General features: G+C 73.3%; 155 protein-coding genes, 2 pseudogenes and 1 riboswitch (1 of these 158 cut by a window edge). Of the genes and pseudogenes, 90 read left to right on the top strand and 67 right to left on the bottom strand.

Annotated features, from left to right (window positions below; genetic code table 11):
- The first annotated feature begins 138 nt into the window (after positions 1–138).
- The 13 genes from ACZ45Z_RS15915 (at position 139) to nusB (ending at position 13,283) form a co-directional block, all read left to right on the top strand.
- Entirely contained in the window at positions 139–486 is a 348-nt protein-coding gene (locus ACZ45Z_RS15915; RefSeq protein ID WP_468362234.1) for a DUF6167 family protein, read from the top strand.
- Positions 486–3,155: an alanine--tRNA ligase gene (alaS, locus tag ACZ45Z_RS15910; RefSeq protein ID WP_468362232.1), complete on the top strand. Its 2,670-nt coding sequence runs from the start codon at positions 486–488 to the stop codon at positions 3,153–3,155. The genes ACZ45Z_RS15915 and alaS overlap by 1 nt, the downstream gene beginning before the upstream one ends.
- 14 nt (positions 3,156–3,169) lie before the next feature.
- On the top strand, positions 3,170–3,634 hold the full coding sequence (gene ruvX, locus ACZ45Z_RS15905) for a Holliday junction resolvase RuvX (protein ID WP_468362387.1): 465 nt from the start codon (positions 3,170–3,172) through the stop codon (positions 3,632–3,634).
- Positions 3,635–3,762: 128 nt separating this feature from the next.
- Positions 3,763–5,610, top strand: a complete 1,848-nt coding sequence (mltG, locus tag ACZ45Z_RS15900; RefSeq protein ID WP_468362230.1) for an endolytic transglycosylase MltG — start codon at positions 3,763–3,765, stop codon at positions 5,608–5,610.
- A complete protein-coding gene (locus ACZ45Z_RS15895; protein WP_468362228.1) occupies positions 5,607–6,434 on the top strand; it encodes a shikimate dehydrogenase in 828 nt (275 codons plus the stop codon). The genes mltG and ACZ45Z_RS15895 overlap by 4 nt, the downstream gene beginning before the upstream one ends.
- Before the next feature lie 150 nt (positions 6,435–6,584).
- Positions 6,585–7,769 (top strand): chorismate synthase, encoded by a 1,185-nt coding sequence (aroC, locus tag ACZ45Z_RS15890; protein ID WP_468362226.1) that lies wholly within the window; start codon positions 6,585–6,587, stop codon positions 7,767–7,769.
- Positions 7,766–8,323: a shikimate kinase gene (locus ACZ45Z_RS15885; protein ID WP_468362224.1), complete on the top strand. Its 558-nt coding sequence runs from the start codon at positions 7,766–7,768 to the stop codon at positions 8,321–8,323. Before aroC ends, ACZ45Z_RS15885 begins: the two co-directional genes overlap by 4 nt.
- Positions 8,320–9,411, top strand: a complete 1,092-nt coding sequence (aroB, locus tag ACZ45Z_RS15880) for a 3-dehydroquinate synthase (RefSeq protein WP_468362222.1) — start codon at positions 8,320–8,322, stop codon at positions 9,409–9,411. Before ACZ45Z_RS15885 ends, aroB begins: the two co-directional genes overlap by 4 nt.
- Positions 9,408–9,848, top strand: a complete 441-nt coding sequence (gene aroQ, locus ACZ45Z_RS15875; RefSeq protein ID WP_468362220.1) for a type II 3-dehydroquinate dehydratase — start codon at positions 9,408–9,410, stop codon at positions 9,846–9,848. Before aroB ends, aroQ begins: the two co-directional genes overlap by 4 nt.
- A gap of 262 nt (positions 9,849–10,110) precedes the next feature.
- Complete coding sequence (locus ACZ45Z_RS15870; RefSeq protein ID WP_468362218.1) at positions 10,111–11,004, top strand: Pro-rich N-terminal domain-containing protein; 894 nt, start codon at positions 10,111–10,113, stop codon at positions 11,002–11,004.
- A 102-nt stretch (positions 11,005–11,106) separates the two neighbouring features.
- On the top strand, positions 11,107–12,213 hold the full coding sequence (locus tag ACZ45Z_RS15865) for an aminopeptidase P family protein (RefSeq protein ID WP_468362216.1): 1,107 nt from the start codon (positions 11,107–11,109) through the stop codon (positions 12,211–12,213).
- Positions 12,214–12,279: 66 nt separating this feature from the next.
- Entirely contained in the window at positions 12,280–12,846 is a 567-nt protein-coding gene (efp, locus tag ACZ45Z_RS15860) for an elongation factor P (RefSeq protein WP_468362214.1), read from the top strand.
- A 2-nt stretch (positions 12,847–12,848) separates the two neighbouring features.
- Positions 12,849–13,283: a transcription antitermination factor NusB gene (nusB, locus tag ACZ45Z_RS15855; RefSeq protein WP_468362212.1), complete on the top strand. Its 435-nt coding sequence runs from the start codon at positions 12,849–12,851 to the stop codon at positions 13,281–13,283.
- A 206-nt stretch (positions 13,284–13,489) separates the two neighbouring features.
- Here the strand turns inward: nusB and bldD are convergent, their stop codons facing one another.
- Entirely contained in the window at positions 13,490–13,990 is a 501-nt protein-coding gene (bldD, locus tag ACZ45Z_RS15850; RefSeq protein ID WP_136743645.1) for a transcriptional regulator BldD, read from the bottom strand.
- Positions 13,991–14,212: 222 nt separating this feature from the next.
- Here bldD and pyrR point away from each other — a divergent pair, with 222 nt between their 5' ends.
- From pyrR to ACZ45Z_RS15780, 14 genes are all read left to right on the top strand, one after another.
- Positions 14,213–14,851: a bifunctional pyr operon transcriptional regulator/uracil phosphoribosyltransferase PyrR gene (gene pyrR / locus ACZ45Z_RS15845; RefSeq protein ID WP_468362209.1), complete on the top strand. Its 639-nt coding sequence runs from the start codon at positions 14,213–14,215 to the stop codon at positions 14,849–14,851.
- Positions 14,852–14,944: 93 nt separating this feature from the next.
- The gene (locus ACZ45Z_RS15840) at positions 14,945–15,934 is read left to right on the top strand and encodes an aspartate carbamoyltransferase catalytic subunit (RefSeq protein WP_468362207.1); all 990 of its coding nucleotides are present in this window, start codon (positions 14,945–14,947) and stop codon (positions 15,932–15,934) included.
- 2 nt (positions 15,935–15,936) lie between these two features.
- On the top strand, positions 15,937–17,223 hold the full coding sequence (locus ACZ45Z_RS15835; RefSeq protein WP_468362205.1) for a dihydroorotase: 1,287 nt from the start codon (positions 15,937–15,939) through the stop codon (positions 17,221–17,223).
- Entirely contained in the window at positions 17,220–17,843 is a 624-nt protein-coding gene (locus tag ACZ45Z_RS15830) for a PH-like domain-containing protein (protein ID WP_468362203.1), read from the top strand. The genes ACZ45Z_RS15835 and ACZ45Z_RS15830 overlap by 4 nt, the downstream gene beginning before the upstream one ends.
- Complete coding sequence (gene carA / locus ACZ45Z_RS15825) at positions 17,840–18,982, top strand: glutamine-hydrolyzing carbamoyl-phosphate synthase small subunit (protein WP_468362201.1); 1,143 nt, start codon at positions 17,840–17,842, stop codon at positions 18,980–18,982. The genes ACZ45Z_RS15830 and carA overlap by 4 nt, the downstream gene beginning before the upstream one ends.
- Positions 18,975–22,286 carry a carbamoyl-phosphate synthase large subunit gene (carB, locus tag ACZ45Z_RS15820; protein WP_468362199.1) on the top strand — a complete coding sequence of 1,104 codons (3,312 nt, stop codon included), beginning with the start codon at positions 18,975–18,977 and terminating at the stop codon, positions 22,284–22,286. The genes carA and carB overlap by 8 nt, the downstream gene beginning before the upstream one ends.
- 90 nt (positions 22,287–22,376) lie before the next feature.
- On the top strand, positions 22,377–23,486 hold the full coding sequence (locus ACZ45Z_RS15815; protein WP_468362385.1) for a quinone-dependent dihydroorotate dehydrogenase: 1,110 nt from the start codon (positions 22,377–22,379) through the stop codon (positions 23,484–23,486).
- Entirely contained in the window at positions 23,483–24,322 is an 840-nt protein-coding gene (gene pyrF / locus ACZ45Z_RS15810; protein WP_468362197.1) for an orotidine-5'-phosphate decarboxylase, read from the top strand. Before ACZ45Z_RS15815 ends, pyrF begins: the two co-directional genes overlap by 4 nt.
- A gap of 215 nt (positions 24,323–24,537) precedes the next feature.
- Positions 24,538–24,861, top strand: coding sequence for an integration host factor (locus ACZ45Z_RS15805; protein ID WP_043438486.1), 324 nt, complete (start codon positions 24,538–24,540; stop codon positions 24,859–24,861).
- 38 nt (positions 24,862–24,899) lie between these two features.
- A complete protein-coding gene (gene gmk, locus ACZ45Z_RS15800) occupies positions 24,900–25,517 on the top strand; it encodes a guanylate kinase (RefSeq protein ID WP_468362195.1) in 618 nt (205 codons plus the stop codon).
- Positions 25,518–25,588: 71 nt separating this feature from the next.
- Positions 25,589–25,861 (top strand): DNA-directed RNA polymerase subunit omega, encoded by a 273-nt coding sequence (rpoZ, locus tag ACZ45Z_RS15795; protein WP_005319902.1) that lies wholly within the window; start codon positions 25,589–25,591, stop codon positions 25,859–25,861.
- 109 nt (positions 25,862–25,970) lie between these two features.
- The gene (gene coaBC / locus ACZ45Z_RS15790) at positions 25,971–27,200 is read left to right on the top strand and encodes a bifunctional phosphopantothenoylcysteine decarboxylase/phosphopantothenate--cysteine ligase CoaBC (RefSeq protein WP_468362383.1); all 1,230 of its coding nucleotides are present in this window, start codon (positions 25,971–25,973) and stop codon (positions 27,198–27,200) included.
- 231 nt (positions 27,201–27,431) lie between these two features.
- Entirely contained in the window at positions 27,432–28,640 is a 1,209-nt protein-coding gene (metK, locus tag ACZ45Z_RS15785; protein ID WP_468362192.1) for a methionine adenosyltransferase, read from the top strand.
- A 134-nt stretch (positions 28,641–28,774) separates the two neighbouring features.
- A complete protein-coding gene (locus tag ACZ45Z_RS15780; RefSeq protein WP_468362190.1) occupies positions 28,775–30,916 on the top strand; it encodes a primosomal protein N' in 2,142 nt (713 codons plus the stop codon).
- Between the two features lie 175 nt (positions 30,917–31,091).
- On the opposite strand, the gene ACZ45Z_RS15775 is transcribed toward ACZ45Z_RS15780, so the two are convergent.
- Entirely contained in the window at positions 31,092–31,637 is a 546-nt protein-coding gene (locus ACZ45Z_RS15775; RefSeq protein ID WP_468362188.1) for a hypothetical protein, read from the bottom strand.
- 248 nt (positions 31,638–31,885) lie between these two features.
- Here ACZ45Z_RS15775 and fmt point away from each other — a divergent pair, with 248 nt between their 5' ends.
- From fmt to ACZ45Z_RS15710, 13 genes are all read left to right on the top strand, one after another.
- Entirely contained in the window at positions 31,886–32,827 is a 942-nt protein-coding gene (gene fmt, locus ACZ45Z_RS15770; protein WP_468362186.1) for a methionyl-tRNA formyltransferase, read from the top strand.
- Between the two features lie 60 nt (positions 32,828–32,887).
- Positions 32,888–34,321 carry an RsmB/NOP family class I SAM-dependent RNA methyltransferase gene (locus ACZ45Z_RS15765; protein ID WP_468362184.1) on the top strand — a complete coding sequence of 478 codons (1,434 nt, stop codon included), beginning with the start codon at positions 32,888–32,890 and terminating at the stop codon, positions 34,319–34,321.
- A gap of 484 nt (positions 34,322–34,805) precedes the next feature.
- Positions 34,806–35,009 (top strand): hypothetical protein, encoded by a 204-nt coding sequence (locus tag ACZ45Z_RS15760; protein WP_468362182.1) that lies wholly within the window; start codon positions 34,806–34,808, stop codon positions 35,007–35,009.
- 85 nt (positions 35,010–35,094) lie between these two features.
- Entirely contained in the window at positions 35,095–35,535 is a 441-nt protein-coding gene (locus ACZ45Z_RS15755) for a GNAT family N-acetyltransferase (RefSeq protein WP_468362180.1), read from the top strand.
- A 58-nt stretch (positions 35,536–35,593) separates the two neighbouring features.
- A complete protein-coding gene (gene rpe / locus ACZ45Z_RS15750; RefSeq protein ID WP_468362178.1) occupies positions 35,594–36,277 on the top strand; it encodes a ribulose-phosphate 3-epimerase in 684 nt (227 codons plus the stop codon).
- 173 nt (positions 36,278–36,450) lie between these two features.
- Positions 36,451–37,467 (top strand): sugar-binding transcriptional regulator, encoded by a 1,017-nt coding sequence (locus ACZ45Z_RS15745; protein WP_468362381.1) that lies wholly within the window; start codon positions 36,451–36,453, stop codon positions 37,465–37,467.
- Between the two features lie 214 nt (positions 37,468–37,681).
- On the top strand, positions 37,682–38,125 hold the full coding sequence (locus ACZ45Z_RS15740) for a barstar family protein (RefSeq protein ID WP_468362176.1): 444 nt from the start codon (positions 37,682–37,684) through the stop codon (positions 38,123–38,125).
- A 136-nt stretch (positions 38,126–38,261) separates the two neighbouring features.
- A complete protein-coding gene (locus tag ACZ45Z_RS15735) occupies positions 38,262–39,725 on the top strand; it encodes a GuaB1 family IMP dehydrogenase-related protein (RefSeq protein ID WP_468362175.1) in 1,464 nt (487 codons plus the stop codon).
- Positions 39,726–40,132: 407 nt separating this feature from the next.
- The gene (locus ACZ45Z_RS15730; RefSeq protein ID WP_468362173.1) at positions 40,133–41,605 is read left to right on the top strand and encodes an amino acid permease; all 1,473 of its coding nucleotides are present in this window, start codon (positions 40,133–40,135) and stop codon (positions 41,603–41,605) included.
- A 10-nt stretch (positions 41,606–41,615) separates the two neighbouring features.
- Positions 41,616–42,071 (top strand): Lrp/AsnC family transcriptional regulator, encoded by a 456-nt coding sequence (locus tag ACZ45Z_RS15725; protein WP_468362171.1) that lies wholly within the window; start codon positions 41,616–41,618, stop codon positions 42,069–42,071.
- 85 nt (positions 42,072–42,156) lie between these two features.
- Positions 42,157–43,095: a LysR family transcriptional regulator gene (locus ACZ45Z_RS15720; RefSeq protein WP_468362169.1), complete on the top strand. Its 939-nt coding sequence runs from the start codon at positions 42,157–42,159 to the stop codon at positions 43,093–43,095.
- A gap of 213 nt (positions 43,096–43,308) precedes the next feature.
- The gene (locus tag ACZ45Z_RS15715; protein WP_468362167.1) at positions 43,309–44,118 is read left to right on the top strand and encodes a carbon-nitrogen hydrolase family protein; all 810 of its coding nucleotides are present in this window, start codon (positions 43,309–43,311) and stop codon (positions 44,116–44,118) included.
- An 82-nt stretch (positions 44,119–44,200) separates the two neighbouring features.
- On the top strand, positions 44,201–45,895 hold the full coding sequence (locus tag ACZ45Z_RS15710; protein ID WP_468362165.1) for a flavin monoamine oxidase family protein: 1,695 nt from the start codon (positions 44,201–44,203) through the stop codon (positions 45,893–45,895).
- A 112-nt stretch (positions 45,896–46,007) separates the two neighbouring features.
- Here the strand turns inward: ACZ45Z_RS15710 and ACZ45Z_RS15705 are convergent, their stop codons facing one another.
- Positions 46,008–46,760, bottom strand: coding sequence for a DUF5995 family protein (locus tag ACZ45Z_RS15705; RefSeq protein WP_468362163.1), 753 nt, complete (start codon positions 46,758–46,760; stop codon positions 46,008–46,010).
- Positions 46,761–46,901: 141 nt separating this feature from the next.
- Positions 46,902–48,314, bottom strand: a complete 1,413-nt coding sequence (locus ACZ45Z_RS15700) for a uracil-xanthine permease family protein (RefSeq protein ID WP_468362162.1) — start codon at positions 48,312–48,314, stop codon at positions 46,902–46,904.
- Positions 48,315–48,492: 178 nt separating this feature from the next.
- On the opposite strand from ACZ45Z_RS15700, the gene ACZ45Z_RS15695 reads away from it, so the two are divergent.
- A complete protein-coding gene (locus tag ACZ45Z_RS15695; RefSeq protein WP_468362160.1) occupies positions 48,493–48,990 on the top strand; it encodes an acyl-CoA thioesterase in 498 nt (165 codons plus the stop codon).
- A gap of 33 nt (positions 48,991–49,023) precedes the next feature.
- On the opposite strand, the gene ACZ45Z_RS15690 is transcribed toward ACZ45Z_RS15695, so the two are convergent.
- A complete protein-coding gene (locus ACZ45Z_RS15690) occupies positions 49,024–50,262 on the bottom strand; it encodes an MFS transporter (protein WP_468362158.1) in 1,239 nt (412 codons plus the stop codon).
- Positions 50,263–50,327: 65 nt separating this feature from the next.
- Between ACZ45Z_RS15690 and ACZ45Z_RS15685 the strand changes: the two genes are divergently transcribed.
- Complete coding sequence (locus ACZ45Z_RS15685) at positions 50,328–51,647, top strand: ROK family transcriptional regulator (protein WP_468362156.1); 1,320 nt, start codon at positions 50,328–50,330, stop codon at positions 51,645–51,647.
- Here the strand turns inward: ACZ45Z_RS15685 and ACZ45Z_RS15680 are convergent.
- Together ACZ45Z_RS15680 and ACZ45Z_RS15675 are read right to left on the bottom strand one after the other, a co-directional pair.
- Positions 51,605–52,081, bottom strand: a complete 477-nt coding sequence (locus tag ACZ45Z_RS15680) for a hypothetical protein (RefSeq protein ID WP_468362154.1) — start codon at positions 52,079–52,081, stop codon at positions 51,605–51,607. The genes ACZ45Z_RS15685 and ACZ45Z_RS15680 overlap by 43 nt on opposite strands.
- On the bottom strand, positions 52,078–52,863 hold the full coding sequence (locus ACZ45Z_RS15675; protein ID WP_468362152.1) for an SDR family oxidoreductase: 786 nt from the start codon (positions 52,861–52,863) through the stop codon (positions 52,078–52,080). The genes ACZ45Z_RS15680 and ACZ45Z_RS15675 overlap by 4 nt, the downstream gene beginning before the upstream one ends.
- A 215-nt stretch (positions 52,864–53,078) precedes the next feature.
- Positions 53,079–53,209: riboswitch (FMN riboswitch) on the top strand.
- Between the two features lie 188 nt (positions 53,210–53,397).
- On the opposite strand from ACZ45Z_RS15675, the gene ribD reads away from it, so the two are divergent.
- The 10 genes from ribD (at position 53,398) to ACZ45Z_RS15625 (ending at position 61,994) form a co-directional block, all read left to right on the top strand.
- Positions 53,398–54,489 (top strand): bifunctional diaminohydroxyphosphoribosylaminopyrimidine deaminase/5-amino-6-(5-phosphoribosylamino)uracil reductase RibD, encoded by a 1,092-nt coding sequence (gene ribD / locus ACZ45Z_RS15670; RefSeq protein WP_468362379.1) that lies wholly within the window; start codon positions 53,398–53,400, stop codon positions 54,487–54,489.
- Position 54,490: 1 nt separating this feature from the next.
- Positions 54,491–55,108, top strand: a complete 618-nt coding sequence (locus ACZ45Z_RS15665; RefSeq protein ID WP_468362150.1) for a riboflavin synthase — start codon at positions 54,491–54,493, stop codon at positions 55,106–55,108.
- Positions 55,105–55,758, top strand: coding sequence for a nicotinamide mononucleotide transporter family protein (locus ACZ45Z_RS15660; RefSeq protein WP_468362148.1), 654 nt, complete (start codon positions 55,105–55,107; stop codon positions 55,756–55,758). Before ACZ45Z_RS15665 ends, ACZ45Z_RS15660 begins: the two co-directional genes overlap by 4 nt.
- Entirely contained in the window at positions 55,755–57,044 is a 1,290-nt protein-coding gene (locus tag ACZ45Z_RS15655; RefSeq protein WP_468362146.1) for a bifunctional 3,4-dihydroxy-2-butanone-4-phosphate synthase/GTP cyclohydrolase II, read from the top strand. The genes ACZ45Z_RS15660 and ACZ45Z_RS15655 overlap by 4 nt, the downstream gene beginning before the upstream one ends.
- 58 nt (positions 57,045–57,102) lie before the next feature.
- The gene (ribH, locus tag ACZ45Z_RS15650) at positions 57,103–57,588 is read left to right on the top strand and encodes a 6,7-dimethyl-8-ribityllumazine synthase (RefSeq protein ID WP_468362144.1); all 486 of its coding nucleotides are present in this window, start codon (positions 57,103–57,105) and stop codon (positions 57,586–57,588) included.
- Between the two features lie 35 nt (positions 57,589–57,623).
- Positions 57,624–57,896 (top strand): phosphoribosyl-ATP diphosphatase, encoded by a 273-nt coding sequence (locus tag ACZ45Z_RS15645; protein ID WP_468362142.1) that lies wholly within the window; start codon positions 57,624–57,626, stop codon positions 57,894–57,896.
- Positions 57,897–57,948: 52 nt separating this feature from the next.
- A complete protein-coding gene (gene hisG, locus ACZ45Z_RS15640) occupies positions 57,949–58,797 on the top strand; it encodes an ATP phosphoribosyltransferase (RefSeq protein WP_468362140.1) in 849 nt (282 codons plus the stop codon).
- A 57-nt stretch (positions 58,798–58,854) separates the two neighbouring features.
- Complete coding sequence (locus tag ACZ45Z_RS15635) at positions 58,855–59,313, top strand: PH domain-containing protein (RefSeq protein ID WP_468362138.1); 459 nt, start codon at positions 58,855–58,857, stop codon at positions 59,311–59,313.
- Between the two features lie 174 nt (positions 59,314–59,487).
- Positions 59,488–60,867 (top strand): hemolysin family protein, encoded by a 1,380-nt coding sequence (locus ACZ45Z_RS15630; protein WP_468362136.1) that lies wholly within the window; start codon positions 59,488–59,490, stop codon positions 60,865–60,867.
- A complete protein-coding gene (locus ACZ45Z_RS15625; RefSeq protein WP_468362134.1) occupies positions 60,864–61,994 on the top strand; it encodes a hemolysin family protein in 1,131 nt (376 codons plus the stop codon). The genes ACZ45Z_RS15630 and ACZ45Z_RS15625 overlap by 4 nt, the downstream gene beginning before the upstream one ends.
- A gap of 31 nt (positions 61,995–62,025) precedes the next feature.
- Here the strand turns inward: ACZ45Z_RS15625 and ACZ45Z_RS15620 are convergent, their stop codons facing one another.
- Complete coding sequence (locus ACZ45Z_RS15620; RefSeq protein WP_468362132.1) at positions 62,026–63,927, bottom strand: AAA family ATPase; 1,902 nt, start codon at positions 63,925–63,927, stop codon at positions 62,026–62,028.
- Positions 63,928–64,404: 477 nt separating this feature from the next.
- On the bottom strand, positions 64,405–64,989 hold the full coding sequence (locus tag ACZ45Z_RS15615) for a uridine kinase family protein (RefSeq protein WP_468362130.1): 585 nt from the start codon (positions 64,987–64,989) through the stop codon (positions 64,405–64,407).
- A gap of 178 nt (positions 64,990–65,167) precedes the next feature.
- Here ACZ45Z_RS15615 and ACZ45Z_RS15610 point away from each other — a divergent pair, with 178 nt between their 5' ends.
- The 4 genes from ACZ45Z_RS15610 to ACZ45Z_RS15595 all read left to right on the top strand — a co-directional run bounded on the left by ACZ45Z_RS15610 (position 65,168) and on the right by ACZ45Z_RS15595 (position 71,722).
- A complete protein-coding gene (locus ACZ45Z_RS15610; protein WP_468362128.1) occupies positions 65,168–66,553 on the top strand; it encodes a peptidase C39 family protein in 1,386 nt (461 codons plus the stop codon).
- A gap of 61 nt (positions 66,554–66,614) precedes the next feature.
- Positions 66,615–67,259 carry a TetR/AcrR family transcriptional regulator gene (locus ACZ45Z_RS15605; protein WP_468362126.1) on the top strand — a complete coding sequence of 215 codons (645 nt, stop codon included), beginning with the start codon at positions 66,615–66,617 and terminating at the stop codon, positions 67,257–67,259.
- Complete coding sequence (locus tag ACZ45Z_RS15600; protein WP_468362124.1) at positions 67,256–68,803, top strand: MFS transporter; 1,548 nt, start codon at positions 67,256–67,258, stop codon at positions 68,801–68,803. Before ACZ45Z_RS15605 ends, ACZ45Z_RS15600 begins: the two co-directional genes overlap by 4 nt.
- Before the next feature lie 1,350 nt (positions 68,804–70,153).
- Positions 70,154–71,722, top strand: a complete 1,569-nt coding sequence (locus ACZ45Z_RS15595) for a type I glutamate--ammonia ligase (RefSeq protein ID WP_468362122.1) — start codon at positions 70,154–70,156, stop codon at positions 71,720–71,722.
- Between the two features lie 94 nt (positions 71,723–71,816).
- Here the strand turns inward: ACZ45Z_RS15595 and ACZ45Z_RS15590 are convergent, their stop codons facing one another.
- The 5 genes from ACZ45Z_RS15590 to ACZ45Z_RS15570 all read right to left on the bottom strand — a co-directional run bounded on the left by ACZ45Z_RS15590 (position 71,817) and on the right by ACZ45Z_RS15570 (position 75,601).
- On the bottom strand, positions 71,817–72,515 hold the full coding sequence (locus tag ACZ45Z_RS15590) for an HAD family hydrolase (protein WP_468362120.1): 699 nt from the start codon (positions 72,513–72,515) through the stop codon (positions 71,817–71,819).
- A 57-nt stretch (positions 72,516–72,572) separates the two neighbouring features.
- A complete protein-coding gene (locus ACZ45Z_RS15585; protein ID WP_468362118.1) occupies positions 72,573–73,307 on the bottom strand; it encodes a phosphatase PAP2 family protein in 735 nt (244 codons plus the stop codon).
- A gap of 33 nt (positions 73,308–73,340) precedes the next feature.
- On the bottom strand, positions 73,341–74,276 hold the full coding sequence (locus tag ACZ45Z_RS15580; RefSeq protein WP_468362116.1) for a M56 family metallopeptidase: 936 nt from the start codon (positions 74,274–74,276) through the stop codon (positions 73,341–73,343).
- A 233-nt stretch (positions 74,277–74,509) separates the two neighbouring features.
- Positions 74,510–75,073: a DUF5134 domain-containing protein gene (locus ACZ45Z_RS15575; protein WP_468362114.1), complete on the bottom strand. Its 564-nt coding sequence runs from the start codon at positions 75,071–75,073 to the stop codon at positions 74,510–74,512.
- Positions 75,074–75,214: 141 nt separating this feature from the next.
- Positions 75,215–75,601, bottom strand: a complete 387-nt coding sequence (locus ACZ45Z_RS15570) for a VOC family protein (protein WP_468362112.1) — start codon at positions 75,599–75,601, stop codon at positions 75,215–75,217.
- 167 nt (positions 75,602–75,768) lie between these two features.
- Between ACZ45Z_RS15570 and ACZ45Z_RS15565 the strand changes: the two genes are divergently transcribed.
- Positions 75,769–76,311 carry a GNAT family N-acetyltransferase gene (locus ACZ45Z_RS15565; RefSeq protein WP_468362110.1) on the top strand — a complete coding sequence of 181 codons (543 nt, stop codon included), beginning with the start codon at positions 75,769–75,771 and terminating at the stop codon, positions 76,309–76,311.
- Positions 76,312–76,348: 37 nt separating this feature from the next.
- Here the strand turns inward: ACZ45Z_RS15565 and ACZ45Z_RS15560 are convergent, their stop codons facing one another.
- From ACZ45Z_RS15560 to ACZ45Z_RS15545, 4 genes are all read right to left on the bottom strand, one after another.
- Positions 76,349–77,155 carry an amino acid ABC transporter ATP-binding protein gene (locus tag ACZ45Z_RS15560; protein ID WP_468362108.1) on the bottom strand — a complete coding sequence of 269 codons (807 nt, stop codon included), beginning with the start codon at positions 77,153–77,155 and terminating at the stop codon, positions 76,349–76,351.
- Positions 77,152–78,018, bottom strand: coding sequence for an amino acid ABC transporter permease (locus tag ACZ45Z_RS15555; RefSeq protein ID WP_468362106.1), 867 nt, complete (start codon positions 78,016–78,018; stop codon positions 77,152–77,154). The genes ACZ45Z_RS15560 and ACZ45Z_RS15555 overlap by 4 nt, the downstream gene beginning before the upstream one ends.
- Before the next feature lie 35 nt (positions 78,019–78,053).
- On the bottom strand, positions 78,054–78,953 hold the full coding sequence (locus ACZ45Z_RS15550) for an ABC transporter substrate-binding protein (protein ID WP_468362377.1): 900 nt from the start codon (positions 78,951–78,953) through the stop codon (positions 78,054–78,056).
- A 172-nt stretch (positions 78,954–79,125) separates the two neighbouring features.
- Complete coding sequence (locus ACZ45Z_RS15545; RefSeq protein WP_468362104.1) at positions 79,126–79,809, bottom strand: glycerophosphodiester phosphodiesterase; 684 nt, start codon at positions 79,807–79,809, stop codon at positions 79,126–79,128.
- A gap of 597 nt (positions 79,810–80,406) precedes the next feature.
- On the opposite strand from ACZ45Z_RS15545, the gene ACZ45Z_RS15540 reads away from it, so the two are divergent.
- From ACZ45Z_RS15540 to ACZ45Z_RS15530, 3 genes are all read left to right on the top strand, one after another.
- A complete protein-coding gene (locus ACZ45Z_RS15540; protein ID WP_468362102.1) occupies positions 80,407–81,804 on the top strand; it encodes a DUF6421 family protein in 1,398 nt (465 codons plus the stop codon).
- Between the two features lie 62 nt (positions 81,805–81,866).
- Positions 81,867–82,628, top strand: coding sequence for an SDR family NAD(P)-dependent oxidoreductase (locus ACZ45Z_RS15535; RefSeq protein WP_468362100.1), 762 nt, complete (start codon positions 81,867–81,869; stop codon positions 82,626–82,628).
- Positions 82,625–83,695 (top strand): threonine aldolase family protein, encoded by a 1,071-nt coding sequence (locus ACZ45Z_RS15530; RefSeq protein ID WP_468362098.1) that lies wholly within the window; start codon positions 82,625–82,627, stop codon positions 83,693–83,695. The genes ACZ45Z_RS15535 and ACZ45Z_RS15530 overlap by 4 nt, the downstream gene beginning before the upstream one ends.
- A 69-nt stretch (positions 83,696–83,764) precedes the next feature.
- Here the strand turns inward: ACZ45Z_RS15530 and ACZ45Z_RS15525 are convergent, their stop codons facing one another.
- The 8 genes from ACZ45Z_RS15525 to ACZ45Z_RS15490 are packed head-to-tail and all read right to left on the bottom strand — an operon-like array spanning position 83,765 to position 87,563.
- Entirely contained in the window at positions 83,765–84,166 is a 402-nt protein-coding gene (locus tag ACZ45Z_RS15525) for a gas vesicle protein K (RefSeq protein ID WP_468362096.1), read from the bottom strand.
- Positions 84,156–84,404 carry a gas vesicle protein gene (locus ACZ45Z_RS15520; protein ID WP_468362094.1) on the bottom strand — a complete coding sequence of 83 codons (249 nt, stop codon included), beginning with the start codon at positions 84,402–84,404 and terminating at the stop codon, positions 84,156–84,158. Before ACZ45Z_RS15520 ends, ACZ45Z_RS15525 begins: the two co-directional genes overlap by 11 nt.
- Entirely contained in the window at positions 84,401–85,237 is an 837-nt protein-coding gene (locus tag ACZ45Z_RS15515; protein WP_468362092.1) for a GvpL/GvpF family gas vesicle protein, read from the bottom strand. Before ACZ45Z_RS15515 ends, ACZ45Z_RS15520 begins: the two co-directional genes overlap by 4 nt.
- Complete coding sequence (locus ACZ45Z_RS15510; RefSeq protein WP_468362090.1) at positions 85,234–85,701, bottom strand: gas vesicle protein; 468 nt, start codon at positions 85,699–85,701, stop codon at positions 85,234–85,236. Before ACZ45Z_RS15510 ends, ACZ45Z_RS15515 begins: the two co-directional genes overlap by 4 nt.
- Positions 85,698–85,976, bottom strand: a complete 279-nt coding sequence (locus ACZ45Z_RS15505; protein ID WP_468362088.1) for a gas vesicle protein GvpG — start codon at positions 85,974–85,976, stop codon at positions 85,698–85,700. Before ACZ45Z_RS15505 ends, ACZ45Z_RS15510 begins: the two co-directional genes overlap by 4 nt.
- Before the next feature lie 12 nt (positions 85,977–85,988).
- Positions 85,989–86,699 carry a GvpL/GvpF family gas vesicle protein gene (locus ACZ45Z_RS15500; RefSeq protein WP_468362086.1) on the bottom strand — a complete coding sequence of 237 codons (711 nt, stop codon included), beginning with the start codon at positions 86,697–86,699 and terminating at the stop codon, positions 85,989–85,991.
- Positions 86,700–86,701: 2 nt separating this feature from the next.
- The gene (locus ACZ45Z_RS15495; RefSeq protein WP_468362084.1) at positions 86,702–87,139 is read right to left on the bottom strand and encodes a gas vesicle structural protein GvpA; all 438 of its coding nucleotides are present in this window, start codon (positions 87,137–87,139) and stop codon (positions 86,702–86,704) included.
- A 31-nt stretch (positions 87,140–87,170) separates the two neighbouring features.
- Entirely contained in the window at positions 87,171–87,563 is a 393-nt protein-coding gene (locus ACZ45Z_RS15490) for a gas vesicle protein GvpO (protein ID WP_468362082.1), read from the bottom strand.
- A gap of 176 nt (positions 87,564–87,739) precedes the next feature.
- On the opposite strand from ACZ45Z_RS15490, the gene ACZ45Z_RS15485 reads away from it, so the two are divergent.
- A complete protein-coding gene (locus tag ACZ45Z_RS15485; protein ID WP_468362080.1) occupies positions 87,740–88,318 on the top strand; it encodes a transglutaminase-like domain-containing protein in 579 nt (192 codons plus the stop codon).
- 15 nt (positions 88,319–88,333) lie between these two features.
- A complete protein-coding gene (locus ACZ45Z_RS15480; protein ID WP_468362078.1) occupies positions 88,334–89,023 on the top strand; it encodes a B3/B4 domain-containing protein in 690 nt (229 codons plus the stop codon).
- Positions 89,024–89,118: 95 nt separating this feature from the next.
- Here the strand turns inward: ACZ45Z_RS15480 and ACZ45Z_RS15475 are convergent, their stop codons facing one another.
- A complete protein-coding gene (locus ACZ45Z_RS15475) occupies positions 89,119–89,835 on the bottom strand; it encodes a lysophospholipid acyltransferase family protein (RefSeq protein WP_468362076.1) in 717 nt (238 codons plus the stop codon).
- 301 nt (positions 89,836–90,136) lie between these two features.
- Between ACZ45Z_RS15475 and ACZ45Z_RS15470 the strand changes: the two genes are divergently transcribed.
- The 5 genes from ACZ45Z_RS15470 (at position 90,137) to ACZ45Z_RS15450 (ending at position 93,283) form a co-directional block, all read left to right on the top strand.
- Positions 90,137–90,478 carry a TlpA family protein disulfide reductase gene (locus ACZ45Z_RS15470; RefSeq protein WP_468362074.1) on the top strand — a complete coding sequence of 114 codons (342 nt, stop codon included), beginning with the start codon at positions 90,137–90,139 and terminating at the stop codon, positions 90,476–90,478.
- 58 nt (positions 90,479–90,536) lie between these two features.
- On the top strand, positions 90,537–90,617 hold the full coding sequence (locus ACZ45Z_RS15465) for a putative leader peptide (protein WP_468362375.1): 81 nt from the start codon (positions 90,537–90,539) through the stop codon (positions 90,615–90,617).
- Positions 90,618–90,703: 86 nt separating this feature from the next.
- On the top strand, positions 90,704–91,225 hold the full coding sequence (locus ACZ45Z_RS15460) for a flavin reductase family protein (RefSeq protein ID WP_468362072.1): 522 nt from the start codon (positions 90,704–90,706) through the stop codon (positions 91,223–91,225).
- Positions 91,226–91,436: 211 nt separating this feature from the next.
- Entirely contained in the window at positions 91,437–92,222 is a 786-nt protein-coding gene (locus tag ACZ45Z_RS15455; protein ID WP_468362070.1) for an electron transfer flavoprotein subunit beta/FixA family protein, read from the top strand.
- Between the two features lie 98 nt (positions 92,223–92,320).
- The gene (locus ACZ45Z_RS15450) at positions 92,321–93,283 is read left to right on the top strand and encodes an electron transfer flavoprotein subunit alpha/FixB family protein (RefSeq protein ID WP_468362068.1); all 963 of its coding nucleotides are present in this window, start codon (positions 92,321–92,323) and stop codon (positions 93,281–93,283) included.
- 106 nt (positions 93,284–93,389) lie between these two features.
- Here the strand turns inward: ACZ45Z_RS15450 and ACZ45Z_RS15445 are convergent, their stop codons facing one another.
- Positions 93,390–93,908: a DinB family protein gene (locus ACZ45Z_RS15445; RefSeq protein WP_468362066.1), complete on the bottom strand. Its 519-nt coding sequence runs from the start codon at positions 93,906–93,908 to the stop codon at positions 93,390–93,392.
- A gap of 196 nt (positions 93,909–94,104) precedes the next feature.
- Between ACZ45Z_RS15445 and ACZ45Z_RS15440 the strand changes: the two genes are divergently transcribed.
- On the top strand, positions 94,105–95,388 hold the full coding sequence (locus tag ACZ45Z_RS15440) for a DUF6986 family protein (protein ID WP_468362064.1): 1,284 nt from the start codon (positions 94,105–94,107) through the stop codon (positions 95,386–95,388).
- Positions 95,389–95,593: 205 nt separating this feature from the next.
- Here the strand turns inward: ACZ45Z_RS15440 and ACZ45Z_RS15435 are convergent, their stop codons facing one another.
- Entirely contained in the window at positions 95,594–96,637 is a 1,044-nt protein-coding gene (locus tag ACZ45Z_RS15435) for a LacI family DNA-binding transcriptional regulator (RefSeq protein ID WP_468362062.1), read from the bottom strand.
- A 142-nt stretch (positions 96,638–96,779) separates the two neighbouring features.
- Here ACZ45Z_RS15435 and ACZ45Z_RS15430 point away from each other — a divergent pair, with 142 nt between their 5' ends.
- Both ACZ45Z_RS15430 and ACZ45Z_RS15425 read left to right on the top strand, forming a co-directional pair.
- A complete protein-coding gene (locus ACZ45Z_RS15430; protein WP_468362060.1) occupies positions 96,780–97,736 on the top strand; it encodes an ROK family protein in 957 nt (318 codons plus the stop codon).
- An 88-nt stretch (positions 97,737–97,824) separates the two neighbouring features.
- Positions 97,825–99,978 (top strand): serine/threonine-protein kinase, encoded by a 2,154-nt coding sequence (locus tag ACZ45Z_RS15425; RefSeq protein ID WP_468362058.1) that lies wholly within the window; start codon positions 97,825–97,827, stop codon positions 99,976–99,978.
- A gap of 19 nt (positions 99,979–99,997) precedes the next feature.
- Here ACZ45Z_RS15425 and ACZ45Z_RS15420 read toward each other — a convergent pair.
- Positions 99,998–101,239 (bottom strand): annotated as a pseudogene (locus tag ACZ45Z_RS15420) (glycoside hydrolase family 27 protein); the annotation flags it as partial.
- A gap of 401 nt (positions 101,240–101,640) precedes the next feature.
- Here ACZ45Z_RS15420 and ACZ45Z_RS15415 point away from each other — a divergent pair.
- Positions 101,641–102,675 carry an NUDIX hydrolase gene (locus ACZ45Z_RS15415; protein ID WP_468362056.1) on the top strand — a complete coding sequence of 345 codons (1,035 nt, stop codon included), beginning with the start codon at positions 101,641–101,643 and terminating at the stop codon, positions 102,673–102,675.
- Positions 102,676–102,748: 73 nt separating this feature from the next.
- Here ACZ45Z_RS15415 and ACZ45Z_RS15410 read toward each other — a convergent pair whose 3' ends face one another.
- Positions 102,749–104,110 (bottom strand): M20/M25/M40 family metallo-hydrolase, encoded by a 1,362-nt coding sequence (locus ACZ45Z_RS15410; protein ID WP_468362054.1) that lies wholly within the window; start codon positions 104,108–104,110, stop codon positions 102,749–102,751.
- Positions 104,111–104,289: 179 nt separating this feature from the next.
- Between ACZ45Z_RS15410 and ACZ45Z_RS15405 the strand changes: the two genes are divergently transcribed.
- Complete coding sequence (locus ACZ45Z_RS15405; protein ID WP_468362052.1) at positions 104,290–105,495, top strand: geranylgeranyl reductase family protein; 1,206 nt, start codon at positions 104,290–104,292, stop codon at positions 105,493–105,495.
- 33 nt (positions 105,496–105,528) lie between these two features.
- Here the strand turns inward: ACZ45Z_RS15405 and ACZ45Z_RS15400 are convergent, their stop codons facing one another.
- Complete coding sequence (locus ACZ45Z_RS15400; RefSeq protein WP_468362051.1) at positions 105,529–106,017, bottom strand: nitroreductase family deazaflavin-dependent oxidoreductase; 489 nt, start codon at positions 106,015–106,017, stop codon at positions 105,529–105,531.
- 178 nt (positions 106,018–106,195) lie between these two features.
- Here ACZ45Z_RS15400 and ACZ45Z_RS15395 point away from each other — a divergent pair, with 178 nt between their 5' ends.
- The 3 genes from ACZ45Z_RS15395 to ACZ45Z_RS15385 all read left to right on the top strand — a co-directional run bounded on the left by ACZ45Z_RS15395 (position 106,196) and on the right by ACZ45Z_RS15385 (position 109,179).
- A complete protein-coding gene (locus tag ACZ45Z_RS15395; RefSeq protein WP_468362049.1) occupies positions 106,196–106,906 on the top strand; it encodes a TetR/AcrR family transcriptional regulator in 711 nt (236 codons plus the stop codon).
- Positions 106,907–107,224: 318 nt separating this feature from the next.
- Complete coding sequence (locus tag ACZ45Z_RS15390; RefSeq protein WP_468362047.1) at positions 107,225–108,517, top strand: sensor histidine kinase; 1,293 nt, start codon at positions 107,225–107,227, stop codon at positions 108,515–108,517.
- On the top strand, positions 108,514–109,179 hold the full coding sequence (locus ACZ45Z_RS15385) for a response regulator transcription factor (RefSeq protein ID WP_468362045.1): 666 nt from the start codon (positions 108,514–108,516) through the stop codon (positions 109,177–109,179). The genes ACZ45Z_RS15390 and ACZ45Z_RS15385 overlap by 4 nt, the downstream gene beginning before the upstream one ends.
- 77 nt (positions 109,180–109,256) lie before the next feature.
- On the opposite strand, the gene ACZ45Z_RS15380 is transcribed toward ACZ45Z_RS15385, so the two are convergent.
- Positions 109,257–110,003: a maleylpyruvate isomerase family mycothiol-dependent enzyme gene (locus ACZ45Z_RS15380; RefSeq protein WP_468362043.1), complete on the bottom strand. Its 747-nt coding sequence runs from the start codon at positions 110,001–110,003 to the stop codon at positions 109,257–109,259.
- A gap of 234 nt (positions 110,004–110,237) precedes the next feature.
- On the opposite strand from ACZ45Z_RS15380, the gene ACZ45Z_RS15375 reads away from it, so the two are divergent.
- The gene (locus ACZ45Z_RS15375; protein WP_468362041.1) at positions 110,238–111,458 is read left to right on the top strand and encodes an ROK family protein; all 1,221 of its coding nucleotides are present in this window, start codon (positions 110,238–110,240) and stop codon (positions 111,456–111,458) included.
- A 54-nt stretch (positions 111,459–111,512) separates the two neighbouring features.
- On the top strand, positions 111,513–111,896 hold the full coding sequence (locus ACZ45Z_RS15370) for a PPOX class F420-dependent oxidoreductase (protein ID WP_468362039.1): 384 nt from the start codon (positions 111,513–111,515) through the stop codon (positions 111,894–111,896).
- Here ACZ45Z_RS15370 and ACZ45Z_RS15365 read toward each other — a convergent pair.
- The 4 genes from ACZ45Z_RS15365 to ACZ45Z_RS15350 all read right to left on the bottom strand — a co-directional run bounded on the left by ACZ45Z_RS15365 (position 111,886) and on the right by ACZ45Z_RS15350 (position 114,749).
- The gene (locus tag ACZ45Z_RS15365; protein WP_468362373.1) at positions 111,886–112,866 is read right to left on the bottom strand and encodes a phosphotriesterase family protein; all 981 of its coding nucleotides are present in this window, start codon (positions 112,864–112,866) and stop codon (positions 111,886–111,888) included. The genes ACZ45Z_RS15370 and ACZ45Z_RS15365 overlap by 11 nt on opposite strands.
- A 110-nt stretch (positions 112,867–112,976) precedes the next feature.
- On the bottom strand, positions 112,977–113,561 hold the full coding sequence (locus ACZ45Z_RS15360) for a DUF4865 family protein (RefSeq protein ID WP_468362371.1): 585 nt from the start codon (positions 113,559–113,561) through the stop codon (positions 112,977–112,979).
- Between the two features lie 65 nt (positions 113,562–113,626).
- The gene (locus ACZ45Z_RS15355) at positions 113,627–114,040 is read right to left on the bottom strand and encodes a (R)-mandelonitrile lyase (protein WP_468362037.1); all 414 of its coding nucleotides are present in this window, start codon (positions 114,038–114,040) and stop codon (positions 113,627–113,629) included.
- A gap of 61 nt (positions 114,041–114,101) precedes the next feature.
- The gene (locus tag ACZ45Z_RS15350) at positions 114,102–114,749 is read right to left on the bottom strand and encodes a TetR/AcrR family transcriptional regulator (RefSeq protein ID WP_468362035.1); all 648 of its coding nucleotides are present in this window, start codon (positions 114,747–114,749) and stop codon (positions 114,102–114,104) included.
- A 175-nt stretch (positions 114,750–114,924) separates the two neighbouring features.
- Between ACZ45Z_RS15350 and ACZ45Z_RS15345 the strand changes: the two genes are divergently transcribed.
- Entirely contained in the window at positions 114,925–115,230 is a 306-nt protein-coding gene (locus ACZ45Z_RS15345) for an SHOCT domain-containing protein (RefSeq protein WP_468362033.1), read from the top strand.
- Positions 115,231–115,272: 42 nt separating this feature from the next.
- On the opposite strand, the gene ACZ45Z_RS15340 is transcribed toward ACZ45Z_RS15345, so the two are convergent.
- Together ACZ45Z_RS15340 and ACZ45Z_RS15335 are read right to left on the bottom strand one after the other, a co-directional pair.
- A complete protein-coding gene (locus ACZ45Z_RS15340; RefSeq protein ID WP_468362031.1) occupies positions 115,273–115,773 on the bottom strand; it encodes an ATP-binding protein in 501 nt (166 codons plus the stop codon).
- A gap of 162 nt (positions 115,774–115,935) precedes the next feature.
- Positions 115,936–116,223, bottom strand: coding sequence for a hypothetical protein (locus tag ACZ45Z_RS15335; protein ID WP_468362029.1), 288 nt, complete (start codon positions 116,221–116,223; stop codon positions 115,936–115,938).
- 303 nt (positions 116,224–116,526) lie between these two features.
- Here ACZ45Z_RS15335 and ACZ45Z_RS15330 point away from each other — a divergent pair, with 303 nt between their 5' ends.
- Positions 116,527–117,624, top strand: coding sequence for a PLP-dependent cysteine synthase family protein (locus ACZ45Z_RS15330; protein WP_468362369.1), 1,098 nt, complete (start codon positions 116,527–116,529; stop codon positions 117,622–117,624).
- Between the two features lie 68 nt (positions 117,625–117,692).
- On the opposite strand, the gene ACZ45Z_RS15325 is transcribed toward ACZ45Z_RS15330, so the two are convergent.
- Both ACZ45Z_RS15325 and ACZ45Z_RS15320 read right to left on the bottom strand, forming a co-directional pair.
- The gene (locus tag ACZ45Z_RS15325) at positions 117,693–118,166 is read right to left on the bottom strand and encodes an SRPBCC family protein (protein ID WP_468362027.1); all 474 of its coding nucleotides are present in this window, start codon (positions 118,164–118,166) and stop codon (positions 117,693–117,695) included.
- Positions 118,167–118,230: 64 nt separating this feature from the next.
- The gene (locus ACZ45Z_RS15320; protein ID WP_468362025.1) at positions 118,231–119,076 is read right to left on the bottom strand and encodes a DeoR/GlpR family DNA-binding transcription regulator; all 846 of its coding nucleotides are present in this window, start codon (positions 119,074–119,076) and stop codon (positions 118,231–118,233) included.
- A gap of 249 nt (positions 119,077–119,325) precedes the next feature.
- On the opposite strand from ACZ45Z_RS15320, the gene ACZ45Z_RS15315 reads away from it, so the two are divergent.
- Entirely contained in the window at positions 119,326–121,728 is a 2,403-nt protein-coding gene (locus ACZ45Z_RS15315) for a hypothetical protein (protein WP_468362023.1), read from the top strand.
- Here ACZ45Z_RS15315 and ACZ45Z_RS15310 read toward each other — a convergent pair.
- The 6 genes from ACZ45Z_RS15310 to ACZ45Z_RS15285 all read right to left on the bottom strand — a co-directional run bounded on the left by ACZ45Z_RS15310 (position 121,698) and on the right by ACZ45Z_RS15285 (position 128,073).
- Positions 121,698–124,130: a right-handed parallel beta-helix repeat-containing protein gene (locus ACZ45Z_RS15310; RefSeq protein WP_468362021.1), complete on the bottom strand. Its 2,433-nt coding sequence runs from the start codon at positions 124,128–124,130 to the stop codon at positions 121,698–121,700. The genes ACZ45Z_RS15315 and ACZ45Z_RS15310 overlap by 31 nt on opposite strands.
- A gap of 156 nt (positions 124,131–124,286) precedes the next feature.
- Positions 124,287–124,889: an Rv1733c family protein gene (locus tag ACZ45Z_RS15305; protein WP_468362019.1), complete on the bottom strand. Its 603-nt coding sequence runs from the start codon at positions 124,887–124,889 to the stop codon at positions 124,287–124,289.
- A gap of 345 nt (positions 124,890–125,234) precedes the next feature.
- The gene (locus ACZ45Z_RS15300; RefSeq protein WP_468362017.1) at positions 125,235–125,678 is read right to left on the bottom strand and encodes an ATP-binding protein; all 444 of its coding nucleotides are present in this window, start codon (positions 125,676–125,678) and stop codon (positions 125,235–125,237) included.
- Positions 125,672–126,562 carry an MEDS domain-containing protein gene (locus tag ACZ45Z_RS15295; RefSeq protein ID WP_468362367.1) on the bottom strand — a complete coding sequence of 297 codons (891 nt, stop codon included), beginning with the start codon at positions 126,560–126,562 and terminating at the stop codon, positions 125,672–125,674. Before ACZ45Z_RS15295 ends, ACZ45Z_RS15300 begins: the two co-directional genes overlap by 7 nt.
- A gap of 179 nt (positions 126,563–126,741) precedes the next feature.
- Positions 126,742–127,566, bottom strand: a complete 825-nt coding sequence (locus tag ACZ45Z_RS15290) for an MOSC domain-containing protein (protein ID WP_468362015.1) — start codon at positions 127,564–127,566, stop codon at positions 126,742–126,744.
- A gap of 57 nt (positions 127,567–127,623) precedes the next feature.
- On the bottom strand, positions 127,624–128,073 hold the full coding sequence (locus ACZ45Z_RS15285) for a DUF6643 family protein (RefSeq protein ID WP_468362013.1): 450 nt from the start codon (positions 128,071–128,073) through the stop codon (positions 127,624–127,626).
- A 281-nt stretch (positions 128,074–128,354) separates the two neighbouring features.
- On the opposite strand from ACZ45Z_RS15285, the gene ACZ45Z_RS15280 reads away from it, so the two are divergent.
- Positions 128,355–129,698 (top strand): TerD family protein, encoded by a 1,344-nt coding sequence (locus tag ACZ45Z_RS15280; protein WP_468362011.1) that lies wholly within the window; start codon positions 128,355–128,357, stop codon positions 129,696–129,698.
- A gap of 22 nt (positions 129,699–129,720) precedes the next feature.
- Here ACZ45Z_RS15280 and ACZ45Z_RS15275 read toward each other — a convergent pair whose 3' ends face one another.
- Complete coding sequence (locus tag ACZ45Z_RS15275; RefSeq protein WP_468362365.1) at positions 129,721–130,869, bottom strand: glycosyltransferase; 1,149 nt, start codon at positions 130,867–130,869, stop codon at positions 129,721–129,723.
- 125 nt (positions 130,870–130,994) lie between these two features.
- Between ACZ45Z_RS15275 and ACZ45Z_RS15270 the strand changes: the two genes are divergently transcribed.
- The 3 genes from ACZ45Z_RS15270 (at position 130,995) to ACZ45Z_RS15260 (ending at position 133,242) form a co-directional block, all read left to right on the top strand.
- Entirely contained in the window at positions 130,995–131,852 is an 858-nt protein-coding gene (locus tag ACZ45Z_RS15270; protein ID WP_468362009.1) for a glutamate racemase, read from the top strand.
- Between the two features lie 138 nt (positions 131,853–131,990).
- On the top strand, positions 131,991–132,608 hold the full coding sequence (locus ACZ45Z_RS15265) for a hypothetical protein (RefSeq protein ID WP_468362007.1): 618 nt from the start codon (positions 131,991–131,993) through the stop codon (positions 132,606–132,608).
- Positions 132,609–132,732: 124 nt separating this feature from the next.
- Positions 132,733–133,242 (top strand): NUDIX hydrolase, encoded by a 510-nt coding sequence (locus tag ACZ45Z_RS15260; protein ID WP_468362005.1) that lies wholly within the window; start codon positions 132,733–132,735, stop codon positions 133,240–133,242.
- 37 nt (positions 133,243–133,279) lie between these two features.
- Here the strand turns inward: ACZ45Z_RS15260 and ACZ45Z_RS15255 are convergent, their stop codons facing one another.
- Complete coding sequence (locus tag ACZ45Z_RS15255) at positions 133,280–133,870, bottom strand: hypothetical protein (RefSeq protein WP_468362003.1); 591 nt, start codon at positions 133,868–133,870, stop codon at positions 133,280–133,282.
- 281 nt (positions 133,871–134,151) lie between these two features.
- Here ACZ45Z_RS15255 and ACZ45Z_RS15250 point away from each other — a divergent pair, with 281 nt between their 5' ends.
- Positions 134,152–134,346 carry a CsbD family protein gene (locus ACZ45Z_RS15250; protein WP_468362001.1) on the top strand — a complete coding sequence of 65 codons (195 nt, stop codon included), beginning with the start codon at positions 134,152–134,154 and terminating at the stop codon, positions 134,344–134,346.
- Positions 134,347–134,503: 157 nt separating this feature from the next.
- Here ACZ45Z_RS15250 and ACZ45Z_RS15245 read toward each other — a convergent pair whose 3' ends face one another.
- The 6 genes from ACZ45Z_RS15245 to ACZ45Z_RS15220 all read right to left on the bottom strand — a co-directional run bounded on the left by ACZ45Z_RS15245 (position 134,504) and on the right by ACZ45Z_RS15220 (position 140,240).
- Positions 134,504–135,061, bottom strand: coding sequence for a GNAT family N-acetyltransferase (locus tag ACZ45Z_RS15245; protein ID WP_468361999.1), 558 nt, complete (start codon positions 135,059–135,061; stop codon positions 134,504–134,506).
- Positions 135,062–135,182: 121 nt separating this feature from the next.
- A complete protein-coding gene (locus ACZ45Z_RS15240; RefSeq protein WP_468361997.1) occupies positions 135,183–136,481 on the bottom strand; it encodes an SPFH domain-containing protein in 1,299 nt (432 codons plus the stop codon).
- Positions 136,478–137,974 (bottom strand): SPFH domain-containing protein, encoded by a 1,497-nt coding sequence (locus ACZ45Z_RS15235; RefSeq protein ID WP_468362363.1) that lies wholly within the window; start codon positions 137,972–137,974, stop codon positions 136,478–136,480. The genes ACZ45Z_RS15240 and ACZ45Z_RS15235 overlap by 4 nt, the downstream gene beginning before the upstream one ends.
- 440 nt (positions 137,975–138,414) lie before the next feature.
- Positions 138,415–139,047, bottom strand: a complete 633-nt coding sequence (locus ACZ45Z_RS15230; protein ID WP_468361995.1) for a hypothetical protein — start codon at positions 139,045–139,047, stop codon at positions 138,415–138,417.
- On the bottom strand, positions 139,044–139,217 hold the full coding sequence (locus tag ACZ45Z_RS15225) for a hypothetical protein (protein WP_468361992.1): 174 nt from the start codon (positions 139,215–139,217) through the stop codon (positions 139,044–139,046). The genes ACZ45Z_RS15230 and ACZ45Z_RS15225 overlap by 4 nt, the downstream gene beginning before the upstream one ends.
- A 54-nt stretch (positions 139,218–139,271) precedes the next feature.
- Positions 139,272–140,240: a carbohydrate kinase family protein gene (locus tag ACZ45Z_RS15220; RefSeq protein WP_468361989.1), complete on the bottom strand. Its 969-nt coding sequence runs from the start codon at positions 140,238–140,240 to the stop codon at positions 139,272–139,274.
- A gap of 271 nt (positions 140,241–140,511) precedes the next feature.
- On the opposite strand from ACZ45Z_RS15220, the gene ACZ45Z_RS15215 reads away from it, so the two are divergent.
- On the top strand, positions 140,512–142,191 hold the full coding sequence (locus ACZ45Z_RS15215; protein WP_468361986.1) for a purine-cytosine permease family protein: 1,680 nt from the start codon (positions 140,512–140,514) through the stop codon (positions 142,189–142,191).
- 126 nt (positions 142,192–142,317) lie between these two features.
- Positions 142,318–142,914, top strand: a complete 597-nt coding sequence (locus ACZ45Z_RS15210) for an HD domain-containing protein (RefSeq protein WP_468361983.1) — start codon at positions 142,318–142,320, stop codon at positions 142,912–142,914.
- Between the two features lie 65 nt (positions 142,915–142,979).
- On the opposite strand, the gene ACZ45Z_RS15205 is transcribed toward ACZ45Z_RS15210, so the two are convergent.
- From ACZ45Z_RS15205 to ACZ45Z_RS15165, 9 genes are all read right to left on the bottom strand, one after another.
- Positions 142,980–143,762, bottom strand: a complete 783-nt coding sequence (locus ACZ45Z_RS15205; protein WP_468361980.1) for a hypothetical protein — start codon at positions 143,760–143,762, stop codon at positions 142,980–142,982.
- Positions 143,763–143,865: 103 nt separating this feature from the next.
- Positions 143,866–145,110 (bottom strand): beta-ketoacyl-[acyl-carrier-protein] synthase family protein, encoded by a 1,245-nt coding sequence (locus ACZ45Z_RS15200; RefSeq protein WP_468361977.1) that lies wholly within the window; start codon positions 145,108–145,110, stop codon positions 143,866–143,868.
- Positions 145,107–145,376 (bottom strand): acyl carrier protein, encoded by a 270-nt coding sequence (locus ACZ45Z_RS15195; protein WP_468361974.1) that lies wholly within the window; start codon positions 145,374–145,376, stop codon positions 145,107–145,109. The genes ACZ45Z_RS15200 and ACZ45Z_RS15195 overlap by 4 nt, the downstream gene beginning before the upstream one ends.
- Entirely contained in the window at positions 145,349–146,554 is a 1,206-nt protein-coding gene (locus ACZ45Z_RS15190; RefSeq protein WP_468361971.1) for a beta-ketoacyl-ACP synthase III, read from the bottom strand. Before ACZ45Z_RS15190 ends, ACZ45Z_RS15195 begins: the two co-directional genes overlap by 28 nt.
- Positions 146,555–146,583: 29 nt before the next feature.
- On the bottom strand, positions 146,584–147,465 hold the full coding sequence (locus ACZ45Z_RS15185) for an SDR family NAD(P)-dependent oxidoreductase (protein WP_468361968.1): 882 nt from the start codon (positions 147,463–147,465) through the stop codon (positions 146,584–146,586).
- Positions 147,465–148,565 (bottom strand): 3-oxoacyl-ACP synthase III family protein, encoded by a 1,101-nt coding sequence (locus ACZ45Z_RS15180; protein ID WP_468361966.1) that lies wholly within the window; start codon positions 148,563–148,565, stop codon positions 147,465–147,467. Before ACZ45Z_RS15180 ends, ACZ45Z_RS15185 begins: the two co-directional genes overlap by 1 nt.
- Complete coding sequence (locus tag ACZ45Z_RS15175; protein ID WP_468361963.1) at positions 148,562–150,508, bottom strand: acyl-CoA dehydrogenase; 1,947 nt, start codon at positions 150,506–150,508, stop codon at positions 148,562–148,564. Before ACZ45Z_RS15175 ends, ACZ45Z_RS15180 begins: the two co-directional genes overlap by 4 nt.
- Positions 150,505–151,593, bottom strand: a complete 1,089-nt coding sequence (locus tag ACZ45Z_RS15170; protein ID WP_468361960.1) for an acyltransferase domain-containing protein — start codon at positions 151,591–151,593, stop codon at positions 150,505–150,507. The genes ACZ45Z_RS15175 and ACZ45Z_RS15170 overlap by 4 nt, the downstream gene beginning before the upstream one ends.
- Before the next feature lie 143 nt (positions 151,594–151,736).
- Positions 151,737–153,101, bottom strand: a complete 1,365-nt coding sequence (locus tag ACZ45Z_RS15165) for a hypothetical protein (protein ID WP_468361957.1) — start codon at positions 153,099–153,101, stop codon at positions 151,737–151,739.
- 401 nt (positions 153,102–153,502) lie between these two features.
- Here ACZ45Z_RS15165 and ACZ45Z_RS15160 point away from each other — a divergent pair, with 401 nt between their 5' ends.
- Positions 153,503–154,840: a hypothetical protein gene (locus ACZ45Z_RS15160; protein WP_468361954.1), complete on the top strand. Its 1,338-nt coding sequence runs from the start codon at positions 153,503–153,505 to the stop codon at positions 154,838–154,840.
- 279 nt (positions 154,841–155,119) lie between these two features.
- On the opposite strand, the gene ACZ45Z_RS15155 is transcribed toward ACZ45Z_RS15160, so the two are convergent.
- Complete coding sequence (locus ACZ45Z_RS15155) at positions 155,120–156,934, bottom strand: M4 family metallopeptidase (protein WP_468361951.1); 1,815 nt, start codon at positions 156,932–156,934, stop codon at positions 155,120–155,122.
- A gap of 556 nt (positions 156,935–157,490) precedes the next feature.
- On the opposite strand from ACZ45Z_RS15155, the gene ACZ45Z_RS15150 reads away from it, so the two are divergent.
- Positions 157,491–158,543 carry a hypothetical protein gene (locus ACZ45Z_RS15150; RefSeq protein ID WP_468361948.1) on the top strand — a complete coding sequence of 351 codons (1,053 nt, stop codon included), beginning with the start codon at positions 157,491–157,493 and terminating at the stop codon, positions 158,541–158,543.
- 128 nt (positions 158,544–158,671) lie between these two features.
- Here the strand turns inward: ACZ45Z_RS15150 and ACZ45Z_RS15145 are convergent, their stop codons facing one another.
- Positions 158,672–160,222 carry a DEAD/DEAH box helicase gene (locus tag ACZ45Z_RS15145; RefSeq protein WP_468361945.1) on the bottom strand — a complete coding sequence of 517 codons (1,551 nt, stop codon included), beginning with the start codon at positions 160,220–160,222 and terminating at the stop codon, positions 158,672–158,674.
- Between the two features lie 362 nt (positions 160,223–160,584).
- On the bottom strand, positions 160,585–160,788 hold the full coding sequence (locus ACZ45Z_RS15140) for a cold-shock protein (RefSeq protein WP_037915390.1): 204 nt from the start codon (positions 160,786–160,788) through the stop codon (positions 160,585–160,587).
- 319 nt (positions 160,789–161,107) lie between these two features.
- On the opposite strand from ACZ45Z_RS15140, the pseudogene ACZ45Z_RS15135 reads away from it, so the two are divergent.
- A pseudogene (locus ACZ45Z_RS15135) lies at positions 161,108–161,723 on the top strand (ATP-dependent DNA ligase) (it continues 943 nt past the right edge of the window).

The following is a 161,723-nucleotide window of genomic DNA, read 5'->3' as shown; positions in this document are numbered from 1 at the left end:
GGAGAGCTGCTTCTTCCTCGAGATGGGTTTTTTCGGGTGGGGAGCAAGAGAAAAGAAGGGCGTCTTTTTCGCCCCCCCCTTCCCCCCCCCCCGCCGCGGCGCCCCCCGCAACCGTCGCTCCAAGGACTGATCACAGCGATGTTCCGCCGCGCATTCTGGTTCACCACCGGCGCCGCCGCCGGCGTCTGGGCCACCAACAAGGTCCACCGCAAGCTGCGCAAGCTGCAGCCCGACAGCCTCGCGGCGCAGGCCGCCGAAAAGGCGGTCGAGACCGGACACCGGCTGCGCCAATTCGCATTGGACGTACGCACCGGAATGGCGGACCGTGAAGAGCAACTGCACGACGCCCTCGGTCTCGGTGAGCGGGGCGACGTGACGGAGCTGCCCGGACCGCGCACGCGCGCGGTGCTCGAACCGCATTACCGAACCACGAGAACAACCGGACCGACCGGGCTGACCGGACCGACTGGAAATGAGGACCACTGATGGAGTCGGCTGAAATCCGCCGCCGCTGGCTGCGCTTCTTCGAGGAGCGCGGGCACACCGTCGTGCCGTCGGCGTCGCTCATCGCGGACGACCCGACGCTGCTGCTCGTCAACGCGGGCATGGTCCCCTTCAAGCCGTACTTCCTCGGCGAGGTCAAGCCGCCCGCACCGCGTGCCACCAGCGTCCAGAAGTGCGTGCGCACCCCGGACATCGAAGAGGTCGGCAAGACCACCCGGCACGGCACGTTCTTCCAGATGTGCGGCAACTTCTCCTTCGGCGACTACTTCAAGGAAGGCGCCATCACCTACGCCTGGGAGCTGCTGACCAGCTCGCAGGCCGACGGCGGCTACGGCCTCGACCCGGAGAAGCTCTGGATCACCGTCTACCTCGACGACGACGAGGCCGAGCGGATCTGGCGCGAGGTCGTCGGCGTCCCCGCCGAGCGGATCCAGCGCCTGGGCAAGTCGGAGAACTACTGGTCGATGGGCGTCCCGGGTCCCTGCGGCCCGTGCTCCGAGATCAACTACGACCGCGGCCCGGCCTTCGGCGTCGAGGGCGGCCCGGCCGTCAACGACGAGCGGTACGTGGAGATCTGGAACCTGGTCTTCATGCAGTACGAGCGCGGCGCGGGCACCGGCAAGGAGGACTTCGAGATCCTCGGCGACCTGCCCAGCAAGAACATCGACACCGGACTCGGCCTCGAACGCCTGGCGATGATCCTCCAGGACGTCCCCAACATGTACGAGACGGACACCCTGCGTGTCGTCATCGACAAGGCCACCGAGCTCTCCGGTGTGCGCTACGGCGCCGCGGAGGCCACCGACGTCTCGCTGCGCGTGGTCGCCGACCACATCCGCACCTCCACGATGCTCATCGGCGACGGCGTCACCCCCGGCAACGAAGGCCGCGGCTACGTCCTGCGCCGCATCATGCGCCGCGCCATCCGCAACATGCGGCTGCTCGGCGCCGACGGCCTGGTCGTCGGCGAGCTGCTGGACGTCGTCCTGGACACCATGGGCCGGCAGTACCCGGAGCTGCTCCAGGACCGCCGGCGCATCGAGACCGTCGCCCTCGCCGAGGAGGCCGCCTTCGTCAAGACGCTGAAGGCCGGCACGAACATCCTCGACACCGCCGTGACGGAGACCAAGGCCGCCGGCGGCGCGGTGCTGCCCGGCGACAAGGCGTTCCTGCTCCACGACACCTGGGGCTTCCCGATCGACCTCACCCTCGAAATGGCCGCCGAACAGGGCGTTTCGGTGGACGAGGACGGCTTCCGGCGCCTGATGAAGGAGCAGCGCGAGCGCGCCAAGGCCGACGCCCGGTCCAAGAAGCAGGGCCACGCCGACCTGTCCGCCTACCGCGAGGTCGCCGACAAGTCCGGCACCACGGAATTCACCGGATACACCGCCACCGAGGGCGAGTCCACCGTCGTGGGCCTCCTGGTGGGCGGCGTGCCGGCCCCCGCCGCCCACGAGGGCGACGAGGTCGAGGTCGTCCTGGACCGCACCCCCTTCTACGCCGAGGGCGGCGGCCAGCAGGCCGACACCGGCCGGCTGAAGCTGGACTCCGGCGCCGTCGTCGAGATCCGCGACGTCCAGCAGCCGGTGCCGGGCGTCACGGTCCACAAGGGCGTCGTCCAGGTCGGCGAGGTGGTGCTCGGCGCCTCCGCTTTCGCCGCCATCGACGTCACCCGCCGGCGCGCCATCGCCCGCGCCCACAGCGCCACCCACCTCACCCACCAGGCGCTGCGTGACGCGCTGGGGCCCACGGCCGCCCAGGCCGGCTCGGAGAACGCCCCCGGCCGCTTCCGCTTCGACTTCGGTTCGCCGGCCGCCGTGCCCGGCGGGGTCCTCACGGACGTCGAGCAGAAGATCAACGAGGTGCTCGCCCGGGAGCTGGATGTGCAGGCCGAGGTCATGAGCATGGAGGACGCCAAGAAGCAGGGCGCCATCGCCGAGTTCGGCGAGAAGTACGGCGACCGGGTACGCGTCGTCACCATCGGCGACTTCTCCAAGGAGCTGTGCGGCGGCACGCACGTGCGCAACACCGCCCAGCTCGGTCTGGTGAAGCTGCTCGGCGAGTCCTCCATCGGCTCCGGCGTACGCCGCGTCGAGGCGCTGGTCGGTGTGGACGCCTACAAGTTCCTGGCCCGTGAGCACACCGTCGTCTCGCAGTTGACCGACCTGGTCAAGGGCCGCCCGGAAGAGCTGCCCGAGAAGATCTCCGGTGTCCTGTCCAAGCTGAAGGACGCCGAGAAGGAGATCGAGAAGTTCCGGGCCGAGAAGGTGCTCCAGGCCGCCGCCGGCCTGGCCGCCGACGCCAAGGACGTGCGCGGCGTGGCGCTGGCCGCCGGCCAGGTGCCGGACGGCACCTCCGCCGACGACCTGCGCAAGCTGGTCCTCGACGTGCGCGGCCGGATCCCCGGTGACCGGCCCGCCGTGGTGGCCCTGTTCACGATCGCCGGCGGTCGCCCGGTGACGGTCATCGCCACAAACGAGGCCGCCCGCGAGCGCGGCATCAAGGCCGGCGAGCTGGTCCGCGCGGCCGCCAAGACGCTGGGCGGAGGCGGCGGCGGCAAGCCGGACGTCGCCCAGGGCGGCGGCCAGGACGCCACCGCGGTGCCCGAGGCCATCCAGGCCGTCGAGCGGCTCGTCGCCGAGGCGGCCTGAACCGCGTGAGCACCCTGCGACGCGGCAGACGGCTCGCGGTGGATGTCGGGGACGCCCGCATCGGGGTCGCCTCGTGCGACCCCGACGGGATCCTCGCCACCCCCGTCGAGACCGTGCCCGGACGTGACGTACCGTCAGCACACCGGCGCCTGGCGGCACTTGTCGACGAGTACGAGCCGCTCGAAGTGGTGGTCGGCCTGCCCCGCTCCCTCAACGGGGGAGAGGGGCCGGCCGCGGCCAAGGTCCGGACGTTCGCCCGCGAACTGGCCCGGAACATCGCACCCGTAGGGGTCCGGCTGGTGGACGAGCGGATGTCGACGGTCACCGCGACGCAGGGCCTGCGGGCCTCCGGGGTCCGGAGCAAGAAGGGCCGCTCGGTGGTCGACCAGGCGGCCGCGGTGGTCATCCTGCAGAGCGCCCTGGAGACCGAGCGGTCCTCGGGGCAACCGCCGGGCGAGAGCGTCGAAGTGGTCATCTGATCGCGGTACGGTAACGTTCCGCGCGATACGGCGGCCGTTCGAACAGTCGCTCGTGCAAGTAGAGGCGGATCGTTACAGCAGGCGCGCTGCCGTGAAGGAGCGCACCGCCTCTCGGCTCTAGGGGATCGATGACCGAGTATGGCCGGGGCTACGGCTCCGAACCGTGGCATCCGGAGGACCCGCTCTACGGAGACCAGGGTTCCTACGAAGGCCAGGCGCAGCAGCCCCAATGGGGCGGGCAGCAGTCCGAGCCGTATCCCCAGCAGCAAGCCGAGGCGTATTCCCAGCAGCAGTACGGCGACGGCTGGGACGGCGCGGGGGGCGGGCAGCCGGCGTACGACCCGCACGACCCCTACGGGCAGCAGCGGCAGTACCAGCAGCAGTACCAAGAGCAGCAGCAGTTCCAGGAAGCGCAGCAGTACCAAGAGCAGCAGCAGTTCCAGGAAGCGCAGCAGTACCAGGCGCAGCAGCGGCTCCAGGACCAGCAGCAGTACCACGAGCAGCGGCAGTACCAGGACCAGCAGTACCAAGAGCGCCCACAGCACCAAGAGCGCCAGCAGTACCAAGAGCACGAGCAGTACCAAGAGCAGCAGCAGTTTCCGGACCAGCGGCAATATCAGGGGCACTCTCAGCGCCAGGGGCACTCTCAGCCCCCGTCGCAGCATCGGCATCAGGAGCAGTACCCGCAGCAGGGTGATCCGGCCGAGCCGCGGTTCGACGCCGCTGGGGACGACTGGCGGGCCGAACCGCAGCCGCACGAGCGTGCGGCGGACCCCGAGCACGCGTTCTTCGCCGACTCCTACGACGCCGAGGACGACGCGGACGACCGCGCCACCGGTCCGCGCGGCGAGCGCCCCTCCTCCGGCCGCGACGGCCGCGGCAAGAAGAAGAAGCGGCGCAGTGGCACCGCCTGCCTGGTCGTCACGCTGGTCTTCGCCGGAGCCGTGGGCGTCGTCGGCTACTTCGGCTACGACTTCTTCATGAGCCATTTCGGCTCCGCGCCCGACTACGAGGGCGCCGGCTCCGGCGCGGTCCAGGTGGACATCCCGCCCGACTCCCCGCTCTCGGAGATGGGCCGGATCCTCGCGCGCGAAGGCGTGATCAAGAGCGCCGGCGCGTTCACCGAGGCGGCCGAGGAGAACAAGAAGGCGCAGACCCTGCAGCCCGGCACGTATTCGCTGCGCAAGAAAATGTCCGCCGCCGAGGCCATCGACCTGATGCTCGATCCCAAGAGCCGCAACGGTCTGACCATCCGCGAGGGCCTGCGCTCCAGCGCCGTCTACACCCTCATCGACCAAAAGCTGAAACTCACGAAGGGCACCACCAAAAAGGTCGCCGTGAGCCAGGCCAAGAACCTCGGACTGCCGTCCTGGGCCAACGACTCACGGAACATAAAGGACCCGCTGGAGGGCTTCCTCTTCCCCTCGACGTACAGCGTCGGGGACCGGGCGAAACCGGCGGATGTGCTCAAGGAGATGGTGGCACGGGCCACTCAGGCGTACGAGAAGTACGACCTGGAGGCCAACGCCCGCAAGCTCCACCTCGACTCGCCGATGAAACTGCTCACCGTCGCGAGCCTCACGCAGGCGGAGGGCAAGTACAAGCATGACTTCGAAAAGGTCGCGCGAGTCGTCTACAACCGCCTCAAGCCGAACAACACCGAGACGTACGGTTTGCTCGACTTCGATTCGACGGTGAATTACGCCCGGACGGAAAGTACGCTCGACACCGGATCCGTCGACGATCTCCGGCAGTTCAACGATCCCTACAACACGTACAAGTTCAAGGGTCTGCCGCCGGGACCGATCGGGAACCCCGGTGACCTGGCGATCAAGTCGGCCATCAATCCGGCCCAGGGAAACTGGTACTACTTCGTCTCGATCAACCCGGAGAAGACCCTCTTCGCCGAGACGAACGAAGAGCACGAGCGAAACCGTCGTATCTACGAAAAGGAACGCGAGAAAGCCAAGCAATGAGCCCCACACACCGGGCGGCGGTCCTCGGCTCGCCCATCGCGCACTCTCTTTCCCCGGTGCTGCACCGCGCCGCCTACGAGGCGCTGGGCCTGACCGACTGGACCTACGACCGTTTCGAGGTCGACGAGGCGGCGCTGCCCGCCTTCCTGGAGAAGCTGGACGCCGCCTGGGCGGGGCTGTCGCTGACCATGCCGCTCAAGCGGGCCGTGATGCCGTTGCTGGACGAGGTCAGCGACACCGCGGCCTCGGTCGAGGCGGTGAACACCGTCGTCTTCACCCCCGACGGGCGCCGCGTCGGTGACAACACCGACATCCCCGGCATGCTCGCCGCGCTCGGCGAGCGCGGGGTGGGGCAGGTCGAGCGGGCCGCGATCCTCGGCGCCGGCGCCACCGCCTCCTCGGCGCTCGCCGCGCTGTCGCGGATCTGCGCCGGCGAGGTCACCGCGTACGTCCGCAGCGCGGCCCGCGCCGACGAGATGCGCGGCTGGGGCGAGCGGCTGGGCGTCGCCGTCCGGACCGCCCCCTGGGAGGACGCCGCCGAAGCGCTGCGGGCGCCGCTGGTCATCGCCACGACCCCGGCCGGGACCACCGACGCGCTCGCCGCGGCCGTCCCCGACCGGCCCGGCACGCTCTTCGACGTCCTCTACGAGCCCTGGCCGACGACCCTGGCCACCGCCTGGGCCACCCGCGGCGGCGCGGTCGTCGGCGGCCTGGACCTGCTGGTGCACCAGGCGGTGCTCCAGGTGGAGCAGATGACCGGCCGGGCACCCGCCCCGCTGGCCGTGATGCGGGAGGCCGGCGAGGCGGCACTCGCCGCACGCTGATCGCCCGGCCCCGCTCCCGGCGGCCCCGCCCGCCCCTGTCCGTCCCGCCCCGCCGTGGTCCGCACCCTGGACTGGGCGCCGCCTGACGGGCGCGACGTGGGAGGATCAGAGGGAGACCGTACGCGGATGAGCAGTACATGAGGAGCACCGTTGAGCAGGTTGCGCTGGCTGACGGCGGGGGAGTCGCACGGCCCCGCACTCGTGGCGACGCTGGAGGGCCTTCCGGCCGGCGTTCCGATCACCACCGAGTTGGTGGCGGACGCGCTGGCCAGGCGCAGGCTCGGCTATGGCCGCGGTGCCCGGATGAAGTTCGAGCAGGACGAGATCACGTTCCTGGGCGGCGTACGGCACGGCCTGTCACTGGGCTCGCCGGTGGCCATCATGGTCGGCAACACCGAGTGGCCCAAGTGGGAACAGGTCATGGCGGCGGACCCGGTGGACGAGGCGGAGCTGGCCGCACTGGCCCGTAACGCCCCGCTGACCCGGCCCCGGCCCGGCCACGCCGACCTCGCCGGCATGCAGAAGTACGGCTTCGACGAGGCCCGCCCGATCCTGGAGCGCGCCTCCGCCCGGGAGACCGCCGCCCGGGTCGCGCTGGGCGCCGTCGCCCGCTCCTTCCTGAAGGAGACGGCCGGCATCGAGATCGTCTCCCACGTCGTGGAGCTGGCGGCGGCGAAGGCCCCCTACGGCGTCTACCCCAAGCCCTCCGACGTCGACAAGCTCGACGCGGACCCGGTGCGCTGCCTGGACGCGGACGCGAGCAAGGCGATGGTCGCGGAGATCGACCAGGCCCACAAGGACGGCGACACCCTCGGCGGCGTCGTCGAGGTGCTCGCCTACGGCGTCCCGGTCGGCCTCGGCTCGCACGTCCACTGGGACCGCCGCCTGGACGCCCGGCTGGCCGCCGCCCTCATGGGCATCCAGGCCATCAAGGGAGTCGAGGTCGGCGACGGCTTCGACCTGGCGCGGGTGCCGGGCTCGAAGGCGCACGACGAGATCGTCTCCACCGACGAGGGGCTCAAGCGCACCTCGGGCCGCTCCGGCGGCACCGAGGGCGGCCTGACCACCGGCGAACTCCTGCGGGTGCGCGCCGCGATGAAGCCGATCGCGACGGTGCCGCGCGCCCTGGCGACGGTCGACGTCAGCACCGGCGAGGCGACCAAGGCCCACCACCAGCGCTCCGATGTCTGCGCGGTGCCGGCCGCCGGCATCGTCGCCGAGGCCATGGTCGCGCTGGTCCTGGCGGACGCGGTGGTGGAGAAGTTCGGCGGCGACAGCGTGCCGGAGACCCGGCGCAACGTCCGCGCCTTCCTCGACAACCTGGCGATCAAGTGACCCCGCCGGTCGCCGTACTCGTCGGCCCGCCCGGAGCGGGCAAGTCCACCGTGGGCGCGCTGCTGGCCGAGCGGCTCGGCGTCGGCTACCGCGACACGGACGCCGACATCGTCGCCACGGCCGGCCGGCCGATCGCGGAGATCTTCATCGACGAGGGCGAGCCGCACTTCCGCGCGCTGGAGCGGGAGGCGGTCCGCACCGCCCTGGAGGACCACCAGGGCGTGCTCGCCCTCGGCGGCGGCGCGATCCTGGACGCCGGCACCCGCAAGCTGCTGGACGGCCTGCCGGTGATCTTCCTGGACGTCGAACTCGCCGACGCCGTCAAGCGGGTGGGCCTGGACGCCCCGCGCCCGCTGCTGACCGTCAATCCGCGCAAGCGGTGGCGCGAGCTGATGGAGCACCGCCGTCCGCTGTACGTCGAGGTCGCCCGCGCCGTGATCGCCACGGGGGACCGCACCCCCGACCAGGTCGTCGAGGCGGTCCTGGACGCTTTGGAGCAAGGGCGGGCACCGGGAGACACCCGGCAGGCCGCCGACAGGGAGGAACAGGCATGACGGAGCAGGCCACCCGTATCCAGGTCGGCGGTACGGCGGGCACCGACCCCTACGAGGTGCTCGTCGGGCGGCAACTGCTCGGGGAACTCCCGGGCCTGATCGGCGCGAGCGCGCAGCGGGTCGCCGTGCTGCACCCCGAGGCGCTGGCCGCCACGGGCGAGGCGCTGCGCGAGGACCTCGCGGCCCAGGGCTTCGAGGCGATCGCCATCCAGTTGCCGAACGCGGAGGAGGCCAAGACGGCCGAGGTCGCCGCGTACTGCTGGAAGGCGCTCGGCCAGACCGGCTTCACCCGCAGCGACGTGATCGTCGGCGTCGGCGGCGGCGCCACCACCGACCTGGCGGGTTTCGTGGCCGCGACCTGGCTGCGCGGCGTGCGCTGGATCGCCGTCCCCACGACGGTCCTGGGCATGGTCGACGCCGCGGTCGGCGGCAAGACCGGCATCAACACCGCCGAGGGCAAGAACCTCGTCGGCGCCTTCCACCCGCCGGCCGGTGTCCTGTGCGACCTCGCCGCGCTCGATTCGCTGCCGGTGCACGACTACGTCTCCGGCCTGGCCGAGGTCATCAAGGCCGGTTTCATCGCCGACCCGGTGATCCTCGACCTCATCGAGGCCGACCCCGAGGGCGCCAAGAGGCCCGACGGCGCGCACACCGCCGAGCTGATCGTGCGGGCGATCCGGGTCAAGGCCGAGGTGGTCTCCGCCGACCTCAAGGAGTCGGGGCTGCGCGAGATCCTCAACTACGGCCACACCCTGGCGCACGCCATCGAGAAGAACGAGCGCTACAACTGGCGGCACGGCGCGGCCGTCTCCGTCGGCATGGTCTTCGCCGCCGAACTGGGCCGGATCGCCGGCCGCCTGGACGACGCCACCGCCGACCGGCACCGCGCCGTCCTGGAATCCGTCGGGCTGCCGCTGACCTACCGCGGCGACCAGTGGCCCAAGCTGCTGGAGACCATGAAGGTCGACAAGAAGTCGCGCGGCGACCGGCTGCGGTTCATCGTCCTGGACGGCCTCGCCAAGCCGACGGTCCTGGAGGCCCCGGACCCGGCCCTGCTGCTCGCCGCGCACGCGGAGATCGCCGCATGACCCGTCGCGTCCTGGTGCTCAACGGCCCCAACCTGGGCCGCCTGGGCTCGCGCGAGCCCGATGTGTACGGCGCCACCTCCTACGCGGGCCTGGTGGAGCAATGCACCACGCTCGGCGCGGAGTTGGGCCTGGCGCCCGAGGTCCGCGAGACCAACGACGAGGGGGAGATGATCCGCTGGCTGCACGAAGCCGCGGACGCGTCGATTCCGGTCGTCATCAACCCCGGAGCCTTCACGCACTATTCGTACGCGATGCGGGACGCCGCGGCCCAGCGCACCGCCCCGCTCATCGAGGTGCACATCTCCAACCCGTACGCCCGCGAGGAGTTCCGCCATAATTCGGTGATCGCGGCCGTCGCCAGCGGTACCGTCGCCGGTTTCGGCATCGGCTCCTACCGCCTCGCGCTGCGCGCGCTGGCCGGGGAACTGGACGACTGACGCGGCACCAGGGCACTTCCCGCCACCCCCGGCCGTTGCCGTACTGAGCGCCGGGGGTGGCAGAGTACCGTTCGCACCACCACCGCCCAGAACGCCGGCTGCGGGCACAACGGCCCCTCCGGGCCGGTCGGTTGCCGCACGGCACCGGGCAGTCCGCCCCGGCGTCTGGGAACACTCCCGGCTGCCGCCGGGGGCAGCCCCACCCGGCGTCAGCCGGGGGAGCACCGCACCACGTCGACCGCACGAGACGGAGAGCCACCGGATGCAGTACGCAGTGGGGGCTCCGCTGCCACCGCCCCGCCGGCCGGAGCCGGGCCCCGAGGGCCCGGGCGCCACCATGAACTGGACCCCTGACCACAGCCGGCCCCTGCCGCCCGGCCCGCCGCCGTCCCCACCGGCGCCGGCCCCGCACGTCGCCCCGCCGCCCCCGGCGCCGCCCGCCCCCGGCACCCCCGGCCAGGGCTGGAACGGACCCGCGCCGCGCCAGGCCCCGCCCACGGGGCACAGCGCCGACCTCACCGGCCAGATCCGGCTGCCCGCCGGCGACCCGGTGCCGCTGCCCAGCCCGCCGTCCGGCGCCACCGCGCCCGATGCCGCCCACGCGGCCGTCGCGGTGCTGCTCATCGGCCCGGCCGGCGCGGGCAAGACCAGCGTCGCCCGGCACTGGGCCGACACCCGGCGGGTGCCGACCGCGCACATCAGCCTGGACGACGTCCGCGAATGGGTCCGCTCCGGCTTCGCCGACCCCCAGGCGGGCTGGAACGACCACTCCGAGGCGCAGTACCGTCTCGCCCGCCGCACCTGCGGCTTCGCGGCCCGCAACTTCCTCGCCAACGGCATCTCCTGCATCCTCGACGACGCCGTCTTCCCCGACCGGCCGGTCGTCGGCCTCGGCGGCTGGAAGCGTCACGTGGGTCCCGGGCTGCTGCCGATCGTGCTGCTGCCGGGCCTGGAGATCGTCCTGGAGCGCAACGCCCGGCGCAGCGGCAACCGCCGGCTCTCCGACGAAGAGGTGGCCCGTATCCACGGCCGGATGGCCGGCTGGTACGGCTCCGGGCTGCCGATCATCGACAACTCCTCGCACGACGTCGCCACGACGGTGCGGGTGCTGGACGATGTCGTCGCCCGCAGCATCGCCAGCCCGCCGAGCTGGTAGCCGGACCCCTCATCCGGGCCTTGCCCGGCCTTGTCCGGGCCCGTGTCCCCCGGGCGGCCCTCCCGACCGGCCGCCCGCGGGGACCGGCCGTACGCTCGGGATATGTCCGAGATGTACGCGGTCCGACGCACGCGGCTGCGCGACCGCTGCGCCGCGACCGGAAGCGCCGCGGCCCTGATCTCGCGCCCCGCCAACGTCCGCTACCTCACCGGCTGCGCGCCGCCCGGCGCCGCGCTGCTGCTGAGCCCGGCCGACGCCGTCCTGGTCTGCGGCCAGCCCCTGAGCGGTGACCCCTCCGAGGGCCGCCCCACCGACGGCGTACGGGTGAGCGTGCTGCCCACCCGCGGTGGCGACCCCGTCGTGGCCGGCGCCGATCTGGCCGCGAAGGCCGGCGCGGACAGCCTGGCCGTCGAGGAACACCACCTGACCGTCACCCGGCACCGGGCGCTTTCCCAGGTCGCCCCCCGCCTGCGGCTGACCGACCTGGCCTGCGCGGTCGAGGCGCAGCGCCTGGTCAAGGACGACGACGAGATCGCCTGCCTGCGGATCGCCGCCGAGATCACCGACCAGGCGCTCGGCGAGCTGCTGGAATCCATCCTGGTCGGCCGGACCGAGCGGCATCTGGCGCTGGAGCTGGAGCGCCGCCTGGTCGACCACGGGGCGGACGGCCCGGCGTTCCCCACGTCCGTCGCCACCGGCCAGAATTCGGGACGCCCCGGCCATGTTCCTACGGACCGGCGGGTGGAGGAGGGGGACTTCCTGACCGTCGCGCTGGGCGCCAACTACCGCGGCTACCGCTGCGAGATCGGCCGGACCTTCGTCATCGGCACCTCGCCCGCGGACTGGCAGATCGAGCTCTACGATCTCGTTTTCGCAGCCCAGAGGGCCGGCCGGGAGGCGCTGGCACCGGGTGTGGAGTGCCGCGAGGTGGACCGTGTGACGCGTCATGTCCTTGACGCGGCGGGGTACGGTGAGGGACTGGGCCCGTGGACCGGGCACGGGGTGGGACTCGAAATCGACGAGGACCCTCAGTTGTCGCCTGCCGCCATGGGTAAACTGGACGCTTGCGTACCGGTCACCGTCGATCCAGGGGTTCATCTCCCGGGCCGCGGGGGTGTCCGGATCGACGACACACTCGTCGTCCGCCCCGAGGCGGACGGCGGGCCCGAGCTACTCACGATCACGACCAAGGAGCTGCTCGCGCTGTGACCCGGAGGGTCCACGGCGTGCGGCTTCGAGGTACCCACCATCCGCAGTCCAGGAGATTCCGCAACCGTGGCTTCCACGAACGACCTCAAGAACGGCCTGGTGCTCAAGCTCGAAGGCGGCCAGCTCTGGTCCGTCGTCGAGTTCCAGCACGTCAAGCCCGGTAAGGGCCCGGCCTTCGTCCGCACCAAGCTGAAGAACGTGCTCTCCGGCAAGGTGGTGGACAAGACCTTCAACGCCGGTGTGAAGGTCGAGACGGCCACTGTCGACAAGCGCGGGATGCAGTTCTCGTACATGGACGGCGACTACTTCGTCTTCATGGACATGGACACCTACGACCAGCTCATGGTCGACCGCAAGGCCGTCGGCGACGCCGCGAACTTCCTGCTTGAGGGCTTCGAGGCGGTTGTGGCGCAGCACGAGGGCGAGGTGCTCTACGTCGAGCTGCCGGCCGCCGTCGAGCTCACCATCCAGCACACCGAGCCCGGCGTGCAGGGCGACCGCTCCACCGGCGGTTCCAAGCCCGCCACCCTGGAGACCGGCTACGAGATCCAGGTGCCGCTCTTCATCACGACCGGTGAGAAGATCAAGGTCGACACCCGCTCCGGCGAGTACCTCGGTCGGGTGAACAGCTAACCGTGGCTGCCCGCAACAAGGCCCGTAAGCGCGCCTTCCAGATCCTCTTCGAGGCCGACCAGCGCGGGGCCGACGTGCAGTCCGTGCTCGCGGACTGGATGCGGCACGCCCGGACCGACCCCCGGCAGCCGCCGTTGAACGAGTACACCCTGCAGTTGGTCGAGGGGTACGCGGACCACACCGATCGCATCGACGACCTGATCTCCACCTACTCCGTCGACTGGGACCTGGACCGGATGCCGGTCGTCGACCGCAACATCCTGCGGCTCGGCGCCTACGAGCTGATCTGGGTGGACGAGATCCCGGACGCGGTGGCGATCGACGAAGCCGTACAGCTCGCCAAGGAGTTCTCCACGGACGACTCCCCGGCCTTCGTCAACGGCCTTCTGGGCCGGTTCAAGGAGCTGAAGCCGGGACTGCGCCGCGAAACGCGGTAGGCGGACGGCTGAGAGCGTGGAAGGGCCCGGAGCGAGCAGGATGCTCCGGGCCCTTCCCATGCCCGCAGGCGGCCGGCTGGGGGTGCGCAACCACCCCAGGAGCCCCACGCGTGTCAGCCGGGCCGGGTGCGCGGGGCCGGTATGACGAAACCGCCGCCCCGGTGGCCCGGGGCGGCGGTACGTTTCTGCAGAGGGCGGGAGCGCCGTCAGATGTCGTCGTGCGCCACGGCGCGGCGCGCGTCGGCGTCCAGCACGCCCCAACTGATGAGCTGCTCGGTCAGCACCGAGGGCGACTGGTCGTAGATGACCGCGAGGGTGCGCAGGTCGTCCTGGCGGATCGACAGGACCTTGCCGTTGTAGTCACCGCGCTGACTCTGGATCGTGGCGGCATACCGCTGCAGCGGACCCGCCTTCTCCTGCGGGACGTGGGCGAGGCGCTCCAGGTCCAGCACCAGCTTCGGCGGCGGCTCGGCCGCGCCGCCCGGTGTGGTGCCCGGCAGCAGTTCCTGCACCGGCACACCGTAGAAGTCCGCCAGCTCGGCGAGGCGCTGCACGGTCACGGCACGGTCGCCGCGCTCGTACGAGCCCACCACTACGGCCTTCCAGCGGCCCTGCGACTTCTCCTCGACACCGTGGAGAGAGAGGCCCTGCTGGGTACGGATGGCGCGGAGCTTGGCCCCGAGCTGTTTGGCGTATTCGCTGGACATAAAGCTCCCCAGACAGCTATATCGATATGCGGCTCCGCCGCGCGGCTGGTAACTCACTGTGAGGTTACGCAGCGTAATTTGGCTTCGTCAAGCCGAACGGGGCAGAGCGTGGCCCGTCAGGGGCGCGCGCGGCTCCTGGCGCGCCCCCTGGTAGCCTGGGGACCGTAATTTCGACGTCCTTTAAGGTCCGTCCCGTGAGGCGGAGAAGGAGGTCCGTTTCGTATGGACGCAAGCAGTTCCGACGCACCGGCCGAGGCCCCCGCGCGCCCGGTCCTCGAAGGCCCCGACATCGCGCGGATGCTGACCCGCATCGCCCACGAGATCGTCGAACGCGCCAAGGGCGCCGACGACGTGGTGCTGCTGGGAATTCCCACCCGCGGCGTGTTCCTCGCCCGCCGGCTGGCCGACAAGCTCCAGGACATCACCGGCCGCACGGTCCCCGTCGGCTCGCTCGACATCACGATGTACCGCGACGACCTGCGCCTGGGCCCGGCCCGCACGCTCGGTCGCACCGAGATCCCCGCCGACGGCATCGAAGGCCGCCTCGTCCTCCTGGTGGACGACGTCCTCTTCTCCGGGCGCACGATCCGCGCCGCCCTGGACGCGCTGGGCGACATCGGACGGCCGCGCGCCGTGCAACTGGCGGTCCTGGTGGACCGCGGCCACCGCGAACTGCCCATCCGCGCCGACTACGTCGGCAAGAACCTCCCCACCTCGCTGCGGGAGACGGTCAAGGTCCAGCTCACCGAGGAGGACGGCCGGGACGCCGTGCTGCTCGGCGTGCGCTCCGCCGCGCCGCGCACCGGCCCCACCGCCGACGCCGGCCAGGCCGAGCCCACCGCCCCGGCCGGCGAGCGCTAGCGCACCGCCGAGCGGACCCGGCGACCCCGGGCCCGCCCGCACGCCTGCTCGACGGACATTCCCGCACACCTCCTCACTCACGGAGAAACCCGGATGAAGCGTCACCTCATCTCGGCCGCCGACCTCACCCGCGACGACGCCGTCCTGATCCTCGACACCGCCGAGGAGATGGCCCGGGTCGCGGACCGGCCGATCAAGAAACTCCCCACCCTGCGCGGACGCACCGTCGTCAACCTCTTCTTCGAGGACTCCACCCGCACCCGCATCTCCTTCGAGGCCGCCGCCAAACGGCTGTCGGCCGATGTCATCAACTTCTCCGCCAAGGGCTCGTCGGTCTCCAAGGGCGAGTCGCTCAAGGACACCGCGCTGACGCTGGAGGCGATGGGCGCCGACGCCGTCGTCATCCGCCACCACGACTCCGGCGCCCCGCACCGCCTGGCCACCTCCGGCTGGATCGGCGGTTCGGTGGTCAACGCCGGTGACGGCACCCACGAGCACCCCACCCAGGCCCTGCTGGACGCCTTCACGATGCGCCGCCGGCTCGTCGGCGCCGACGCCGGCCTGGGCAAGGACCTCGCCGGCCGCCGCATCACGATCGTCGGCGACATCCTGCACAGCCGCGTCGCCCGCTCGAACGTCCACCTGCTGACCACGCTCGGCGCCCACGTCACCCTCGTCGCCCCGCCGACCCTGGTGCCGATCGGCGTGGAGAAGTGGCCCTGCGAGGTCTCCTACGACCTGGACTCCGTGGTCGCCGCCTCCGACGCGGTCATGATGCTGCGGGTCCAGCGCGAGCGGATGAACGCGGCCTTCTTCCCCACCGAGCGCGAGTACGCGCGCCGCTACGGCCTGGACGGCGACCGCATGGCCCGGATGCCCGAGCACGCGATCGTGATGCACCCCGGCCCGATGAACCGCGGCATGGAGATCACCGCGCAGGTCGCCGACTCGCCGCGCTGCACCGCCGTCGAACAGGTCACCAACGGTGTCAGCATCCGTATGGCGGTCCTCTATCTGCTTCTGGGCGGCAACGAACCCGCCCTCACCGCCGCCACCAGCCCCCGCACCGAGGAGACGAAGTAACCATGAGCAAGATCCTTATTCGCGGGGCGAAGGTCCTCGGTGGCGAGCCGCAGGACGTCCTGATCGACGGCGAGACCATCGCCGAGGTGGGCACGGGACTGAGCGCCGAGGGCGCCCAGGTCATCGAAGCGGACGGCCGGATCCTGCTGCCCGGACTGGTCGACCTGCACACCCACCTGCGCGAGCCGGGCCGCGAGGACTCCGAGACCGTCCTGACCGGCACCAAGGCCGCGGCCGTCGGCGGCTTCACCGCCGTCCACGCCATGGCCAACACCTTCCCCGTCGCCGACACCGCCGGCGTCGTCGAGCAGGTCTGGCGGCTGGGCCGCGAGTCCGGCTACTGCGACGTGCAGCCGGTCGGCGCGGTCACCGTCGGCCTGGAGGGCAAGAAGCTCGCCGAGCTCGGCGCGATGCACGAATCCGCGGCCGGCGTCCGGGTCTTCTCCGACGACGGCAAGTGCGTGGACGACGCCGTGATCATGCGACGCGCCCTGGAGTACGTGAAGGCGTTCGACGGCGTCGTCGCCCAGCACGCCCAGGAGCCCCGGCTGACCGAGGGCGCCCAGATGAACGAGGGCATCGTCTCCGCCGAGCTGGGACTGGGCGGCTGGCCCGCCGTCGCCGAGGAGTCGATCATCGCCCGCGACGTGCTGCTCGCCGCGCACGTCGGCTCCCGGGTGCACATCTGCCACCTCTCCACCGCCGGCTCCGTCGAGCTGGTCCGCTGGGCCAAGTCCAAGGGCTGGAACGTCACCGCCGAGGTCACCCCCCACCACCTCCTGCTCACCGACGAGCTCGTACGGTCCTACAACCCCGTCTACAAGGTGAACCCGCCGCTGCGCACCGAGGCCGACGTCATGGCGCTGCGCGAGGCGCTCGCCGACGGCACCATCGACTGCGTCGCCACCGACCACGCCCCGCACCCGCACGAGGACAAGGACTGCGAGTGGGGTGTCGCGGCCATGGGCATGGTCGGCCTGGAGACCGCGCTGTCCGTCGTGCAGCACACGATGGTCGACAGCGGGCTGCTGGACTGGGCCGGCGTCGCCGACCGGATGTCCTTCCGCCCCGCCCGCATCGGCCGCCTCGAAGGCCACGGCCGGGCCATCTCGGCTGGTGAGCCCGCCAACCTCACGCTCGTCGATTCCGCTTACCGTGGAGTGGTGGACCCCGCGGGCTTCGCCTCCCGCAGCCGCAACACCCCCTACGAGGGTCGTGAGCTGCCGGGACGCGTCACCCACACCTTCCTGCGGGGCCGGGCAACGGTCGTCGACGGGAAGCTGGCGTGACTCCTTCTTTGATCCTTCTGGCCGCGGCGCCCAAGTCCGCCGAGGTCACCGACTGGGCGGCCCGTATCGGCTGGGTCGTCGGCCTGCTGCTGTTCGTCGTGTTCGTCTACTGGCTGATGCGCCAGGGCTGGAAGTGGCGCGGCACCCTCCAGGGCGACCTGCCCGAGCTGCCCGCCCCGCCCGCCGGGTCGGGCGAGCCGCGGCTGAAGCTCAGCGGCCGCTACCACGGCTCCACGACCGCCGGGCAGTGGCTCGACCGGATCGTCGCGCGCGGTCTGGGCACCCGCAGCCGCGTGGAGCTGACGCTGACCGACCAGGGCCTGGAGGTCCTGCGGCCGGGCGCCGCGGACTTCCACGTGCCGGCCGCCGCGCTGCGCGGCGCGCGCCTGGACAAGGGCATCGCGGGCAAGGTCCTGCCCGAGGGCGGCCTGCTGGTCGTCACCTGGGAGCACGGCGGCAAGGAGATCGACTCCGGCTTCCGCTCCGACCGGGCGGCCGAGCACCCGGCCTGGGTCACGGCCGTCAACGAACTGAGCATCACCGCACACACCACGAGCACCACCGAACACACCGAGCACACCGAGCACACCGAGCACACCGAAACGGAAGGCGCACGATGACGACCTCCACCAGGGGAACCGCGAAGGTTCCCGCCGTACTCGTCCTGGAGGACGGCCGTAGCTTCCGCGGCTGTGCCTACGGGGCCGTGGGGGAGACCTTCGGCGAGGCGGTGTTCTCCACCGGCATGACCGGCTACCAGGAGACGCTGACCGACCCCTCGTACCACCGCCAGGTCGTCGTCATGACCGCCCCGCACATCGGCAACACCGGCGTGAACGACGAGGACGACGAGTCCCTGAAGATCTGGGTCGCGGGCTACGTGGTGCGCGACCCCGCCCGCATCCCCTCCAACTGGCGCTCGGCGCGCTCCCTCGACGACGAGCTCGTCACGCAGGGCGTCGTCGGCATCAGCGGTATCGACACCCGCGCGCTGACCCGCCACCTGCGCGAGCGCGGTGCCATGCGGGTGGGCATCTTCTCCGGTGACGCCCTGGTCGACGAAGCGGCGATGCTGGCCAAGGTGCGCCAGGCCCCCGAGATGCGTGGCGCGGACCTGTCCGCCGAGGTCGCCACCCAGGAGCCCTACGTCGTCCCGGCGATCGGCACCAAGAAGTTCACCGTCGCCGCGATCGACCTGGGCATCAAGGGCATGACCCCGCGCCGCATGGCCGAGCGCGGCATCGAGGTGCACGTCCTGCCCGCCACCGCGACCGTCGAGGACGTCTACGCCGTCGGCCCCGACGGCGTGTTCTTCTCCAACGGCCCCGGCGACCCCGCCACCGCCGACCACCCCGTCTCCGTCATGCGGGGAGTGCTGGAGCGCAAGACTCCGCTGTTCGGCATCTGCTTCGGCAACCAGATCCTGGGCCGCGCCCTGGGCTTCGGCACCTTCAAGCTCAAGTACGGCCACCGGGGCATCAACCAGCCCGTGCAGGACCGTACGACCGGCAAGGTCGAGGTCACGGCGCACAACCACGGCTTCGCCGTCGACGCGCCGCTCGACAAGGTCTCCGACACCCCCTTCGGCCGCGCCGAGGTCTCCCACGTCTGCCTCAACGACAACGTGGTGGAGGGTCTGCACCTCCTCGACCAGCCGGCCTTCAGCGTCCAGTACCACCCCGAGGCGGCCGCCGGCCCGCACGACGCCGCGTACCTCTTCGACCGCTTCGTATCCCTGATGGAGGCCGAGCGTGCCTAAGCGCACCGATATCCAGTCCGTCCTGGTCATCGGCTCCGGCCCGATCGTCATCGGCCAGGCCGCGGAATTCGACTACTCCGGCACCCAGGCGTGCCGGGTCCTCAAGGCCGAGGGGTTGCGGGTCATCCTGGTCAACTCCAACCCGGCCACGATCATGACCGACCCCGAGATCGCCGACGCCACCTACGTCGAGCCGATCACCCCGGAGTTCGTCGAGAAGATCATCGCCAAGGAGCGCCCCGACGCGCTGCTGCCCACGCTGGGCGGCCAGACCGCGCTGAACACCGCGATCTCCATGCACGAGCAGGGTGTGCTGGAGAAGTACGGCGTCGAGCTGATCGGCGCCAACGTCGAGGCGATCAACAAGGGCGAGGACCGCGACCTGTTCAAGGGCGTCGTCGAGGCCGTCAAAGACAAGATCGGCCACGGCGAGTCCGCCCGCTCGGTCATCTGCCACTCCATGGACGACGTGCTGGCCGGCGTCGAGGAGCTCGGCGGCTACCCCGTCGTCGTCCGCCCCTCCTTCACCATGGGCGGCGCCGGCTCCGGCTTCGCCCACGACGAGGAGGAACTGCGCCGCATCGCCGGCCAGGGCCTGACCCTCTCGCCGACCACCGAGGTGCTCCTGGAGGAGTCCATCCTCGGCTGGAAGGAGTACGAGCTGGAGCTGATGCGCGACAAGAACGACAACGTCGTGGTCGTCTGCTCCATCGAGAACTTCGACCCGATGGGCGTGCACACCGGCGACTCCATCACCGTCGCCCCGGCGATGACGCTGACCGACCGCGAGTACCAGCGGCTCCGCGACATCGGCATCGCGATCATCCGCGAGGTCGGCGTCGACACCGGCGGCTGCAACATCCAGTTCGCGGTCAACCCCGTGGACGGCCGGATCATCGTCATCGAGATGAACCCGCGCGTCTCGCGCTCCTCGGCGCTGGCGTCGAAGGCCACCGGCTTCCCGATCGCCAAGATCGCGGCCCGTCTCGCCGTCGGCTACACCCTCGACGAGATCCCCAACGACATCACCGAGAAGACGCCGGCGTCCTTCGAGCCGACCCTCGACTACGTCGTCGTCAAGGTCCCGCGCTTCGCCTTCGAGAAGTTCCCGGCCGCCGACGCCACCCTCACCACGACCATGAAGTCGGTCGGCGAGGCCATGGCCATCGGCCGCAACTTCCCCGAGGCGCTCAACAAGGCGCTGCGCTCGCTGGAGAAGAAGGGCAGCCAGTTCGACTTCGTCGCCCCGCCCGGCGACAAGGCCGCACTCCTGGAGCTCGCGCAGGTCCCCACCGACGGCCGGATCAACACCGTGATGCTGGCCATCCGGGCCGGCGCCACCCCCGAGGAGGTCTTCGACGCCACGAAGATCGACCCGTGGTTCGTCGACCAGCTCTTCCTGGTCAAGGAGATCGCGGACGAGATCGCGGCGGCCGACAAGCTCGGCCCCGAGATCCTCGCCGAGGCCAAGCGCTACGGCTTCTCCGACGCGCAGATCGCGGCGATCCGCGGCCTGCGCGAGGACGTCGTCCGCGAGGTCCGGCACGCCCTGGGGGTCCGCCCGGTCTACAAGACGGTCGACACCTGCGCCGCCGAGTTCGCCGCCAAGACGCCGTACTTCTACTCCTCCTACGACGAGGAGAGCGAGGTCGCGCCGCGTGAGAAGCCGGCCGTGATCATCCTCGGCTCCGGCCCCAACCGCATCGGCCAGGGCATCGAGTTCGACTACTCCTGCGTCCACGCCTCCTTCGCCCTCAGCGAGGCCGGCTACGAGACCGTGATGGTCAACTGCAACCCCGAGACCGTCTCCACCGACTACGACACCTCCGACCGGCTCTACTTCGAGCCGCTCACCCTGGAGGACGTCCTGGAGATCGTCCACGCCGAGACCCAGGCCGGGCCCGTCGCCGGCGTCATCGTCCAGCTCGGCGGCCAGACCCCGCTGGGCCTGGCGCAGGGGCTCAAGGACAACGGCGTCACGATCGTCGGCACCTCGCCCGAGGCGATCGACCTCGCCGAGGAGCGCGGCGCCTTCGGCCGCGTGCTGACCGAGGCCGGCCTGCCCGCGCCCAAGTACGGCACCGCCTTCTCCTTCGAGGAGGCCAAGAAGATCGCCACCGAGATCGGCTACCCGGTCATGGTCCGCCCCTCCTACGTGCTGGGCGGCCGCGGCATGGAGATCGTCTACGACGAGCCGTCGCTGGGCGAGTACCTCACCCGCCACGCCGGCCTCATCGACAAGCACCCGGTCCTCATCGACCGCTTCCTCGACGACGCCATCGAGATCGACGTCGACGCCCTCTACGACGGCACCGAGCTCTATCTCGGCGGCGTCATGGAGCACATCGAGGAAGCCGGCATCCACTCCGGCGACTCCGCCTGCGCCCTGCCCCCCATCACCCTGGGCGGCTACGACATCAAGCGGCTGCGCGCCTCCACCGAGGCCATCGCCAAGGGCGTCGGCGTCCGCGGTCTGATCAACATCCAGTTCGCGATGGCCGGGGACATCCTCTACGTCCTCGAAGCCAACCCGCGCGCCTCGCGCACCGTGCCCTTCACCTCGAAGGCCACCGCGGTCCCGCTGGCCAAGGCCGCCGCCCGCATCTCGCTCGGCGCCACCATCGCCGAACTGCGCGCCGAGGGCATGCTGCCCAAGACCGGCGACGGCGGCACCCTGCCGCTGGACGCGCCGATCTCCGTCAAGGAAGCCGTCATGCCCTGGTCGCGCTTCCGCGACGCCTCGGGCCGCGGCGTGGACACCGTCCTCGGCCCGGAGATGCGCTCCACCGGCGAGGTCATGGGCATCGACTCGGTCTTCGGCACCGCCTACGCCAAGTCCCAGTCCGCCGCCTACGGAGCGCTGCCCACCAAGGGCCGCGCGTTCGTCTCCGTCGCCAACCGCGACAAGCGCTCGATGATCTTCCCGGCCCGCGAACTGGTCGCGCACGGCTTCGAACTGCTCGCCACCTCCGGCACCGCCGAGGTGCTGCGCCGCAACGGCATCAACGCCACCGTGGTCCGCAAGCAGTCCGAGGGCGAGGGCCCGAACGGCGAGAAGACCATCGTCCAGCTCATCCACGACGGCCAGGTCGACCTGATCGTCAACACCCCCTACGGCACCGGCGGCCGCCTCGACGGCTACGACATCCGCACCGCCTCCGTGGCCCGCGGCATCCCCTGCCTGACCACGGTCCAGGCGCTCGCCGCCGCCGTACAGGGCATCGAGGCCATGTCCCGCGGCGACGTGGGCGTGCGATCCCTCCAGGAACACGCGCGGCATCTGACCGCGGCCCGCGAGGAGTAGGGCCGGGGAGGGGGACACCGTTTCGGTGTCCCCCTCTTCATGAGCCCCCTCGACCCCTCGATCCTCCTCGCGGAAGGCCCCCACCGAACGATGTACCACCTGTTCTTCAACCTGATCTTCCGGCGCATGGACCCCGAGCAGGCCCACCACCTGGCCTTCCGGTGGATTCGGCTGGCCGCCCGCGTCCCCGTGCTGCGCACCTTCCTCGCCGCCGCCCTCGCGCCGCGCCACAAGGAACTGCGCACCGAGGCACTGGGCCGCCGGATGCACGGCCCGTTCGGCCTGGCCGCCGGGTTCGACAAGAACGCCGTCGCCATCGACGGCATGACCATGCTCGGCTTCGACCACGTCGAGATCGGCACCGTCACCGCCCAGGCCCAGCCCGGCAACCCCAAAAAGCGCCTGTTCCGCCTCGTGCCGGACCGCGCGCTCATCAACCGCATGGGGTTCAACAACGACGGTTCCGCGGCCGTGGCGGCCCGCCTGGCCGCCCGTGAGGCGGTCTTCCCGACGACCGTCGGCGTCAACATCGGCAAAACCAAGATCGTCCCGGAGGAAGAGGCGATCGGCGACTACGTCACCTCCACCGAACGGCTCGCCGCCCACGCCGACTACCTGGTCGTCAACGTCTCCTCGCCCAACACCCCGGGCCTGCGCGACCTCCAGGCGGTCGACCACCTCCGCCCGCTGCTGACGGCCGTGCGCGAGGCCGCCGACCGCACGGTGACCGACCGCCGCGTCCCGCTCCTGGTCAAGATCGCCCCCGACCTCGCCGACGCGGACATCGACGCCGTCGCCGACCTCGCCCTCGAACTCGGCCTGGACGGCATCATCGCCACCAACACCACCATCGCCCGCGAGAGCCTCGGCCTGGCCTCCGACCCGGCCCTGGCCGCCGAGACCGGCGGCCTGTCCGGCGCGCCCCTCAAGGAGCGCTCCCTGGAGGTCCTGCGCCGCCTGTACGCCCGCGTCGGCGACCGGATCACCCTCGTCGGGGTCGGCGGCATCGAGACCGCCGAGGACGCCTGGCAGCGCATCCTGGCCGGCGCCACCCTCGTCCAGGGCTACAGCGCCTTCATCTACGAGGGCCCCTTCTGGTGCCGCACCCTCCACAAGGGCCTGGCCGCCCGCCTGCGCAACAGCCCCTACGCCACCCTCGCCGAGGCCGTCGGCGCCGAGCACAAGAAGGTGACCGGATGAGTGAGCAGCAGCCCTTCGGGGCCCGTCTGCGGCGCGCCATGGACGAGCGCGGTCCCCTCTGCGTCGGCATCGACCCGCACGCCTCCCTGCTGGCCGACTGGGGCCTGAACGACGACGTCGCGGGCCTGGCCCGCTTCACCCGCACCGTCGTGGAGGCGCTGGCCGACCGCGTCGCCGTACTCAAGCCGCAGTCCGCCTTCTTCGAACGCTTCGGCTCCCGCGGCCTCGCCGTCCTGGAGACGGCCGTCGAGGAGGCCCGCGAGCGCGGCGCCCTGGTCCTCATGGACGCCAAGCGCGGCGACATCGGCTCCACCATGGCCGCCTACGCCGAGACCTACCTCCACCCGGACTCCCCGCTGTTCTCGGACGCCGTCACCGTCAGCCCCTTCCTCGGCTACGGCTCGCTGCGCCCCGCTCTGGACCTGGCCCGTGGCAACGGCTGCGGCGTCTTCACCCTCGCCCTCACCTCCAACCCCGAGGGCCAGGAGGTGCAGCGCGCGGTCCGCGACGACGGCCGCAGCGTCGCGGCGACGATGCTCGGCCACCTTGCGGCGGAGAACGCCGGCGCCGAGCCGCTGGGCTCCTTCGGCGCGGTGGTCGGCGCCACCCTCGGCGACCTGTCGGCGTTCGATTTGTCGATCAACGGCCCGCTGCTCGCGCCCGGGATCGGCGCGCAGGGCGCCACCCCCGCCGACCTTCCCACCGTCTTCGGCGCCGCGGTCGGCAACGTCGTCCCGAGCGTCAGCCGGGGGGTGCTGCGGCACGGCCCGGACGCCGGCGCGCTGCGCGAGGCCGCGGCCCGCTGCGCCGACGAAGTGCGCGCGGCGGTCGGATAGGGCCCTCAGGCGAGGACTTTGGTCCCGAAATGTCCTGGTCAGCAGAGTCTGACCAGGACTTTTCGTCTGTTCTCGCTGACTCCGGCGCCCTCGGCCGCTAGTCTCCGAGCAGAGCACCGCACGTAAGAGCGTTGCTTCGTTGCTCCGCTGGTGCGGGGCGACTAGGTTCCACACCGGTCCGTATCCGACAGTTCGACATCCGAGGTGACGTAGGCGTGGCTCTTCCGCCCCTTACCCCTGAACAGCGCGCAGCCGCGCTCGAGAAGGCCGCCGCGGCTCGCCGGGAGCGCGCCGAGGTCAAGAATCGGCTCAAGCACTCCGGTGCCTCCCTCCATGAGGTCATCAAGCAGGGCCAGGAGAACGACGTCATCGGCAAGATGAAGGTCTCCGCCCTCCTGGAGTCCCTGCCCGGCGTCGGCAAGGTCCGCGCCAAGCAGATCATGGAGCGGCTCGGCATCTCCGAGAGCCGCCGCGTACGGGGTCTTGGCTCCAACCAGATCGCGTCGCTGGAGCGCGAATTCGGCGGCGCCCCTTCCTGAGTTTCCCGGCACCGCCGGGAAGCTGGAATAATCGCCGTATGGCTGCAACATCCCGGGGGACGTCCCCCGCCCCCCCGGACGCTCGTCCGCGACTGACCGTGCTCTCCGGCCCCTCCGGGGTCGGCAAGAGCACGGTCGTCGCTCATATGCGCAAAGTGCACCCCGAGGTCTGGCTCTCGGTGTCGGCCACGACCCGCCAGCCCCGCCCTGGGGAGCGCCACGGCGTGCAGTATTTCTTCGTCGACGACGAGGAGTTCGACAAGCTCGTCGCCAACGGCGAGCTGCTGGAGTGGGCCGAGTTCGCGGGCAACCGCTACGGCACCCCGCGCAAGGCGGTCCTGGACCGCCTGGAGGCCGGGGAGCCGGTCCTGCTGGAGATCGATCTGCAGGGCGCGCGGCAGGTCCGCGAGTCCATGGCCGACGCCCATCTGGTCTTCCTGGCCCCGCCGAGCTGGGACGAGCTGGTCCGCCGGCTCACCGGCCGGGGGACGGAGGCGCCTGAGGTCATCGAGCGCCGCCTGGCCGCGGCCCGGGTCGAGCTGGCGGCGGAGAAAGAGTTCGACGCGACCCTTGTCAACACCTCCGTCGAGGACGTCAGCCGTGAGCTGCTAGCCTTGATGTTGCGTCGGCCTGGGGACGAGAACATCAGCGGCTGAGCCCGCGGACCCCAAACCGCCAGAGATTTTCGCGTTGCACACCGGCTTCATCCCCCTTCGGAAGGCAGAGAGTGTCCTCTTCCATCACCGCACCCGAGGGCATCATCAACCCGCCAATTGATGAGCTTCTCGAGGCCACCGACTCGAAGTACAGCCTCGTGATCTACGCCGCCAAGCGCGCGCGCCAGATCAACGCGTACTACTCGCAGCTCGGCGAGGGCCTTCTCGAGTACGTCGGCCCGCTCGTCGACACGCACGTCCACGAGAAGCCCCTGTCGATCGCGCTCCGCGAGATCAACGCGGGTCTGCTGACCTCCGAGGCCATCGAGGGCCCGGCTCAGTAAGCGGCACGGCATTCCTCACCAAGGGCCCGGCAGCGACACTGCCGGGCCCTTGGTGTGTCATAGGGGCATGCGTACGGACCTAGGGTCGGGGAGCAGCGAAGCGATGGACATGCGGGAGCGGGAGACGCCCAAGGTCGTCCTGGGGGTCAGCGGCGGGATCGCCGCGTACAAGGCATGCGAGCTGCTGCGGCGGCTGACCGAGTCCGGCCACGACGTGCGGGTGGTGCCGACCGCCGCGTCGCTGCACTTCGTCGGCGAGGCCACCTGGTCGGCCCTGTCGGGCAACCCGGCCTCCACCGAGGTCTGGGAATCCGTCCACGAGGTCCCGCACGTCCGCATCGGCCAGGCCGCCGACCTCGTCGTGGTCGCGCCCGCCACCGCCGACCTGCTCGCCAAGGCCGCCCACGGCCTCGCCGACGACCTGCTGACCAACACCCTGCTCACCGCCCGATGTCCGGTCGTCTTCGCCCCGGCGATGCACACCGAGATGTGGGAGCATCCCGCCACCCAGGAGAACGTCGCCACGCTGCGCCGCCGCGGCGCGCTCGTCATCGAGCCCGCGGTCGGCCGGCTGACCGGCGTCGACACCGGCAAGGGCCGCTTCCCCGACCCGGCCGAGATCTTCGAGTTCTGCCGCCGGGTCCTGGCCCGCGGCGACCGGGCGCTCGTCCAGGACCTCGCGGGCCGCCATGTCGTCATCAGCGCGGGCGGCACCCGCGAGCCGCTGGACCCCGTGCGCTACCTGGGCAACCGCTCCTCCGGCAAGCAGGGCTACGCCCTCGCCCGTACCGCCGCCGCCCGCGGCGCCCGCGTCACGCTCGTGGCGGGCAACACCGAGCTGCCCGATCCGGCCGGCGTCGAGGTGGTCCCCGTCGGTTCGGCCGTCCAGTTGCGCGAGGCCGTGCTGAAGGCCGCCGCGGACGCCGACGCGGTGGTCATGGCCGCCGCCGTCGCCGACTTCCGGCCTGCCACGTACGCCACCGGCAAGATCAAGAAACGGGACGGCAGGGACCCGGAACCGGTCAGTCTGGTGCGTAATCCGGACATCCTCGCCGAGCTGTCCGCCGACCGGGCCCGCCCCGGCCAGGTCGTCGTGGGTTTCGCCGCCGAGACCGACGACGTCCTCGCCAACGGACGCGCGAAACTGGCCCGCAAGGGCTGTGACCTGCTGGTTGTCAACGAGGTGGGGGAGCACAAGGCCTTCGGCTCGGCGGAGAACGAAGCCGTGATCCTCGCCACCGACGGAACCGAGACCCCGGTGCCGTACGGACCGAAGGAAACACTGGCCGAAACCGTGTGGGACCTCGTCGTGCCGCGGCTCGCCGAACCCCGCCCCTGACGCGCCACATCCGTCGCACGCAAACCGGTGTGCCCCCTTGACCCGGGGGGCCGGCGAGGTGATCGTCCTACCGTGGGTCGTGGTGTCCCAGGTCACCGGGGGTCCACAAATCGAGACTGCGTGCCCGAACGTCGCATCAGACCGATAAACTGGCCGTGGACCGGGCCGAGCGCAGCTCTCGGCCCTTCCGCCAATGATCAGCCAGCAGCCGCTGCAACCCCAGGGAGCGATGTGTCCCGCCGCCTGTTCACCTCGGAGTCCGTCACCGAGGGCCACCCCGACAAGATCGCTGACCAGATCAGCGACACGATTCTCGACGCGCTCCTCAAGGAGGACCCGGCGTCCCGGGTCGCCGTTGAGACGTTGATCACCACCGGCCTGGTGCATGTGGCCGGCGAGGTGACGACGAAGGCGTACGCCGACATCCCCAATCTTGTGCGCAACAAGATCCTCGACATCGGCTACGACTCGTCCAAGAAGGGCTTCGACGGCGCTTCCTGCGGCGTCTCGGTCTCCATCGGCGCGCAGTCCCCGGACATCGCCCAGGGTGTCGACACCGCGTACGAGCAGCGGGTGGAGGGCGACGAGGACGAGCTGGACAAGCAGGGCGCCGGCGACCAGGGCCTGATGTTCGGGTACGCCTGCGACGAGACCCCGGAGCTGATGCCGCTCCCGATCCACCTCGCGCACCGCCTCTCCCGCCGGCTCTCCGAGGTTCGCAAGAACGGGACCATCCCCTACCTCCGCCCCGACGGCAAGACCCAGGTCACCATCGAGTACGACGGTCACAAGGCCGTCCGCCTCGACACGGTCGTCGTCTCCTCGCAGCACGCCTCCGACATCGACCTGGACTCGCTGCTGTCGCCCGACATCCGTGAGTTCGTCGTCGAGCACGTCCTCAAGGAGCTCGTCGAGGACGGCATCAAGCTGGACACCGACGGCTACCGTCTGCTGGTCAACCCGACCGGGCGCTTCGAGATCGGCGGCCCGATGGGTGACGCCGGCCTGACCGGCCGCAAGATCATCATCGACACGTACGGCGGCATGGCCCGCCACGGCGGCGGCGCGTTCTCCGGCAAGGACCCGTCCAAGGTCGACCGGTCGGCCGCGTACGCCATGCGCTGGGTCGCCAAGAACGTCGTCGCGGCCGGCCTGGCCTCCCGCTGCGAGGTCCAGGTCGCCTACGCCATCGGCAAGGCCGAGCCCGTCGGCCTCTTCGTGGAGACGTTCGGCACCGCGACCGCCGACACCGAGAAGATCGAGCAGGCCATCGCCGAGGTCTTCGACCTCCGTCCGGCCGCGATCATCCGCGACCTCGACCTGCTGCGTCCGATCTACGCCCAGACCGCCGCCTACGGACACTTCGGCCGCGAGCTGGAGGACTTCACCTGGGAGCGCACCGACCGCGTCGACGCGCTGCGCAAGGCCGCGGGGCTCTGAGCCGAGCCTCGCTGACGAGAAGCACCCACGGCCCCGGACCGCTCGACGGTCCGGGGCCGCGGCGTTTTCCGGGCCCGGATGCCCGGAACCCGGCGGGCCGGGCGTTGTCGGTGGGGTCTGCTAAGACTTGACCTGTGAGCAGGGAGAACGGGCGGCCGGAGGCGGGGGCGGAGTCGGGTGCGGGCGAGCAGTTGGCCCTCATCCGGGAGACCGTGCGGGAGACCAGGGCGGAGCGGGCGAAGCCGCGGACGTGGCGGGGGGCGGAGCCGGCGGCGCGGTTGCCGGTGGCGCGGGTCCTGGTGGACAAGGGCCTGGTGCACCTCGACCGGTATTTCGACTACGCCGTGCCCGCCGCCATGGACGCCGAGGCGCAGCCCGGGGTGCGGGTGCGGGTGCGGTTCGGGGCGGGGGAGAAGGGCGGCCGGCGCGAGGGCGGAAAGCTCGTCAGCGGGTTCATCGTGGAGCGGGTCGCCGAGAGCGACTACCGCGGGGTCCTCGCCCCGCTCGCGCAGGTCCTCTCGTCCGAGCGGGTGCTCACGCCCGAGCTGCTGTCCGTGTGCCGCGCGGTCGCGGACCGCTACGCCGGGACGCTCGCCGATGTCGTGCAGCTCGCGGTGCCGCCGCGCCGGGCGCGCGCGGAAGCGAAGCCGTCGCCCGCCCCCCTGCCGCCCAACCCGCCGCCGGAGCCGGGGAGTTGGGAGCGCTATCCGGCGGGTCCGGCGTTTCTGGCGGCGCTGGCGCGGGGGGACGCGCCGCGCGCCGTATGGACGGCGTTGCCGGGTCCGACCTGGCCGCAGGAGCTCGCGCGGGCGGTGGCCGCGGCGCTGGCGTCCGGGAAGGGCGCGCTGGTGGTGGTGCCGGACGGGCGGGCCGCGGCGCGGGTGGACGCGGCGCTCGGGGAGCTGATCGGCGCGGGGCGGCATGTGCTGCTGACCGCCGACGCCGGTCCCGAGGAGCGCTACCGCCGCTGGCTCGCGGTCAGCCGGGGTTCCGTGCGCGCCGTGATCGGGACCCGCGCGGCCATGTTCGCGCCGGTCGCGGAGCTGGGCCTGGTCGCCCTGTGGGACGACGGGGACGCCAGCCACAGCGACCCGCACGCACCGCAGCCCCACGCCCGCGAGGTCCTCATCCAGCGGTCGGTCAACGAACGGGCCGGGTTCTTGCTGGGCGGCCTGACCTGCACCGTCGAGGCGGCCCAGTTGGTCGAGACGGGGTGGGCGCGCCCGCTGGCCGCCGAGCGCGAACAGGTGCGGGCCGCCGCGCCCCTGGTCCGTACGGTCGGCGACGCCGACGAGGCGCGGGACGAGGCGGCGCGGGCGGCCCGGCTGCCGACGATGGCCTGGCAGGTGGTCCGGGAGGGACTCAAGCACGGCCCGGTGCTCGTCCAGGTGCCGCGCCGCGGCTACGCCCCCCGGCTGGCGTGCGAACGCTGCCGTACCGCCGCCCGCTGCCGGGCCTGCGCGGGGCCGCTGGAGTCGCGGGAGGCGGGCGAGCTGGCCTGCGCGTGGTGCGGGCGTCCCGAGCCGGACTGGCACTGCGCCGAGTGCGGCGGGGCCCGGCTGCGCGCCCAGATCGTCGGGGCGCGGCGGACGGCCGAGGAGCTGGGCCGGGCGTTTCCGGCCGTGCCGGTCCGCACCTCCGGGCGGGACCACGTCCTGGCGTCGGTGCCGGGCATCCCCGCGCTGGTGGTGAGCACGCCCGGCGCGGAGCCGGTGGCCGAGGACGGTGGTTACGCCGCCGCGCTGCTGCTGGACGGGTGGGCGCTGCTGGGGCGGCCGGATCTGCGGGCCGGGGAGGAGGCGCTGCGCCGCTGGCTGGGCGCGGCCTCGCTGGTGCGCGGGCAGGCGGCGGGCGGCACGGTCGCGGTGATCGCCGAGGCGACGCTGCGGCCGGTGCAGGCGCTGGTGCGCTGGGACCCGGTCGGGCACGCCGTCCGCGAGCTGGCCGAGCGGGCCGAGCTGGGCTTTCCCCCGGTGTCCCGGATGGCTTCGGTGGCCGGCCGCCCCGACGACGTCCGCGAGCTGCTGAAGTCCGCCGAACTCCCCGCCGGCGCCGAGGTGCTGGGCCCCGTTCCGCTGCCGGTGCCCGATCCCGGACGCCCCCGCCGGCCGGGCGATCCACCGCCGGGCGAGGCGTGGGAGCGGGCGCTCGTGCGCGTCCGCCCCGGCCAGGGCGCGGCCCTGGCCGCGGCCCTCAAAGCCGCCCGCGCGGCGCGCCTGGTCAAACGGGAGGGTGAGGCGGTCCGCGTCCGGATCGATCCGCCGGACCTGGGCTGAGCGACGGGAAGGACGAGCCGCCCGGGCCCCGGACCTCTCGCACCGCGCGCGGCGGCGCCCGGCGTCCGCGAACGGCGCCGCCCCGGGACCGTTGTCGGCGGGCGGTCCCGGGGCGCGGGCGAGTGGCGCGGGCGGGCGTTCTTGATCGTCGGTGCTCGGTGGTTCTGGAAGGGCGTCAGCCGTTGCGGGGGCCGGGGAAGGCGCCCGACCGGGCGTCCTGCCGGACGGCGGGGGACGGCTGCGCGGGCAGGGAGCGGGTGGCGGTGACGGACGGCGTGGCGGGCAGGCCGGCCGCGACCGTCACCGGACGGGCCGCGGGTGCCTCGGGCGAACGGACTGCCGACTCGGCCCCGTCGGCGGTGGGTTGGGCGGCGGCCCGACGGGCGCCGTAACGGCGGTGCACCGCCTGCTTGGTGACGCCGAGCGCGGAGCCCACCGCGTCCCAGGAGAAGCCCAGCGAACGGTCGAAGTCGACCGCCGCCGTGACGAGGGTTTCGACGCTGTCGCGCAACTCCTGTGCCAGGCGCACCGTCGGGGCGGGTGCGCGCCCGTAGACGACGAAGCCCGTGGAGGGGCCCGTCCGGCGCGGCCGGTAGACGTTGCCGAGCTGAGCGGTCAGCGTGCGCAGCGCGTCCACCTGCCGGCGGACCCGCTCGATGTCCCGCACCAGGAGATGCAGGCTGGCGCGCGCCTGGGCGTCGTGGGTTGCGTGGTCGGCCATGAGCAAGCCTCTCGAACCGGCGTGGAAAGGAAGGGTGAAGGGGATCGGGTCACGAAAGCGGCCCGAAACGGGTCAATGCTGTTTGACCAACGCGGCAGCAGCGGCTCTGGTCACGGTATGGGGGCGTACGAGCTTCCGTGCGGGGCGCGGAGAAGTGCGTACGCCCCCTGAAGTGCCGGCTCGTGCGGCGGGCCGAGCCCATAGACTGATGCGTCGTTCCGCTGCGTGTGAGAGGTAGTGCGCCACCCATGAGGCTCGTCTTCGCCGGCACCCCTGAGGTCGCCGTACCCGCCCTCGATGCCCTGATCGCCTCGGACCGGCACGAGGTCGTGGCCGTCGTGACCCGGCCCGACGCCCCCGCCGGGCGCGGCCGGAGACTGGTCGCCAGCCCCGTCGCGGAGCGCGCGGAGGAGGCCGGTATCGAGGTGCTCAAGCCCGTCAAGCCGCGCGACGAGGACTTCCTCGCCCGGCTGCGCGAGATCGCGCCGGACTGCTGCCCGGTGGTCGCCTACGGCGCGTTGCTGCCCAAGTCCGCCCTCGACATTCCCGCGAAGGGGTGGGTCAATCTCCACTTCTCGCTGCTGCCCGCGTGGCGCGGCGCGGCACCCGTCCAGCACGCGGTGCTGGCGGGCGACGAGGTGACCGGCGCCTCGACCTTCCAGATCGAGGAGGGCCTGGACTCCGGCCCGGTCTTCGGCGTGCTGACCGAGCGGGTGCGCCCCACGGACACCAGCGGTGATCTGCTGACCCGCCTGGCGTTCGCGGGCGCCGGCCTGCTCTCCGCGACGATGGACGGCATCGAGGACGGCACCCTGAAGGCGGTGCCGCAGCCGGCCGAGGGCGTCTCCCTGGCGCCGAAGATCGAGGTCGAGGACGCCAAGGTCGACTGGACGGCGCCGGCGCTGCGCATCGACCGGGTGATCCGCGGCTGCGCGCCCGCGCCCGGCGCGTGGACGGTCTTCCGCGGCGAGCGCCTGAAGCTGATGTCGGCGGCCTCCGCAGCGCAGCACGCCGAACTCTCCCTCGCGCCCGGCGAACTCGCCGTCACCAAGAAGGCGGTGTACGTGGGCACCGGCAGCCACCCCGTCGAACTGATCTGGGTCCAGCCGCAGGGCAAGAAGCCGATGAAGGCCGCCGACTGGGCCCGCGGCGTCCGCATCGAGCCGGGGGAGCGGCTGGGCGACCGGTGACGCGCCCGCCCGCGTAGGCTGGGACGGACTTCTCCTCATCGCATCCGGAGCACCTTTTCTGTGACTCAGCAGCCGCGCCGCCGCCCCAGCAAGCCCTATCGCCGCCCGCAGAAGGACCCGGTCAGGATCCTCGCGTTCGAGGCGCTGCGGGCGGTGGACGAACGGGACGCGTACGCCAACCTCGTCCTGCCGCCGCTGCTGCGCAAGGCGCGCGAGGGCGGCGACTTCGACAACCGGGACGCGGCGCTGGCCACGGAGCTGGTGTACGGCACGCTGCGCTGGCAGGGCACGTACGACGCGATCATCGCGCAGTGCGTGGACCGGCCGCTGCGGGAGGTCGACCCGCCGGTCCTGGACGTCCTCACGCTCGGCGCGCACCAGCTCCTGGGCACCCGCATCCCGACCCACGCCGCGGTCAGCGCGAGCGTCGAACTGGCGCGGGTCGTGCTGGGCGACGGGCGGGCGAAGTTCGTCAACGCGGTGCTGCGCAAGGTCGCCGCGCACGACCTGGACGGCTGGCTGGAGCGGGTCGCCCCGGATTACGACGAGGACCCCGAGGAACACCTCGGCATCATGCACGCGCACCCCCGCTGGATCGTCTCCGCGCTGTGGGACGCCCTCGGCGGCGGCCGCGCGGGCATCGAGGACCTGCTGGAGGCCGACAACGAGCGGCCCGAGGTGACGCTGGTGGCGCGGCCGGGCCGGTCCACGGCCGAGGAGCTGCTCGACGCCGTCGGCGAGGACAGCGCGCTGCCCGGCCGCTGGTCGCCGTACGCGGTGCGGCTCGCGGAGGGCGGCGAGCCGGGTGCGCTGGACCCGGTGCGCGAGGGCCGGGCCGGAGTGCAGGACGAGGGCAGCCAGCTCGTCGCGCTCGCGCTGGCCAACGCGCCCGTCGAGGGCCGCGACCGGGCCTGGCTCGACGGCTGCGCCGGCCCGGGCGGCAAGGCCGCGCTGCTGGCCGGGCTCGCCGCCCAGCGCGGCGCGGCCCTGCTGGCCTCGGAGAAGCAGCCGCACCGCGCCCGCCTGGTGGCCCGGGCCCTCGACGGCAACCCCGGCCCCTACCAGGTCATCGCCGCCGACGGCACCCGCCCGGCCTGGCAGCCCGGCGCCTTCGACCGGGTGCTGGTCGACGTGCCCTGCACCGGCCTGGGCGCGCTGCGCCGCCGCCCGGAGGCCCGCTGGCGCCGCCGCCCCGCGGACCTGGACGGCTTCGCGCCGTTGCAGCGCGAACTCCTCCGCCAGGCCCTGGCCGCCGTCCGCGTCGGCGGCGTCGTCGGCTACGCGACCTGCTCGCCCCACCCGGCCGAGACCCGCGCCGTGGTGGACGACGTCCTCAAGGGCCGCGGCGGCGCGCCGGTCGAGGTGGAGTGGATCGACGCCCGCCCGCTGATGGCCGGCGTCCCCGCACTCGGCGACGGTCCGGATGTGCAACTGTGGCCGCATCTGCACGGCACGGACGCGATGTATCTGGCGCTGCTGCGCAGGACGGCCTGAGAGCGCGGCTGTCCAGCTTCTCGCCAGCTTCTCGCCCACGCACGCGTCGTCGCGGTGTCCTGGCCGCTTGCGGACGAGGTGCGGGCCCTCCCGCACCTCGGTCGCCGGTGTGGCCGTCGGCGTACCGCTCGGCTCGCGGGGCCGGGTGGTCCCGTAGCCGCCGCGGCAGAGTGCCTCGCGCCCCGGGGGCACGATCAAAACGGGCACAACGAGGCCAAGCCCGGACGCGGGCGCGGTCGACGTGAACGCGAGGCAGCGGGTGCCTGGGCCAGTTGACGGCCGGCGCCCCTCCGCGGAGACGAGAGGGGCGCCGGTTGGTCAGTCGCGTGCCCTGCGGGGGAGCAGGAACATCAGCGCCCACATCAGCGCCAGGGCTCCGGACGGAGCGCACAGCTCCTTGAGCGCGCTCACGCTGAATTTCCGACCTCACGGCTCGCAAATGACTTATGCGTGACCCCGGGGAGGGTGAGGCGTTGGACCGCTCATGAGTGACATGGACGATCGACTGCTGGCTCTGGTGGACGGCGTGGTCGACGTCGACGAGAAGCGCCTCCCGCTCCTGACGCTGCGGGAGGCCCAGGCCGCCGTGGAACTGCTCCGGCGGTTGGCCGCGCACGAGGGCGACGGGGCCCACGCGGCGCGGCACCTGGCGGGCAACCTGGTACGCCGGCTGCCGACCGAGAACTGACAAGACGCCGGCCGCCGTCGGGGCTCGCAACCCGCGCGCCCCAATCGAATTGACGGTCCGCCACGCGTGCGGTTCTCTGTGGCGGGTGTCCAGCCTCCGCATCGAACGGGTGCACGACGACGCCACGCTCCACGACTGGCGCTACGTGCACAACCTCATCATCCCCACCCACCTCCTCTCCCTCGACGAGGTGCGCGAGCGCGGCCTGCGCCACCACTTGGAGGTCGCCTACCTCGGCGACGTCCTGGTGGGCTGCTCGACGGTGCGTCCGCCCGAGAGCGGCACCTCGACGGCCACGGTGATCGCCCGGGTGCTCCCCGCGCACCGCGGGCAGGGCTTCGGGGCGGAGATCTACGCACGGGGGCTGGCCCGGGCGCGGGAGCTCGGTGCCGGGGCGGTTGAGACGGTGGTCCTGGCGTCCAACCCGGACGGGCTGCGGTTCGCGCGGCAGCACGGATTCGCCGAGGTCGAGACGTACGTGCTGCCGGGGGAGAGCGTGCCCTGGCACACAATGCGACTGCCCTGAGCCGAGACCCGGCCCGCCCGGGTCCGGGGGCCGCGGGCGGCCACGCCATACTGGGGGTATGGCCTTGATCAACCCCAGCATCCTGTCCGCGGACTTCTCCCGTCTCGCCGAGGAGGCGAAGGCTGTCGAGGGCGCCGACTGGCTCCATGTCGACGTCATGGACAACCACTTCGTCCCGAACCTCACCCTCGGCGTGCCCGTCGTCGAGTCGCTGAGCAAGGCGACGGACACCCCTCTCGACCTGCATCTGATGATCGAGGACCCGGACCGCTGGGCGCCGGCCTACGTCGAGGCGGGGGCCGGGTCCGTCACCTTCCACGCGGAGGCGGCGGCCGCTCCGGTGCGGCTGGCGCGGGAGATCCGGGCCCAGGGCGCGCGGGCGTCCATGGCGCTCAAGCCGGCCACCCCCATCGAGCCGTACGAGGACCTGCTCCCCGAGCTGGACATGCTGCTGATCATGACGGTGGAGCCGGGCTTCGGCGGCCAGGCGTTCCTGGACATCATGCTCCCCAAGATCCGCCGGACCCGTGAGCTGATCTCGCGGCACGGCCTGGAGCTGTGGCTCCAGGTGGACGGCGGGGTCTCGGCGGCCACGATCGAGCGGTGCGCGGAGGCGGGCGCCGACGTGTTCGTGGCCGGCTCCGCGGTCTACGGCGCGGACGATCCGGCCAAGGCGGTCCGGAACCTGCGGGAGCAGGCCGAGAAGGCGACGCCGGGCGGCGGCTGGGGCTGCGCGCACTGATCCGGGGCCGCTCCGGCCGGGCTCCGGGGGTTGACTGTGGCGTCATCGAGCGTTCACGAGTGGCGGGGAGGCCATGGTCCCCGCCGACCTCGGGTTTCTGAAAGGATGAGCAAAGACTCGATCAGATGCGCACAAGGGGAGAATTCGTGGTTGCCAGCCGCCCACAGTCCGGAATGGGCCCCGCCGAGCTGGTGCAGGCCGCGGCCATGGCCCGCCGTTTCTATCTTGAGGGCAAGTCCAAGATCCAGATCGCCGAGGAGTTCGGCGTCAGCCGGTTCAAGGTCGCGCGTGTGCTGGAGACGGCGCTGGAGAGGGATCTCGTACGGATCGAGATCCGGGTGCCCTCGGAACTGGACGCCGAACGCTCCGACGCGCTCCGCGCCCGCTACGGCCTGCGCCACGCGGTCGTCGTCGAGTCGCCCGCGGAAACGCCCGCCTCCCCGGGCGCGGGCGGCGCCTCGGAGGACGCCGCCGACCCGGAAAACCTCGGCGAGGTCGCGGCCGACCTGCTCGGCGAGCTGGTCGCCGAGGGCGATGTGCTGGGCCTGGCCTGGGGCCGGTCCACCATCCACATGGCGGCCGCCCTGCACCGGCTTCCCCCCTGCACCGTCGTCCAGCTCACCGGCGTCTACGACGCGGGCACCGCCGACCGCGGCTCCGTGGAGGCGGTCCGTCGCGCGGCGGACGTCTCCGGAGGCGAGGCCCACCCGATCTACGCGCCGATGCTGCTGCCCGATTCGGCGACCGCCGCGGCGCTGCGCGGCCAGACCGGCATCGCCCGCGCCTTCGAGTACTTCGACAAGGTCACCGTCGCCTGTGTCTCCATCGGCTCCTGGGCCCCGGGCATCTCCACCGTCTACGACATGCTGAGCGAGCAGGAGCGCGAGCACTACGCCTCGCTCGGCGCCGCCGCCGAGATGTCCGCCCACCTCTTCGACGCCGACGGCCGCCGGATCGGCCGCGACCTCGGTGAACGCTGCATCACCGTCGAGGCGGACCGGCTGCGCCGGATCCCCGAGGTGGTGGCGATCGCCGGGGGTCGGCGCAAGGCCGCGGCGATCGGCGCGGTGCTGCGTTCCGGCCTGGTGACGAGCCTGGTGACGGACACCGCCGCCGCCGATCACCTGCTCAACGAGACCGGCCCCGGCCCGCGCCCCGCCCTGGACCGGGCGGACCCCGACGGCATGTGACGGCCGCCGGCGAGCACCGGCGGAGCCCCGCCGAGAGACCCGCCGGCACCGTGCCCCCTACCGCCGCGACCGGCGGGCAGCGCGGGCGCGCCTGTGACAGCATCGGCACCATGGTGATCATTTCCACCCCGCGCCGGGCCGGCGCCGTCGGCGTGCCGCCCCTCCCGGCGCGGCACACCGGCGCCCTCCACCGGACCTTCGAGGCGGTGCGACGATGACGGGCGCGGTGCCCCCGCCGCTCGTGGCGGTGCTCGACGGCAGCACACCCGCGGGCGTGCTGACCTGGCCCGCGGACCGCCCCGTGGCGGACGCGCTGGCCGCCGCCCGGGACGCCGGCTGGTGCGGCGCGGCCCTCGATCTTGAGGGGGCGGCCGACAAGGCCGACTTCATGGAGCGGTGCGCCCGGTCGCTGCGGCTGCCCGGCTGGTTCGGCCGCAACTGGGACGCGCTCGCCGACTGCCTCACCGACCTGTCGTGGTGTCCGGCCGACCGCGGCCGGCTGCTGGTCGTCACCGGCTGGCAGGGGTACGCGGCCGCCCGGCCCGAGGACTGGAGCGTCGTCGAACGGCTGCTGGCGGACTCCGTCGGCTACTGGCGCGGCACGGACACCGGGCTGGCCGTGATCATGACGCGCGGGCGGGCCCGGCCACGCGGCTGAGCGGCGGCGGAAGGGTGAAGCCGTCCCGCGGACCCGTCACCGGCGGCCCGGCGACCGGTTTGGCGGATCCCACACACGGCGCACGGCCCGATCGGACAATCGCATGACTCCTGGTCAGGGCCCGTATCCTGGCGGTATGCGATTCCTGAATCCGAAGAACGGCGCCCTCGAAGAGAGTTCTTCGGTGCCCTACGACCTGACGTACGACGACGTGTTCATGGTGCCCAGCCGCTCCGCGGTGGGCTCCCGCCAGGGAGTGGACCTCTCCTCCCGGGACGGCTCCGGCACGACCATCCCCCTGGTGGTCGCCAACATGACGGCCATCGCCGGCCGCCGGATGGCCGAGACCGTCGCCCGCCGCGGCGGCCTGGTCGTCATCCCCCAGGACATCCCCTTCGACGTCGTCAGCGATGTCGTCACCTGGGTCAAGCGCCGTCACCTCGTCCTGGACACCCCGATCGTGCTGTCCCCGATCGCGACCGTCGCCGACGCGCTGTCCCTGCTCCCCAAGCGGGCGCACGGCGCGGGCATCGTCGTCGAGGGCGGCCGGCCGATCGGTGTCGTCACCGAGCACGACCTGGCGGGCGTGGACCGCTTCACGCAGGTCTCCGAGGTCATGTCCAAAGACCTGCTGGTCCTGGACGCCGACATCGACCCGCGCGACGCCTTCAACCGCCTCGACGCCGCCAACCGCAAGCTGGCGCCCGCGGTCGACGCGGACGGCATGCTGGTCGGCATCCTGACCCGCAAGGGCGCGCTGCGCGCCACCCTCTACACCCCCGCCACCGACGCCGACGGCAAGCTGCGGATCGCCGCCGCCGTCGGCATCAACGGCGACGTGGCGGGCAAGGCCAAGGCGCTGCTGGACGCCGGCGTGGACACCCTCGTCGTGGACACCGCGCACGGCCACCAGGAGTCGATGATCAGCGCGGTCAAGGCGGTCCGGGCGCTGGACCCGCAGGTCCCGATCGTGGCGGGCAACATCGTCGCCGCCGAGGGGGTGCGCGACCTCATCGAGGCCGGCGCGGACATCATCAAGGTCGGTGTCGGACCGGGCGCCATGTGCACCACCCGGATGATGACCGGCGTGGGCCGCCCGCAGTTCTCCGCCGTCCTGGAGTGCGCGGCCGAGGCCCGGAAGTTCGGCAAGCACGTGTGGGCCGACGGCGGCATCCGTCACCCGCGTGATGTCGCGATGGCGCTGGCCGCGGGCGCGTCCAACGTCATGATCGGCTCGTGGTTCGCCGGCACGCTCGAATCGCCGGGCGACCTCCAGCACACCGCCGACGGCCGCCCGTACAAGGAGAGCTTCGGCATGGCCTCCGCGCGTGCGGTGCGCAACCGTACGAGCGAGGAGTCGGCGTACGACAGGGCCCGCAAGGGGCTCTTCGAGGAGGGCATCTCCACCTCCCGCATGTTCGTCGACCAGGGCCGTCCCGGCGTCGAGGACCTGATCGACTCGATCATCGCGGGCGTCCGCAGCTCCTGCACGTACGCGGGCGCCGCCTCCCTGGAGGAGTTCGCCGAGAAGGCCGTCGTCGGCGTCCAGAGCGCCGCCGGCTACGCCGAGGGCAAGCCGCTGCACGATAGCTGGAACTGACGCCCCAGGGGCGCTCCAGGCGTCCCTGGGCAGGCACCGGTTCCCGCCCGCCGGCCCCGCACCGCTCTTCGGTGCGGGGCCGGCGGTGTTTCGCGGGTGGTGAGCGGGGTAGCCGACCGTGATCGGCCGAGGCCCGCGTGGGGGTCCGCCCGCCGGCCGATCGACATGATCGAACGGCGGCGCGCAACGAACCACCGCCCGTCGCGCCGGTGCGCAACGATCGGCCGCGGTTGCGCAAGGAACCCGCATTACGGCAGGTCAGGGGCGGCCCGTAAGGTCAAGCGCTGTACGTGGAGTGGCGGCGACCGCCTGCTCGGCGGTCTCCTGCTGCGGGTGTTTCCTCCTGCCCGCGTGCGGACCGCCGCCGGTCGCCGTCACCCGACCGGCAGCGAAAAGGAGCCACCTCAGTGTTGGAGCACGGCGCAGCCCCACCCGCAGGGGACACAGATCCCCGGCCGCCCTCCTCCGGGGGACTCGGCACGCGGCTGATGCGACGCAAGCCGGTCGAGCGGCTGGTCGCCGAGGGCGGCAAGGGCGAGGGCGGTACGCTCCGCCGCTCGATGGGCATGTGGCAACTGACCATGATCAGCATCGGTGCCACGCTCGGCACCGGCATCTTCGTCGTCCTCGGCGAGGCCGTCCCGGACGCCGGACCGGCCGTCATCATCGCGTTCGTCATCGCCGGCATCACCGCCCTGTTCTCCGCCCTGTCCTACGCGGAGCTGGCCGGCACCATCCCCGTCTCGGGATCGTCCTACTCCTACGCCTACGCCACCCTCGGCGAGCTCGTCGCCTGGGTCTGCGGCTGGTGTCTGATCCTGGAGTACGGCGTCTCGGTCGCGGCGGTCGCCGTCGGCTGGGGCCAGTACCTCAACGAACTGCTCGACGGGACGCTGGGCTTCACCATCCCCGACGCGCTGTCCGCGCCGCCCGGCGACGGCGGCATCTTCAACCTGCCGGCGCTGCTGGTGGTGCTGCTCGCGATGGTGTTCCTGCTGGGCGGTGCCAAGGAGAGCGCCCGCGCCAACACCATCATGGTGGCCGTCAAGATCGCCGCCCTGCTGCTGTTCTGCGGCGTCGCCCTCCAGGCCGTGCGCTCGGGCAACTACGCCGACTTCATGCCGATGGGCATGGCGGGCGTCAGCGCCGCCGGAGCGACCCTGTTCTTCTCCTACATCGGCTTCGACGCCGCCTCCACGGCCGGCGAGGAGGCCAAGAACCCGCAGCGTGACCTGCCGCGCGCGATCATGCTGTCGCTGATCATCGTCACCGCGCTGTACTGCCTGGTCGCGGCCATCGCCGTGGGTGCCCTGCCCTGGAAGCGGTTCGAGGGCTCGGAGGCCGCGCTGGCCGGGATCATGAAGCAGGCCACCGGCCAGAACATCTGGGCCGTGCTGCTCGCCTTCGGCGCGGTCGTCGCCATCGCGAGCGTCGTGCTGACCGTGCTCTACGGCCAGACCCGCATCCTCTTCGCGATGTCCCGCGACGGGCTGGTGCCCAAGGTCTTCTCCAAGGTGCACCCCAAGAGCGGCGCGCCGCGCGCCAACACCGTGATCGTCTCGCTGTTCTGCGGAGTGCTCGCCGCGGCCGTGCCGCTGGGCCAACTGGCGGACGCCACCAGCATCGGCACCCTCTTCGCCTTCGGCCTGGTCAACATCGCCGTGATCGTGCTGCGCCGCACCCGCCCCGAGATGCCGCGTTCCTTCCGTACGCCGCTCTCGCCGCTGTTCCCGGTGATCGGCTTCGTGCTTTGCGTCTACATGATGGTCAGCCTCGACGTCGTGACCTGGGTGGTCTTCGGAGTCTGGATGGCCGTGGGCCTTGTGGTGTACTTCGGATACGGCATGCGCCGCTCCCGATTGGCCTCAGCAGAGAAGTGATCCGCCCGCAGTGCGACTGAACGATCTCGACGAACGCATCGTCCACGCCCTCGCCGAGGATGCCCGCCGCAGCTTCGCCGACATCGGCCAGGAGGTCGGCCTGTCGGCGCCGGCCGTCAAGCGGCGGGTGGACCGGCTGCGTGCGGACGGCGCCATCACCGGATTCACCGTACGGGTCGATCCGGCCGCGCTCGGCTGGGAGACCGAGGGGTTCATCGAGCTCTACTGCAGTCGCAACACCGCTCCCGAGGCGATCCACCGCGGACTGTCGCGGTACCCGGAAGTGGCGTCCGCCTCCACCGTCACCGGTGAGGCGGACGCCATCGTCCAGGTCTTCGCCTCCGACATGCGCCACTTCGAGCGGGTCCTGGAACGGATCGCGGGCGAGCCGTTCGTGGAACGGACGAAATCGGTGCTGGTGCTCTCCCCGCTGCTGCGGCGCTTCGGATCCGGGGCGCCCCGGTAGCGCCGTACCGGCGGAGCGCGAGCGGCGGTGTGATCAGCGCGGGCTAAAGTCGGTGACTTAACTCCGACCGCAAGGTGTGCACCGCATGATTGCGCGAAACGCAGGCATCGACCTCAACCTGCTGACGGCCCTGGACGCGCTGCTCGAAGAGGAGAGCGTCACCGCCGCCGCCGACCGGCTGGGCCTGTCCGGGCCCGCGATGAGCCGCGCGCTGGGCCGTATCCGCCGCACGATCGGCGACCCCGTGCTGGTCCGTGCGGGCCGCCACATGGTGCCCACCCCACGCGCCCTGGAAATCCGCGCCGAGGTCCGCCGCCTGGTGGAGGCCGCGCACGGCGTCCTGGCGCCCTCCGCGCCCGCGGACCCGGCGAAGCTGGCCCGGATCTTCACGATCAACTCCAACGACCTCCTGGTCACCGCCGTCGGCCCGGCACTCGTCGCCCGCGCGGCGCACCAGGCACCGGGCGTCGTCCTGCGCTTCCTCGGCGAGAGCCACATCGACGTGCCGCTGCTGCGTGACGGCGCCGCCGACCTGGAGCTCGGCGTCATCGACAGCCAGGAGCCGGAGATCCGCACGGAGGACCTCTTCACCGACCGCGGGATCGCCGTGGTGCGCGAGGGTCACCCGCTGACCACCGCGAAACTCACCGCCCGCCGCTTCGCCGACGCCCCGCACATCAACTTCTCCCGCCGCGGCCGCCTGACCGGCCCGATCGACACCGCGCTCGCCGAGCGCGGCCTGCGCCGCAAGGTGATCGCCACCGTGCCGACCTTCGCGGCCGCGCTGATGATGGTGCGGGACACCGACGCGGTCGGCCTGGCCACCGAGCGGATCGGTGCGGCGACGGCCCGCGGGCTGGGGCTGCGCACGCTGCCGATTCCGTTCGACCTGCCGCCGATGCCGATGGCCATGGCCTGGCATCCGCGCCAGGAAGCCGACGCCGGACACCTCTGGCTGCGCGGCCTCGTACGCCAGGTCGCGACCGAGTCCGCCGGCGCCCGCTCCGCCCCGGAACGCGCCTGAGGCGGCCTGCCTCCCGCGTCCCCGGCGGCGCCCCCGGCCACCCGCGAACACCCCGTCCGACCTGCGCGGACGCCGAGCGCAACGAATCGCCGCCGACACGCTTCAACGCGCAACGAATCATCCACCGGCGCGCAACGGTGGCGCCTTGTCCCGGGTCCCCGGCGGCCCGTACCGTCAATGCGTCCCGCCCGAACCGTCCCGCCGAGGGGTCCCATGTCGTCGCTGCGCACCGCCCTGCTCCAGAGTTCGGGACGGCCCGGCGACGTCGCGCACAATCTGCGGATCCTCGAAGACGCGGCGCGCGCGGCGGCCGCGACCGGCGCGGAGCTGCTCGCCTGCCCCGAGCTGTTCCTGACCGGCTACGCCATCGGCGACGGCGTCCACCGCCTCGCCGAGCCCGCCGACGGCCCCAGCGCCCAGGCCCTCGGCCGGATCGCCGCCGAGCACGGCATCGCGCTGCTCTACGGCTATCCCGAGCGCGCCGGGCGGGAGACCGGCGCGGTGGTGTACAACTCCGCGCAGCTCATCGGCCCCGACGGCACCCGCCTCGCGAACTACCGCAAGACCCATCTCTTCGGCTGCTTCGAGAAGGAGTGGTTCACGCCGGGCGACGACGCCGTGGTCCAGGCGGACCTCGGCGGCGTCCGGGTCGGCGTGCTGATCTGCTACGACGTGGAGTTCCCGGAGAACGTCCGGGCCCACGCCCTGGCCGGCACCGACCTGCTGGTGGTGCCCACCGCGCAGATGCACCCCTTCCAGTTCGTCCCCGAGTCCGTCATCCCGGTGCGCGCCTTCGAGAGCCAGATGTACGTCGCGTACGTCAACCGGGTCGGCGCCGAGGGCGAGTTCGAGTTCGTCGGGCTGAGCTGCCTGGCCGGGCCCGACGGTGTCGTCCGGGCCCGCGCCGGCCGCGGCGAGCAGCTCGTCCAGGGCGAGGTCGACGCCGCGTTCCTGAAGGAGTCGCGGGAGACCAACCCGTATCTGCACGACCGGCGCCCGGAGCTGTACGGCCCGCTGACCTGACCGACCGCCCCTCCCGCTTCCCCCGCCGGCAGCGCGCCGACCGCTGCCCGCTACCGCCCGCCCCGCAAGGAGTCCGTACCCGATGACGTCCACGGTGCCCACCGCCGCCGCTCCCCACGCGGATGTCCAGCCGCCCATCACCATGTTCGGCCCGGACTTCCCGTACGCCTACGACGACTTCCTCGCCCACCCGGCGGGCCTCGGCCAGATCCCCGCGGTCGAGCACGGCAAGGAGGTCGCGGTCATCGGCGGCGGTCTCTCCGGCATCATCACCGCCTACGAGCTGATGAAGATGGGCCTGAAGCCCGTCGTCTACGAGGCGGACCAGATAGGCGGCCGGCTGCGTACGGTCGGTTTCGAGGGCTGCGACCCGTCGCTGACCGCCGAGATGGGCGCGATGCGCTTCCCGCCCAGCTCCACCGCGCTCCAGCACTACATCGACCTGGTGGGCCTGAAGACCAAGCCGTTCCCCAACCCGCTGGCGCCCGACACCCCCTCGACCATCGTCGACCTCAAGGGCGAGTCGCACTACGCGCGGACCGTGGACGACCTCCCCGAGGTCTACCACCAGGTCATGGACGCCTGGAACGCCTGCCTGGAAGAGGGCGCGGACTTCTCCGACATGAACCAGGCGATGCGTGAGCGCGACGTCCCGCGCATCCGCGAGATCTGGGCCCGGCTGGTCGAGAAGCTCGACAACCAGACCTTCTACGGCTACCTCTGCGACTCGACCGCCTTCAAGTCCTTCCGGCACCGGGAGATCTTCGGCCAGGTCGGCTTCGGCACCGGCGGCTGGGACACCGACTTCCCCAACTCCATCCTGGAGATCCTGCGCGTCGTCTACACCGAGGCCGACGACCACCACCGCGGCATCGTCGGCGGCTCCCAGCAGCTCCCGCTGCGCCTGTGGGAGCGCGAGCCCGAGAAGATCGTCCACTGGGCGCCGGGCACCTCGCTGTCCTCGCTGCACGACGGCACGCCGCGCCCCGCGGTGACCCGCCTGAACCGCACCGCCGGCAACCGCATCACGGTGACGGACGCGGACGGCGACATCCGCACCTACGAAGCGGCCGTCTTCACCGCCCAGTCCTGGATGCTGCTGTCGAAGATCGCCTGCGACGACGCGCTGTTCCCCATCGACCACTGGACGGCGATGGAGCGCACCCACTACATGGAGTCCTCCAAGCTGTTCGTGCCGGTCGACCGGCCGTTCTGGCTGGACAAAGATGAGGTGACGGGCCGGGACGTGATGAGCATGACGCTCACCGACCGGATGACCCGCGGTACGTACCTGCTGGACGACGGCCCGGACCGGCCCGCCGTCATCTGCCTGTCGTACACGTGGTGCGACGACAGCCTCAAGTGGCTGCCGCTGAACGCCAACGAGCGGATGGAGGTCATGCTGAAGTCGCTGTCGGAGATCTATCCGAACGTCGACATCCGCAGCCACATCATCGGCAACCCCGTCACCGTCTCCTGGGAGAACGAGCCCTACTTCATGGGCGCGTTCAAGGCCAACCTGCCCGGCCACTACCGCTACCAGCGGCGCCTGTTCACCCACTTCATGCAGGACCGGCTGCCGGCGGACAAGCGGGGCATCTTCCTCGCCGGTGACGACATCTCCTGGACGGCGGGCTGGGCCGAGGGCGCCGTGCAGACGGCGCTGAACGCGGTGTGGGGCGTCATGCACCACTTCGGCGGCGGCACGGACGCCACCAACCCCGGCCCGGGCGACGTCTACGACGAGATCGCGCCGGTCGAGCTCCCGGAGGACTGACGGTCCGGCAGAACGCGCGGGGGTAAAGGCACGGAGCGGCGGACGCGATGTCCGCCGCTTCGCGCCGTAGGGGGCCCCGGCGACCGGGCGCCCGGGCCCGGCCCACCGGACGTCAGTTCAGCGGGGTCAGCAGGCACCGGCCGACCAGGCCCACGCTCGCGTCCAGCCGTTCGGTGAACTCCTCGGCGACCTCCGGCAGCCGGCGCGCGCCCCACAGCACCCGGGCCGCCGCCCAGGCGCCGTCCCGGGCCATCTCCAGGCTCCAGGAACCCGCCAGATGCGTCAGCGGATCGGCGATGTCCAGCAGGTCGGGGCCCGGCATCAGGCTCTCCCTGATCCGCTCCTCAAGGCCCGTGAGGACCGTCCCGATCCGGTCGAAGTCCCCCTCCAGCGCGGCCGGTTCGCAGTCCAGCACCCGGCAGGTGTCCACGACGGCCAGCGCGAGATCGTGCCCGATGTGGGCGTTGATACCGGCCAGCGCGAACTGCAGCGGACGCACGCCGGGGTGGCGCCGGAGCTGGAACAGCGGCCGCCAGCAGGCGGGCGGCCGCAGGCCCGCCGCCGCGGCGTCGACCGCGCCGAAATAGCGGCGCGCGAAGCGGCTGTCCAGTTCTCCGGCGGCCACCGGATCGTGGAACGCGCCGTCCTCGATGCGCCGCGCCACCGCTTCGGTGACGGCCAGATAGACACGGTTGAACACCGCCACCCCGTCCCCGGCCGGCAGCGCCGCCTGAAGCGCCCGCATGCGCGCGAGTACGTCCGCCACGCCCACCGCCGCGGGTCCGGCGCCGGTGGCGGGCCGCGGGCGCGAGCCCCCGCTCGTGTCCTGCCGGGCGTCCGCGCCGCGCCGCTGAGTCGTCGTCATCCGCTCAGCGTGACAGCCGGCCGGCGGATGGGGGCCGGCTCGGCGGACCGATGACCGGATCGGGGTAACGACCGGCGCGCCCCCTTGTGGCCGCCGCGGCCCTGCCCGGCCCCTGGATCAGGCGTCCTGCCGGTCGCTGGATCAGGCGCCCGGCCGGTTTCTGCCCGGCCCGGATCCCGCCTCCGCCGCGTCGTACGCCGCCGTGCCCTCGTCCAGCAGCGGCGGCCGCGCCCTCAGGTGCGCCGGCGCCAGCGCGCGCAGCCCGTGGTAGCCCGAGAGCACCACGATCGTGCCGAGCGCGATGCCGCCCAGCTCGAAGTTGTCGCCGATCCTCAGGCTGACGCCGCCGATGCCGATGATCACGCCCGCGGCGACCGGCACCAGGTGGAGCGGATCGCGCAGGTCGACGTTGTTGTGCACCCAGATCTGCGCGCCGAGCAGCCCGATCATGCCGTAGAGGATGACGGTGATGCCGCCCAGCACGCCGCCGGGGATCGCGGCCACGACGGCCCCGAACTTCGGGCACAGGCCGAACAGCAGCGCGAAGCCGGCCGCCGCCCAGTAGGCCGCCGTGGAGTAGACCCGGGTCGCGGCCATCACGCCGATGTTCTCGGAGTACGTGGTGTTGGGCGGGCCGCCCAGCGCGGTGGAGAGCACCGAGGCCGCGCCGTCCGCGGAGATCGCCGTGCCGAGCTTGTCGTCCAGAGGGTCGCCGGTCATCTCGCCGACCGCCTTGACGTGCCCGGCGTTCTCCGCGACCAGCGCGATGACGACGGGCAGCGCGACCAGGATCGCCGGCCAGGAGAAGCCGGGACCGTGGAAGGACGGCAGACCGACCCAGTCCGCCGAGCCGACGGCGGAGAAGTCCAGCCGCCAGTGGTCGGTGACCTTCCCCGCGCCGTTCAGGGAATGGATCATCCCGAAGGTCCGGTCCAGGACCCAGGAGAGCGCGTAGCCGAAGACCAGTCCGAGGAAGATCGCGATCCGGGACCAGAAGCCGCGCAGGCACACCAGGGCGAGCCCGGTGACCAGCATCGTCAGCAGCGCCACCCACTGGTCCTGCGGCCAGTAGGTGCTCGCCGTCACCGGCGCCAGGTTGAAGCCGATCAGCATCACCACCGCGCCGGTGACCACCGGCGGCATCGCCGCGTGGATGATCCGCGCGCCGAACCGCTGGACGGCCAGGCCCACCAGGAAGAGCGCGATGCCGACGACGAGGACCGCGCCGGTGACGGTCGCGCTGGTGCCGCCCTGCGCGCGGATGACGGCGGCCACACCGACGAACGAGAGGGAGCAGCCGAGGTAGGAGGGCACCCGGCCGCGGGTGGCCAGCAGGAAGATGACCGTGGCGACGCCGGACATCATGATCGCGAGGTTGGGGTCGAGCCCCATCAGCACCGGCGCGACGAAACTCGCGCCGAACATCGCGACGACATGCTGGGCGCCCAGGCCCGCCGTGCGCGGCCACGACAGTCGCTCGTCGGGCCGGACGACGGCTCCGGGGGCCGGGTTGCGCCCGTCACCATGCACGGTCCAGCGCACGCCGAGGCCCATGTCTGCTCCCTTTTCTTCTTCGCGAGTCCGGGCCCCGGCGGACCGTGTCGTCGGTCACGCCGCCCGGCGGAAGAACATTCTAAGCAGCCGCTTACGATGGTCATCGATCCATCCGGTGGCGCCCTCCGGCTCCGCCGCGACCAGCGAAACAGCGCCGAGAACTCCAGGAGCACCACCCGTGAGCGTCGACACCCATCAGGCCGACCGGACCGTCCCGTACGGGGAACTCGTCCCCGTCACCGTCCACTTCGACGACCTCGACGCGCTCGGCATGCTCCACAACTCCCGCTACCCCCTGCTGGTGGAGCGGGCCTGGGCGGAGTTCTGGCACGCCCATGGCTACGGCTTCGACGGCGACTGGGCGGCGGCCGGCGACATGTGCAACGTCATCAAGGAGATGCGCCTGTCCTACGAGCGCCCGGTCACCCGGCCCGGCCGCTACGCCGCGCACCTGTGGGTCGAACGCCTCGGCCGCACCGGCCTCACCTACGGCTTCCGGATCTGCTCCGCCGACGGCACCGAGACCTACGCGCAGGGCCACCGGGTGCTGGTCCGCGTCGACCCGCGGGCACTGCGCCCCACCCCCTGGTCCGACCGCGCCCGCGCCATCGCCACGGACCTCCTGCGGCCTCGGGAAGCGGAGCCGGCGGCGGGCGCGCGGGCCGAAGCGGCCTGAGGGCGCCCCGGCCCGCCGGCGCCCCTCACCCGCTCAGGACCGCTCCAGATCCGTCGCCGTCGCCGTCGCCGTGGGCGCGAGGCGTTCACGCGTCTCGCGCCCCGGCGTCCGCAGCACCCGCGCGCCCACCACCAGGCCGAAGGCCAGGGCCGTGACCAGCGCGAACGACGCCGTCAGCGAGGTCGCCTGGGCGATGCCGCCGATGGCGGAGGGGGCGATGAGGCCCGAGGTGTAGGTGATCGTGGCGACACCGGCGATGGCCTGGCTGGGTGCCGGGCCGCTGCGCCCGGCCGCCGCGAAGGCGAGCGGGACGACGACCGCTATCCCGAGCCCCACCAGGGCGAAGCCGCCCATCGCCATCGCCGGATGCCGCGCCGCCACGATCAGCACGCCGCCCGCCGTGGCGAGCACCCCGCCGGCCCGGACGGTGCGCACCGGCCCGAATCGGGCCACCACCTTGTCGCCGGCCAGCCGGGCCACCGTCATCGTGCAGGCGAACGCGGTGGTCGACGTGGCCGCAAGGCCCGCGTCCGTACCCAGCGCATCGCGCAGGTAGACCGCCGACCAGTCGAGGGAGGCGCCCTCGGCGAAGACCGCGCAGAATCCGATCGCCCCGATGACCAGCGCCGACCTCGGCGGCAGCGCGAACCGCGGCGGCGGATGCTCCTCGGGCGCGCTGCGCAGGTCCAGTACGCCCTGGCAGGCGAGCGCGCCCAGGACGGTCAACACCAGGGCGGCGGCGGTCAGATGGAGCCGGGCGTCGATGCCGGCGTGTGCGGCGACGGTGCCGGCCGCCGAGCCCAGGAGGGCGCCCGCGCTCCACATGCCGTGCAGCCCCGACATGATCGGCCGGCCGAGCCGGTTCTCGGTCTCGACCCCGAGCGCGTTCATCGCGACGTCCGACATGCCGGAGGTCGCGCCGTAGACCAGCAGCGCCGCGCACAGCACGTACACGCTGGGGGAGAGGGCGGGCAGGATCAGCGCGAGGGTCCACAGGGCGAGCAGGCCGCGCAGCGCGGCGCGGGCACCGAAGCGGTGGCTGATCCGCCCGGCCAGCGGCATCGCCAGGGACGCGCCGATCGCCGGGAAGGCGAGGGCCAGGCCCAACTGGCCCGGTGAGAGGTGGGTGTGGTCCTGGATCCAGGGGACGCGGGTGGCGAAGTTGCCGGTCACCGCGCCGTGGAAGAGGAAGACCGCGGCGATGGCCCAGCGCGCGCGGCGCAGCCTGTTCGCGGGGAGTGGGGAGGCGTCCTGAACGCCGTTGCCGACCATGGGCGGTAAACTATCAGGAAGCCTGCCTGTTAATAAGGGGCCGAGGGTCTGAAAGGATCCCCGCCATGCATGCACCGCGCGCGGCGGCCGCCGGCCGCACCGCCTCCCCGAGCACCGCCCGGCTGATCAACGACCGCCTGGCCCTGCGACTCCTCCAGTCGGAAGGACCCCTGACGGCCGGTCAGCTCAAATCGCTGACCGGACTGTCCCGGCCCACCGTCGCCGATCTGGTCGAACGCCTCCAGGAAGCGGGCCTGGTCACCGTCGTCGGCGAGAGCGGCGCCCAGCGGCGCGGCCCCAACGCCCGGCTGTACGGGATCGTCGCCGACCGCGCCCATCTGGTGGGCCTCGATCTGCGGACCCACAGCGCCACGCTCGCGGTCGCCGACCTCCTCGGCCGGGTACGCGCCGAGCGCACCGTCCCCCTCCGCCCCGACGGCGGCCCCGACGACGCCGTCGGCGCCGTGCTGGCCGCGGTGGACGCCGCCCTCGACGCGGCCGGCGCGAAAGCCCCGCACGCCCTGGCCGTCGGCGCCCCCGGCCTGGTCGACCCCGCCACCGGGCGCCTCGGCGGCACCGACTGGATCCCGTCCTGGCACGCGGCCCTGGTCGGCGCGCTCCGCGGCCGGACGGCCGGGCCCGTCCTGCTGGAGAACGAGGTCAATCTCGCCGCCATCGCCGAGCAGCGCGACGGCGCCGCCCACGACCGCGACACCTTCGTACTGCTCTGGCTCGGCCACGGCACCGGCGCCGCGGTGGTCCTGGACGGACAACTGCGCCGCGGCGCCTCGGGCGGCACCGGCGAGATCGGCTTCCTGCCGGTCCCCGGCACCGCGGCCCTGCCCTCGGCGAGCGGCTGCGACGGCGGCTTCCACTCCCTGGCGGGTTCCGCCGCGATCTGCGCGCTCGCGGCGGAACACGGCTTCGGGCCCGAGGGCGGCGTACGGGGGCGGGCCGCCGCCTCAGCCGCGCGAGCACCCGCCCGCGCCGAAGCCGGCACCTACAGCGACACCGACACAGAGACGGACGCTGAAGCCGACGCCGAGGCCCCGCCCGCCGAACCGCTCGTCGCCGCGGCCGTCGCCGCCGGCGCGGCGGCCGGCCCGTTCCTGGACGCCCTGGCCGCCCGCATCGCCCTCGGCGTCGCCGCGGTCTGCGCCGTCCTCGACCCCGGGTGCGTCGTCCTCGGCGGCGAGATCGGCCGGGCGGGCGGCGACCCGCTCGCCCGCCGGGTCGCCGGGCACCTCGCCCGGCTGTCCCCGCTGCGTACCGAGGTCCGGGCCGGGACGGTCGGCGGCCGGGCGGTCCTGCGGGGTGCCGTGCTCGCCGCCATGGACACCGCTCAGGACGACCTGTTCGGCGCCGCCGGCGAGGCCGCACGCTGAGCCGCGCCCCCACGGACGGCCGGCCACAGCAGCACCGCAGGCCACAGCACACCCACCGCCAGGACCGCCACCAGCGACCAGGCCGACGCCGCCGACTGATGCCCGAAGTGGCCCGCGTGGAAGACCAGATGGGGGACGTTGAAGGCGAGATACGCCACCAGCGCCGCACACGTCAGCCCCCGCCCGCCGGCGTACGCGGCGGCGCCGAGCGGCACGGCGAGCGCGAGGTTCAGCGCCCCCACATCGCGCATCAGATGCTCGTTGTACGGCGGCAGCGAGGCGACCCACGGCAGGTCGAAGAACGACCGAGGATCGTACAACTGCCATATGGCAAGGGACAGTTGGAATAACGAGAACAGGGCGAGGCTGCCCCGCAGCACCCTCGCCGGCCAGGGGTTCGCGGACGGCGCGCCCGCCGCCGGGCGGCCGGTCACCGCTTCGCTCCGGCGTCCGCCCGCTCCGCCAGGAACGCGGCGTAGGTCCGTTCCCCGTCCCCGTCGGCGTGCTCCGGCGTGAGGTTGTGCCCCCGGCGCAGCCCGGCGAACGACCCACCCGGCAGCCACAGCGGCATCAGCAGGCGCCGCCGCCCGCCGGCCTCCAGCGTTGCCCGTACCACCTCGCGGGCGCCGAGGACCTCCGGCCCGCCCATGTCCGGCACCCGCCCGGCGGGCGCGCCCAGCGCCAACCCGGCCAGCCGGTCCGCCACCTCCCGCACGTCGACCGGCTGGAACCGGACGCCCACCGGCACCGGCAGCACCGGCGAGCGGGCGCCGGCCTTGACCATCCGCAGCAGCAGATCGTGGAACTGGGTCGTGCGCAGCACCGTCCAGCCCAGTCCCGAGTCCTCGATCAGACGCTCCACCGCGAGCTTGGTGCGGTAGTAGCCCAGCGGGATCCGGTCCACGCCGACGATCGAGATGTAGACCAGATGCGGCACCCCGGCCGCCTTCGCCGCCGCGACGAGCCGGCCCGCCGCCTCGGCGTCGCCACCCGTCGGCGTCGTGGCGCAGTGCACGATCGCGTCCACGCCCGCCACCGCCTCGTCCAGGCCGGTACCGTCGCGCAGATCGACCGCGTGCACCCGCGGCCCGGGCCGCCCCCGGCCGGTATGCGGGCGCCGGCTCAGCGACCGCACGTCGTGGCCGTCGCCGAGCAGCCGGTCGACCAGGGCCCGCCCGAGCGTGCCCGTGCCGCCGGTCACCAGAATTGTCGCCATCGCGCATCAGTCCTTGGGAAGAAGAAGGAGAAGAAGTGGAAGAAGTAGGGGCGAGGGAAAGGGCGGTGACGCAACCCTCCTTCCCTTCGCGACGAGTCGGGCACCGGGGATGTGACATCCGGTGCGCGCCGGGCCTGTGAGACAACCCACAGCCATCCGCCCGCATGGGCGACGGGCGAGCGTGGCAGACTGAAGCTGTACTGACATGTAAGCAGCAGCGCACTCCGGGGTCGGTGTAATTCCGAACCGGCGGTAACAGTCCGCGACCCGTCCGCAGCCAGCGGCCGGTTGAGCAGGTGAAATTCCTGCACCGACGGTGAAAGTCCGGATGGGAGGCAGTGCGCGGCGGGCGAGCTTCGGTACACCGCCGTCGGCGGCCCGTCCGGTCCCTTTTCCGGATGAGCCCTTGCGTTTCCGGCCGTGGTGTCCCCGTGGCTTTGTTTCCGCTTCTGTCGTCCAGACAGCCCCGGAGTCCGTGCCCTTCAGAGGCAGGAGGACCCGGTGGCCCCCGCAGCCCCCGTCGAGACCGCGGCGATGCGCCGAGCCATCGAGCTCGCCGCGCGCGGACTCGGGCACACCAGCCCCAATCCTGTGGTCGGCTGCGTCATCCTGGACGACCAGGGCCGTACGGCGGGCGAGGGCTGGCACCGGCGCGCCGGCGGGCCGCACGCCGAGATCCACGCCCTGCGCGCGGCCGGCGAACGGGCCAGGGGCGGCACCGCCCTCGTCACCCTCGAACCCTGCAACCACACCGGCCGCACCGGCCCCTGCGCCCAGGCGCTGATCGACGCCGGCGTCGCCCGGGTCGTCTACGCCGTCTCCGACCCCGACCGGACCGCCACCGGCGGCGCCCTCACCCTGGCCGAAGCGGGCATCGACGTCGAGGGCGGACTGCTCGCCGACGAGGCCGCCGCGGGCAACGAGGCATGGCTGACCGCCGTCCTGCGCGGCCGCCCCTTCGTACTGTGGAAGTACGCCGCCACTCTCGACGGCCGGATCGCCGCCGCCGACGGCACCAGCCGCTGGATCTCCTCCGCACCCTCGCGCGCCGACGTGCACCGGCTGCGGGCCGCCGCGGACGCCGTCATCGTCGGCTCCGGCACCGCCCGCGCCGACGACCCTCAGCTCGGCGCCCGGATCAGCGGCCTGACCGACGACGAGATCACCCAGCCGCTGCGCGTCGTCGTCGACTCCGGCGCCACCGCCGTCAAGGCGGGCGCCCGCGTCCTGGACGGCACCGCGCCCACCCTCATCGCGGTCGCCGAGGACGCCGACACAGCCCACCTCGAAGGGCTCGCCCCCCTCCTGCGCCTGCCGCGCTCCACCGACGGCCCCGGCCTGCACATCCCCGCCCTGCTCCAGGCCCTGTACGCGCGGGAGGTGCGCTCCGTGCTCCTCGAAGGCGGCCCCACCCTCGCCGGTGCCTTCCTCGCCGCGCACGCCGTCGACAAGGTCGTCGGCTATCTCGCGCCGGTGCTGCTCGGCGCGGGCCCCGCCGCCCTCGGCGACGCCGGAATCACCACCATCGACCGGGCGTTGCGCCTCGACGTGACCGACACCGAACGCCTCGGCCCCGACCTGCGCATCACCGCCACCGTCCGCCACGCCCTGCCTGAGGAGAACTGAAGTGTTCACCGGAATCGTCGAAGAACTGGGTGAGGTCGTCGCCGTCGAGAACCTCGGTGACGCCGCCCGGTTCCGACTGCGCGGCCCCGTCGTCACCGAAGACGCCAAGCACGGTGACTCCATCGCCGTCAACGGCGTCTGTCTGACGGTCGTGGACACCGCCGACGGTGAATTCACCGCCGATGTGATGGCCGAGACCCTCAACCGCTCCAGCCTCGGCGCCCTCGTCCCCGGCTCCCGGGTCAACCTGGAGCGCCCCATGGCACTCGGCGGCCGCCTCGGCGGACACCTCGTCCAGGGCCACGTCGACGGCACCGGCACCATCGCCGAGCGCGTCCCCGGCGAACACTGGGAGCTCGTCAAGGTCTCGCTGCCGGCCCAACTCGCCCGCTACGTGGTGGAGAAGGGCTCCATCACCGTCGACGGGGTGAGCCTGACCGTCGTCGACGCCGCGGACGACCACTTCACCCTCAGCCTCATCCCCACCACCCTCGCCCTGACCACCCTCGGCATCAAGCAGGTCGGCGAGCCGGTCAACCTGGAGGTCGACGTGCTCGCCAAATACGTGGAGCGGCTGCTCGGCAGCGGCGCCCCCAAGGCTGAGGAGAGCGCGCGGTGAGCGCCCTGACCTGGCTCAACGGCGAGGCGTTCACCGCCTTCGGACAGCACGTCATCTGGTCCGACATGGTCGGCAACACCATCGGCCTGGCCGCCCTCGCCCTCGGCTGGCGGCGCTCGATATGGACCTGGCCCGCCCAGTTCCTCTCCGGCCTCATCCTCGTCGCCGCCTACGCCTCCGCCCACCTCAGCGGCGGCGTCGGCAAGCAGCTCCTGGTCATCGGCGTCGCCGTATGGGGCTGGCGGCAGTGGCAGCGCGGCCGCCGGCAGGCGCAGGACGGCTCCATCGCCGTCCGCTTCGCCACCTGGCGCGAACGCGGCCTGCTGCTGGGCGGCACCGCCCTGGGCACCGCCGCCGTCGGCACCCTCTTCACCCTCGTCCCGCAACTGTCCTGGAACCCCTGGCCGGACGCCTACATCTTCGTCGGCACGCTCGCCGCGATGGTCGCCCAGGCCCGCGGCCTGGTCGAGTTCTGGTTCGCCTGGCTGCTCGTCGACCTCGTCGGGGTGCCGCTCGCCTTCGGCAGCGGCCTGGTGTTCTCCGGCTTCGTCTACGTCGTCTATCTCGCCCTCGTCGTGTGGGGCCTGCGCGACTGGTGGCTGCGCTCGCGCACGAGTGGCCGCCCCGTCCTGGAAGGAGCAGCGGCATGACCGCACTGCAGAGCTGGTACGACGCCGACGGCGCCGAGGAGCTGGCGCTCGACCCCGTCGAGCAGGCCATCGCCGACATCGCCGCGGGCCGTCCCGTCGTCGTCGTGGACGACGAGAACCGCGAGAACGAGGGCGACCTCGTCATCGCGGCGGAAATGGCCACCCCCGAGATCGTCGCCTTCATGATGAGCGAGTGCCGCGGCCTGATCTGCGCCCCCATGGAGGGCCCGGAACTGGACCGGCTCGAACTCCCCCAGATGGTCGACCACAACACCGAGTCGATGCGGACCGCCTTCACCGTCTCCGTCGACGCCACCGCGGCCCACGGCGTCAGCACCGGCATCTCCGCCGCCGACCGCGCCACCACCCTGCGCCTGCTCGCCTCCGGCGAATCGGTCGCCGGCGACTTCGTCCGGCCCGGCCACATCTTCCCGCTGCGCGCCCGCCCCGGCGGCGTTCTGGTCCGCAACGGCCACACCGAGGCCGGCGTCGACCTCGCCCGGCTCGCCGGACTGCGCCCGGCCGCGGCCATCGTGGAGATCGCGGGCGAGGACGGCACGATGCTGCGCCTGCCCGAACTCGTCCCGTTCGCCCGCAAGCACGGCCTGTCGATCATCTCCATCGAGGACCTGATCGCCTACCGCCGCACCTCCGCGCCCACCGTCCGCCGCGAGGCCGAGACCCGGCTGCCGACCGCGCACGGCGAGTTCACCGCGTACGGCTACCGCTCCACCGTCGACGGCGTCGAGCACATCGCGCTGGTCGCCGGCGCGCTCGGCGACGGTGAGGACGTCCTGGTCCGGGTCCACTCCGAGTGCCTGACCGGTGACATCTTCCACTCGCTGCGCTGCGACTGCGGCCCCCAGCTCCAGGCGTCGCTGGAGCGGATCTCCGAGGCCGGCCGCGGCGTGGTGATCTACCTCCGGGGCCACGAGGGACGCGGCATCGGACTGCTGTCCAAGCTGCGCGCCTACGAACTCCAGGAGCGGGGCCGCGACACCCTCGACGCCAACCTCGAACTGGGGCTGCCCGCCGACTCCCGCGACTACGCCGCCGGCGCGCAGATGCTGCGGGACCTGGGCGTGCGCTCCCTGCGGCTGATGACCAACAATCCCGAGAAGACCGCCGCCCTCGTGCAGTACGGCCTGAAGGTCACCGGCCGCGAGCCGATGCCCGTCCAGGCCGGCGAGCACAACCTCCGCTACCTGCGCACCAAGCGCGACCGGATGGGGCACGACCTGCCCTGGCTGGACCCCGAGCAGGGGTCCACCTGCGGCCACCAGTAACCACCACCGGCCAGTAACCACCACACACCACCGGCATCACACCCGTACGAGGAGAACCGTGAGCGGCAAGGGCGCACCCGAACTGACCGTGAAGAACTGTGGCGACCTGCGCGTGGCCGTCATCGCCGCGCAGTGGCACGAAAAGGTGATGGACGGCCTCGTGGACGGCGCGCTGCGCGCCCTCACCGAGCTGGGCATCGACGAGCCGACGCTGCTGCGCGTCCCCGGCGCCTTCGAGCTGCCCGTCGTCGCCAAGGTCCTGGCCGGCCGCGGCTACGACGCGGTGGTCGCCCTCGGCGTCGTCATCAGGGGCGGCACCCCGCACTTCGACTACGTCTGCCAGGGCGTCACCCAGGGCCTGACGCAGGTCTCGGTGGACACCGGCGTACCCGTCGGCTTCGGCGTGCTGACCTGCGACACCGAGCAGCAGGCTCTGGACCGCGCGGGCATCGAGGGGTCGACCGAGGACAAGGGCCACGAAGCGGTCACCGCCGCCGTCGCCACCGCCGCCACCCTCCGCTCGGTCTCCGAGCCCTGGCGCTGAACGAAGCGGAGCGACCCCGTAGAGTAGGCGGCATCATGTCCAAGAAGACGTTCGAGGAGCTCTTCTCCGAGCTCCAGCAGAAGGCCGCCACCGGCGACCCCGCCACCTCCCGCACCGCCGAGCTGGTGCGGGCCGGTGTGCATACGATCGGCAAGAAGGTCGTCGAAGAGGCGGCCGAGGTGTGGATGGCCGCGGAGTACGAATCCGACGAGGCCGCCGCCGAGGAGATCTCGCAGCTCCTCTACCACCTTCAGGTGATGATGGTCGCCAAGGGCATCTCCCTCGACGACGTCTACGCCCACCTCTGATCCCGCCGTTCCCCTCGCCTCACCCCCTCCAGCCGTAAAGGAACTCGCACTCATGCTGCGCATCGCTGTCCCCAACAAGGGTTCACTGTCCGAGCCTGCGTCGGCGATGCTGCATGAGGCCGGCTACCGCCAGCGCAAGGACCGCCGCGAACTGGTCCTGGTCGACGCCGAGAACGAGGTCGAGTTCTTCTTCCTGCGCCCGCGTGACATCGCGGTGTACGTCGGCTCCGGCAAGCTCGACATCGGCATCACCGGCCGTGACCTGCTGCTGGACTCCGGCTCGCCGGCCGAGGAGATCATGCAGCTCGGCTTCGCCGGCTCGACGTTCCGCTACGCCACCCGCCCCGGCACCGCCAAGGACGTCACCGAGTTCGGCGGCATGACGATCGCCACGTCGTTCGCCGGCCTGGTCACCCAGCACCTCGCCGACAACGGCGTGGACGCCTCCGTCGTGCACCTCGACGGCGCCGTGGAGACCGCCATCCAGCTCGGTGTCGCCCAGGTCATCGCGGACGTCGTGGAAACCGGCACCACGCTGCGCAACGCCGGTCTGGAGATCATCGGCGAGCCGATCCTGAAGTCGGAGGCGGTCGTCATCCGCCGCACCGGCGCCCCGGACGACGACCCCAAGGTCCGCCAGTTCCTGCGCCGTATGCAGGGCGTCCTGGTCGCCCGCCGGTACGTGATGATGGACTACGACATCCGTGTCGAGCACGTCGAGAAGGCCGTCGCCCTCAGCCCGGGCCTGGAGTCGCCGACCGTCTCCCCGCTGCACCACGAGGGCTGGGTCGCGGTCCGCTCGATGGTCCCCTCCAAGGACGCCCAGCGCATCATGGACGAGCTCTACGACCTCGGCGCCCGCGCGATCCTCACCACCGGCATCCACGCCTGCCGGCTCTGACCGGCGGCCCCGCCGCCGTCCGCACGACCCGCCCCGCCCACAACGGAAGACCCACACGTGTCCGCGCCCGACGCTCCGCCCAGCCTCCCGGTGACCTTCCGGCCGACCCGCACCCGGGTCGTCCTGTACGCCGTCGGCATCGCCCAGCTCGCCGCCCTCACGGTCATCGCGCTGCTGCTGCCGAACCTGGGCGGGGGCGAGCGGGCCAGCTTCATCCTCACCGGCGCCCTGGTCCTGGCCGTCCTCCTGCTGCTCAGCCGTCCCAAGGTGGTCGCGCGGCAGGACGGCGTCACGGTCGTCAACCTCACCACCAAGAGGGAACTGGCCTGGGCGCAGGTCGTGCGCGTCAACCTCCGCGCCGGTGACCCCTGGGTCCATCTCGACCTGTCCGACGGCACCAGCCTGCCCGCCATGGGCATCCAGCCCGGCATCGCCCGGGACCAGGCCATCCGCGACGCCCGGGCCCTGCGCGCGCTCGCCGAGAAGCACGGCACCGGCGACCACACCGTCCGGTGAGCCTGCCCTAATCACGGCACCGCTGATTACTCTTGTCCTCCGGGCGCGCCCGCGCCCCGCCCGTTCAACGGGCCCCCTGCGAACCGAGGAGTGACTCCCTCCGGCAATGGACGGATCGTCCTGTAGTACCTGCGCCGCCCCTCCACAACCCCCGCATACCACGGAGGCGGCGGCATGACCGGCCCCCTCCTGCTGCTGGCGGCGGCATTCCTCCTGATTTTGGCCAACGGGTTCTTCGTCGCCGCCGAGTTCGGACTCGTCACCGTCGAGAAGGCGGACGCCGAACGGGCCGCGGCCGACGGCGACCGCCGCGCCGCCACCGTCGTCTCCGCCCTGCGGGAACTCTCCTTCCAGCTCTCCGGCACCCAACTGGGCATCACCATCACCTCCTTGGTGGTCGGCATGCTCGCCGAGCCCGCGCTGGCCGGACTGCTGTCCGGCCCGCTGCTCGCCACCGGCCTGCCCAAGGGCTGGGTGCCCGGCATCGCCGTGATCATCGGCATGCTGCTGGCCTCCGGTGTCCAGATGGTCATCGGCGAACTGGTGCCCAAGAACTGGGCGGTCTCCAAGCCGCTCCAGGTGGCCCGGTTCGTCGCCGCCCCGCAGCACGCCTTCTCGCACTTCTTCCGCCCGGTGATCACGCTGCTCAACACCGTCGCCAACCACCTCGTCCGCTCCCTGGGCGTGGAGCCGACCGACGAGCTGGCGTCCGCCCGCACCCCCGGCGAACTGGTCTCGCTCGCCCGCCACTCCGCCCAGGCCGGCGCCATCGAGCAGGACACCGCGGACCTCTTCGTCCGCACCCTGTCGCTGGGCGACCTGACCGCCGAGAACGTCATGACCCCCCGCGTCCGGGTCAGCGCCCTGCAGGCGTCCGCGACCGCGGAGGACGTGGTGAACCTCACCCGCGCCACCGGCCTGTCCCGCTTCCCCGTTTACCGCACCCGGCTGGACGAGGTCGTCGGCATGGTCCACCTCAAGGACGCGCTGGCCGTCCCGGCCCACGAGCGGCTGCGCACCTCCGCCCTGCGGATCGCCGTGCCGCCGCTGCTGGTGCCCGAAACCCTGCCCGTGCAGCCCCTGCTGGAGCGGCTGCGCAGCGAACAACCGATCGCGGTGGTCGTGGACGAGTACGGCGGCACCGCCGGCGTGGTCACCCTGGAGGACATCATCGAAGAGCTCGTCGGCGAGGTCCGTGACGAGCACGACCGGGTGGATCTGCCCGAACTGGGCCAGGCACCGCCCGAGGACGGCAGGCCCGCGTGGGACGCCGACGGCGGCTGCCGGGTGGACACCCTGCGGCGGATCGGCCTCGAAGCGCCCGAAGGACCGTACGAGACGGTGGCAGGACTGGTGGCACACATACTCGGCAGGATCCCCGCCCCCGGCGACATCGCCGAACTCGACGGCTGGCGGCTGCGGGTGCGGCTGGTCTCGCACCACCGCGCCGAGCGGATCAGGATCGTACGGACCGCGCCCCAGGGCGGCGTCGCACCGGCGGCGCCCGAAGCTCCCCGTGAGCCCGCCGCGGCCGGCGCGGAGGTGGCCCGATGACGCTGGCCCAGCTCCTCTTCGCGGTCCTGCTCGTCCTCGCCAACGGCTTCTTCGTCGGCGCCGAGTTCGCCCTGGTCTCCGTACGCCGCAGCCAGATCGAGCCGCTGGCGACGGAAGGCTCCAAACGGGCCAGGCAGGTGCTGCACGGCCTGGAGAACCTCCCGCAGATGATGGCGGCCGCGCAGTTCGGCATCACCGTCTGCTCCCTGACGCTCGGCGCGGTCGCCGAGCCGACCGTGGCCCACCTGCTGGAACCGGTCTTCCACGCGGTCCGGCTGCCCGAACCGCTGATCCACCCCTTCGGTTACGTCATCGCCCTGGCCCTGGTCGTCTTCCTGCACCTGGTCATCGGCGAGATGGTCCCCAAGAACATGGCGATGGCGGCGCCCGAGAAGACCGCCTTGTGGTTCAGCCCCGGCCTGGTCGCCTTCGCGCGGCTGTGCCGGCCCGTCACCGCGCTCCTCGGCGCCTGCGCGCGGGGCGTGCTCCGGCTGTTCGGCGTCGAACCGAAGGACGAGGTCGAGGCCGTCTTCACCAGCGAGCAGCTCACCCACCTGGTGGAGGACTCCGGCCAGGCGGGCCTGCTCGGCCCCGCCGAACAGGAGCGCCTGTCCGACGCGCTGGAACTGGGCAGCCGGCCCGTCACCGACGTCCTGCTCGACCGCGCGGGTCTGGTCACCGTCGACGCGACGGTGACGCCCCGCCAGGTGGAGGAGCTGACCGTGAAGACCGGCTACTCCCGCTTCCCGGTCTGCGCGTCCGGCGGCGCCTACATGGGTTATCTGCACGTCAAGGACGTGTTGGACCTGGAGGAACGCGACCGCGCGGTACCGCAGCGGGTCTGGCACCCGATGGCCACCCTGCGCGCCGAATTGCCCCTGGACGACGCGCTGACCGCGATGCGCCGGGCCGCCTCGCACCTGGCGGCGGTCGCCGACGCCTCCGGCCGGGTGCTGGGTCTGGTCGCCCTGGAGGACGTACTGGAGATGCTCGTCGGCGAGGTCCGCGACCCCGCCCACCGCAGACCGCCGGGCGGCCGTCCCGGGCAGCGGGGCGCGGCCGAGCGCGTCACCGAGCCCCGCGACGGTTCGCCGGCGCCGGCGGAGGACCGGGCGCTGGCGGGCTGACGACGGCGACCGACGACGGGCCCGGCACCCGCTAGAGGTCCGGGCCCTTCGCCGGTCCGCGCGGGTCCGGGCCGCGGCCGGAGAGGACCTCGCCGTACGCCTGCATCAGGTCCGGCAGCCGCAGGGTGGCGAGGTCGTCGCGGGTCGGGGTGCCGCGCCAGGTCGACAGCCGCAGGTCGCGATACGCGCAGCTCTTCTCGTAGAGGGTGCGCAGGAAGCGGCCGTTGCCGAGTTCGTCGATCCAGCCCTGCTCCACGACGTGCCCGCTGATGCTGGTCAGCTCCTCGCGGGCCTCGGCGTCCCAGTGGTCGCCGTTCTCGGCGGCCAGCACCTCGCCGATGGCGGTCAGCTCCAGCGGCCGGTAGCTGGGGAAGTCCACGCGGGTGGTGAAACGCGAGGACAGGCCCGGGTTGGCGGCCAGCAGCCGGTCCATGCCCTCCGGATAGCCGGCCAGGATGACGACGAGCCGGTCGCGGTTGTCCTCGGCGCGCTTGAGCAGCACCTGAAGCGCCTCGTCGCCGTACGCGTCGCCCTTGCTGTAGCCGGAGTTGGACAGGCTGTACGCCTCGTCGACGAACAGCACCCCGCCCAGCGCCGAGTCGATCAGCTCGTTGGCCTTGACCGCCGTCTGGCCGAGGAACTCGCCCACCAGGTCGGCGCGCTGGGCCTCCACAAGATGGTCGCCGCCGAGCAGGCCCAGCGCGTAGAACACCCGCCCGAGTATCCGGGCCACGGTCGTCTTGCCGGTGCCCGAGGGCCCGGAGAAGACGAAGTGCCGCTTGGGGGGCTGCACCGGCAGCCCCTGGCCGGCGCGCAGCCGCGCCATCCGCAACTGGGCCGACAGCGCCCGCACCTGGCGCTTGACCGGCTCCATGCCGACCATCCGCTCCAGCTCCGCCAGCGCCTTCTCCAGCAGGACGGGATCGGCGGGCCCGGCGGGCAGCCGTTCGGCGCCGCGCGGCCCGGGCACCGCGGCCTTGGTCCGGGCGGCCGTGTCCGCCCCGGCCGGCGGCCCGCCCACCTCGCTCTCCGGCCCGTCCGCCTCGCCCGTCGCCAGCAGCTCGCGGCCGTCGACCGGATCGAGCGGGGAGAGCGGGTCGAGATCACCGCCCACCTCCTGGCCGAGGCCGGCGGCCGTCACCGTCGCCAGGTCGGAGCCCTCGTCCAGGCCGTCCGCCTCCGCGATGGCGGCCAGCCGGGCCGCGGTGTCCATGAACGCCGGATCGACGCGGTGCACCGCGCGGTAGAGGGGCAGCGCCGCGGCACTGCGGCCGGTGCCCTCATGGGCGCGGGCCAGCCAGTAACGCAGCTCCTTGCGCTGCGGCTGCTCGCTGCGGCAGCGCATCAACGCGGCCGACAGCAGCGGCTCCGCCTGCCCGTACATCTCCAGCCGCACCCGCGCCATCCCGCCGAACAGCCCCGCCTCGATGCCCAGCACCTGATCGTCCAGCAGCGGCTCGGTGTGCCGTACGAGCTGGTCCCAGTCCTTGACGAGATAGGCGCGGCAGGCGTGCAGGAAGCGGACCTGCGGATCGGTGTCCACCGGCGGGCAGCCGGCCAGCGCCTGGTCCAGTTCGGCGACATGACGGCCGTCCAGCCAGTGGGAGGCGTGCGCGAGCAGCAGGTCACGGCCGGACTCCAGCACCGGCTGGACCCACCAGCCCAGCCAGTACCAGGAATTGAGGGTGCGTCGGTGCCGGGCGCGCTGCTCACCGAAGCGGTCGCGGTGGCGGTGCATGCGCAGCAGTGCGGTGGCGGTGTCGGCGCGCAGTGCGTGCAGCCCGAGCCAGGCGTCGGCCATCGACGGATCGAGCCGGACCGCGGCCCGGAACTCCTCCTCGGCCTGCGGGTAGGCGCCCACGGTGTAGGCGTCGACCGCGCGCAGCCAGGCGAGTTCGGCCGGGGCGGGCGAGCCTTGTGTGCCGAATTCCATCCCGTTCCCCCACAAAACGTCCCCCCGCGGTGTGCCGCCGGGCGGGTGCCGGGCCGCGTCCTGGCGAACCGGCGTGCGACGCACGGGAGTTACCCGCCCGCGCGGGCATCGGCCCGCGTCCTTCGGTGGCACAGACCCGCATCGTACCCGCGGGATCGGTGCAGGCCGTAGAGGGCGGCACGGGGCGGAGCGCTGGGCGGACGCGGCTCGGCGGCGCGAAGAATGCGGTGACCGAGGGTGAGGGAAGCGCGGTGCGCGGGCGGAACCGGGAGAAGGTTTCGCACAGAACGAAGCCCCCGATCACGGGGGAACAACCGGGGGCTTCGCGTCTGCGGGCGGTCCGTAGAACCGCACAATGAGAACGTAAGTCCTGTACGCCCCCCAGGTCAAGCCGAGTTGGGGCACTCGGCGCGACCCTGTCGGCGTGCGGCCCGACGCCGGCCGGGGGTCGCTACGCAGGGTGAGAACCGGGTCGGGTCAGGGTGCCGCGGACGGTCCCGCCCGTACCTCGTAACCCTCCTGACCCTGGCGCACCAGGAGATCGGCATACGGACGCGAGGGATCCGCGGCGAAGTGGGCGCGCTCCGCCGGAATCCAGCCATCCCAGAAGGCCGCGAGGCTTGGCCCGTCCCGGAGTTGGCCTCTTTCCCAGGAGTCCTCGCGCGTCAGTTCCATCCACAGCAGACAGGCGAGGTACGGGCGCAGCGCCCGGCGCCCCGTACCCACGCCCTCCACCAGCACGACCGGCGCCGGCGGCACCTCCCGCCGCTCCGCGAACCGTTCGCGCACCCAGTCGTAGACCGCGTAGCGCGCCCGCTCGCCCCGCGACAGCGGCTCCACCACCTGCGCGCGGAACCGGTCGCTCCAGGCGAACAGCTCGTCATGGGTGGCCAGGTCGTCGGTGTGGACCACCGGAGCCCCGCCGAGTGCGTCGGCCAGCCGCCGGGCGAAGGTGCTCTTGCCCGACCCGGCGTGACCATCCACCGCGATCAGCCGCACCGGTCCGCAGGACGGCGGCAGGTCCGCCAGACGGGTGGCGAGCGGGGTCAGATCGCGGTCCATGCCGCCAGCGTACGCCAGTGGTCCACACCAATATTGGTGGCGCGACGCGCACCGGAGCGCCTTCCGCAGCCCGGCCGGACCGGAGATAGTTGTGCCACTGCGCACCCGCACGCCCCGCCCGTTGTCCCGGCCCGACCTCTCGTGCCCGTTCGCCCGCATCCGACTGGGGGACCCCACCATGACCAGCTCCGCGCCCCGGCGCACCGTCCTGGCCGCCGCGCTCGCCGCCGCCGCGGGTGCCGCCACCCCCTTGGCGCACGCCGTCGGCGGGACCCGCGGCGCGGCCCCGGCCGCGACGGCGGACGCCGCCCCGACCGGAACCAAGAGCCTCGTGGACTACCACGCCTGGACCACTGCGGCCGACTGGCGCAAGGGCGAGGCGGACGGCGCCGCCGTCGCCGCCGGCGCCCGGCCCGGCATCCGCCTGGCCCGCCCCGCCGGGGCCGTCGACTACGACGATCCGCACACCGGCAGGACGACCGTCTGGGAGTACGCCACCTGGACCTCCCCGCTGTACACCCTCCGCGTCCCGGCGACCGAGGCCATCGCCTCCTGGAACGCCCACACCCCGTCCGGCACCTGGATCGCCGTCGAACTGCGCGGCACCTACGGCGACGGCGGCCGCACCCCCTGGTACGTCATGGGCCGCTGGGCCTCCGCCGACGGCGCCGCCGACATCCGGCGCACGTCCGTCGACGGCCAGAAGGACGGCAAGAGCAGCGTCTACACCGACACGTTCGCCATCGACGACCCGGCGAGCGGACTGCGCCTGAACGCCTACGAACTGCGCGTGACGCTCCACCGCAAGCCCGGGACCCGCCTCACCCCGACCGTCTGGCGGCTGGGCGTGATGGGCTCGGACGTCCCCGACCGCTTCGAGGTGCCCGCGGCCGAACCCGCCCAGGTCGGCCGGGAACTGCCCGTACCGCGCTACTCGCAGGAGATCCACAAGGGTCAGTACCCCGAGTACGACAACGGGGGAGAGGCGTGGTGCAGCCCCACCTCCTCGCAGATGATCATCGAGTACTGGGGCCGCGCGCCCAGCCGCGAGGACCTCTCCTGGGTCCACCCCGACTACGCCGACCCCCAGGTCTGCCACGCCGCCCGCCACACCTTCGACTACCAGTACGACGGCTGCGGCAACTGGCCCTTCAACGCCGCCTACGCCGCCACATACAAGGACATGCAGGCGGTCGTCACCCGCCTGGACTCCCTCACGGACGCCGAACGGCTGATCCACGCGGGCATCCCCGTCATCACCTCCCAGTCCTTCCTGAAGACCGAGCTCGACGGCGCGGGCTACGGCACCGCCGGCCACCTCATGGCCGTCATCGGCTTCACCAAGAACGGCGACGTCATCGCCAACGACCCGGCCTCCCCGACCGACCAGGCCGTCCGCCACGTCTACAAGCGCCGCCAGTTCGAGAACATCTGGCTGCGGACGAAGCGGAAGAACGCCGACGGCAAGGTGGTCGGGGGGTCGGGCGGGGTGTGTTACCTCTACTTCCCCGCGCGCCCGAGCGCGGCCCAGCGGCGGGCGCTCGCGGCGGTGGGGGTGCGGTAGGAACGGGGCGCCCGTCACCGTCCAGTAGACACTGTCTACCGCTCTTTGGTAGACAGTGTCTATGAGCGAGCGAGGCAGAGTCGGGCGGAGTGCCGACGCACAGGGTCCCGGTGCGCGGGACGCGGGGGAGCGGGACGCGGGGCTCCGGAACCGGTTGGTGGCGGCCGGGGTCGAACTGCTGGCCCAAGAGGGCGTCCAGGCGCTGTCGCTGCGGGAGATCGCCCGGCGGGCCGGGGTCTCGCACGGGGCCCCGCGCCGGTACTTCCCGACCCATCTGTCGCTGCTGTCCGCCATCGCGCGGCAGGGTTTCGCCGACCTGGGCGGCGAGGTCGCCGAGCTGCTCGGTGACGACGGGAGGGACCCCCGCGCCCAACTCCTGGCGCTCGGACGCGCCTACCTCGGCTTCGCGCTGACCCACCGCGGCATGTACGAGCTGATGTTCCGTCACGACCTGCTGGAGAGCGGCGAACTCGGCCTGCGGGACAGCAGCCTGCCGCTGTTCGGTGTGCTCGTCGACCTGGTCACCCGGGCCGGCCCGCCGACGGACGCGGAGCCGCCCGTCGTGGCGGGCGCGCTGTGGGCGAACCTGCACGGCATCGCCCAGTTGTGGGCCTGGGGCAGCCTCCCCCTCGCGACCGGAGCCGAGGACGTCGAACCCCTGCTGCGGGCCGCGCTGGACGCCCACCTCGGGCCGGTCGGCCGATGAGCTCACGTCTCCACCGGCGCCTCACCCTCACCGGCAGCATCACCGGCGCCGTGATCGTCGCCCTCGACGGGACCGTGCTGACCGTCGCCCAACCCACCCTCCAGCGTGACCTGCACGCCTCGTTCGTCCAGGTCCAGTGGGCCGGTACCGCCTACCTGATCGCCGTCGCCGGCCTGCTGGTCTTCGCCGGGCGGCTCGGCGACCGCTACGGCCACCGGCGAGTCTTCGCCGTCGGAATCCTGGGCTTCGGCGTGACGTCGGCCGGCATCGGCCTGGCGCCGGGCGTCGGATGGGTGATCGGGTTGCGCGTCGCCCAGGGCGTCTGCGGGGCGCTGCTGCAACCGGCCACCCTCGGCATGCTGCGCGCCGCCTACCCGCCCGACCGGCTCGGCATGCCCATCGCCCTGCGGACCAGCGCGATCGGGGTGGCGGCCGCGGCCGGCCCGGTCGTCGGCGGGGCGCTCGTCGCCCACCTGGGCTGGCGGGCCGTCTTCTTCCTCAACGTCGTCCCGGCCCTGGTGATCGGCGTCCTCGCGCTCGTCGCCCGGATACCGGAGCCGGACCGGGACCGCGCGGCGCGGCTGGACGTGCCCGGCGCCTGCCTCCTGGCAGTCGCCCTGGTGTGCCTGGTCCACACCCTCGTCGGACTGCCGGAAACGGGGTGGACGGCGGCCACCGCGCTGGGACTCGGCGCCGTGACCGTCGCCGGCGGCGCGTTCGTCCGGCATGTGCGGCGCAGCGCGAGCCCGCTGGTGCCGCCGGGCGTGCTGCGGTCCGCGACCGTCACATCGGCGCTCGGCATGCTGGTGTCGGCGTCGGCGGCCATGTTCGGGGCGCTGTTCGTCGGCACGTACTTCCTTCAGGACGTCCTCGCGCTCGACCCGCTGGCGAGCGGCCTGCGGATGCTGCCGCTCGCCGCGTCGATGGTGCTGGGCGCGCCGGTGTGTGCCGTCCTGCTGCGCCGGTACGGACCCCGCCGGACCGCCGCGACGGGCATGGCGCTCCTCGCCCTCGGCGTCCTGCTCTTCTCCCGGCTCGACCGGGCGTCGACGGCCGTGGGGATCGGCGGTTGTTGTGTGGCCATCGGCGCCGGCTTCGCGGCGGTGATGGTCAGCGCGACGGCCGTCATCGTGCGCCAGGTGTCCGTCGAGCACGCCGGAGTCGCCGGCGGACTCCAGCAGACGGCCATGAACATCGGCCCGGCACTGGGCGTCGCGGCGGCCACCATGCTGATGACCCTCACCACCCCCGGCGCCACCCTCGACCGTCCCCGGGCGGGCGGGCCGCGGTGGGCGGCCGACGCGGCGTTCACCTCCGCGATGAGCTGCACGCTGGGCGTCCTGGCAGCCGTCGCCCTGCTGGGCGGGCTGCTGGCGGTCGGCCTGCCGGGGCGGGCAGGCGGCCGGGCAGGTGGCGGGAAGAGCGCGGCGGGGAAGTGGGCAGGGCGGTGGGGGCGTTCGCGGAACGCGCGGGCTGCCCGGCCGCCCGAGGCCACGGTGCCGGGCGAACCACTCGCGCCTCCTGGGGTCCGTCTGCCGAGGTAGCTCCGCGAACAGGGGGAGCCGCACCAGCGGTTCGCGCCCCGACGAGGCCGCGCGTCCGGGACGGCTCGCCGGGCCCCGGCCGCTTCCCAGGCCACTGCCAACACCCGTTCGGTCACCGGCTACGGGACGGGCGGCGTCGGCGGGGGCGGCGGCAGGCGCATCCGGCGGTACCGTCGCGGACCTGGCGATACGTGGGGGCCAGGTCCCGGCCGCAGTGGGCGCAGCGGCAGGGCCACGGCTCGTACGCGCCGGGGCACGGCACGAGGGGAATGAGGTTGGCGGCCCGCATGAGGCGCTCGGCGACGGTGCCGGTACCGGTGGGAGTGCCTGCGGCCGTGTCTGGGCCCATGCCTGTGCCCGTTCCGCCCGTTGACGTTTCTGTGGCGATTGGGGCCGGGGGTAGCGGCGGGGCGAGAGGGACGGGAGGTTCGCCCGCGGGGTGGGGCACCGCGTGGGCCGGCGCGGGCGGTCGCGGGGGCAGGGGAGCGGTGGCGGGGCGCTGGACCGGTACGGGCGGGGCGTGCTCGCCGGCATGCCACTGGTGCAGGCAGTCGGCGCACCACCAGAGCAGTTCGCCGCCCCCGTAGACGCCTTCGTCCTCCCACAGCAGGTCGGTGCCGCCGCAGGCGGGGCAGGGGGTGTCCGGCGTGCGGCGCAGCCTCGCGCGGAGGTTCATGGGGTGGACCTCGTCATGGTTCTCCGACTTCGTCTGTTCGCTGTCGTCCTGGCAAGGAGGGTCGTGTAGCGGTCTGCCCAGCCGGCGGCCGGTCCAGTTGGCCTATTGGACTGACAGTTGGTCCGCCGGCCCGACCTGTGACGCTACCCCCGTCACCGACGGCGGCCGAAGTATCGCGTCAACCGCCGGGCCGGGAGTGTCCGGTCCCGTCCGCGAGGAATCCGGCCGGGCGCCGCCTTCCCTGACGGTACGAGTCCCCGGCGACCGGCAGGGAAGAGCACGCTTTTTGGCCATTGCGCGGGTGACGGTCGGCGGCGCGGGGCGCGTGGTGGCAGGGGGGTTGACGGGGCGTCGGATCCGGTGGGAGGCGTGAGAGTCCGGTGGGCGGGGAGGGGACAGGGCGGCTCCGGGGGGTGGCGGGGCGGTCGGGCGCGGCGGGCGCGGCTGAATCAAGATCTGGACCAATCACCGTGCCTGGCGTATCTCTTGGAGCCTGCCTTCTCTCTCGCGGCCTGTCTTCGACCCCGGCCGGGCGCCGGGACAGGCCCTGACGGGCGGCGTCGCTTTCGGTGACGATGCGTGCGGTGACGACGCGTTCGGCACGTTCCCGCTCCCGCACGGCCGGCGACGCGTTCCGGCCCGGGAGAGGGCGACGAGGAAAAGGAGAGCCCGCGATGACGGCAGTGACCGGACCGACGCCGGCGGACGACGGCCCCGACACACGGACGGACGAGACGACCGCCGGCCTGCTGAGCCTCGAAGAACTGCGGGCCGAGGCGGCCGCCGGCCGGATCGACACGGTGCGCGCGGCCGTCACCGACGCGCAGGGCCGCCTCAAGGGAAAGCTGTACGACGCCGGGCACTTCCTCGAACAGGTGGCGGACGCCGGCGACGGCACCCGCACCCTCGCCACCGGTGCCGCGATGCGCCCGCTCGACGGCCTGGCGCTCAGCTCCTGGCCGGCCGGCCACCACGACCTGCGCCTCCGCCCGGATCTGGGCACCCTGCGCCGGCTGCCCTGGCTCCCGGGCACCGCCCTGGTCCACTCCGACGCCGTCGACCGCGAGGACCGCCCCCTCTCCGTGGCCCCGCGCCACCTGCTGCGCCGCACGCTGGACCGGCTGGCGGAGCTGGGACTCGCCGTCCGGGCGGGGCTGGAAACGGAGTTCGTGGTCTATCACGGCAGTTACGAGGAGGCCGCCGCGGCCGGCCACCAGGGGCTGCGCCCGGTGACCGGGGGGCATGCGGGTGCCGGGAACCATACCGGTATCGATGCCGATGCCGGTATCGGTGCCGGTGCCGGTGCCCCGCCGGGCCGTACCGGTCCTGGGCCGGACCGTACGGGCCACCCGCGCGAGCCCCGTCACCACGCGCGGGAGCAGGACCGCACCCAGTCCACCTATCTGCGCGAACTCGCGCGGGCGCTGGCCGGCGCGGGCCTGCCGGTGCGGGCCGTCACGACCGGGTCCGTACCGGGCCAGGTCAAGGTCACCTTCCCGGGTGGCGACCCCATCGCGGCCTGCGACGCGCATCTGCTGTTCAAGCACGCGGCCCGCAGCGTGGGGGCCCGGGCGGGCCTGGCCCCGACCTTCATGGCCGCGCCGGAGACCGGCCTCACCAACGGGCTCCACCTGCGCCTCTTCCTCCAGCGCGGCCCCTCCCTGGACCGCGCGGCCCCAGCCACCGACCGCCCGGCGCCGGCGGACGCCGCGGGCGGCCCCTCCGTGCTCGCCCGCCGAGCCGTCGCCGGCCTGATCGACGGCCTGCCGGCGCTCGCCCCCCTCTACGCCCCGACGCCCAACTCCTACAAGCGGTTCCTGCCGGACTCCGCCGCCCCGACCCGCCTCACCTGGGGCGTCGACGACCGAACCGGCGCGCCCGGGGCCGGGTTCCACGCCGCCGGACACGGTGACGTGGCGCGTCTGGAGGTGCGGCTGCCGGGCGCCGACGCCAACCCCTACCTGGCGCTGGCCGCCGCGCTGGCCGCGCTCACCGACGGCGTCCGGGCCGAACGGACGCCGCCCGCCCCGCACACCGGCGACGCCTGCCCGTCGCGGGAGGCGGGCCGGCCCCCGGCGACCCTCGACGAAGCGCTCGCCGCGTTCGGCCGCAGCGCCCTCGCGAAGGCGGCGTTCGGGCCGGAAGTGGTCGAGCACTACACCCACCTCGGGCGGATCGAACGGGACGTGCAGCGGCGCACGGTCACCGACGCCGAGCGGCAGCGGTGGTTCGCGCGCGCCTGAACGCCACCCGTGTGACCAGGGTGACGACGGGGGTGTGTCCGAGGCGGACGGGCCGCCGCGCGCCGTCGCCCGCCGAACCGCGCCCGTCGCCCGCTCAGTCCACCAGGCCCAGGACCGGCCGCAGGCCGGCCGGGCGGCGCTTCACCGGCAGGTGGTCCACGGGCAGGAAGGCGCAGCCCACCGCCGTCGCCCCGCCGTCCGCCGTACGGTCGTCGCCCACCATCAGGACCCGGTCGGGGGCGAGCCCCAACGCCTCGCAGGCCAGGGTGAAGAACTCCGGATCCGGCTTCTGCATACCGTGCTCGTAGGACAGCACACAGCGGTCCACGTAGCGGTCGAGGCCGTGGGCGCGCAGCACCGGCCGCAGGTCCCAGCCGATGTTGCTCAGCACGCCGGTGCGGACACCGCGGCGGCGCAACTCGGCGAGCACGCCGGCGGCGTCCGGGTAGGGGGACCAGGCCGCCGCGGTCTTGTGACGCTCGTAGAGCGCGTCGTACAACGCGGGGGAGGGGAGCGCCACTTGGCGGGCCAGGCCGGTATACAGCTCGCGGTGGTGCGTGGCGTCCCGGTCGCGGACGCGCCAGAGGCCGGCCAGTTCCTCGGGGATGCTTTCGGGCGCCGAGCCTCCGGGCAGCGCGCCGGCCCTCTCCAGGGCGGCCGCGCGCCGGGTGATCTCCGTGTCGTCCATGGCCAGGCCGGACGCCGCCAGTGAGGCGCGCAGCCAGGATTCGGCGGACTCGATCCGCAGCAGGGTTCCGGAGAAGTCGAACAGCACGCCCTCGATCGTCGCCATACCCGCATCCTGCTCCCGTCGGCGTCGCCCGGGCCAGCCGTTTCGCTCCAAGGCCCGTCAGGAGCGACGGCCCGGGCCCGGTCGGCGCGGTTCCCGGTCGCCGGCCCGCCGCGCGTACGCCGGATACGCCCACGCCACGCAGGCCACCAGCGCCCCGCCCAGCAGCCAGCCGCCGACGACATCCGACAGCCAGTGAACGCCCAGGTAGACGCGGGTGAAGCCGACCCCGGCGACCGAGACCGCGACCACCGTCCGGGCCGTCCACCGCAGCCGCCGGCCCGCCCCGTACAACCCGAGCAGCCAGCACACCAGGGCGCCCGCCACCAGCGCCGACATCGCGTGGCCGGACGGAAAGGCGGCGTAGTGCGCGGAGTCCACCGGATCGGGCCACACCGGGCGCGGCCGGCCCACCACCGCTTTCAGGCCCTGTTGCAGCGCCGTGCCGGCGAGCGCGGTGGCCGCGACCCAGGCGCCCAGCACGCGGTCGCCCCGCCGTACGAGCCACCAGACCACCGCCGCGAGCACCGCCCGCATCGCCCACGGGTCCCACAGCCAGTCGGTGAGCAGCCGGGCGGTCCCCGTCCAGTTGGGAGCGGCCCGCGCGGCACGGTGCAATCCGTTCGCCGCGGCCGCGTCCAGGGACATCAGCGGGGCCCAGCGGGTGGCCACCAGGACGAGGAGGAGGGCGGTGAGCGCGGCCATGAGGGCGGCGAGGGAGGCGGCGGGGGCCGGGTGTGCGGGGCGGTCGGCGGCGTCGGGCGTGGGGGCGGCGGGGCGCGGCGTCGGTGCCATGGGGAGATCCTCCCCGACACCCCGGCCGTCGTCCTACGCCAGCGCCTGCAGCCCCGGCACGAACGCCACCAGCAGCGGCACCGCCGGGACGAGCGCCGCGCACGCCGTCATCCGCAGGCGGCGGCCGGGCGTGAAGCGGGGGGCGGGTGCCAGCAGCCGGTCCACGCGCTGCGGGACCTGCGCGAGGGGCGCCGGGCACGGCCCGAACACCCCGCGGTCCTCGTTGAGCCCGACCAGCGCCAGCGCGATCGTCAGCCGCCCGAAGCGCCGCGAGGCGGCGTCGTCCGCGGCGAGTTCGACCAGCCGGTGCACCTGGTCACGGAAGGCGGCGAAGACCGGGATCTGCGGGAAGCCGACGGCCAGCGCCGAGGCGCAGTACAGCAGGAGGTCGTGCCGGGCCCGGGCATGCCCCTGCTCATGCGCGATGAGCGCGTCGAGCTGACGGCCCTTCAGGCGGCGCAGCGCCGAGGTGGTGATGACCAGTTGGCGCGAGGCGTGCTGAAGCCACCAGGCTTCGGGACGGTCGCCCTCCAGGACGACCAGGCGCTCCCCGGACGGTTCCTCGCCCGGCAGCAGCGGGGAGCGGCGCAGCAGAGCCGCCCGGCTCCGGCGGCGGCGGGCCCGGGCCGCGCGCACCTCACGGGTCAGCATGACGCCCGTCCAGGCGCCGCCGCCGGCCAGGAGGAGTGCCAGCGCCCCGGCCCACGGCCCGTGCGTCTTGAGCGCGTACGCCTCGACGACCACCTGCGGCGCGAAACCGAAGACCGGACTGCGGACGGCTTCCCAGGCGGCGGCCGCGCTCAGCGACATCGCGAGGACGCAGCACAGCAGGACGCCGGCGACGACGCACTGCCACACCCACAGGGCGAGCACCGGCTCGCGGTCGGGCCAGTCGGAACGGGCCATCAGCCGCGGCGCCGTCGCCGCGACCAACACGCCGAGGATCATCAGCGCGAGGGGGACCATCATGCCGTCAGCCTATGAGCGGGGGACTACCGGTTGGTACGGCCGCGCGGCGGAAGTGACGCATGCCACCTCCGTATGTGACGAACACCCTCCCGTGTGACACGCGCCTCTCAAGAGGCCCCGGCCGCCTGTGATTTGGACGTCCGCGCCGCACGGCGTGTCAGGAGTCCGCCCGCGCCCGCACCGCGTGTCAGGAGCCCGCCCGCGTCCGCATCGCATCAGGAGGCCGCCGCGCCTCACAGCGTCAGCAGCATCGCGAACATCCCGATCCCCATCGCCACCTGGCACGCGCGCAGCATGCCGGGCCACCCGGCGGCCACCGCCGTCACCGGTGCCTCGGCCCCCGGCCCGTCGGCCACCGCGGCCGCCGGCACCAGCCGGACCCCCGCCGTGATCACGTAGACCGCGTAGTAGGCGAGCAGCAGGCCCGTCAGCAGCGGCACGCCGCCCGGCCCCGCGTGCTGCGCGTGCGCGGCGGCCGCCGGCCGGCCGCCGGCCGGTAGTGCCATCGCCAGCGCCATGTAGACCATGGCCAGCGCGCCCACCGCGTGATGCGCGTGGCGCCGGGCCACCGACCACACCCCGACCGCTCCGAAGACCGCCGCGAACACCCATGGCGCCCAGGACGGTGACGCGGGCGCGGGCAGCGCCATCGCCGCCATCCCCAGTCCCATCAGCGCCTCGCCGCGCGCCCGCCCCCGCTCGGCCGCCGTGCCCGCGCACCTCCGTAACAGGCAGTACCCGCCCGCGACGCCGCACAGCGCCACCAGCAGCCACCCGACCAGCGGCGATCCGTGCACCGCGGCACCTCCCCGACGAGCCACACCCCTCACGGGGCCTCGCGTACGCCCGCAGGCTGCCCGCGGCGAGGCGGGCACACGGGAGCGCACGGGCGCAACGGGGGAGCACACCCGCCCGGCCGGTTCGGTGCCTTCAGGGCGCTAGGGGCGGTAGCGCAGCGGATGGTCGGCCGGGACCTCGGTGAGGACGATCCGGTGGCCGTCCGGGTCGGCGATCCACATCTCGATCAGCCCCCACGGCTCCCGCACCGGCGGCCGCAGCACCCGCGCGCCACGCGCCACCAGCTCCTCGTGAGCCGCCGCCGCGTCCGCCACCTGGAGCCACAACTGGAGCGTCGCCGTGGCGGAGTCGGTGGAGCGCCCGGAGACCTCCAGGAAGCCGCCGCCCAGGAAGTACACCGTGCCGCGTGTGGGGCCCGTACCGAACTCGCGGTAGATCTCCAGCCCCAGCGTCTCGCCGTAGAACGCCCGCGACCGCTCGGGGTCCGAGGGGCGTACCAGCACCCTGCTGCTCAGTACCTGCACCATGGGAGGACCCTACGCCGACCGCGCGCCGCCGGGCCGGGACCCCGCCGCCGAAAGCTCCCGGGCGCGGTCGCCCGGTACCGCCCCCGCGCCAACCCCTGACACCTCCGGCGGCCCACTTGTTAGCCTCCACCGGAGCCCGCCCCTGGCCCCGAGAGGACCCGCCCGCCATGCCCCCCGTGCCCGCCGGCCGATTGGCCTTCCGCACCGCGACCGACGCCGACGTCCCCGGGCTGGTCGAGCTGATCGAATCGGCGTACCGCGGGGACGCCAGCCGGGCCGGCTGGACGACGGAGGCCGACCTGCTCCAGGGACAGCGCACCGACCCGGACGGCGTCGCCGCGGTGGTGCGCGCCGAGTCCGGCCGGCTGCTGATCGCCGAACGCGACGGTGAACTGCTCGCCTGCTGCCAGCTCGAACACCGCGGTGACCACGCCTACTTCGGGATGTTCGCGGTGCGCCCCTCGCTTCAGGGCGGCGGCGTCGGAAAGGTGATCCTCGCCGAGGCGGAGCGCACCGCCCGCGACCTGTGGAACGCCCGCGAGATGCGGATGACCGTGATCCGCCAGCGCGAGGAGCTGATCGCCTGGTACGAGCGCCGCGGCTACCGGCGCACCGGCCGGCGCACCCCCTTCCCGTACGGCGACGAGCGGTTCGGCATCCCGCAGCGCGCCGACCTGGAGTTCGAGCTGCTGGTCAAGCGGCTCGGGTAGGTCGGCGAGCGGCCGCCCGCTACAGCCGCCCCGCCCGCTACAGCCGCCCCGCCTGGACGATCCGCCGCAGGAAGTGGCGGGTGCGGTCGTGCCGGGGCGCGCCGAAGACCTCCTCGGGAGTGCCGCGCTCCAGGACCACCCCGCCGTCCAGGAAGCACACCTGGTCGGCGACCTCCCGGGCGAAGCCCATCTCATGGGTGGCGATGACCATGGTCATACCCTCCTCCTTGAGAGCGCGGACGACGCCGAGCACCTCGCCGACCAGCTCCGGGTCGAGCGCGGCGGTGATCTCGTCCAGCAGCAGGAGCCGGGGCCGGGCGGCCAGCGCGCGGACGATCGCCACCCGCTGCTGCTGCCCGCCGCTGAGCCGGTCGGGATACTCGCCGGCCCGCGCGCCCAGCCCGAGCCGCTCCAGCAGCTCCCGGGCCCGCGCCTCCGCCTCGGCGCGCGGCACCCCGTGCACCCGGCGCGGGGCGAGCGTGATGTTGTCCAGGACGGTCAGGTGCGGGAACAGGTTGTACGCCTGGAAGACCACGCCGATCCGCCGCCGTACCGCGTCGGCGTCGGCCCGCGGGTCGGTGATCTCCGCGCCGTCCAGGAAGATCGCCCCGTCGTCGATCTCCTCCAGCAGGTTCGCGCAGCGCAGCAGCGTCGACTTGCCCGACCCGGAGGCGCCGATCAGCGCGGTGACGGTGTGCGGCGGAACCTCCAGGTCGACGTCGCGCAGAACGACGGTGCCCCGGCCGTAGGTCTTGCGCACCGACTCCAGCCGCAGCACCGGCTCGTCGCCGGCCGGGATGCCTTCGCCGCCCCGCGCCACGGTGTCCTTCGCCGTGCTGCTCATACGGTGCCTCCCTGGGCGCGCCGGCGGTCCATCCGGCCCGTGACCCAGTCGGTGAAGCGCGTCATCGGGATCGTCAGCGCGACGAAGACCAGGCCGGCGACGACATAGGGGGTGTAGTTGAAGTCCTTGCCGGCGATGATCTGCGCCGCGTAGACCGCGTCCACCGCACCGGCGATGGACACCAGCCCGGTGTCCTTCTGGAGCGAGACCAGGTCGTTGAGCAGCGGCGGCACCACGCGGCGCACCGCCTGCGGCAGGACGACGAAGCGCAGCGCCTGCCCGCCGGTGAGCCCCAGCGACCGGGCCGCGGCCCGCTGCGAGGGGTGGACGGATTCGATGCCGGCCCGGAAGACCTCCGCCACGTACGCCGAGTACGTCAGCACCAGCGCGGCGCCGCCGAGCACCACCGGATCGGTGGTCACTCCCTGGAGCCGCAGGGCGGGGACGCCGAAGACCACCATCAGCAGGCAGATGATCAGCGGCAGCCCGCGGAAGAAGTCGGTGTACGCGGCCGCCAGTGCGCGCAGCGGGAAGAACACCGGGCCGCGCAGCGTCCGGGCGACGGCCAGCAGCAACCCGATCACCAGGACCGCCGCCCCGCACACCACCAGCAGCCGCAGGTTCAGCAGCAGCCCCTCCAGCACCTTCGGCAGCGCCTTACGGGCGTATTCGGCGCTGAAGAACGTCTCGCGGGTGCGCTGCCAGCCGGGCGAGCCGGTGATGACGACGTAGAGAACACCGGCCGTGACCAGGGTGCTCAGCGCGGCGACGGCGGCGGCGCGCCGGGCGCGGGCCCGCTTGAACCGCTCCCGCTCGATCCGCCGCGGCGACGGCACATAGCCGTCGGCCTCCCCCTCCAACACCCCTTCCCCTCTGGCCACTCGCTCCTCGCCCAGCGTCACTTGAGCACCGGCACGGCGACGGCGTCGGCCAGCCACTTCTTCTCCAGGGCGGCGAGCGTGCCGTCCGCGCGCAGCGCGTCCACGGCCGCCGTCACACAGCCGGTGATCCGGCTCTGCTTGTCCAGGACCAGCCCGAACTGCTCCTTGGCGCCGCCGGTGACCGGGAACTGACCGACCACCTTCGCGTCTTTGATCTCGGCCGAGGTGATGAAGAACGCGGTCGGCAGGTCGGTGAGGATCGCGTCGACCTGGCCGTTCTTCAGCGCGGACTTGGCGAGGTCGTTCTTCTGGAAGACGGCCGGCCGCCGGGTGGGCCGGATGCGGTCGTTGATGACGTCGAGGCTGGTGGTGCCGACCTGGGCGCCGAGCCTGACGCCCTTGAGGTCGGCGGCGCTCTTCGCGGTCGCGGCCTTGGAGCCCTTGAGCGCGACGACCGCCTGCCGCACGTCGTAGTAGCCGGAGGAGAAGGCGACGGCCCGCTTGCGCGAGGTGCTGATGGATACCTGGTTGATGTCGAAGTCGAAGGTCTTCTCGCCCGGTGCGAAGGCGTTGTTGAACGGAACGGTCCGCCAGGTCACCGCCTTCTTGCCGTAGCCCAGGCGGTCGGCGACGGCGTAGGCCACCGCCGACTCGAAGCCCTTGCCGCCGGCCGGGTCGTCGTCGGCGAACCAGGGGGCGTATGCGGGCTTGTCGGTGCCGACGGTGAGCTTGCCGGCGGTCACGGTGGCCAACTTGCCGCGGGCGCAGCCGGGTTCGCCCCGCCCGGCGGACGGGCCGCCGGGCGAGGCGTCCTGCGGGGCGCAGCCGGCGGCGGCGGCGAGCAGCGCGACGGCGGCACAAGTGGCCAGGCGCGTGGGGAGGTTGGCCGGGCGGACCGTGCGGTTGGCGTAGGGCATGGCGGGAGAGTGGCAGTGCGCCCGGTCGTCTGTCGAGATCGCCGGGGCGAACGTCCGCATGCTGGGAGGACATTGCGGGCCCGTGAACCGCGTGTGTCCGTGTCCGTCCGCCGAGTGGCGGCGGCATTGCCGCGCCCGGGGCCCGCCCGCACGGCCCGCTGCCCTGCCCGGCTCAGGCGGTGAAGCGGACCGCCCGGCGGATCTCGGGCTGGTCGGTGACCACCCCGTCCAGGCCCAGGCCGCGCGCGAGCCGTAGCTGGTCGTGGGTGTTGACCGTCCAGCCGAGGACCTTCAGATGCGCGGCGTGGGCGCGCTCGACCAGCTCCAGGGTGAGCCGGCGGATGTTGAGCGAGAGCATCGAGGCGCCGACGGCCTGGGCGCGGTCGACGACGTCGGCGCCGTAGCGGCTGCCGACCAGCGCCGTGCGCACGCCCGGCAGCAGGGTGCGGATCGCGGCCAGCGCCTCGTCGTGGAAGGAGATGACGTCGACCCGGCCGATCAGATCGCGTGAGCGCATCACCTCCGCCAGCGCCTGCGCCGCGGCCACGTCCTTGATCTCCGCCTGGAGCGGCGCCTTGACGGCGTCCAGGACCTCCTCGAAGACGGGGATCCGCTCGCCCCGCCCGGCGTCCAGCTCCCGCAGCTCGGCGAGCGTGCGCTCGGCGATCGGGCCGGCTCCGTCGGTCGTACGGTCCACGTCCGCGTCGTGCATCACCACGAGCGCGCCGTCCTTGCTCAGGTGCAGGTCCAGCTCGATGACGTCGAGGCCCTCGTGTTCTGCGCGCACGAATGAGCGCAGGGTGTTCTCCGGCTCCACACCCATGATCCCGCGGTGTCCGATGGTGAGAAAGGACAAGGCTGCCTCGCTTCTGTCGGCTCGGTGTCGGTGCATATCTCGGCGAAGATGTCGGCTGTCGACAAACGGCTGCGTGAAACGGCGCACAGCCTAACGGTGCCGGACGACGCCGGACCCGCCCTCGCACGGGTCGGCGGCGTGTCCCCTAGGACTACCCCTCACGCCTGGAATCAGGCCCCCGGCTCCGGTCGGCCGACGCGGTGCGCGGGCCGACCCCGGGAGCCGTCTCACCCGTGCGTGGGCGAGTCCTGCCCGCGCTGACGCCGCACCTGGAGGAGGCGATCCGAGGCGGTGTGGCATATGCCACAGGCCCGTTACGGCCCGCTGCGGAGGTGCGGCCGACCCGGAGCGCCGGGCCCTGCCCGGCCGGTGTTCCACGCCGCCCTCTGGCGTCATCTCCCGTGCCTCCAGGGCGTGGAGGAAGCGCCGGAGCCCCTCCCTCCACGGGCAGAAACTGTCGCTCAAACCCCTGCTCACAGGAAAAATGGTCGCCTACCGGGGGTTCTGGCAGAATAATTTTCACCAGTCCCCCTTGAGAGTGCGGACCTTGGCTGGTTACCGTGTGCCGACAACACGATCTACCGCCGGAGGGCAGTCATGACGGAAATTCTTTCGCCTGTGGGTGTCCGGGCAGGCAGCACGACCGCGGAACCGGTGATCGCGCACCCGGCGTGGCCCGCGCTCAAGGACGCGGTCGAGACGATCCGCCCCTGGCAGTCCAAGGACGGCTCGATCGACCTGGAGGCCGAGGGCGCCCCGCACGCCGAGACCGTCCGCCGCGAGATCGACCGCGTCATAGCGGCCGTCGAACACCTCGCCCCGCTGCTGCCGCACGACGCCGACTACCACCGGGCACTCGTCGCCGACCTGCGCCGCTGGGCGGACGACGGCTTCGGCGTACCGGACTTCCTGGACTCGCTGCTCGCCTTCCAGCCCGCCCGGGAGCGCGCCGACGGCCTCCAGCACCTCGTGCTCTTCCCCATGTACACCCAGAACGGCAACCCCGACCGCAACCTCGAAGCGGTCGTGCTGCGCATGGTCTGGCCGGACTGGCTCGCCGAGCTGGAGCGCACCCGCTACGACAACCCCCTCTTCTGCGGCATCGCCTTCGAGGACTTCACCGCCGGCTACGACACCCACTCCGCGGTGCTCTTCCCCGAGACGATCGCCGTGCGCGAGGCGCCCGAGCGGTTCACCTGGGGCGGCATCTTCTGCGACCGCGAGGCCGCCCGCTTCCGCCGGGTCAGCGAGGCCGCCATCGAGACCCTGGGTGTGGAACTTCCCCACGACCTGCGCGAGATGCTCGCCGACCAGGAGCGCTGCCAGGAGGCGTTCGTCCTGTGGGACATGGTTCACGACCGTACCCACAGCCACGGTGACCTGCCGTTCGACCCGTTCATGATCAAGCAGCGCCAGCCGTTCTGGATGTACGGCCTGGAGGAGCTGCGCTGCGACCTCACCGCCTTCAAGGAGGCGGTCACGCTGGAGGCCGAGGGCTACGCCCAGGCCCGCGACGTCCAGTTCGCCGTCCTCTTCGACCGGATGTTCCGCTTCCCGGTCTCCGGCGACCGGGTGCGCAACTACGACGGGCTCGGCGGGCAGCTTCTCTTCGCCTACCTCCACAAGCACGACGTCGTACGCTGGACGGACAACACCCTGCACATCGACTGGGAGCGGGCCCCCAAGGTCACCAACCAGCTCTGCGGCGAGATCGAAAAGCTCTACCGCGACGGCATCGACCGGCCCAAGCTGGTCCACTGGTTCGCCGCGTACGACCTCGTCTCGACCTACCTGGCTCCGCACCCGGGCTCGGTCTGGGCCAAGGGTCCCGACGCCCTCGACCTGGACCAGCCGCCGCGCAAGCTGGTGGACGACGTGCTTCCGGACGAGTTCCCCCTCAGCATGTTCTACGAGGCGCTCGCCAAGAAGCTGCGTCGTGTGATCGCCTCCACCAAGGGCATCACGGCCCACAGCGACGCGCCGGCGGCGGCGTGAAGGCCGACCGGAACACCATCACCGGGCGGCCGGCCGTCCAGGAGCAGGAGGAGGCGACGAAGATGACAACTTCTACGGGTGGCCAGGGGCCGCTGGACGGCGCGGTCATCGCGGTGGCGGGGGCGGGCGGCCCGGCGGGCCGCGCCACGCTGCTGCGGCTGGCCGAGGCGGGCGCGGTCGTGGTCGGCTGCGACGCCAACGCCGAGCGCCTCGCGGAGGCCGTCGACGCGGCCCGCTACGCCCACGGCGGCGCCACCGTCATCGGCGACACCGTCGACCTCCTCGATCTGGCCGAGACCCGCGAATGGGCGGGCCGCACCGAGAAGGAATTCGGCCGGATCGACGGGCTGGTCCACCTCGTGGGCGGCTGGCGCGGTTCGCGGACCTTCGCCGAAACCGACCTCAGCGACTGGGACCTGCTGCACAGGCTGCTGATCCGCACCGTCCAGCACACCTCCCTCGCCTTCCACGAGAGCCTCGAACGCAGCGGCAACGGCCGTTACCTCCTCATCAGCGCGGCCGGCACGAGCAGGCCCACTGCCGGCAACGCCGCCTACGCCGCCGCCAAGGCCGCCGCGGAAGCCTGGACGCTGGCCCTCGGGGACGCCTTCCGCAAGTCGGGGGGCGACGCCGGCCCCCGCGCCGCGGCTGCCATCCTGGTCGTGAAGGCGCTCGTCCACGACCAGATGCGCGCCGAGCGACCGAATGCAAAGTTCGCGGGCTTCACCGACGTCACGGAGCTGGCCGAGGCCATCGCCGGAGTCTGGAGCCGGCCCGCCCAGGAAGTGAATGGAACGCGTCTGTGGCTGACCCCCGAGCCGTGACCGGAGACGAAACCGACGCCCGGCGGCATCACGACACCGAGGTGCGCGGCTTCGCCAGCGACAACTACGCGGGCGCCCACCCCGAGATCCTCGCCGCGCTCGCCCTCGCCAACGGCGGCCACCAGGTCGCCTACGGCGAGGACGACTACACCGCGCACCTCCAGCGCGTCATCCGCAGCCACTTCGGGCAGAGCGCCGAGGCGTTCCCGGTGTTCAACGGCACCGGCGCCAACGTCGTCGCCCTCCAGGCCGTCACCGACCGCTGGGGCGCGGTGATCGCCGCCGAGTCCGCGCACATCCACGTCGACGAGTGCGGCGCCCCCGAGCGGGTCGGCGGACTGAAGCTGCTGACCGTGCCGACCGAGGACGGCAAGCTCACCCCCGAGCTGATCGACCGGCAGGCGTTCGGCTGGGACGACGAACACCGCGCCATGCCGCAGGTCGTCTCGCTCGCCCAGAGCACCGAGCTGGGCACGGTCTACACGCCCGACGAGATCCGGGCGATCTGCGAACACGCCCACGAGCGCGGCATGCTGGTGCATCTGGACGGCGCGCGGATAGCCAACGCCGCCGCGTCGCTCGACGTCCCCATGCGGGCCTTCACCAACGCGGTGGGCGTCGACATCCTCTCCTACGGCGGCACGAAGAACGGCGCGGTCTTCGGCGAGGCCGTGATCGTCCTGAACCCCGACGCCGTGCGGGCGATGAAGCACCTGCGCAAGCTGTCGATGCAACTGGCCTCCAAGATGCGTTTCGTCTCGGTCCAGTTGGAGGCGCTGCTGGCCCGCGACCTGTGGCTGCGCAACGCCCGGCACGCCAACACCATGGCGCAGCGGCTGGCGGCCGGAGTGCGTGCCGTCGACGGGGTGGAGATCCTCTACCCCGTGCAGTCCAACGCGGTCTTCGCCCGGCTGCCGCACGACGTCAGCGAGCGGCTCCAGAAGCGCTACCGCTTCTACTTCTGGGACGAGCCGGCCGGCGTGGTGCGCTGGATGTGCTCGTTCGACACCTCCGTCGAGGACGTCGACGGCTTCGTCGACGCGCTCCGCGAGGAAATCGGCCGCTAGGTCGCCGGCCGCCGGGCGCCTGGGCCGGTCATCCGGCGGATCTCCCGGCTCACTCGCGGATCTCACGGCTCACTCGGAGGGCGGCAGCAGCGTTCCGAGTGGGCCGAGGTCGATGTTCAGGTCCCGCATCGACAGGCCGTAGCGGGCGCAGAGTTCGGTCATCCGGTCGTGCAGGATCATGAGCGTGGCGCCCAGGCGCTCCTCCTGCTCCTCCGTGAGATCTCCCGCGTCGACGCGGTGCAGCGCCTGACGCTCCATGAGCTGCCGCAGGAGCTCCACCAGGGTCAGGACGAGCTTGATCAGGTCCCGTTCGACCGTGTCCGGATCGGTGGCGATCCGCCGCGCCGCCGGCCGCCCGCCGCCCGGCGGGGCCGCGTCCTCGGGAGCCGCGGGCAGCAGGCGGAACGCCCGCGCGGCCGCGTCGGCGACATCGTCGAAGCGGCCGCCGGGGCGCCCGTCGTCAGCCCTCATCCCGCTCCCGCCCCACCTGCGCCGCGACGTCCCACGGGGACGGATTGAGTTCGCTGACGGACACGATCAGCGCGCGCAGCGACACGCGCACCAGGTCGATATCGGCGATGGACAGCACCACGTCACCGGTCAGGACCACGCCGCCGGTCAGCAGCCGGTCCAGCAGGTCGATCAGCGCGATCTGCCGGTCCGGGAGCGGCTCCTCGGCGACGGCCGGCGACCCGTCCGCCGCCCTCACGGCGCGCCCCCCTCCACCGTTCCCTCCGGGGGCGCGGCGAAGGAGTACGGCGCCCACGGCCCGGTGACCTCCACCCGCACCCCGGCAAAACCCTCGCCCGCCCGCAGCACCTCGGCCCGGAATCGGCCGGCGTCGGCCAACGGCACCAGGTAGGCGTCATTGGTGACGTTCTCGCCCGGCCCGCCCGCGAGTTGGCCCTGCTGCGGCCGGTGCCGCACGCGGTCGACCGCGTAACGCCGGGCGACGTCCTCCACACGCTCGGCGGCCCGCTCCGCCTCGCGGTAGGCGTCCTCGCGCGCGTGGCGCTGCGCGCTGCGCCGGCGCAGGTAGGCCCGCCCGGGGCTCAACCCGGGATCCGCGGGCTCGGCCGCCGGGCGGTCGGCCGCCGCGGCCGCCTCGACGGAGATCTTCACGCCCCACTCCAGACGCGCGGTCAGCTCCGCCAGCCGTCCGGCGAACGTCTCCCGGCGTTCGTCGATCATGCTCCGCACCCGGTCGTCGTCCATATAGACGGTCGCCAGCCGCAGCGGCAGGACGGTGGTGTGCGTGGCCAGCGTCTCGATCACGCGGTGATGGGCGCGCGCGACCGCCTCCAGCCAGTCCAGGTCCTCCAGGTGCGCGCGCAGCGCGGCCTCGTGGAAATCCCGCGCGGGCACCCGGCTCACCGCGACCACGACGTCGCCGTCACCCTCCGGGCGCACCAGGCGCACCGGGGCGTCCGCCACTCCGGCCACCCCGGTCAGGACGTCTTCCAGTGCCCCGTCGGCGTCGTGCGCCACGGCGTAGGCGTAGCTGACGGCCTCGTCCGGGAGGTCGCCCGCGGCCTCGCTCATGGCTCCTCGCGCCTCTTGGCGCGCCCGCCCGGCTCCGCCCGCCCCGCACGCGGCGGGCGCCGGGTGGCGGGCCGGTCCGCCTCGGCCGCCCGGCTCCGCCCGGCCTCTTCGTCGTCCCCGGCCGGCGGCAGCTCCCCGCCCCGGCGCAGGGCCTCGACCTCGGCCCGCAGGCGGGCGTTCTCCTCGGCCAGGGAACGGTCACCGTCGGCCCGGGAGGACAGCGCCGGATCGCGCTCCCACCAGTCGATCCCCATCTCCTTCGCCTTGTCGACGGACGCGACGATCAGGCGCAGCTTGATGGTGAGCAGCTCGATGTCCAGCAGGTTGATCTGGATGTCGCCCGCGATCACGATGCCCTTGTCGAGCACCCGCTCCAGGATGTCGGCCAGACTGGAACCGCCCCCCGACGCGGGGGACGCCCTGGACGGAACGGACCCGAGCCTGCCCGCCACGGGTTCTGTCACGGCCGCTCGCCCTCCGTTCCCTGCTCCGGGCCGGTGCCCAGCCGGAAGGCCCGGATCTCCTCCAGCCTCTCCAGGAGTTCGTCCTCCCGCCGGTCGAACTCCTCCTCGTCGATGCGTCCGGCGAGCAGTTCCTCCTCCAGCGCGGCCAGTTCCCGCTCGACCGGCTCGGGGTCGTAGTACTCGTTCTCCGCCGCCTGAAGGACGCGCTCGACCACCCACGCCACGCCGCGCACCGGCGCCAGCGGGAAGGTCGCGATCTGCGTGAACAGGCCCATGGCGACACTCCGTCAGACGAAGCTGTACGGGGGCAGCGGGCCGTGCAGCCGGAATTCGAAGTCCTGGCCCAGCTCGCCGGCGAGGCTCTTCTCGGCGGAGAGGAAGCCCTCCTCGCTGCCGCGGTCCACCAGGAAGGACACATTCACGAAGTCGTTCCCGCTCGGCGGGAAGGAGCTTTCCTCGCGAGCGTAGGGACGCAGGACGTCGACGACCCGCGCGGCGAGGATCTCCTGGCGCGCCTGGACCTCCTGAGCGACGAGTTCGCCCAGGGCCAGCGACATCTCCTGGCCGCCGCCCGCCTTGATCCGGTCGTTGAGCCCGCGCGCCTCCCGCGACTCCGTCAGGATCTGGCGCAGCATCGCCTCCTCGGCCTGGGCCGCCTTCAGGTGGTACTCCGCGCACCCCTCGATCGCCCGCAGCCGCTCGGCGAACTCGTCTCCGCGCTCCTCCAGCACCGCCCGTACGGCGTCGTCGTCGGCGGTGGTGAAACCGAACTGGAGCGGCAGAACGGTGCCGTCGGCCATCAGCCGCTCCTGGACGGCCTGGTGGGCGGCGAGGTCGCGGCGCTTGGGACGCAGCTCCTCGGGGGCCTCACTGACCACGGCGGACAGACCCTCGCCCCCCACGGTGCGCAGGGTCGAGGGCGGGTCTCCCACACCGTCGAGCCCGTCCAACCGCTGCGGGTGCGTGGCGGCGACAATGGAGTAGACATAGACGGCCATGGCTATTCCTTCCGGCGCCGGGCCGGCCGGTGAGCCGACCGCTCCTGCCGCTCCTCGGGCTCTTTCTCGTCCTCGCGTCCCCGCTTCAGGGAATCGGCCACGGCCTCCGCGGCTCCCGTCAGCGCCCCCTTGCTCTTGCCGTGCGCCCCGCCCTCGGTCACCTCGCCGACGAGGTCGGTGAGCTGCGTGGGCTGCTTGCGCCCGGACTCCAGGTCGAGACGGTTGCACGCCTCCGCGAAGCGCAGATAGGTGTCGACGCTCGCCACCACGATGCGGGCGTCGACCTTCAGGATCTCGATGCCTACGAGGGACACGCGCGCGAAGACGTCGATGACCAGGCCGCGGTCCAGAATGAGATCCAGGATGTCGTAGAGATTTCCGGTGCTGCCCCCGCCTGCGCTCCGGGGAACCGCTCCTCCGCCTTGCGGCACCACAGTCACGGTGCCTCCCTTCACCGGCCCGCCCGGTCCCTCAGACGGGCGGCCCGTCAATCTGCCCTCGGGTGTAGCGGCGGGTGCGCTCGTACGCCACCAGTTCACCCGCCTCGTCCAGCGTCACGTGGTAGCTCGCCATCACGCTGGTGGTCATGGGGATGCGTTCCAACTCCATAACCTCCACGTCCGCTTCCCAGCCGTCGTCCGTCGGATGTACCGCGGAGACGGAATCGGGGGCGCGGCCCAGAAGTGCCTCAAGCTGCTCGGCCGCGGAGCGCATCGCCTTCGGGGCCGATACGCGCCGACTGCGCCGCTCGGCGCCGTCCGCACTCTTGTCGGCGCCGTTCGCACTCTTGGCGCTCTTCTTGGCGCTCTTCTCGCCGGCCGACCGCCGGCTTCGCCCGGTGTCGTCCTCTTCGCCTGAGGCCATGCTCCTTCTCCGGATCGGAGACGACATGCTGCTGCCCGCGCCACGTTCAAAAGGCGCGATTCCAGCATATACGGCATGGGGTGAAATGCCGCCCGAGGCCGCCCCTGAATGCATGAATATGCGGAGTCGCGAAAATATATTGAATCCGCCCCGAGGGGTCTCTACGCTCTGGGTCTGTGAAGCTGATCCAGCAAAACACCGATATCTCTGCTTACTTGGCGGCAAGCGAAGCCATCGATCACGAGCATCCGCTCGTCCGCCGTACCGCCAAGGCATTGCGCTCGCGCAACGACACCGCATATTCATACGCTGCGGCGGCCTTCGACTTCGTCCGGGACGCCGTGCCGCACTCCGCCGATGTCGATGACCCGCGCGTCACCTGGCGCGCCTCGGACGTCCTGCGCGAGCGCACCGGCATCTGCTACGCAAAGTCCCACGCGCTGGTGGCGTTGTGGCGCGCCGAGGGCATTCCGGCGGCGCTGTGCTACCAGAAGTTCGACGTCCTGCACGGCCTGGTGGCGCTCAGGCTTCCGGGGGAGGAGCGGTGGGCGCGGCAGGATCCGCGCGGGAACAGGCCCGGCGTCGACGCGCGGTTCCGGCTGGACCGGGAGCAGCTCGCGTTCCCCGTGCGCCCACAGTCCAATGAACTGGACTATCCGGTTCTGTTTGCTGAACCTCGCCCGGCCGTGCTCCAATGCCTCAAAGAGGCCCCCGACCGGTCCCGTCTGTGGCAGACGCTCCCCACCGCACTCTGAGGAACTCCCGCACCGATGACCCATCCCCCGCACGTCTCCGACGAGGTGTACGCCCTCGCCCCAAGCTTCGCCCACCTCGTCATCGAGGCTCGCGGCCTGACCAACGGCCCGAGCGACGAGGCCGGTTCGGCGCTGCTGGACGAGGCCACCCGCCGCCTCGCCGAGCGCCTCGGCGGCCGCGCCCCGCAGGACGACCGGCACATCGCCGCCTGGCGCGCCGCGTACACCGCCTTCGGCGCCAAGCCGTCGCGCACCCGCAACTCCGCCGAAGCGCTGGCCAGGCGGGCCCTGGCGGACGGCGGACTGCCGCGCGTCAACCGGCTCGTGGACCTCTACAACGCCGTCAGCGTCGCCCACCTCATCCCCGTGGGCTGCGAGGACCTGGACCGTATTCAGGGCGGTATGCGGCTCGTACGAGCCACCGGCGAGGAGCCGTTCGTCACCGCCGCCGGCGGCGTGGAGGTCATCGAGCACCCGGAGCCCGGTGAGGTGGTGTGGTGCGACGACGCGGGCGTCACCTGCCGCCGCTGGAACTGGCGGCAGGGCCTGCGCACCCGCCTCACTGAGGAGTCCGTGAGCGCGCTGTTCCTGCTGGAGCGGATGGCGCCGGAGGAGCTGACGACCGCCGGCGCCGAACTCGCCGAAGCGCTCCAGAAGGCGTGCCCGCGGGCCCGCGTCGAGATCGGTGAGGTGCGCACACGCTGACGCCGGGCGCGGCCGGACCGCCCCGGCCGCGAGCGTGCGGCCAGGTGCCTCGCGCGACGACGTCCCGTCGTTACGCGAGGCCGACCGCCCCGTCGTTACGCGAGATTGCCCGGAGCCGCCGGGGCGCTGCCGCCCAGGTGGGCCGGAATCCACCAGGTGTCCTCGGGACCCTTGGGGCGGACGGGGTAGGCGCGCTGCGCCGCCTCCAACAGGTCCTGTACCCGGGCCCGCAGCCGGTCGCTGATCTTCTCGGCCTGCTCCGCCGGATCGGCTTCCATCGGCTCGCCCACCCGGATCGTGATCGGAACGTGGTTGCGTCCCAGATCCCGCTTGTGGCCCTTGGTCCACAGCCGCTGGGTGCCCCACAGCGCCATCGGCAGCAGCGGCACCCCGGCCTCCTGCGCCAGCCTGGCCGCGCCGGACTTGAAGTTCTTCAGCGTGAAGGACTCGGAGATCGTCGCCTCGGGGAAGACGCCGATGATCTCGCCCGAGCGCAGGGCGGTCAGCGCGTGCTTGTAGGCGTGCATGCCCTGGGCGCGGTCCACCGGTATGTGCTTCATCGCGCGCATCAGCGGCCCCGACACCTTGTGCCGGAAGACCGAGTCCTTGGCCATGAAGCGCACCAGGCGCTTGGCCGGTCGCGCCGCCAGGCCGCAGAAGACGAAGTCGAGGTACCCGATGTGATTGCTCACCAGAACCGCGCCACCGCGCCGCGGGATGTTCTCGGCACCGGCGATGTCGAACTTCAGGTCGAGCGCCTTGAAGACCGTACGGGCGGCGCCGATCACCGGCGGATAGACGAGCTCTGCCATGTTCGGGGGACCCCTTTTCTGTTCCTGGGGAGGGTTCTCCCGGCGGAAAGCTACGCGGCCGTAAGAGTGCGGCTTCCGGGAGATCGTGCCCGATTCACGGGCGTGGCGGCTACCGCCCCGGGGGCCACGGCCGGGAGATTCTCGTCACGTGGTGTACATGTCATCCGCTACCCGCAGCCTCGGAACATACACCGCGCCCCCTCCGGACGGCACCCGAACCCCGGGGAAGCTTCCCGTTCGCGCGGATGCTGGACTGGGGAGGAACGGACGTGAAGGTGTGCGGCGCGACGGGAGGCCGGCGGTGCGAGGGCGGGACGAGGGGTCGACGGGGCCGCGGCTGGGCGCCGCCGATATCGGCGCCGAACTGGGGGAGCGGGCCACGCTGCTGCAGTTCTCCAGCGCCTTCTGCCAGCCCTGCCGCGCCACCCGGCGCACCCTCGCCGAGGTCTCGGCCATGGTCGGCGGGGTGGCCCACGTCGAGATCGACGCCGAGGACCGGCTGGACCTGATGCGGAGCCTGGACATCGCGCGCACCCCCACCGTCCTGGTGCTCGACGCGACCGGCGCGGTCGTACGCCGCGCCGCCGGCCAGCCCCGCAAGGCGGACGTCATCGCCGCGCTGGGCGCCGCGGTCCGTGATTGATCTCCCAGTTACCGGGCGTCACTTGACGCTGTGGGTCACACGTCGTCACGCTGACGTGATGCGGCCTGGACCCCTTCTGTACGGACGCGCGCACGTGGACCTTCTGCGGACCGCCGGCGCGCTCTGTCCGCGCGTGTGAGCGACGACGACATCAGCGCCGCCGGGAGCCGCACCGCTGCCGGCCGCGCCGCCTGGGCTCGTACACCACCTCAGAAGGACAGCTCCATGACGGCTTCCCCCGCTCTCGGCACGCCCCCCACCGCCACGCACTCCACCGCCACGCCCGAACTCCTGCGTTCGGTCTTCCGGCAGCACGCCGCGGGCGTCGCGGTGATCACCGCCCACGGATCCCGCCCGGTCGGCTTCACCGCCACCTCCCTGACCTCCGTCGCCGCCGACCCGCCGCTGCTCTCGTTCGGCATCGGCACCGGCTCCTCCAGTTGGCCGGTCGTCGCCGAGGCCGAGCACGTCGGCGTCCACATACTCGGCGAGCACCAGAGGGAGCTGGCCGCCACCTTCGCCCGCAGCGGCGCCGACCGCTTCGGGCCCGGCACCTCCTGGCGCACCGGTCCCGAGGGCGTCCCCCTGCTGGACGGTGTGCTGGCGTGGCTGGTGTGCAAGGTGGTGGCGCGGGTGCCCGCCGGCGATCACCGGATCATGCTCGCCCAGCCCCTGCTCGGCGACCCCGCGGGACCCGGCCGGCCGCTGCTGTACCACCAGGGCCGCTTCAACGCGCTGCGCGACTGAGAGGTTCCCGTTCCCCCGCGTCGTCACCGGGCCGGGGCCGTTGGCAAGGTCACAGTTCGACGGCCTTGCTTCGGGGCACCAGACTGGATGTACTGGCGAGTAATATGACGGTCGGCGCGGGGAACCGCATCCGACCGGGAGCCGCCCCCACAGGCGCCTATGCTGCCAGCACAAGGCAGTTCTGAAGAGACGAGCAGGTAGGAGAGCCGGCGTGAGCTTGAGGATCGTTGTCTGTGTGAAGTACGTGCCCGACGCCACCGGCGACCGGCACTTCGCCGAGGACCTGACCGTCGACCGCGACGACGTGGACGGCCTTCTCTCGGAGCTCGACGAGTACGCCGTCGAGCAGGCCCTCCAGATCAAGGAAGCCGCCGACGACGCGGAGATCACGGTTCTGACCGTCGGCCCCGAGGACGCCAACGACGCGCTGCGCAAGGCGCTGTCGATGGGCGCCGACAAGGCCGTCCACGTCGAGGACGACGACCTCCACGGCACCGACGCGCTGGGCACCTCCCTCGTGCTCGCCAAGGCCATCGAGAAGACCGGCTACGACCTGGTCGTCTGCGGTATGGCCTCCACCGACGGCACCATGGGCGTCCTGCCCGCGCTGCTCGCCGAGCGGCTGAACGTGCCTCAGGTCACGCTGCTCTCCGAGGTCGCCGTGGCCGACGGCAAGGTGACCGGCCGCCGTGACGGCGACACCGCCAGCGAGCAGTTGGAGGCCGCGCTGCCGGCCGTCGTGTCCGTCACCGACCAGTCCGGTGAGGCCCGTTACCCCTCCTTCAAGGGCATCATGGCGGCGAAGAAGAAGCCGGTGGAGTCCCTGGACCTGGAGGACCTGGAGATCGAGGCGGACGAGGTCGGTCTCGAGGGTGCCTGGACCAAGGTCGAGGACGCCGCCGAGCGCCCGGCCCGTACGGCGGGCACGATCGTCAAGGACGAGGGCGAGGGCGGCAAGCAGCTCGCCGAGTTCCTCGCGGGCCAGAAGTTCATCTGACCGCCGCGGGTCCGGGGCGCGTCCCCGGTCACCCCGGAGTCTGAACCGGCCCGACGCCCCCTCAACCGCCCTCATTCTTCCCGCAGGAGAGTCATCCCATGGCTGAAGTCCTTGTCTACGTCGACCACGTGGACGGCGCCGTCCGCAAGCCCACCCTCGAACTGCTCACCCTCGCCCGCCGCATCGGCGAGCCGGTGGCCGTGCACCTCGGTGCCGGCGCGGACACCGCCGCCCCGGTTCTCGCCGAGCACGGCGCGGTCAAGGTCCTGACCGCCGACGCGCCGGAGTTCGCCGAGTACCTCGTCGCCCCCAAGGTCGACGCGCTCCAGGCCGCCTACGACGCCGTGTCCCCGGCCGCCGTACTCGTGCCGTCCTCCGCGGAGGGCAAGGAGATCGCGGCCCGCCTCGCGGTCCGTATCGGCTCCGGCATCATCACCGACGCCGTCGACCTGGAGGCCGGCGACGAGGGCCCGGTGGCGACGCAGTCCGTCTTCGCGGCGTCCTTCACCACCAAGTCCCGCATCACCAAGGGCACCCCGGTCATCACCGTCAAGCCCAACTCCGCCGCCCCGGAGGCCGCCCCGGCCGCCGGTACGGTCGAGCAGCTCGCGGTGACCGTCGCCGAGTCCTCCAAGGGCACCAAGATCGTCTCGCGCACGCCGCGCGAGTCGACCGGCCGCCCGGAGCTGACCGAGGCAGCGATCGTGGTCTCCGGTGGCCGTGGCGTCAACGGCGCCGAGAACTTCCCCGTCATCGAGGCGCTCGCCGACTCCCTCGGCGCGGCCGTCGGCGCCTCGCGTGCCGCGGTGGACGCCGGCTGGTACCCGCACACCAACCAGGTCGGCCAGACCGGTAAGTCGGTCTCGCCGCAGCTCTACATCGCCGCGGGCATCTCGGGCGCGATCCAGCACCGCGCCGGTATGCAGACCTCGAAGACCATCGTCGCCATCAACAAGGACGCCGAGGCGCCGATCTTCGACCTGGTCGACTACGGCGTGGTCGGCGACCTGTTCGACGTCGTCCCGGCGCTCACCGACGAGGTCAAGTCCCGCAAGGGCTGAGCCACGCCGGGCCGCCGGCCCCGCAGACGGCCGGGGCCCCGTACGCACCACGCGTACGGGGCCCCGGCCGTTTCGTGCCCGGTCAGGCGTCCGTCCGCGTGCTCGGTCAGGCGCCCGTCGCCCCGTCGATCCGTTCGCGCAGCAGGTCCGCGTGGCCGTTGTGGCGGGCGTACTCCTCGATCATGTGCACATAGATCCAGCGCAGGTTCAGCGTGCGGCCCCGGCTGGCGGCGAAGGTTTCGTCCAGGCCGCGGTCCGCCACCTTCGCGTCGCAGGTCTCGATCTCGGCGCGGAAGGCCGCGAAATCCGCCTCCGCGCCGGCCGGGTCGGCGTGGTCGAAGTCGCCGTCCGGGGCCTCCTCGGTGCAATAGAGGTCGCCGACCTCCTCGGCGAGGAAGCGCCGCCGGAACCAGACCCGTTCCACCTCCGCCATGTGCCGCACCAGGCCGAGCAGGGTGAGGCCGGAGGGCGGGGTGTTCGCCTCGGTGAGCTGGTCGGCGGTGAGCCCGGCGCACTTGGCGAGCAGCGTGTCGCGGTGGAAGTCCAGCCAGCCCTGGAGCATGTCCCTCTCGCCGGCCGCCGTCGGAAGTTCCCTGCGGTCAATACGTGGTGCGATCCATGTCATGCGGGGGAGTGTGTCGAAGAGGAGGGGCGCGCGCCACGGAGTTTGCGGGCCGAGCGCCGGGCCCGTGACCTGCGTCGCCACGGGTAAGGAAGTGTTGACCTCGCTACTCGACGCGACTAACTTCGCTATACGGATTGTTGATTCCGTTACGCGGAAAACGCTCGATCGTCGGGCGGGAGCACCGGGAGGGTGTCGAATGGGGCAGCAGGAGACCGTGGCGACGAGCCTTGCGCACACCGTACGCGAGGGAATCGGAGCCGCTCTCGCCGAGGTCGACGCCGACCTGGCACGGCGCTACCCGGGCGACCCCGGCACCCGTCAGCCCGTCCACACCGTCTACGTCCCCGGCGACGTCTTCACCGCCGGCACCCTCCGCTCCTGGGGCGACCAGGCCCTCGCCGCCCTCGACGAGCACGCCCCCGACGCCGGTGCGCTGGCCGCCGTCCTGGGGATCTCCGACGACCTCGCCGCGCCGGTCCACGACCGGGTCCGCGCGAAGCTGGAGCGCGAGCCGGTCGAGGACCTGCGCATCGACTTCGAGGACGGCTACGGCCCCCGCCCGGACGCCGAGGAGGACGAGGCCGCCGCCCGCGCCGCCGCCCTCGTCGCCGCCGCCTTCCAGGACGGCACCGCCGCCCCGTACATGGGCATCCGAATGAAGTGCATGGAAGCCGCCGTCCGCGACCGCGGCATCCGCACCCTCGACATCTTCCTCACCGGCCTCATGCGGGCCGGCGGCCTGCCCGACGGCCTGGTGCTGACCCTGCCCAAGGTCACCTACGCCGAGCAGGTCACCGCCATGGTGCGACTGCTGGAGGCGTTCGAGAAGGCGCACGGCCTGGAGAGCGGCCGGATCGGCTTCGAGATCCAGATCGAGACCACCCAGTCGATCCTGGGCGCCGACGGCCGCGCCACCGTCGCCCGCATGATCGAGGCCGCCGAGGGCCGCGCCACGTCCCTGCACTACGGCACCTTCGACTACAGCGCCTCGTGCGGCGTCAGCGCCGCCCACCAGTCGCTCGACCACCCGGTGGCCGACCACGCCAAGGCGGTCATGCAGGTCGCGGCGGCCGGTACGGGCGTCCGGCTGTCCGACGGCTCCACCAACGTCCTCCCCGTGGGCCCCACCGCGCAGGTCCACGACGCCTGGCGGCTCCACCACGGCCTGGTGCGCCGGTCGCTGGCCCGCGCCTACTACCAGGGCTGGGACATGCACCCCGGCCACCTGCCCACCCGTTACGCGGCCGTCTACGCCTTCTACCGCGAGGGCCTGGAGCAGGCCGCGGCCCGGCTCGCGGCGTACGTGGCCAAGGCCGGCGGCGACGTCATGGACGAGCCCGCCACCGCCAAGGCCCTCAGCGGCTACCTCCTGCGGGGTCTGGACTGCGGCGCCGTCGACGTCGCCGAGGTCGCCCGCCTCACCGGCCTGACCCGCGCCGACCTCGACGCCCTCGCCGGCCGCCCGGCCAAGACGGGCTGACCGGCGCGGGCGGGCGGCTTCCGGCCGTCCGCCGCGTGCGGTTCGGCCGTCCGCCGTGTCATCGGCACCGCGTTGTCGGCGCTGTGTCGCCGGCGCCGCGTCGTCGTCCGCCGCCCTCGCGCGGTGCCTCTCCGGCGCCGCGCGGGGGCGGCGTCGTCTCGGCCGGCGCGCTCGGAGGGGCGGGCGAGGCGCCCCGCCCGCCCCGTCAGACCGCGTCCTCCGGCCGGATCTCGCCCGACCCCCGGGCGATCAGCCGGGTGGGGATCTCCACGCTGCGCGGCGGCTCGCCGACGCCCTCCAGGCGGCGGAAGAGCAGCGCGGCGGCGGTCCGGCCCATCCGGGCCGCGTCCTGCGCGACGACCGTGATGGCGGGCCGGACCAGGTCGGCCAGCTCGAAGTCGTCGAAGCCCACCAGCGCCACCGGGCGCGGCCGTTCGCGCAGCACCCGCACGGCGGTGACGGTGACCCGGTTGTTGCCGGCGAAGAGCGCGGTGACCGGCTCGGGGCCGTCCAGCATCGCGGTGGCCGCGGCCCGCACCCGCTCGGGGGCGGTGGGGCCCAGCGACACCCACGACTCCGCGACCGGCAGGCCGGCGGCCGCCATCGCGGTGCGGTAGCCGCGCAGCCGCTCCCGCGCCGTGTGGATGCGCGGCTGGTCGCCGATGAAACCGATCCTGCGGTGGCCGTGCGCGATGAGGTGGGCCACCGCCTCCCGGGAGCCGCCGAAGCTGTCGGACAGCACGGCATCGGCCTCGATCCGGCCGGCCGGGCGGTCCACGAAGACGGTGGCGATCCCGGCGGCGATCTCCGGCTCCAGATAGCGGTGGTCGTCGCCGGCCGGGATGACGACCAGACCGTCCACCCGCCGCGCGCACAGCGCGAGCACCAACTCCTGTTCACGCGCCGGGTCCTCGGCGCTGGAGCCGTTGATCAGCAGGGCGCCGTGATCGCGCGCGACCTCCTCGACGGCGCGGCTGAGCGGGCCGTAGAAGGGGTCGGCGAGATCTTCGAGCACCAGCCCGATGCTGGCCGTACGGCCCTTGCGCAGGATGCGGGCGGAGTCGTTGCGGCGGAAGCCCAGGGCGGTGATGGCCTCCTGGACGCGCCGTTCGGTGTCCGGGGTGACGCCGGCTTCGCCGTTGACCACGCGGGAGACCGTCTTCAGGCCCACCCCGGCCCGGGCCGCGACATCCTTCATCGTGGGGCGGGTGCCGTAGCGGCGGGAGGCGTCCCGGGCGGTGTCGGTCACGGTGCGCGGTCCTGATTCTGCCGGGGACGGGTGTGGCGTCGAGCATAGCCTCTAGACAACGTTGTCAAGAGGCGGAAGACTGGCGTCCCCACCGCCGGGCCGGCACGCCCCCGGCCCGCGCCCACCAGGAGATTCCACACCCATGCAGACGGACCTCAGCGCAGCGCTGGACATCGGCGGCACGAAGATCGCCGGCGCTCTGGTGGACGGCCGCGGCAGGCTGCTCCTGCGCGCCACGCGGCCCACGCCCGCCGACGAGGACGGGGCGGCGGTCATGCGGGCGGTGGCCGAGGTGCTCGCGGAACTGACCGCCGGACCCGACTGGGCCCGGGTGGGCGCGGTCGGCATCGGCAGCGCGGGCCCGGTGGACGCCTCGGCCGGCACCGTCAGCCCGGTGAACATCCCCGGCTGGCGCGACTTCCCGCTGGTCGCCGAGGTGCGGGCGCTGGTCGGGCCGCGCCCGGTGGTCCTGGTGGGCGACGGCGCGGCGATGACCGCCGCCGAACACTGGCAGGGCGCCGCGCGCGGTCACGCCAACGCGCTGTGCATGGTGGTCTCCACCGGCGTCGGCGGCGGGCTCGTCCTGAACGGGCGCCTGCACCCGGGCCCCACCGGAAACGCCGGTCACATCGGCCACATCAGCGTCGATCTGGACGGCGATCCGTGCCCGTGCGGCGCCCGCGGCTGCGTCGAGCGGATCGCCAGCGGCCCCAACATCGCCCGCCGCGCCCTGGCGAACGGCTGGCGGCCGGGCCCCGGCGGGGACGCGAGCGCCGCCGCCGTCGCCGCCTCCGCGCACGCCGGCGACCCGATCGCGGTGCGCTCCTTCGAGCGGGCCGCGCGGGCACTGGCCGCCGGCATCGCCGCCACCGCCACGCTCGTGGAGGTCGACATCGCGGTCATCGGCGGCGGGGTCGCGGGCGCGGGCGAGATCCTGTTCGCGCCCCTGCGCGCGGCCCTGCGCGACTACGCGACCCTGTCGTTCGTGGCGGGCCTGACCGTCGTGCCCGCCCGGATGGGAACGGACGCAGGGGTGGTGGGCGCCGCCGCGGCCGCCGCACAACAGTCCCGTCTCGATGCCTTCCTCCCTGTCCCCTGACGGCCCACGGGCCCCCGCTCCGCCCCTTAGTCTGGTCCCGGCCACCGCACACGGGCAGTGACACAGGTATCGAGGGGATCGGGCGACGGTGACACCGGGGGAGCGTGAGCAGCGCGGAGCGGACGAGGCGAGCGGGGCGGGTGGTGTGGGGAGCCCGGGGGAGCCGGGAGGTGCCCCCGCGCCGGACGCGCCGGCACATCCCAGTACACCCGCCGCTTCGAGCACACCGGCCGCTCCAAGCACACCGGCCGCTCCAAATACACCGGCCGCTCCCGTCGCGGCGGCCGCGAGCGGCCCCAAGCGCGGCACCGACGCCGATCTGACCGGCCGGGTTCTCGGGGGCCGCTACCGCGTCACCGGTCAACTGGGCCGCGGCGGCATGGGCGTGGTCTGCCGCGCCGTGGACGAGGTCCTGGGCCGCGAGGTCGCGGTGAAGGTACTGCGCGCCTACACCGACGCCTCCGCCCCGGAACTGGCCGACCTGCGCACCCGTATGCAGCGCGAGGCGCGCGCCGCGGCCCGGATCCGGCACTCCGGCGTGGTCACCGTGCACGACGTCATCGACGAGGACGGCCGGCCGGTCATCGTCATGGAGCTGGTGGAGGGCCCGTCGCTGGACGACGCCCTCGCCGAGCGGGGCGCGCCCGACCCCAGGGAGATCGCCCGCATCGGCGCGGAGGTCATGGACGCGCTGGACGCGGCCCACCAGGTCGGCGTGCTGCACCGGGACGTCAAGCCCGGCAACGTGCTGCTGGACCGCTCCGGCCGGGTGGTCCTGACCGACTTCGGCATCGCCAGCATCGAGGCGCCGGGCGACGGCGCGACCACGAACATCACCCGCAGCGGCGAACTGGTCGGCTCCCTCGACTACCTGCCGCCCGAGCGGGCCCAGGGCCAGGACCCCACGCCGGCCTCGGACATCTGGTCGCTGGGCATGACCCTGTACGCGGCGGTGGAGGGCGGCGGCGCGCCGTTCCGCCGTACGTCGGTGTGGTCCACGCTCACCGCGATCGTCACCGAGCCGCTGCCCGAGCCGCGCCGGGCCGGGCCGCTCGCGCCCGTCCTGCGGGCGCTGATGGCCAAGAACCCGACCGAGCGGCCGTCCGCCGCCGAGGCGCGGAGCATGCTTCGGGCGGTGGCCGAGGGCCGGGAACCGGCGGTGGCGCCGGGCCCGGCGCAGGTGCCCACCGCGACGGACATCCGGGTGGTCCCGCCGCCGCAGGTACCGCATCCGCCCCAGCCGCCGCAGGCCGCGCACCCCCAGGCCGCGCACCCGCAGCCCGGCGGCAACGGCGCGTCCGCGCCCGCCAGTTGGCTTTCGGGACCCGGCGCGCAAGCCGCACCGGCGGCCCCTGGCGCGGCCGCGTCCCCCGCTGATGCCGCCGCCCCGCCCGCCGCCGGTCCCGCCTACGACCCGCCGGGCGTGGTGAGCGGGCCGTCCGTCGGGAGCACGGGCACGTATCCCTCTCGCGGCGCCTCCCCCGAAGGGGACACCGCACGGCTGCCCGCGCGCCGGCGCCGGCGGCTGGCGCTAGCCCTGGCGGCGGTCCTCGCGGTGCTCGCCGCCGGCGGCGGCGTGACGTACGCGCTGATCGGCGGTGGACCGGACCGGACCGTCGCGGACGGCGGGCCCTCGCCGGCGCGGCCGGCGGACAAGCCCGGGCCGGCCGGCGAGCCGAGCGCCGCCTCCGGCAAGAGCGGCGGCAAGGACACGGACAAGGGCGACGCCGAGGACAAGGGGAAGGGCGCCTCGCCCTCCGCGTCCGGCAGGCCCACCGGCGAGGCCACCGGCAAGAGTCCCAAGCCCGGTGCCACGGACGGCAGCCCCGGCAGCCACGAGGGCGGCGCGGCCGCGGGCGGCGCGCAGGGCGGCACCGACGGCGGTGGTTCCGGCGGCTCGGACGGCGGCACGTCCGGTGACGGCGGTGACGGCGGCAGCGGCGGCGACCCCACCGAGGGCCCGTCGTGCGTGGACGTCGGCGGCGGCAAGGCCAACTGCGACGTATGGCGTAGCGCCACGTCCTACACCGAGTCCTTCCAGCAGGCCGGCACCCTCAACATGGGCACCAACTACTTCTACTGCCAGGCGAATCTCGGCCGCCGCGAGACGTACGGGAAGTGGACGAACGTCTGGTGGGCGAAGACCGACGACGACAGCGGCAACTCCGGTGTCTACGTCAGCGTCGTCTACCTCACCGGTGGGGAGAACGACCAGCCCATCCCCGGGCTGCGCACCTGCTGAGCCGCGTCGGTCACGGCGCGGCGGAGACCCGGTAGACGACGGTGGCGTGCGCCGGAACGGTCGCGGAGATGTCGCCCGTGGTCAGGGAGTCGCGGTGCCGCCACAGGTCGCGCAGGCGGTAGGAGGCGGCCCGCGGAAGGCCGGCGTCCGCCGCGGTGGTGGCGATCCGCCGCGGCCACCCGGTCTCGTTGAACAGCGCGACCGCGCGGTCCCCGTTCGCCAGCCGCTTGACCAGCGTCCAGCGGCCGGCGTCGGAGGCGCGCACCCGGGCCTGGTCACCCAGCGGGTCCTGGTCCAGCGCGATGACCTCCTTGTTCCCCAGGATCTCGAAGGTGCGCGGGGTGGCCCGGCGCAGATCGGTGCCGATCAGCAAAGGGGCGGCCATCATCGACCACAGGGTGAAGTGGCTGCGGTATTCGGTGTCCGTCATGCCGCCGTTGCCGACCTCCAGCATGTCCGGGTCGTTCCAGTGCCCGGGCCCGGCGTACGGCGCCAGCGGAAGATTCCGCTTCAGGATGGAGAGCATGCTCGGCCAGGTGTCGCCGATGTCCCCGGTCGTACGCCACAGATGCCCTACGTCCGACGCCCATTCCCAGGGCTTGTTCTCGCCCCACTCGCAGATGCTGTAGACGAGGGGCCGGCCGGTGGCCTCCAGCGCGTCGCGCATGGCGCGGTACCGCTGCCGGGCGTCCACGCCCTGGTTGTTGCAGTTGTCGTACTTGAGGTAGTCCACGCCCCAGTCGGCGAACTGCCGGGCGTCGGAGGTCTCGTGGCCCAGTCCGCCGGGGAATCCGTTCTCGTCGCAGGTCTTGGTGCCGGCGCTGGTGTAGATGCCGAACTTCAGGCCCTTGGAGTGGACGTAGTCGGCGAGGGCCGCGATGCCGTGCGGGAAGCGCCGCGGATCCGGGACGAGCTTGCCGTTCGTGTCCCGGGCCGGCAGCGCCCAGCAGTCATCGAGATTGACGTACCGGTAGCCCGCGTCCTTCAGGCCCTTGGTGACGAGGAGGTCGGCGATGCCCTTGACCATGGCTTCGTCGAACTCGGCGCGGCAGTGGGTCGAGTTCCAGTTGTTGAACCCCATCGGCGGGGTGCGCGCGGGCCCGTCGGTACGCACCGGCCCGTCCGTACGCGCCGGCCCGTCGGCAGGACGGGGCGCGCCGGGGACGTGGGTGGTGCCCGCCGTGCACAGCAGTGCGGCGGTCAGCGCTCCGGCGGCGCGCAGGTGCGCTCGCCGGAAGGTGGTGCGGAGAGGAACGCGCATGAGGGGCGTCTCCGTCCTCGCGAAGGTGTGGGGAAGCGAAGCCGGGGACCGCCGGCGGCACCCGGTGCCGGTGGACCGGCGACTGTTCGCGACTGTTCACCGTAGGGACCGTTGGACTCTGTTGGAAGAGGGCGTCTGGCGTTCGCTTCTGTTGAATTCCGTGCCGTCTTTGGTCGCACGCCCGTTCGTCCCGGGCCGCCGTCATATGCGGCATCCGCCGTGCCGCCGACGGCCGGGAGCCCGGTGCGCGGAGGGGGTTTCGGTGTTGGAGGGGCGGGGGAGCGCTTGTTTGCCGGGGGAATCTGCGCCGTTCCCGGTCGTGCGCGCGGCCCGTGATCCCGAGCGTTTCCGTGGCAGGGTGTTGCGGGCAACTCACCTGGGTCTAGGGAAGAGGGGAAACCGTGATCGTCTGGCTGAACGGCACGTTCGGTGCGGGCAAGACCACTGCGGCTCATGAATTGCTCGACCTGCTTCCCGGAAGCACGCTCTACGACCCCGAACTCCTCGGCAGCGGCTTGCGGTTGATGCTTCCCGCCAAACGCTTCGAGGAGATCGACGACTACCAGGACCTGCCGGCCTGGCGGCGCATGGTCGTGGACACCGCAGCGGCCCTGCTCACCGAGGTCCCCGGCCCTCTCGTGACCCCGATGACGCTGCTGCGCCAGGAATACCGCGACGAGATCTTCGGCGCCCTCGCGGCCCGCCGGATTCCCGTACGGCATGTCCTGCTGCACGCGGACGAAACGATCCTGCGTGAGCGGGTCGCGGGCCGGGAGGAGCCCGCGGCGGACACCGGCGGGGACGCGGCCGGCCGCCGGTGGTGCCGGGACCTCCCGGGCCGCTACGCGGACGCCCTGGCCTGGCTCAAGGGCGACGCCCACGTCGTCGACACCAGCCGCCTGACCCCCCGCCAGACCGCCGAACAGATCGCCGAGGCCGTACGCACCGGCGCCGGCTCCTGCGACATCGTGCAGACACCCGAGCCGACCGCCGAGACGCTCGCCGCCGGCGTCCTGCTCTTCGACGACCAGGACCGGGTGCTGCTCGTCGACCCCACCTACAAGCCGGGCTGGGAATTCCCCGGCGGCATCGTGGAACCGGGCGAGGCCCCCGCCCACGCCGGAGTACGCGAGGTCGCCGAGGAACTCGGCATAGAGCTGACCCGCGCCCCCCGGCTGCTCGTCCTGGACTGGGAAGCGCCCCAGCCGCCCGGCTACGGCGGCCTGCGACTGCTCTTCGACGGCGGCACGCTGCCCGGCGACCGGATCCGGAAACTGCTGCTGCCCGGAGCCGAGTTGCGCGACTGGCGCTTCGTCACCGAAGCGGAGGCGGGGGACATGCTGCCGCCGGTGCGCTGGAACCGGCTGCGCTGGGCGCTGCGCGCCCGCGAACGGGGCTGCCCGCTCAACCTGGAGGCCGGCGTCCCGGTCGGCTGACCGGAGCCGGCCCGCCGCCCGGCCGGGCTCGCGCACGGGGCCGGGCCACGCCGCCCGGCCCCGCCCCCCGGCGTCAGCCCCGGCTCTCCGCGTACCGCTGGAGGAACAGCGCCTCGGCCAGCGACAACCGCTCCAACTCCTGCGGCGAGACACTCTCGTTGACGGCGTGGATCTGCGCCTCGGGCTCACTCAGCCCGATCAGCAGGATCTCCGCGTCCGGATACAGCCCGGCCAGGGTGTTGCACAGCGGGATCGAGCCGCCCATACCGGACGTCTGCATCTCCTGCCCGTCGTACGCCTCGCGCATCGCCGCGGCCATCGAGGCGTACGCCGGGCTGCCGGTGTCGGCGCGGAACGGCTGGCCCTGCCCGACCTGCTCGACCGACACCCGCGCGCCCCACGGAGCGGCACCTTCCAGATGCGCGGCGAGCAGCTTCGTCGCCTCCGCCGCGTCGGTGCCCGGCGGCACCCGCAGGCTCACCAGCGCCCGGGCACCGGCGTGGACCGACGGGGTCGCGCCGATCACCGGCGGACAGTCGATGCCGAGCACCGTCACGGCCGGGCGGGCCCAGATCCGGTCCGCGATCGTGCCGCTGCCGATCAGCCCGACACCGTCCAGCACCTTGGCGTCCTTGCGGAACTCCTCCTCGGGATACTGCAGACCCTCCCAGGTGGCGTCCGCGGCGAGCCCCTCGACGGTCGTCGACCCGTCCTCGGCGCGCAGCGAGTCCAGGATCCGGATCAGCGCGGCCAGCGCGTCGGGGGCCGCGCCTCCGAACTGACCGGAGTGCAGATTGCCTTCCAGCGCGTCGACCCGCACCCGCACGAGCGTCATCCCGCGCAGCGTCGCCGTCACCGTCGGCAGCCCGACGCGGAAGTTACCGGCGTCGCCGATGACGATCGCGTCGGCGGCCAGCAACCCGGGATGCGCCTCGGCGTACCGCTCCAGACCGCCGGTGCCCTGCTCCTCGGAACCCTCGACGATCAGCTTCACGCCGACCGGGACGCCACCGTGCTCCCGCAACGCGCGCAGCGCCGTCAGATGCATGATCAGGCCGCCCTTGCAGTCCGCCGCGCCACGGCCGTACCACCGGCCGTCGCGCTCGGTCAGCTCGAAGGGCGGCGATATCCAGGCGGCCTCGTCCAGCGGCGGCTGCACGTCGTAGTGCGCGTACAGCAACACCGTCGGGGCGCCGGCCGGACCGGGCAGGAAGCCGTAGACGGCCTGGCTGCCGTCGGGGGTGTCCAGCAGCGCGACGTCCTCGAAACCGTCGGCCCGCAGCGCCTCCGCGACCCAGTTCGCCGCCGCCGCGCACTCGCTCGGCGGGAACTGGGCCGGGTCCGCGACCGACTTGAAGGCCACCAACTCGGCCAGCTCCGCCCTGGCGCGGGGCTGCAGCGAGGCGACGGTGTGCGCGAGCGGGCTGTCAGACATGGAACGCTCCTTGTGGGCGCGGCGTTGGGTACCTACGGAACGTCCGGCGGAGTGTGCCGGGCGGGCCGGACGTACGGGCATGAGTGCCCCCGATCTTCCCACAGGCACCTCGCGAGACGGCGGCCCGTAGGATGCGGGCGGTACGCGCAGCCAGGCATCGGACGGGAGCAGAAGCACAGGTGAGCAGCGAGCGGGCAGCGGAGGACAACCAGCGGGTGTGGGACGTCGTGGTGGTGGGCGCGGGTCCCGCCGGCGCCTCGGCGGCACACGCCGCGGCCTGTACGGGACGCCGGGTCCTGCTCCTGGAGAAAGCGGAACTGCCGCGGTACAAAACCTGCGGCGGCGGCATCATCGGCCCCTCGCGGGACTCCCTGCCGCCCGGCTTCGAGCTGCCGCTGCGCGACCGCGTCCACGCCGTGACGTTCTCGCTCAACGGCCGGCTGACCCGCACCCGCCGCTCCCGTCACATGCTCTTCGGGCTGATCAACCGGCCGGAGTTCGACGCCGGGCTGGTCGAGTCGGCGAAGGACGCGGGCGCGACGGTCCGTACGGGCGTCACCGTCGCGCGGGTCGAACAGCACGGTGCCGAGGTGCCCGACCGCCGCACCGTCGCGGTGGTGCTGGGCGACGGCGAGGTCGTCCTGGCGCGGTCCGTCGTCGGCGCCGACGGCAGCGCGGGCCGGATAGGGGCGCACGTCGGGGTCAAGCTCGACCAGGTCGACCTCGGCCTGGAGGCGGAGGTCCCGGTGCCCGCGACCGTCGCCGAGGACTGGGCCGGGCGGGTGCTCATCGACTGGGGCCCGATGCCCGGCAGTTACGGCTGGGTCTTCCCCAAGGGCGACACCCTCACCGTCGGCGTGATCTCCGCGCGCGGCGAGGGCGCGGCGACCAAGCGCTATCTGGAGGACTTCATCGGGCGGCTCGGCCTCGCCGGCTTCGAGCCGAGCATCTCCTCCGGCCACCTGACACGCTGCCGCGCCGATGACTCGCCGCTGTCCCGTGGCCGGGTGCTGGTGTGCGGTGACGCGGCCGGCCTGCTGGAGCCGTGGACCCGCGAGGGCATCTCGTTCGCCCTGCGTTCGGGACGGCTCGCCGGCGAATGGGCGGTCCGCGTCGCCGAGGCGCACGACGCGGTGGACGCGCGCCGGCAGGCCCTGAACTACGCCTTCGCCATCAAGTCGGGCCTCGGCGTCGAGATGGGCGTGGGCCGCCGGATGCTCAAGGTCTTCTCCCGCCGCCCCGGCCTCATACACGCCGCGGTCACGGGCTTCCGCCCCGCCTGGCACGCCTTCGCGAAGATCACCCGCGGTACGACGACCCTGGCCGAGATGGTCCGCACCCACGGGATGGCCCGGCGGGCGCTGGAGGCGTTCGACCGGGGGTGAGGGCGCCTGGAACCGTGTCCTGGGTCCGTTCGCTCAGGACTCCGTCACGGTGAGGCGGAAGACGGGGTGGCGGGGCGCCGCGGCGAGGAGTTCCTCGTCGGTGGAGGCGGCGGTGACCTCGCCGAAATAGCTCTTGACCTCCCAGCCCCAGCGCTTGAGATAGGCCCGCAGCACCGCCGGCCTCTCGGCGGGCGGGATCTCCACGGCGGTGAACGGGCTGGTCCGGCGGCCGAGGCGCAGCTCGCCGCCGCCCGCGGCGCGCGTATTGCGTACCCACTCGGAGTCGCCGCGCGCCGAGACGAGATAGCGGCCGTCCTCAAAGGTCAGGGGATTGACGGGGACGCGCCGCCATGTGCCGCTCCTGCGGCCGCGGACCGCCAGGTCGGCCGAGCCGGCGAGGCTGATGCCGCGGCGTGCGAGCCAGCCGATGGCGCCGTTGAGGCGTACGGCGAGACGGCCGGGCTTGCGGTAAGGGGTCGGGGGCTGGGGCTGGGGCCGGGGCTGTGACTCCGACTGCGGCATGAGGTCCTCCGTGGTCCGCGCTCGTGAAGGTGAGCGCCGTACACATTCGAGAGCACTGCTCTCGCTTTAGTGCGCCCAGTGTGGGGAGAGTGGCGCAGCAAATCAAGAGCAGTGCACACAACTGATGCCGCTGCTCTCGTTTTTGTGCGGTGATCCCGGGCGTGGCAGACTGCCGGCCATGACTGCGATCCGAGGGGCCAGGGAACGAGCCCGCAGCGAAGTCACCGCGGCCATCAAGGACGAGGCCCGCAGACAGCTCGCCGCCGAGGGCGCCGCCAAGCTCTCCCTGCGCGCCGTCGCCCGCGAACTCGGCATGGCCTCCTCGGCCCTCTACCGCTACTTCCCCAGCCGGGACGACCTGCTCACCGCGCTGATCGTCGACGCGTACAACGCGGTGGGCGAGGCCGCGGAAGGCGCGGACCGCGCCCGCGGGGGGCCCGGCGCCGACCGCCCCCTCGCCCGTTGGACCGCCATCTGCGCGGCCGTCCGCCGCTGGGCCCTCGCCCATCCGCACGAATACGCCCTGATCTACGGCTCGCCCGTGCCCGGCTACAGCGCCCCGGGCACCACCACCCAGCCCGCGGCCCGGGTCGGCCTGGCCCTGATCGGCGTGGTCCGCGACGCGTACGCCGCGGGCGCCCTCACGGAATCCGCCGAACCGCTGCCCGACGCCGTGGTCGGCGACGCGCTGGCACTCGCCGCCGGACTCGGGGTGGAGCTGCCGGGCGCGGTCGTGGCGCGGCTCATCGGTGCCTGGGCCCAGCTCTTCGGGCTGCTCAGCTTCGAACTCTTCGGCCAGTTCAACCGGGTCGTCGAGGCCCGGGAGGAGTTCTTCGAGCAGTCCGTGCTCCACCTCGCCCGCGGCGTCGGCCTGACGACGCCCCGCTAGAAGCACCCCCGCCAGGACCACCCCGCCAGGACCACCTCGCGCCAGAACCACCTCGCGCCCCGCCAGAACCGCCCCCGCCAGGACCACCTCGCGCCAGAACCACCTCGCGCCCCGCCAGAACCGCCCCCGTCGGAACCACCCCGCGCCCGGCTCCTCGGCGCCTGGCCGCCGCAGCAGGAGTACGCCCGATCCTCCGCGCCCGGCCGCCCCGCCAGGAGTACGCCCGATCCTCCGCTCCCGGCTACTCCCACAGGAGTACGCCCGATCACCGCGCCGGGCTGACGCCGCCCGGCCCCGTCGCCGTCTAGCGTTGCGGACATGGACAACGCACGGCCGCCGTGGGCGCGGCGCTGCCCCGGCCGCTCCTGGGAGCCGTGGCGCTCGCCCGCCGGGGAGGCGCCGAGGAACTGGGCCGGCGCCCGTCTGCCCTGGATCTCGACGCTCGCCGTGACGGTCTTCGTCATGGCCGGCTCCGGGTTCGCCGCCCGCACCCAGCCCGACCGCCTCCCGCTGGACGCCACTGGGCGGGCGCTGCTGTTCGCCGGCGCGGCCCTGCTGCTCTTCCGGCACCGCTGCCCGCGCGCCGTGGCCCTGGCCACCGCGGCCGTCGTGACCGGCTACTTCACCGCCGGCTACCCCTACGGTCCGGTCTTCCTCGTCGTCGCGCTCGGCGCCTTCGCCGCGATCGTCGCCGGGCACCGCCGGGTCGCCTGGTGCGCGCTCGGCGGGGTGTGGGCCGCGCATCTCCTCGTCGGCCACTGGCTCTACCGCTGGCTGCCCCCGCGCGAGGGGCCCCTTCCCTGGGAGCAGGAACTGTTCCCGGCCGCGCTGATGGTGGCGGTGGTCGCCGTCTCCGAGCTGGTGCGGGTACGGCGCGAGCAGTGGGCGAAGGCCCGCGCCGAACGGGCCGCCGCCGAGCGGCGCCGGGCCGACGAGGAACGCCTGCGGATCGCCCGCGAACTGCACGATGTCCTCGCGCACAGCATCTCCGTCATCAACGTCCAGGCAGGCGTGGGCCTGGCCCTGCTCGACAACGACCCGGAGCAGGCGCGGACCGCGCTGACGACGATCAAGGCCGCGAGCAAGGAAGCGCTCGGCGAGGTCCGGCAGGTCCTCGACACCCTCCGCACCCCCGGCGACGCGCCGCGCTCGCCCGCCCCGGGCCTGGACCGGCTGCCCGAACTCACCGAGCAGGCCGGGGGAGCGGGCCTCGCGGTGGACGTGACCACCGAGGGCGCCCGCACGACGCTGCCGCCCGGCGCGGACCTGGCCGCGTTCCGCATCGTGCAGGAGGCGCTCACCAACATCGTCCGCCACTCCGGCTCGCGCACCGCCCGCGTACGGCTCGACTACACCCCGGGTGCCCTGGAGATCATGGTGGACGACGACGGCCCGGCGACCTCCGCCACCGGGGATCCGTCGGTCGGCGGGAACGGCCTGGTCGGCATGCGCGAACGGGCCGCGGCGCTCGGCGGCACCGTCGAGGCGGGCCCCCGCCCGGACGGCGGCTTCCGTGTCGCGGCCCGTCTGCCGCTCGTCGGCGCGCACCACCGTGGACGGGCCGCCGACGCCGGTACGGTGACCCCGACCGCCACCGAGGGGGAGTCGTGATCCGGGTACTGCTCGCCGACGACCAACTGCTGGTCCGGGCCGGCTTCAAGGCGCTGCTGGACTCCCAGCCCGGTATCGAGGTGGTGGGGGAGGCGGCCGACGGGCGGGAAGCGCTGGCCGCGGTGCGCGCGCACCGTCCGGACGTCGTCCTGATGGACATCCGCATGCCGGTGCTGGACGGCCTGGCCGCGACCCGCGAGATCACCGGCGATTCCGGCCTCCCCGACGTCAAGGTCGTCATGCTGACCACCTTCGAGCTGGACGAGTACGTCTTCGAGGCGATCCGGTCCGGCGCCTCCGGCTTCCTGGTCAAGGACACCGAACCCGAGGAGCTGGTGCGGGCCGTCCGTGCGGTCGTCGCGGGTGACGCCCTGCTCTCGCCCGGCGTCACCCGCCGCCTGATCGCCGAGTTCGCCGCCCGTTCCAAGGAGCCGGCCGCGGCCGGGGTGCTGTCGGAACTGACCGACCGGGAGCGCGAGGTGATGGCGCTCGTCGGGATGGGGCTGACCAACGAGGAGATCGCCCGCCGTCTCGTCGTCAGCCCCTTGACCGCCAAGACCCACGTCAGCCGCGCCATGGTCAAACTCGGCGCCCGCGACCGTGCCCAACTGGTCGTCCTGGCCTACGAGTCCGGCCTGGTCCGCCCCGGCTGGCTGGGCTGACCCGGGGCGGGCGGGACGGCCCGCCGGCCGGCCGTCCGCCGGCCTGCCCGGCGACCCGCGCCCGCCCCGGCCGGGCCTCAGATGCCGGAGTTCTCCCGCCACAACCGGGCCAGCGCCTCGTCGCCGTCGACCGACAGGCCGTCCCACGGCAGGCGGTTCCACAGGGCGAGATACAACTCCTCGGCCGGGCCCTCGACCGTGCAGTCCGCCGGTATGGACTCCGGGGCGGTGGCCCGCACCGTGCGCGGCGCCGCCTGGGAGAGGTGCACCGTCCAGTCCGCGTCCACGGCGTCTGTCGCCCGCACCCGCAGGGTCCGGGGCGTGTCCGTACGGGCCTTGCTGCGCTCCGTGGCGTGGATTCCGGCCAGGAGTTCGTCGATGCCGTCGGCGGCGAAGGCGGACGGCAGGGGAGTCAGGGCGGCGCCGGCCGCCTGCTGCGCGTCGACGCGGTGTACCGACGTCTCGTGCGCCTGCCGCCGCGCCCAGAACGCCAGCGGGGAGGGAGCGGGCAGGAAGGTCCAGACCACTAGGTCCCGCGGGGCCGTGTCCAGCGCCCGCACCAGGCCGTCGTGCCCCTCCCGCAGCCAGTCGACGAGCTCCTTGCCCTCCAGCTCGGGACCGGCCGCCGGACGGCTGGCCTCGTCGAGACCGCGCGTGACATAGTCCGCCGCCCAGCGGTGCACCCGCCCCACGTGGCTGACCAGATCCCGCATCCGCCACTCGGGGCAGGCCGGAATCGGGGCCTCGGGGCCGGCCTCCTCGGCGGCGTCGGCCAGCAACGCCCCGTCCAGTCGCAGTGTTTCGACGAACTCAGTGATCTCCATGCCGTCGAGTGTGCCAGCCGCCACTGACAGCGCGGCGCCGCGGGTGACCGGGCCGCCGACGGGTGACCGGGCCGCCGACGGAAGAACGCGGTGAGCGCGAGGCGGGTCCACGGCGCCCGCCGGTCGGTGGGATGCTGGCCGCGGCTCGCGAAAGGGCCGTCCGTATCGTGTTCAGCCGTATCCTGTTCCGCCTCCGCGTTTTGTTCCGCGTCGGCACAAAGTCAGAATAGAGCCGTGACCCACACTCGGACAACCAGGCTGGAGCGGGGCCGTGGCGCCCTCGGTCCCGCACTGGAGCTCGTACACACCGGGCGCGCGCCCACGCGCGCCGTCCTCACCGCCGAACTCGGCGTGACCCGCGCGACGGCGGGCGCGGTGGCCGCCGAGCTCGAAGCGCTCGGCCTGATCACCGTCGACTCGCGGCCGACCGCCTCCGCCGGCTCCCAAGGGCGGCCCTCCCACCGGCTGTTCATCAACGACACCGGCCCCGTCGTACTCGCCGCGCAGATCCACGCCGACGGCTTCCGTGTCGCCCTCGTCGGCCTCGGCGGGCGCATCGTGGCCACCACGACGGGCTGCGGCACGATCCCCGCCGACCCCGCCCACGTCCTCGCCGAGGTCGTGGAGGCCGGCTCCGCCCTGCTGCGCGAGACCGGCCGGCGGTGTCTGGGCGCGGGTCTCGCCGTGCCGTCCGCCGTGGCCGAACCGGACGGCGAGGCCCTCAACCCGCTGCACCTGGCCTGGCCATCGGGCGCCCCGGTGCGCGCGCTGTTCCTGCGTGCGCTCGCCGACGCCAAGATCCCCGGCGTGACCGGGACCATCGGCTTCACGGGCAACGATGTCAACCTCATGGCGCTCGCCGAACACCGGCACGGTGCCGGGTGCGGCGCCCGCGACCTGCTGTGCGTGGCCTCCGGCCACCGGGGTGTCGGCGGGGCGCTGGTGCTGGACGGGCGCCTGCACAGCGGCAGTTCGGGCCTCGCGCTGGAAGTGGGCCACCTGACCGTCAACCCCGAGGGCGCGCCCTGTCACTGCGGCAGCCGCGGCTGCCTGGACGTCGAGGCGGACCCGCTCGCCTTCCTCGCCGCCGCCGGCCGCGACCCGGGCCCTGAGGTCTCCCAGCTCCACCAGGCCGCCGACCTGCTACGTCACGAGTACGCCGACCCGGCGGTGCGCGCCGCGGCGGATCTGCTCATCGACCGCCTCGGCCTCGGCATCGCCGGGCTGGTCAACATCCTCAACCCCGACCGCATCATCCTCGGCGGCCTGCACCGCGCCCTGCTGGAGGCCGACCCGGACCGGCTGCGGGCGGTGGTCGCCGACCGCAGCCTGTGGGGACGCAGCGGCGGCGTACCGATCCTGCCGTGCAGCCTGGACCACAACAGCCTTGTCGGCGCGGCGGAACTCGCCTGGCAGCCGGTGCTGGACGACCCGCTGGTGGTGGTCGGCCGCTGACCGCGCGTGGCCACCCACTGCCCAGTACCGCGGGGTACGCCTAGGCTTCGCCCCATGGTTCCCGAAGCGCTCGCCCGCAGCCCGTACGTCAGCCTGGTCACGTACCGCAGGAACGGCACCCCGGTGGCCACGCCCGTGTGGGCGGTGGCCGACGGGGCGGAGCTGCTGGTGTGGACGCGGGACGACAGTTGGAAGGTGAAGCGGCTGCGCCGAGACCCGCGGGTGACCGTGACCGCGTGCGATGTGCGCGGCCGGATCGCGGCGGGTGCGCCGACGGCCGAGGGCACCGCCCGGCTGCTGGAGGGCGGTGCCGCGCTCGGCCGCGTGCGCAAGGCGATGGCGGGCAAGTACGGGCTGCGGTTCCGGCTGATGGACACCGGCGGCGCGCTGCTGCGGCGGGGCAGACGGCCGCATGTGGGGATCGCCGTCACCCTGTGAGCCTGTCACCGACGGATCCTCGATCCGCCGGCTCCCGCTCCCGGTCGGCCGTCCGCTCCCGGTCGGCCGTCCGCTCCCGGTCGGCCGTCCGCGGCCAGTCGGCCGCGAACGCCCGGGCCGGGTTCGCCGTCAGGAAGCGCGTCACCAGGTCCTCGCCCAGGGTGAGTGCCAGCCGCTGACGGTGGCGGCCCAGCAGATACGGCATGCCGGGCCCGCCGCTGACCGACCGCGCGCCGGCCGTCGTGGTGTCGCCGCCCAGCAGGATCCGGTCGCCGTGCCCGGCGTCGGCGAGCGCGGCCAGCGCGTCGGGCAGCCGCCAGTCGGTCGCGTGATGGGCGCGCGAGGGGCCGTCCAGCGCCAGATACGCGCCGGACTCGGCGGCCAGCCGGTGCGTGGTGAGGTCCGGCGCGCGGTTGAGGTGGCCGAGGACCACCCGGTGCGGTGGGACGCCCAACTCCCCGCAGAGCAGGTCGAGTACGTCCAGCGCGCCGGTGCCCAGCTCCAGGTGGACGCCGATGGCGGCGTCGGTGGCGTGGTGGGCCTCGGCCGCCGCGGCCATGGTGTGCCGGGCGTGCCGGTCCAGGCCGTGGAAGCCCCCGGCCACCTTGATCATTCCGGCGCGCGGTCCCGTACCGCCGCCGATCCCCTCGGTCAGCTCGGCCACGAACAGCCCGGCCGGATCGCGCCGCGCCCGCGCGAGGACGTCGGGCGCGTAGTGCACCGCCTGGTGCAGCCCGGTGGCGGCGACGATCCGCACCCCCGACTCCCTTGCCAGCCGCGGCAGTTCCGCGACGCGGCGCCCCATGCCGTACGGCGTCCACTGGATCACCGCGGCGCCGCCGGCCGCGCGGAAGGCGGCCAGTTCGGCGGCGGCCAGACCCGCGTCGTCCAGTTCCTGCCCCGGCAGCAGGGGGCTGCGCAGGAAGAGGTGATCGTGCGCGTCGCAGACGCCGAGGTCGTCGGGGGCGATATCGCCGAGGACCGTGCGGACGGCCGGGCCGCCGGGGGGTCGGGCGGGATCGGGTTGGCCCGCCGGGGCGGCCGCGGCGGGACGGTCGTCCCGCTCCGTGGGTGCCGGGCTCACCACTGCCGCCCCGTGCCCAGTGCGCCGGTGTGCGGCGCGGACAGGTGCAGCACTTCGTAGCGGTCGCCCGCCGACTCGGGGACGGCGTCCGACCACAGGGTGAAGTGGATCAGCTCCCAGGTCCGGGGATCGAGGCCCAGGGCGGTGGAGTGCACGCCGTCGGTGCCGGCCAGCCGCTCGTGTCCGGCCAGCGCGGCCGCGAGGGCGGTGGCCGGATCGGCGCTCTCGGGCAGCGTCTCGCTCCGGCGGGAAAAGGCGGCGGGGACGGTGCCGGCGGCCGGGCCGGGCCGGTGGAACATGCCCTGCCAGTGCTGGACGGCCGGCCGCCCGAAGTCGCGGATGACGCCCCGGAACCCGTCGCCGGCCAGGAAGCGGTTCATGGCGCGCGGATCGGCCCAGAGGTAGAACGGCGCGTACTGGTTGACGGGCGAACCGGCCGTGCCGCGCTCCCGGATGCCGTACGCCTTGAGGCCGAGACCGGGGAAGTCGTCCATGAGGTGGCCCTTGGACCGTACGCGGTGCCGGATGATCCGCATGTCGTAGTCGGCGGGCAGGGTGAGGACGTACTGCATGGCGTGCACGGCGTGCATGAAAGCTCCCGTACGGAAGGGGATGGGTGGCCGGCCCCGGTGGCGGGCCGGTGCGGTCAGGCGTCGCGGTGCGCCGGGCCCGGATACTCCTCCGGGCCGACCGGCGACGCCCAGGCGGTCGTTGCGCCGTCCTCGGCGGCCTCGACCACCGCGAGGTGCGTCATGAAGGTGTCCGGCGCCGCGCCGTGCCAGTGCCGCTCGCCCGGGGCGATCCAGACGGTGTCGCCGGCCCGGATCGGCTCGACGGGGCCACCCGCGCGCCGCACCAGGCCGGCGCCCTCGGTGACGTGCAGGATCTGGCCGTGCGGATGCGTGTGCCAGGCGGTGCGGGCGCCGGGCGCGAAGTGGACGCTGAACATGCGCAGCCGGGACGGGGCCGGCGGCGCGGCGATCTCGTCGAGCCAGACGCTGCCGGTGAAGTGCGCCGCGGGGCCGGCCTGGGTGGCGGGACGCTCTCGGACGATGTCCATGGGGTGAACTCCTGGGCGGGGAAGCGGAATCGGCGTAACCGTGCGGGTCTCGGTAGGGCGGTCAGTCGGCGGCAGGGGCCCGGCCCGCGCCGCCCGTCTCGTCCGCGCCGCCCGCCGCGCCCGTGACCTGCGCGGCGAGCAGCGCCAGCGTGCCCCGCACCGCCGCGTCGAACGGCGCGCTGTCGTCGGCCGCCCGGGCGAGGACGTAACCGCCCTGGACGACGGCCGCCACGGTCGCGGCGGTGGCCGCCGGGTCCAGGGCGGCGGCCAGTTCGCCGCGCCGCTGTCCCTCCGTGAGCACCTCGGTCATCCGGCTCCGGAGCCAGCCGAACATCTCGTCCAGCGGCTGCCGCAACTCCGGGCTTCGCACCACGTCCCGGTCCTGCGTCATCCGGCCGATCGGGCAGCCGCGCAACACCCGCCGCTCGCGCAGCAGATACGCCGCGATCCGGTCGTACGCCGTGCCGGGACCCGACAGGCACGCCTCGGCGGCTTCCCGCATCCCCTCCGCGGTGCGCCGGATCGCGGCCAGCGCTAGATCGGACTTGCCGGTGAAGTGGTGGTACATGCTGCCCTGGCCGACGCCGGCCCGTTCCAGGATCGCCTTGGGGCTGGTCCCGACGTAGCCGCGCTCCCACAGGAGCTCCTGGGTACTGCGCACGAGCCGATCCGGCGTGCTCTCCTGAGTGCTCATGATCCCAATGTACATACTAGTAGTTACAAAGATCAACCCCGGGCGGGAGCAGCTCCCGGCGGCCCGCCTACCACCGGCGTCGTACGGACGAAGCCGCTGGTCGTACGACGCCTCGCCGCCCACGGAAGACGAACCTCGAAAGGGACAGGCACGACAGGCGAATGCCTTCCCCGACAAGGAGCTGAATCCGATGTTCGAACTGGCACACCCGTGGTCCGGCGGTGGCCCGGGCCCCTGGATCCTTTTCGCCCCGCTCCTGTGGGCACTGGTCGTCCTCGCCGTGGTGACCGTGCTGCGCCGCACCGTCTGGCGTCGCGGCGGTCCCGGCGGGCGGCCCGGCGGCCCGCGCTTCGCGGCGCGGGCCGACACGCCCTCGCCCCTCGACGTCCTCGGCCGGCGCTTCGCGGCGGGTGAGATCGACGAGGAGGAGTACTGGCGCCGGCTCTCCGTCCTGGAGGAGCACTTCGGCGCTGGGCCCAAGGGAGGCGCGGCATGACCACCACCGCGTAGCGGGCGCCGGAGCCGGGGGCCGCGGCCGTCAGCCGACCTTCGCGCTCCGGGCCCGCGGCTCGGCCGTCGTACGGACGGGCTCCAGCGGCCCGGTGTCCCAGCGCGCCGCGGCCGGCCGGGCCTCTTCCGGGGCGGTGGTCAGGGCCGGGAGGGTGAACCACACCACCTTGCCCGCACCGTCCGGCCGCACCCCCCAGCTCTCGCTGATCGTCGCGACCAGACTCAGGCCGCGCCCGCACGTCTCCCAGGTGCCGGCGGCCCGCAGCCGCGGCAGCCGCGGATCGTGGTCGTAGACCGAAACCGTCAACTGGTCCAGGAGCACGCACAGTTCGACCTTGCACTGCTTATCGGGGCGGGCGTGCCGGTAGACGTTGGCCAGGAGTTCGGTCACCCCGAGCGTCGCGGGGTCCACGAGGGCGTCGAGACGCCAGTAGCGCAACTGTGCGGCGACGACTCTGCGCACATGCGCGATGCGGGGCGGCAGAGCTTGCAGCTCCACCGTGCAGTGCCTGCTGGGCTGCCTGATCACGACCACGACTCCCTGATGAGGTCGGGCGCCCCCCGGACCCGGCAGGGGCGAAGATCGGATCCAGCGATGCCGGCTGCACCGCAACGTCACCGCTGGTGAACCCTCAGTGATACGTGTCCAGGGTCGGGCAGCCGGCGCGGTCCCGCAACCGCGCCACTCCGGTCAGCTCCGCGGCGGACGGGCGGCCTCCACGGCCTTCAAGAACAGCTCGGGCGTGCCCAGGGTGAGCGAATAGCGGTGGCCGTTGAGGGTGGCCAGCGCCCGGTCCCGCGCCGCGAACAGCGGTTTGTGCACCTGCACGGCCCGCAGGGGAGCACTGTCGATCTCTCTGCCGTAACTCGTCAGCAGCACCAGTCTGCCGTCCTCGATGACCACCTGACCGGCCCGGGTCAGGGACCGCAGCCACCGCTCGATCCGTACGCCGGTCGCGGTGAACTCCCGATCCGCCATGCTGGCCCCCTCCTCGGTGACAACGGGCGGGTGTGCTCCACCGCCCCTTGGTGGGAGTCTCCCGCTCCCACGTCCCGGGCACCAGTGCCCGTTGGTCCCCACCGCGCAACGGCCGCCTCCCAACGCCTCCTTGGGGTGCCCCAAAGCGATGTTTATGCAGGTGAGAAGCGTGCGGAGGGTGGCTATAGTCGGAACCGGCCCCGCGTCCGCGCGGGCCGGAAACCCCCTTTGAGGAGCGCGCCGGTGAGCACCGCACAGCAGCCGCAGAGCCAGACGGACGGCGTGGCCGAGGCCGGCGCCCCGATGCCGACCACCGATGTCGACCGCACCGATCCGGACTACCGAAGCTGGCTCAAAGAAGCCGTCCGCAAGGTCCAGGCGGACGCCAACCGCACCGCCGACACCCACCTGCTGCGCTTCCCGCTCCCGGAGAAGTGGGGCATCGACCTCTACCTCAAGGACGAGTCGACGCACCCCACCGGCAGCCTCAAGCACCGGCTGGCCCGCTCGCTGTTCCTCTACGGGCTGTGCAACGGCTGGATCCGGCCCGGCAAGCCGGTCATCGAGTCCTCCAGCGGCTCCACGGCCGTCTCCGAGGCGTACTTCGCCTCGCTGATCGGCGTGCCGTTCATCGCGGTGATGCCCGCCACCACCAGTCGTGAGAAGACCCGCCTGATCGAGTTCCACGGCGGTAGCTGTCACCTGGTGCAGGACCCCCGCACCGTCTACGACGTCTCCGCCCGGCTCGCCGCCGAATCCGGCGGGCACTACATGGACCAGTTCACCTATGCCGAACGGGCGACGGACTGGCGCGGCAACAACAACATCGCCGAGTCCATCTACCAGCAGCTCCGCCTGGAGCGCTATCCGGAGCCCGCCTGGATCGTGGCCACCGCGGGCACCGGCGGCACCTCCGCCACCATCGCCCGCTACGTCCACTACATGCAGCACGACACCCGCGTCTGCGTCCCCGACCCGGAGAACTCCTGCTTCTTCGACGGCTGGCTGACCGGCGACGCCAAGAGCGACTGCGCGACCGCCTCGCGAATAGAGGGCATCGGCCGGCCGCGGATGGAGCCGAGCTTCGTACCCGGTGCCATCGACCGGATGATGAAGGTCCCCGACGCGGCCAGCGTCGCCGCCGTACGCGCCCTGGAAGCGGCGATAGGCCGCAAGGCGGGCGGCTCGACCGGCACCGGACTGTGGAGCGCCCTGAAGATCGTCTCGGAGATGGTCGCCGAGGGCCGTACGGGCTCCGTGGTCACCCTGCTGTGCGACCCCGGCGACCGCTACCTCGACAAGTACTACTCGGACGACTGGCTGGTCTCCCAGGGCCTGGACATCGCGCCGTACGCGCGCACCCTCGAAACCTTCCTGGCCACCGGCCGCTGGACCGGCTGAGACCGTTCCGGGGGCGGCCTGCGGGGGCCTTTGAGCCAGGCGCCCCGGTCCCGTGGCCGCCGCCGGCCTCAGCCTGCTGCCAGCCGCCTCTCCAGCGCCCGCACCGACTCCCGGAAGGCACGCCCCAGCCCCGGCCGGGCCAGCGTCGTCACGACGCGGAACGGCGCCGGGCCGTCCGCCGCGAACAGCCACCGCACCCGGGTCCCGGCGTCCGCCGGCGTCAGCCGCCAGTCCTCCAACAGGGCCCGCACACCAGGGGCGTTGGTGGAATCGACGCGGTAGGCGTAGCGCGTCCCGGGCTCGGCGGCCAGGACCGTCTCGGTGAAGCGGGTGCCGCCCGTCAGGCGGACGTCACGGCCGCTGCCGCCGTCCGTCGCCGCCGACCGCGCGACCCCGGTGAACCAGTCCGCCCAGCCCGCGGTGTCCTCCGCCAGCGCGGCGTACACCGCTGCCACGGGCGCGGCGACCTCGGCGGCGAACACCAGCCGCAGCGGGGCGGACGCGGCGAAGTCGAGCTCGACGGGACGGAGTCGGCGCGTCATGGACGAGCACCCCCTGTGGGAACGGCGGCGGTGGCCTGCGCCGCACACCATAGCTGGCGGACCGTCAGATGTCTGCGTCGTCCGGCTGCTCGCCCGCCACCACCAGCTCCGGCGGCAGCTCCGCGAGCTCCGCGCGCGCCCCGGCACCCAGCCCGGCGTCCGTCACCAGCACATCCACCTGGTCCAGCGACGCGAACGAACTCAGCCCGACCGTGCCCCACTTGGTGTGGTCGGCGACCACCACCACCCGCCGCGCGGAGCGCACGAAATGCCGGTTGGTCTCCGCCTCCGCCAGATTCGGCGTCGACAACCCCGCCTCCACCGATATGCCGTGCACCCCGAGGAAGAGCACGTCGAAGTGGAGCGACCGGATCGCGGCGTCCGCCACCGGGCCCACCAAGGTGTCCGACGGCGTCCGCACGCCGCCCGTCAGCACCACCGTCGCGGCACCCGGCCGCGGGCTCGCGCCGCCGCTCGCCGCCGCCCGCTGCGCGGAGTAGAACACATCGGCCACCCGCACCGAATTGGTCACCACCGTCAGCTCCGGCACCTCCAGCAACTGCTGCGCCAGCGCGAACGCCGTCGTGCCGCCCGCCAGCGCGATGGCGCTGCCCGGCGCCGCCATCGCCGCCGCGGCCTTGGCGATGTCCTCCTTGGCGCTCAGCTCCAGCGCCGACTTCGCCTCGAACCCCGGCTCGTGCGCGCTCGGTTCGCTGACCGGCACCGCGCCGCCGTGCACCTTCTCCACCATGCCCTGCCGGGCGAGCGTGTCCAGATCACGGCGGACCGTCATGTCGGAAACGCTGAGTCTGCGGGTGAGTTCATTGACCCGCACCCCGCCGCGCCGCCTGACCTCGTCGAGGATCAGGGCCCGCCGCTGCTCCGCGAGAAGGTTGTGGTTGTCACTCACCCCGGCCCGTCCCTTCCGCCCCGCTCGTGTCGGGTCGTCCCGGCCGGCCGCCACCTGCCCGCGGCCGCCTGCGATCACTGCTCTCCACATCCTCGCACGAGCCACCGACAGTCACCGGTGGCCGGTTCCCCCGTACTTCCGGCGGCCGACAGACGTACGAGTACCGCGCGGATGGACGCTCGCGCGAGGGGAAGGGACAATGCTGACGGCACCGCAGCGCACGGGCCGGACGGACAACGGGGGAAGACAGTGAACAGCGCGGAGACGACACCGCACGCCCGCCCAACGGGCAAGGCCGGCACCGCAGACGGACCAGCGGCGGGCGCACCCCAGCTCGCCCTGGAGCTGCTCGTGCACGGCGTCGGAGGCACCACACCGGAGAGGATGCTCGGCGACCCGCGCGTCCGGCGGATCACCGGCGACGACACCGCCGCCTGCTACCGCCGCACCGACGACGCGGACGCCGAGGAACGCCCCGGCGACCACGGCGGCGAGCCGGTCCGCGAGGCCTACTGCTGGAGCAACCTCACCTCCGGAAACGGCGCCCGCGCCCTGTGGTTGCTGCTGGTGCCGTTCATGGTCGCCAACCTCGCCCACTGGATGCGCCCCGCCGCGCCCCCCGAGCACCGTGCCCAGCGGATCTACGACGTCCTGGTGCGGATCCTCGCGCTCACCCTCACCGTCCTGCTCGCCGCCGCGGCCTGCGAGATCGCCCTCGACCTGACCGCCTGGCAGTGCGCCGGCACCACCGTCTGCGTCGCCGGCAAACCCTGGCTCGGCTTCCTCAGCCCCGACAACGCCGGCTGGTGGAGCGCCCCCGGCCGCCGCCTCGTCCTGGCCTCCACCGTGCCGCTCCTCGTCGTCGGCTTCCTGTGGTGGCTCTCGCGCCGCACCTGGAGCGCGTACGAATCCGCCTCCCCGCCGCCGCGCCGCCCCGGCACCTCCCGCGACACCCCCGTCGCCGAACGCACCCCGCTCAGCCTGAGCGGCTTCTGGTACGGCCGCCGGGTCGTCGCCCGGCTGCGCGCCGCCCACACCACCGCGGGCGTCCTGACCATCGCCGCCGCCCTCCTCGTCGCCACCGCCGAAGCCGACCGGCGGCGCGGCGCGGCGACCGCCCTCGCCCTCACCGGCCGGGGCCTGACCGCCCTCGTCGTCCTGCTCGCGGCCGTCACCCTCGCGGTCGTCTGGCGCACCGCCCGCAGCGAGGCCGCACCGGACGACGACTCCGACCGCCTGGTCGTCCGGGCGCTGCCGTACGCCTCCCTCGGCGCCCTGGCGCTCGTCGCCGTGCACACCGCCTGGGCCCGGCCCGGCGCGCCCAGCCACGGCCCGCTGCCGGGCGCCGCGGCCTTCGGCGGCATCGCCGTCTTCCAGGGGCTGCTGGTCCTCGCGCTCGCCCTGACCGCCTGGGTCCTCCAGCGCGCCGCCCGCGACGACGCGCGCACCGCGCTGCGCGGCATGGGCGGCCCCGCCGTCGCCCTGCTCGCCTGCGCGGTGGGCGGGGTGCTGTCCGGGGGAGTGGCGCAGCGGGTCGCCGACTGGCTGGACCGCGGCGCGACACCCGGCCAGGCGCACGCCCCCATGGCGGGCCCGCCGGTCCTGCTGTCCTGGCAGGCGTCCGTCATCCCCGCCCTGCTGGTCGTGGTCGCCGCCGTCGCCGTCCTCGCCGGCATCCGGGTCCTTGTCGTCCGCGCCCGGGTCGCCAAGGACGTCCCCGGCCTCTTCGACCCGCAAGAACGCCCCGACGCCCAGCGCACGAAGCGGATCGCCGGGACCATCGCGGGCGCCGGACTGACCGACTCCGCCCCCGTCCTGGTGGCTGTGACCGGCGCCGCCACCCTCGTCCTCGGCGCCGGCGCGGTGGCCGGGGCCTGGCTCACCGAGCTGGCGCCCGGCCGCGCCACCGAAGGCGCCCCGCCCGTCGTGCACGCCGCCGCCCAGACCGCCGAGGCACTGGGCTCCTGGCTGATGGGCGCCGGCGTCATACTGCTCCTGGCCATGGGCCGGCGCGCCTACCGCGACCACTCCGCCCGCCGCACCATCGGCATCCTGTGGGACGTGGGCACCTTCTGGCCGCGCGCCGCCCACCCCTTCGCGCCCCCCTGCTACGCCGAACGCGCCGTCCCCGACCTGACCTGGCGCATGGCCACCTGGACCGAGCGGTTCGACGGCCGCCTGGTGATCTCCGGCCACTCCCAGGGCAGTGTGCTGGCCGCGGCCGCCGTCTGGCAGTTGGACCTGGTCACCCGCAGCCGTGTCGCGCTGCTCACCTATGGCTGCCCCCTGGAGCGCCTCTACGGACGCTGGTTCCCCGCCTTCTTCGGCCCGCCCGCGCTCACCGGCCTGCACCGCGAGATGGACGACTGGCGCAACCTGTGGCGCTTCACCGACCCCATCGGCGGCCCCATCCTGCTGACCTGCGAGGACGGCCGCGCGATCGACGAGGGACCGCTGCGCGACCCGCTCGCCTTCGGCCGGACCCTGCACAACCCGCTGCCCGCCCAGATCCTGGGCCACAGCGACTACCAGGCCGACCCCGTCTTCTGCGCCGTCCGCGGCGAACTGATCGCCCGGCTCGCCCCGGGAATACCGGCCCAGCGCCCGGGACCGGAGTCCGCTCAGGGCAGCTCGGGCAGATCCTCGGCGTAGAGCAGGGTCAGCTCGTCGGTGCTCGGGTCGCTCAACCGCGCGACCCGGCCCGCGTGCCGCTCCACCATCGCCTCGAACGTCTGCCGCGCGGTCCGACCGTTGCCGAACGACGGCCCCTTCGGCAGCGCCGTGAAGTACTTCAGCAGCGCCTCGCCGGCCCCCTCGGCGAGGCGGTACTCGTGCTCCTCGCCCTGCTGCTCGACGATCCGCAGCAGCTCCTCGGGCGCGTAGTCGCCAAAAGTGATGGTGCGTGAGAAACGCGACGCCACACCGGGATTGACCGCCAGGAAGCGCCGCATCTCCGCGGTGTAGCCCGCCACGATCACCACCACCGCGTCCCGGTGGTCCTCCATCAGCTTCACCAGCGTGTCGATGGCCTCCCGGCCGAAGTCGCGCCCGGAGTCCTCGGGGGACAGGGCGTACGCCTCGTCCACGAACAGCACCCCGCCGCGCGCCCGGTCGAACGCCTCCTGCGTACGGATCGCCGTCGACCCGATGTGCTCGCCCACCAGATCCACCCGCGACACCTCGACCAGATGCCCGCGCTCCAGCGCCCCCAACGAGGCCAGGATCTCGCCGTAGAGCCGCGCCACGGTCGTCTTGCCCGTGCCGGGGGAGCCGGTGAACACCAGGTGGCGGCGGACCGACGCGGCCTTCAGGCCCGCCTCCTGCCGCCGGCGCCCCACCTCGATCATGTTGATCAGGCTGCGCACCTCCCGCTTGACGCTGTCCAGCCCCACCAGGGTGTCCAGTTCGCCCAGCACCTCCTCGGAGGGACGGCTGACGACGGCCGGTCGGTCGGCGGCCGGCGGCGCGCCCTGCGCCGGTACGGCCGGCATCCCGCCCAGCAGCCCGGCGGTCTGCGTCACCCGCTGGACGGAGCCGGCCGCCGCCGGGCCGTCCGGGGCCTGCGCCGTCCGGCTCTCGTCGCTGGTGCAGTCCTGGACCACCGGCCCGCCGCCCTGCCCCGACCCGCCGTCGGCGAACTCGTAACCGCCGCGCGCGCACCGCTCCGTACGGCACCGCGTCAGCGTCGTCCGGCAGCCGTCGATCACGTGGAAGCCGAACCCCGAACTCCCGGTCACCCGGCAGCCCTGGAACGTGCCGCGGCCCTCCGCCGAGACGTAGAAACCGGCCTCGGCGGGCGAACTGACCGTGCAGCCCTCGATGGTGGGGTCCGCGCCCTTGGTGACGATCACGCCGGTCTGGGCGCCGTCGATCGTGCAGTTGGCGAGCGTCCCGCCACTGCCGTGGTCGCGGAACCAGGCGCCGGTCGCCGCCTCGCGGATACGGCAGTCGTCGAGCTGGACGGTCGCCCCGTCGCTCACCGACACGGCGGTGTTGCGGACCTGGGAGATGTCGCAGTCCACCACGTCGGCGCGCGAGCCCCGGTCCAGCACGAACAGCGCGTCGGGCACATCGTGCACCCGCGTCGAATCGAGCACGGCCGTCGCGCCGTCGCTCACCCACACCGCCGGATAGTCGCCCGTACTGTCGTGGATCTCGCACTGGTTGGCGTCCACCCGGGTGCCCGGGTCCCACACCGACAGGCCGTTGCGGCCGAAGTGCCGCACTGTGCTGCGGGTCAGCGTCAGCACCGACCGGGACCGCAGGTCGATGGCGTTCTCGGGGATGTCGTGGATGTCGCAGTCGGCCAGGGTGAGGACCGCGTCGGTGTCGAGGGTGATGCCGTCGGCGGACGTGCGGTGCACCGTGCAGTCGGTGAGGTGGCCGGTGGCCCGCGCCGCCACCTGCACCCCGGCGCCCTTGATCTCGTACAGCTCGCAGCCGACCGCCTCGACGGCGCTGCCCTCGCCGTTCAGCGACAGGCCGGCGCCGGAGGCGTGGTGGATACGGCAGTTCTCCAGCCGCGGGTGGGCCCCGCCGCGCACCGCCACCCCCGCCTGACCGGCGGCCACCACCTCGCACTCCTCGAAGACGCCGCCCGCGCCGTCCAGGACGCTGATGCCGACGCCGCCCGCGTTGTCGACCGTGCAGCGGCGCACCGTCGGGCGGGCCCCGCCGCGGACCTCGATGCCGGAGGCGGAGCGGGTCACCACCCGCAGACCGGTCAGCTCGGGGGCGCCGTCCTCCACCAGCAGCGCCGGTGAGGCCGAGTCGGTCGCCTCCAGATGCAGATCCTGGACGGTGGCCGAGGCGCGTATGGTCAGCGCCACGCCATCGGCGGGGGCGATCCGCACCGAGCCGCGCGCACCGTCCGGCCCGCGCAGCGTCACCGCGCGCGCCAGCACCAGATTCTCCCGGTACGTACCCGCCGGCACGGTCAGCACGTCACCGTCCCCTGCGGCCTCCAGGGCGGCGGCGAGCGAGCTGTACTCCCCTGTGCGGCGACGCCAACGCGACGTTCCGGAGTGCGTCACCTGGACCGAGCCCTGTGCCATGGCGCTGTCGTGCCCCCACCTCGTGCGGCTGATGTCGGCCCGGCGGTCATCCGTCCGCGGATGTCCGCATTCGGGTCTGCGAGGCCCCAGCCGGGAGGCTGGCTGCACCACCGTAGCGCGCCGGGGCGGCGGCAGTTGACATGGTCAGCCGCCCGGTTAGCTGCCCGCGCCGGCCCGTCCCCAGTCCTGCCCCGCGCGCTCCCACTCCTGGTCCCAGCGGCGGAAGCGGCGCACCATCAACTGCCCGACGATCAGCCGGCGGCCGCCCTCGAACAGGCATCCGGCGGCCGCCGCGGCCCCGAGGCCGGCCAGCACCGCGTGCGTGCCGGCCGTACCGGCGTCCATCGGCCGCGGCACCACCCGGCCCCGGTCGTCGGTCCAGATCCGGAACCGCTCACCGGGCTCGACCGGACGCGGGGAGGAGATCTGCCCGGTGTGCGCGCTGCCGTCCCGGGCCGTCCACCGGGCGATGACCCGTCGGTGCGCGTCACGCTGCGAGGACGTCTCCGGGTCGGGGTCGATCGGGGTCCGGGAGACCAGGCGGTCGACGGTGACCCACACCAGGTGCCGCTGCGCGTGCTGGAGTCGTACGGTCTCCCGCAGGGAGTCGTGCGCGGCCTCGGCGGTCAGCCGGCCCACGGAAGGTGCCCCGAGAACGATCAGAAGGGCGGCGGCCAGCGCCACCCACGCCTCGATCAGATCGGTCCGGCGCCGCAGCGGATTGCGCCGCCAGCGCCACAGCCCTGCCATCGCTCGCATCGCCGCACCCCCTTCCGTGTCCGTGCGTACCTCATCGGGCGTCGTCCATGCGCGCATCCCGACAAGAGAGAGCAACATCACGCCGCGCGAGGAGGCGGACCGGTCGAAGGCGCACTTTACTCCTGGCCGGGGAGGCGCTCCAGGCCCGCGAACACCGAAGTTTCCGGGGCCTGTTAGACGCGCGGGGGCGCCCCGGCTTCGGGCTCCGGCATCGGGCTCCGCCGGGCCGGGGCTCGGGACGGGCCTGATCAGGCCGCCGGGCGCGGTCCGGGCGGCCGGACGCCCCGCGGTGACGTACCTGCCGGGACGCCCCCGCCGCGACGCACCCGTCACACGGAAGAGCGGTCAGGGCAGCCGGACCGCCACCGTCACCACGGCACCCGCCGTGCCGGTGTCCGCCGCGACCGCGAACCGGTCCGCCACCAGCCGCGCGAGCCACAGCCCGCGCCCCTTCGGCGCCCCGTCCAGCCCCGGCAGCAGCTCCGGGATCACCGTTTCGCTGAACCCGGGGCCCGCGTCGCTGATCCGGCACTCCAGCTCATCGCCCACCCGGCGCAGCACCAGCCGCCCCGAACCGCCGGCGTGTTCCACGGCGTTCCCGGCGATCTCGTCCACCGCCAGCACGAATTCGCCGCGCCGCGGTTCGCACAGCCCCTCGCGGGCCGCGCACTCCTCCACCAGCAGTCGCAACTGCGGCAGCAGCCGGGCGGTGAAACGGCGTTGGAGCAGTCGGCGGCCGGACTCCTCGGACGCCGACCGCGCCGGTCCGGCGGGTTCGGGATTCACCACGGGCGCACCACCTCGGTAGGAACCAGCCGCGGTACCGCCGCGGCACCCAGCCGCCGCAGCATCCTGGACTGCACGCGGTCACAGCGCACCTCGACCACCTCGTGCCCGGCGGCCTCGCCGACCAGCGCCAGCAGGCGGGTGGCGCAGCCGACGGACAGGAAATGCAGCCGGGTCAGGTCGATCGTCAGCCGGCGGGCCGCCGCCGTACGGGCCAGCGCGATCTCCAGCGATCTGGTGAACGCCGCCTGGTTGGCGCCGTCCGCCTCGCCGACGAAGCGCAGCGCGTCGTCCCGGCCGCGCACCACGCGCAGGCTGCCCAGTTGCTCCAGGAGCACCCGCGGGTGGGCTCGTTCCATGGCGTCGAGCACCGCCCGGTCGAACCGGCGGCGGTCGTAGGCGCAGACCTCGGTGTACGGCCGGCCGGTGAAGAGGGCGTCGGCGTGCGTCTCGCGGTGCGTCATGGCGCCGACGTCCGTGCCGAGCGCGGCCACCCAGCCCATGTCGATGAACGCCCGCAGGCCGGTGTATCCCTCGGCCGTCGCCCGGTCCGTCTCGGCGCTCAGCCGGTCCCTCTGCCGGGCGGCGGTGAACTCCGCGTCCGGCCGGATCACTTCCCGCATGCTCGTCAGCACCAACTGGCCACGCTCCCGCGCCGGAACCGTACTGCGGCTGGGGAAGTCGATCCTGGCCAGCACTTCTTCCTCCGGCACGAGCGGACACGGCAGGACCAGGACCTTCTCACCGCGGGCCAGGCCCAGCCGGACGAAGGCAGTGATGACCTCCCAGCGCACCTCGTCGTCGCCGTAGCTGACGAAGGCGTGGTCTCCGGGCCGCAGATGCTGGACTGGGATGAGATGGTCGCTCCCGGTGCCCTTCGCAGACATCGACACGCAGCTCTCTGTCTCCCCCCGTCCGCCCACCATCGGCGGCGTCGTGCGCTCACTCTAGGGCCTGTCGCCGCGGTGGCGCCCGCCCGCGACGACAGACCCGGGCGGCGGGTGACCGGGCCGCGACCGGATGGCGCTCCCGCGGCGCGACCGCGGGCGGAGGTCGCGCCGGCCCGTCAGCCGAGTATCTCGAACGGGTCGCCGACACGGATCGTGCCGTCGCCGACCGGGATCAGATTCTGGCCGAAGACCAGCCGGTCACCGAACCGCCGGTGGCGGGCGAGGGTGCGCAGCGGTTCCTTGCCGCGCTCGGCGGTGCGCTGGTCGGTGGTGGTGACGACGCAGCGTGAGCTGGGCTTGGCCACCCGGAACTCCACCTCGCCGATGCGGACGGTCCGCCAGTCGTCCTCCGCCCAGGGCGCGGTGCCGTCCACGACCACATTGGGCCGGAATCGGTTCATGGGCAGGGGGCCCTCGTCGGCGTGGTCGCCCTGGGCGATGCGGGAGTTGAGGGCGTCCAGCGACGACGTGGTCGTCAGCAGCAGGGGATAACCGTCGGCGAAGGTGACCGTCTCGCCGGGCCGGGAGTACCGCGGATCGATGGGCCGGCGCTTCTCCGGCGCGTCGAGATGCACCAGTTCGGCCTCGATGCCCAGATACCGGCTGAACCAGTCGGCCGCGGCGGCGCCCGCGGACACCGCCTCGACCTCGTCCTTGAAGACCTCCACCGTCACCGTCTCGCACGGCTCGGGCACCTCCACCGTGAGCGGCTCCATCCCGGGCGCGGTCACCCGCAGCGCCCCGCCCGCGAGACCCTCGGCGGACGCCAGCGCCAACGTCGGCTGCTGACGCTGGGTCAGCAGCCTGCGCTGTGCGTCCACGGCCATCCAGCGCCGGTCCCCGGCGAGCCCCCACGGTTCCACGACCGCCTCACCGGGGTCGGACCCCGCCATGGACTTGACCGGATACAGGTGGATGGATTGCAGCTCAGGCTTCGGCATGGACCCATCCTGCCAGCCCCCTCCGACAAGGGACCGGGCGGCCGGTTTCGCCCCGGGTCAGTAGCCCCGGGGGTACTGACGGCCGTACGGATCGTCGTACGGCGCGGCGGGACGCGGGGCCACGGGAGCGGCCGGCCGCATCGCTTCGTAACCCGTGCCCTGGGAGGGCCGCTGGGGCTGCTGCGGCTGCTGGGGGTAGCCGCGCGCGCCCGCCTGCTGCGGGATGTAGGGCGCCGGGGCGTGCTGGAGCGGGGCGACCGGCTGTGCGCCGGGGTAGCCGTGGCTCTGGCCCGCGGAGGGATAGGAGGGGGCGGCGGGCAGCGCGGGCAGTGCCGCGGGAAGCGCCGGCAAATAGGACGATCCGGTGTCATACGGGGAGGGAGACACGCGGATCGGGGCGATCTGCGGCGTGCCGCGTTCCGCGACGAGGCTGTCGTAGATCGGGGTGTCCGGGAAGGAAGGCGAAGCGTAGTAGCCGCCGCCGTAGGTAGAGCGGGGGGAGGTCATGCCTCTTAAGTTAAGCCCACCATGTGCCGATTGGGGAGCCTGAAAAGCGGGTTGTTTTGCGGGTTGCGAGTGGCGCAGGATCCGCAATGCGAGCGAACTTGCGGAAATCGGTCGCGATCGACCGTAGGAATCGTGTAAAGACGCCGCTTCTCCGAGGTGAACGGGGGATATGTGCGGCCCGCGCGCCAAGTAGGTTGGCAGCAGCCACCACTGTGGAAGCCGACACCACTGACGGGGCGGGCGAAACTGACGGGGCACGACGAAGGAGAGGAAGCGCGGCGATGTCGATGCTCAAAGGCGGCAACGTCCCGGTCCCGGCCCCGGCGGTCCGGGTCGAGACCGGCTGGCACCCGGCACCGGGAGCCCCCGACGTGGACGCCTCCGCGCTGCTCCTGGCGTCGGGAAAGGTCCGGGACGACGCCGACTTCGTCTTCTACAACCAGGCCGTGCACGCCTCGGGCGCCGTCCGCCACGAGGGCAAGCGGCCGGCCGGCGCCGCGATGACCGACAGCCTCACCGTCGACCTCACCGCCGTCGAGCCCGCCGTCGACAAGATCGTGCTCGCCGCCTCCGCCGACGGCGGCACCTTCGGCCGCGTCCCCGGCCTCTACATCCGGGTGCTGGACGCGGCGAGCGGCGGCGAACTCGCCCGCTTCGACAGCCAGGACGCCACCGTCGAGACCGCCTTCGTGCTCGGCGAGCTCTACCGCCGCCAGGGCGCCTGGAAGTTCCGCGCCGTCGGGCAGGGCTACGACACCGGGCTCGCGGGCCTCGCCACCGACTTCGGCATCAGCGTCGAGGAGGAGGCGCCCGCCCCGCCGCCCGTCACGGCGCCCGCTCCCGCGCGCCCGCAGGCGCCCCCGCCCGCCGCGCCGCCCATGCCGCCGGGTCAACCCGCCGCGTCAATTCCCCCGCCGCCCGGCGCGCCGGCGCCGCCCCCCGCGCCCGCTCCCGTTCGTCTGACAAAAGTCACCCTCACGAAGGAGGCACCCGCCGTCTCCTTGACGAAGCAGGGCGGCACCTCCGGCGCGATGCGCGTGAATCTCAACTGGACCAGTGGCAACGCCGGCAAGCGCCTCACCAAGAAACTCGGCCGCAAGGCGCTGGAAGCCATGGGCGCCCGCGGCGCGCTGCTGCCCGCCTCCGGTGAACTCGACCTCGACCTGTGCGCGCTCTACGAACTCACCGACGGCGGCGCCGGGGTGGTGCACCCCCTCGGCGGCAACTTCGGCGCCCTGCACGCCCCGCCCTTCATCCAGCTCGACGGCGACGACCGCACCGGCGCCGTACGGACCGGCGAGAACCTGACCATCAACCTCGACCACCAGACGCGCATCAAGCGCATCCTGATCTTCGTCACCGTCTACGCCGGCGCCCGCAGCTTCGAGGGCCTGAACGCGACGGTCACGCTCCAGCCGCAGTACGGCGCCCCCGTCGACTTCTCCCTCGACGCCTGCACCGTCCCCGCCAACGTCTGCGCACTGGCCCTGATCACCAACACCGGCACCGAACTCGTCGTCCAGCGCGAGGCCCGCTACCTCGTACCCCAGCCCGGCGTCAGCCCGCAGCGCACCGTCGACCAGGCGTACGGCTGGGGCCTGGACTGGTCCCCGGCCCGCAAGTGACCCGGCGCCCCGGCGGCGCGCCTCACGGCGCCCCGTACGTCCGGCCCTTCCAGGCCGCGCCCCGCCCCCGGTAGTGCCGCACCGCCGAGTCGAGCGTCATCAGCAGATACAGCAGCGCGGTGAAGGGCAGCAGCGGCGCCGTCCACAGCGGCTGCCGGTAGTAGCGCAGCATCGGCAGATACGTCCCGCACATCACCGCCCACGCCGCGCCGCCCAGCACCGCGACCGCCGGCCGCCCGCCGGCCGCGCCCGCCACCAGCGCGACGGGCGGCGCCAGATACACCAGCGCCAGCCCCACGACCGTCCCCAGCAACAGCGCCGGCTGATGCCGGAGCTGGGCGTACGCGCTGCGCGCCACCATCTGCCACAGCTCGGCCAGCCGCGGATACGGCCGCACGCTGTCCACCCGCTCCGCGAGGCCCAGCCAGATCGAGCCGCCGGACCGCCGCACCGCCCGCGCCAGTGCCACGTCGTCGATCACCGCGTGCCGGATCGCCTCCGGGATGCCGGCCCGCTCCGCCGCCTCCCGTCGCAGCAGCACACAGCCGCCGGCCGCCGCCGCGGTCCGCGCCCCGGGGCGGTTGACCCGGCGGAAGGGGTAGAGCTGCCCGAAGAAGTACACGAAGGCCGGCACGATCAGCCGCTCCCAGAACGTCACCACCCGCAGCCGCGCCATCTGCGACACCAGATCCAGATCCGCGCTGCGCGCCGCCGCCACCAACTCCCGCAGGCTGTCCGGTTCGTGCGCGATATCCGCGTCGGTCAGCAGCAGATACTCCGGCCCGCCACGCTCCCGCGCCAGCGCCATCCCGTGCCGCACGGCCCACAGCTTGCCCGTCCACCCCGGCTCCGGCTCACCGGGCGAGGACACCGTCAGCGGCAGCCCGCCCCGCTCGGCGGCCAGCGACCGGGCCAGCGCGCCCGTCCCGTCCGTACTGCCGTCATCGACGAGATAGACCTCGGCCCGCCCCGGATACTTCTGCCCGAGCAGCGACGGCAGGCTCCGGGGCAGCACCGCCGCCTCGTCCCGGGCCGGCACCACCACCGCCACCGACGGCCACCGCTCCGGATCGGCGCGCGCCGGCAGCCGTACGTCCGTCCGCCAGAAGAAGCCCTGCCCCAGCAGCAGCCACACCCAGGCCAGCAGCGAGCCCGCACCGATCCACTCCATCGCTCCCACGGCCGCAGTCTGCCGCACCGGACCCGCCCGGCGGCGGTGATCGGCGGGGTGTCCCGGAGTCCGGCGAATGGGGGCCGGTATGACAAGTCGGACCCGCGGCTGAGTAAAGTGTCCGGGTGAAGATCGCGCTCATGGACTCCGGGACCGGGCTGCTCGCGGCGGCCGCCGCCGTACGGCGACTGCGGCCGGACGCCGACCTCGTCCTCTCCACCGACCCCGACGGCATGCCCTGGGGACCGCGCACCGCCGAAGACGTCGCCGCTCACGCGCTGGCCGTGGCCCGTGCCGCCGCCGCCCACCGCCCCGACGCCCTGATCGTCGCCTGCAACACCGCCTCGGTGCACGCGCTGCCGGTGCTCCGGGCCGCTCTCGAACCGGACGTGCCGGTCATCGGCACCGTGCCGGCCATCAAGCCCGCCGCGGCCGGCGGCGGGCCCGTCGCGATCTGGGCCACCCCCGCCACCACCGGCAGCCCCTACCAGCGCGATCTGATCGAACGGTTCGCCGACGGCGTGCACGTCACCGGCGTGCCCTGCCCCGGCCTCGCCGACGCCGTCGAGGCGGCCGACGCCGACGCCATCGACGCCGCCATCGCCGCCGCCGCGCGGCTCACCCCCAAGGACATCCGCGCCGTCGTCCTCGGCTGCACCCACTACGAACTGCTCGCCGACCGGATCCGGGCCGCCCTGGAGCAGCCCGGCGGCCCCGCTCTCGTGCTGCACGGCTCCGCCGAGGCAGTCGCCGCCCAGGCCCTGCGCCGCATCGGTGCCGAACCGGCACCCGCGGCCGCGCCCACCGGCGGCCTCACCGTCCTGCTCAGCGGCCGCCCGGCGGAGCTTCCGGCGGCGGCGCTCGCGTACGAGGAGGGGCGGCTGCTGGCCGGGGGCGCTGCGGGGACCGGCCCGGCGGTCCGTCCGGGGGGCGGCTCGACGGCCGAAGCGTCCGAAGGAACGGCGGCGGCCGTCGGGCGCTGACGCCCGTCGCGGCCGAGGTGGGCAGGCGGCCGAGGTGGCGAGGTGCCTGGGGCGGTCGCCCGCCGCGGCGCCCACCAACCGGGGCACCTACCGTCCGACACCCTGCCATGGCGTGCGAAGGCGCGTACGCTGCGTTTCATGAGGGACCACCCCCACGAGGGGGCAGCAGCCCCCGGTAACGACACCACCCGCGGCGGCGGCCACGGCGCCGCGCACCGCCGGAGCGGCGCCCACGCGGAGCTTCCCGAGGTCTGGCACGGCAGCGCCACCAACCGCGTCCAGTGGCTGCTGGCCGCCGTGGGCGCGGCCTGCCTGGCCCTGGGCATCGAGCTCGCCGTCGACAGCGCCTGGACCTCGGGCGTCGCACCCCTGGTCATGTCGGTCGTCGGCTGTGTCGCGGCCGGCCTGCTGGTGCTCTTCGGCACGCTCGCCTACGTCCATGTCGCGGTCCGCGTCGACAGGGAATGCATGGAAGTACGGTGCGGCCACATAGGAGTACCCCGCCGCACGATCCCCCTCGACACCGTCGTCGGCGCCGAATTCGCGCCGCGGGTCACCCCGCGCCACTGGGGCGGGTGGGGCTACCGCTGGCGCCCCGAGCAGGGCACGGCCGTCGTCGTACGCCGTGGCGAGGGCCTGATCCTGGAGCTCGGCGACGGGCGGACCTTCACCGTCACCGTCGACAACGCCGAGACCGCGGTCCGCTACATCCGCAGCCGGCTCAACCCCCGTAAGGGGACGCCGGCCGACGCCTGAGCGACGGGCGTGCGGCGGGCCGCGGGGAGCCGCGGCGGTGTGCGTGCCGGGCCGCCGGCCAGGGATGTCCCTCGGGGACGTCCCTCAGGAATGCCCCTGGGGGATGTCCCTTAGGGTGCACGGCATGGCAACCCCCGAATTCATCCGCGACCTCCGGACCTCCATCGGCCGGCAGCTCCTCTGGCTGCCCGGGGTGAGCGTGGTCGTCTTCGACGCCGAGGGCCGGGTCCTGCTGGGCAAGCGGGCCGACACCGGCGGCTGGTCCGTGATCGGCGGCATCTGCGAGCCCGGGGAACAGCCCGCCGAGACCGCGGTCCGCGAGGTCTACGAGGAGACCGCCGTACGGGTCGTGCCCGAGCGCATCGTCCTGGTGGAGGCCCTGCCGCCGAACCGCTATCCCAACGGCGACCTGTGCCAGTTCATGGACACCACAGTGCGCTGCCGCGCGGTGGGCGGCGAGGCCAGGGTCAACGACGAGGAGTCACTGGAGGTGGGCTGGTTCGCCGTGGACGCCCTCCCGGTGCTGCCGGACTTCGCCCTGACCCGTATCAAGCGGGCGCTGGAGGGCGGACCCACGTGGTTCCAGGGAATGGCGGAGGACCCGGAGGGCACCGCACTGCGGGATCACCCGTAGCACCGCGGGGCAGCCGTCCCGCCCACGCCCCCTCCGCCTACAGCTCCTCCGTCGACGGCTCGTCCAGCGGGTTGTCCGTGTCATCGGGCAGGGGTGGCAGCTCGGACTCCTCGGGGGCGTCCCCGGGGCCGCCGGGTTCGTCGGACGGGCCGGCGCCCCGACCGGCGGGTTCCTCCGTGTGCATGGCGAGGGTGCCCTTGTGGCAGGAGGTGAGCCAGGTGCCCGTAGGACCGCTCTCGTACTGGCAGAACCATCCGCGCACGGCCAGCGAGCCGACGGTCGCACCGCCCTCCGGAGGCGTCCGCAGAAAGAACTCCGCCATCACGTCGTGGGCCTCCTCGCAGCCCACCGTGCCTTCCGCGCCCGGATCGGCGAACAGCGCCACGTCCTTGGCATCGCCCAGCGCGTCGGTGATCTCCCCGCAGCTCACCGCCTGCCCGGGAATGGGGGGCGAGGACGCCGACGGCCCGGACGGGCCGTCGCCGGGGGAGTCGGAGGGGTGCGGGGTGCGGCCGCCGCCCGGACTGCCCTTCGGGCTCGCCCCGGTCGTCGTGGCGTCCTCCCCACTGGCGCATCCCGCCGCGGCGAGGGCGAGCAGCACGGCCGGCACGGCGATGAGCCTACGCATATCGGACTCCCTGGGTGCGGCGGTGCGCTGCGTCCTTCGGACGCTAGGAGCCCCGGGGGAGCGCGGCGATCCGGGACGGCCGTTCGGGTGAGGAAGTGACGCGAGCGGCGTCAGCCGGCCGCGGCCGGTCCGCGCCCACCGGCGGCCCGAGGGACGGCCCGGTGCCGTACGGCACCGGCGGGGCGGGGCCCACCTCCCGACAGCCGTCTCCGGGTGCGCTCCGCGGGGACCTGCGACAGCGTGGTGCCGAACGGTTCCCCCCCACCGAACGAAGGAACGTCATGGGTGACAAGAGCGCCATGAACAAGCTCAAGGGCAAGGCGAAGGAAGCGGCGGGCAAGGCCACCGGCAACGACCGCAAGGCCGCCGAAGGCCGTGCCGAACAGGTGAAGGGCAAGGCCAAGGAGGCGCTGCGCAACCCCGGCGACAAGGCCGCGGGCGTCAAGGACTCCCTGACGGACCGGGACGCCACCTGACCCGCGCCCACTCCTCGGTGCGCGGGCCCGCGGTCCCTTCCCCCATCGGCCGCGAGTCCCTTCGCACCCGCCGCGTACCCGCCGCCTTCCGCGGCCGGGTACGCGGCACGCCCACTCCCTGCCATCCGCCCGGCCCCTCACGGGCGCGGGCCGTCCCTCAAGCGGTGCCGTGCGCGGCGCGCCATTCGGGTGCGAGCACGGACCAGACCTCGGTGTCCTGGCGTACGCCCCGGTAGGGGGCGTTCTGGCGCATGACGCCGTCGCGGCTCATGCCAAGTCGCTTGGCCACGTTGATGCTCGGCGTGTTCCGCGACGACACCAGCCACTCCACACGGTGCATACCGCGTTCGTGGATCGCCCAGTCGATGATGACGCGCACCGCGCGGGTGACCAGACCGCGTCCGGCGGCGGCCGGTTCCAGCCAACAGCCGGCCTCGCAGTTGCCCGCGGCCGCGTCGAAGGCCCTGAAGAGGACGCCGCCGACGAGGAGTCCGTCGAGCCGGATGCCGTAGAGCCGGCCGGTGTCGGCGGCGGTCTTGTCGGCGTACGACTGGAGCCAGTTCCGCGCGGAGTCGAGGTCGGCCGCGACGTCGGGGAGCCCGACGTGCCGCCCGATGTACTCGCGGCCGCGGTCCATGTGGGCCAGGAACTCCTCGGCCTGCCAGGGCTCCAGCGGCCCCAGCTCGGCTCCGTCACCCAGCGATATCGCGAACATTGTCTCTCGTCCTCCAGTGGCCGTGCACGGTGTTGGGATCCTCCTACGCGCCCGGGCGTACGGCGGCCGGTGAGAACGGAAGCAGTCCATGGCCGTTCTCACCGGCCGCCGCCCGTGGCTCCTATTCGCCGTCCGCCGGGCGGCCGGGCCCACTCGGTCGGGGCAGGGCCGTCAGCCGCGGGAGCAACTGGGCGGTGAGCAGGGTGGACAGCGCCGAGGTGTCGGCGCCTGTGCCGTCGGTACGGACGACCACCGGCTGCGGGGCCCGGCCGGCGAGGATCGCGCCGACTTCCAGCCGCCGGCGGGCCAGTTCGTACTGGAGCACCGCGCGGTTGTCGCGGTACGCCTGCGCGAGGCGGCGCTGGGCGCGGGCCTCGTTCTCGGCGGAGATCAGTCCGCTGCGGCCGCGGGTCTCGATCTCGAAGCGGACCCGCTGCGCGTTGGTCTCCTGTTCCTCCAGGAGCTGGGCGACCGCCTCCCGGGCCTTGTTGAGGGCGGCCTTGACCTCGACGATGCGCGCGTCGCGCACCTTCTTGGCCCGCTCGATGTCCATCTGGAGGCTGTCGATGCGCCGCTTGCGCGTCAGGCCCCACTCCTGCTCGTAGGCGGTCCGCTCCTTGGCGACCCGCTCCCGGGTGGCCAGATGCTGCTGGTACTGGGCGGGCAGTTGGACGTCGGGGATGTTGGAGCCGGTGATGCGGACCCCGTAGCGGGAGAGCTGGCGGTTGAGCAGCTCCTGCATGTCGGCGACGTCCGAGCCGCGCAGGTCGTACGCCCGCTCGGTCTGCACCTTGCGGCCGCGCTGACGGATGGCGTCCTGCACCGCGCTGGAGAGCACCAGGTCGAAGTTGCCCGCACCGATGGTGCGGACGAACAGCACCGCGTCGGTGATCTTGAACTTGAGGAAGAACTCGATCGAGCGGAGCGGCACGTTCTCCCGGGTGGGGCAGGCCACCACCGGGGCGGAATAGGGGATTTCGGTGGCGGTGTCCACCACGAAATCGACGCGCGACCACGGGTGCCACAGGTAGTGGCGCCCCGGGTCCAGGGTGCGGGTCACCGCGCCGTAGCGGGTGAGGACACCGTTCGTGCCCTGCTCGATCTCGGCGATGGACGAGCGCCACCACCACAGCATCCCGGCCAGCACGAGGACGGCACCGGCGGTGTAGCTGACGGCGGCCAGCGTGCCGCGGGCGACCTCGGCGATGCCGTCCGAATCCGGGAGGCTCAGCATCACGCCGGCCAGCAGGGCGAACACCCCGAGCCACAGCAGCAGCAGCCACCACAGCCTGCGGTGGTGGCGGGGGATGATGACGGGAATCAGCTTGCCCGCCTCGCCGCCGCGCAGAAGCTGGCGGATCTCGCTCCAGGGGGCCACCTCCTCGGAGATGACCGACCTGCGGTTGCGTGTGGTGCTCACTCTGCGGCCCCCTCGGCTGCGGTCTGGTGCTCTTCTCCGGAGTTCCCGCGCGCTTCTTCCGCGGTCCCGCCGGCAGCGGCGGGTACGGTCGGCCGTTCGGCCTCCAGCAGCGCGGCGATCTCCGCCTCGCGCCCGGCGATCCGCTCGGCGACCTCGCCCAGGCGCGCCCGTACGGCGGCCATGTCTTCGTCCGAGAACAGCTCGGTGCCCCGCTCGCCCACCAACTCCCGGGCGAGCGCCAGGAAGTCGACGCCGGCGGCGCCGTCGGGGCCGGAGGAACCACCGATCCGCACCAGCCGCGGCAGATGGTCCGCGACCTGCTCCAGCGTGTCCAGGACCTGCTGCTGGTAGCGGTACTCCAGGATTTCCGGCGCCTCGGCCGCGGTCACCGCGCGGATGTCGAGGGCTTGCGCCTCCAGGAGCGCGGCGTTGGCCTTCGCCTCGGACTCGGCCTGGACGTACCGCTGGCGGGCCAGCGCCTCGGCCCGGTTGGTCTCCCGCTCCACGGCGGTGTCCATCTGCGCCTGGTACTGCGCGATGTCCGCCATGATCGCGGAGAGCGTCTCGTGGCGGGAGGCCAGCTCCTTGGTCAGGTCACCCTCGTCCTGCTCCTTGCGCAGGTGCAACTGGTACTCGTGCGTGTACGCGTCCTTGGCGACCCGCACCATCTCCGGGGCCGCCAGGTCCATGCGGTAGGCCCGGTCGGAGGGTTCGGCGTGCGTGATGTTGGCGTTGGTCAGCTCCACGGCGGGCCGGAACTGCTGGTTGAGCTGCTCCAGCAGCCGGCCGGTGTCCTCGCCCACCATGTCGTAGATCCCCGCGGCCTCCTGCTCGTAGATGAGGCTGCGGATGGTCTCGCTGACCGCGTTGCTCAGCTTCTCCTCGAAGCCGCGCACCGCGCCCAGCGTGTAGACGAACTCCACCGGATCGCTGATCCGGAACTGGATGAACAGGTCGATGGACGCCTTCACACCGCCCTTGGTGGGCGCCTCGCGCACCGGGGCGTTGAACGGGTACTCACGGGTGGTGTTGATGATGTACGACACCCGCTTCCACGGGTTGAGCAGGATCACCCGGCCCGGGCCGACGACCTCCTCCAGCTTCCCGAAGCGCGTGATCAGCGCCTGGCAGCCGTCCGGCACCATCACCATGCCCTGGCGCCACCACACGAAGGCGACCGCGGCCACCGACAGCACCCAGTAGTGGATCCCGAAGAGCGGGTGGGTGAACGAGCTGCCGCCCGCCGCCGTCACGACGGCGCTTCCCACCAATCCCACGACCAACAGCAGCAACACCGGGAGCATGCTCAGGAACGAGCGGCCGCGCGGAATGACCATCGGGCAGATCGCGTGGACGTGCTGCCCGCCCTCGCGGCGCTGTTCGCTGCGGTTGAGCACCTCCCGCGCCTCGTCCAGCGGCACGGTCTGCTGCGTCATCACCGTATCGATGCTGCCGCCCTGCTCACGGGCGGCGGGGAAGTCGGCGGGATCCATTCCGTCGTCCTGCGACTCCCTCGCCGCACGCGACCCGCCGGCGGCACCGGACTCCCCCGACGACTCGCCGGTCGCGAGTCCGCCGCGGCGCCGCAGCTCCTCCTCGGCCAGCCCTCGTAGCTGCTCGTTTTCGGACACCGCCCGCGCGAATTTCCGCGCGCTCTGGCTACCTGCCACGTTTCCCCCTTCACTGCTGCTCGCATCGCTGCTGCTCGCGTCACTACTGCGCGCATCACCGCTGTCGCTTCGCTGCTGTGGCGTCCCTGCCGTCGCATCGATGCCGGTGTGCGATCGATTTCGGATACGGGCCTATCTCATCGCATGCCTCGTGAGGGGCGCGGGGCGGGGCTGCCGGGCGGGCCGAAGAGGGGCCCCGGGGCCGCGCGGCCGGTCGGCCGGTCGGTCCCGTGAGCTTGACGGGTTCCTGCGCCGGCTTCAGGTCAGAACCGCAGGAAGGCGCACAGCTTCTCCGTCGGCGGAAACCGGCCCTCCGCGCCGAGCGGTCCGATGCAGATCCGCGCCTCCTCGTTCCCGTGGAAGGAAAGGGGTTCGGGACCCTGGCCGAGGACGAGGGCATTGCCGGCCCGGCGCCAGCCCGTGTAGCGCCATCCGCCGGGCGCCTCCGGGTCCTGCACGACGACGTCCAGGTCGGGCGGTCCCAGGAGCTGGGTGAACTGGTCGATGGCGGCCGCGAGATGGGCGTCGAACTCTTGGCGGCCCGCACCGCGAAAGCTGGTCCAGCCGGGCAGCCCGCCCCACTCATCCTCCGTGAACGCGTGATCGTCGCCCACGGAGTACTTCTCGCAGAAGGGCATGAGGAACCGGCAGTCGCCCTCGTAGACGTGCTGCCCGTCCCCGGTGACGAAACGGGCCATGAACGCCAACTCGGTGTCGGCGTCCTCCCGCCACCCCAGCGCGCGCATCGCCTCACCACTGACGTCCCACCAGTCGTCCCCGTCCCACCGCAGCCCCGCGAGAGCCACGACCTGTGCGGCCAGTTGGGGACCGATGGGGCAGACGGCGACGTACTCCTCGTACTCCTCGCTGCCCTCGTCGGCTGTCAGGAGCTTCATGCTTCGGCCCGGTGGCACGTCGGGCAGCGGTCCGTGCCGTCCCACCGGTCCCAGCCGAACGCCGCAGGCGCGAGGGACTGGCCCTCCAGCTCCTGGCGCACCGCGACCCGAAGCGTCCCCCAGTCCACGTATCCCCCAGCACCGATCACGATGTCGACAGCACCGATCATGATGTCGACGTTCGGAATCTACGCTCCGCGTCCTCAGGAGAACAACGTCCCCGTCTATTCCCGCCCCTTTCCCCGCCCCTGTCCCCGTCCGCGCCCGGCCCGGAAGGCGTGCACTTCGGGGAGGGTGGGTGGATCGGCGCCGGGGCGGGAGCAGGTGAGGGCGGCCACCAGGCCGGCGGCGTCCAGCACGGCGGAGAGGGACTCGGGGGTCAGGGAGCGGAGGGCTTCTTGGCGGGGTGCTGACAGGAGGCCGGCGTGGTGGAGCCAGTGGAGCATGCCGGCGGTGAAGGCGTCGCCCGCTCCGACGGTGTCGGCGAGGGTCACGGTGGGGGCGGGGCGGCACACCGTCGCGGTGGGGGTGACGGCGAGGCTGCCCGCGGCGCCGAGGGTGACCACGACGAGGGCGGGGCCGGTGCGCCGCCAGCGTTCCGCGACCTCGGCGGCGGCCTGGCCCGGGTAGAGCCAGGCGAGGTCCTCGTCGCTCACCTTCACGAGGTCGGCGAGGGTGACGTGGTGCTCGATGCGGGCCCGGGCCTCTTCCCGGGAGGGGAGGAGCGCGGGCCGGACGTTCGGGTCGAGGCTCACCGTCACCCGGCGTTCGGCGCGGAGCCGGGTCAGGAGTTGTTCGACGGTGCGGGCGCCCGGGTCCAGGGCGGTGGCCAGGGAACCGGTGTGCAGGCAGCGGGTGCCGGGGGCGAGTCGCAGGGGTGCTCGCGGGTTCCAGGTGAGGTGGAAGTCGTAGGTGGCCGCGCCGTGTTCATCGAGGAGGGCGGTGGCCGTGCTGGTGACGAAGGAGTCGTCGGCCGACGACCGGACGGTGACTCCCGAGGCGGCGAGGTGGTCGTGCAGCAGGCGGCCGTACGCGTCGTCGCCGAGCTGGGTGATCAGCGTGACGGGGGCGCCCAGGCGGGCGAGACCGACCGCCACGTTGGCGGGAGAACCGCCCGGGTGCTCGCTCGGAGGTGAGGGCGCCGGAGCGGGGCGCACCAGATCGACGAGGCTCTCGCCGACGACAGTGATCATCCGGATCTCCATGGCTGACGGCCCGCGGCGGCCCGCTCGGCGCGCCTGGCTCGGGTGCCGGAACAATAGCCCCGCGTGTCACAGGCCGCGCACCGCACCCACGGGCAGGCGTCGCGGTGGTCGTGGCGGGCCCGGCACCCCTGCCGGCCACCGGGTCCGCCGTACCCGGTGAGGTCCCGGAAAACTCCCGTTCACCGTCGGGGACCGGCCGGGAAACGCGCCGTCCCTAGCCTCTTGATCCCTTACGCAGGCGGGCACTTCAGGAGGCGGAATGCGCGTGCAATCACGGCCGGCGGTGGAACAGGCTCCGCACGGACCGGCGCTCGACGAGCGGTCCGGCGGTGACCAGGCGGTCAAGGAGACCCTGGAGGACTACACCCTCCGGTTCGCGCCGCGCTCCTATCGGCGCTGGACGCCCATGGTGGTCGCGACCACCGCGCTCGGCGGCATCGCCTACATGGCCGACTTCTCCATCGGCGCCGGCATCGGCCTCACCCACGGCACCGGGAACGCGCTGGTGGCGATCGCCGTCGCGGCAGCCGTCATCTTCCTCACCGGATTCCCGCTCGCCTACTACGGCGCCCGGTACAACATCGACCTGGACCTGATCACCCGCGGTTCCGGGTTCGGCTACTACGGCTCGGTGCTGACCAGCGTCATCTTCGCCAGCTTCACCTTCATCTTCTTCGCCCTGGAAGGCTCCATCATGGCGCAGGGCCTGAATCTGGGCCTCGGGCTGCCGCTGTGGCTGGGCTACCTGGTCTCCACCCTGATGGTGATCCCGCTGGTCGTCTACGGGATGAAGGCACTCAGCAAACTCCAGGTGTGGACCACGCCGGTGTGGCTGCTGCTGATGGTGGGACCCCTGCTGTATCTGGTCGCCACCGACCCGGGCACCGTGACCCGCTTCCTCTCCTACGCCGGGAGCGACGGCCACGGCGGTATCAACACCGCCTCGGTGCTGCTGGGCGCGGGCGTGTGCCTGTCGCTGATCGCGCAGATCGGCGAGCAGATCGACTACCTGCGGTTCATGCCGCCCAAGACGCGGGAGAACCGGCGCGGTTGGTGGACGGCCGTGGTCATGGCCGGCCCCGGCTGGGTGGTGCTCGGCGCGCTGAAGCAGGCCATCGGCGTGTTCCTGGCGGTCTACATGCTCGCCGAGGTGGGGCCGGCCGCGGCCACCGAGCCCATCCAGCAGTTCCGGGGGGCTTTCGCGGCGATGCTGCCGTCCTGGCTGGTGATACCGCTGGCGGTGGTCCTGGTCGTGATCAGCCAGATCAAGATCAACGTCACCAACGCCTACTCCGGCTCGCTCGCCTGGACCAACTCCGTCACCCGCGTCACCAGGCACTACCCGGGCCGTATGGTCTTCGTCCTGCTCAACCTGGCGTTCGCGCTGACGCTGATGGAAGCGGACATGTTCAGCGTCCTCAACAGCATCCTCGGCTTCTACTCCAACTGCGCCATCGCCTGGGTCGTCACCGTCGCCACCGACATCCTCGTCAACAAGTACCTGCTCAAACTCTCCCCGAAGGCACCCGAGTTCCGCCGGGGCATGCTCTACGCGGTCAATCCGGTGGGCGTGGTGGCGTTCACGGCCGCCTCGGGCCTGTCGATCGCCCTGTACTTCCACGCCCTCGGCGACACCCTCCAGCCGTACTCGCCGGTCGCCGCGGCCCTGATCGCCTTCGTCCTCACCCCGCTCATGGCCGCCTTGACCAAGGGGCGTTACTACCTGCGCCGTACCGACGACGGCATCGCGGAACCGCCGCTCGATCCGGACGGCAACCCCAGCGCGACCACATACGCGTGCCATGTGTGCCGCCAGAGCTTCGAACGGCCGGACCTGGCCGCCTGCCCCACCCACGACGCCATGGTCTGCTCCCTGTGCCTGAGCACCGACAAGACCGGCGACCACCTCCTCCCTCCGGCGGCCGTCACCCCGAGGTGACGTTTCCGGGCACGCGGCTGCCGGTGGCCTGGTGAACGCCGGTGGCCTGGTGAATGCGGGTGGCCTGGTGAACGCCGGTGGCCTGGTGAGTGCCACGCCTGCGCACCCCCCCGCTACCCTGCCGGAATGGACCTCCCCACGACCGAGGAAATCCGCGCGCTCCATGAGCGCTACGCGCCTTCCGCCCAGGCGCTGGATGCCGTGTACACGCACGGTGAGATCGTCTGGAAGATCGCCGAGCGGCTCCTGGACGGGTTTCCCGGCCGCGTCGACCGCGCATTGGTGCGCGTCGGCTGCCTGGTGCACGACATCGGCGTCTACCGGCTCTACGACGACGAGGGCCGGCTGGACTACGCGCAGTACCTGCGCCACGGGCTGCTCGGCCACGAGATCCTCGCGGGCGAGGGGTTCCCCGAGGTCCTGTGCCGTTTCTGCTCGTGTCACACCGGGGTGGGGCTCACCAAGGAGGACGTGGTGCGCCAGCGCCTTCCGCTGCCGGTCGCGGATTACGTGGCGGTGAGCGAGGAGGAGCAACTGGTGATGTACGCGGACAAATTCCACAGCAAGTCGACGCCGCCGAAATTCGTCTCCGCGGATTCCTACACCGCCCATGTCCGGCGCTTCGGCGACGACAAGGCCGAGGCGTTCCGCGCGCTGCGCAAGACGTACGGGGAACCGGACCTGGCGCCGCTGGCGCGCGCTTACGGGCAGGCCGTGGACTAGGGCCTGCCGACAGGGCCCAGGCCGGCGGGGGCGGCCCGCAGGCCGGTGTGGACGGGCCGGCCGCCCTATCCCGCCCCGTAGAGGTCCTTGCCGATGCCGCGGGCGAGCATCGCCGCCCAGGCGATGACCTTGTCCTTGTCGCGGGCGCTGCCGACCGTGAGCAGGACGCCGCCGACGCGGGCCTCGACGCTGTAATGACGGGGGATGGCGTACTCCGCGCCGCCGGTGGTCGTGGAGGAGCGCAGGAGCGCTTCGTCGCCCAGGCCGTTCAGCCTTTCCACGGTGAGGTGCTCCGTGGTGACGCCCGCCTCCATGTCGTGTGTGACGGCCGGGCAGGAGGAGTAGAGGCGGTGCTGGAGCGCGAGGTAACGCTTGGCGTCCGCGGTGGGCATCGACAGCAGGGACTGCTCCACGAAGAGCTCGGGTCGCGCCTCAGGGTCCGTCCTGTCGGCCGCCGTCGCCCATTTGATCGCCGACCGCTCGGCACTGGCGCCGCGGTACGTGCCCAGTTCGCGCAGATATCCCTCCAGCGGCCCGTCGTCGCCGTCCGCCAGGCAGTCCGCCCATTCCCACCGCCGCCGGTCCGGGTGCTGGTCGAAGGTGCCGGCCTTCGTACCGGTGGAGCGCATGCCCGTGGCGAAGGTCTCCGCGGGCGCCAGTCGCTTCTTCAACGCGGCGTCGGTGAAGACGCGTCGGGCGTCGGCGGTGCCGTCGACGCCCGGGGCCTTCGGGCTCCCGACGGACCATCGCGCCCCGGGGCCCGCGCCGGCGCCGCCGTCCGCGCCGCATCCCGTCGTCAGCACCGCGAGCGCCGCGGCACCCGCCCAGCGTGCTCTCCGGCCGGCCACTGGCCCTCCCCCAAGATCTCTTCCCGTACGCCGCCGACACCCTAGCCGTACCGCCCCGGCCGTCCTCCGACGCAGTGCGGTGACGACCGGCCTACCGACCTACCTACCGCGCCGGCGCGAAGGCCAGGACGGTGTTGTGGCCGCCGAAGCCCAGGGAGTTGCTGAGGGCGAGGCGGATCTCCTGGCTGCGGGGCGCGCCGGTGACCAGGTCGTCGAGGGGGGAGTCGGGGTCGGGGCGGTGGAAATTGGCGGTGGGCGGGGCCAGTTGGTGTTCGACGGTCAGGGCGGTGAGGGCGGCCTCGATGGCGCCGGCGGCACCCATGGTGTGCCCCAGGACGCCCTTCGCGGAGGTCACCGACGGCGGGTCGGCGGCGAACAGCTCGTGCAGCGCCGCCGCTTCGGTGCGGTCGTTGAGGGGAGTGCTCGTCCCGTGGGCGTTGAGATGGTCGACCTCGCGCGCGGTGGCGCCGACCGTGCGCAGGGCCCGCGTCACGGCCAGCCGCAGCCCATGGCCCTCCGGGTCGGGGGCCACGTCGTGGTGGGCGTCGGCGGAGAGGCCGTAGCCGGCGAGCCGCGCGTGGACCGGTGCGCGCCGGGCCGCCGCGTCGCTCACCCGCTCCAGGACGAGCACGCCCGCGCCCTCGGCCAGGACGAAACCGTCGCGGGCCGCGTCGAAGGGGCGGGAGGCGGCGGCCGGGTCGGTGTTCCGCCGCGAGAGCGCGCCCATCTTCGCGAACGCGGCGGCGCACAGGGGGGTGATCATGGCGTCGGCGCCGCCCGCGACGGCGATGTCGCAGGCGTCGTCGCGCAGCAGCAGCGCCGCGGTGACCAGGGCGGCGGCGCCCGACGCGCAGGCCGTGGCGGTGTGCAGGGCGGGGCCCCGGGCCCCCAGTGCGATGGCCAGTTGCCCCGCGGCCATGTTGGGCAGGAACGCGGGCAGGGTCAGCGGCGAAACCGACCCGGGGCCGGTGTCGAGCAGGCGCCGGTGCTGGTCCTCGTACGTGCCGACCCCGCCGGCCGCCGACCCCAGAACCACCGCGACGCGGGTGCCGTCCCAGGTGGCAGGGTCCAGGCCGGCGTCGGCCACGGCTTCGTGCGCGGCGGTCAGCGCGAACTGGGTGAACCGGTCGTGCCGTCCGGGCCGCGGGCCGGGGACGCGCGCCCGGGGAGCGAAGTCCGGCACCCGGCAGGAGAAGGAGACGGGGAGCCCGGCGAGCGCGGGATCGCCGGCCGCGGTCGGCCGTCCCGCGCACACCCGGCTCCAGGTCTCCGCGGTGGTGGTGCCCCCCGGGGTGACCAGTCCGATACCGGTGACGGCGAGGGCCTCCGTGCCGCGGCCGGCGCTCATCGCGCCGTTTCCGGGTCGGCCGCGGCCAGGTCGGGGGACACCTGGGAGGCGACGGCCGCCGCGAAGTCCCGCAGCGGCAGTTCGCCGGCCGACTCGTCCTCCTCCAGCGGGGTGCCCCAGTGTTCCTGGAGCGTGACGTAGAGCTCGACGACGGCGAGCGAGTCCAACTCCAGCTCGTTGAGCGAGACGTCGGGGCGGATCTGCTCGGCGTCGACCTCGAACTTGTCGGTGAGCACGGTCACGAGGTGGTCGTAGACAGCTTCCATTGCGGTTTCCTCCTGGGGGAGCGTGCGGTGGTGGCGGAGTCGGTGGTGGGAGTGGCGGGCAGGCGGGTCCGGGGGACGGCGGCGGGCCAGGTCAGGGCGACCGAGCCCCACGTCAGGCCGCCGCCGAAGGCGGTGAGCAGGGTGCGCGCGCCGGGGCGCACCACGGCGCGGGACGCGGTGTCGGCCAGGGCCAGCGGGATGGAGGCACCCGCCGTGTTGCCGACCTCGCGGATGTTCCCGTAGCAGTGCCCGGGCGCGATTCCGACCCGGTCGGCGACGGAGTCGAGGATGCGCTGGTTGGCCTGGTGGCCGATGAACGCGCCGACGCTGCCGGGCCGCCAGCCGACCTGTTCGAGGACGGCCAGCGAGGACTCGGTCATGTGCCGCACGGCCTGCCCGTACACCTCCCGGCCGCTCATCCGGAAATAGCGCGCCTCGCGGCACAACCGCGGCGAGGTGTCGGGCATCCGGGACCCGCCCGCGCTGATGGCGATCAGGTCGCTGCCGGCGCCGTCCGCGCCCCAGTCGACGCCGGCGATCGCACCGGGCTCGGTGGGCTCCCCGGCGCCCAGCAGCACCGCGCCCGCCCCGTCGCCGAAGATCACCGCGGTGTCCCGGTCCAGCGGATCGATGATGCGCGAGTACGTCTCGGCCCCGATGACCAGCGGCCGGGCGCAGATACCGCTGCGCAGCAGCGCGGTGGCGACGGTGAGGCCGTAGAGGAATCCCGAACACACCGCGCCCAGGTCGAACGCGGGGACCGGGCCGAGCCCGAGCCGGTGGGCGACCTCGGGGGCGGTCGCCGGGCAGCGGCGGTCCGGCGTGGTGGTCGCCACCAGGACCAGGTCGGCCCGGGCCCGCGCGGAAGCCTGAGCGGCGCCGCCCGCCGCGACCGCCAGATCCCCGGTGCTCGTCCCCTCCTCGGCCTCGCGGCGGCGGGCGATGCCGGTGCGGGTGCGGATCCACTCGTCGGTGGTGTCGAGTACGCCGCGGCGCGTCACCTCCACGTTGGACAGCACGCGGGGCGGCAGGCAGGCGCCGATGCCGCGGATGACGGCGGCGGGGCCTTCCCGTAACGGCCCGCCGCCCTCGGTGAACGGGCCGGTCTCCGTGGCGTGGGGCACTTCCGTCGCCCCGGTCGGGTCTTGCGTCGCCCCCGTGGGGCGTTGGCTGGTCATCGTCGGGGTTCCTCGCCTCTCTGCGGTGGTCACGCGGCGAACGGGGACGGCGGCTTCGGGATCCCGGCGAGCCCGCCGTCCGGTACGGAGGCGCCGCCGTCCAGGAGCAGCGCCTGCCCGGTGAGGAAGGACGCGGCGGGCGAGGCCAGGAAGAGCGCCGCGCGGGCGACCTCGTGCGGTTCGGCCCACCGGCCCATCGGGACGTGTGCCATCAGCCAGTCCGACAGCGGGGCCGTGGACGCGGCGAAGGCGGTCATGTCCGTACGGGTCCAGCCCGGGCACAGCGCGTTGACGCGGATACCGGACCGCGCCCAGCCCGCCGCGAGGCTGCGCGCCAGGGAGATCTGGGCCGCCTTGGACGCCGCGTACGCCTCCATCCTGGGCGCGCCGGCCACGCCCGCCAGGGACGACATCAACACCACGCTCGCGCGGGACGATTGCGTCAGGTGGTGGTGCGCCCGGCGGCACAGCGCCGCGGTGGCGTTGAGGTTGACCGACAGCACCCGGTCCCAGTCCTCCTGGGCGGAATCCTGCAGCGGGGCCATGGCCGGGCTGCCGTCGGGCAGGGACGGCAGGACGCCCGCGTTGTGGACGACGACGTCGAGGCCGCCGAGCGCCGCCGCCGCGTCGTCCACGACGGTCTCCGCCGCCCCCGCCTCGGCGAAGTCGCCCGGCACCGGCACCGCGACGCGCCCCTCCTTCTCCACGAGACAGGCCGTCTCCTTCAGGGCGCCGTGGGTCCGGGCGCCGAGCGCCACATCGGCACCGGCCTGCGCGAGCGCCACGGCGACGGACCGGCCGATGCCGCGGGAGGCCCCGGTCACCAGGGCCCGTACGCCGTCGAGGCGGAAGGCGTCGAGGACGTGGGCCACGGGGGCGTGGGGCGCGGGCGAGTTCGCGGGCGTGTTCATCAGGAGCTCCTTTGCGCGACGGGCGTACGGGTGGGGATCGGGGTGGGTACCGCGACCGGGGCGGGGCCCGGCGCGATCCGGATGGCCGGTGCGCCGGTCCAGTTCAACAGCGCGCTGCCCCAGGTCACGCCGGCCCCGAAGGCGGCGATCAGGACCCGGCCGCCGAGCGGCAGCAGCCCGCGGGCGGCGGCACTGGCCAGCGCGTAGGGGGCGCTGGCGGCGCCGATGTTGCCCACTTCGTCCCCCACGATGACCAGACGGTCCGGCGGGATGCCGATGCGGTCGCCGAGGCCGCGCAGCAGGACGGGGTTGGGCTGGTGGGTGATGAACGCGTCGATGTCGTCGAGCCGGAGCCGGTGGCGGGCCAGGGTCTCGCTGACGAGCCGCGGAAAGATCTCGGCGATGAAGTCGCGGACCGCCCGGCCGTCCATCCGGATGTGGTGCTGGTGGCCGCCGAGCGTGTCGGCGCTGGCGGGGACGCGGCTGCCGCCGGCCGGGATGAGCACATGGTGGGCGCCGGTGCCGTCGGAGCCCAGCCGGAAGCCGGCGAACCCGCCGTCGCCCGGTACGGGCCCGAGGACCGTGGCGGCCGCGCCGTCGGCGAAGAGCACCGCGGTGCCCCGGTCCGCCGGATCGATGAACTTGGAGTACGCCTCGACCCCGACGACCGCCGCGTAGCGCGCGCACGGGTCCTGGGCCAGCCAGTCGTGGGCGACCCGGGTGGCGAACAGCCAGCCGGAGCAGGCCGCGCTGACGTCCAGCGCCACCGCGTTGCGGGCGCCGGTCAGCGCCTGGATCCGGCAGGCCGTGGACGGCCCCAGTTCGTCGGGCGTGGAGGTGGCGGCGACCAGCACGTCCAACTGGTCGATGTCGATGCCCGCCGCGGCGACCGCGGCCCGTACGGCCGCGGCGGCCAGCTCGGAGGCGGCCTCGTCCGGGGCGGCGACGTGCCGGGTGCGCACCCCGGTGCGTTCGGTGATCCAGTCGGGGGTGACGCCGACCGCGGCGGCCACGTCCTCGTTGGTGCGCAGCGCGTGCGGGAGGTAGGTGCCCATGCCCAGCACGCCGATGCGCGAGGTGGTCGGGGGTGAGTCGTTCATGTCGGCCTTTCCGTGGGCCAGTCGAGGGAGTCGGTCAGCGCCGCCGCGTAGTCGCTCGCGCCCAGAGGCGCCGGCGACGTGTCCGGCGCGGCCATGGCCTCGGTCAGCAGCGGCAGATGGGGCAGCAGCCGGTCGCACAGTGCGTCCATGGCCAGGGGGAGCGCCCGCGCGGTGGCCGGGTCGATCACCTCCGCGGACAGCAGCCGACCGGACAGGCGCCGCGCCTCGGCCACTCCGTACAGGGCGGCCAACGGGCGTAGTACGGCGAGCAGTTCGGGGTCGTCGACCGCGTCGAGGGCGTCGGCCAGGCTCCGCGCCGTCAGGCGGCTCGCGTACGCCTCGCCGAGCTCCCGCGCCGCGCCCAGCAGCGGGTTCCACCGCTCCAGACCCTCCAGCCCCGCCTTCGTACGGTCCTGGAGTGCCTGGCGCAGGTCCTGGGTCAGCCGGCTCTCCAGGGCCCGGGTGACGGCGGGCCACCAGGCGGGATGGTCCACCGGCATGCCGGGCGGCGGCGGGGCGGCGGTCAGGGCGTCGCCGGCTTCCTCGGCCAGGGCCCGGCCGGTGTCCAGCATGATCAGCCGGCTGTCCCCGCCGGCGCTGTCGAAGGCGTGGGCGAAGCCGTGGTAGCCGGCCAGCCGGTTGACCGCCAGATAGCCGGGCAGGCCGCTGCGGTGCTGGCATTCGGCGGCCACCCGCGCCGCGGCGTTCACCGTGTGCGCCTTCCAGGCCGCCAGCGGACGGTCGACCGCGGTCCAGGGCGCGAAGGTCATCTCCTCCCGGTCGGCGTCCCCTCCCGCGTCCCGGCCGGCGGTGTCCGGCCCGCCCGGCCCCGGGCCGCCGCCCGCCGCCAGGGCGCGTCCCCAGATCTCCTGTGCCGTGCCGCCGGCGCAGGTGAGGGCCAACGCCTCCGCCAGGCAGCCGAACAGGGCCCGCTGCTGGGGGCGGTAGGCCAGTACCGGCTCCCCGGGGGCGAGACGGCCGTGGGCGCGGCGGTGCGCGCAGTGGCGCAGGGCCCGCGCGGCGCACTGCCGGGCCATCGCGGCCATCGCCGAGGGCAGGGTCGCCCACAGGCCCTGGCCCACGCACAGGGTGCGGGCCAGCCGCGCGTCGCGGGTGCCGAGCGGATCGTGGAAGGCGCCCGACGGGTCGAGGCGCGCACCGTCCCGCAGCCACTGCTCAGGGCGCAGCCGTACGCCCCGGAAGCGCACCAGCGCGTAGTCCAGCGGCAGTTCCGGCAGCCCGATCCGGCCGGAGATCTCCACTCCCGGCGCCGGCCCCCGCTCGTCCTCCAGGTCCACGACGAACGAGAACACCCCGTGGTCCGTCCCGCCGGCCAGCAGCCGGGCGCACACCACCGCGGTCTGCGGCAACCCGGGCGAGCCGACGCCGGAGAACTTCGCCGCCCCCGCGTCCGGCGTGCGGAGCGTGAACCCCCCGGTCCGCGGGTCGAACTCGGCCGTCGTACGGATCCCCAGATGGCTGCTGCCGTCGCCGATCTCGGTGACGAGGAAGACGCCCTTGGCGCGCGCGGTCTCCAGCGCCTCCCATTGGCGGCCCAGGCGGGCCGGGTCGTCGGACAGGGTGACGATCGAACCGATGCAGAGGAGGTAGTGGGAGAGGGCCGCCATGTACAGCGGCGGGTCGGCGACGCCCGTGCACTCGCCGAGGACCGCGAGCCGGTGCGGGTCGCGCAGCAACTCCGCGGCGGGCGGCAGCACTTGGGCGATCCGGCGCAACTGGAGGTGCGTGCGGCGGCCGTGGTCGGCGTCGCCCGTCTCCGCGCGCTCGCCGGCGGCCAGCGCCGCGGTCAGCCGGTGGCGCAAGCCGTCGGGGTCGGGGCCGTGGACGAGCCGGGAGAGCCGGGCGATCTGGGCGGGCCGCGTGCTCTGGGCGGGCCGGGTCATCTGGGCGGGTTCGGCGGACGGCCGTGGGTGAGGGGTCATCGGGAGGGCTCCGTGAGGCGGGCGGGGAGAGCGGTGGCGGCGTGGCGGCCGGCCGGTGCCGTGGTGGCGTACGGCCCGGTGGCGCGCGGCCCGGTGGCGCGCGGCCAGGGGAACCCGGGGTCCGCCAAAGGCGCGCAGGCACGGGCGGCGGACGGCGCCAGGGTGTGCTGGGCGTTGCGGGTGAGCGCCCGGCCGGTGCCGGCCTCCAGCAGCAGCGCGGTGCGCGGCGCCGTCACCTGGCGCAGCACCTCGGGGACCCGGGCCGGGCGCACCAGGCAGTTCGCCAGGCCCCGGTGCACGTCGTCCCCGGGGCCGTAGACACCGCCGTGGACGGCACTGTGCACGGGGATCCGGGCCGGCCGCGCGGTCAGGGGCCGGATCGACGCCTGGAACGCGTCGGCCGGGCCGGTCAGAGAGGGGTGATGGGAGGAGAACGGCAGCCGCAGACGGGCGACCGGCAGCCCCTGTCGTCCGGCCAGCTCCTCCACGACCCGCAGCGCCCGAAGGGGGCCGCTGAGCACCGTCTCACCGGGATCGTTGAGGCAGGCGATGGCCAGCGGCGGCGAGCCGGCCTCGCGCAGCAGGGCCCGGGTGCGCACCTCGCCCATGCCCACCAGCGTCATCCCGCCCGGGCAGCGGGCCAGTTGGTGCGCCAGCAGGCAGGCGATCCGCGCTCCCTCGGCGACCTCGAACACCCCGGCCGCGGTGAGCGCGGCGATCTCGCCGAAGCTGACCCCGACCACCTGATCGGGCACCCAGCCGACCTCGCACAGCGCGCGGTGCACCGCGATCGAGGAGCAGAACAGCGCCAGTTGCGGGGTGCCGACGGCGGCCGCCGCGAGGTCCCGGCCGCTGGGCGGGGCGTCGCCCAGCAGCGCGCCGGCCAGCGGAGCGATGCCGAACTCGCCGCCGACCTCCGCCGCCTCCTCGAAAACCTCCTTGACCGCCTTGCGCACCGGAGGATGCGCACGGGCGGCGTGGACCAGCGGGCTGACCGAGAAATCCCCCTGCCCGGGGAAGAGATGAACGAGGGTGTAGGGCAGGAGTTCACGATCTGCGGCTGCGGACGGCACAACACTCTTCATCGACGACTACTCCTCGGCGGTATTCACCAGGCGGCGGAATTTCCCCGCAATCGATTCAACAACGCCGGCTACCGCGCCGGTTGGTTTCGGCCTCGCGGAGATGTTGAAAGGTGTGAAAGCGCCGGATGCGCACGACGGCCGGATCAGGCTCGGCGCCGGGCCGCCGTCTCCGCGTACGTACGGTCCAGAACGGCCGCCGCGGCCGGCACCTGGCGAAAGGGCGTGAGGAATTGCCGCAGCCGGCTCAGTGCCGTGTCCACCGCACCCGATCGCAAATAGGCGTAGTGATCGAGAAACGACTGCCACGCGGCGCAGGCCTCTTCCACATTGCCGATGCCGATGAGGATTTCGGCGTGCTGGGCGTAACTCAGCGCCAGCCCCCGGCGGTCCTCGGCCGGCCGCCGCGCGAGGGAACGGTTCAGCGCGGTACGGGCGGCCGGTAGGTCTCCCGCGTGCCGCAGCGCCTCCGCGCTCTGGTATTCCAGCGCGGCGCGGGAGTACGCCTGGAACGGGCCCGGCCCGCCGGCGCCCCGCTCCGCCGCCTCCAGCGCGCGCTCCGCCTGCCCGAGCGAGTCGATGGCTTCCTGACGCGCACCGCAGGCGGCCTGCGCCACGGCGAGCTGGGACAGCAGGTAGGCGCCGGCCGCGCCGTGCGCGCTGCGCGTGGTCTCCACCGCGGCCTCGGCCGCGTGGAGCGCGGTGTGCCGGTGCCCCAGCGCCAGCCCCTGGGCGCTCAGCCCGCGCAGGACGACCGCCCACGCCGTACGGTCCCCGGACTCGGCGGCCAGTTGCAGGGCCGTGTTGAAGTGCCGTTGGGCCAGCCCGTGCACCGACGCGTCCTGATGCATCCGCGCGAGCAGGAACGATAATCGCGACGCCTCGACCAGCAGGCCGCGCCGCACGTGCGGGTCGTGCGTCTCGCGCAGCCGGGGCGCGATGTCGTCGGCGAGGTAGGCGGCCAGTGCCGAGCGCGCGCTGCCGCCGCCGTGCGCGTTGAAGGACGCCGCGTAGAAGCGCACGGCGAAGCGGACGATGGAGAGTTCACCCTCCTCGTCCGCCCGGCGCGCGCCGGCGTCCGGGCCCGGCCACCGCGGCTCGGCGCCCGCCGTACCGGCCAACTCCGCCTTCCGGTAGGGCAGGCGCCGGGCCGACACCCGGCGGGCCGGGTCGCTCTCCTGCCCGCACAACGCGGCGAGCGCGGTTTCCGGCCGCTGGCTCTCCGGCGGCGCGGTGGCCGGGGGCGGCGCGGCGCCGTCGTCCGGGAAGCCCGCGGCGGCCGGGGACACCGCCCGCCCCAGGCGCCGGGTCAGGGCCTCGGCGATGAGCGCGGGTGCCGGGGGCGTCGGCCGCGTACCGCTGAGCCAATGGGCCACCGCGGTGCGGTCGTAGGTCAGCTCCAGATCGATTTCCGCGGCGAGCGCGTTGACGGACCGGGCCAGTGCGGCCTGTGTCCATCGGGCCTCCGCCAGCAGGGCCCGCAGATGTTCGTTTCGGTGACGCGGTGGCACTGACTGCTCCTGAAGGGACATGTGAGGAAGAGACGGGAAGGGACGGAACGCGCGTACGGGAAAGCCCGGGAACGGGGAACGCGGGAGGAAAGGAGAACCGGTTCATGGAACATTCCCGGCCAATTCTCGTGACCGCGTTCCGGCCGCCGGGCCGCCCGGATTCACGGAAACCCCCCGCTTTCGCGCACGGGAAAATCACCACCGACGGTGCGCCCGTTTCGCGCGACCGGCCCCTGGCCGGAAAACTTTGCCCGTGGCCGACGCGGTATGGCCAACGGGCTCTCCTCAACGGAACCATGCTGTCGACAATGTTGGGAAGCGCGCCCTGGGGGAGTTACGTGAACGCGTTGAAAGATCAAGCACCGTGACGCCGAAGGAACTCCCGGGTGAGGGGCGCGACCATGGCGCGTAAAAGTCCGAACCACGCGCTCGGTGCGCTGCTGACGGAAGCGGACTGGTCCGCCGCGGACCTCGCGCGCGCCGTCAACTCCCTCGGCACGGCGCACGGTTTGCGCCTGCGCTACGACCGGACCGCCGTCGCCCACTGGCTCAACGGCTCACGCCCCCGGCCGCCGGTCGCCGACCTGGTGGCACAGGCGTTCAGCCGCCGCATCGGCCGGACGCTGACGCCCGCCGACACCGGGCTCGGCGAACCGGGCGCCCCGGGCGACGCGCTCGCCGCCCTCCTGGACACCGGCGACCCGGTGCGGCGCCTGTCCGCCCTGTGCCGGGCGGACAGCGACCCCACCCGCCGGCCGCTGCTGGCCCAGGCGGTGTTCTCCACCTCGCCGCCCGCTTTCCCCGGCTGGGGGACCGGGCCGCGGACCGCGCCACCGGCGGGCGCCAGGCGGCAGGCGACCGGCGCGGACGTGGCGCGCCTGGAGACCGTGGCCCTGTGCTGCGCCGCGATGGGCGAGAAATACGGCGGCGCGCACGGGCGCTCCGCGCTGGCGCTGTACCTGTCCGAGGACGTGGCGCGGCTGCTGACCGCCCCGGCCCCGCCGCCGGTGCGCCGCGCGCTCTTCACCGGGGCCGGGCATCTGACGCTGCTGCTGGCCGGCATGACGTTCGACGTCGGCCACCCGGGCCTGGCCCAGCACTATTACGCCGTCGCCCTGGAACTCGCGCACGCGGCGGAGGACCGCGCCGCCTACGCGATCACCCTGCGCTGTATGAGCGTGCAGGCCCACCGGCTCCGCGACCACCGCCAGGCCGTCGCTCTGGCCGAGGCGGCCCTCGACGTGGCGGGATCCGCGGTTCCCTCCGCCACCCGGGCCTTCCTGCACGCGGGACGCGCGGTGGTCGCGGCCGGCGTCGGGCAGCACGGCTCGGCGGCCACGCACCTGGTGACGGCCGAGAAACATCTGGCCCAGACCTGCGGACCCGAAGGCCCCTTCACGAGCTATCCGGAGTCCGCCCTGCGCTACCAGCGGGCCGAGACGCTCGCGTTGCTCGGCGACCACACCGGGGCCCGGGCCGAGCTGGAGTCCTCCCTGGCCGGCAGGCCCGCCGACCACAACAGGGCGCGGGCACTGCTGCACGCCCGGCTCGCCCACGCGCTGCTGGCGACGAAAGAGGTCGAAGCGGCGGTCCAGCACTGCCTCCACTTCCTGGAGCACTACGAGCGCCTCGCCACCGGATCCGCGCACGGCACGCTGGCCCGCCTGCTTCTCGAACTCACCCCCTACCGGAGGAACTCCAAGGTCAGAGCCTTCCGGGAGCGTCTGCGAGGGATGTGATCGCGGCGCCGGTGAGGTCGTCCTGCTCCGCGGCGTGCGGCCCGCCGGTTTTCGGTGCGCACCGCGCCCCGTCGCGATCCGCGTGGGCGACGGCTACGCAGGCGAGCAACACCATCGCCACGTCAAAGGGGTCTGTCACCTCACCATAAATAGATGTGACCATTACTTTTCCGGCTTACGCGCGCCCGCCCGGCCGGCGGCTTCACCCGTACGCGCGCGGGATCACCCCTGCGGTCCGACGGCACCCCGCGAAAGCCGGGGCGCCACCGGACCGGTCCTTCAGTGCGTGGCGGCGGGGGTGTTGGCCGACGTGACGTTGACGGCGGCCCAGGCCCGGTTCACCGTCTTGTACTCGGTGCTGCGGGCGCCGTAGAGGTCCTTGGCGGCGCTCAGGGTCGCGGTCCGGGCGTCGTGGAAATCGGTGGTGGAGACCATGTACCGGGTGAGGGCCCGGTAGAAGACCGCCGTCGCCTTCGCCCGGCCGATGCCCTTGACCTTGGAGCCGTCGAAGGTCGGGGAGTCGTAGGCGAAACCGCCGATGGTCTTCTTCCCGCTGCCCTCGGCGAGCAGGTAGTAGGCGTGCGAGGAGACGCCGGAACCGGCGTGCACCTCGGTGTCGTAGGACTTCTTCGACCAGTAGTCGACGGTGCCTTCGAGCTTGTCGAGCGAGGGCTTGTCCAGGCGCCGCAGGAACTTCTGCCGCAGGCCGAGCTTCTCGCCCATCAGGTAGTTCGGCGGGTTCTTGGGGTTGGCGGCCGCGAACTCGACGGCGCTGCCGAAGATGTCCGCCAGCGACTCGTTGAGCGAGCCGGGCTCGCCGAACTGGTTGCCGTCGCCGTCCACGCGGGTCGGCTGGAGGTCGGCCGTCGCGTCGACGACGCCGTGGCTGAGTTCGTGCCCGGTGACGTCCAGCACGACCAGCGGCTTTTTGAACATCGTGCCGTCACCGTCGCCGTAGAGCATGCAGCCGCAGTCCGAGGACCAGAAGGCGTTGCCGACGCCCTTGCCGAAGTGCACCAGGGCGCGGGCCCCACGGCCGTTGTTCTCGACCCCGTCGCGGCCGAACGTCTTCTTGTAGAAGTCCAGGGTGCTGGTGATGCCGTACTGCGCGTCGACGGCGGCCGTCGCGCGGTTGCTCGCGGTGCCGTTGCCCCAGCGGTTGTCGGTGCTGGTGAACGCCTTGCCGTCGGCGAACTTCGCCGGCTCCTTGCCGCCGGCGTCGCGCGTCTCGGTGTTCCCCCGCGTGCGGTCCTTGAGGAGGAAGGCCCGCTTGCCGGTCTGGGTGGTGGACAGCGGCACCTTGCCGACGAAGAAGGACGAGCCGGTTCCCTTCGCCGCTGCCGGGAAGCCGCCGCTCGTGGTCGTCCGGCCCGTGGCGGACGGGGGCGTGGCGGTCGGACCCGCCGAAAGCGCGGGCCGCTCGCCCCGCGCGCGCAGGGTGTCCAGAAGGGCCGGCGACAGGAAGGAGTCGTTGGCCGGGACGTTGCTCAGCACTGCCGCGGTGGCGGCGTCCAGGACGACCGTGCGGGCGCCGCCGGCCTCGGCGGTCCGGCTGCCGGTCACCCGCACCTGGTAGGCCAGCCTGCCGCGGCCCTCGTGGGCGTCCACGACGAGTTCGGCCTCACCGGCGTGGCCCTTCGCCACCCCGGCCGCCTTCTCCCGGGCCTGCCCGGCGGATATCTCCGGGTCCGTGTCGGGCACGTCGACCTGGTGGTCGAAGGCCCTTGTCACGCCCGTGTAGGCGGACTTGGCGTCCAGATGGACGACGAGGTCACCGCCGAGCACCGGCAGCCCGCGGTGGGTCCGGACGAAGCGCACATGCCGCTTGCCGTCCGGGTCCACCAGGGTGTCGGTGGCGTCGAGGGTGTCCTTCGGGCTGACGCCGGTGGCGGCGGCGTGCGCGTACGCCGCCGCCCGGGCCGCGGCCACGACCGTCGCGGCGGCGGGTGTGGCGGCGGTCGGGGCCGGCGCCGAGGGGCGGGAGGCCGAGGGGGCCGCCAGAGCGGAGCCGGCCGCACCCGCGGTGAGGGTCGCGGCCGTGGTCACCGCGACGCCGATGGCCAGGCTCCGCCTGCGTATGTGGGGTCTACGCACTGTTGTGGGTCCTTAGAGCTGCGGGGGCGGTCGGTTGGACCGACCGCCCGTACACGCGGTGCTGTGACGCACCACGGGAGTCGTGTGACGACCCCGCGCAAACCCTGGTCTGCCTGGCATGGGCATGTAAAGAGAAATGATCGATTTTCGCAGCGATTGCGGCGAGATTTAACAATTGGTCATCTTTAAGTAGCGACAAGGTGACCAACTGTGCTGCACAGGGGGAGAGGTGAAGCGGCGACGGATGGTTGCCCGTGTGACGAATCCGACGCCGGCGGGCGGCCGATAGGGCGAAATTCCGGCGCCGTCCAGCGGCCCGCGGCCCGACCGTGCCCAGGTCGCGGCACACTACCGAAACCGCCCGGCGGCCCGGTGGACCGGCCCGGGCGTGCGACGGCGAGCGGCGTCAGGACGTCCCGTCACTGGCTTGATCGCAGCCGTCCGCCGGCCGTCCGGGTTTTGCGGCGGATCGCGTGGAGATGCGCACTGCACGGAGAAGATCGGTCCCTATGACAGCCGCACCCGGCTCCGGCCGGACGCGGCGGACGGAGGCGACGTGGCGGACGAGGCCGGCGAGGTGCCAGAACGGCCCGCGACAGGCGCGGAGCGGACCACCCGGGCGAAAGCGCCGCACCCGGGAGCGAGCCGCCGCGGTCTGCTCGCCGCCACGGCGGCGGCCGGCCTCGGAGTGCTCACGGCCTGCGCCAAGCCGTCCGCGCACGCCGATCCCGCGCCCGGCGCGGCCCCGCCCGGCAGCCCGGGCGGCTCCCCGTCCGCGCCGCCGGGCTCCGCCCGCCACCGGGCGAAGCGTCGCCCCGAACTACCGCGCGGCGGCCGGGAGTTGTTCCCCCGCTACCGGCTGGTCGGGTTCTGCGGCCTGCCCGGTGCCGCCGCACTCGGGCGGCTGGGAACCGGCGATCCGGACGAGCGGGCCGCCGAGATCGAGAAGGTGGCACGCTCCTACGCCGCCGGCCGCGAGCCCCTGCCCGTCCTCGAACTCCTGGCGACGGTCGTCAACGCCGACGCCGGCTCGGACGGCAAGTACCGCTCGCAGACGCCCACCGCCGTCATCCGCCGCTTCCACCAAGTGGCCCGCGACCACCGCGCACTGCTCCTGCTGAACATCCAGCCGGGCCGCGCGAGGATGCTCGACGAGGTCAAGGCCCTGCGGGAGTGGCTGATCCACCCCGATGTCGGGGTCGCGCTCGACCCGGAATGGGAGATGGGCCCCGGCGAGGTGCCCGGCGACACCTACGGTCACACCAGCGGCCAGGAGTTGACCCGCGTCGCCCGCTACCTCTCACGTCTGGTCGAGTCCCATGACCTGCCGCAGAAGCCGCTCGTCTACCACCAGGTCGCCAGGTCCGTGGTGCGCCACCAGTCCGCACTGCGGCCGCAGCCCGGAGTGGCACTGATCAAGAGTGCCGACGGCATCGGCCCACCGGGGATGAAGCGGGCCACCTGGCGCCAGCTCGTCACCGACCTGCCCGACGGGCTGCACACCGGCTTCAAGCTCTTCTACGAGGAGGACGCGAAGGGCAGCCGCCTGATGACGCCCAAGGAGGTCCTGGCGCTGACCCCGCGCCCGGAATACGTCATGTACGAGTGAGCGCCCGCACCGCCGCCCGGCCCCCGCCCGCACCGCCGCCCGTCGGGCCGCTCGCGGAAAGCCCGCGGCCCCCGAGGCCGGCGGGTGAACGCACGGGCTTTCGGGAGCCGCGGGGTGGTGCCGGGGTGTTACGAGGTGGCGGTGGAGCGGCGCGGTGCCGAGCGGTCGCCACCGCCGGTACGCCGGGCCTGCGCCGGGCGGCTGCGCCGGCCACGCGAGGAGGACGCGCTGCGCTTGGGGCGCTCGGCGACCGGCGTGGTGATGGTGACCGGGATGCCGGACGGGGCCTGGGCGCCGGTGATACGCGTCAACTCGGCGTCACCGGAGCGGACCTGGGTGGTCTGCGGGGTGATCCCGGCCGTCGTCATCAGGCGCGTCATCTCACGGCGCTGGTTGGGCAGCACCAGCGTCACGACGCTGCCGGACTCGCCGGCGCGGGCGGTGCGGCCGCCGCGGTGCAGGTAGTCCTTGTGGTCCGTGGGCGGGTCGACGTTCACGACCAGGTCGAGGTTGTCGACGTGGATGCCGCGGGCCGCCACGTTGGTGGCCACCAGCACGTTGACATGCCCCGACTTGAACTGCTGGAGCGTGCGGTTGCGCTGCGGCTGCGACTTGCCGCCGTGCAGCGCGGAGGCGCGGACGCCGCTGGCGAGCAGGTCCTTGGTGAGGCGGTCCACCGCGTGCTTGGTGTCCAGGAACATGATCACGCGGCCGTCGCGGGCCGCGATCTCGACCGTGGTGGCGTGCTTGTCCGCGCCGTGCACGTGCAGCAGGTGGTGTTCCATCGTGGTGACCGCGCCCGCCGACGGGTCGACGGAGTGCACGACCGGGTCGCTGAGGAAGCGGCGCACGAGCTTGTCCACATTGCGGTCCAATGTGGCCGAGAACAGCATCCGCTGACCGTCGGCGCGCACCTGGTTGAGCAGCTCGGTGACCTGCGGCATGAAGCCCATGTCGGCCATCTGGTCGGCCTCGTCCAGGACCGTGACGCGCACCTCGTCCAGGCGGCAGTCGCCGCGCTCGATGAGGTCCTTCAGCCGTCCGGGGGTCGCCACGACGACCTCCACGCCGCCGCGCAGCGCGCCGGCCTGACGGCCGATCGACATACCGCCGACGACCGTCGCCATGCGCAGGTGCAGCGCCTGGGCGTAAGGAGTGAGCGCGTCGGTGACCTGCTGGGCCAGCTCGCGGGTCGGGACGAGCACCAGGGACAGCGGCTGGCGGGGCTCGGCGCGCTGACCGGCGGTACGGGCCAGCATCGCCAGGCCGAAGGCGAGGGTCTTGCCGGAGCCGGTGCGGCCACGGCCCAGGACGTCGCGGCCGGCCAGGGAGTTCGGCAGCGTCGCGGCCTGGATGGGGAACGGCTCGGTCACACCGAGGCGGGCCAGGGTGGTGAGCAGCGGCGCCGGCATGTCCAGCTCGGCGAACGTCGCGGCGGCGGGCAGTGCCGGGGTGGTGCTGACCGGCAGGGCGAACTCGCCCTGCGGAGCGGCCTTGGGACGGCGCGAGCCGCCCTGCGAGCGGAAACGGCCGCCGGAGCCACCGGTCGAGCCGGAGCCGGTGCCGGAGCCGCCGGAGCGGCCCGCGTAGCCGCCGGAACGGGAGCCGGCGCCCGCGGAACGCCCGCCGGAGCCACCGGCGCGGGCGTAGCGGTCATTGGAACGGGTGGTGCGGTTCATGCGGAACCTTCCTCGATGCGGCGCGTATCGAGGGAGACCCGGCGGCCGGGAGCCGCACGAAGAATCGCAAGAACGAGCCGGAATAAGTGGAGACCGGAGCGAGACGGGAAAAGGTGTCGCGTCCGGGGCCTCGGAAACGGTCGGCGCCAGCCGGAGAGCGGCGGTCGAATTGCCGGACCAGAGGGCCGGGCAGCCACGGCTGTGTGCTGCCGGCGGGTGAGCGGAACGTCGTTGTCCGCTGCGGGGTGACGCGTCGGGTCCGCCGGGGGACGGTGCCGCCCGGGGGCCGCCCGGTGCGCCGTCGGCCCGACGGCAGGGCCCCGCACCGTGAGGCGCGGGACCCTGTCGTACTACTGCCCAGGTCAGGCCGGGACGATGTTCTCCGCCTGCGGGCCCTTCTGGCCCTGGGTGACGTCGAAGCTGACCTTCTGGCCTTCCTGAAGCTCGCGGAAGCCCTGCGTGGCGATGTTCGAGTAGTGGGCGAAGACGTCAGCGCCGCCGCCGTCCTGCTCGATGAAGCCGAAGCCCTTTTCCGCGTTGAACCACTTCACGGTGCCAGTCGCCATGTGAAATCTCTTTCGATAGGGGGAGTGCCAGGATCCGCGCCGTGCGGTTCCCGAGTCGCCGTGGAGCCCCGTCCGGTGATGACCGGCAAACAAAAATGCGCCCGCGGGTCACTGCCCGTCAGGCGCACACAAAGTCATGGGTACCAAAACTGCAACTGGTACGAACGTAGCACGGATCTTGGCGTGGTGGGCAGGGCGAACCCACCGCCCTCGCGGTGACGGGTGTCACACCGCACCCCGCCGCCCCGCACCAGGAGGGGCCCGCGGCGGTCTTCCCGGCCGGGGAGCGGTGCGGGCCGCGCGGGGGCAGGATGACCGTATGTTGCTGGCCGAACTCGCACAGGTCTCCCAGGACGTCGCCGCGACGTCCGCGCGTTCGCGGAAGATCTCCCTGCTCGCGGGGCTGTTCCGGGCCGCCGCTCCCGAGGACGTACCGGTGGTCATCCCCTATCTCGCCGGGCGGCTGCCCCAGGGCCGTATCGGGGTGGGCTGGAGCGTCCTGCGCGAGCCCGTCGCCGCGGCCGCGGAGCCCACGCTCACGGTGCGCGACGCGGACGCCGCCCTGACCGCCCTGGCCTCGGTCGGCGGCGCCGGCGCCCAGGGCGAGCGCCGGCGCCTGGTCAGGGAGCTGCTGGCCGCGGCGACCGAGCAGGAGCAGCGGTTCCTGTTCGGCCTGCTCACCGGTGAGGTGCGCCAGGGCGCGCTGGACGCCATCGCCGTCGAAGGGCTCGCCGCGGCCACCGACGCACCCGCCGCCGAGGTACGGCGTGCGGTGATGCTGGCGGGCTCCCTCCAGGACGTGGCCCACGCGCTGCTGTCCCGGGGGCCGGCGGCGCTGGCGGAATTCCGGCTCACCGTCGGCCGCCCGGTCGGGCCGATGCTCGCGCACAGCGCCAAGAGCGTGTCCGAGGCCGTCGACAGGCTGGGGCCGTGCG

The organism is Streptomyces sp. NPDC031210, from assembly GCF_055570395.1.
Note: the sequence above shows the minus strand (reverse complement) of the source record. Positions and strands in the feature narration are given on the sequence as shown.

What these genes read in the sequence shown, in the direction of transcription:
- ACZ45Z_RS15610 (WP_468362128.1), top strand. Translation starts at nt 65,168, where the DNA reads ATGACCAGCTCCGCGCCCCGGCGCACCGTCCTGGCCGCCGCGCTCGCC.
- ACZ45Z_RS15590 (WP_468362120.1), bottom strand. Translation starts at nt 72,515, where the DNA reads ATGGCGACGATCGAGGGCGTGCTGTTCGACTTCTCCGGAACCCTGCTG.
- ACZ45Z_RS15215 (WP_468361986.1), top strand. Translation starts at nt 140,512, where the DNA reads ATGCGCGTGCAATCACGGCCGGCGGTGGAACAGGCTCCGCACGGACCG.
- ACZ45Z_RS15350 (WP_468362035.1), bottom strand. Translation starts at nt 114,749, where the DNA reads ATGTACATTGGGATCATGAGCACTCAGGAGAGCACGCCGGATCGGCTC.
- ACZ45Z_RS15395 (WP_468362049.1), top strand. Translation starts at nt 106,196, where the DNA reads ATGACTGCGATCCGAGGGGCCAGGGAACGAGCCCGCAGCGAAGTCACC.
- ACZ45Z_RS15550 (WP_468362377.1), bottom strand. Translation starts at nt 78,953, where the DNA reads ATGCCCTACGCCAACCGCACGGTCCGCCCGGCCAACCTCCCCACGCGC.
- aroQ (WP_468362220.1), top strand. Translation starts at nt 9,408, where the DNA reads ATGACCCGTCGCGTCCTGGTGCTCAACGGCCCCAACCTGGGCCGCCTG.
- ACZ45Z_RS15915 (WP_468362234.1), top strand. Translation starts at nt 139, where the DNA reads ATGTTCCGCCGCGCATTCTGGTTCACCACCGGCGCCGCCGCCGGCGTC.
- ACZ45Z_RS15685 (WP_468362156.1), top strand. Translation starts at nt 50,328, where the DNA reads ATGCATGCACCGCGCGCGGCGGCCGCCGGCCGCACCGCCTCCCCGAGC.
- ACZ45Z_RS15490 (WP_468362082.1), bottom strand. Translation starts at nt 87,563, where the DNA reads ATGGCCTCAGGCGAAGAGGACGACACCGGGCGAAGCCGGCGGTCGGCC.
- ACZ45Z_RS15740 (WP_468362176.1), top strand. Translation starts at nt 37,682, where the DNA reads ATGACGGGCGCGGTGCCCCCGCCGCTCGTGGCGGTGCTCGACGGCAGC.
- ACZ45Z_RS15690 (WP_468362158.1), bottom strand. Translation starts at nt 50,262, where the DNA reads ATGGTCGGCAACGGCGTTCAGGACGCCTCCCCACTCCCCGCGAACAGG.
- ACZ45Z_RS15445 (WP_468362066.1), bottom strand. Translation starts at nt 93,908, where the DNA reads ATGACATGGATCGCACCACGTATTGACCGCAGGGAACTTCCGACGGCG.
- ACZ45Z_RS15325 (WP_468362027.1), bottom strand. Translation starts at nt 118,166, where the DNA reads ATGACGCGCCGACTCCGTCCCGTCGAGCTCGACTTCGCCGCGTCCGCC.
- ACZ45Z_RS15580 (WP_468362116.1), bottom strand. Translation starts at nt 74,276, where the DNA reads ATGATGGTCCCCCTCGCGCTGATGATCCTCGGCGTGTTGGTCGCGGCG.
- ACZ45Z_RS15560 (WP_468362108.1), bottom strand. Translation starts at nt 77,155, where the DNA reads ATGAGCAGCACGGCGAAGGACACCGTGGCGCGGGGCGGCGAAGGCATC.
- ACZ45Z_RS15625 (WP_468362134.1), top strand. Translation starts at nt 60,864, where the DNA reads ATGACGCTGGCCCAGCTCCTCTTCGCGGTCCTGCTCGTCCTCGCCAAC.
- ACZ45Z_RS15500 (WP_468362086.1), bottom strand. Translation starts at nt 86,699, where the DNA reads ATGGCCGTCTATGTCTACTCCATTGTCGCCGCCACGCACCCGCAGCGG.
- ACZ45Z_RS15335 (WP_468362029.1), bottom strand. Translation starts at nt 116,223, where the DNA reads ATGGCGGATCGGGAGTTCACCGCGACCGGCGTACGGATCGAGCGGTGG.
- ACZ45Z_RS15895 (WP_468362228.1), top strand. Translation starts at nt 5,607, where the DNA reads ATGAGCCCCACACACCGGGCGGCGGTCCTCGGCTCGCCCATCGCGCAC.
- ACZ45Z_RS15280 (WP_468362011.1), top strand. Translation starts at nt 128,355, where the DNA reads ATGTCGATGCTCAAAGGCGGCAACGTCCCGGTCCCGGCCCCGGCGGTC.
- ACZ45Z_RS15380 (WP_468362043.1), bottom strand. Translation starts at nt 110,003, where the DNA reads ATGGAGATCACTGAGTTCGTCGAAACACTGCGACTGGACGGGGCGTTG.
- ACZ45Z_RS15200 (WP_468361977.1), bottom strand. Translation starts at nt 145,110, where the DNA reads ATGAGCGCCGGCCGCGGCACGGAGGCCCTCGCCGTCACCGGTATCGGA.
- ACZ45Z_RS15440 (WP_468362064.1), top strand. Translation starts at nt 94,105, where the DNA reads ATGGGGCAGCAGGAGACCGTGGCGACGAGCCTTGCGCACACCGTACGC.
- ACZ45Z_RS15600 (WP_468362124.1), top strand. Translation starts at nt 67,256, where the DNA reads ATGAGCTCACGTCTCCACCGGCGCCTCACCCTCACCGGCAGCATCACC.
- ACZ45Z_RS15525 (WP_468362096.1), bottom strand. Translation starts at nt 84,166, where the DNA reads ATGAGGGCTGACGACGGGCGCCCCGGCGGCCGCTTCGACGATGTCGCC.
- ACZ45Z_RS15245 (WP_468361999.1), bottom strand. Translation starts at nt 135,061, where the DNA reads ATGTTCGCGATATCGCTGGGTGACGGAGCCGAGCTGGGGCCGCTGGAG.
- ACZ45Z_RS15210 (WP_468361983.1), top strand. Translation starts at nt 142,318, where the DNA reads ATGGACCTCCCCACGACCGAGGAAATCCGCGCGCTCCATGAGCGCTAC.
- ACZ45Z_RS15285 (WP_468362013.1), bottom strand. Translation starts at nt 128,073, where the DNA reads ATGACCTCCCCCCGCTCTACCTACGGCGGCGGCTACTACGCTTCGCCT.
- ACZ45Z_RS15180 (WP_468361966.1), bottom strand. Translation starts at nt 148,565, where the DNA reads ATGAACGACTCACCCCCGACCACCTCGCGCATCGGCGTGCTGGGCATG.
- ACZ45Z_RS15840 (WP_468362207.1), top strand. Translation starts at nt 14,945, where the DNA reads ATGAAGCGTCACCTCATCTCGGCCGCCGACCTCACCCGCGACGACGCC.
- ACZ45Z_RS15745 (WP_468362381.1), top strand. Translation starts at nt 36,451, where the DNA reads ATGGGCCCCGCCGAGCTGGTGCAGGCCGCGGCCATGGCCCGCCGTTTC.
- bldD (WP_136743645.1), bottom strand. Translation starts at nt 13,990, where the DNA reads ATGTCCAGCGAATACGCCAAACAGCTCGGGGCCAAGCTCCGCGCCATC.
- ACZ45Z_RS15735 (WP_468362175.1), top strand. Translation starts at nt 38,262, where the DNA reads ATGCGATTCCTGAATCCGAAGAACGGCGCCCTCGAAGAGAGTTCTTCG.
- pyrF (WP_468362197.1), top strand. Translation starts at nt 23,483, where the DNA reads ATGAGTGAGCAGCAGCCCTTCGGGGCCCGTCTGCGGCGCGCCATGGAC.
- ACZ45Z_RS15410 (WP_468362054.1), bottom strand. Translation starts at nt 104,110, where the DNA reads ATGTCTGACAGCCCGCTCGCGCACACCGTCGCCTCGCTGCAGCCCCGC.
- ACZ45Z_RS15255 (WP_468362003.1), bottom strand. Translation starts at nt 133,870, where the DNA reads ATGCGTAGGCTCATCGCCGTGCCGGCCGTGCTGCTCGCCCTCGCCGCG.
- ACZ45Z_RS15230 (WP_468361995.1), bottom strand. Translation starts at nt 139,047, where the DNA reads ATGAAGCTCCTGACAGCCGACGAGGGCAGCGAGGAGTACGAGGAGTAC.
- ACZ45Z_RS15700 (WP_468362162.1), bottom strand. Translation starts at nt 48,314, where the DNA reads ATGGGCCTCGGCGTGCGCTGGACCGTGCATGGTGACGGGCGCAACCCG.
- rpe (WP_468362178.1), top strand. Translation starts at nt 35,594, where the DNA reads ATGGCCTTGATCAACCCCAGCATCCTGTCCGCGGACTTCTCCCGTCTC.
- ACZ45Z_RS15250 (WP_468362001.1), top strand. Translation starts at nt 134,152, where the DNA reads ATGGGTGACAAGAGCGCCATGAACAAGCTCAAGGGCAAGGCGAAGGAA.
- ACZ45Z_RS15515 (WP_468362092.1), bottom strand. Translation starts at nt 85,237, where the DNA reads ATGAGCGAGGCCGCGGGCGACCTCCCGGACGAGGCCGTCAGCTACGCC.
- ACZ45Z_RS15630 (WP_468362136.1), top strand. Translation starts at nt 59,488, where the DNA reads ATGACCGGCCCCCTCCTGCTGCTGGCGGCGGCATTCCTCCTGATTTTG.
- ACZ45Z_RS15145 (WP_468361945.1), bottom strand. Translation starts at nt 160,222, where the DNA reads ATGAACCGCACCACCCGTTCCAATGACCGCTACGCCCGCGCCGGTGGC.
- ACZ45Z_RS15655 (WP_468362146.1), top strand. Translation starts at nt 55,755, where the DNA reads ATGACCGCACTGCAGAGCTGGTACGACGCCGACGGCGCCGAGGAGCTG.
- ACZ45Z_RS15160 (WP_468361954.1), top strand. Translation starts at nt 153,503, where the DNA reads ATGGCGCGTAAAAGTCCGAACCACGCGCTCGGTGCGCTGCTGACGGAA.
- ACZ45Z_RS15345 (WP_468362033.1), top strand. Translation starts at nt 114,925, where the DNA reads ATGTTCGAACTGGCACACCCGTGGTCCGGCGGTGGCCCGGGCCCCTGG.
- ACZ45Z_RS15565 (WP_468362110.1), top strand. Translation starts at nt 75,769, where the DNA reads ATGCCCCCCGTGCCCGCCGGCCGATTGGCCTTCCGCACCGCGACCGAC.
- ACZ45Z_RS15835 (WP_468362205.1), top strand. Translation starts at nt 15,937, where the DNA reads ATGAGCAAGATCCTTATTCGCGGGGCGAAGGTCCTCGGTGGCGAGCCG.
- ribD (WP_468362379.1), top strand. Translation starts at nt 53,398, where the DNA reads ATGCGCCGAGCCATCGAGCTCGCCGCGCGCGGACTCGGGCACACCAGC.
- ACZ45Z_RS15865 (WP_468362216.1), top strand. Translation starts at nt 11,107, where the DNA reads ATGTCCGAGATGTACGCGGTCCGACGCACGCGGCTGCGCGACCGCTGC.
- ACZ45Z_RS15570 (WP_468362112.1), bottom strand. Translation starts at nt 75,601, where the DNA reads ATGGTGCAGGTACTGAGCAGCAGGGTGCTGGTACGCCCCTCGGACCCC.
- ACZ45Z_RS15595 (WP_468362122.1), top strand. Translation starts at nt 70,154, where the DNA reads ATGACGGCAGTGACCGGACCGACGCCGGCGGACGACGGCCCCGACACA.
- ACZ45Z_RS15225 (WP_468361992.1), bottom strand. Translation starts at nt 139,217, where the DNA reads ATGATCGGTGCTGTCGACATCGTGATCGGTGCTGGGGGATACGTGGAC.
- ACZ45Z_RS15475 (WP_468362076.1), bottom strand. Translation starts at nt 89,835, where the DNA reads ATGGCAGAGCTCGTCTATCCGCCGGTGATCGGCGCCGCCCGTACGGTC.
- ACZ45Z_RS15290 (WP_468362015.1), bottom strand. Translation starts at nt 127,566, where the DNA reads ATGCCGAAGCCTGAGCTGCAATCCATCCACCTGTATCCGGTCAAGTCC.
- ACZ45Z_RS15620 (WP_468362132.1), bottom strand. Translation starts at nt 63,927, where the DNA reads ATGGAATTCGGCACACAAGGCTCGCCCGCCCCGGCCGAACTCGCCTGG.
- ACZ45Z_RS15400 (WP_468362051.1), bottom strand. Translation starts at nt 106,017, where the DNA reads ATGCCGCAGTCGGAGTCACAGCCCCGGCCCCAGCCCCAGCCCCCGACC.
- ACZ45Z_RS15645 (WP_468362142.1), top strand. Translation starts at nt 57,624, where the DNA reads ATGTCCAAGAAGACGTTCGAGGAGCTCTTCTCCGAGCTCCAGCAGAAG.
- ACZ45Z_RS15505 (WP_468362088.1), bottom strand. Translation starts at nt 85,976, where the DNA reads ATGGGCCTGTTCACGCAGATCGCGACCTTCCCGCTGGCGCCGGTGCGC.
- ACZ45Z_RS15715 (WP_468362167.1), top strand. Translation starts at nt 43,309, where the DNA reads ATGTCGTCGCTGCGCACCGCCCTGCTCCAGAGTTCGGGACGGCCCGGC.
- ACZ45Z_RS15675 (WP_468362152.1), bottom strand. Translation starts at nt 52,863, where the DNA reads ATGGCGACAATTCTGGTGACCGGCGGCACGGGCACGCTCGGGCGGGCC.
- ACZ45Z_RS15815 (WP_468362385.1), top strand. Translation starts at nt 22,377, where the DNA reads ATGTACCACCTGTTCTTCAACCTGATCTTCCGGCGCATGGACCCCGAG.
- ACZ45Z_RS15870 (WP_468362218.1), top strand. Translation starts at nt 10,111, where the DNA reads ATGCAGTACGCAGTGGGGGCTCCGCTGCCACCGCCCCGCCGGCCGGAG.
- ACZ45Z_RS15355 (WP_468362037.1), bottom strand. Translation starts at nt 114,040, where the DNA reads ATGGACATCGTCCGAGAGCGTCCCGCCACCCAGGCCGGCCCCGCGGCG.
- coaBC (WP_468362383.1), top strand. Translation starts at nt 25,971, where the DNA reads ATGCGGGAGCGGGAGACGCCCAAGGTCGTCCTGGGGGTCAGCGGCGGG.
- ACZ45Z_RS15390 (WP_468362047.1), top strand. Translation starts at nt 107,225, where the DNA reads ATGGACAACGCACGGCCGCCGTGGGCGCGGCGCTGCCCCGGCCGCTCC.
- ACZ45Z_RS15305 (WP_468362019.1), bottom strand. Translation starts at nt 124,889, where the DNA reads ATGCGAGCGATGGCAGGGCTGTGGCGCTGGCGGCGCAATCCGCTGCGG.
- ACZ45Z_RS15450 (WP_468362068.1), top strand. Translation starts at nt 92,321, where the DNA reads ATGGCTGAAGTCCTTGTCTACGTCGACCACGTGGACGGCGCCGTCCGC.
- ACZ45Z_RS15295 (WP_468362367.1), bottom strand. Translation starts at nt 126,562, where the DNA reads ATGTCTGCGAAGGGCACCGGGAGCGACCATCTCATCCCAGTCCAGCAT.
- ACZ45Z_RS15705 (WP_468362163.1), bottom strand. Translation starts at nt 46,760, where the DNA reads ATGACGACGACTCAGCGGCGCGGCGCGGACGCCCGGCAGGACACGAGC.
- ACZ45Z_RS15195 (WP_468361974.1), bottom strand. Translation starts at nt 145,376, where the DNA reads ATGGAAGCTGTCTACGACCACCTCGTGACCGTGCTCACCGACAAGTTC.
- ACZ45Z_RS15480 (WP_468362078.1), top strand. Translation starts at nt 88,334, where the DNA reads ATGACCCATCCCCCGCACGTCTCCGACGAGGTGTACGCCCTCGCCCCA.
- ACZ45Z_RS15760 (WP_468362182.1), top strand. Translation starts at nt 34,806, where the DNA reads ATGAGTGACATGGACGATCGACTGCTGGCTCTGGTGGACGGCGTGGTC.
- hisG (WP_468362140.1), top strand. Translation starts at nt 57,949, where the DNA reads ATGCTGCGCATCGCTGTCCCCAACAAGGGTTCACTGTCCGAGCCTGCG.
- alaS (WP_468362232.1), top strand. Translation starts at nt 486, where the DNA reads ATGGAGTCGGCTGAAATCCGCCGCCGCTGGCTGCGCTTCTTCGAGGAG.
- ACZ45Z_RS15615 (WP_468362130.1), bottom strand. Translation starts at nt 64,989, where the DNA reads ATGGACCGCGATCTGACCCCGCTCGCCACCCGTCTGGCGGACCTGCCG.
- ACZ45Z_RS15430 (WP_468362060.1), top strand. Translation starts at nt 96,780, where the DNA reads ATGCAGACGGACCTCAGCGCAGCGCTGGACATCGGCGGCACGAAGATC.
- ACZ45Z_RS15185 (WP_468361968.1), bottom strand. Translation starts at nt 147,465, where the DNA reads ATGAACACGCCCGCGAACTCGCCCGCGCCCCACGCCCCCGTGGCCCAC.
- ACZ45Z_RS15460 (WP_468362072.1), top strand. Translation starts at nt 90,704, where the DNA reads ATGACGGCTTCCCCCGCTCTCGGCACGCCCCCCACCGCCACGCACTCC.
- ACZ45Z_RS15190 (WP_468361971.1), bottom strand. Translation starts at nt 146,554, where the DNA reads ATGACCAGCCAACGCCCCACGGGGGCGACGCAAGACCCGACCGGGGCG.
- ACZ45Z_RS15310 (WP_468362021.1), bottom strand. Translation starts at nt 124,130, where the DNA reads ATGGCACAGGGCTCGGTCCAGGTGACGCACTCCGGAACGTCGCGTTGG.
- ACZ45Z_RS15710 (WP_468362165.1), top strand. Translation starts at nt 44,201, where the DNA reads ATGACGTCCACGGTGCCCACCGCCGCCGCTCCCCACGCGGATGTCCAG.
- ACZ45Z_RS15585 (WP_468362118.1), bottom strand. Translation starts at nt 73,307, where the DNA reads ATGGCACCGACGCCGCGCCCCGCCGCCCCCACGCCCGACGCCGCCGAC.
- ACZ45Z_RS15235 (WP_468362363.1), bottom strand. Translation starts at nt 137,974, where the DNA reads ATGGATCCCGCCGACTTCCCCGCCGCCCGTGAGCAGGGCGGCAGCATC.
- carA (WP_468362201.1), top strand. Translation starts at nt 17,840, where the DNA reads ATGACGACCTCCACCAGGGGAACCGCGAAGGTTCCCGCCGTACTCGTC.
- ACZ45Z_RS15720 (WP_468362169.1), top strand. Translation starts at nt 42,157, where the DNA reads ATGATTGCGCGAAACGCAGGCATCGACCTCAACCTGCTGACGGCCCTG.
- ACZ45Z_RS15370 (WP_468362039.1), top strand. Translation starts at nt 111,513, where the DNA reads ATGGTTCCCGAAGCGCTCGCCCGCAGCCCGTACGTCAGCCTGGTCACG.
- pyrR (WP_468362209.1), top strand. Translation starts at nt 14,213, where the DNA reads ATGGACGCAAGCAGTTCCGACGCACCGGCCGAGGCCCCCGCGCGCCCG.
- ACZ45Z_RS15775 (WP_468362188.1), bottom strand. Translation starts at nt 31,637, where the DNA reads ATGGCCGACCACGCAACCCACGACGCCCAGGCGCGCGCCAGCCTGCAT.
- ACZ45Z_RS15265 (WP_468362007.1), top strand. Translation starts at nt 131,991, where the DNA reads ATGAGGGACCACCCCCACGAGGGGGCAGCAGCCCCCGGTAACGACACC.
- gmk (WP_468362195.1), top strand. Translation starts at nt 24,900, where the DNA reads ATGGCTGCAACATCCCGGGGGACGTCCCCCGCCCCCCCGGACGCTCGT.
- ACZ45Z_RS15175 (WP_468361963.1), bottom strand. Translation starts at nt 150,508, where the DNA reads ATGACCCCTCACCCACGGCCGTCCGCCGAACCCGCCCAGATGACCCGG.
- ACZ45Z_RS15220 (WP_468361989.1), bottom strand. Translation starts at nt 140,240, where the DNA reads ATGATCACTGTCGTCGGCGAGAGCCTCGTCGATCTGGTGCGCCCCGCT.
- ACZ45Z_RS15170 (WP_468361960.1), bottom strand. Translation starts at nt 151,593, where the DNA reads ATGAAGAGTGTTGTGCCGTCCGCAGCCGCAGATCGTGAACTCCTGCCC.
- ACZ45Z_RS15260 (WP_468362005.1), top strand. Translation starts at nt 132,733, where the DNA reads ATGGCAACCCCCGAATTCATCCGCGACCTCCGGACCTCCATCGGCCGG.
- ACZ45Z_RS15140 (WP_037915390.1), bottom strand. Translation starts at nt 160,788, where the DNA reads ATGGCGACTGGCACCGTGAAGTGGTTCAACGCGGAAAAGGGCTTCGGC.
- mltG (WP_468362230.1), top strand. Translation starts at nt 3,763, where the DNA reads ATGACCGAGTATGGCCGGGGCTACGGCTCCGAACCGTGGCATCCGGAG.
- ACZ45Z_RS15330 (WP_468362369.1), top strand. Translation starts at nt 116,527, where the DNA reads ATGCCGACCACCGATGTCGACCGCACCGATCCGGACTACCGAAGCTGG.
- ACZ45Z_RS15535 (WP_468362100.1), top strand. Translation starts at nt 81,867, where the DNA reads ATGACAACTTCTACGGGTGGCCAGGGGCCGCTGGACGGCGCGGTCATC.
- aroB (WP_468362222.1), top strand. Translation starts at nt 8,320, where the DNA reads ATGACGGAGCAGGCCACCCGTATCCAGGTCGGCGGTACGGCGGGCACC.
- fmt (WP_468362186.1), top strand. Translation starts at nt 31,886, where the DNA reads ATGAGGCTCGTCTTCGCCGGCACCCCTGAGGTCGCCGTACCCGCCCTC.
- ACZ45Z_RS15275 (WP_468362365.1), bottom strand. Translation starts at nt 130,869, where the DNA reads ATGGAGTGGATCGGTGCGGGCTCGCTGCTGGCCTGGGTGTGGCTGCTG.
- ACZ45Z_RS15540 (WP_468362102.1), top strand. Translation starts at nt 80,407, where the DNA reads ATGACGGAAATTCTTTCGCCTGTGGGTGTCCGGGCAGGCAGCACGACC.
- ACZ45Z_RS15605 (WP_468362126.1), top strand. Translation starts at nt 66,615, where the DNA reads ATGAGCGAGCGAGGCAGAGTCGGGCGGAGTGCCGACGCACAGGGTCCC.
- ACZ45Z_RS15465 (WP_468362375.1), top strand. Translation starts at nt 90,537, where the DNA reads ATGCGGCCTGGACCCCTTCTGTACGGACGCGCGCACGTGGACCTTCTG.